The 221,319-nt window shown below is 60.4% G+C and carries 228 protein-coding genes, 2 tRNA genes, 1 pseudogene and 1 riboswitch (2 of these 232 only partly in view); of the genes and pseudogenes, 119 read left to right on the top strand and 112 right to left on the bottom strand.

The window, feature by feature from the left end; genetic code table 11:
• The 32 genes from Q1A32_RS13375 to Q1A32_RS13220 all read left to right on the top strand — a co-directional run.
• Positions 1–327, top strand: the 3' portion of a protein-coding gene (locus tag Q1A32_RS13375; RefSeq protein WP_299612109.1) for an NADH-quinone oxidoreductase subunit A. It extends 39 nt beyond the left edge of the window; the window shows 327 of its 366 coding nt (coding positions 40–366); its start codon lies beyond the left edge, outside the window; the stop codon is at positions 325–327.
• Entirely contained in the window at positions 327–857 is a 531-nt protein-coding gene (locus tag Q1A32_RS13370) for an NADH-quinone oxidoreductase subunit B family protein (RefSeq protein ID WP_299655587.1), read from the top strand. Before Q1A32_RS13375 ends, Q1A32_RS13370 begins: the two co-directional genes overlap by 1 nt.
• Before the next feature lie 9 nt (positions 858–866).
• Positions 867–1,487 carry an NADH-quinone oxidoreductase subunit C gene (locus Q1A32_RS13365; protein WP_299653973.1) on the top strand — a complete coding sequence of 207 codons (621 nt, stop codon included), beginning with the start codon at positions 867–869 and terminating at the stop codon, positions 1,485–1,487.
• Positions 1,487–1,660, top strand: coding sequence for a hypothetical protein (locus Q1A32_RS13360; RefSeq protein ID WP_299612111.1), 174 nt, complete (start codon positions 1,487–1,489; stop codon positions 1,658–1,660). Before Q1A32_RS13365 ends, Q1A32_RS13360 begins: the two co-directional genes overlap by 1 nt.
• Positions 1,660–2,037 (top strand): nuclear transport factor 2 family protein, encoded by a 378-nt coding sequence (locus Q1A32_RS13355; RefSeq protein WP_299653970.1) that lies wholly within the window; start codon positions 1,660–1,662, stop codon positions 2,035–2,037. The genes Q1A32_RS13360 and Q1A32_RS13355 overlap by 1 nt, the downstream gene beginning before the upstream one ends.
• Entirely contained in the window at positions 2,037–2,225 is a 189-nt protein-coding gene (locus tag Q1A32_RS13350) for a hypothetical protein (RefSeq protein WP_299653967.1), read from the top strand. Before Q1A32_RS13355 ends, Q1A32_RS13350 begins: the two co-directional genes overlap by 1 nt.
• Entirely contained in the window at positions 2,225–3,439 is a 1,215-nt protein-coding gene (locus Q1A32_RS13345) for an NADH-quinone oxidoreductase subunit D (protein WP_299612955.1), read from the top strand. Before Q1A32_RS13350 ends, Q1A32_RS13345 begins: the two co-directional genes overlap by 1 nt.
• Positions 3,439–3,705 carry a hypothetical protein gene (locus Q1A32_RS13340; protein ID WP_299653964.1) on the top strand — a complete coding sequence of 89 codons (267 nt, stop codon included), beginning with the start codon at positions 3,439–3,441 and terminating at the stop codon, positions 3,703–3,705. The genes Q1A32_RS13345 and Q1A32_RS13340 overlap by 1 nt, the downstream gene beginning before the upstream one ends.
• A complete protein-coding gene (locus Q1A32_RS13335) occupies positions 3,705–4,868 on the top strand; it encodes an NADH-quinone oxidoreductase subunit E (RefSeq protein WP_299653961.1) in 1,164 nt (387 codons plus the stop codon). The genes Q1A32_RS13340 and Q1A32_RS13335 overlap by 1 nt, the downstream gene beginning before the upstream one ends.
• A 26-nt stretch (positions 4,869–4,894) precedes the next feature.
• Entirely contained in the window at positions 4,895–5,662 is a 768-nt protein-coding gene (locus tag Q1A32_RS13330; RefSeq protein ID WP_299612119.1) for an endonuclease, read from the top strand.
• Between the two features lie 3 nt (positions 5,663–5,665).
• Positions 5,666–5,884 (top strand): DUF5337 family protein, encoded by a 219-nt coding sequence (locus Q1A32_RS13325; RefSeq protein WP_299612121.1) that lies wholly within the window; start codon positions 5,666–5,668, stop codon positions 5,882–5,884.
• Positions 5,885–5,926: 42 nt separating this feature from the next.
• Positions 5,927–7,207, top strand: a complete 1,281-nt coding sequence (gene nuoF / locus Q1A32_RS13320) for an NADH-quinone oxidoreductase subunit NuoF (protein WP_299612123.1) — start codon at positions 5,927–5,929, stop codon at positions 7,205–7,207.
• A 249-nt stretch (positions 7,208–7,456) separates the two neighbouring features.
• A complete protein-coding gene (locus tag Q1A32_RS13315; RefSeq protein ID WP_299653958.1) occupies positions 7,457–7,900 on the top strand; it encodes a DUF3291 domain-containing protein in 444 nt (147 codons plus the stop codon).
• Between the two features lie 27 nt (positions 7,901–7,927).
• Positions 7,928–8,302 (top strand): hypothetical protein, encoded by a 375-nt coding sequence (locus Q1A32_RS13310; protein ID WP_299653955.1) that lies wholly within the window; start codon positions 7,928–7,930, stop codon positions 8,300–8,302.
• A gap of 122 nt (positions 8,303–8,424) precedes the next feature.
• Positions 8,425–8,823, top strand: a complete 399-nt coding sequence (locus Q1A32_RS13305; RefSeq protein ID WP_299653952.1) for a DUF5333 domain-containing protein — start codon at positions 8,425–8,427, stop codon at positions 8,821–8,823.
• 3 nt (positions 8,824–8,826) lie between these two features.
• Positions 8,827–10,845 (top strand): NADH-quinone oxidoreductase subunit NuoG, encoded by a 2,019-nt coding sequence (nuoG, locus tag Q1A32_RS13300; RefSeq protein WP_299653949.1) that lies wholly within the window; start codon positions 8,827–8,829, stop codon positions 10,843–10,845.
• Positions 10,842–11,222 (top strand): hypothetical protein, encoded by a 381-nt coding sequence (locus Q1A32_RS13295; RefSeq protein ID WP_299612131.1) that lies wholly within the window; start codon positions 10,842–10,844, stop codon positions 11,220–11,222. The genes nuoG and Q1A32_RS13295 overlap by 4 nt, the downstream gene beginning before the upstream one ends.
• A gap of 6 nt (positions 11,223–11,228) precedes the next feature.
• Positions 11,229–12,266, top strand: coding sequence for an NADH-quinone oxidoreductase subunit NuoH (gene nuoH, locus Q1A32_RS13290; RefSeq protein WP_299612133.1), 1,038 nt, complete (start codon positions 11,229–11,231; stop codon positions 12,264–12,266).
• 1 nt (position 12,267) lies between these two features.
• Positions 12,268–12,462, top strand: coding sequence for a hypothetical protein (locus tag Q1A32_RS13285; protein WP_299653946.1), 195 nt, complete (start codon positions 12,268–12,270; stop codon positions 12,460–12,462).
• A gap of 2 nt (positions 12,463–12,464) precedes the next feature.
• Complete coding sequence (gene nuoI, locus Q1A32_RS13280; RefSeq protein ID WP_299042536.1) at positions 12,465–12,959, top strand: NADH-quinone oxidoreductase subunit NuoI; 495 nt, start codon at positions 12,465–12,467, stop codon at positions 12,957–12,959.
• Positions 12,956–13,375, top strand: coding sequence for a carboxymuconolactone decarboxylase family protein (locus Q1A32_RS13275; protein ID WP_299653943.1), 420 nt, complete (start codon positions 12,956–12,958; stop codon positions 13,373–13,375). The genes nuoI and Q1A32_RS13275 overlap by 4 nt, the downstream gene beginning before the upstream one ends.
• On the top strand, positions 13,372–13,974 hold the full coding sequence (locus Q1A32_RS13270) for an NADH-quinone oxidoreductase subunit J (protein ID WP_299653940.1): 603 nt from the start codon (positions 13,372–13,374) through the stop codon (positions 13,972–13,974). Before Q1A32_RS13275 ends, Q1A32_RS13270 begins: the two co-directional genes overlap by 4 nt.
• Before the next feature lie 2 nt (positions 13,975–13,976).
• Complete coding sequence (locus Q1A32_RS13265; protein WP_299653938.1) at positions 13,977–14,447, top strand: hypothetical protein; 471 nt, start codon at positions 13,977–13,979, stop codon at positions 14,445–14,447.
• A 43-nt stretch (positions 14,448–14,490) separates the two neighbouring features.
• Positions 14,491–14,796, top strand: a complete 306-nt coding sequence (gene nuoK, locus Q1A32_RS13260; protein ID WP_039686350.1) for an NADH-quinone oxidoreductase subunit NuoK — start codon at positions 14,491–14,493, stop codon at positions 14,794–14,796.
• Between the two features lie 5 nt (positions 14,797–14,801).
• On the top strand, positions 14,802–15,197 hold the full coding sequence (locus Q1A32_RS13255; RefSeq protein WP_299653936.1) for a hypothetical protein: 396 nt from the start codon (positions 14,802–14,804) through the stop codon (positions 15,195–15,197).
• A 3-nt stretch (positions 15,198–15,200) separates the two neighbouring features.
• Positions 15,201–17,330 carry an NADH-quinone oxidoreductase subunit L gene (gene nuoL, locus Q1A32_RS13250; protein WP_299653934.1) on the top strand — a complete coding sequence of 710 codons (2,130 nt, stop codon included), beginning with the start codon at positions 15,201–15,203 and terminating at the stop codon, positions 17,328–17,330.
• Positions 17,330–18,871 (top strand): NADH-quinone oxidoreductase subunit M, encoded by a 1,542-nt coding sequence (locus tag Q1A32_RS13245; protein ID WP_299653932.1) that lies wholly within the window; start codon positions 17,330–17,332, stop codon positions 18,869–18,871. The genes nuoL and Q1A32_RS13245 overlap by 1 nt, the downstream gene beginning before the upstream one ends.
• Before the next feature lie 11 nt (positions 18,872–18,882).
• Positions 18,883–20,319 carry an NADH-quinone oxidoreductase subunit NuoN gene (nuoN, locus tag Q1A32_RS13240; RefSeq protein ID WP_299653930.1) on the top strand — a complete coding sequence of 479 codons (1,437 nt, stop codon included), beginning with the start codon at positions 18,883–18,885 and terminating at the stop codon, positions 20,317–20,319.
• Positions 20,320–20,365: 46 nt separating this feature from the next.
• A complete protein-coding gene (locus Q1A32_RS13235) occupies positions 20,366–21,121 on the top strand; it encodes a biotin--[acetyl-CoA-carboxylase] ligase (protein ID WP_299653928.1) in 756 nt (251 codons plus the stop codon).
• Between the two features lie 10 nt (positions 21,122–21,131).
• Positions 21,132–21,557 (top strand): DUF4375 domain-containing protein, encoded by a 426-nt coding sequence (locus Q1A32_RS13230; protein WP_299653926.1) that lies wholly within the window; start codon positions 21,132–21,134, stop codon positions 21,555–21,557.
• 4 nt (positions 21,558–21,561) lie between these two features.
• A complete protein-coding gene (locus Q1A32_RS13225; RefSeq protein WP_299612150.1) occupies positions 21,562–22,335 on the top strand; it encodes a type III pantothenate kinase in 774 nt (257 codons plus the stop codon).
• A gap of 4 nt (positions 22,336–22,339) precedes the next feature.
• Complete coding sequence (locus tag Q1A32_RS13220; RefSeq protein WP_299653924.1) at positions 22,340–24,010, top strand: ribonuclease J; 1,671 nt, start codon at positions 22,340–22,342, stop codon at positions 24,008–24,010.
• Between the two features lie 51 nt (positions 24,011–24,061).
• On the opposite strand, the gene Q1A32_RS13215 is transcribed toward Q1A32_RS13220, so the two are convergent.
• The 4 genes from Q1A32_RS13215 to Q1A32_RS13200 form a co-directional block, all read right to left on the bottom strand.
• Positions 24,062–25,519, bottom strand: a complete 1,458-nt coding sequence (locus Q1A32_RS13215) for a DEAD/DEAH box helicase (RefSeq protein WP_299653922.1) — start codon at positions 25,517–25,519, stop codon at positions 24,062–24,064.
• Positions 25,520–25,643: 124 nt separating this feature from the next.
• The gene (locus tag Q1A32_RS13210; protein WP_299653920.1) at positions 25,644–26,573 is read right to left on the bottom strand and encodes a glycosyltransferase family 2 protein; all 930 of its coding nucleotides are present in this window, start codon (positions 26,571–26,573) and stop codon (positions 25,644–25,646) included.
• Positions 26,570–27,307 (bottom strand): hypothetical protein, encoded by a 738-nt coding sequence (locus tag Q1A32_RS13205; RefSeq protein WP_299653918.1) that lies wholly within the window; start codon positions 27,305–27,307, stop codon positions 26,570–26,572. The genes Q1A32_RS13210 and Q1A32_RS13205 overlap by 4 nt, the downstream gene beginning before the upstream one ends.
• A gap of 4 nt (positions 27,308–27,311) precedes the next feature.
• Positions 27,312–28,922, bottom strand: a complete 1,611-nt coding sequence (locus Q1A32_RS13200; RefSeq protein ID WP_299653916.1) for a peptide chain release factor 3 — start codon at positions 28,920–28,922, stop codon at positions 27,312–27,314.
• Positions 28,923–29,088: 166 nt separating this feature from the next.
• On the opposite strand from Q1A32_RS13200, the gene Q1A32_RS13195 reads away from it, so the two are divergent.
• Positions 29,089–29,481: a BrnA antitoxin family protein gene (locus tag Q1A32_RS13195; RefSeq protein ID WP_299653914.1), complete on the top strand. Its 393-nt coding sequence runs from the start codon at positions 29,089–29,091 to the stop codon at positions 29,479–29,481.
• Between the two features lie 49 nt (positions 29,482–29,530).
• On the top strand, positions 29,531–29,896 hold the full coding sequence (locus tag Q1A32_RS13190; RefSeq protein WP_299653912.1) for a nuclear transport factor 2 family protein: 366 nt from the start codon (positions 29,531–29,533) through the stop codon (positions 29,894–29,896).
• Between the two features lie 621 nt (positions 29,897–30,517).
• On the opposite strand, the gene Q1A32_RS13185 is transcribed toward Q1A32_RS13190, so the two are convergent.
• The gene (locus Q1A32_RS13185) at positions 30,518–31,519 is read right to left on the bottom strand and encodes a Hint domain-containing protein (RefSeq protein ID WP_299653910.1); all 1,002 of its coding nucleotides are present in this window, start codon (positions 31,517–31,519) and stop codon (positions 30,518–30,520) included.
• Positions 31,520–31,658: 139 nt separating this feature from the next.
• Between Q1A32_RS13185 and Q1A32_RS13180 the strand changes: the two genes are divergently transcribed.
• The 6 genes from Q1A32_RS13180 to Q1A32_RS13155 all read left to right on the top strand — a co-directional run bounded on the left by Q1A32_RS13180 (position 31,659) and on the right by Q1A32_RS13155 (position 37,076).
• A complete protein-coding gene (locus Q1A32_RS13180) occupies positions 31,659–32,438 on the top strand; it encodes an SDR family oxidoreductase (protein WP_299653908.1) in 780 nt (259 codons plus the stop codon).
• Positions 32,438–33,565, top strand: a complete 1,128-nt coding sequence (locus Q1A32_RS13175; protein WP_299653906.1) for a DNA alkylation repair protein — start codon at positions 32,438–32,440, stop codon at positions 33,563–33,565. The genes Q1A32_RS13180 and Q1A32_RS13175 overlap by 1 nt, the downstream gene beginning before the upstream one ends.
• Before the next feature lie 355 nt (positions 33,566–33,920).
• Positions 33,921–35,276, top strand: coding sequence for a sodium:proline symporter (locus Q1A32_RS13170; protein WP_299653904.1), 1,356 nt, complete (start codon positions 33,921–33,923; stop codon positions 35,274–35,276).
• A 36-nt stretch (positions 35,277–35,312) separates the two neighbouring features.
• Complete coding sequence (locus Q1A32_RS13165; protein WP_299653903.1) at positions 35,313–36,401, top strand: ABC transporter ATP-binding protein; 1,089 nt, start codon at positions 35,313–35,315, stop codon at positions 36,399–36,401.
• Positions 36,398–36,745 (top strand): Lin0512 family protein, encoded by a 348-nt coding sequence (locus tag Q1A32_RS13160; RefSeq protein ID WP_299653902.1) that lies wholly within the window; start codon positions 36,398–36,400, stop codon positions 36,743–36,745. The genes Q1A32_RS13165 and Q1A32_RS13160 overlap by 4 nt, the downstream gene beginning before the upstream one ends.
• Positions 36,738–37,076, top strand: coding sequence for a Lin0512 family protein (locus Q1A32_RS13155; protein WP_299653901.1), 339 nt, complete (start codon positions 36,738–36,740; stop codon positions 37,074–37,076). Before Q1A32_RS13160 ends, Q1A32_RS13155 begins: the two co-directional genes overlap by 8 nt.
• Before the next feature lie 32 nt (positions 37,077–37,108).
• Here Q1A32_RS13155 and Q1A32_RS13150 read toward each other — a convergent pair whose 3' ends face one another.
• Both Q1A32_RS13150 and Q1A32_RS13145 read right to left on the bottom strand, forming a co-directional pair.
• Positions 37,109–37,780 carry a YafY family protein gene (locus Q1A32_RS13150; RefSeq protein ID WP_299653900.1) on the bottom strand — a complete coding sequence of 224 codons (672 nt, stop codon included), beginning with the start codon at positions 37,778–37,780 and terminating at the stop codon, positions 37,109–37,111.
• Position 37,781: 1 nt separating this feature from the next.
• Entirely contained in the window at positions 37,782–38,156 is a 375-nt protein-coding gene (locus tag Q1A32_RS13145; RefSeq protein WP_299653899.1) for a hypothetical protein, read from the bottom strand.
• A gap of 216 nt (positions 38,157–38,372) precedes the next feature.
• On the opposite strand from Q1A32_RS13145, the gene Q1A32_RS13140 reads away from it, so the two are divergent.
• Genes Q1A32_RS13140 through Q1A32_RS13125 form a run of 4 tightly spaced genes read left to right on the top strand, consistent with a single transcriptional unit; the run spans position 38,373 to position 40,825 of the window.
• On the top strand, positions 38,373–38,591 hold the full coding sequence (locus Q1A32_RS13140; RefSeq protein WP_299612179.1) for a twin-arginine translocase TatA/TatE family subunit: 219 nt from the start codon (positions 38,373–38,375) through the stop codon (positions 38,589–38,591).
• A 3-nt stretch (positions 38,592–38,594) separates the two neighbouring features.
• Positions 38,595–39,053 (top strand): Sec-independent protein translocase protein TatB, encoded by a 459-nt coding sequence (gene tatB, locus Q1A32_RS13135; protein ID WP_299653898.1) that lies wholly within the window; start codon positions 38,595–38,597, stop codon positions 39,051–39,053.
• Positions 39,054–39,983 carry a twin-arginine translocase subunit TatC gene (locus Q1A32_RS13130; protein WP_299653895.1) on the top strand — a complete coding sequence of 310 codons (930 nt, stop codon included), beginning with the start codon at positions 39,054–39,056 and terminating at the stop codon, positions 39,981–39,983.
• On the top strand, positions 39,983–40,825 hold the full coding sequence (locus Q1A32_RS13125) for an ATP-binding protein (protein ID WP_299653892.1): 843 nt from the start codon (positions 39,983–39,985) through the stop codon (positions 40,823–40,825). Before Q1A32_RS13130 ends, Q1A32_RS13125 begins: the two co-directional genes overlap by 1 nt.
• Here Q1A32_RS13125 and Q1A32_RS13120 read toward each other — a convergent pair.
• From Q1A32_RS13120 to Q1A32_RS12990, 27 genes are all read right to left on the bottom strand, one after another.
• Entirely contained in the window at positions 40,822–41,865 is a 1,044-nt protein-coding gene (locus tag Q1A32_RS13120) for a Hint domain-containing protein (RefSeq protein WP_299653889.1), read from the bottom strand. The two genes, Q1A32_RS13125 and Q1A32_RS13120, sit on opposite strands and share 4 nt — an antisense overlap.
• Positions 41,866–42,032: 167 nt before the next feature.
• The gene (locus tag Q1A32_RS13115) at positions 42,033–43,220 is read right to left on the bottom strand and encodes a peptidoglycan DD-metalloendopeptidase family protein (RefSeq protein WP_299653886.1); all 1,188 of its coding nucleotides are present in this window, start codon (positions 43,218–43,220) and stop codon (positions 42,033–42,035) included.
• A gap of 69 nt (positions 43,221–43,289) precedes the next feature.
• Entirely contained in the window at positions 43,290–43,937 is a 648-nt protein-coding gene (locus tag Q1A32_RS13110) for a protein-L-isoaspartate(D-aspartate) O-methyltransferase (protein ID WP_299612186.1), read from the bottom strand.
• On the bottom strand, positions 43,934–44,716 hold the full coding sequence (surE, locus tag Q1A32_RS13105; protein WP_299612188.1) for a 5'/3'-nucleotidase SurE: 783 nt from the start codon (positions 44,714–44,716) through the stop codon (positions 43,934–43,936). The genes Q1A32_RS13110 and surE overlap by 4 nt, the downstream gene beginning before the upstream one ends.
• A gap of 164 nt (positions 44,717–44,880) precedes the next feature.
• On the bottom strand, positions 44,881–45,528 hold the full coding sequence (locus Q1A32_RS13100) for a class I SAM-dependent methyltransferase (protein WP_299653883.1): 648 nt from the start codon (positions 45,526–45,528) through the stop codon (positions 44,881–44,883).
• A gap of 31 nt (positions 45,529–45,559) precedes the next feature.
• Positions 45,560–46,201, bottom strand: coding sequence for an SDR family oxidoreductase (locus tag Q1A32_RS13095; RefSeq protein WP_299653880.1), 642 nt, complete (start codon positions 46,199–46,201; stop codon positions 45,560–45,562).
• A gap of 31 nt (positions 46,202–46,232) precedes the next feature.
• Positions 46,233–46,505, bottom strand: a complete 273-nt coding sequence (locus Q1A32_RS13090; RefSeq protein WP_299653877.1) for a type II secretion system protein N — start codon at positions 46,503–46,505, stop codon at positions 46,233–46,235.
• A 127-nt stretch (positions 46,506–46,632) separates the two neighbouring features.
• Positions 46,633–47,037, bottom strand: coding sequence for a hypothetical protein (locus Q1A32_RS13085; RefSeq protein WP_299653874.1), 405 nt, complete (start codon positions 47,035–47,037; stop codon positions 46,633–46,635).
• A 52-nt stretch (positions 47,038–47,089) separates the two neighbouring features.
• Positions 47,090–48,544 (bottom strand): amidophosphoribosyltransferase, encoded by a 1,455-nt coding sequence (gene purF / locus Q1A32_RS13080; RefSeq protein ID WP_299655584.1) that lies wholly within the window; start codon positions 48,542–48,544, stop codon positions 47,090–47,092.
• 116 nt (positions 48,545–48,660) lie between these two features.
• Positions 48,661–49,230, bottom strand: coding sequence for a hypothetical protein (locus Q1A32_RS13075; protein WP_299653871.1), 570 nt, complete (start codon positions 49,228–49,230; stop codon positions 48,661–48,663).
• Between the two features lie 255 nt (positions 49,231–49,485).
• On the bottom strand, positions 49,486–50,040 hold the full coding sequence (locus Q1A32_RS13070) for a CvpA family protein (protein WP_299653868.1): 555 nt from the start codon (positions 50,038–50,040) through the stop codon (positions 49,486–49,488).
• 34 nt (positions 50,041–50,074) lie between these two features.
• Entirely contained in the window at positions 50,075–51,442 is a 1,368-nt protein-coding gene (gene radA, locus Q1A32_RS13065; protein WP_299653865.1) for a DNA repair protein RadA, read from the bottom strand.
• 428 nt (positions 51,443–51,870) lie between these two features.
• The gene (locus Q1A32_RS13060) at positions 51,871–52,314 is read right to left on the bottom strand and encodes a paraquat-inducible protein A (RefSeq protein ID WP_299653862.1); all 444 of its coding nucleotides are present in this window, start codon (positions 52,312–52,314) and stop codon (positions 51,871–51,873) included.
• Positions 52,315–52,431: 117 nt separating this feature from the next.
• The gene (locus tag Q1A32_RS13055) at positions 52,432–53,181 is read right to left on the bottom strand and encodes an ABC transporter ATP-binding protein (RefSeq protein ID WP_299653859.1); all 750 of its coding nucleotides are present in this window, start codon (positions 53,179–53,181) and stop codon (positions 52,432–52,434) included.
• The gene (locus tag Q1A32_RS13050) at positions 53,178–53,657 is read right to left on the bottom strand and encodes a hypothetical protein (RefSeq protein WP_299653856.1); all 480 of its coding nucleotides are present in this window, start codon (positions 53,655–53,657) and stop codon (positions 53,178–53,180) included. The genes Q1A32_RS13055 and Q1A32_RS13050 overlap by 4 nt, the downstream gene beginning before the upstream one ends.
• Positions 53,654–54,427: an ABC transporter permease gene (locus Q1A32_RS13045; RefSeq protein ID WP_299612208.1), complete on the bottom strand. Its 774-nt coding sequence runs from the start codon at positions 54,425–54,427 to the stop codon at positions 53,654–53,656. The genes Q1A32_RS13050 and Q1A32_RS13045 overlap by 4 nt, the downstream gene beginning before the upstream one ends.
• The gene (alr, locus tag Q1A32_RS13040; RefSeq protein ID WP_299653853.1) at positions 54,424–55,458 is read right to left on the bottom strand and encodes an alanine racemase; all 1,035 of its coding nucleotides are present in this window, start codon (positions 55,456–55,458) and stop codon (positions 54,424–54,426) included. The genes Q1A32_RS13045 and alr overlap by 4 nt, the downstream gene beginning before the upstream one ends.
• 56 nt (positions 55,459–55,514) lie before the next feature.
• Complete coding sequence (locus tag Q1A32_RS13035; RefSeq protein WP_299653850.1) at positions 55,515–56,309, bottom strand: DUF1194 domain-containing protein; 795 nt, start codon at positions 56,307–56,309, stop codon at positions 55,515–55,517.
• Positions 56,310–56,450: 141 nt separating this feature from the next.
• Positions 56,451–57,953, bottom strand: coding sequence for a replicative DNA helicase (locus tag Q1A32_RS13030; protein ID WP_299653847.1), 1,503 nt, complete (start codon positions 57,951–57,953; stop codon positions 56,451–56,453).
• Between the two features lie 312 nt (positions 57,954–58,265).
• Positions 58,266–58,940, bottom strand: coding sequence for an orotate phosphoribosyltransferase (locus Q1A32_RS13025; protein WP_299653844.1), 675 nt, complete (start codon positions 58,938–58,940; stop codon positions 58,266–58,268).
• An 81-nt stretch (positions 58,941–59,021) separates the two neighbouring features.
• Positions 59,022–60,053, bottom strand: a complete 1,032-nt coding sequence (gene pyrC / locus Q1A32_RS13020) for a dihydroorotase (RefSeq protein WP_299653841.1) — start codon at positions 60,051–60,053, stop codon at positions 59,022–59,024.
• Positions 60,054–60,086: 33 nt separating this feature from the next.
• Entirely contained in the window at positions 60,087–61,049 is a 963-nt protein-coding gene (locus Q1A32_RS13015) for a phosphoadenosine phosphosulfate reductase (RefSeq protein WP_299653838.1), read from the bottom strand.
• An 89-nt stretch (positions 61,050–61,138) separates the two neighbouring features.
• Positions 61,139–62,185 carry a glycosyltransferase family 2 protein gene (locus tag Q1A32_RS13010; RefSeq protein WP_299653835.1) on the bottom strand — a complete coding sequence of 349 codons (1,047 nt, stop codon included), beginning with the start codon at positions 62,183–62,185 and terminating at the stop codon, positions 61,139–61,141.
• Positions 62,182–62,883, bottom strand: a complete 702-nt coding sequence (locus Q1A32_RS13005; RefSeq protein ID WP_299653832.1) for an FkbM family methyltransferase — start codon at positions 62,881–62,883, stop codon at positions 62,182–62,184. The genes Q1A32_RS13010 and Q1A32_RS13005 overlap by 4 nt, the downstream gene beginning before the upstream one ends.
• Before the next feature lies 1 nt (position 62,884).
• Complete coding sequence (locus Q1A32_RS13000; RefSeq protein ID WP_299653829.1) at positions 62,885–65,251, bottom strand: glycosyltransferase family 2 protein; 2,367 nt, start codon at positions 65,249–65,251, stop codon at positions 62,885–62,887.
• Entirely contained in the window at positions 65,251–65,877 is a 627-nt protein-coding gene (locus Q1A32_RS12995; RefSeq protein WP_299612230.1) for a hypothetical protein, read from the bottom strand. The genes Q1A32_RS13000 and Q1A32_RS12995 overlap by 1 nt, the downstream gene beginning before the upstream one ends.
• On the bottom strand, positions 65,874–66,902 hold the full coding sequence (locus Q1A32_RS12990; protein WP_299653825.1) for a glycosyltransferase family 2 protein: 1,029 nt from the start codon (positions 66,900–66,902) through the stop codon (positions 65,874–65,876). Before Q1A32_RS12990 ends, Q1A32_RS12995 begins: the two co-directional genes overlap by 4 nt.
• 195 nt (positions 66,903–67,097) lie before the next feature.
• Here Q1A32_RS12990 and Q1A32_RS12985 point away from each other — a divergent pair, with 195 nt between their 5' ends.
• Genes Q1A32_RS12985 through Q1A32_RS12975 form a run of 3 tightly spaced genes read left to right on the top strand, consistent with a single transcriptional unit; the run spans position 67,098 to position 69,802 of the window.
• The gene (locus Q1A32_RS12985) at positions 67,098–68,006 is read left to right on the top strand and encodes a MoxR family ATPase (RefSeq protein ID WP_299653822.1); all 909 of its coding nucleotides are present in this window, start codon (positions 67,098–67,100) and stop codon (positions 68,004–68,006) included.
• Between the two features lie 4 nt (positions 68,007–68,010).
• Positions 68,011–68,556, top strand: coding sequence for a hypothetical protein (locus tag Q1A32_RS12980; protein ID WP_299653819.1), 546 nt, complete (start codon positions 68,011–68,013; stop codon positions 68,554–68,556).
• On the top strand, positions 68,549–69,802 hold the full coding sequence (locus Q1A32_RS12975) for a VWA domain-containing protein (RefSeq protein ID WP_299653816.1): 1,254 nt from the start codon (positions 68,549–68,551) through the stop codon (positions 69,800–69,802). The genes Q1A32_RS12980 and Q1A32_RS12975 overlap by 8 nt, the downstream gene beginning before the upstream one ends.
• A 47-nt stretch (positions 69,803–69,849) precedes the next feature.
• Here Q1A32_RS12975 and purL read toward each other — a convergent pair whose 3' ends face one another.
• The 5 genes from purL to gcvT form a co-directional block, all read right to left on the bottom strand.
• Positions 69,850–72,009, bottom strand: a complete 2,160-nt coding sequence (gene purL / locus Q1A32_RS12970) for a phosphoribosylformylglycinamidine synthase subunit PurL (protein ID WP_299653814.1) — start codon at positions 72,007–72,009, stop codon at positions 69,850–69,852.
• 232 nt (positions 72,010–72,241) lie between these two features.
• Complete coding sequence (locus Q1A32_RS12965; RefSeq protein WP_299653811.1) at positions 72,242–73,057, bottom strand: prolyl oligopeptidase family serine peptidase; 816 nt, start codon at positions 73,055–73,057, stop codon at positions 72,242–72,244.
• Positions 73,058–73,138: 81 nt separating this feature from the next.
• Entirely contained in the window at positions 73,139–75,976 is a 2,838-nt protein-coding gene (gene gcvP / locus Q1A32_RS12960; RefSeq protein ID WP_299653808.1) for an aminomethyl-transferring glycine dehydrogenase, read from the bottom strand.
• Positions 75,977–75,987: 11 nt separating this feature from the next.
• Positions 75,988–76,347 (bottom strand): glycine cleavage system protein GcvH, encoded by a 360-nt coding sequence (gcvH, locus tag Q1A32_RS12955; protein WP_299653805.1) that lies wholly within the window; start codon positions 76,345–76,347, stop codon positions 75,988–75,990.
• A gap of 28 nt (positions 76,348–76,375) precedes the next feature.
• A complete protein-coding gene (gcvT, locus tag Q1A32_RS12950) occupies positions 76,376–77,500 on the bottom strand; it encodes a glycine cleavage system aminomethyltransferase GcvT (protein WP_299653802.1) in 1,125 nt (374 codons plus the stop codon).
• 161 nt (positions 77,501–77,661) lie between these two features.
• Positions 77,662–77,746, bottom strand: a riboswitch (glycine riboswitch).
• A gap of 188 nt (positions 77,747–77,934) precedes the next feature.
• Between gcvT and Q1A32_RS12945 the strand changes: the two genes are divergently transcribed.
• The 3 genes from Q1A32_RS12945 (at position 77,935) to Q1A32_RS12935 (ending at position 80,849) form a co-directional block, all read left to right on the top strand.
• On the top strand, positions 77,935–78,558 hold the full coding sequence (locus Q1A32_RS12945) for a trimeric intracellular cation channel family protein (RefSeq protein WP_299653799.1): 624 nt from the start codon (positions 77,935–77,937) through the stop codon (positions 78,556–78,558).
• 290 nt (positions 78,559–78,848) lie between these two features.
• Positions 78,849–79,280 carry a universal stress protein gene (locus tag Q1A32_RS12940; RefSeq protein ID WP_299612251.1) on the top strand — a complete coding sequence of 144 codons (432 nt, stop codon included), beginning with the start codon at positions 78,849–78,851 and terminating at the stop codon, positions 79,278–79,280.
• A gap of 12 nt (positions 79,281–79,292) precedes the next feature.
• Positions 79,293–80,849, top strand: a complete 1,557-nt coding sequence (locus Q1A32_RS12935) for a sodium:alanine symporter family protein (RefSeq protein WP_299653796.1) — start codon at positions 79,293–79,295, stop codon at positions 80,847–80,849.
• Positions 80,850–80,972: 123 nt separating this feature from the next.
• On the opposite strand, the gene Q1A32_RS12930 is transcribed toward Q1A32_RS12935, so the two are convergent.
• The 6 genes from Q1A32_RS12930 to Q1A32_RS12905 form a co-directional block, all read right to left on the bottom strand.
• Positions 80,973–81,368, bottom strand: coding sequence for a hypothetical protein (locus Q1A32_RS12930; protein ID WP_299653793.1), 396 nt, complete (start codon positions 81,366–81,368; stop codon positions 80,973–80,975).
• 207 nt (positions 81,369–81,575) lie between these two features.
• Complete coding sequence (locus Q1A32_RS12925; protein ID WP_299612255.1) at positions 81,576–81,992, bottom strand: hypothetical protein; 417 nt, start codon at positions 81,990–81,992, stop codon at positions 81,576–81,578.
• Between the two features lie 241 nt (positions 81,993–82,233).
• Positions 82,234–82,653: a hypothetical protein gene (locus tag Q1A32_RS12920; protein WP_299653790.1), complete on the bottom strand. Its 420-nt coding sequence runs from the start codon at positions 82,651–82,653 to the stop codon at positions 82,234–82,236.
• Positions 82,654–82,692: 39 nt separating this feature from the next.
• Positions 82,693–83,079: a hypothetical protein gene (locus Q1A32_RS12915; protein WP_299653787.1), complete on the bottom strand. Its 387-nt coding sequence runs from the start codon at positions 83,077–83,079 to the stop codon at positions 82,693–82,695.
• 102 nt (positions 83,080–83,181) lie between these two features.
• Positions 83,182–85,467, bottom strand: a complete 2,286-nt coding sequence (locus Q1A32_RS12910; protein ID WP_299653784.1) for a mechanosensitive ion channel family protein — start codon at positions 85,465–85,467, stop codon at positions 83,182–83,184.
• Positions 85,468–85,714: 247 nt separating this feature from the next.
• Positions 85,715–86,620 (bottom strand): LysR family transcriptional regulator, encoded by a 906-nt coding sequence (locus tag Q1A32_RS12905; protein WP_299612259.1) that lies wholly within the window; start codon positions 86,618–86,620, stop codon positions 85,715–85,717.
• A 169-nt stretch (positions 86,621–86,789) separates the two neighbouring features.
• Between Q1A32_RS12905 and Q1A32_RS12900 the strand changes: the two genes are divergently transcribed.
• The 10 genes from Q1A32_RS12900 (at position 86,790) to Q1A32_RS12855 (ending at position 98,219) form a co-directional block, all read left to right on the top strand.
• Positions 86,790–90,209 (top strand): indolepyruvate ferredoxin oxidoreductase family protein, encoded by a 3,420-nt coding sequence (locus Q1A32_RS12900; RefSeq protein WP_299653781.1) that lies wholly within the window; start codon positions 86,790–86,792, stop codon positions 90,207–90,209.
• An 86-nt stretch (positions 90,210–90,295) separates the two neighbouring features.
• Positions 90,296–91,177: a lysophospholipid acyltransferase family protein gene (locus Q1A32_RS12895; protein WP_299612263.1), complete on the top strand. Its 882-nt coding sequence runs from the start codon at positions 90,296–90,298 to the stop codon at positions 91,175–91,177.
• Between the two features lie 9 nt (positions 91,178–91,186).
• On the top strand, positions 91,187–91,996 hold the full coding sequence (locus Q1A32_RS12890) for a glutamate racemase (protein ID WP_299612265.1): 810 nt from the start codon (positions 91,187–91,189) through the stop codon (positions 91,994–91,996).
• A gap of 27 nt (positions 91,997–92,023) precedes the next feature.
• On the top strand, positions 92,024–93,052 hold the full coding sequence (gene argC, locus Q1A32_RS12885; RefSeq protein ID WP_299653779.1) for an N-acetyl-gamma-glutamyl-phosphate reductase: 1,029 nt from the start codon (positions 92,024–92,026) through the stop codon (positions 93,050–93,052).
• Positions 93,053–93,099: 47 nt separating this feature from the next.
• Positions 93,100–93,543, top strand: coding sequence for a cytochrome c maturation protein CcmE (gene ccmE / locus Q1A32_RS12880; protein ID WP_299612267.1), 444 nt, complete (start codon positions 93,100–93,102; stop codon positions 93,541–93,543).
• Positions 93,544–93,616: 73 nt separating this feature from the next.
• Complete coding sequence (locus Q1A32_RS12875; RefSeq protein ID WP_299653776.1) at positions 93,617–94,228, top strand: holin-associated N-acetylmuramidase; 612 nt, start codon at positions 93,617–93,619, stop codon at positions 94,226–94,228.
• Positions 94,219–94,791, top strand: coding sequence for a holin family protein (locus Q1A32_RS12870; RefSeq protein WP_299612270.1), 573 nt, complete (start codon positions 94,219–94,221; stop codon positions 94,789–94,791). Before Q1A32_RS12875 ends, Q1A32_RS12870 begins: the two co-directional genes overlap by 10 nt.
• 165 nt (positions 94,792–94,956) lie before the next feature.
• Positions 94,957–96,921: a heme lyase CcmF/NrfE family subunit gene (locus Q1A32_RS12865; protein ID WP_299653773.1), complete on the top strand. Its 1,965-nt coding sequence runs from the start codon at positions 94,957–94,959 to the stop codon at positions 96,919–96,921.
• The gene (locus Q1A32_RS12860; RefSeq protein WP_299653770.1) at positions 96,918–97,373 is read left to right on the top strand and encodes a cytochrome c-type biogenesis protein; all 456 of its coding nucleotides are present in this window, start codon (positions 96,918–96,920) and stop codon (positions 97,371–97,373) included. The genes Q1A32_RS12865 and Q1A32_RS12860 overlap by 4 nt, the downstream gene beginning before the upstream one ends.
• A 69-nt stretch (positions 97,374–97,442) precedes the next feature.
• A complete protein-coding gene (locus Q1A32_RS12855) occupies positions 97,443–98,219 on the top strand; it encodes an enoyl-CoA hydratase-related protein (protein WP_299653767.1) in 777 nt (258 codons plus the stop codon).
• A gap of 20 nt (positions 98,220–98,239) precedes the next feature.
• Here the strand turns inward: Q1A32_RS12855 and Q1A32_RS12850 are convergent, their stop codons facing one another.
• The 4 genes from Q1A32_RS12850 to gltX all read right to left on the bottom strand — a co-directional run bounded on the left by Q1A32_RS12850 (position 98,240) and on the right by gltX (position 104,157).
• Positions 98,240–99,961, bottom strand: coding sequence for a calcium-binding protein (locus tag Q1A32_RS12850; RefSeq protein ID WP_299653764.1), 1,722 nt, complete (start codon positions 99,959–99,961; stop codon positions 98,240–98,242).
• A gap of 444 nt (positions 99,962–100,405) precedes the next feature.
• On the bottom strand, positions 100,406–101,182 hold the full coding sequence (locus Q1A32_RS12845) for a calcium-binding protein (protein ID WP_299653761.1): 777 nt from the start codon (positions 101,180–101,182) through the stop codon (positions 100,406–100,408).
• A 160-nt stretch (positions 101,183–101,342) separates the two neighbouring features.
• Entirely contained in the window at positions 101,343–102,638 is a 1,296-nt protein-coding gene (gltA, locus tag Q1A32_RS12840) for a citrate synthase (protein WP_299612280.1), read from the bottom strand.
• Positions 102,639–102,744: 106 nt separating this feature from the next.
• Positions 102,745–104,157 (bottom strand): glutamate--tRNA ligase, encoded by a 1,413-nt coding sequence (gltX, locus tag Q1A32_RS12835; RefSeq protein ID WP_299653758.1) that lies wholly within the window; start codon positions 104,155–104,157, stop codon positions 102,745–102,747.
• Between the two features lie 80 nt (positions 104,158–104,237).
• On the opposite strand from gltX, the gene Q1A32_RS12830 reads away from it, so the two are divergent.
• Positions 104,238–106,322, top strand: a complete 2,085-nt coding sequence (locus tag Q1A32_RS12830; protein ID WP_299653755.1) for a ComEC/Rec2 family competence protein — start codon at positions 104,238–104,240, stop codon at positions 106,320–106,322.
• Between the two features lie 83 nt (positions 106,323–106,405).
• Here the strand turns inward: Q1A32_RS12830 and lexA are convergent, their stop codons facing one another.
• The 6 genes from lexA to Q1A32_RS12800 all read right to left on the bottom strand — a co-directional run bounded on the left by lexA (position 106,406) and on the right by Q1A32_RS12800 (position 111,303).
• On the bottom strand, positions 106,406–107,104 hold the full coding sequence (gene lexA / locus Q1A32_RS12825; protein ID WP_299612286.1) for a transcriptional repressor LexA: 699 nt from the start codon (positions 107,102–107,104) through the stop codon (positions 106,406–106,408).
• 66 nt (positions 107,105–107,170) lie between these two features.
• Entirely contained in the window at positions 107,171–108,346 is a 1,176-nt protein-coding gene (glp, locus tag Q1A32_RS12820) for a gephyrin-like molybdotransferase Glp (protein ID WP_299653752.1), read from the bottom strand.
• Positions 108,343–108,816: a cyclic pyranopterin monophosphate synthase MoaC gene (gene moaC, locus Q1A32_RS12815; RefSeq protein WP_299653749.1), complete on the bottom strand. Its 474-nt coding sequence runs from the start codon at positions 108,814–108,816 to the stop codon at positions 108,343–108,345. Before moaC ends, glp begins: the two co-directional genes overlap by 4 nt.
• Positions 108,817–109,632 (bottom strand): indole-3-glycerol phosphate synthase TrpC, encoded by an 816-nt coding sequence (trpC, locus tag Q1A32_RS12810; RefSeq protein WP_299653746.1) that lies wholly within the window; start codon positions 109,630–109,632, stop codon positions 108,817–108,819. It abuts the gene before it with no gap.
• Between the two features lie 76 nt (positions 109,633–109,708).
• Entirely contained in the window at positions 109,709–110,725 is a 1,017-nt protein-coding gene (trpD, locus tag Q1A32_RS12805) for an anthranilate phosphoribosyltransferase (protein ID WP_299653743.1), read from the bottom strand.
• Positions 110,722–111,303, bottom strand: a complete 582-nt coding sequence (locus Q1A32_RS12800) for an aminodeoxychorismate/anthranilate synthase component II (protein ID WP_299653740.1) — start codon at positions 111,301–111,303, stop codon at positions 110,722–110,724. The genes trpD and Q1A32_RS12800 overlap by 4 nt, the downstream gene beginning before the upstream one ends.
• A gap of 168 nt (positions 111,304–111,471) precedes the next feature.
• Between Q1A32_RS12800 and Q1A32_RS12795 the strand changes: the two genes are divergently transcribed.
• A complete protein-coding gene (locus tag Q1A32_RS12795) occupies positions 111,472–112,938 on the top strand; it encodes a divergent polysaccharide deacetylase family protein (RefSeq protein WP_299653737.1) in 1,467 nt (488 codons plus the stop codon).
• Between the two features lie 3 nt (positions 112,939–112,941).
• On the opposite strand, the gene Q1A32_RS12790 is transcribed toward Q1A32_RS12795, so the two are convergent.
• The 7 genes from Q1A32_RS12790 to fabI form a co-directional block, all read right to left on the bottom strand.
• On the bottom strand, positions 112,942–113,979 hold the full coding sequence (locus tag Q1A32_RS12790; RefSeq protein WP_299653734.1) for a succinylglutamate desuccinylase/aspartoacylase family protein: 1,038 nt from the start codon (positions 113,977–113,979) through the stop codon (positions 112,942–112,944).
• Positions 113,980–114,078: 99 nt separating this feature from the next.
• On the bottom strand, positions 114,079–115,587 hold the full coding sequence (trpE, locus tag Q1A32_RS12785; RefSeq protein ID WP_299653731.1) for an anthranilate synthase component I: 1,509 nt from the start codon (positions 115,585–115,587) through the stop codon (positions 114,079–114,081).
• Positions 115,587–117,434 (bottom strand): peptidylprolyl isomerase, encoded by a 1,848-nt coding sequence (locus Q1A32_RS12780; RefSeq protein ID WP_299653728.1) that lies wholly within the window; start codon positions 117,432–117,434, stop codon positions 115,587–115,589. The genes trpE and Q1A32_RS12780 overlap by 1 nt, the downstream gene beginning before the upstream one ends.
• Before the next feature lie 76 nt (positions 117,435–117,510).
• Entirely contained in the window at positions 117,511–118,686 is a 1,176-nt protein-coding gene (locus Q1A32_RS12775) for an aminotransferase (RefSeq protein ID WP_299653725.1), read from the bottom strand.
• A 64-nt stretch (positions 118,687–118,750) separates the two neighbouring features.
• On the bottom strand, positions 118,751–119,254 hold the full coding sequence (gene gpt / locus Q1A32_RS12770) for a xanthine phosphoribosyltransferase (RefSeq protein WP_299612300.1): 504 nt from the start codon (positions 119,252–119,254) through the stop codon (positions 118,751–118,753).
• Between the two features lie 3 nt (positions 119,255–119,257).
• Positions 119,258–119,866 carry a LysE family translocator gene (locus Q1A32_RS12765; protein WP_299653722.1) on the bottom strand — a complete coding sequence of 203 codons (609 nt, stop codon included), beginning with the start codon at positions 119,864–119,866 and terminating at the stop codon, positions 119,258–119,260.
• A 3-nt stretch (positions 119,867–119,869) separates the two neighbouring features.
• The gene (gene fabI, locus Q1A32_RS12760) at positions 119,870–120,676 is read right to left on the bottom strand and encodes an enoyl-ACP reductase FabI (protein WP_299653719.1); all 807 of its coding nucleotides are present in this window, start codon (positions 120,674–120,676) and stop codon (positions 119,870–119,872) included.
• A gap of 147 nt (positions 120,677–120,823) precedes the next feature.
• Between fabI and pdxH the strand changes: the two genes are divergently transcribed.
• The 4 genes from pdxH to Q1A32_RS12740 all read left to right on the top strand — a co-directional run bounded on the left by pdxH (position 120,824) and on the right by Q1A32_RS12740 (position 122,693).
• The gene (gene pdxH, locus Q1A32_RS12755) at positions 120,824–121,429 is read left to right on the top strand and encodes a pyridoxamine 5'-phosphate oxidase (protein WP_299653716.1); all 606 of its coding nucleotides are present in this window, start codon (positions 120,824–120,826) and stop codon (positions 121,427–121,429) included.
• 147 nt (positions 121,430–121,576) lie between these two features.
• On the top strand, positions 121,577–122,086 hold the full coding sequence (locus Q1A32_RS12750) for a cold-shock protein (protein WP_299612965.1): 510 nt from the start codon (positions 121,577–121,579) through the stop codon (positions 122,084–122,086).
• A 1-nt stretch (position 122,087) separates the two neighbouring features.
• Positions 122,088–122,561 (top strand): DUF192 domain-containing protein, encoded by a 474-nt coding sequence (locus Q1A32_RS12745; RefSeq protein ID WP_299653713.1) that lies wholly within the window; start codon positions 122,088–122,090, stop codon positions 122,559–122,561.
• A gap of 55 nt (positions 122,562–122,616) precedes the next feature.
• A tRNA-Pro gene (locus Q1A32_RS12740) sits at positions 122,617–122,693 on the top strand.
• 6 nt (positions 122,694–122,699) lie between these two features.
• Here Q1A32_RS12740 and Q1A32_RS12735 read toward each other — a convergent pair.
• Complete coding sequence (locus tag Q1A32_RS12735) at positions 122,700–123,155, bottom strand: hypothetical protein (RefSeq protein ID WP_299612306.1); 456 nt, start codon at positions 123,153–123,155, stop codon at positions 122,700–122,702.
• Positions 123,156–123,680: 525 nt separating this feature from the next.
• Between Q1A32_RS12735 and Q1A32_RS12730 the strand changes: the two genes are divergently transcribed.
• Positions 123,681–127,337, top strand: coding sequence for a vitamin B12-dependent ribonucleotide reductase (locus Q1A32_RS12730; protein WP_299653710.1), 3,657 nt, complete (start codon positions 123,681–123,683; stop codon positions 127,335–127,337).
• A 599-nt stretch (positions 127,338–127,936) separates the two neighbouring features.
• Complete coding sequence (locus Q1A32_RS12725; protein ID WP_299653707.1) at positions 127,937–128,374, top strand: YHS domain-containing (seleno)protein; 438 nt, start codon at positions 127,937–127,939, stop codon at positions 128,372–128,374.
• A 51-nt stretch (positions 128,375–128,425) separates the two neighbouring features.
• Here the strand turns inward: Q1A32_RS12725 and Q1A32_RS12720 are convergent, their stop codons facing one another.
• Positions 128,426–128,899, bottom strand: coding sequence for an RNA polymerase sigma factor (locus Q1A32_RS12720; RefSeq protein WP_299612309.1), 474 nt, complete (start codon positions 128,897–128,899; stop codon positions 128,426–128,428).
• Positions 128,900–129,134: 235 nt separating this feature from the next.
• Here Q1A32_RS12720 and Q1A32_RS12715 point away from each other — a divergent pair, with 235 nt between their 5' ends.
• Positions 129,135–129,383 (top strand): hypothetical protein, encoded by a 249-nt coding sequence (locus tag Q1A32_RS12715; protein ID WP_299612310.1) that lies wholly within the window; start codon positions 129,135–129,137, stop codon positions 129,381–129,383.
• A 306-nt stretch (positions 129,384–129,689) separates the two neighbouring features.
• Here the strand turns inward: Q1A32_RS12715 and Q1A32_RS12710 are convergent, their stop codons facing one another.
• Positions 129,690–131,228 carry a trimethylamine methyltransferase family protein gene (locus tag Q1A32_RS12710; RefSeq protein ID WP_299653705.1) on the bottom strand — a complete coding sequence of 513 codons (1,539 nt, stop codon included), beginning with the start codon at positions 131,226–131,228 and terminating at the stop codon, positions 129,690–129,692.
• A 382-nt stretch (positions 131,229–131,610) separates the two neighbouring features.
• Between Q1A32_RS12710 and Q1A32_RS12705 the strand changes: the two genes are divergently transcribed.
• Positions 131,611–132,201, top strand: a complete 591-nt coding sequence (locus Q1A32_RS12705; RefSeq protein WP_299612314.1) for an outer membrane protein — start codon at positions 131,611–131,613, stop codon at positions 132,199–132,201.
• Here Q1A32_RS12705 and Q1A32_RS12700 read toward each other — a convergent pair.
• A complete protein-coding gene (locus tag Q1A32_RS12700) occupies positions 132,198–133,376 on the bottom strand; it encodes a pyridoxal phosphate-dependent aminotransferase (RefSeq protein ID WP_299653703.1) in 1,179 nt (392 codons plus the stop codon). The two genes, Q1A32_RS12705 and Q1A32_RS12700, sit on opposite strands and share 4 nt — an antisense overlap.
• A 113-nt stretch (positions 133,377–133,489) precedes the next feature.
• Entirely contained in the window at positions 133,490–133,882 is a 393-nt protein-coding gene (locus tag Q1A32_RS12695) for an MmcQ/YjbR family DNA-binding protein (protein ID WP_299653701.1), read from the bottom strand.
• Between the two features lie 169 nt (positions 133,883–134,051).
• On the opposite strand from Q1A32_RS12695, the gene cysS reads away from it, so the two are divergent.
• From cysS to Q1A32_RS12675, 4 genes are all read left to right on the top strand, one after another.
• Positions 134,052–135,554 (top strand): cysteine--tRNA ligase, encoded by a 1,503-nt coding sequence (gene cysS / locus Q1A32_RS12690; protein WP_299653699.1) that lies wholly within the window; start codon positions 134,052–134,054, stop codon positions 135,552–135,554.
• 94 nt (positions 135,555–135,648) lie between these two features.
• Positions 135,649–137,265: a citramalate synthase gene (gene cimA, locus Q1A32_RS12685; protein WP_299653697.1), complete on the top strand. Its 1,617-nt coding sequence runs from the start codon at positions 135,649–135,651 to the stop codon at positions 137,263–137,265.
• A complete protein-coding gene (locus Q1A32_RS12680) occupies positions 137,262–137,987 on the top strand; it encodes a trans-aconitate 2-methyltransferase (RefSeq protein ID WP_299653694.1) in 726 nt (241 codons plus the stop codon). Before cimA ends, Q1A32_RS12680 begins: the two co-directional genes overlap by 4 nt.
• On the top strand, positions 137,984–138,748 hold the full coding sequence (locus tag Q1A32_RS12675) for a squalene/phytoene synthase family protein (protein WP_299653691.1): 765 nt from the start codon (positions 137,984–137,986) through the stop codon (positions 138,746–138,748). The genes Q1A32_RS12680 and Q1A32_RS12675 overlap by 4 nt, the downstream gene beginning before the upstream one ends.
• An 18-nt stretch (positions 138,749–138,766) precedes the next feature.
• Here Q1A32_RS12675 and Q1A32_RS12670 read toward each other — a convergent pair whose 3' ends face one another.
• On the bottom strand, positions 138,767–139,990 hold the full coding sequence (locus Q1A32_RS12670; RefSeq protein WP_299653688.1) for an MFS transporter: 1,224 nt from the start codon (positions 139,988–139,990) through the stop codon (positions 138,767–138,769).
• Between the two features lie 91 nt (positions 139,991–140,081).
• On the opposite strand from Q1A32_RS12670, the gene Q1A32_RS12665 reads away from it, so the two are divergent.
• The 5 genes from Q1A32_RS12665 (at position 140,082) to Q1A32_RS12645 (ending at position 143,559) form a co-directional block, all read left to right on the top strand.
• Positions 140,082–140,765 carry a precorrin-6A/cobalt-precorrin-6A reductase gene (locus Q1A32_RS12665; RefSeq protein ID WP_299653685.1) on the top strand — a complete coding sequence of 228 codons (684 nt, stop codon included), beginning with the start codon at positions 140,082–140,084 and terminating at the stop codon, positions 140,763–140,765.
• Positions 140,762–141,391 (top strand): DNA-3-methyladenine glycosylase, encoded by a 630-nt coding sequence (locus Q1A32_RS12660; protein ID WP_299653683.1) that lies wholly within the window; start codon positions 140,762–140,764, stop codon positions 141,389–141,391. The genes Q1A32_RS12665 and Q1A32_RS12660 overlap by 4 nt, the downstream gene beginning before the upstream one ends.
• Positions 141,388–142,053, top strand: a complete 666-nt coding sequence (locus Q1A32_RS12655; RefSeq protein WP_299612326.1) for an alpha/beta hydrolase — start codon at positions 141,388–141,390, stop codon at positions 142,051–142,053. Before Q1A32_RS12660 ends, Q1A32_RS12655 begins: the two co-directional genes overlap by 4 nt.
• A gap of 144 nt (positions 142,054–142,197) precedes the next feature.
• Positions 142,198–142,791, top strand: coding sequence for a hypothetical protein (locus tag Q1A32_RS12650; RefSeq protein ID WP_299612327.1), 594 nt, complete (start codon positions 142,198–142,200; stop codon positions 142,789–142,791).
• 183 nt (positions 142,792–142,974) lie between these two features.
• On the top strand, positions 142,975–143,559 hold the full coding sequence (locus Q1A32_RS12645; RefSeq protein ID WP_299612329.1) for an HNH endonuclease: 585 nt from the start codon (positions 142,975–142,977) through the stop codon (positions 143,557–143,559).
• A gap of 5 nt (positions 143,560–143,564) precedes the next feature.
• On the opposite strand, the gene Q1A32_RS12640 is transcribed toward Q1A32_RS12645, so the two are convergent.
• Positions 143,565–144,020, bottom strand: a complete 456-nt coding sequence (locus tag Q1A32_RS12640; protein ID WP_299653680.1) for a YHS domain-containing (seleno)protein — start codon at positions 144,018–144,020, stop codon at positions 143,565–143,567.
• A gap of 105 nt (positions 144,021–144,125) precedes the next feature.
• Positions 144,126–144,908, bottom strand: coding sequence for an exodeoxyribonuclease III (gene xth, locus Q1A32_RS12635; RefSeq protein ID WP_299653677.1), 783 nt, complete (start codon positions 144,906–144,908; stop codon positions 144,126–144,128).
• A 439-nt stretch (positions 144,909–145,347) separates the two neighbouring features.
• On the opposite strand from xth, the gene Q1A32_RS12630 reads away from it, so the two are divergent.
• On the top strand, positions 145,348–145,668 hold the full coding sequence (locus Q1A32_RS12630) for a DUF6749 domain-containing protein (protein WP_299653674.1): 321 nt from the start codon (positions 145,348–145,350) through the stop codon (positions 145,666–145,668).
• A gap of 47 nt (positions 145,669–145,715) precedes the next feature.
• Positions 145,716–146,771, top strand: a complete 1,056-nt coding sequence (locus Q1A32_RS12625) for a hypothetical protein (protein ID WP_299653671.1) — start codon at positions 145,716–145,718, stop codon at positions 146,769–146,771.
• 3 nt (positions 146,772–146,774) lie between these two features.
• On the opposite strand, the gene Q1A32_RS12620 is transcribed toward Q1A32_RS12625, so the two are convergent.
• Complete coding sequence (locus Q1A32_RS12620) at positions 146,775–147,098, bottom strand: iron-sulfur cluster assembly accessory protein (protein WP_299612338.1); 324 nt, start codon at positions 147,096–147,098, stop codon at positions 146,775–146,777.
• Positions 147,099–147,179: 81 nt separating this feature from the next.
• On the opposite strand from Q1A32_RS12620, the gene Q1A32_RS12615 reads away from it, so the two are divergent.
• The 8 genes from Q1A32_RS12615 (at position 147,180) to Q1A32_RS12580 (ending at position 155,326) form a co-directional block, all read left to right on the top strand.
• A complete protein-coding gene (locus Q1A32_RS12615) occupies positions 147,180–148,313 on the top strand; it encodes a deoxyguanosinetriphosphate triphosphohydrolase (RefSeq protein WP_299653668.1) in 1,134 nt (377 codons plus the stop codon).
• A 60-nt stretch (positions 148,314–148,373) separates the two neighbouring features.
• The gene (gene argS / locus Q1A32_RS12610) at positions 148,374–150,116 is read left to right on the top strand and encodes an arginine--tRNA ligase (protein WP_299653665.1); all 1,743 of its coding nucleotides are present in this window, start codon (positions 148,374–148,376) and stop codon (positions 150,114–150,116) included.
• 123 nt (positions 150,117–150,239) lie between these two features.
• Positions 150,240–151,232: an SPOR domain-containing protein gene (locus Q1A32_RS12605; protein WP_299653662.1), complete on the top strand. Its 993-nt coding sequence runs from the start codon at positions 150,240–150,242 to the stop codon at positions 151,230–151,232.
• Entirely contained in the window at positions 151,229–152,230 is a 1,002-nt protein-coding gene (locus Q1A32_RS12600; protein ID WP_299653659.1) for a glycoside hydrolase family 3 N-terminal domain-containing protein, read from the top strand. Before Q1A32_RS12605 ends, Q1A32_RS12600 begins: the two co-directional genes overlap by 4 nt.
• 10 nt (positions 152,231–152,240) lie before the next feature.
• Positions 152,241–153,044, top strand: a complete 804-nt coding sequence (locus Q1A32_RS12595) for a ScpA family protein (RefSeq protein ID WP_299612344.1) — start codon at positions 152,241–152,243, stop codon at positions 153,042–153,044.
• The gene (scpB, locus tag Q1A32_RS12590) at positions 153,028–153,681 is read left to right on the top strand and encodes an SMC-Scp complex subunit ScpB (RefSeq protein ID WP_299653657.1); all 654 of its coding nucleotides are present in this window, start codon (positions 153,028–153,030) and stop codon (positions 153,679–153,681) included. Before Q1A32_RS12595 ends, scpB begins: the two co-directional genes overlap by 17 nt.
• 72 nt (positions 153,682–153,753) lie before the next feature.
• On the top strand, positions 153,754–153,984 hold the full coding sequence (locus Q1A32_RS12585; protein ID WP_299612346.1) for a hypothetical protein: 231 nt from the start codon (positions 153,754–153,756) through the stop codon (positions 153,982–153,984).
• A 106-nt stretch (positions 153,985–154,090) separates the two neighbouring features.
• The gene (locus tag Q1A32_RS12580) at positions 154,091–155,326 is read left to right on the top strand and encodes a hypothetical protein (RefSeq protein WP_299653654.1); all 1,236 of its coding nucleotides are present in this window, start codon (positions 154,091–154,093) and stop codon (positions 155,324–155,326) included.
• Here the strand turns inward: Q1A32_RS12580 and Q1A32_RS12575 are convergent.
• The 4 genes from Q1A32_RS12575 to ihfA all read right to left on the bottom strand — a co-directional run bounded on the left by Q1A32_RS12575 (position 155,323) and on the right by ihfA (position 158,124).
• Entirely contained in the window at positions 155,323–156,405 is a 1,083-nt protein-coding gene (locus tag Q1A32_RS12575; RefSeq protein ID WP_299653651.1) for a 2'-deoxycytidine 5'-triphosphate deaminase, read from the bottom strand. The two genes, Q1A32_RS12580 and Q1A32_RS12575, sit on opposite strands and share 4 nt — an antisense overlap.
• 66 nt (positions 156,406–156,471) lie before the next feature.
• A tRNA-Pro gene (locus Q1A32_RS12570) sits at positions 156,472–156,548 on the bottom strand.
• Between the two features lie 69 nt (positions 156,549–156,617).
• On the bottom strand, positions 156,618–157,817 hold the full coding sequence (locus Q1A32_RS12565; RefSeq protein WP_299653648.1) for a MerR family transcriptional regulator: 1,200 nt from the start codon (positions 157,815–157,817) through the stop codon (positions 156,618–156,620).
• 4 nt (positions 157,818–157,821) lie between these two features.
• Complete coding sequence (gene ihfA / locus Q1A32_RS12560; protein WP_076627506.1) at positions 157,822–158,124, bottom strand: integration host factor subunit alpha; 303 nt, start codon at positions 158,122–158,124, stop codon at positions 157,822–157,824.
• Positions 158,125–158,408: 284 nt separating this feature from the next.
• Here ihfA and Q1A32_RS12555 point away from each other — a divergent pair, with 284 nt between their 5' ends.
• Entirely contained in the window at positions 158,409–158,852 is a 444-nt protein-coding gene (locus Q1A32_RS12555) for a helix-turn-helix domain-containing protein (RefSeq protein ID WP_299653644.1), read from the top strand.
• 235 nt (positions 158,853–159,087) lie between these two features.
• Positions 159,088–160,014 carry an AraC family transcriptional regulator gene (locus Q1A32_RS12550; protein WP_299653641.1) on the top strand — a complete coding sequence of 309 codons (927 nt, stop codon included), beginning with the start codon at positions 159,088–159,090 and terminating at the stop codon, positions 160,012–160,014.
• 2 nt (positions 160,015–160,016) lie between these two features.
• Here the strand turns inward: Q1A32_RS12550 and Q1A32_RS12545 are convergent, their stop codons facing one another.
• From Q1A32_RS12545 to Q1A32_RS12530, 4 genes are all read right to left on the bottom strand, one after another.
• Positions 160,017–160,988 (bottom strand): beta-ketoacyl-ACP synthase III, encoded by a 972-nt coding sequence (locus tag Q1A32_RS12545; protein WP_299653638.1) that lies wholly within the window; start codon positions 160,986–160,988, stop codon positions 160,017–160,019.
• Positions 160,985–162,076 (bottom strand): phosphate acyltransferase PlsX, encoded by a 1,092-nt coding sequence (gene plsX, locus Q1A32_RS12540; RefSeq protein WP_299653635.1) that lies wholly within the window; start codon positions 162,074–162,076, stop codon positions 160,985–160,987. Before plsX ends, Q1A32_RS12545 begins: the two co-directional genes overlap by 4 nt.
• Positions 162,077–162,110: 34 nt before the next feature.
• Entirely contained in the window at positions 162,111–162,317 is a 207-nt protein-coding gene (rpmF, locus tag Q1A32_RS12535; RefSeq protein ID WP_299612358.1) for a 50S ribosomal protein L32, read from the bottom strand.
• 194 nt (positions 162,318–162,511) lie between these two features.
• Positions 162,512–163,066, bottom strand: a complete 555-nt coding sequence (locus Q1A32_RS12530) for a DUF177 domain-containing protein (RefSeq protein ID WP_299653632.1) — start codon at positions 163,064–163,066, stop codon at positions 162,512–162,514.
• Between the two features lie 102 nt (positions 163,067–163,168).
• On the opposite strand from Q1A32_RS12530, the gene Q1A32_RS12525 reads away from it, so the two are divergent.
• The 4 genes from Q1A32_RS12525 to Q1A32_RS12510 all read left to right on the top strand — a co-directional run bounded on the left by Q1A32_RS12525 (position 163,169) and on the right by Q1A32_RS12510 (position 167,404).
• Positions 163,169–163,621, top strand: a complete 453-nt coding sequence (locus Q1A32_RS12525; protein WP_299612360.1) for an outer membrane protein assembly factor BamE — start codon at positions 163,169–163,171, stop codon at positions 163,619–163,621.
• 74 nt (positions 163,622–163,695) lie between these two features.
• Entirely contained in the window at positions 163,696–164,418 is a 723-nt protein-coding gene (locus Q1A32_RS12520; RefSeq protein WP_299653628.1) for a GNAT family N-acetyltransferase, read from the top strand.
• Between the two features lie 209 nt (positions 164,419–164,627).
• Entirely contained in the window at positions 164,628–166,439 is a 1,812-nt protein-coding gene (locus Q1A32_RS12515) for an ABC-F family ATP-binding cassette domain-containing protein (RefSeq protein ID WP_299653626.1), read from the top strand.
• A gap of 35 nt (positions 166,440–166,474) precedes the next feature.
• Positions 166,475–167,404, top strand: coding sequence for a DUF5996 family protein (locus Q1A32_RS12510; RefSeq protein ID WP_299653623.1), 930 nt, complete (start codon positions 166,475–166,477; stop codon positions 167,402–167,404).
• Here Q1A32_RS12510 and Q1A32_RS12505 read toward each other — a convergent pair.
• From Q1A32_RS12505 to mnmA, 3 genes are all read right to left on the bottom strand, one after another.
• Positions 167,401–167,946 (bottom strand): sugar O-acetyltransferase, encoded by a 546-nt coding sequence (locus tag Q1A32_RS12505; RefSeq protein ID WP_299653620.1) that lies wholly within the window; start codon positions 167,944–167,946, stop codon positions 167,401–167,403. The genes Q1A32_RS12510 and Q1A32_RS12505 overlap by 4 nt on opposite strands.
• Complete coding sequence (locus Q1A32_RS12500) at positions 167,946–168,701, bottom strand: SDR family NAD(P)-dependent oxidoreductase (RefSeq protein WP_299653617.1); 756 nt, start codon at positions 168,699–168,701, stop codon at positions 167,946–167,948. The genes Q1A32_RS12505 and Q1A32_RS12500 overlap by 1 nt, the downstream gene beginning before the upstream one ends.
• A gap of 74 nt (positions 168,702–168,775) precedes the next feature.
• On the bottom strand, positions 168,776–169,915 hold the full coding sequence (mnmA, locus tag Q1A32_RS12495) for a tRNA 2-thiouridine(34) synthase MnmA (RefSeq protein WP_299653614.1): 1,140 nt from the start codon (positions 169,913–169,915) through the stop codon (positions 168,776–168,778).
• Positions 169,916–170,040: 125 nt separating this feature from the next.
• Between mnmA and Q1A32_RS12490 the strand changes: the two genes are divergently transcribed.
• The 5 genes from Q1A32_RS12490 to Q1A32_RS12470 all read left to right on the top strand — a co-directional run bounded on the left by Q1A32_RS12490 (position 170,041) and on the right by Q1A32_RS12470 (position 175,715).
• The gene (locus Q1A32_RS12490; protein ID WP_299612368.1) at positions 170,041–170,319 is read left to right on the top strand and encodes a DUF1153 domain-containing protein; all 279 of its coding nucleotides are present in this window, start codon (positions 170,041–170,043) and stop codon (positions 170,317–170,319) included.
• 99 nt (positions 170,320–170,418) lie between these two features.
• Positions 170,419–171,138 (top strand): response regulator transcription factor CtrA, encoded by a 720-nt coding sequence (gene ctrA, locus Q1A32_RS12485; RefSeq protein WP_299612370.1) that lies wholly within the window; start codon positions 170,419–170,421, stop codon positions 171,136–171,138.
• A gap of 145 nt (positions 171,139–171,283) precedes the next feature.
• Positions 171,284–173,401, top strand: coding sequence for an NAD-dependent DNA ligase LigA (ligA, locus tag Q1A32_RS12480; RefSeq protein WP_299653611.1), 2,118 nt, complete (start codon positions 171,284–171,286; stop codon positions 173,399–173,401).
• Positions 173,398–175,485 carry an ATP-dependent DNA helicase RecG gene (recG, locus tag Q1A32_RS12475; protein WP_299653608.1) on the top strand — a complete coding sequence of 696 codons (2,088 nt, stop codon included), beginning with the start codon at positions 173,398–173,400 and terminating at the stop codon, positions 175,483–175,485. The genes ligA and recG overlap by 4 nt, the downstream gene beginning before the upstream one ends.
• A 101-nt stretch (positions 175,486–175,586) precedes the next feature.
• Positions 175,587–175,715 carry a hypothetical protein gene (locus Q1A32_RS12470; RefSeq protein WP_299612376.1) on the top strand — a complete coding sequence of 43 codons (129 nt, stop codon included), beginning with the start codon at positions 175,587–175,589 and terminating at the stop codon, positions 175,713–175,715.
• 387 nt (positions 175,716–176,102) lie between these two features.
• Here Q1A32_RS12470 and Q1A32_RS12465 read toward each other — a convergent pair whose 3' ends face one another.
• Positions 176,103–176,555: an iron-sulfur cluster assembly scaffold protein gene (locus Q1A32_RS12465; protein ID WP_299612378.1), complete on the bottom strand. Its 453-nt coding sequence runs from the start codon at positions 176,553–176,555 to the stop codon at positions 176,103–176,105.
• Between the two features lie 75 nt (positions 176,556–176,630).
• Between Q1A32_RS12465 and hisI the strand changes: the two genes are divergently transcribed.
• A complete protein-coding gene (hisI, locus tag Q1A32_RS12460) occupies positions 176,631–176,993 on the top strand; it encodes a phosphoribosyl-AMP cyclohydrolase (RefSeq protein WP_299653605.1) in 363 nt (120 codons plus the stop codon).
• 39 nt (positions 176,994–177,032) lie between these two features.
• Here hisI and gluQRS read toward each other — a convergent pair whose 3' ends face one another.
• Genes gluQRS through trmFO form a run of 3 tightly spaced genes read right to left on the bottom strand, consistent with a single transcriptional unit; the run spans position 177,033 to position 179,955 of the window.
• Positions 177,033–177,959, bottom strand: a complete 927-nt coding sequence (gene gluQRS / locus Q1A32_RS12455) for a tRNA glutamyl-Q(34) synthetase GluQRS (RefSeq protein ID WP_299653602.1) — start codon at positions 177,957–177,959, stop codon at positions 177,033–177,035.
• Positions 177,956–178,561, bottom strand: coding sequence for a class I SAM-dependent methyltransferase (locus Q1A32_RS12450; RefSeq protein WP_299653599.1), 606 nt, complete (start codon positions 178,559–178,561; stop codon positions 177,956–177,958). The genes gluQRS and Q1A32_RS12450 overlap by 4 nt, the downstream gene beginning before the upstream one ends.
• Positions 178,562–178,602: 41 nt before the next feature.
• Positions 178,603–179,955 (bottom strand): methylenetetrahydrofolate--tRNA-(uracil(54)-C(5))-methyltransferase (FADH(2)-oxidizing) TrmFO, encoded by a 1,353-nt coding sequence (gene trmFO, locus Q1A32_RS12445; protein WP_299653596.1) that lies wholly within the window; start codon positions 179,953–179,955, stop codon positions 178,603–178,605.
• Between the two features lie 128 nt (positions 179,956–180,083).
• Between trmFO and Q1A32_RS12440 the strand changes: the two genes are divergently transcribed.
• Positions 180,084–180,236 carry a hypothetical protein gene (locus tag Q1A32_RS12440; protein ID WP_299612385.1) on the top strand — a complete coding sequence of 51 codons (153 nt, stop codon included), beginning with the start codon at positions 180,084–180,086 and terminating at the stop codon, positions 180,234–180,236.
• 262 nt (positions 180,237–180,498) lie between these two features.
• Here Q1A32_RS12440 and Q1A32_RS12435 read toward each other — a convergent pair whose 3' ends face one another.
• On the bottom strand, positions 180,499–181,284 hold the full coding sequence (locus Q1A32_RS12435; RefSeq protein WP_299653594.1) for an enoyl-CoA hydratase: 786 nt from the start codon (positions 181,282–181,284) through the stop codon (positions 180,499–180,501).
• Positions 181,285–181,341: 57 nt separating this feature from the next.
• Between Q1A32_RS12435 and Q1A32_RS12430 the strand changes: the two genes are divergently transcribed.
• Positions 181,342–181,779, top strand: coding sequence for a PaaI family thioesterase (locus Q1A32_RS12430; protein ID WP_299653592.1), 438 nt, complete (start codon positions 181,342–181,344; stop codon positions 181,777–181,779).
• A 72-nt stretch (positions 181,780–181,851) separates the two neighbouring features.
• Here Q1A32_RS12430 and Q1A32_RS12425 read toward each other — a convergent pair whose 3' ends face one another.
• A complete protein-coding gene (locus Q1A32_RS12425; RefSeq protein WP_299612390.1) occupies positions 181,852–182,085 on the bottom strand; it encodes a DUF1127 domain-containing protein in 234 nt (77 codons plus the stop codon).
• Positions 182,086–182,178: 93 nt separating this feature from the next.
• Here Q1A32_RS12425 and Q1A32_RS12420 point away from each other — a divergent pair, with 93 nt between their 5' ends.
• Positions 182,179–183,594 (top strand): PLP-dependent aminotransferase family protein, encoded by a 1,416-nt coding sequence (locus Q1A32_RS12420; RefSeq protein ID WP_299653590.1) that lies wholly within the window; start codon positions 182,179–182,181, stop codon positions 183,592–183,594.
• Here the strand turns inward: Q1A32_RS12420 and Q1A32_RS12415 are convergent.
• Together Q1A32_RS12415 and Q1A32_RS12410 are read right to left on the bottom strand one after the other, a co-directional pair.
• Positions 183,591–184,637 (bottom strand): hypothetical protein, encoded by a 1,047-nt coding sequence (locus tag Q1A32_RS12415; RefSeq protein ID WP_299653588.1) that lies wholly within the window; start codon positions 184,635–184,637, stop codon positions 183,591–183,593. The two genes, Q1A32_RS12420 and Q1A32_RS12415, sit on opposite strands and share 4 nt — an antisense overlap.
• Positions 184,637–184,954 carry a hypothetical protein gene (locus Q1A32_RS12410; protein WP_299653586.1) on the bottom strand — a complete coding sequence of 106 codons (318 nt, stop codon included), beginning with the start codon at positions 184,952–184,954 and terminating at the stop codon, positions 184,637–184,639. The genes Q1A32_RS12415 and Q1A32_RS12410 overlap by 1 nt, the downstream gene beginning before the upstream one ends.
• A 157-nt stretch (positions 184,955–185,111) precedes the next feature.
• On the opposite strand from Q1A32_RS12410, the gene rplM reads away from it, so the two are divergent.
• The 3 genes from rplM to Q1A32_RS12395 all read left to right on the top strand — a co-directional run bounded on the left by rplM (position 185,112) and on the right by Q1A32_RS12395 (position 187,209).
• Positions 185,112–185,573 (top strand): 50S ribosomal protein L13, encoded by a 462-nt coding sequence (gene rplM / locus Q1A32_RS12405; protein WP_299612397.1) that lies wholly within the window; start codon positions 185,112–185,114, stop codon positions 185,571–185,573.
• A 2-nt stretch (positions 185,574–185,575) separates the two neighbouring features.
• Entirely contained in the window at positions 185,576–186,073 is a 498-nt protein-coding gene (gene rpsI / locus Q1A32_RS12400; protein WP_299653584.1) for a 30S ribosomal protein S9, read from the top strand.
• Between the two features lie 212 nt (positions 186,074–186,285).
• Positions 186,286–187,209: a phosphotransferase gene (locus tag Q1A32_RS12395; RefSeq protein WP_299653582.1), complete on the top strand. Its 924-nt coding sequence runs from the start codon at positions 186,286–186,288 to the stop codon at positions 187,207–187,209.
• Between the two features lie 14 nt (positions 187,210–187,223).
• On the opposite strand, the gene Q1A32_RS12390 is transcribed toward Q1A32_RS12395, so the two are convergent.
• From Q1A32_RS12390 to guaA, 10 genes are all read right to left on the bottom strand, one after another.
• On the bottom strand, positions 187,224–187,841 hold the full coding sequence (locus tag Q1A32_RS12390; protein ID WP_299612401.1) for a TetR/AcrR family transcriptional regulator: 618 nt from the start codon (positions 187,839–187,841) through the stop codon (positions 187,224–187,226).
• Complete coding sequence (gene ppk2 / locus Q1A32_RS12385; protein WP_299653579.1) at positions 187,834–188,703, bottom strand: polyphosphate kinase 2; 870 nt, start codon at positions 188,701–188,703, stop codon at positions 187,834–187,836. Before ppk2 ends, Q1A32_RS12390 begins: the two co-directional genes overlap by 8 nt.
• A gap of 56 nt (positions 188,704–188,759) precedes the next feature.
• Positions 188,760–189,731, bottom strand: a complete 972-nt coding sequence (locus tag Q1A32_RS12380; protein ID WP_299653576.1) for an alpha/beta fold hydrolase — start codon at positions 189,729–189,731, stop codon at positions 188,760–188,762.
• Between the two features lie 4 nt (positions 189,732–189,735).
• A complete protein-coding gene (metA, locus tag Q1A32_RS12375) occupies positions 189,736–190,683 on the bottom strand; it encodes a homoserine O-succinyltransferase (RefSeq protein WP_299653573.1) in 948 nt (315 codons plus the stop codon).
• A 33-nt stretch (positions 190,684–190,716) separates the two neighbouring features.
• Positions 190,717–191,586: an ATPase gene (locus Q1A32_RS12370; protein WP_299655582.1), complete on the bottom strand. Its 870-nt coding sequence runs from the start codon at positions 191,584–191,586 to the stop codon at positions 190,717–190,719.
• A 42-nt stretch (positions 191,587–191,628) separates the two neighbouring features.
• Positions 191,629–192,564 (bottom strand): DMT family transporter, encoded by a 936-nt coding sequence (locus tag Q1A32_RS12365; RefSeq protein ID WP_299653570.1) that lies wholly within the window; start codon positions 192,562–192,564, stop codon positions 191,629–191,631.
• A 109-nt stretch (positions 192,565–192,673) separates the two neighbouring features.
• A complete protein-coding gene (locus Q1A32_RS12360; RefSeq protein ID WP_299653567.1) occupies positions 192,674–193,843 on the bottom strand; it encodes an OmpP1/FadL family transporter in 1,170 nt (389 codons plus the stop codon).
• A gap of 148 nt (positions 193,844–193,991) precedes the next feature.
• The gene (locus Q1A32_RS12355) at positions 193,992–194,861 is read right to left on the bottom strand and encodes a DMT family transporter (RefSeq protein ID WP_299653564.1); all 870 of its coding nucleotides are present in this window, start codon (positions 194,859–194,861) and stop codon (positions 193,992–193,994) included.
• Entirely contained in the window at positions 194,858–195,136 is a 279-nt protein-coding gene (locus Q1A32_RS12350; protein ID WP_299653560.1) for a putative quinol monooxygenase, read from the bottom strand. Before Q1A32_RS12350 ends, Q1A32_RS12355 begins: the two co-directional genes overlap by 4 nt.
• Positions 195,127–196,701 (bottom strand): glutamine-hydrolyzing GMP synthase, encoded by a 1,575-nt coding sequence (gene guaA / locus Q1A32_RS12345; protein WP_299653557.1) that lies wholly within the window; start codon positions 196,699–196,701, stop codon positions 195,127–195,129. The genes Q1A32_RS12350 and guaA overlap by 10 nt, the downstream gene beginning before the upstream one ends.
• Positions 196,702–196,893: 192 nt before the next feature.
• On the opposite strand from guaA, the gene Q1A32_RS12340 reads away from it, so the two are divergent.
• Positions 196,894–198,438, top strand: a complete 1,545-nt coding sequence (locus Q1A32_RS12340; protein ID WP_299653554.1) for a trimethylamine methyltransferase family protein — start codon at positions 196,894–196,896, stop codon at positions 198,436–198,438.
• On the opposite strand, the gene Q1A32_RS12335 is transcribed toward Q1A32_RS12340, so the two are convergent.
• Positions 198,439–198,738, bottom strand: coding sequence for a DUF6477 family protein (locus Q1A32_RS12335; protein ID WP_299653551.1), 300 nt, complete (start codon positions 198,736–198,738; stop codon positions 198,439–198,441). It abuts the gene before it with no gap.
• Between the two features lie 271 nt (positions 198,739–199,009).
• On the opposite strand from Q1A32_RS12335, the gene Q1A32_RS12330 reads away from it, so the two are divergent.
• From Q1A32_RS12330 to Q1A32_RS12315, 4 genes are all read left to right on the top strand, one after another.
• Positions 199,010–200,149, top strand: coding sequence for a DUF6456 domain-containing protein (locus tag Q1A32_RS12330; protein ID WP_299653549.1), 1,140 nt, complete (start codon positions 199,010–199,012; stop codon positions 200,147–200,149).
• A 134-nt stretch (positions 200,150–200,283) separates the two neighbouring features.
• Positions 200,284–200,724, top strand: coding sequence for a hypothetical protein (locus Q1A32_RS12325; RefSeq protein ID WP_299653546.1), 441 nt, complete (start codon positions 200,284–200,286; stop codon positions 200,722–200,724).
• An 81-nt stretch (positions 200,725–200,805) separates the two neighbouring features.
• Positions 200,806–201,753: a lipoyl synthase gene (lipA, locus tag Q1A32_RS12320; protein ID WP_299653543.1), complete on the top strand. Its 948-nt coding sequence runs from the start codon at positions 200,806–200,808 to the stop codon at positions 201,751–201,753.
• Positions 201,754–201,994: 241 nt separating this feature from the next.
• Positions 201,995–202,204 carry a hypothetical protein gene (locus Q1A32_RS12315; protein WP_299612422.1) on the top strand — a complete coding sequence of 70 codons (210 nt, stop codon included), beginning with the start codon at positions 201,995–201,997 and terminating at the stop codon, positions 202,202–202,204.
• Here the strand turns inward: Q1A32_RS12315 and hpt are convergent.
• The gene (gene hpt, locus Q1A32_RS12310; protein WP_299653540.1) at positions 202,197–202,733 is read right to left on the bottom strand and encodes a hypoxanthine phosphoribosyltransferase; all 537 of its coding nucleotides are present in this window, start codon (positions 202,731–202,733) and stop codon (positions 202,197–202,199) included. The genes Q1A32_RS12315 and hpt overlap by 8 nt on opposite strands.
• Before the next feature lie 73 nt (positions 202,734–202,806).
• Here hpt and Q1A32_RS12305 point away from each other — a divergent pair, with 73 nt between their 5' ends.
• Together Q1A32_RS12305 and Q1A32_RS12300 are read left to right on the top strand one after the other, a co-directional pair.
• On the top strand, positions 202,807–203,250 hold the full coding sequence (locus Q1A32_RS12305) for a type II toxin-antitoxin system RatA family toxin (protein ID WP_299653537.1): 444 nt from the start codon (positions 202,807–202,809) through the stop codon (positions 203,248–203,250).
• A gap of 39 nt (positions 203,251–203,289) precedes the next feature.
• A complete protein-coding gene (locus tag Q1A32_RS12300) occupies positions 203,290–204,537 on the top strand; it encodes an MmgE/PrpD family protein (protein ID WP_299653533.1) in 1,248 nt (415 codons plus the stop codon).
• Here the strand turns inward: Q1A32_RS12300 and Q1A32_RS12295 are convergent.
• The 5 genes from Q1A32_RS12295 to ispD form a co-directional block, all read right to left on the bottom strand.
• On the bottom strand, positions 204,519–205,700 hold the full coding sequence (locus Q1A32_RS12295) for an ammonium transporter (RefSeq protein WP_299653530.1): 1,182 nt from the start codon (positions 205,698–205,700) through the stop codon (positions 204,519–204,521). The genes Q1A32_RS12300 and Q1A32_RS12295 overlap by 19 nt on opposite strands.
• A gap of 164 nt (positions 205,701–205,864) precedes the next feature.
• A complete protein-coding gene (locus Q1A32_RS12290) occupies positions 205,865–206,344 on the bottom strand; it encodes a CinA family protein (RefSeq protein WP_299653527.1) in 480 nt (159 codons plus the stop codon).
• Positions 206,341–206,835, bottom strand: coding sequence for a phosphatidylglycerophosphatase A (locus tag Q1A32_RS12285; protein ID WP_299612427.1), 495 nt, complete (start codon positions 206,833–206,835; stop codon positions 206,341–206,343). The genes Q1A32_RS12290 and Q1A32_RS12285 overlap by 4 nt, the downstream gene beginning before the upstream one ends.
• Positions 206,832–207,311 carry a 2-C-methyl-D-erythritol 2,4-cyclodiphosphate synthase gene (gene ispF, locus Q1A32_RS12280; RefSeq protein ID WP_299653524.1) on the bottom strand — a complete coding sequence of 160 codons (480 nt, stop codon included), beginning with the start codon at positions 207,309–207,311 and terminating at the stop codon, positions 206,832–206,834. Before ispF ends, Q1A32_RS12285 begins: the two co-directional genes overlap by 4 nt.
• Positions 207,301–207,966, bottom strand: coding sequence for a 2-C-methyl-D-erythritol 4-phosphate cytidylyltransferase (gene ispD / locus Q1A32_RS12275; RefSeq protein WP_299653521.1), 666 nt, complete (start codon positions 207,964–207,966; stop codon positions 207,301–207,303). The genes ispF and ispD overlap by 11 nt, the downstream gene beginning before the upstream one ends.
• 182 nt (positions 207,967–208,148) lie before the next feature.
• Here ispD and dusB point away from each other — a divergent pair, with 182 nt between their 5' ends.
• The 5 genes from dusB to Q1A32_RS12250 all read left to right on the top strand — a co-directional run bounded on the left by dusB (position 208,149) and on the right by Q1A32_RS12250 (position 215,329).
• Positions 208,149–209,129, top strand: a complete 981-nt coding sequence (gene dusB / locus Q1A32_RS12270) for a tRNA dihydrouridine synthase DusB (RefSeq protein WP_299653518.1) — start codon at positions 208,149–208,151, stop codon at positions 209,127–209,129.
• Positions 209,126–210,217 carry a nitrogen regulation protein NR(II) gene (locus Q1A32_RS12265; RefSeq protein ID WP_299612433.1) on the top strand — a complete coding sequence of 364 codons (1,092 nt, stop codon included), beginning with the start codon at positions 209,126–209,128 and terminating at the stop codon, positions 210,215–210,217. The genes dusB and Q1A32_RS12265 overlap by 4 nt, the downstream gene beginning before the upstream one ends.
• Before the next feature lie 3 nt (positions 210,218–210,220).
• The gene (locus Q1A32_RS12260) at positions 210,221–211,582 is read left to right on the top strand and encodes a sigma-54 dependent transcriptional regulator (protein WP_299612435.1); all 1,362 of its coding nucleotides are present in this window, start codon (positions 210,221–210,223) and stop codon (positions 211,580–211,582) included.
• A 130-nt stretch (positions 211,583–211,712) separates the two neighbouring features.
• Positions 211,713–213,923 (top strand): PAS domain-containing sensor histidine kinase, encoded by a 2,211-nt coding sequence (locus Q1A32_RS12255; RefSeq protein ID WP_299655579.1) that lies wholly within the window; start codon positions 211,713–211,715, stop codon positions 213,921–213,923.
• The gene (locus Q1A32_RS12250) at positions 213,920–215,329 is read left to right on the top strand and encodes a sigma-54 dependent transcriptional regulator (protein ID WP_299653515.1); all 1,410 of its coding nucleotides are present in this window, start codon (positions 213,920–213,922) and stop codon (positions 215,327–215,329) included. The genes Q1A32_RS12255 and Q1A32_RS12250 overlap by 4 nt, the downstream gene beginning before the upstream one ends.
• 77 nt (positions 215,330–215,406) lie before the next feature.
• On the opposite strand, the gene Q1A32_RS12245 is transcribed toward Q1A32_RS12250, so the two are convergent.
• The 5 genes and pseudogenes from Q1A32_RS12245 to Q1A32_RS12225 all read right to left on the bottom strand — a co-directional run.
• On the bottom strand, positions 215,407–216,420 hold the full coding sequence (locus tag Q1A32_RS12245; RefSeq protein ID WP_299653512.1) for an ester cyclase: 1,014 nt from the start codon (positions 216,418–216,420) through the stop codon (positions 215,407–215,409).
• Positions 216,421–216,422: 2 nt separating this feature from the next.
• Positions 216,423–216,884: a hypothetical protein gene (locus tag Q1A32_RS12240; protein WP_299653510.1), complete on the bottom strand. Its 462-nt coding sequence runs from the start codon at positions 216,882–216,884 to the stop codon at positions 216,423–216,425.
• 697 nt (positions 216,885–217,581) lie between these two features.
• Positions 217,582–218,424 (bottom strand): crotonase/enoyl-CoA hydratase family protein, encoded by an 843-nt coding sequence (locus Q1A32_RS12235; RefSeq protein WP_299653507.1) that lies wholly within the window; start codon positions 218,422–218,424, stop codon positions 217,582–217,584.
• A 2-nt stretch (positions 218,425–218,426) separates the two neighbouring features.
• Positions 218,427–219,719: pseudogene (locus Q1A32_RS12230) on the bottom strand (aldehyde dehydrogenase family protein); the annotation flags it as partial.
• A gap of 726 nt (positions 219,720–220,445) precedes the next feature.
• On the bottom strand, positions 220,446–221,319 hold the 3' portion of the coding sequence (locus Q1A32_RS12225) for an ABC transporter permease (protein WP_299653504.1). Its footprint extends 251 nt past the window's final position; only the last 874 of its 1,125 coding nucleotides appear in the window; the start codon falls outside the window, past its right edge; it ends in the stop codon at positions 220,446–220,448.

Below are 221,319 nucleotides of genomic sequence, written 5' to 3'. Positions count from 1 at the left end.
TTTCTGGCCGTCGCCATTGGCCTCGGTCTTGTCCTGATCCTTGCTGCTGTCGTTCTTGCCGTGCGCAACCCGGACCCTGAAAAGGTGTCGGCCTATGAATGCGGGTTCAACGCCTTTGACGATGCGCGGATGAAGTTCGACGTGCGGTTCTACCTCGTGTCGATCCTGTTCATCATTTTTGATCTGGAAATCGCCTTCCTGTTCCCATGGGCCGTCGCCTTCAAGGACATCAGCATGGCAGGCTTCTGGTCCATGATGGTCTTCCTTGGCGTGCTGACCATCGGCTTTGCCTATGAATGGAAGAAGGGAGCACTCGAATGGCAATGATGGACACAGCCGGTCCCGCCTATGCAGGCGGCGACAAGGACCACGCCACGCAGGCCCTGAACGCCGAACTGCAGGATAAAGGTTTCCTGCTCACCTCGACCGACGACATCATCAACTGGGCGCGCACCGGCTCGCTGCACTGGATGACATTTGGCCTCGCCTGCTGTGCGGTCGAGATGATGCACACCTCGATGCCGCGCTATGACCTTGAACGCTTCGGCACGGCCCCGCGCGCGTCACCGCGCCAGTCCGACCTGATGATCGTGGCGGGCACGCTGACAAACAAAATGGCCCCCGCACTCCGCAAGGTCTACGACCAGATGCCAGAGCCGCGCTACGTGATCTCCATGGGCTCCTGCGCCAACGGCGGCGGCTACTACCACTACAGCTATTCCGTGGTGCGCGGCTGCGACCGCATCGTCCCTGTCGACGTCTACGTCCCCGGCTGCCCACCGACGGCAGAGGCGTTGCTTTACGGTATCCTGCAACTGCAACGCAAAATCCGCCGCACCGGCACCATCGTCCGCTAAGGAGCACGCATGTCCGAAGCACTGACCGAACTCGGCACCTATCTCGAAGCCAAGCGCCCCGATTGCGTGCTGGCCTGGGACGTCACCCATGGTGAGCTGAACATCGACGTGGCGCCCGCTAGCCTCACCGGCTTTGTCGAATTCATCACCGCCGACAGCACCTGCCGTTTCTCATCGCTCGTGGACATCACCGGCGTTGACTACCCCGGCCGGGCCAAGCGGTTCGACGTCGTCTACCATTTCCTGTCGATGTACCAGAACCACCGCATTCGCCTTCGCGTATCGATCCGCGAGGATCAGATCGTGCCGTCGCTGGTCGATATCCACCCCTCCGCCAACTGGTTCGAACGCGAAGTGTTCGACATGTTCGGCATCCTGTTCTCGGGCCACCCGGACCTGCGGCGCATCCTCACCGATTACGGCTTCCGCGGCTACCCGCTGCGCAAGGATTTCCCGACCACGGGCTATACCGAGGTCCGCTATGACGAGGCGGAAAAACGCGTTGTCTACGAACCCGTCAGCCTCGTGCAGGAGTACCGCCAGTTCGACTTCATGTCGCCTTGGGAAGGCGCCGAATACATCCTGCCCGGCGATGAAAAAGAAGCGCCAAAAGACCCGGGGGCGAAGTAGTGGACATGATCATCTGGCTTGTCATCGCCGCAGCCACCATCATCCCGATGTTCAAGCTGCTGCCGCATTTCGGGCTCAATCAATACTGGGCGCTGTTCTGCATCCTGCCCGTGGGCACCATCGTGCTGCTCTGGGTGATGGCGATGAAGCTCAACGAGCTGGAGAAGCGGTGATGGCTGACGGTGCTGCCGATATCCATGCACAGCTGAACGCAGCGGCGCTGGCCTATTGCGACGCGGTCTATTTCGCCAAGGCAGACGTGTTCGAAGAGCTGTGCCACGAAAAGTTCCAGATGACGCATGTGGAAAATGATGCGGCGACCTTCTGGGACAAAGCGGCCTACCTTGAACGCGTAAGAGGGCGTGACCCGTTTCCCGCACCGGCGGTCTACGAAATCCTCGACATGGATCAGGCGGGGGACGAGATTGGGCGCGTGCACCTCACTGTGGATGTGCCACCCGTGCGCTACGAGGATCACTTGGGGTTCGTGCATGTGAACGGTGGCTGGAAACTGCTGACCAAGGTCTTTCGGACAATGGAGGCGCTGTGATGTGGTTTGAAGTGATCAACACTGTGATTGCGGCTGCCAGCTTGGGGTTGGCGTGTATGCCTCTACTAAAAAAAAATCTGCTGGACCCACTGATTACAAATCAGTTGCTCGCACAGGAAGTTGAAGCGGTTATCCCCAATAAATTTCCTATGAACGTTAATCTTATTCGGACGGAGAGACGACAATGATGGACGGCTCCAAATTCGACGACGCCCTCACGGGCGAACAGAAAATCCGCAACTTCAACATCAACTTCGGCCCGCAACACCCTGCGGCGCACGGGGTTCTGCGGCTTGTCCTCGAACTCGATGGCGAGATCGTGGAACGCTGCGACCCGCACATTGGTCTCTTGCACCGTGGCACAGAAAAGCTGATGGAAAGCCGGACTTACCTGCAAAACCTGCCCTATTTCGACCGGCTCGACTACGTGGCACCGATGAACCAGGAACATGCGTGGTGTCTGGCCATCGAAAAGCTCACAGGCGTCGAAGTGCCCCGCCGCGCGTCGCTCATCCGCGTGCTCTTCTGCGAGATTGGTCGCGTCCTGAACCACCTCCTGAACATCACGACCCAAGCGCTCGACGTGGGCGCACTCACCCCACCGCTCTGGGGCTTTGAAGAGCGTGAACAGTTGATGATCTTCTACGAACGGGCCTGCGGCGCACGCCTGCACGCGGCCTATTTCCGCCCCGGCGGCGTGCATCAGGACCTACCGCCCGAACTGCTCGACGATATCGAAGAATGGGCGCACAAGTTCATGTCGGGTTTCATGGAGGATATCGACGGCCTCCTGACCGAAAACCGCATCTTCAAACAACGCAACGCCGACATCGGCATCGTGACAGAAGAAGACATTCTGAACTACGGCTTCTCTGGCGTCATGGTGCGGGGCTCCGGCCTTGCATGGGACCTGCGCCGCTCGCAGCCCTATGAATGCTACGACGAATTCGACTTCCAGATCCCTGTGGGCAAAAACGGCGACTGCTACGACCGCTACCTTGTGCGCATGGAAGAAATGCGTCAGTCGATCAGCATCATCAAACAGGCCATCGGCAAACTGCGCGACTGTCCGGGTGACATCCTTGCCCGTGGCAAGATCACACCACCCTCGCGCACCGACATGAAAACGTCGATGGAATCGCTGATCCACCACTTCAAGCTCTACACCGAAGGGTTCCACGTGCCCGAGGGCGAGGTCTATTGCGCAGTCGAAGCTCCCAAGGGCGAGTTTGGCGTCTACCTTGTGGCAGACGGCTCCAACAAACCCTACCGCTGCAAAATCCGCGCGCCGGGTTTCCTTCATTTGCAGGCGATGGACTACATCTCGAAAGGGCACCAGCTTGCGGACGTCGCGGCTATCATCGGCACGATGGATGTCGTGTTTGGAGAGATTGACCGCTGATGCTCTGGGTTGTCGCTGGACTGACTGCGCCGATTGTGTTGAGCGCGCTTTTGGCGGCGTTTGTCGGTGCGCGGATGCAGTCCGTGCTGTTGGGGCTGGTGGCTGGTGTCATTGGATTTGCCGCGACGTTCGCAACCAGCGTTGGCCTGATGTTGATCTGGCTGCGTGCCCGCCTGATCGCCTTTGTCGAAACTGAAATTCCGTTGATCCTGAACCGCTTGTCCGAGCTGTTTGGTCAGATCGCTCCGTTGAAGGAAACTCTCTGATGCTTCGCCGTCTTCATTCCGAACAACCCGACAGCTTTGCCTTCACGGCAGACAACCAAGCCTGGGCCGAAGCGCAGATCACCAAGTACCCCGAGGGCCGTCAGGCCAGCGCGATCATCCCGCTTCTCTGGCGCGCACAGGAGCAAGAGGGCTGGCTGACCCGTCCCGCCATCGAAGCGGTCGCGGACATGCTGGGCCTCGCCTATATCCGTGCGCTCGAAGTGGCTTCGTTCTACTTTATGTTCCAGCTGCAACCTGTTGGTTCGGTTGCGCATATTCAGGTTTGCGGCACCACGTCCTGCATGATCTGCGGGGCCGAAGACCTCGTTGCCGTTTGCAAAGACAAGATCGCGTCCAAGGCCCATCAGCTGTCCGCCGATGGCAAGTTCAGCTGGGAAGAAGTCGAATGCCTCGGCTCTTGCGCCAACGCGCCCATGGCCCAGATCGGCAAGGACTATTACGAGGATCTGACCGCCGCTCGCATGGGCGAGATCATCGACGAACTGGCCGCAGGCAACGTGCCCACACCGGGTCCGCAAAACGGGCGGTTTGCGGCAGAGCCCTTGGGCGGTCTGACCAGCCTCAAGGATTTCGACAGCGGCCACACCAAATACAACGCGTCTGTCCAACTGGCGACGGATATCGGCGACACGGTCAAACGCATCGACGGCACCGAAGTGCCGCTGTTGGCCCCGTGGGGCAAAGCCAACGCACCCGACGCTGGCAACGTGAATGAGGAACCTGCCAAGGACAAACCCGTCGCCAAGGCGCCGCCCAAGGAAAGCAAATCCAAGGCCAAGCCCAAACCGAGCGCTCCGGTAACAGAAAATAAATCGGAACAAAAACAAAGCGATAAGGCTGTCCCTGCGGGGACAAAACCCGAGCTTTTGACCGCCCCACGCGACGACGGCGCCGATGATCTGAAGCTGATCAAAGGTGTTGGTCCCAAGCTTGAGGGCGTTTTGAATGACATGGGTGTCTATCATTACGACCAGATCGCAGGGTGGAGCGATGCCGAAGTCGCATGGGCAGACCAGAACCTTGTAGGCTTCAAAGGGCGTGTGAGTCGTGACAATTGGGTCACGCAGGCCCAAGCCCTTGCGCGTGGAGAAGAAACAGAATTTTCCCAACGCGCGAAAAAAGGCGATATCTATAAGGGATAACATCCTGAGACGGGGGAGATATCCTAATGGACAAGAACGAGGGAATGATCAGCTGCGCCATCGGATGCTGGCTGGTGGCCCTGCTGGGTGGCGTGTTGGCAGCGATGCTGTTGATGGTGCTGGGCGGCTGGACATTCATGCAAGGTGTTTTCATGGGCGTGGTGGTCTTTGCCGTCGCCGGTGCCTTGCTGAACTGGATCATCTGCAAGCCGCTTCCTGCAATTGGCGAAGCGACAACCGCGCCCAAGCCAGCGGACACGGCTGCAAAGCCCGCGGCCAAGGCTGCTGCACCGACGGCTGCTGCAACGAGTGCACCGGACACTGCGGCGAAGGCCGATGTAAAACCCTCGGCTCCATTGCCCGGTCAGGCTGAACTGGCCGAACGCAAGGGTGAGTGGAAGTATCAGGCTGAAGAAGAAAAACCGAAGGCCAAGGCGAAAGCCAAGCCCAAGGCAAAACCTGCAGCCAAGAAAAAGGCGGATGCACCCGCGGCTGCCGCTGGCGAAGGAACGAAGCCTGAAACACTGGCGGCTGCCCGCGACGGCGGTCCGGACAACCTCAAGGAAATCAAGGGTGTAGGCCCCAAACTGGAAGCGCTGTTACATTCCATGGGCTTTTATCACTTCGATCAGGTGGCCAGCTGGGGCGCAGATGAAGTCGCTTGGGTCGATCAGAACCTGCAAGGCTTCAAGGGCCGTGTCAGCCGTGACGATTGGGTCGCGCAGGCCAAGATTCTGGCCGCCGGTGGCGAGACCGAGTTCTCCAAGAAGGTCGACAAGGGCGGCGTTTACTGACGTATGTCCGACCGGCTTGATCCGAAGCTGGCCCGTCAGGGCCGTATCGCGGCCCTTGTCATTGCAGGGGCCGCTTTGCTGTCCATCTTCGCACCGGTCATCGTGCAAGGTCTGGGTCTGGCGGCCCGGTTCGAAATTCTGATTCTGCTATTTGCCTTGGCTGCGTTCATTTGGGCACTGGTGGTGGCCATCAGGATTTGGCAAAAGAGCCGTAACAACTGATGGCCTGCGCGCGCGAGGTCAATTTGGCAAAGGATAACACCCATGCTGGCTGATAAAGATCGTATCTTTACCAACATTTACGGGATGCACGACCGCACGCTGAAGGGCGCGCAGGCGCGCGGGCATTGGGACGGCACGGACAACCTGATCAAAAAGGGCCGCGACTGGATCGTTCAGGAGATGAAGGACAGCGGGTTGCGGGGCCGGGGTGGCGCGGGGTTCCCGACTGGTCTCAAATGGTCGTTCATGCCCAAGGAAAGCGACGGGCGCCCCAGCTATCTTGTTGTGAACGCCGACGAATCTGAGCCGGGTACCTGTAAGGACCGCGAGATCATGCGCCATGATCCGCATACGCTGATCGAAGGGTGCCTGATCGCGTCCTTCGCGATGAACGCGAATGCTTGCTATATTTACATCCGGGGCGAATATATCCGCGAGAAGGAAGCGCTGCAGGCCGCGATTGACGAGGCCTATGATGCGGGTCTGGTCGGCAAGAACGCCGCCGGGTCTGGTTGGGATTTCGAGATTTACCTGCACCACGGGGCAGGGGCCTATATCTGCGGTGAGGAAACCGCCCTTCTGGAATCTCTTGAAGGCAAGAAGGGTATGCCCCGCATGAAGCCGCCCTTCCCGGCGGGCGCGGGTCTTTATGGCTGCCCGACGACGGTGAACAACGTGGAATCGATTGCAGTTGTGCCAACCATCCTACGTCGGGGTGCTTCGTGGTTCTCCGGCTTTGGCCGCCCGAACAATGCGGGCACAAAACTGTTCGCCATCTCGGGCCACGTGAACAACCCCTGTGTCGTCGAAGAGGCAATGTCGATCACGTTCGAAGAGCTGATCGAAAAGCATTGCGGTGGCATTCGCGGCGGCTGGGATAACCTCAAGGCCGTGATCCCCGGTGGCTCGTCCGTGCCCTGCGTGCGCGGGGAGAAGATGAAAGACGCCATCATGGACTTCGACTATCTGCGGAATGATCTGCAGTCGGGTCTGGGCACGGCGGCGGTGATCGTGATGGATCAGAGCACGGATATCATCAAGGCGATCTGGCGGCTGTCCAAGTTCTACAAGCATGAGTCCTGTGGTCAGTGTACGCCCTGCCGCGAAGGCACCGGTTGGATGATGCGCGTGATGGACCGTCTGGTACGCGGCGAGGCGGAGGTCGAGGAGATCGACATGCTGCTGGACGTGACCAAGCAGGTCGAGGGGCACACGATCTGTGCGCTTGGCGATGCGGCCGCGTGGCCGATCCAGGGGCTTATTCGGAATTTCCGGGATGAGATTGAGGATCGGATCGCAGGTAAGCGGATCGCGGCAGAGTGATGCTTCGCCAGCCGCACAATAGCCGGCCAAACCCTGGTAGTTGCGGCGAGTGTGGGCATCGCAACCCTCCGAGTTTTGGCAGTCTGTTGTGCGAAAAATGTGGCAGCTACGTGGAAACAACCCATCACCCGGAAAACGAAATCCACCTTGGCCCGACAGCCACAAATGGTGGCCCACCAAAGCTTCTGGTTGTGGTTTTGATCGCCGTAGCTTTGGTTCTGTTCACGCTATCGGTTTTTTAGTCGGCCAATGCACCTCGCTGAATTCAACATCGGCACGCTGAAATACGACTGGGAAGACCCGCGCGTGGCGGACTTTCTGAACAACATCGACCGCATCTATGACATCGCGCGCCGCAGCCCCGGCTATATCTGGCATCTGGAAGGTGAGGACATGGAAGCCGCGCAGCTTGATCCGGATGGGCCGCTTGGGGGCAATCCGCGCACGGCGAGCACGCTGTCGGTCTGGAAAGACCCGCAAAGCCTGCACGATTTCACCTTCAACACCGTTCACAAGCAGTTCTATGACCGCAAGGGCGAGTGGTACGATCCGGATCAGGGTTTGCGCTTTGTCATGTGGTGGGTGCACGAGGGTTACAAACCCACGATTGCAGAGGCAATGCAGCGCTTCCATCATCTTGAAAAGCATGGCAATACTGACACCGCTTTTGGTTGGGATCATCTGACCAAATAGGGCGACCACCCGGTGGAGGAGACCGCAGTGACCAAGACCAAAACCCGCGCGCTGACCGATTTGCGGCCCGCGCTGCTGACGGGCCTTCTGCTGATTGCCGTTCTGCTTCTGTCTGCGTGTAACGAGCGTCAGGCCGATCGGGTGGCCTTTGACGGGGTGTTCTTCCGTGCAACCTCTGGCAAGGTCGACAAGCAGCGGGAACAGTTCGAGGTGGGGGTCAGCCCGGTGTCGGCGTCCCTTGAGGGCGCGCGCGAGGCGGGGCGTTACGAAGCGATCCGCTATTGTATCAAGCAGTTCGGATCGTCAGATATCGAATGGATCGAGGGGCCGGATGCCGAAGACGGCACCCTGCGCATTTCCGGCGACAAGCTCTTGCTGCGTGGCACCTGCACACCCGCGTGATTGCAAGCGCCCGATAAGGCGACATTTTGCGCGCTAACGGGTTGTGTTGGGCCATGTTATTGCATAGCACAAACATGCTTTCCCACATGGCATTAAAGTGATGCATAACGTGGAGAGAAACGATGCGCGCAATGACCATGGCCTTGATCCTTAGCCTGACTGCCGGGAGTGTTTCGGCGAAGCCCCATCTGCGGGATGTGCCCGCGATTGATGGCACCATTCTGGCTGTCGGGATCGCGGATGAGATTCGCAAGAATTGTCCTGATATCTCCGCCCGTCTGCTCCGGGCCTATTCGGTGATCAATGGCTTGAAATCCACGGCCCGCGACATGGGCTATACCGATGAAGAGATCGACGCCTACCGCAAATCCGATACCGAAAAAGCGCGGCTCAAGGCCAAGCGCGTGGCGTATCTGGAAGACGGTGGTGTAAACCCGAACCAACCTGCAAGCTATTGCACGCTGGGACGGGAAGAAATTGAAAAAGGCGGCCAGATCGGCGCCCTATTGAGGATGAACTGACGCATGAGCGACCTCCGCAAGATCATCATCGACGGCAACGAGATCGAGGTGGACGGGGCGATGACCCTGATCCAGGCCTGTGAAGAGGCCGGGATCGAAATTCCGCGCTTCTGTTACCATGAACGTCTGTCGATTGCCGGCAATTGCCGGATGTGTCTTGTGGAAGTTGTGGGCGGCCCGCCGAAACCCGCCGCGTCCTGTGCCATGCAGGTCAAGGATTTGCGCCCCGGGCCTGAAGGGCAACCGCCTGTCGTCAAGACAAACTCGCCCATGGTCAAGAAGGCCCGCGAGGGGGTCATGGAATTCCTGCTCATCAACCACCCGCTCGATTGCCCGATCTGCGATCAGGGCGGCGAGTGCGATTTGCAGGATCAGGCCATGGCCTATGGTGTGGATTTCAGCCGCTTCCGCGAACCGAAGCGCGCCGTAGATGACTTGGATCTGGGGCCGCTGGTTGAGACCCACATGACCCGCTGCATCTCTTGCACCCGTTGCGTGCGCTTCACCACCGAGGTGGCGGGCATCGCGCAGATGGGCCAGACGGGCCGGGGTGAGGACAGCGAGATCACGTCCTATCTGGGTGAATCGCTCGATTCGAACCTGCAGGGCAATATCATTGATCTGTGCCCCGTGGGCGCGCTGGTGTCGAAGCCTTACGCCTTCACCGCCCGTCCGTGGGAGTTGACCAAGACCGAGAGCATCGACGTGATGGACGCGCTTGGGTCTTCCATCCGGGTGGATACGAAGGGCCGCGAAGTCATGCGGTTCCTGCCGCTCAATCATGACGGCACGAACGAAGAATGGATTTCCGACAAGACCCGCTTCGTCTGGGATGGTCTGCGCCGTCAGCGTCTGGACAAGCCCTACATCCGCGAGAACGGCAAGCTGCGCCCGGCCACATGGCCCGAAGCGCTTGGCAAGGCATCCGAGGCCATCAAGGGGGCCACGAAGCTGGCCGGTCTGGTCGGTGATTTGGCCCCGGTTGAGGCGACCTATGCCCTCAAGCAACTGATCGAAGGGCAGGGCGGGATCGTCGAATGCCGCACCGATGGCGCCAAGCTGCCGAGCGGGAATCGTGCGGCTTATGTCGGCGATGCCGCAGTTGAAGACATCGATACTGCCGAAATGATCCTGCTGATCGGGACCAATCCACGTATCGAAGCGCCAGTGTTGAACGCTCGGATTCGCAAAGCGTGGTTGCGCGGCGCGAAGGTTGCATTGATCGGTGAGGCGGTTGACCTGACTTACGACTACATCCACCTGGGCACGGGGCGCGAGATGCTCGCCAACTTGTCCAAGATGGATCATTCGGACAAGCACGGTGTGGCCGGGGTGATGATCGTTGGTCAGGGTGCGCTGCAAGGCGAAGACGGTGCTGCCGTTCTGGCCACGGCCAAAGCAACGGCTGAGGCGGGAGAATCCAAGTTCATGGTCTTGCACAATGCAGCGGCACGTGTCGGTGCGATGGATGTGGGCGCGACCAACCCTGACGGCATGATGGCTGTGGATGGGGCTGACGTTATCTATAACCTTGGAGCGGACGAGATCGAGATCGGCGAGGGCGCCTTTGTCATCTATCAGGGCAGCCATGGCGATCGTGGCGCGCACCGTGCGGACGTAATCCTGCCGGGGGCGGCCTATACCGAAGAGGGTGGGCTGTTCGTGAACACCGAAGGACGTCCACAACTGGCTCAACGCGCCAGTTTTGCGCCCGGAGAGGCCAAGGAAAACTGGGCCATTCTGCGCGCCTTGTCCGGTGAGTTGGAGGCGGTTCTGCCTTTTGACAGCCTGGCCGCATTGCGCGCTGATCTGGTCAAGGCGCACCCGCACTTGGGTGACATTGACGTGGTTGCCGAAAACACCGGTGAGCCACTTGAAGCAGGTGATTTGGGCACGGGCGATTTCACATCCCCCGTCAGCGACTTCTACCTGACCAACCCGATTGCGCGGGCCAGTCAGCTGATGGCCGAACTCAGCGCAAACGCCAAGGCGCGCAAATCGCAGGCTCTGGCCGCTGAATGAAAGCTGCCTGGATCATAACGGCGTTGCCGCTTGCGGCCTGTGAGCCTGTGCCGACGGCAGAGCAATTCATCCCGGACTATCGGGGCGTGGAGACACAGTTGCTTGCCGAGGATCTGGTGCAGTTTGACGTTGAAATGACCAATGCGTTAAGCGCGCAGGACGTGTCCAACTATGCCGAATGTGCCGCCGCCGGATATACGTTGATCCGAGGGTGGGGTTTTGCGCGTCATTTGCGCACGAATGTGAATGAAGAGGGTGGCGTGTGGAGAGCGGATGCTGTTTACACCATCTCGCCAGCCCTGCCGCGGGGGATCAAGACCATCGACGCCGAAGTCGTGGCCGCAGCCTGCGCGGAAAAGGGAATACCGACGGTGTGAGGACTGATGGCTGATTTCTTTACCACTCCTGGCGGCATCGCCGTCCTGATCCTGGCCCAGGTGTTGGCTGTCGTGGCGTTTGTCATGATCAGCCTCCTGTTTCTGGTCTATGGCGACCGTAAGATCTGGGCCGCGGTTCAGATGCGGCGCGGGCCCAATGTGGTGGGCGCGTATGGCCTGCTGCAGACCGTTGCTGACGCCCTTAAATACGTGGTGAAAGAGGTTGTTGTGCCTGCCGGGGCCGACAAGACCCTGTTCATGCTCGCCCCCATGACCAGCTTTGTGCTGGCGATGGTGGCCTGGGCCGTGATCCCGTTCAATGAAGGCTGGGTGCTGTCGGACATCAACGTGGCTATCCTCTATGTCTTCGCCATCTCATCACTTGAGGTTTACGGCGTGATCATTGGCGGTTGGGCGTCGAACTCGAAATACCCGTTCCTTGGCTCACTACGGTCGGCGGCGCAGATGATTTCCTATGAGGTCAGCATCGGCCTGATCATCATCGGTGTGATCCTGTCCACCGGGTCGCTGAACTTTGGTGCCATCGTGAACGCCCAAGACACCGGGTACGGCTTCTTTGGCTGGTATTGGCTGCCGCACCTGCCCATGGTGTTCCTGTTCTTTATCAGTGCCCTGGCCGAAACGAACCGCCCGCCTTTTGACCTTCCCGAAGCTGAATCCGAACTGGTGGCGGGCTATCAGGTGGAATATTCGTCCACGCCTTTCCTGCTGTTCATGGCCGGTGAATATATCGCGATCTTCCTGATGTGCGCGCTGATGTCGCTGCTGTTCTTCGGTGGCTGGCTGTCGCCCATTCCCGGCCTGCCTGATGGCGTGTTGTGGATGGTGGCGAAGATGGCGTTCTTCTTCTTCCTCTTTGCCATGGTGAAGGCGATCACGCCCCGCTACCGCTATGACCAGCTGATGCGATTGGGTTGGAAAGTGTTCCTGCCGTTCAGCCTCGTCTGGGTCGTGTTCGTGGCCTTCGCCGCCAAGTTCGACTGGTTCTGGGGCATCTATGCCCGCTGGGCCGTGGGGGGCTGATATGGGACTGGCTGCTGCCATCAACGAAGCGCCCGAACGGCATCTGGATGACCTTGTATCATTCCTGAGTTCGGAATTTGCCATTGGAACGCTCGACAGCGAACAAACATTTACGTCCTCCGATCAGGGCGAGGTCGTCTCGGCCCTCAAGGCTTGGGCGTACATGCACCTCAACGACGGAACACAGGGAGACTAGCAATGACGCAGATCGACTACGGCCGCGCCGCCAAATACTTCCTGCTGCAGGATTTCTGGGTCGGGATGAAGTTGGGCCTGAAGTATTTCTTCGCTCCCAAGGCGACGCTGAACTATCCACATGAAAAGGGTCCGCTCAGCCCGCGCTTTCGCGGTGAACACGCCCTGCGCCGGTATCCCAACGGGGAAGAGCGTTGCATCGCCTGCAAGCTGTGCGAAGCGATTTGCCCGGCGCAAGCCATCACCATTGATGCCGAACCGCGCGAGGATGGCAGCCGCCGCACCACCCGTTATGACATCGACATGACCAAGTGCATCTATTGCGGCTTCTGTCAGGAGGCCTGCCCGGTGGATGCCATTGTCGAGGGTCCGAATTTCGAATTCAGCACCGAGACGCGGGAAGAGCTGTACTACGACAAGGACAAGTTGCTGGCCAACGGTGAACGCTGGGAAGCCGAGATTGCGCGCAACCTTGAGCTGGATGCGCCCTACAGATGAGCGACGAAAAGAACCCCTTTGCCGCGATGCTTGCCCAGATGCAGGAGATGACCAAAGCTTTTCCGCAAATGGCGGCGTTCGACCCGTCGAAGGGGTTTGATCCCAAGATGTTCGAGACCTTGTGGCCCACAATGCCCAAGGACGTGATGGAGACGTGGTTCGGCAATGCGTTCAACGAGAATGGGCTTGATGCCAAGACGCGCCTTTTGATCACCCTTGCCGGGTTGACCATGCAGGGCGCGCAGGCCGACAGCGCCATCCGCCAGACCGTGCGTCATGCGCGCGAGGCCGGCGCCACGGACCAACAGATTTCCGAGACTTTGGGCATGATGGCGATGTTCGCTGGCGTGCCCGCCATGACCCGTGCCATGGGATTGGCGCAGGAAGTCATGGGCGATGACGAGGACGAGACATGACCGTATTTGCCTTCTATCTCTTTGCGATCAGCGTGATCACCGGAGGCTTGTTCACCGTGATCAGCCGCAACCCGGTCCATTCAGTCCTGTGGTTGATCCTGTCCTTCCTGAGTGCAGCGGGCCTGTTCGTGCTGCTTGGGGCCGAGTTTGTGGCGATGCTGCTGATCATCGTCTATGTGGGTGCGGTTGCGGTGCTGTTCCTGTTCGTGGTGATGATGCTGGACGTGGACTTTGCCGAGCTGAAGGCGGAGATGGCAAAATACATGCCGCTTGCCTTGCTCATCGCTGTCGTGATCCTGATGCAGTTCGTGATGGCCTTTGGCGCGTGGGAATCGAACGCAGCCGCTGAAGGGCTGCGCGCGCAGGTGACACCCGTGGATCGGCACAATACCGAAGCCTTGGGCCTGATCCTCTACGACCAGTATTTCCTGCTGTTCCAGCTCTCAGGTCTTATCCTGCTGGTCGCGATGGTCGGTGCCATCGTACTGACGCTGCGCCATCGCTCGGATGTGAAGCGTCAGGATGTGGTTGCCCAGATGATGCGCGACCCGGCTTTGGCGATGGAGTTGAAAGACGTCAAACCGGGGCAGGGGCTGTAAGCTTGAACACCCGGTGCGCATATCTGGCTGTGGTTGTCGCGATGATGGGGGGTGAGGCTGTTGCCCTGACCCTGACCGATTGCGACCGGACCACGCACATCTCGCATGGCGGTGAAGCGGATCATATTGATCTCGGCCAAGGCCGTGTGATGTGGCGCGACTGGTGGAGCCAGGAGGGAACGGCGACGTCGTTTACTCTGGTGGACTGTGCACCCGGTACGGCGCTGACTTTCCGCACGCAGGAAGAGGATATGGGCAATCGCTTGCCCTACGACCGGACTGAGAAGGCTTTGGCGGTGATTGAGCGTCATGAGAACGGCGCGCGGGCCTTTGCCACATTCGACCGCATGGCCGCCGATCTGGACGGCATCGCGCGGGATGTCGAGATCACCACACTGGATGCAGAGCCTTGCGCCTGCGCCGCACTCTACCCCGACGCTCGGGGTGAGAAGACAGAATTCATGCTGGGCTAACTGGCAACAGACGACAAGCGGGGACACGCCCCGGAGGGACGACATGATAGGACTTGAGCATTACCTGACCGTCGCGGCGACGCTGTTCGTCATCGGCATCTTCGGGCTTTTCCTGAACCGCAAGAACGTGATCATCCTGCTGATGAGCATCGAATTGATGCTGCTGGCGGTGAACATCAACCTTGTGGCGTTCTCGTCCTTCCTGGATGACCTCGTGGGGCAGGTGTTTACGCTGTTTGTCCTGACCGTTGCCGCTGCCGAGGCGGCCATTGGTCTGGCCATTCTGGTCTGTTTCTTCCGCAACCGCGGTACCATCGCCGTCGAAGACGTCAACGTGATGAAGGGATGATTGTAGTGAATATCCCACTTCGATCTGTTGCGGCCTTCGGGTTTATTTTCTCGCTTGCTGTGTCTACGAGTTTTGGTTGGGCTTCCATACCAATGGACTGCGCATCTTCGGATGGCACGCTGTACTCGGTCGCATGGGACCTTGATGAGCATCTTTCAGCTTACCTCGCGCACGAAGAGCAACGCGTTGTTCTCGCGCATTGCTCTGGCAACGAGATGATCAACGTCCAAGCTACAGAACTGAGTGAGCGTACCGGCCACGCCTTCGGCGAGATCGAACGCATTTTTGCAAGCGAAACCGTGTTCACTTTCGATGACGTGGCCGCTCATTTGCGTGACCAGAACTATACGGCAGACGTTGTTTCGCTTCGGCGTGATGGCTGCGTGTGCAAGGAGACTTAAGACGTGGAAACCATCATCCTCTTTGCCCCTCTGGTTGGCGCGCTGCTGTGCGGGTTCGGCTGGCGTGTCTTTGGTGAGGCTGCGGCCTGCTGGATCGCCACGGGCCTGCTGTTCCTGAGCGCGATCCTGTCGTGGGTCGTGTTTCTGACCTTTGACGGCACGACCGAAAGCATTCAGATCCTGCGCTGGATCGAGAGCGGGTCTCTCAGTACCGATTGGGCCATCCGTCTGGACCGTCTGACCGCGATCATGCTGATCGTGATCACCACTGTGTCCAGCCTCGTGCACCTGTATTCCTTTGGCTACATGGACCATGATCCGCAGTGGAAAGAGGGCGAAAGCTACAAGCCGCGCTTCTTTGCGTACCTGTCCTTCTTCACCTTCGCGATGTTGATGCTGGTGACGGCGGACAACCTTGTGCAGATGTTCTTTGGCTGGGAAGGCGTTGGCGTCGCGTCTTACCTGCTGATCGGCTTCTACTACCGCAAGCCGTCGGCCAATGCCGCTGCCATCAAGGCGTTTGTCGTCAACCGCGTTGGTGATTTCGGTTTTGCGCTTGGTATCTTCGGCCTGTTCTTCCTCGTTGACTCGATCAAGTTTGACGACATCTTTGCAGCCGCCCCCACGCTTGCTGAAACGCAGCTGACCTTCCTGTGGACAGAGTGGAATGCGGCCAACCTGATCGCCTTCCTGCTGTTCATCGGCGCAATGGGCAAATCGGCACAACTGTTCCTGCACACGTGGCTGCCCGACGCGATGGAAGGCCCGACGCCGGTGTCGGCACTGATCCACGCGGCGACCATGGTGACGGCGGGTGTCTTCCTTGTGTGCCGCATGTCGCCGCTGATGGAGTTTGCCCCCGAGGCGATGGCCTTTGTCACCTTTTTGGGTGCCGCGACCGCGTTCTTTGCCGCGACCGTGGGTCTGGTGCAGACCGATATCAAGCGTGTGATCGCCTATTCGACCTGTTCGCAGCTTGGTTACATGTTCGTCGCCGCTGGCGTTGGCATGTACTCGGCGGCCATGTTCCACCTGCTGACACACGCCTTCTTCAAGGCGATGCTGTTCCTTGGTGCAGGCTCGGTCATCCATGCGATGCACCACGAACAGGACATGATGAACTACGGTGCCTTGCGTAAAAAGATCCCCTACACGTTCTGGGCGATGATGATCGGTACGCTGGCCATCACGGGTGTGGGCATTCCGGTTTGGATCTTCACGCTGGGTGAAATCCCCATCGGGTTCGCGGGCTTCCAGTCCAAGGATGCCATTGTAGAAAGCGCCTATGCCGCGGGCACGGGCTTCAGTTTCTGGGCTTTGGTCATCGCGGCGCTGTTCACCAGCTTCTACTCGTGGCGGCTGATGTTCCTGACCTTCTATGGCGAGGCGCGCGGCGACAAGCACACGCATGATCACGCCCGTGAAAGCCCGATGACGATGATCATACCGCTGGGGGTCCTGAGCCTTGGCGCGATTTTTGCGGGCATGGTCTGGTACGGGTCGTTCTTTGGGCACACCGACAAGGTCGCGACGTTCTACGGCATCCCTTATGCGGATGCTGCCGAAGCGCATGGCGACGAAAGCCATGGCGATGATCATGCCGACGATGATCATGGTGAGGCCAAGGCGGACGATCACGGCAAAGAGGGCGAACATCACTACGCGTTTGCCGGTAAACCGGGTGAGGGTGCGATCTATATCGGTGAGGGCAACACCGTCCTCGATGACGCCCACAAAGTGCCGTATTGGGTGAAAACTTCGCCTTTCGCGGCGATGCTGATTGGCTTCCTGATGGCCTACTGGTTCTACATCAAGAACCCCGAACTGCCCAAACGGTTGGCCGAGAACCAGCGCCCGCTGTATCTCTTCCTCAAGAACAAGTGGTATTTTGACGAGCTGTACAACGCCATCTTTGTTCAGCCCGCCATGTGGATTGGCAAGAAGCTGTGGAAGAAGGGCGACGGCAACGTCATTGACGGAACCATCAATGGCGTGTCGATGGGCATCGTGCCCTTCATCACGCGCCTCGCGGGCCGTGCGCAGTCCGGCTACATCTTTACCTATGCCTTCGCCATGGTGATCGGGATCGCGGTTCTGGTCACATGGATGACGCTTTCCGGAGGGGCAAACTGATGGACAATATTCTCTCCATCACCACGTTCATGCCCGCGCTTGCGGCCCTGATCCTGGCTGTGTTCCTGCGCGGCGAGGATGAGGCGGCGCAGCGTAACGCCAAGTGGGTGGCTATGGCCACAACCGTGATCACGTTCATCGCGTCGCTTTTCATCCTGTTCGAGTTTGATCCCAACGACACCGGCTTCCAGTTTGTGGAAGAGGGCACGTGGATCATGGGCCTGACCTACAAGATGGGTGTCGACGGGATCAGCGTTCTGTTTGTGATGCTGACCACCTTTATGATGCCCTTGGTCATTGCAGCCTCGTGGTCGGTGACGGATCGGGTCAAGGAATACATGATCGCCTTCCTGCTGCTTGAGACGCTCATGCTGGGCGTGTTCATGGCGCTGGATCTGGTGCTGTTCTACCTGTTCTTTGAGGCGGGTCTGATCCCGATGTTCCTGATCATCGGGATATGGGGCGGGGCGAACCGCATCTACGCAAGCTTCAAGTTCTTCCTCTACACCTTCCTTGGGTCCGTCCTGATGCTGGTGGCGATGGTGGGTATGTATGCGGATGCGAGCACCACGGATATCGAAGCGCTGCTGAGCCACCAGTTCGGAACCGAAAGCTTCAGCCTGCTGGGCATCCAGATCGTAGGGGGCATGCAGACGCTGCTGTTCCTGGCGTTCTTTGCCAGCTTTGCTGTGAAGATGCCGATGTGGCCGGTGCACACGTGGCTGCCGGACGCGCACGTGCAGGCCCCGACCGCCGGGTCTGTTGTGCTGGCGGCGATCCTGTTGAAGCTGGGTGGGTACGGGTTTATCCGCTTCTCCATCGGCATGTTCCCGGTGGGGTCGGATGTAATGGCGCCGCTGGTGCTGTGGATGTCGGCGATTGCGATTGTCTACACCAGCCTCGTGGCGTTGGTGCAGGAAGATATGAAGAAGCTGATCGCCTATTCGTCTGTGGCCCACATGGGCTTTGTGACCATGGGTATCTTTGCGGCGAACCAGCAGGGGCTGGACGGCGCAATCTTCCAGATGCTGAGCCACGGGTTCATCTCGGGTGCGTTGTTCTTGTGTGTCGGTGTGATCTATGACCGGATGCACACGCGAGACATCGATGCCTATGGCGGGTTGGTGAATCGGATGCCGGCCTATGCGCTGATTTTCATGCTGTTCACGATGGCCAATGTGGGACTGCCGGGGACCTCCGGGTTCGTGGGTGAATTCCTGACGTTGATGGCGGTGTTCCAAGTGAACACATGGGTTGCCGCGGTTGCGACGACCGGCGTGATCTTCTCTGCCGCCTATGCACTGTGGCTCTATCGCCGGGTGGTGATGGGCGATCTGATCAAGGAAAGCCTGAAGTCCATCACGGATATGAGTCGTCGGGAGAAGGCGATCTTTGCCCCGCTGGTGGTGATGACGATCCTGCTGGGTGTGTATCCGGCGCTGATCCTCGACATCATCGGGCCGTCGGTGGCCGCCCTTGTGACGCAATATGATACGGCGCTGGCCGCGGCCGAGGCCGCGACACGGCTGGCTTCGAATTAAGGACGAATGAAATGTCTGCTGATCTGACCATCATCCTGCCCGAGATCCTGCTGGCCGTCTTTGCCATGCTGGGCCTGATCGGGGCGGTCTATACGTCCAAGGACGATCTGGCATCGCCGTTGCTTTGGGCCACATCCGCCGTGTTCCTAGCCATTGCGGCATGGATCGGATTTGCGGGTGAGGGCACAAATGTGGCCTTTGGCGGCATGTTCATCGACGACGCGTTCTCGCGTTTTGCCAAGGTGACAATTCTGGTGTCGGCGGCTGCCGTTCTGCTGATGAGTGAAGGATACATGTCGCAGCGTGGATTGCTGCGGTTCGAATATCCGATGCTGGTTGTGCTGGCCGTTGTGGGTATGATGACCATGGTGTCGGCAGGCGATCTGATGGCGCTTTATATGGGTCTCGAATTGCAGTCGTTGGCTTTGTACGTGGTTGCATCCCTGCGCCGTGATAGCGTGAAATCGACCGAAGCCGGGCTGAAGTATTTCGTCCTTGGTGCGTTGTCTTCGGGCCTGCTGCTGTACGGTGCATCGCTGGTCTACGGCTACGCGGGCACCACGCTGTTCTCGGGCATCGTGCAGGTCGCGGAAGAGGGCGTGTCGCTGGGGCTGCTCTTTGGTCTGGTCTTCCTGATGGCGGGCTTTGCGTTCAAAGTCTCTGCGGTTCCGTTCCACATGTGGACACCCGATGTCTATGAAGGCTCCCCCACGCCTGTCACTGCCTTCTTTGCCACAGCACCCAAGGTTGCTGCCATGGCGCTGTTTGCCCGTGTGATGCATGACGCATTCGGTGGTGCGGTTGCGGACTGGCAGCAGATCATGGCGCTTTTGTCGGTGCTGTCGATGTTCCTTGGGGCATTCGCCGCGATCGGTCAGACCAACATCAAGCGCCTCATGGCGTTCTCATCCATCGCGCATATGGGCTATGCCTTGATGGGCTTGGCTGCGGGCACTGTTCTGGGTGTGCAGGCGATGCTGGTCTACATGGCGATCTACGTGACCATGAATGTCGGCACCTTCGCCTTTATCCTGATGATGGAGAAAGACGGCCAGCCGGTGGTCGAGATCGGTGCGCTCAAGATGTATTCCAAGCGTGAGCCGGGCAAGGCGCTGGCGATGCTGGTGCTGCTGTTCAGCCTTGCCGGTGTGCCGCCAATGCTGGGCTTTTTCGGCAAGCTCTATGTCCTGCGCGCGGCCTATGAAGGTGGGCTTGCATGGCTGGCCATCGCGGGGGTAATCGCGTCTGTGATCGGGGCTTATTATTACCTACGCATCGTCTTCTTCATGTATTTTGGCGACGCGGAGGAGGAACGGTTGAACGGCGGTAAATCTCCGATCCTGTGGGCCATGCTGATGGGCTCAGCTGCGGTCATGGTGCTGGGCATCATCAACATGTTTGGTGTCGAGGGCGCTGCGGCAGCCGCGGCGCTGACCTTGGTGAACTAGGCGCGTTTTGGCTGACCAACCCTCCGGGGGAAGTTTATTTAGCAAGATGAAGAATGAATCCTGGCCGGAAGGATATGGGCGGCGCGTTCTGGCGTCCGTCGATTCCACATTGAGTGAGGCGGGTCGGGTCGCGCCGACCCTGTCTGGGCCAGAATGGATTCTGGCGCTTGAGCAAACGGCGGCGCGTGGGCGACGTGGGCGTGCTTGGGCCATGCCGCCGGGCAACTTTGCCGCGACCTTGGTGTTGCCGATTGATGAAGCGCCGGGGCAAGCGGCTTTGCGGTCATTCGTGATGTCCTTGGCCTTGCGCGATGCCTTCGTTGCGGCGACCGGACGCGAGGATGCTTTTGCGTTGAAGTGGCCCAATGACGTGTTGCTGCGTGGGGGCAAGGTTGCTGGCATTCTGTTGGAGAGTGTTGGAGCCGGTGCGCGGCTGACCCACCTTTCGATTGGGATTGGGGTGAACCTGGCTTCGGCACCGGATATAAGTGAAGTCGAGGAGGGGGCTGTCCCACCCGTGGCTCTCAGATCTGCGTTGGGCACAGTCGTCACACCTGAGGACTTCCTGACCCTTCTTGCAACCGCCTATGCCCGGCACGAGGACCAGTTCCGTACCTACGGCTTTGCTCCCATCCGTACGGCTTGGCTGGCGCAGGCCGCCAAACTGGGCGAGGTTATTACAGCGCGCACCACACGCGACACGCATACGGGTACATTTGTTGACGTGGACGCGGATGGCCAGCTTGTTCTAGAGACGGCCAAGTCCCGGATCACCATTCCGGCGGGTGATGTTTATTTCTGAGGAACCTCCGATGAACGACCAAAAGGCATTGGAGAAGTGGAACGGTTTTGTTGCACGAACGGCGGAAGCTCGACTCAGTCATCTCAATGAACGTGACCGTGCTTTATATTTGGCGTATTGGTATCAATCAGAGGTGAACAATGGCGGACATCTTCAGTACTTTTTGAACAGGTCTGCTATGGACCCCGTGCAAGAGACTGCCGCCGCAATACGTGCCTTGCGAGTGAACGCCATGGCGAACGTATTTGAGGACGCGATATTTCTTTGGTGTGGGACGGAAGGGCCATCCATCGAGACGGTGGAAGATTACATAGACGAGGCACTTGAGAACGAGTTCGAGTCACTGGATTCGCGGTTCGCAGCTTGTGAGAAGGATTTGTACCTTGCTATGGAAGCCGCTGTTGTGAACGACTTACCTCTACCAAAAGCGGAGTAAGCCCATGCTTCTGGCCATTGATTGCGGCAACACCAACACCGTGTTCTCCATCTGGGATGGTGAGGCGTTCATCGGCACGTGGCGCACTTCGACGGAGTGGCAACGCACGGCGGATCAGTACTATGTCTGGCTGTCGACGCTGATGAAGTTTCAAAAGATTGATGTTGAGATCACCGACATCATCATCTCGTCCACCGTGCCGCGCGTGGTGTTCAACCTTCGGGTTTTTGCCGACCGGTACTACAACACGCGGCCCATTGTGGTGGGCAAGCCCGATTGCCTGCTGCCGGTGGATGTGCGTGTGGATGAGGGGACACAAGTGGGGCCGGACCGGTTGGTGAATACGGTGGCGGGCCATGATCTGTATGGCGGCGACCTCATCATGGTGGATTTCGGCACGGCCACGACCTTTGACGTGGTTGATACCGATGGCGCTTATGTCGGCGGGGTGATTGCCCCCGGCGTGAACCTGAGCCTTGAGGCGCTGCACAACGCCGCCGCCGCCTTGCCACATGTCGACATCACCAAACCTCAGGCTGTTGTGGGCACCAACACGGTGGCTTGCATGCAGTCCGGTGTCTTTTGGGGTTACGTGGGCCTTGTCCGTGAGATATGTGCCCGAATTAAAGCGGAACGCGCCCGCGACATGCGCGTGATATCGACGGGGGGCCTCGCCCCCTTGTTTCAACAGACTGAAAAGCTGTTTGACGACTTTCAAGATGATTTGACGATGCATGGCCTGACGGTCATCCATCGCTTTAACAAGGATAATAACTGAAGCAATGAGCAGTGAACGATTGATCTACCTGCCCCTTGGGGGAGCGGGTGAAATTGGCATGAATGCCTATGTCTATGGCTATGGTGCACCGGATCAGGAACGCCTGATCGTGGTGGATTTGGGCGTGACCTTTCCCGATATGGACGGAACGCCGGGTGTGGACCTGATCCTGCCGGACATCACGTGGTTGGCTGAACGCAAAGACCGGATCGACGGGATTTTCATCACCCACGCGCATGAAGACCACGTGGGCGCGGTTGCCCACACCTATGACCAACTGGGTGCGCCTGTGTTTGCCCGCCCCTTCACCGCGAATATCGCGCGGCGCAAGATGGACGAGCATGGGCACCCGGAAGATGCGGTGACGGTTGTGGCGGGCTGGCCCGATCAGGTGCAGGCGGGGCCGTTTAACGTTGGCTTCCTGCCCATGTCCCACTCGATCCCCGAAAGTGCCGCGCTGATCATCGACAGCCCCGAAGGGCGCGTGATCCACTCCGGTGACTTCAAACTGGACCCGACCCCGATTGTGGGCGAGCCGTTTGATCCCGAGTTGTGGGCCGAGGTGAGCAAGGATGGGGTCAAGGCGTTGGTCTGCGATTCTACCAACATCTTTTCCCCGCATCCCGGTCGGTCAGAACTGTCCGTGGGCCCGGAGATCGAGAAGCTGGTGCGCGGGCACACCACTGGCATTGTGGTCGCGACCACCTTTGCGTCGAACGTGGCACGCGTGAAAACGCTGGCCGAGGCGGGCGAGCGGGCAGGGCGGTCTATCGTGCTGCTGGGTCGCGCCATGCGGCGTATGATCGAGGCCGCGATTGAGACGGGCGTGCTGACGGAGTTTCCATCCGTTGTCAGCCCTGAGGATGCCAAGAGCATTCCGCGCGAGAACCTTATGTTGCTTGTCACCGGGTCGCAGGGCGAACGCCGGGCGGCGTCGGCGCAACTCGCCAACGGCAAGTATATGGGGCTGGAGTTGAAAGAGGGCGATCTGTTCCTGTTTTCCTCAAAGACGATCCCCGGCAACGAGCGCGGCGTGATCCGCATCATGAACCAGTTGAGCGAGAAGGGTGTGGATGTGGTTGATGACTCCTCCGGTCTTTATCACGTGTCAGGCCATGCCAACGGACCGGACCTTGAGCGATTGCAGGACATTGTGAACCCGCAGATCGTGGTGCCGATGCACGGCGAACACCGGCACCTGCGCGAGCATGTGAAGATGGCGGGCGCCAAGGGGCGCACCGGTGTGCTGGCTGTAAACGGGATGATGATCGACCTCTCGGGCAATGCGCCGAAGGTCGCAGAGTACATTGAGACCGGCCGCACCTATCTGGACGGTTCGGTCAAAATCGGTGCGTTGGACGGTGTGGTCCGCGACCGCATCCGCATGGCGCTGAACGGGCACGTGACAGTGACGCTGATTTTGGATGAACAGGATGAGCCGCTGGGTGAGCCGTGGTGCGAATTGATGGGGCTGGCTGAGACAGGGCGGAGCAATGCCGCGTTGGTAGAGGTACTGGAAGAGGACCTGAACCAGTTTCTGGGTCGGGCAGATGCCAAGACGCTGCGCGATGATGACAGCCTGACGGAAGCGCTGAGGCGGATTGTGAGGAAGTCGGCGCAGGACGAGATTGGCAAGAAGCCGGAAGTGACGGTTGTGATCAGCCGGATGCACTAAACGACAAAGGCGGGCCCTGGCCCGCCTTTTTCATTCAATGGCTTGAGTGCCTTAGCTCGCCATACGCTCTTCGAAACTCAGACCGATGAAGCTGGGCGTGTGATCGCCCAAGCCCACAACCTTGTTGCCACCGCGATCATCGCGCGATGACCGGCTGCGGCTGGAAGAGGAGCGGCTGCGGGACCGCGACGAAGATGTCTCTTCGCGTGGTGTTTCGGCCTTTGTCTCCGGCGCCGTTTCGACGGCGGCTTCTGCCTTCGGCTCGGGCTTGGGCGCTGAACTGGAACGCGACGACCGGCTGCGTGTGGATTTTGGTTTTTCTTCGGTGTCCGACTTTTCCGCCGCCGCTGGTTTGGATGTAGCAACCGGGTTGTCGAGGCGCGGGATCTCTTTCTGAATCAGCTTTTCGACCGCATCGAACTGCTTTTCATCGCGCGGGATGCAGATGGTGATCGCCTTGCCTTCACGACCCGCGCGACCCGTCCGACCGATGCGGTGCACGTAATCCTCGGGGTGGCCGGGGACGTCGAAGTTGAACACGTGGCTGACGGACGGAACGTCCAAACCACGGGCGGCCACGTCAGAGGCCACAAGGATGCGCAACTCGCCATTGCGGAAACCGTCCAGCGTGCGTGTCCGCTGCGACTGGTCCAGATCGCCATGGATCGGGGCAGCATCATATTTGTATTTTTTCAAAGACTTGGCGACGATATCCACATCCGTCTTGCGGTTGCAGAAGATGATCGCGTTGGTCAGCTTCTCGCCCTCGGCATCGATCAGACCGCGCAGAACCTTGCGCTTTTCCGACGCCTCGCGATCACGACGCGAGCCTTTGAACATGACCACGCCTTGGGTGATCGTCTCGGACGCGGTGGCTTGGCGGGCCACTTCGATACGTTCGGGGTTCGACAGGAAGGTGTTTGTGATCCGCTCAATCTCGGGCGCCATGGTGGCGGAGAAGAACAGGGTCTGCCGGGTAAAGGGCGTGAGGCCAAAGATGCGTTCGATATCGGGGATGAACCCCATGTCGAGCATCCGGTCGGCTTCGTCCACGACCATGACCTTCACGTCGTTCAGGATCAGTTTGCCGCGTTCAAAATGGTCCAGCAAACGACCGGGTGTGGCGATCAGAACGTCGACGCCCTTGTCGATCAGGATGTCCTGTTCCTTGAAGCTCACACCACCGATCAGCAGCGCCTTGGTCAGCTTCACATGCTTGGCGTAGGTGTCGAAATTCTCGGCCACCTGAGCGGCCAATTCACGGGTGGGGCACAGCACAAGGCTGCGCGGCATCCGCGCCCGCGCACGGCCCCGGGCCAGTTGCGTGATCAAGGGCAGGGTGAAGCTGGCGGTCTTGCCGGTGCCGGTCTGGGCGATGCCCAGAACGTCGCGCCCATCAAGGGCTGCGGGAATCGCGCCGGCCTGAATGGGTGTTGGGGTTTCGTAACCCGCTTCGTCGATGGCTTTCAGGACCTTTGGATTCAGGTTCAGATCAGAGAATTTTGTCATGTATGTCCGTAGGTTGCGGACACTGACTTGGCCCGCGGCGTCTGATGATGTCGGCCCGAGTGGCCCAAACGGAGGCGCGATGCCCCGACATGCTGCGCGTGCATAGCAAAGGTGCTGCTTGGCGTCAAACCGTGGCGTTGGGGAAGTGCTTGGCCAAAGCCGCTTCCAAATTCAAGTCAACCTCGCGCAGAAGCCCATGCGCAGACAGGCGCGCGCGCAGATCAGCGGAGTCGCCAATGACTTCGTCGTAGAACCGCCGCAAGCCAGCTTCGCCTTCTTCGTCCTGCAACTGTTGAAACAGCGCGTGTTTGTTCACGGCGCTGCTGCCTGCTTCTGCCGCGGGTTTGAGTTCCGCGCGGTAGGACCCTTTGTCCAGCCGGTAGTCATAGGCCGCGCGCCATGCGTCCCAGGATGCTGCGTGGCAATGGGCCAATTGGACCGCTTCCAGTTCCAGTGTGTCGGCGAAGGCGACGTCGTTTTGAAACGCGTTGTGGATTTTGACTGTAATGTCAGGCAAGCCCTTGCGAACAAATACCTTTCCCGCGACATGGCTTACAAAGCCACCGCGCAGGTATTGACCGAAATCCGGATATATCTTGCGCACGAGCGTGGGTCGATTTGGTGCGGCGATGAATGTCTTGAATGCCGTCCTGGAACCGCCCAGCAGTTCCATCGGACGAACGCGCAGACAGTTTCGCGATGCAGGCACGGACCCAAGGATGTCAGAGATGGGTTGGTTTGAAACGAGGAATTCATCCACATCGATATGTGTCAGCCAGTCCACTTCGGTGGGGCGGTTGTAGGCATGGGTTGCATTGACGGTCTGACGCACCTGATGTTTGAGAGGACGGCGCCCGGACACCTTCGCCCAATACCCCACGTCACACATGCGAACGCGTACTTTCGCGTGTCGTTTCAAGACGTGATACGCATCCTGATTGTCGCTGTCCAAGTAGAGGTAGAGCCGATGCGCACCCTGTTCCAAGTGGTAGGCGGCGAACTTCAGGATCGTCTCTGTCGGTGCGAGGACGGTGGCGCAAATACCCCAGGTCATTCTGGCACCTTGTAGGCCTGCATGCGCCCAAAGATCGTGGATCGGTCCTCCATCAGCATTCGGAGCATGCGGACGGCCAAGGGTTGTATCGTTTCATCACGTTCCGCCAATTGCCAAAGTCGCGCCAGCATCACCTTGTCCACGTCGCCTTTTTCGATGGAGTAGGGCGGCATGCCAAGACCCAGTGGCGGGCGTCTGAGATGGCGAACGAATTTCATTTTTTCATGTCCCGGTTTTCCGGTGGAGCGACGCTCGCTGTCATGGAGCTTGATGAGGTCGAACAGGGTTGAAAGCCCCATCCCGAGCGCCCTTTGATCGCTTGTTTCGCCGCAATCGGCAAATGTGGTTGCGGATGATATGAGCCATCGCACGGACAAGGCAGCGGCCAGTTTTTGCCCGTCTTCGCGCCACATACGAAAGAACAGGGGCATCGCATCGGGCGGCGGGTCGTTTCGCCGCGACATCGCGATCAGCAGGGCGAGCAGTCTAAAGATCTCTGGTTGACCTTCGAACTCCATCTGCAATTCCAGATACTTGCGGCGCACATCGTAGCGTGGCGTGTCAGAGTATTTCAGCGTTGTTTTGGGGACTTGGGTGGTCCAAAGGGTCGTAAGGTCCGTATCGATCGGCGGAACAAGATCGGCGGCGTTCTGAAACGGGCGTTGCCGCCGTTCCAGAAACCTCATGAGCGCCGCATACCCGCCATGATAGATGGGGCTGTCTGCGTCGCTCATGGTGTCAGACCATCATTTCTTTGGTGGCGGTCAACTTTACGTCCGGATAATCCCGCGCCACCCGGTCGATGTCCCATTGTAGGCGGGTCAGGTATACGATGTCGCCATCGTGGTCGTGACTGATGTGTTGCTTGTTGCTTTCTGTAAACTTTTCAACGGCTTGCTTGTCACCGCTCACCCAGCGCGCAGAGGTGAACTGCGATTGTTCGAACCGCACGGGCAGCCCGTATTCAAGTTCGATCCGGCTGGCCAGCACTTCGAATTGCAATGCGCCGACGACACCCACGATGAAACCCGACCCGATGGCGGGTTTGAATACTTTTGCAGCCCCTTCTTCGGCAAATTGCATCAACGCTTTTTCCAAATGCTTGGCTTTCAGCGGGTCACCGGCCCGCACGCCCTGCAAAAGTTCGGGCGCAAAGGACGGGATACCTGTAACACGCAAAGCTTCACCTTCGGTTAACGTGTCGCCAATGCGCAGTTGCCCGTGGTTGGGGATGCCGATGATGTCGCCGGCCCATGCCTCTTCCGCCAGTTCGCGGTCGCTGGCCAGGAACATGACGGGGTTGGAGATCGCCATGGGTTTTTTGGACCGAACGTGGGTCAGTTTCATGCCACGTTTAAAATGCCCCGAGGCCATGCGCAGGAAGGCCACGCGGTCGCGGTGCTTGGGGTCCATGTTGGCCTGTACTTTGAAGACAAAGCCGGAAACCTTTGGTTCTTCTGGAGAAATTTGCCGAGGCTGCGCGGATTGCACCTGCGGTTCGGGACCGTAATTGGCGATGCCGTTCATCAGTTCCTTCACCCCGAAGGAGTTGATGGCCGAGCCGAACCAGATGGGCGTGAGCGTGCCTTGCAGCATGGCTTCGGCATCCAGTGGCGGCAGCAATTCCCGTGCCATTTCAAGCTCTTCGCGCAGTTGGTTCAACTGATCTTCGGGCACGTGTTCGGCCAGTTTGGGATCATCAAGACCGTTGATTTCAATGCTTTCCGCGACCTTGTTGCGGTCGGCGCGGTCCATCAGTTCAAGACGGTCGCGCAGGATGTCGTAGCAGCCGATAAAGTCGCGGCCCACGCCGATGGGCCAGGATGCAGGTGTGACGTCAATGGCGAGGTTTTCCTGAATTTCGTCAATGATCTCAAAGACGTCACGGCTTTCGCGGTCCATCTTGTTACAGAATGTCAGGATCGGCAGATCGCGCAGGCGGCAGACCTCGAACAGCTTTTGGGTCTGGCTTTCTACGCCCTTGGCGCCGTCGATCACCATGATGGCCGCGTCCACCGCTGTCAGCGTGCGATAGGTGTCTTCGGAGAAGTCGGAGTGGCCCGGCGTATCCACGAGATTGAAGCGGAACGTGTTGTTTTGATTGGTAAAGTCGAAGGACATGGCGGAGGCCGAGACCGAGATGCCACGGTCCTTCTCCATCGCCATAAAGTCCGAGCGCGTGCGCCGCGCTTCGCCCTTGGCGCGCACCTGTCCGGCCATCTGAATGGCACCGCCGAACAGCAGGAACTTTTCGGTCAGCGTCGTCTTGCCCGCGTCGGGGTGCGAGATGATCGCAAAGGTCCGGCGACGGGCGATTTCGGGGGGCAATTCGGGGCGATTGTCTAACATATCTGCCCTATATCGGGGGGCGTCAAAGGGGGCAACACCGGGGTGTCACCCCGCGTGCACCCCCCGTACACCCCCTGTGCACCCCCAACGCACGCATCGCTCAGGCCGCGTTAATGCTTTGGTGACAACCTTGCGCGTGCAGATGAGCCAAACCGGGAGATGGGGTATGTTACAGAGCCAGCGCAAAGCGCAGCTTGATTTGCAGGTCACGTTGGACCGTCATCAGGACGCCATGCGCCGCAAGCAGATCGACGAGATGATCCCGCTGGCCTGGAACGGGCTGGACAGTTTTGACGGGGTGGCACCGCACAAGACGCGCGTGACCATTCGGCTGGATGCGGACATGGTGAAGTGGTTTCGCAAGCTTGGCCCGAACTATTCCCAACGGATGAACGACGTGCTGCGCATCTATTGGTCGGCTTTGTTGGGAGGGCAGATCGCTGCGCATATCGGCGATGATCCGATGCCGCGGATGAAGCTTGAGATGGACGCCTTGGCCCGTCGGCTGGAAGCGCAGCGCGAGGCGATGGAACGGGGGGCGGACCCCTCCTGCCAATAACTGTCAGTGGTCCACCGTAGTTTGTCTTCAGCCACAGGAGGACGACAACATGGCACTGAAAGAGATCGCTGACGCATTGGTTGCAGGCTGCCGCGAGGGGCGCGAGACCGAGAACCTGGAAAAGCTCTATGCCGCGGACGCGGTGTCGGTCGAGCCAGTTGATATGGGAGAGGGCCGCGAAGCCAAAGGAATGGACGCCCTGAAAGGCAAGCATGCCTGGTGGGATGCGACGTTTGAGTTGCTGGATGCGAAGGTGTCCGATCCGTTCCCGCATGGCGATGACCGGTTTGCGGTGGTGTTCGAGGTGAAGGCCAAGAACAAGGAAAATGGTGAGGTCAGCGACATGAAAGAGGTCGCGGTGTACCATGTCGCGAACGACAAGATTGTGCGGGAAGAGTTCTTCTACGGGATGTAGTAATTGGTGAACGGGAGTTGAACACTGGTCAGGCAAAAGGCGTCAAAACCGTACTCTGAACGCGTTTTCAACTCCCAACACGACCAAGTGTGACACGATAGACGTCTTTTTCTATGCGAACAGTTTCTAGTTCAATTTCCACGCTTTGCTTACTGAAATTTCTGGGTTGATCGGCCGATTGGCGCCATCCCTCCGCAACAAGGCTTCTGGCAATGCTCGTGGCATATGTCTCAGGTCTGCCACCGATGCGAAAAAAAATAAAACTGCAACTCGGGGGAGCATTGCCGAGAACAAACCGAATTGCGTCGTCAGCAGGGGTTTCGGGATAATACTTTGTTCTGGCCGACACTTGGTATTTCCCGCGGCCTGACTTGCTTCGGATCAAGCCGCTACTCAGAGTGTATGAGCAGTCAGGCATGGCCGCCAAAACCTCTTCATCGACGCGAGACGGTAGTACGTCCGAACCTGGTTTGGTGTCGTCGCATGCAGCCAACAGACCAAGCAGCAAGATTATCGTGAATATGTTTTTCATCTATCGTCTATCCGAGACTTGGGCCTGTGCAGGTCAGCTTACTTGATTGACAACGTGGATGGCAGATTGTTGAGGCACGTCAAGGCATTTCAACGCGTCGACGCCCGCCGCAGCAGTTCCGCCGCGTCGGGGCGGTCGAGCAGGGTTTCCGTGACATCGAGCCCGGAAAGACCGGCAGCCGTGTGCTGCGTCAGCAGGGCTGACACGTCCTCGGGCACGACCGGTTTGGTGCGGGTGTCGATCAACATCGATTCCGCCGCGATCCCTTCGGCATAGATGATCTGATGCGTGTCGAAGAGCAGCTCGAAATAGTCGACAAAGCCGCCATCCTGCACCGTCACGCTGTCGCCGTTCACAAGGTGCCGCGCCTTGACCAGCAATTCGGAGCGACCGGCACCGAGGCGGTCCTGACGTTGGTAAATGAAAAGCCGATGATCCGGCGACACGATCAGGTCGCGGTCGTTGTTCAATGTGCCTGCGCGGATACGGATCGGGGCAAAGTCGCCGGTGGCCCGGACGGTGGACTGGCCGACCCAGCGCACCTCTTGCACGCCATCGTTGCGCGTCAGGATGCGGTCGCCCACGGCCAGTTCTTCGATCGGTTTCTGGGCGCCGGAGGACATGGTGATATGGGTGCCACGGGTAAACCGGGCACAGGCCATATGTGCAAACTTCGTCCGCGCGTCGTCAGGATCAATGCCGACCAGGGCGTAGGGCGTGCGTGGGCTCAGCGCAGCCAGTGGCAACAGGTAGATCTGTTCGATGTGCCCCGCGTCATCAACCTCCACCATCACCACGGCGTCGGTAATCTGCCCGTCCGGTGACATCAGTGTCAGCGCGCAGTCCAGGTGGATGGCCGCACCGGGTGTGCCGCAAGCGCTGCCCGGCGCAACGGTCAGATGTGATGTATCGGTCGCATGGATCGACAGCCGGACCGGCTGTGCCATGGGCGCCAGCATATAGGCGTCATCCAGCAGCAGGTCATCTGCGCAGGCCAGCGTGTCACCCAGATTGGCCCCCTCGCTGACCACAAAGTCATGCGCGCGAAAGACGGGCAGGCTTTGTGCGGGCGAAGGCGCGGTGTCTGTCATCTGCTTGGCTGCTCAGAAGTGTTTGGTAGAGCGCTAACGTAGAATTGTGTCGCCTGTCGGTCAACAGTTCGGCCTTTTGCTGGCACATTGGTGATCGGGCCGTTACCTCTTGGTCCGAGAATTGACAGGGAGAGCGATGATGGATCTGGGAATTGCAGGCAAGCGGGCGGTTGTGTGTGCGTCGTCCAAGGGGTTGGGCCTGGGCTGTGCCGAGGCATTGGCGGCGGCCGGTGTGCATCTGGTGATGAATGCGCGCGGGTCCGAAGCGCTGGAGGCATCGGCCGAAGCCATCCGAGCGGCCCATGGGGTCGATGTGCAGACCGTGGCCGTCGACGTGACCACGGCGGACGGGCAGGGTGCGTTGATCGAAGCCGCAGGCGATGCCGACATTCTGGTCAACAACGCGGGCGGCCCGCCCCCCGGCATGTGGCATGACTGGGACCGCGAGGATTTCATCAAGGCGCTGGATGCCAATATGCTGGCCCCCATTGCCCTCATCAAGGCGTTGGTGCCGGGCATGATGGACCGTGGTTGGGGTCGGGTCGTCAACATCACCTCCCAATCGGTGAAAGCGCCCATTCCGGTGTTGGGTCTGTCGAATTCGGCCCGTGCGGGGCTGACGGGCTATGTCGCCGGGACTTCGCGTCAGGTGGCGAACAAGGGTGTCACCATCAACAACCTGCTGCCGGGCATTCACGCGACCGACCGGGCGGATGCTTTGGATGGTGGTGTCGTTGCCGCAAAGGGGATCACGCTGGAGGAGGCGCGCGCCGAGCGTGCCGCGACCATTCCTGCCGGGCGGTATGGCACGCGGGACGAGTTTGGCGCGGCTTGTGCGTTTCTGTGCTCGCAGCATGCGGGCTTTATCGTCGGGCAGAACCTGCTGCTGGACGGCGGTGCGACCGTGGCGACGATTTAATGGCCAAAGCGCCTGCCACCTTTTCGTTGAAAGACCAGCTGTTCAATGCGGACAGTCTGGGCGATCTGGCGGATGAGTTCGCGGCAGGCGTGCCCGGCTTCGACCGGGACGGTTTCCATGTGGCGGCGCTGTCGGGGATTGCCGAGCGGTCCTTGATGGAGTGTCTGGATTGGTTCGCGGATTGTGCGGAACCGCATTTGGCGTCGGATTTCCCTGCCATGGCGGATCAGTTGGAGGCGGCGATGCCGCCTCGGCTGGATCCGTCCCTGCGCGATAACGATTTTGGCCGGTTCATTCATGCGGTGCCGGGTGTGCTGGCGGTGCGACACGGGCTTGAGGCGCATCGCGACCGGGCGCTTGATCTGCTTTATGCCGCCACGCAACGGTTTTCGATGGAGTTCTATATCCGACCTTTCCTGAACCGTTGGCCGGAGGAGACATTGGCGCGGCTTGCCACGTGGGCGGGGGACGGGAATTACCATGTGCGCCGGTTGGTCAGCGAGGGGACGCGCCCCAAATTGCCATGGGCGCGCAAGGTGGAGCTGACGCAGGACCAGACCTTGCCGTTGCTGGAACGGTTGCAGGCGGATCCCACACGATTTGTGACGCGGTCGGTGGCGAACCATCTGAATGACGTGGCGAAGTCGGACCCGGAGGCGGTGTTGGGGCGATTGTCTGCGTGGGAGGCGGATGGGTCCCAGGGTGCCAAGGAACGCGATTGGATGCGCCGTCATGCGCTGCGCACCTTGGTCAAGGACGGGCATGCGGGGGCGATGGACATGTTGGGCTATCGTGGGGATGCGGATGTGTCCGTGTCTTTGGACGTTGCGACGCCGTCTGTTGCTTTGGGCGAGGCACTGGAATTTTCCGTGACTTTGGAGGCTGGTGACGCGCTGCCCGTGCTGGTGGATTATCGCATCCGCTTTGCGCGTCCCAACGGGAAAACGGGTGAAAAGGTGTTCAAGTTGAAGGTGGCTGAGGTGAAGCCGGGCACCCCTTTGGTGTTGAAGAAAGTGCACAAGCTGAAGGCCAATGCGACGACCTTTGAACTGCATCCCGGGAGCCACGGGCTGGTGGTGCAGGTGAACGGCGTGGACCGGGCGGAAGCAAGTTTCGAGATTGTGTGAGGTCGGTGGGGCGCTCTCTTGGCTGCGCCAATTCGCCCGCCCACCGACCCAATGTGTTTGGCTTCGGGCTCACCAAGACAAGCCTCTTGTCCCGGGTCCACCCTGCGCATGATCTTTGGCGTGACAGAAAGCTGTCGTCTTCCCAAGTGAAATAGCCGTCTCCCCGCATGCGGGGCCCCTCGGCGATTTCACTTGGCAAACCGCCTTCTTTCCGTCCCACGTCGATCAAGCGAGGGTGGCTCCGAGACAAGGACTTCACATTTTGGAACTGTGTGGTTCACAAACCTGTCAGCCCGGTGGCCGTGCGCAAGGCACCCTGCTAGGTCGCTGAAAAACCAGCATGAAAGACCTTGCCATGAGCCCAGCCGTTTTGATCGTCCTGTTTGTCATATTGATCGGGGCGAGTGTGTTGGCGGCCCCGCGGCGGGCGTCTGTGGAGGGGTTCTTTGCCGGGCATATCGGCGGGCAGGCACCGGGGCTTTGGGTGCTGGTGCTGAGTCAGGTGACCACGTGGATTTTTGCGCGCAGCCTGATGAACGCTGCCATTCTGGGCTATTTCTATGGCATCGCGGGCACGCTGGCTTATGCCGCCTATTACGGCAGTTTTCTGAGTGGCGGCTTCATCGTGGCGCGGTTGCGGGCGCAAGGGGCCGGGTCTGTGCAGGACTGGCTGGGTGCGCGGTTTGGGACCGCTGGCACCGGAGCGTACAACGTCGTGATTGCGCTGCGCCTGCTGTCTGAGGTGTTTGCCAATTTGCTGGTCGTGGGCCTAATTGCCGGGGCGGTGATCGAGGGCAGTGCCACATGGGCAATTGTGATCGTGGCTGTTGTTGGGTTGGCCTATTCCGCGTGGGGTGGGTTGAGTGCCGCGTTGCGCACGGATGTGGTGCAGATGGTGGTGTTTCTGGCCGTTTTTGGCATCGCCTTTCTGTATCTGGTGCTGGCCCCTGGGTTTTCGCTGGGCGCTGTGTTGACAGCATCCGGCACGGCGGGTGCGTGGAACGGCTGGGTGTTGCTGGCGGTGGCTGCGTTGCAGGTGTTTTCGTACCCTGCCCATGACCCGGTGATGATGGACCGCGGGTTTATCGCGGATGAGGAGACGACGCGGCGATCGTTCCTGCATGCGTTCTGGGTGTCCACCTTGTGCATCATCGGCTTTGGATTCTTTGGCATTCAGGCGGGTCTTTTGGGGGCGGAGTATCAGGGCGAGTTGATCGGCACGTGGGGGACAATGTTCCCCGTTTGGGTCTTTGCCTTGCTCATGCTGTCGCTGTTGGTGTCGGCGATGTCGACGCTGGATTCCGCACTGTCATCCTCGGCCCGGTTGGTGGTCGAGGAATGGGCGCTCGCCCCGCGCACGCTGATGGGGGGGCGGGTTGTGATGGTTGTTTTCATGGTGTTGGGGGCGGCTCTGACCCTTTGGGGCAATGCGACGCTGTTCGATGCGGTGGCGGTCAGTGGTACGGCGTCGATGTTCCTGACGCCTGTGTTGATTGTGGGCTTGGTTATGGGGCGGAGCGTGCCCAAGTGGTCTTATCTGGTGGCGTTTGGGGCGGCGATACTGGGCGCGCTGGCCTATTTCGGGCGGGCTTGGCCCGGTGTGGCCGCTGTACTGCCCGAAGGCCATAAATACGAGCAGTTGCTGGTGATTTGTGTGGCCGTTCTGATCGTGGGCTTTGCGGCGGTGCTTGCGGGCGCGCGTCGGGCCTGATACCTCCCGACTGTTTTGATCGGGAATGGGCGCATTGTGACGGCACCTCGGCTGGAAATTCGCAATCTGGTGCGCAGCTTTGGCGGGCGTCGTGTGGTTGATGGAGTCAGTCTGTCGATCAAGCCGGGGCAGGTGACGTGCCTGCTGGGGCCGTCGGGCTGCGGCAAATCCACGACCCTGCGTATGATTGCGGGCGTCGAGATGCAGGACAGCGGCGAGATCTATGTCGATGGCAAGCTGATCTGCGACACCAAGTTTCGTGTCCCGCCGGAACGGCGCGAGATTGGTCTGATGTTTCAGGACTTTGCCCTGTTTCCGCATCTGAGTGTTGAGGGCAATGTCGCTTACGGCCTGTCCGGGTCGCGCGATGAAAAACGGGCGCGGGTGGAGGAGATGCTGGCGCGTGTGCGCATGTCGCGTTTCATCGACATGTATCCGCATCAGTTGTCGGGCGGTGAACAGCAGCGTATTGCGCTGGCTCGCGCCCTGGCTCCGAAGCCGCGCATCATGCTGATGGACGAGCCGTTTTCGGGCCTCGATAACCGTTTGCGCGATGGTATCCGGGACGAAACGCTGGCGATCCTCAAGGAAGAGGATACGGGCGTATTGCTGGTCACCCATGAGCCTGAAGAAGCCATGCGCATGGCCGACGAGATTGCGCTGATGCGCGATGGGCAGATTGTGCAGCAGGGTGCGCCGTATAACGTCTATACGCGGCCCGTAGATCGGGCGGCGGTGGCGTTTTTCAGTGATGCGAACCGGTTGCGGTCTGTGGTCGAGGGTGCGCTGGCCATGACGCCTTTTGGCCGGTTTCTGGCGCCCGGTGTGCCGGATGGCACACCCGTGGACATCGTGTTTCGGCCCCAGCATGTGAAGATTGATTTTGACCGGGCAGGCGTCGGGCCGGGACCGACGGCCGCCGAGGGGACGGCGGCGCGGGCGCGGGTGATCCGGGCGCGATTCATGGGCAATGAGAGCCTTGTGGAGTTTTGTCTTGATGACGATGGGGCGCTGATCAAGGCGACCGTGCCGGGCGTGTTCCTGCCGCAAGCGGACACCGTTATGTGGCTGCGCATCCGGCGCGACAAGTGTTTTGTATTCCCGACCGAGGAGGGCGCTGCATGAGTGGGCCGATGATTGTGGAGTTTGGTCTGGGCACGTCGTTGCGCCGGGGCAGTTATACGGAGGCCGCTGCGCGGGCTGTGCGGGCTGCACTTTGGCGCAATTCGATCAATTTGGCCGAATATCTGGGCGTGAGCAAAGAGGATATGCGCATCGAGGTGCATATTGGCTGTGCGCAGCCTGATCTGGTGGATACGTCTGTGCTGGCCGAGGTGTTTCCCTATGGCGAGACGTCATTTGTTGTGGGGCATGGCGGGCTTGATGTGGCGCGGCCCGAAGGCGTTGGGAACCCGACCGTAATGGCGCAGGCCGCGCTGGTTGTATCGGTGGAGTTCCCTCATGACTGAGCAGCGGTTGATCATCGAGATGGCGCAGGGCGTCGATCTGCACGGGCGTGACGACACCAAGGCGGCGCGGCGCGCGGTGGAGCAGGCGTTGCAGGGGGCATCCTTGCCCATCTTTGGGACGTTGGGTGTGGACCGTGAGGAGATGCGCGTTGTGGTGCATATCGGTGTGCCGCGGCCCGAAGCGGTGGACGTGGATGTGATTGCGGGGCTCTTGCCATATGGCTCGGTTGAGGTCGTGCCTGAGAAGGGTGGTCTGGATGTGCCTGTTGCGGGCGATGTAGCTGTGATGGCGGTTGCGGCCATCGAAGTGTTTTTGCCTGTTCGGGGGTGAGATTATTCTGCGAATAATCTTGTCGCGCGGGATCAGAGGTTGGGGTCGTAATCGGTGAGCCGTTTGCCCGGTTCATCCACGAACATTTCCGGCAGCGCCTCTGCGCTTTGAATAAGATCGACGCGGAAGACACGGAAATCATTGCGCATTTCACACCATGAGGTGAGCGTCCAGACGCGGCCCCAGTATTCCATGTGCAAGGGTCGGATGGTGCGGGTGGTGATCCTGTCCCCTTTGGAGTGATAGGTCAGACGCAGCTTCTGCTTGGCCCGGATCGCGGCGCGCAACGTGGGCATCTGGGCAAAGCCGCGCACTGCGTCCGCAAAAGGGTAGACTGCGAATTTCCATTTGTCGGCTTCTGCCACCGTGCGTTCGGGCAGGACGGCGTCGATCTTGTCCGCCAGTGTGCGGGCGGCGGATTTGAGCGTGTCATCGGCGGCTTCGGCCACAATGGCCATGCCGAGGTTGAGCGCCTCCAGTTCCTCGGTCGTGAGTGTCAGGGGCGGCAGGCTGATCGCTTCGGTGATCATGTAGCCCACGCCGCGTTCGCCCTGCACGGGCACGCCGGAGGCCACCAGCGTGTCCATGTCGCGGTAGATGGTGCGCACCGACACCTCGCAGATATCCGCGATGTCCTGCGCTTTGTGCAATTTGCCGTCGCGCAGGATCTGGATGATGTCAAAGAGGCGGTCGGTGCGGCGCATGCTACTCCTGTTGCAACTGGATGGGGGCGTGGCGCATGTCCATGCCGTTGGGGTCAATCATGGACATGAACGGTTGCGCTTCGGGGCGTTCGAACATCTGGGTGGCGGCGGCTTTGGCCGCCTCAAGCGAGGTCCATGTGATGTGGTCGGTCCAGAGGCCTGTGTCATCAGATGAAAGCGTGCGTTTGATCATGGCACCGGTGCTGCGCAGGAAGGGGCCCAAATCGTCTGCTGCCGCGATGAAGGTTGCTGTGTCGGTGCCTTCGATCAGTCGGAAGGTGACGATTTCAGCGACGGGACCCGCCGCGCCGGTGCCTTCTCCGGAGGCGGCGTGGGCGAGGGAGGCGGCAAAAAGGGTGGTCATCATGGTGCGCATCGAAATCTCCTTTGGTTTGAGCGGTGATGCGCCGGGCTTAACGGGATGCAACTGACACTAACCTGTCAGTTGAGTGTGGGCCATTAGAATTTTCGCCGAAAATTCTCGGCGTCTTGATCGGGGAACGGCCCGTTCGCCTTTTCGCAGCTGCGGCAAACTCATAGAACACTACGCGACACAGGGTGCATTCCGCGCCCGACAGATGGGAGAGACACCATGGGAATTGGAAATATCGGACTTCCGGGCCTGCTGCTGATCGCCGTTGTGGTGCTGGTGCTGTTTGGGCGTGGCAAAATTTCGAGCCTGATGGGCGAAGTGGGCAAAGGCATCACCAGCTTCAAGAAGGGCGTGAACGAAGGCAAGGAAGAGCTGGAAGCGGCAAGCGCCGAAGACGCCAAGGACATCACGCCCGAGACCGACAAAGACAAGGTGTAAGCCATGTTCGACCTCGGCCTTGCTGAGCTGCTGATCATCGGGATCGTGGCGCTGATCGTCATTGGACCCAAGGACCTGCCGATGGTGTTCCGCAATGTGGGACGCTTTGTGGGCAAGGCCCGTGGCATGGCGCGCGAGTTTTCGACGGCCATGAACCAGGCAGCGGACGAGGCGGGCGTCAAGGACATCCAGAACACGATCAAGACGGCCACCAACCCGGTGGGCAGCGCCATGGACGGTGTCCGGGACGCAGCGCGCGATGTGACGTCATCGCTGACCGATCTGGATCCCGACAGCGAGACCGGAAAGCTGGCGGCCGAGCGTGCCGAGAATGCGCGCAAAATCCAGGCGGCCACCGCGCGGGCGCAAGCCGAACGCAAGTCCAAGGAAGCGGCGGATGCGCTTGCCAAGGCCGAAGAGCTGGAAGCACAAGCGCCCGATGAGGCCCCGAAAGAGAGCTAGATGAGCCAGTCAGAGAACCTTGACGACAGCACGGCGCCGCTGATCGAACATTTGGCGGAGCTGCGCACGCGGCTGATCCGGTCGGTAATTGCGTTCATCATTGGCATCACCGTGTTTTTCATCCCGATTCAGGGTGATTTCATCGCGGTGCATGTGCTGAACTTCCTTATGGCGCCTATCGTGGACACGTTGCGCGATCTGGGCGACCCATCGCCGACATTGCAATACACCTCGCCGCAAGAATACCTGTTCACGCTGTTCCGCATTTCCATGGTGTTTGGCTTTGCGCTGGCATTCCCCGTCATCGGCTACCAGATGTGGCGCTTTGTTGCGCCGGGGCTGTACAGGCAGGAAAAGAACGCGTTCCTGCCGTTTCTGGTCGCCTCGCCTGTCATGTTCCTTCTGGGTGCAAGCTTTGCCCAGTTTGTCGTCACCCCCCTGGCGATGGCGTTTTTCCTTGGTTTTGCGGATGTGTCATCCGTTCTGGCCATCGTCTTTGGCAATCCCGAAGCGCTGCCGGATGGTACGGTGATCACGCCGGAAACTGCCAGCGATGCGCCCACAATCACTTTCTTTGGCAAGGTGAATGAAAGCCTTGATATCACGCTGAAATTCATCATGGCCTTTGGTCTGTGCTTTCAATTGCCGGTGCTGTTGACCCTGATGGGCAAGGCCGGATTGGTCAGCTCCGAAGGGCTGGGGAATGTCCGGAAATACGCGATGGTTGGCATTCTGGTGTTGGCGGCGGTGGTGACACCGCCCGATGTCGTGACGCAGCTGATCCTGTTCACAGTGGTCTATGGTCTGTACGAGGTGTCCATCTGGCTGGTTCGCCGTGTCGAGAAGAAGCGTGATGCCAAGTTGCGTGAAGAAGGGTACTTCGATGACGACGAAGACCTGAGCGATCTGCCCGAAGAAGACCTGAAGTAATGATCGACGACCCTATGGACCGCATTGCCGCGGCGCTGGAGCGCATGTCTCCAGCCCCGCTGGAGGCCCCGGATTTCGAAGCGGCCGCCGCCTTTGTCTGGCAGACCGGACCGGACCGGCTGGAGCCTGTGGCAAACGTGTCCCGCGTGCCGCTTGATCTGCTTTTGGGCGTGGACCGGTCTCGGGACACTTTGCTGGCGAACACAAGGCAGTTTGCGCAGGGGTTGCCTGCGAACAATGCGCTTCTGTGGGGCGCGCGAGGTATGGGAAAATCCAGCCTTGTCAAAGCCATACACGGCGCACTTGAAGCTGAATGTCAGCAACTCAAGATCGTGGAGTTGCACCGCGAAGATCTGCCATCGGTTGGACGTTTGCTGAACGTATTGCGCCACGCTCCGGACGCACGGTTCATCCTGTTCTGCGATGATCTGAGCTTCAGCCATGACGATCAGCACTACAAATCCCTCAAGGCCGTGCTGGATGGCGGGATCGAGGGGCGGCCGGACAATGTGATCCTTTATGCCACGTCGAACCGCCGTCACCTGATGCCGCGCGACATGATCGAGAATGAGCGTGGGTCGGCCATCAATCCGTCAGAGGCGGTGGAGGAGAAGGTATCGCTTAGTGATCGCTTTGGCCTGTGGCTGGGCTTTCATGCCTGCGATCAGGACCAGTATCTGGCGATGATCCGTGGCTATTGCAGCGCCTATGGGGTGCAGATCGACGACGACGCGCTGTGGGCCGAAGCGATTGAATGGCAGGCGACACGCGGATCCCGGTCAGGGCGCGTGGCGTGGCAATATTTTTGTGATCTGGCCGGACGACGCGGGATCGCGATCTAGGCGGCCAGCAGTTGCGCCTCGAACCCTTTGAGGCAGGGGGCGCACATTGGACCGTATTCGATGAGATCAGGGAATAACGCTTCGATCTCGGCGCGGGCTGCATCACCAACTGCGCCCATGGCAATGGCACCGGGATAGAGCGTTTCACTCCAAATGCCATGCGACTGCACCACGTGGTGGGTGTCCAGCAGGATATGGTGATAGGTCACCTGACCGCCGACCTTGCGGTACACACCCTCCATGCACAGCAAATCCTTTGCGCGGACCAGCACCTCGTCCTGACCAAACAGCAGCTCGGCCCGCCAGTCATTGAGGAGGACGGCATGTTGCGGAGATACGATCAGATCGTGGTCATTGCCCAGCGTGCGTGCGGAAATCACGATCGGGGCCATATCGCCTATGGCCTCCACCGTGGTCTGGCCCACCCACAGGATAGGTTGGGGACCTGATTGTGCCGTATCCACCAAATCGCCGCAGCCAAGTGTCTGGATCGCGCGTGGGCCGTTCGGCGTGTCGATCAGCATGCCCGACGCGAAACACACGATTGTGCCACCAAGATCACCGTGGGGGACGAATTCACCATTGTCGACAATGCCGCCGATGGTCAGGTCAGTGTTGGGCGGGGGCAGGCCGTCCGGAAAGACGAGGAAGTACCCATCTTCGTCCGTGGCGGTCGCGTCAGCCCCGTCGTTCAGATCGTTGTCGTTGTTCAAATCAACATCGATAACCGCGACTTCCCACGTGGTCGTGCCGTCGGTTACCGTGAAGGTGTAGTCCCAGATAAGCTGACGCTCGGTCCCGTCGATAAAGACAGTCTGGGGGAAGGCACCGGAGAACTGTTCCTGCGCCTGGACGGTTTCGTTGTTGCTGCCGTCGCCGTTGAATACGGTCGCGCCGTCATTCTCGTTTACGACGAAATAGGTCGAGGCACCCGAATAGCTCCACGTGCCAGAGGGCGCGAAGGCATAGTTGTTCGCGGCCCCGTTGACTGTCGTCTGTATGCCCCTCAGGGCAAAGCTGTAACCATAGAAGACCGGCATGGGTCTGAACCAATCCAAAACGTTGCGTTGGATTGTTTCTGATCCCGCAACACGGCGCGGTTAGGGCCATACGCTGGCGTTTTAGATTAAATCAGGGAAAGTTTGAGGCAATTGCGGCGCTATCACCCGCGTGGGTGGCATATGGCCACAATTGCCCTGTGTCTGCCTCATTCGAAGAACGGGTTGGGGTTCACACTGTCGAACCCGTCGCGCACCTCGAAATGCACATAGGCCGTGTCTGCCGTACCGCGCAGTTTCGCGATGGATTGCCCCCGCGAGACCGCGTCGCCCTTGGCCACGCTGACATCGGTGACGTTGGCGTAGACGGTCAGCAGGTTGTCCGGATGGCGGACCACGATGATCGGCACGCCTTCGGCGCTTTCGGTGATGGCAGCGACCGTGCCGCTTGCCGCCGCACTGACCGAGGTGCCGGGCGCGGCCTGAATGTCGATGCCTTCGTTTCGTCCCTTGGAGTAGTCGCGGATGATCGATCCCTGCACCGGCAATGTCATGTCGGTACTTTGCGTGGGCGCGCTGGCCTGCCCGACATCGGCAACCGGTTTTTCGGGGTCGGGTGTCGCTGCGGGCGGGTTGGCCGTGTCATCCTCTGGCAGGGGTGTCGCCGCACTTGGGGGCAGGGGAGTTGGCGTTCCTGCACCTGGCGCCGTTGCCGCCGCATCTGCGCGGCTTGGCGCCGCAACGCGCGCAACGGGGATCAGCAGGAATTGCCCTTCGCGCACCGCGAAATCGGCCCCCAACCCGTTCCATTCCGCAAGCGATTTGACCGGCACCTGATAGAGCCGCGCGATTGTGAACGCCGTCTCGCCCCGCTCGACCTTGTGTCGGATCGGTTCTTGCCCCGTCTGCGGCAGGGACGTGGGAGGTGTGTCTGCCACGGGCGTCGGTGCCGCGTTGTCGATGGCATTGCCGGCAAGTGTCGTCACGTCCACCGTCGATGGCTGAATGGGCCCGGTGCCGATGGCGCCTGTTGCGGGTGACGGCTCAGTCACGCGGCGCGGCAGGGCGATGATCTCGCCGCTGCGCAGGGGGACATCCGGGGCCACGCCGTTGAAGCTGGCAAGGTCCGCAACAGGCAAGCCAACGCGCGCTGCCACATCCGACAGCGTATCGCCACGCTCGGCCACCGCCACCTGGTAACTCGGGTACGAGATGACGCCCCGATTGTCCGGCCTTGGGCGGTCTGCGGTTGCCGTCTGGGCGGCTTGGGCGGTGGTGAACCCGCCGCCGAGACCACGCAGGTCGAAGTCCACCGGCTCGTCACAGGCGGCCAGCACCAAGAGGCCACAAGTTGCTATCATAAGGGGGGCGCTGCTGCGCTGTTTGGTCGGGATCATCTGCGTCGTCCTCTGCCGGACCCCTCGTAGGTGGGGGCCTTGTCGGTATGGCGACGTTCTACACCAGTTTCAGTCTTTGCCCAAGCCCTCGAGCAGGGGAACAAAGCGGACGTCGCGCAATTCATCATATTCGAGGCCCGTCGCCGTCTTGTGCACACGGATCAGGCTTTGCACCGCATCGGACTGACCCACGGGCAGCACCATGATGCCCCCTTCTTTCAATTGACCCAAAAGCGGGCCGGGGGGGTCTTCGGCGGCAGCGGTGACGATGATCCGGTCGAAAGGGGCCTGATCGGGCAACCCGTGCGATCCATCGGCGGTGATCGCCGTGATGGTGTGCAGATCCAGTTCCTCGAAAATCTCGCGCGCGCCATGCACCAGACGCCTGTGGCGGTCGATCGTGTAGACCCGGCGCGCAAGCTTGGCGAGGATCGCCGCCTGATAGCCGGAGCCGGTTCCGATCTCGAGCACCTTGTCGCGCGGTGTCACCTGCAGCGCCTGCGTCATCAAACCAACCACCGATGGCTGGCTGATGGTCTGCCCACACGCGATGGGAAGGGGCATGTCCTCATAGGCGCGTTCAGCGAAAAGCCCACGTACAAAGGGACCGCGGTCAATCTCTTCCATGGCGCCCAGCACACGCTTGTCCGTCACGCCCTTGGAGCGCAAGGCATACAGAAACTGCATTTTGCGTGTTGCCAGATCGTCGTCCGTCATCTGGCGATCGGTCCCAGCAGATCGAGCATGTCATGGGCTGTCAGGTCCGCGCGCATCGGCGTGACCGAGATGTAGCCTTCGAGGTTGACGGCGGCATCCGTGTCGGGTGCGGTGGGAACCTGTTGGTTGCCCCCCCGGATCCACAGGAAGTTTCGCCCATTGGGCGACGTGGTCTGCTCGGTGTGAAATCCAACGCCGGGGCGCAGCCCTTGCGGCACGAGCCGTGTCCCCTTGACGGATGCGGCAGCAACAGGCGGGATATTCACGTTGTAGAACAGCTGGTAGCCCGGCTGCACCTTGGGCGTGGCGGCAACAATCCGCTCAATCACATCCTTGCAGTGTGTGGCGGACGCTTCGAACGGGTCATCGAGCGCGCGGTTTTCTGGCCCGAAGTACTGTGACAGGCCGATGGACAGCACACCTTGCAGCGCCCCTTCGATGGCGGCACCGAGCGTGCCGGAGTAGAGCGCGTTCTCCGCCGAGTTGTTGCCTCGGTTCACACCGGACAGGATCAGATCGGGCGGCCCGTCAAAGACCTGGTGCAGGCCCGCCAGAACACAATCGGCCGGGGACCCTTCGACGGTGTAGCGGTGCGGGCCGATCTGCTGGAACATGAAGGGACGTGCGTAATTGATGCAATGGGCGACGCCCGATTGTTCGAACGCGGGGGCGACCGTTGTCACATGCCCGTCCGGTCCTGCAACCTCTGCCGCGATCCGTTCGAGCACCGCCAACCCCGGCGCCGAGATACCGTCATCATTTGTAATGAGAATGCGCATGTGATGCCCCTTTGGTTCTTACTATGAGCCCCTGCGCCGTGGAGCAACTGTCGGAGCCTCCGGCGGAGATTTTTTTGGACCGGAGCATGAGGACCGTCACGGAAAGGCCGCAGTGCGGCGTTTCAGGTCCGAATGGGCGGAACGCCGAGCCGGTTGCACGTTCGTTACGGGCGTCGCGCGATGTAGCCATGCGAGACGCGCGACGGTGGACCGCTGGTGAAAGGGTGGAGTGTGATGTCGGTAAATCCGGCCTCAGCCAGCATGGTGTGCGCGTGCCCCGGCGGGTAGGCCGCATTGCCCCAGCGCCAGCGGACCAGTGCCGTGCACCAATGCGGACGGGACAGTGCCAGCACCAGCATGCCACCGGAGGCCACCCGGTCGAACAGCATGCCGAAGGCGGCTTTCGGGTCATCGATATGTTCAATGACATGGGCGCACAGCACGACATCCTGCGGGGGTAAAGTGTTCAATTCGGGACCAAGCGGTGCGATGATCGTGATCGCGTTTGGCAGGCGCGCGCTGGCCGTCTCAAGCATGGCAGGCGAGATGTCGGTCAGCGTCAACGTGGCCGGTGCGCCATGCGCCGCACTCCACGCCTGCGCAAATGCGCCGGTGCCCGTACCGACATCCAGCACGCTGGGTGCGGGTGTCGGGGGCGCTGTGGCGCGCATCAACTCCGCATAGGCGGCCAAAAACCCAAGTTTTGAGATGCCGTCCTGCCAACCCGTTGCCGCCCGGTCGTAGATGGCTTGCAACGCGCCCGGCTGTGCTGCGGGTCGTGGTTGATCAAAGCGGGTGAAGCGGGTCAGCATGGGTTCATTGGGTCACGCCTGCCCGGTGCAATCAACCGTTGATTTCAGACAGGATGCGCGCGGCTTCGGCTGCGGGATCGGCCAGAGCGCTGCGATCCTCTCCGGGGTGGAAGCGCGCCCGGGTTGCAGTTGGCATCGGTGCAGGGGTTGCGATATGGACCTGCGGACCGGTCTTGGATGTCTCAGCCTGCCAACTGCGGGCAAGCGCGATCTGAGCCGCCTTGGTGGCGCCATAGGCGCCGTGAAAGGCGTGCCCTACAACCGGATCGTCAAAGAAAATAGCGCGCCCATCGGTGCCCAGCAACGGGGCGATATACGTGATCAGGGTTGATGTGGCCGTGACATTTCCGGCGATGGATTTCGCCATGTCCTTGGTGTTGATCATGCTGGTCGGCGTCAGAGGTGCCGCATGAACAGCGCAATGCACCCACATATCCACGCGGCCCCAGCGGTCATAGATGCCCCGGCAAAGGGTCTGCATGGCGGCGTCATTTCCAATGTCCATGGGTGCCAGCGTGGCGGCGCCGCCCTTGGCTTTGATCTGGTCGTCCAGTTCCTCAAGCGCGCCGGTGGTTTTGGCCACGGCGATGATGTGGTGCGAGGGTGCGAGGGCCAGCGCCATGGCGGCACCCAGGCCGCGCGACGCTCCGGTGATCAGGGCAGTGTGTGTCATGGCGCGGGTGTGCCCTGTGGCGGGCCAAGCGTCAAGCAGCCGCCTTGGGGGCGTCCGGCAGGGTCAGCGTGCGTTGGCCCATACCGCCATTCAGAATGATCCGGTCTTCGCCAATGGCCACGATAGTGCCTTGACGCAGGCTGTCGCCCACGTGAACCAATCGCGTTTGACCACCCGCCGTGCGCAGCAGGGCGCGGCGGTTTTCTTCCGGGCCGGCAATGCCCAAAAGTTGCAGGTTGCGCAGTGGCAAAGCCCCACGTTGGGTCGCGAGATCGGCGGTGGTTTTATTGGTCTGCTCGGTCATGTCGGGTCGGTACCCTCCCTTTCGAGGGGCGCGGCTAACATGGGTCCGGGGCAGGGTGAACGGGGGCGTAGGGGGATGCGCGGGCCTTTGCCCATTGACGTTTGGGCAGGCGGCAACGCGGCGCTGGTCAGCTCAGTCGCTTGGCCCGATGGTAGGTCAACGTGAGGTGGGCTAGCTGCCAAACAGCGTCTTCGTCCAGTGGCGTATTCAACGCGAACCCAAGTGCACGACGACCGTCATTGTGAAACTGGCCTGGGAACCTCGTGTCCATCTGCTGGGCCAAATCGGTCTTGCAATCGACAAATGCCAGCAATCTGTCTGGCGTCGTCGGGGACCAATCCACGCGCAAGGTCGACCCCACACGCGGCCGCTTTGGCCGCCATGCCGGTTGTCCCCATTTCAGGGCCTCATCAAGCGCGCCAATATCAGCGGTCTCAGCGATATCGTGAACAATACAGCGTGTCCGCGCAAAGTGTTTCTGCGCATTCGCAGGCCAGTTTTCGATGCGGGCCAGAATATCGGGCGGTGTCATTTGCATCTGCGAAGCGTGCACGCTGCTGGTGACATGTTTTGACAGTAAGGTGCTATTCAGCCGCCTTCATCTCAAAACCCTTTTCGATCATGTCGGCAGGCTCGACAGGGTATTCGCCGGAGAAACAGGCGTCACAATATTGCGGGCTGGACGGGTCGCGGCCTTTGGCTTCGCCCACGGCGCGGTAAAGACCATCAAGCGAAATGAACTTGAGGCTGTCGACGCCCAGATGCTCTGTCATCTCTTCTTCGCTCATGGTGGCCGCCAGAAGCTTTTCGCGCTGGGGTGTGTCGACGCCGTAAAAGCAGGGCCACGCCGTGGGGGGCGATGCGATGCGGAAATGCACCTCCGCCGCACCGGCATCCAGGATCATTTCCTTGATCTTGCGGGAGGTGGTGCCGCGCACCACGCTGTCATCCACAAGGATCACGCGTTTGCCGCGGATCAGGGCGCGGTTCACATTCAGCTTCAGACGCACGCCCATATTGCGGATCTGTTCGGTCGGTTCGATGAACGTCCGGCCCATGTACTGGTTGCGGATGATGCCCATCGCGTAAGGAATGCCCGAAGCGAGCGAATAGCCGATCGCCGCAGGCGTGCCACTGTCGGGCACGGGGCAGACCAGATCGGCATCGACCGGGGCCTCCTTGGCCAGTTCGCGGCCAATATTCTCGCGCGTTTCGTACACGGACCGGCCCCCAAGGATAGAGTCGGGGCGGCTGAAATAGACGTGCTCAAAGATGCAGAAGCGTGGTTTTTGCGGACGGAAGGGGAAGCGGCTGTCGATGCCCTTGTCGGTGATCACCACCATTTCGCCCGGTTCGATCTCGCGCACGAACTCTGCGCCGATGATGTCCAGCGCGCAGGTCTCGGAACTGAGCACATAGCCGGTGTCGAGCTTGCCCAACACGAGCGGGCGTACACCCAATGCGTCGCGGACGCCGATCAGCTTGGTCCGGGTCATGGCGACAACGGAAAATGCGCCCTCGACGCGGCGCAGCGCGTCTTCCATCCGTTCGGGGATGTTGCGTTGCAGGGATCGGGCCATCAGGTGGATGATGCATTCGCTGTCGGAGGAGGATTGAAAGATCGAGCCACGTTCGATCAATTCGCGGCGCAGGGCGTCGGCATTGGTGATGTTGCCGTTATGGGCAATGGCGGCCCCGCCCATTGCGAACTCACCAAAGAAGGGCTGCACGTCGCGGATCGCGGTTTGTCCCTTCGACCCGGCGGTGGAGTAGCGCACGTGTCCGATGGACAGTGAGCCGGGCAGTGTCTCCATCACCTTTTGCGAGGTGAAGTTGTCGCGGACATAACCAAAGCGGCGGGCGGAGTTGAACCCTTGGTCCGGATGGTAGGCGACGATACCGCCTGCTTCCTGTCCCCGGTGTTGCAAGGCATGCAGACCCAGGGCTACGAAATTCGCGGCATCCATGGTCCCAAGGACCCCGAAAATCCCGCACTCTTCCTTGAGTTTGTCGTCGTCAAAGGGGTGTGCGGGGGGCATCTGCGCGAGGCTGGGAAGGTCGGACAAGGGGCAGCTCCGAATCCGTGAATGGGATATGTGCGCGGTGTACCAAGACGGGCTGCGACTGTCACGAAAGGATCACGCATCGTGACGGTTTATGCAGCGACCGTGTCAGGCTGACCCATCTTGCCTGCCGACAAGGCCAGCATGGCGCGTGCATCACCATAGCTCAGCTTGGGAAAGAACGTCTCGCCCGTGGCGGGGGCCGCGTGGATGAGCAATCCGGACTGGGCATAGATCATCTCTTCGTCCGCGAAATGCAGTTGTGCCAGATCAGGACCGTTGAACAGGGTAGGACGGACGCCGCGCCAGCCGCTCAGGGCCTTGACGGGAACGGATACAACGGGTGCGTCAATCCAGCGGGCCGGTGTGTGCAGCGCAATGTGGGCATCACCGGGCAGGGCGATGTCGGAACATGTCGACAGGACACCACCGGGGATGTGGACAAGCGGCGTGTTGCTGCGCGGCGTCGTGATGGCGGTGATCTGCGCAAAGCCGCCATCAAGGGTCGCCACGCAATCGCCTGCCTGAAGGGCATCGACGCTGGCCCAACCGCGTTCCGTCTCCAGCAAGGTGTGGGCAGACAGGGTCGCGCTGATCTGCGGTGCGGCTATTTTGGTGACGGGGGTGATGTCGGCGAAGGCGGTGTCGTGGTTCAGAAACATGGGGTGTTCTCCGGTCAGGTGTGTTTGTGTTCTGGCATCCAAAACGCATCACAAATCTGCCGCTTTTTGGTCACAACCACGGCCAAAGCCGGGCGCTGTTGCGCCACAGTCACCAAAAGACGCACGCGCGCGTATACTCTCCGCGTTGAGGCGACGCGTTTAACCGGTGCTTAACCACGATCTTGCAGGAATGGTTGGGAACGACACAAACGCCGCCCCGCTTTTGACTGATTCCATTGACGAACAGGGAGTGGCTTATTCGCCGCACGCCCCGACAAGGCTTTCGTATTGGCGCGTGATCCACCCCAACGCTTCTTCGGGGTTCTGCTCTTCGATCTGGCCGGTGAACCGACCAAAGACAGCTGCCGAACGGCTTTCATCCACGATGGTGAATTCTTGGCCGGTGATCACCGTGTCATAGACAAAGAAGGCGATCGCCACGAGCAACACGCCGCGCGCCACGCCAAACAGGAACCCAAGGCCTTGGTCCAGCCCCCCAAGGGCCGAACGCTGCACAATCGATGAGAACAAGGGTGTGAACAGCGACACAACGATCAACGCAACGGCAAAGACGAGGGCGAAAGCGCCAATAATGCTCAGCTCGCAACTGTCGGCGATGATGTCACCGAGATAGGGGATTTCGCGCACCAACGGCTCGACCCGCGGGGCAAACAGAAAAGCGAGGATCGCAGCTGCGATCCAGCCCGCGATTGCCATGGCTTCGCGCACGAACCCGCGCCCATAGGCCAAAAGGGCCGACAGGATGATGACCACGGCAACGACGCCGTCAATGATGGTGAACCCTTCCATGGTCCTGCCCCTTTATGTTCTGCCCTGAGGGCGCTTAACCCGCGCCGAATACATCACCTACAAACCCGGTGAGGTCGCTGAAACGTTTCAGCGTCATGCCGGGGGCACCTTGGGCTTTTCCGCCCTTGGGTGCGATGGCTGACGAGAAACCAAGTTTTTGGGCCTCTTTCAACCTGTTTTCCGTCTGCGGCGCAGGTCTTAGCGCACCGGACAGGCTGATTTCGCCAAAAACAACGGTGTCTGATGGCAAAGCGGCGTCTTCGCGGGCCGACAAAAGGGCGGCGGCGACAGCCAGGTCGGCAGCCGGTTCGCTGATCTTCATGCCGCCTGCGACGTTCAGATACACATCAAGCCCTGCAAAGGGGATGCCGCAGCGGGCCTCAAGCACAGCCAAGATCATGGCAAGCCGTCCACCGTCCCAGCCGACCACGGTACGCCGGGCCTGACTGTGGGGCGAGGTGGCGACAAGCGCCTGCATCTCGCACAGAACAGGCCGGGTGCCTTCGATGCCTGCAAAGACGACCGATCCGGGAGAGGGTTCGCCCCGTTCCGACAGGAACAGTGCGGACGGATTGGTGACTTCGGCCAGACCTTTGCCGGTCATTTCGAACACGCCAATCTCGTCTGCGGGGCCGAAGCGGTTTTTGACCGCGCGCAGGATGCGGAACTGGTGGCCGCGTTCGCCTTCGAAATACAGGACGGTGTCAACCATGTGCTCCACGACGCGAGGGCCTGCGATCTGGCCTTCCTTGGTGACGTGGCCCACAAGGATGACGCTGATGCCCTTGCGCTTGGCGAAGGTGGTCAGCTCATGTGCTGCGGCACGGACTTGAGAGACCGAGCCGGGCGCGCTGTCCACCGTGTCCAGCCACATGGTCTGGATCGAGTCGATGATTGCGAGGCCCGGCGCCTCTTGTTCCAATGTTGTCAGTATGTTGCGCAGGTTGGTGTCGGCTGCCAGTTGCACCGGCGCGTCGGCCAGCCCAAGACGTTGGGCGCGCATGCGGACCTGTGCGCTTGCCTCTTCCCCGCTGACATAGATGGTTTTCAGACCTGTGCGCGCGAACCGTGCCGCGGCCTGCAAAAGCAGGGTGGATTTGCCGATGCCCGGATCGCCCCCGACAAGGATGGCAGAGGCGGGAACAAGGCCGCCACCAAGCACGCGGTCAAGCTCTGCGACTTTGCTCATCGTGCGGGGGGGCGGCGTTTCTTCGGTGCTGAGATCCGTGAGGGCGACAGTATTGCCGCGCTTGGCCCCAAGCCCTTTGCTGGAGGGGCCCGCCGACAATCCGGTGTCTTCGGATATGGTGTTCCATTCCCCACAGCCGTCACAACGCCCTGACCACTTGGAGAAGGAGGCGCCGCAAGATGCGCAGGTATAGGTGGTGGTGGTTTTTGCCATGCGCCCTGATCTGCCAGCGGGCGCTGGGGCGGGCAAGCCCTATTCGGCACGCAGGGGCAGTTGCGCGAACTTGGCTGGAAGCGCGGGTTGGCTTGGCTCGGGCGGCCGCCGCTTTTTCTGGTTCAGCGGACATTCCAGATGGGTGCGGGTCATGGCGTCTTCCAGATAAAGGCGATTGAACCAGGTAGAGAACGCGCCTTGGATGGCTTTGACCTATTCGAACCGGTCGATGAATTGGTTAATTCGGCAGGAAAGAGAGGGCGCGCTCAAGCTTGGTGCCCGAACGAAGTTCGACCGGATCGCGACTGGTGCGGAGCATTTTCTATGCAATATCAGTGGGTGGTGGTTTCATCGAACCGACGTCGAGGCGGTCACGTAGAAAGGTGAGCCTGACACCTTCGAGCCATGTCGCTGCTTCTAGCGTCAAATCACTCGACAGCCTGCACGTGCATTTTTTCCGTTCGTATGCCGACCCAGAGGGACGTGAGGATGCAGGCTGTAAACAGATAAAGACCCCATGCCACTTCCAGTCGCCCGACACCGATTCCCTTGGCAACGGTGATGTAGATGGCGATCAGAAAAATGTCGGCCATGGCGAGTTTTCCCATGATCCGCAGGACTGGGGCGGTGCGTGGGCTCAGCAGGTTCCAATGCAGCAGGGCCAAACCGATGGTCTTGGCCATGGGGGCGATAAGCGCAAAGAGCGTGACCATGAGGGCAAGGAATATGTCCGTTTTCCAGAGTGACTTTAGGCCCGTCAAAACGGAGATCTCAGTGAGCCGGAAGAGCGGCAGAAGCCCAGCCTTCATCAGGGGTGCCACCCATGAGATGGGAAAGAGCACGAGGAGGGCGAGGTTGATCCAGCGGTACATGGGCGGAAGAGGCCGGGTGCAGGCATGTCTGTCAAGAGCGGTGCGGATGCTGACGAGAATGGGCTCGGTCGGGTGGCTCTGTTTGCATGCGCAAATGCGCCCACCCACCGACCCCGGTCAGCGCACCGTCTCAATCGGCCCTTCGGCGCGGCCGTGGATGAACTGATCGACATAAGGATCCTGGGCCGCGTCGATGTCGGCGACGGGACCGGTCCACCGGATTTTGCCCCCGTGCAGCATGGCGACGTTGTCCGCGATGGTGCGCACAGAAGTCATATCATGGGTAATGGTCATCGTGGTGGCACCCATCTCGGTCACGATTTCGCGGATGAGGTCGTTGATGACGCCCGCCATGATCGGATCGAGGCCCGTGGTGGGTTCGTCAAAAAAGATGATCTCGGGCTCTGCCGCGATGGCGCGGGCGAGGCCCACGCGTTTTTGCATGCCGCCAGACAGTTCTGCAGGCAGGCGGTCGGCCACATCCGGCGTCAACCCGACGCGGCGCAGTTTTTCGATTGCAACCTCGCGCGCCTCATCCCGGGGCCGGGCAAGGCTGCCGCGCAGCAGGCGGAAGGCAACGTTTTGCCACACAGGCAGGGAATCGAACAGGGCAGCACCCTGGAACAGCATGCCGAAGCGGGCAAGGAATGCGTCGCGGTCGCCGGTTTGGGTGACGTCCTGACCGTCCACCGTGATGGTGCCCTGCTCAGGGATAACAAGGCCCAAGATTGTTTTGATCGCAATGGATTTGCCAGTGCCCGAGCCGCCGATGATCACCATCGAGGTGCCCCGCTCCACATGCAGGTTCACGCCGCGCAGGACGTGATTGTCGCCGAAGGATTTGTGGACGTCCGAGAGTGTGATCATAGCAGGTCACCGATTGCGGCGGGCCGGTACCACGGGGCGGTGCCGGAGGCATGTTCAAAGCGTCCCGCGATATCATCGGGCGTTGCGATGTGGTCGGCGACAAAGGTCACGGTAAAACGGCGGGCGAGGACGCGGCGATGATGTTTTGGCTCTGTTTCGGCGCCCATGCGCATGCCGAAATGCTTTTCAACGCCGCTTTCCTTGTCCACGCTTTCATAACGACAGGTGGCCCCGTCGCAAACAAATCCCAGTGATTGCATGGTCGCGGTCGCCTCGGATTGCGACTGCCCTTGCACAAACGCAAAGATGGCGCGGCTCAGATGTGCATCATCGTCGAGGGTGCGGTCGGGTTTTGCATAGAAAGCATTGAAAAGCGGGGTGGCCGGGCTTGGCGCATCGGCGCAACCAGACAGGGCCATGATCATAACGACAGGGACAGCACGGCGCGTCCAGCAGGAGAAGATGGGGCGCGTCATAGCGAGAAGAACACCCCCGTAAGCACAAAGTTGGCGGCGAGGATCAGAACGGCGGCCGCTTCGACCGAGCCTTTGGTCGCGCGGCCCACACCTTGGGCACCCCGGCCTGAGTTCATGCCGAAGTAACAACCCATCAGAGCGGCGATACAGCCGAAGACCGCGCCTTTGGCGAGGCTCGAGGTGATGTCGCGCAGTTCAAGAAAGTCGACCGTGTTCTGGATGTAGGCTGCGGCATTGAACCCTAGCGTCCCCGTGGCCACCGCATACCCCCCGAAGATCCCGATGACATCGCCAACCGCCACCAGCAGTGGCACCACCAGCGTGGCAGCCAGCACGCGCGGCACGGTCAGGTACTTCATCGGGTGCGTGGACAGGGTAACCAGCGCGTCGATCTGTTCGGTCACTTTCATCGTCGCAATCTCTGCCGCGATGGAAGAGGTGACGCGGGCCGCGATCATCAGGCCCACCAGTACCGGCCCAAGTTCGCGCACCATGCCAATGGCAACGATCTGCGGCACGACCGCTTCAGCATTGAAGCGCGCGCCGCCCGCATAGATCTGCAGGGCAAGTGCGCCGCCGGTGAAGATGGCCGTGAGACCTACAACCGGCAGGGACAACCAACCGATGTGCAAAAGGGCCAAGGCAAATTCACGTGGATAGAAGGGCGGACGCACGAGGTGCGTGACGGCCGCTCCGAAGAACAGGCCCACCCGGCCGATCGCCGCGAGAATGCCAAGCGTGGTCCGGCCAATGGCGCCCAGAAACCTCATTCGGCAAAGCTCCGTTGATAGCGCGGCCCAAGGGATGTCAGGATTTCGTAGCCGATTGTGCCAGCGGCCTCGGCCACCGTGTCCACAGATTGGTGACGCCCCAACAGTTGCAGATCAACGGGGTCATGGCCCACATCCGTTACGTCGGCCGTGATCAGATCCATCGACACCCGCCCGACGACCGGGCACGGCATATCGCCTGCAAACAGGATTGCCTTCGGTCCCATCGCTCGGATCAACCCATCTGCATAACCGCCCGACACTGTGGCAATGCGGCTGTCGCGCGGGGCGATCCAGGTATTGCCGTAGCCGACGGTTTCACCCTGCATCACGTCGCGCACCTGAATGACCGGCAGGTCGAGCGTGACGACGGGCAAGGCGTCGACAAAGGGCAACCCGCCATAAAGCCCGATACCTGGCCGGGTCATGTCAAAGTGGTATTCCGGGCCCAAAAGGGTGCCGCCTGTCGCTGCGAGAGAGCGGGGCACATCCAACCCATCGGTCATGGCGCGAAACTCGGCCAGTTGGTGGGGGTTCATCGGGTGGTGGTCGTCATCCGCGCAGGCCAGATGCGACATGATCAGTTTGGGGCCTTGTGCGATGGCGATGTCGCGCACGGCGGACCATTCGCCCGGCTCCATCCCCAGCCGGTTCATGCCGCTGTCAAGCTGGATGCCAAACGGGTGGCCCGGCAACGCCTCAACATGGCGCAACATCTGGTCGACCGAATTCAGCAGGGGGGTCAGGGCAGCCTCGCGGATGGGGCCGGTGTCCTCAGACATGTGGCCGGAAAAGACATAGATTGTGGGGCCTTGGCCAATGGCGGCGCGCAGGGTGTTGCCTTCTTCTGCCGTCGCGACAAAGAAGCTGCGCACACCGGCGCGGACGAGGGTGCGGCCCACAACAGGCGCGCCCAGACCATAGCCATTGGCCTTGACCACGGCGCCGGTCTCACCGTCGCTGAGGCCATCCAGAGCCTGCCAATTGCGCACCAAAGCACTGAGGTCGATAGAGAGGGTCGCGGACGTCATGACCGTCTGTTTGGCAGGACCACGCGGATTGGTGAAGGGGAAAAAGTGCGCGCGCCTCAGGGCAGGGCAAAGATGTCGCGGTTGCGCTCCCAAATCTCTTCGCCGATCAGGCAATTATACGGTGCCGACGCCTGCGCTTGGGCGCGCCAAAGCCGTGTGGGCCGACCTGCGATTTCCAGCACCAGTTTGCGGCGCACGGCGTCTTCGAACTCGGACCAGTCAGTGACGGGCAGCACGAAGGCGCCGGTGCCGCCGATCACGCAGGCGGTGTAGTAGACGTCAAGATCGGGGATGTTCCAGCGCGCCATGATCCCGACATCCTGCGTCATCAGGGGAAGGCCATTGATGGTGATGCCGCGCGCCAGTGCCGCGTCCCGGGCGAGTGTCACGGGGCGGCCCATATTGTTGGGACCGTCGCCAGAGACATCAATGACCCGGCGCAATCCGTCAAAACCGTTGGTGTCGATGCTGTCGGCGGCATGCATCAGCGCGCCGGAAATGGAGGTGCGGCGCAGGGCATCCGCGTAGTGGGCAGTGATTTGGCCCGCCACGGCTGCCGAGTCGTCAGGTGAGGCAAGCATGGTCCAAGGCACGATCACACGCTGGTCATAGGCCCCGGCCCATTCGACATAGGTAATGGCGATCCGGCCCAGAAAGCCGCCGGCGATGGCCTCCTGTACCTCGGGGGACACGAGGGCCGCCGCATATCCCCGGCGCTGGATCTCCAACTCATAGGGCTGCATGGACCGGCTGACATCGACGGCGAGGAACAGCTCGACATCGACCTCAACGTGGTCTTGCGCCCGAAGCGATCCGGCAAAAACGAGAAAAAGGACGCAGAGAAACCGCATAACCCCAGCGTGAAGAACAAAACCCGACCTGTCCAATCACAAGCCAGGCAATGTTCCTTCTTCTGACCGAAAATACCACGGGGGAGCCGCAGGCGGGGGCAGAGCCCCCTAAACCATGATGTCGCGCAAGCGTCCTTTGGATCAGAACCCGACGTCGCCGCCGCCGCCCTCTGCACCCTGTTGCCAAGGCTGGACGAGATTTCCGAACCGGGTAAAGCGCCCCTCAAAACTCAGATCAACGGTGCCGATGGGGCCGTGACGCTGCTTGCCGATAATCACCTCGGCGCGCGCATGCAGGCGCTCCATCTCTTCCTGCCACTTGGCCATGGCTTCCAGATCGTGATCGCCGGGCTTTTCACGCTCTTTGTAGTATTCTTCGCGGAACACAAACATGACGACGTCCGCGTCCTGTTCGATGGATCCCGATTCCCGCAAGTCGCTGAGTTGCGGGCGCTTGTCTTCGCGGTTCTCCACCTGGCGGGACAACTGCGACAGCGCAATGACGGGAATGTTCAGTTCCTTGGCGATGGCCTTCAGGCCCATGGAAATCTCGCCAATCTCCTGCACCCGGTTGTCGGATACACCGCGCACCAGTTGCAGGTAGTCCACGATCAAGACGTCCAGCCCATGCGTACGTTTCAGCCGGCGCGCGCGTGCGGACAACTGGGCAATCGGGATGGCAGCCGTATCGTCGATATAAAGCGGGCAGGCTTCAAGCTGCTTGGCCGCATCCACAAAGCGGCGGAACTCGGGTTCGGTCATGTCGCCGCGGCGAATGTTCTCCGACGGCACCTCGGCCGCCTCTGACAGGATACGGGCCGCGAGCTGTTCGGCACTCATTTCGAGCGAATAGAACCCCACAACGCCACCTTCGATCGACCCCTCGGTCCCGTCAGGCTTCAGCCCCTTCTTGTAGGCTTTGGCGATGTTGAACGCGATATTGGTCGCAAGCGAGGTTTTGCCCATCGACGGACGCCCGGCGAGAATCAAAAGGTCCGACGGGTGCAGGCCGCCCAGCTTCTTGTCCATGTCGATGAGACCGGTGGAGATGCCCGCAAGCCCGCCTTCGCGCTGATAGGCCGCGTTGGCCACGTTAACGGCGTCCGTTACAGCCTTGAGAAAGCTTTGAAAACCACCCTCGGACGTGCCCTGTTCTGCAAGCTTGTAGAGGGCCTGTTCGGCCTCGACAATCTGTTCCTTGGGCTCGGATGCCACATCGACTTTGGCCGCCTTGGCACTGATATCGCGGCCCAGTTGGATCAGGTCCCGGCGCACGGCCAGATCATAGATCATCTGCGCATAATCGCGCACGGCAAAGGCGCTGATCGCAGCCCCGGCGAGGCGGGCAAGATAGGCAGGACCGCCCAGTTCTTTCAGCCCTTCGTCGTCTTCCATGAACGCCTTGAGCGTCACCGGGCTGGCCAAGTTGTTCTTGGCAATCCGAGCCGCGGAAATTTCGAAGATGCGGGCGTGGACCGGGTCGTAGAAATGGGTCGGATTGATGATCGCAGCGACGCGGTCATAGATGTCGTTGTTGGTCAGAATCGCGCCCAGAAGCTGTTGCTCAGCCTCGATCGAGTGGGGCATGGTGTCGGCATCCTGAACCGCCACCCCGGTCGGATTGATTGCTGCAATCTCGTTCATCGCCCCACTCTCTGCTCGTTGTTTATTGTGTCCCCTTGGCGTCGGGGAGTGTCACAGCGCCGTCGCGAGGGCCATCTGGAAATAGTGGTGGATAAGCCTGTGCATATCCAAAGTTCGGGCGACGCGTTTTACAATATATAGTGGATCGCCGCGCGCATGTCACGAGATCAAGACACGGGCAGCCGCTCGAATCGTCTTATGCACATGACGTCCACATGAGGATATCCACAGAAAAATCGGATTGATCCCCAATTTCATCCAGATATGTAAGCGGGCGCCGACACCATACGGTGCCGGAGTGGTAAACATGGCTCAGCTGCGTGCCGCCTGCCATCCGCGCGGGTCGTTGAGGAACGCTTCGACCCCGCTCAGCGTCGTGGCATCAAACGCGCCAGAGGCTTTGGCTTCGGCCAGAACGTCCCACCATGTGCAGAGGTGGTGCAGCGTGACGCCGTGATCGCCAAGTGTCTTTTCGGTCTCGGGGAAGATGTCGTAGTAGAAGATGACGGCGGTGTGGGCGCAGGTGGCACCGGTTTCGCGGATCGCATCCACGAAGCTAAGCTTGGATCCGCCATCGGTGGTCAGATCCTCGACCAGCAGCACGCGCTGACCTTCGGTCATCACGCCCTCGATGCGGGCGTTTTTGCCGTAGCCTTTGGGCTTTTTCCGAACATAGGTCATCGGCAGGGCCATGCGTTCAGCCACCAGCGCGCCGAACGGCATACCTGCAGTTTCACCGCCTGCGATGTTGTCGAACGCTTCGAACCCGGCGTTGCGCATGACAGTGACTGTCAGGAAGTCCATCAGCGTGGTGCGGATGCGCGGGAAAGAGATCAGTTTGCGGCAGTCGATATAGGTCGGGCTGGGCAGACCCGAAGACAGCGTGAATGGCTCGGCCGCGTTGAAGTGCACCGCCTTGATTTCCAGCAGCATGCGGGCCGTGAGGCGTGCCATTTCGGAGGCGTCGGGGTAGCTGGTGGGGATCATGGTGCTTTGCTTTCGGATAGGGGGGCCGGTTGCGCGGGCAGGAGCCTCCGGCGGGAGTTTTTTTGGCAAGATGAAGCGGGATCAGGTCACGCGCCAGTGCAGATCGAAGCCCGGATCGAAGACGGTGACGGGGCCGTCGTCCGTGTCCACGTGGCTCGGCAGATCGGGTGCGGACTTGGTGAGGGTGAGCGTATCGGCGTTGACGGGCAGGCCGTAGAAGGCGGGACCGTTTTTCGAAGTGAAGCCTTCGAGCTTGTCCAGTGCGCCGTCTTCTTCGAACACCTGGGCCAAGATCGGCAGCGTGTTGGGCGCGGTGAAGCAGCCTGCGCAGCCGCAGGGCAGGAGTTTGTTGGCATCCGTATGCGGCGCGCTGTCCGTACCGAGAAAGAAGCGTTTTTCACCGGAAGTCGCCGCCTTGCGCAACGCGAGCCTGTGCTCTTCGCGCTTGGCAACCGGCAGGCAGTAGTAGTGCGGCTTGATGCCCCCGGCGAGGATGTGGTTGCGGTTGATCACCAGGTGGTGGGTCGTGATCGTGGCACCAAGCGTGTCGTCCTGAGCGCTGGCATAGTCCACGGCGTCAGACGTGGTGATATGTTCCATGACCACGCGCAGGCCGGGGGTGGTGCGGCGGATCGGGTCAAGGATGCGGTCGATGAACACCGCCTCGCGGTCGAAAATGTCGATGTCGTGGTCCGTCACCTCGCCGTGCACGCACAGCGGCAGGCCAATGTCGGCCATCCGGTCCAGCACCGGGCGGACGGTGTCGAAATTGGTCACGCCCGAGGCGGAGTTTGTGGTGGCACCTGCGGGGTAGAGCTTGACCGCCTTGACGAGACCGCTCTCATGGGCGGCGGCCACATCGTCTGCATCCGTGTCTTCGGTCAGGTACAGGGTCATCAGCGGCTCGAACGCCATGCCGTCGGGCAGGGCCGACAGGATGCGGTCGCGATAGGCGGCGGCCTGTGCGCCAGTGACCACCGGAGGCACAAGGTTGGGCATGATGATGGCGCGGGCAAAGTCTCGCGCGGTCCAGGGCAGCACGGCCCGCATCATGGCGCCGTCGCGCAGGTGCAGGTGCCAATCGTCGGGGCGGGCAATGGTGAGTGTAGTCATGGCCCGCCGTTAGCATGGGCGGGGATTGGGTTTCTAGCCCTCGGCGGCGGTGGGATCGTCATTTTCGACACCCCGCAGCCCTTCCAGTTCCGCAAGGCGGCGTTGAAAGCGCGGTGCGCGCTTGATGCGCGACGTCACATTGCGGGCCATCATATAGCTCAGTTCCGTACGCTCATTGCGGTCAAGTGCGGCCAGCAAACGTCGCAAATAGCCAGGATAGTTGCGCCGCGCGCGGTAGATCTTGGCGAATTGAAGATCGTCAAGTGTGCCCTCGGCGGCCATTTCCATCAGGTCGGGCAGCACGTTCATGGCCATCAGATCGCTCTGGATCGTATCGCCCATGTTGCGCAGGCGGTATTGGGTGACGCCAGCACGGTGGAAGAGGGCGGCGTGCATGGCATCCAGCGTTTCGACCGGGTCATACAGCACGTAGGCCTGTTCGCAGGCATCGAGCATGTCAGGCGCGTAGCCATAGCGCGAGGTGAAATCGGTGCGCCGCATCTCGACAAAGCGGTCGTCCCATTCCGTGACGCGCGGATCAAGCGTGGCCTGCGGCTGGATCACCAGAACGCGGGACCCGGGGGCCGCGACAGAATAGGCGGCAGCGGCGTAACCGCAGGGGCCTGCGCCGTAGAACAGCACGGTCTCGAACTCGTCGAAAAAGCCATCGTCGATCATGTTGTCAAAAAGGCCGATGATATGGCGGTCGCGGAACCACGTGTCGCCATCGGAGGCGATGCAAAGGTGCGACCAGTCATTGTCACGCACCATCGACCAGCCCAATGGCTCGGCCCGCTCGGACAGGGCGCGCATGCCCTGCACCGATTCGAAGGTCACCACCAATGTGTCGCCACGGCGGATATGCGCGGCGAAATGCTTGCGGCCAAGGGCCTTGAAAAATCCATGTTCTTCAGCGGTTTGCGCCAAACGGTTCAGCCATTCGCCCTTGGGCAATTCAGCCATATCCGGCTCAAACGGAGTCATGTCGTCCTGCATTGCTCAATCCTCACATCCCGCATTTAAGCCCGCGGGTTGACGTCAGAGGTACCCTCACATTGGGGCAGAAATGCGGAAAATTTGAGCGACTAATGCGCCGAACGGCGGGCCATGTTGGCGTACTGGATCATGAATTGCGCGGCTTTTGGGGGCACGGGCCGCGTGGGCGGGGTCATCAGAAGGCGACCAAACAAGGCGCGAAACGGCTCTTGCTGCATGAGCGTTTCGAAGCGGGCCTTGCGCCATTCGACGGCCTTTTCGTGCAGGTCGGCAAGGGTGTCGTCCGCCTTGAGTTCTGACAGGATCGCATCGCGCTGCGCGGTGTAGCGGCTGATTGTGCGATCTTCGTCCGTGCAAAAGTTCCGCTCCACCCAGTAGTCCAGACCCAACATGTCGTCGGAATGCACCGCGCGCCCGCGATCGGCTTTGAGCACATAGCTTTCCATGGCGCCCAAAGGGTAGTGGTTCAGCTGTGCCAGTCCGAAATTCGGCCGCCCATAGCCCGAAAAGATGCGCTTGGTCTTGAACTGATCATCCAGCGCGCGGCCATGGCTGTCGAACCAGCGCGCGGTGTCCAGCTTGGCCTCGTTCGCGTCGCGGGGTCGGTGCACGCCCGGTTTTCGATAGGTGCCGTCATTGGCGTAAAGCGTCTTGAACATCGACGCGCGCCACGGCCAGTGCAGCACCTCAGGCGCGGCCATCGGAAACATATCTGTCACGGGCTGGTCCAGATAGCGCACCTGACCGTTGTTCCCAAAGAGCCGCCACGTGAGGGCGATGGCCGTCGCGTCGGGCAGGGCGGCATGCAGCGCCGCGAGTGTGCCGTCGCCGGTGTGGATGTTCACAAACTCATCGATGTCGAGCGGGAGAATCCAATCGGCCCGCTTGACCTGATCCATCTTTGCCGCGGCCTTGAGCGCGGTGAACTGGATACCCCCCTTGTCGTAGGGGCCATCATTGCGCGCATGTGTCAGCCAGCCAAGATCGGCCAGCCGGTCCAGCATCGTATCTGTGCCGTCAGTGCAATCATTGGAAAACACAAGGACATCATCAAAGCCAACCGCCCGGTGATGGGCCAGCCATTCGAGCAGGAACGCCGCTTCGTTTCGAACCGTCAGGAGGGCAAGATGTGTCACCGAAGTGGCCAGGCCCTGCGGAAGGTCACGACCTTCTGGGTCGACAGTTTGGGGTAGTAGGCAAGGCCCGCGCCCATCATCGCACCAAAGACCGCGTTCACACCCTCGGGGCCGATCCATTGCGGGTGCAATTCAATCACCGCGGCGCGCAAAGTGCTGAGGTCCATCTCGGGCAAAAGCTCTGCCTCGCCCCCTTCGATGTCGCAAACCAGGACAGTGGGCTTGATCGCCTTGGTCTGTTGGCCCGCATTGACGACATCGACGAGTTCGGTGCGAATGATGCCATCTCCGTTCGTCTCGTCGGTAGAGGAGGCGAGGATATTGCCGCGCACGTGAAAATCCTTGGTGGCCTTGCGTTTTCCCAGCATGGCGTGGTGCACGGTGGCGTTTTCGATCCCGTTGGCGGCGTGCACCCGTTTGATGTAATCGGCCAGCGCGCCGTTCGCCTCATACACATGGACGTGCGCCGCTTCGCTTCTTTTGGCAATCAGGGTCGAGATGAAGCCCAGCCCGCCGCCCAGCTCAAGTACGATGTCGTCCGGTTGGACGATGCGCAGAACCGCGTCGCCTTCCTTGTTTTCGTACAGACCGCGCCGCAGATTGCCCGCGATGCGCGGCTTCAGCACGTCCATGTCGCGTGGGAAAAGCAGCCCGCGCGGCGTGGTGATCATGTCCTGATCGATCTGTGTCCCGTCCATCTCAACTCTCCATGTCGAGGGCGAGGGCATAGGCCACCCGCTCTGTCTCGGTCAGTTTGACCTTGAGGGCCTGATCGTACAGGTCCTGAAACTCCGGGTTGGCGTGCAACTCATCCGCCTTGGTCCGATGCCAAGTCAGACCGTAGTCGTGCCATTTGCGCAGCTCGGCATCCTGCATCAGAGCGTCATATTCTGTGCGCAGCCGGGGCAGATTGCGTTTGATGGTGATGTCGCGGAAATCGGACCAATCCATACGGATCCAGTAGTTGATGCCAATAGAGCGATCCACATGCAGTGCGCGGCCCCTCTGCCGCTTGATCAGAAATGACTCGGCGCTGCGCAAGGCATAGTGATTGAGTTGCAGCAAGTCGTAACCAATTGATTTTTTGGAACTTCGCCAGCCGTTTTCGGCGACTTCCTTGGTCATGTCCTTGCCGGACCCATTCACCCAACGCACTTTCTTGGCGAATTTCGGGTCCAGCTTGTTTGGTCGGTGGCAGCTGATCTTTTCGTATGCGCCGATATTCTTGAACATGGTCTTGAAGCCCCAGACCGTGTGCGGTTTGGGACAGAATTTCGGGGCGCAGCGGTCAAACTGATCGATGACAAAGTCATCCTTCAGGTCCGTCACGCCGTTATGACCAAACAGCCGCCACGTCATCGCGACATTGGTGGCGTCAGGCACGGCATCAAAGAAGTCCTGCAAAGTGCCGTTGCCCGTGCGCACGTTCATGAACTCGTCCACGTCGATATGGATGATCCAGTCGGCGTTCTTGATCAGCGGTTCCTTGAGCGACTGATTCAGCGCGTATTGCTGGGGCGAATTGCCCTTCCAGTTGTCGTTGTTGCGGTGCTGGATCACGCCCATTTCTTGCAGGCGGTCCAGAATTTCGGTTGTCCCGTCCTCACACCCGTTGGTGTAGATCAGGAAATTGTCGACGCCCATGGCGCGGTGGTACGCGACCCATTCGACGATATAGGGGGCCTCGTTTTTCATGCAGCCGACGATGACGTTGCCGGTTGATTGTTTGGGCAGGTCGCGATGCCCGATGGGCGTATAGGCGGCGGCCAATTCTTCCTCGTTCACGGCGCCCAGCTTGTTGTGGGGCGCAAACGACGAGGTGCGCAGCTTTTCAAAGTTCTGCACGGCGAGCGGTGGCATCAATTGGCGGGCCGTGTCGGTCAGCCCATCATGCGCGGCGGCGGCTGCCGGCACTGGGGCTGCGGTGCCGTTCAGGCGGGCCAGATCGGCGGCTTTGGTCTTGCGTTCGTCATGCGTGGCCTTGTCGATGCGCCACATGAAGCCCAACAGGTATTGCGAAGCACGAAAACCGCGGGTCGGGTCCGCTTCTTCCCAGTCTTTCTTGGCCCGTGGGGCTTTGAACAACGTGGCGGGCAGGGTGTGCGCCTTGGCGATGACCTTGTTCTGATCGGCGAAGGTCTTTGAAATGGCCGAGAGGGAAGCGGGATCGATCGGATCGCCATCTACCTTGATTTCAGTGACCAATGACCGCCAGAGCTGGCGGGGCAGGATGCGCTTTTCGCCAGCCAGCACCTTGAGGATCAGCTCGTTAAGCTGGCGCCCGCGCGCAAGCCATGCGGCAGACGGGTCTTCGGGCACGTCCGCCTTTGTGGCCTTGCCAATGGTCGGTTTGATCTGGAACGCGGCGCGGATTTCGTCTGTGACCGTCTCAGAGGCGAACGCATCCGCATCATAGGCGCGGAAAGTCAGCGCGCCGCTTCCGAACACGCTGTTCCAGTGTCGTTCGAGGGCCGCATAGTCCAGCCAGCAAGGCGGGGCTTGGTTTTCGATGAAAACACCCGCCTGCGGGTTGATCCTTGGGGCCGCGGCCAGCGCATCGGCCCACCACATCTTGCTGCCTGCCATGCCCAGTTCCCGGGCCAGCGACGTGCCGCGCCCTTCCATGATCTGTTCCGCATAGTGCCGCGCCAGCAGGCGGGCAGGTTCGTCAATATGGGCCACAACGCGGATGTCGGTGGACAGGGGTGTCAGCAGCGCCTTCAAACGCTCCAGTTCCGACCGCGACACAAGGCTGACGCCCAGCTGAGAGGCCGACAGGATCAGGTGATCGGGCGAAAACTGCGCCACTTCCTTGGCCAGATCAGAGGCCACAGTGTCATGCAGCACCTTCTGCTTGTCGCCGGTGATATAGCCGCGATTGTAGCGCAACGGGTCGATATGCGCGGCCTCGGTCACCGCCATGTAAAGCCGCGTGTGGTTCTTGTTGCCCAAGGCGCGGGAATAGAGCATGCCCTTGGTCATCAATTGATCCCGCTTGGCCGCCAGCACGTTTTGCAGACGGTCCGCTCCCACCTGTTCCAGCCCGATATGCAGGTGGATTTGCATCACGCAACCTCGTTCAACTTGTTCACATTGGTCTTGCCCCACCAGTTCACCGGCATTTCAAGAAACCCGCTGATCAGGTCCTTGGCCGCGGGGTCGGCCACGTCATATTCCAGAAAGTCGTCATCATCGCGAAAGATGGCGCGCAGATGGGCATAATGCGCCTCGATCCATTGCATCCGTTCGATGCTGGTCTCTCCGAACCCTTCGGGCAGTCCGGGGATATTGTTGGCGGGCAAGCGCGATGTGCCCAGATCGGACCACGCCAGCATGCTTTGCGACATGTGGAACGGGTCGCGGTTGGACGCCAGAAACTTCACACCCGGATTGTGCTTGCGGATCGCCATGATCAGTCCGAAATCCATCTGCGGCCACAGTGACCGTCCTTGGCGCAGCACGCTCATCTCGGAAATGGCGTTGAAATCATCGAAGTAGAAACCGGGATCACCCGTCTCGAAATATCCACGGTAAAGCAAGTCGGCGACAAATTCGTTGTGCATCCGCGTGTTCTTGGTCTGGCGCGGTCTGATCCGATGATCGGCCACATGCAGCCCCGCCCGGCGCAACGCACGCGCCAGCGTTGTGGTGCCGGTCTTGGGCAGGCCGAGGTTCACCACTTTCAAGGTCATGCGGCAGGCTCCAAAATGCCCAATTCGATCAGCATCGCCTCTTCCTGCGGGGGCAGGGTGGATGCTGCGCGCAAGTGTGCCTGCATCGCCTGGTACTCGGGCTGGGCCAGCAATTCATCGCGCTTAGCGATGTGCAGCGCAACGCAATTCTCATGCAGGGCCTTGATCTCTTTGTCTTTCTTCAGCTCCGCCAGCGCCTTTTTCAAATCCGGCAGGTAGCGCCCGATGCTCTTGTCTTCCCACGCGGGGTCATTGCGTTCGCGCCAATAGGTGTCGTCAAACGCGCGGTTTTCGCGGTTCACATCGCCCCTGTCATTCTTGACGAGATAGCTGTCGAGGCTGCGCAGCGCATAGTGGTTGAGCGTCGCAAATTCCCGCGCCCCATGGGCGGGAAAGCGGCGAATACGGCGCGGATTGGCCGCCACCAGAAACTTGTGCTGCACCTTGCGACCCGACCCGTCGGTCCAGTCGGGCCGCGCCTTGCCTTTCTGAAAGGGCCGGTGCGCGCCGAAGTATTGCAAGGGAAAGTCATGGCGAACCAAAGACTTGACCTCAATCGCGGCCTCGCCACACCAGAGATCGGGATTGTGCGAGCGATGGAATTGCCCAATCACCGGTTCATCGACAAACCCGTCCACCCCGTCATTGGCAAAGAACTGAAAGGTCACCGAAATCGCTTGCGGATCTCCGCAAGCCTCGATCAGGGCAGGGATCGTGTGATCGCCCACATGAATGTTCAGAAACTCGTCCACATCCGCGACCCAGACCCAATCCGCCTCCGTCACGATGTCCTGACGGCGCGCGTCTTTCAGCGCCTCCATCTGGTAATTGCGCCCCTCCGCCGGGTTGGGCAGATGCTGGCACAGACCACGTGTCGCCAGCGCGTCCAGCAGGGTATCAGTCCCATCGGTGCAATCATTGGAATAGAACAGGTGATCGGTCACACCGATCAGGCGGTTGAAGGCGATCCACTCCAACAGGAACGGCCCTTCGTTCTTCACGCACGTCACCGCTGTTACGCGCATCCCACGCCCGCCCTATCTGTTGGAGCCATTGCCCGCCGCCTTACGTCCCGGGTTCGCGTGCCTTATGCCGCAAACCTCTTTTTCAACTGGTTAACATCATGCCATTTCACACGAATCACGTCAACGCGCACGACTTAAGGAGGCCTTGACGACAGGCCCAGACGATGCAGGTTGGACCCAAAGAAGGACATGCCCATGCAAACGCCCACCTCGATCGACGCCGTCCAGTCCATGCTGAGCGAACAGGGCTATGTCTGCGACCGCGCGCTTGGCACGGTGGTGTTCCTGAGCCTGTCGCTGGGCCGGCCCCTGTTTCTGGAAGGGGAGGCGGGCGTGGGCAAGACCGAGATCGCCAAGGCACTGGCTGCCGCATTGGGCCGCCGCCTGATCCGTCTGCAATGCTACGAGGGGCTCGATGCGTCGTCTGCGGTCTACGAATGGAACTTCCCGGCGCAGATGGTGGCGATCCGCACGGCGGAAGCGGCGGGCGGTGCCGACCGCAAGGCGCTGCAGACGGAACTCTTTTCCGACGAATACCTGATCGAACGGCCTTTGCTGGACGCCATGCGCCCGGATGAAAACGGCGCACCCGTGCTGCTGATCGACGAATTGGACCGCACGGACGAACCTTTTGAGGCGTTCCTGCTCGAAGCGCTGTCGGATTTTCAGGTCACGATCCCCGAGTTGGGCACGATCAAGGCCCCCGAGCCGCCCATTGTGATCCTGACGTCAAACCGCACCCGCGAAGTGCATGACGCTCTGAAACGCCGCTGCCTCTATCATTGGGTCGACTATCCGAATTTCGACCGCGAAATGGAAATCCTGCAGGCCCGCGCGCCCGAAGCGGCCGCCGAACTCAGCCGCGAAGTGGTGGCCTTCGTCCAACGGCTCAGAACCGAAGACCTGTTCAAGAAGCCGGGCGTGGCCGAAACCATCGATTGGGCGAAATGCCTGCTGGCGCTTGATGTGATCACACTCAGCCCCGAGGTCATCGCCGACACGCTCGGCGCCATCCTGAAATACCAGGATGACATTCAGAAGCTGCAGGGGTCGGAAGCCAAGCGTTTGCTGGACGAGGCGAAAGCATCGCTCGAGCCTGCATGATTTGATGACCGTCGCACCTGTCATCCATATCGGCGGCTGGCCCGGGGCGGGAAAGAAGACGGTTGGGCGGATCGTGGCGGATCAAATGGGCGGGCGATTGATCCACAACCACATCATGCTTGATGCTGCACGGGCGATCTATGCGCGCGACACGCCGGAAAGCATCGCTATGCGCGAAGAGGTGCGAACCCTCATCCTGGCCCATGCACGTCGCTTGCCCTCGGATGTACCGATTGTCCTGACAGATGCGCTTGCCGACGAACCGGCGGCCATTCCCCTGTTCCAGCCCACATTGGACCTTGCGCGGGACCGAAACGCCCCCTTGCATCTGTTTGTCCTGAACTTGTCGGTCGCCGAAAACCAACGCCGCCTGACTGATCCATCCCGCTTGGGAAGCGACAAACTGACCGATGCCAACGTGCTGAAAACGCTTCGGGGCAAGGACAAGCTCTTTGTTCAGGACAGTACCCGGATGCTGGACGTGACCAATATGTCCGCTCAAGATGCGGCGGATAGAATCTGCGCGTATGTGGAGCAGCCGAATGCCTGAATACGCCCCCCTTGAATTGCCTGAAAACCCAAAGCTTGCAGGCAACATCACCCATTTCGCCCGCGCTTTGCGCCGCGCTGGCCTGCCCATCGGGACCGGGCGGGTGATGGATGCGGTCACGGCCGTGACCAAGGCGGGCTTCACCGAAAAACGCGACTTCTACTGGACGCTTCATGCCTGTTTTGTCTCGAAGCCCGAGCACCGTGTGGTCTTTGCCCAGATCTTTCGCCTCTACTGGCGCGACCCGCGGTATCTGGAACACATGATGGCCGCAATGCTGCCAGCCGTGCGCGGGGTGCAGGAAGATCGCGGCGCACAAGCCGCCGAGAAACGTGCGGCTGAGGCACTGCTAGATGGCGCAGGCGACGACATCGACCTGCCGGAGATGGAGGAGGACGGGACCGAGATCGAGATTGACGCCTCACTGACCATGAGCGCCGAGGAAAAGTTGAAAACCCTCGATTTCGAACAGATGAGCACGGCAGAGATGGCCCAGGCCAAAGCGATGCTGGCCCGCATGGCACTGCCCGTCGATCCCGTGCCGACCCGACGCACCCGCATGGCAGGTCTGGGCCGCGTCGACCCGGCACGGACCTTGCGCGCGGCGATGCGTCAGGGCGGCGAGCTGCGCGATCTGCACTGGAAAACCCCCCGGGTGCGCTATCCGAACCTGGTGGCGCTGTGCGATATCTCGGGCTCCATGAGCCAATATTCCCGCGTCGTGCTGCACTTCCTCCATGCGGTGGCGAATGCCAAGGGGGCGGGATGGGCCAAAGTGCACGCGTTTACCTTTGGCACACGGCTGACCAACATCACCCGGCATCTGGACCAACGGGACGTGGATGCGGCCTTGAAAGCGGCAGGGGCCGAAGCGCAGGATTGGGAAGGCGGCACGCGGATCGGCGCCTGCCTCGAGACGTTCAACCGCGACTGGTCCCGGCGGGTGTTGGGGCAGGGGGCGGTGGTCCTGCTGATCACCGACGGGCTTGACCGGGACGACCCGGATGCGCTGGAAAAGCAGATGGAGCGCCTGCATCTCTCCGCAAGCCGCCTGATCTGGATCAACCCATTGTTAAGATGGGAGGATTTCGCCCCCCGTGCCCGCGGTATCGCGGCCATGCTGCCCCATGTGGACAGCTTCCGCGCCGGTCATTCCATCGCCTCGATCGAGCAACTCGCGCGCGTCATTTCCCTCCGCGACGACGTGGGCGACCGCGACCGGCTGCTTCGGATGATCCACGCCTGACGCGGGCCAAGATTTTTCGTACGAAAAATCTCATCGTCCCCGCGGGGTCACGCAAAGGTGTCGGCGAAACTGTTGCGATAGATCTCTGACAACTCCGTCAAGGGCGCGGAACTGTTGCCCATCCACACCGTGTCGCCCGAGAACTTGCCCACCGACACAATCGGCACGCCGGCACGACCCGCCGCGATCATCAGCGCCTCTGCCTTGTCAAAGGAGCAGGCCACCAGATAGCGCGCCTGATCCTCACCAAAGAAGCTGCCCATCTCGCTGGCGTCGATCCAGACGCCGACGTCTGCTGCCTCTGCAAGTTCAAAAGCCGCAAGCGCCAGCCCGCCGTCGCTCAGGTCGGTACAGGCGTTGATCAAGTGCCTGTTTTCACGAATGAAATCGCCGTTGCGTTTTTCCGCGTCCAGATCGACATGCGGCGCGTCCCCGTCGGTACGCCCGAACACTTCGGCCAGGATCGCGGACTGTCCCAGATGGCCGCCGCAGGTGCCCACCAGCAACGCCACATGTCCCTCGCGCACATCGCCGCCGATGATGTTGTCCGGGTGATCGATCAGGCCGACAGCACCGATGGTGGGCGTGGGCAGAATGCCCGCGCCGTCGGTCTCATTATAAAGCGACACGTTGCCCGACACGATGGGCATGTCGAGTGCGGCGCAGGCCTGCCCGATGCCGTCGAGCGCGCCCACGAACTGGCCCATGATCTCGGGCTTTTCGGGATTGCCGAAGTTGAGGTTGTCCGTGGTTGCAAGGGGTTTGGCCCCGACAGCCGTGAGGTTGCGGTAGGCTTCGGCCACCGCCTGCTTGCCGCCTTCGACCGGGTTGGCTTTGACGTAGCGCGGGGTGACATCAGAGGTAAAGGCCAGCGACTTGTCGGTGCCGTGCACGCGCATGATGCCTGCGCCTGCGCCCGGCGTGCGGGCGCTGTCGGCCATGACCATGGTGTCGTATTGCTCGAACACCCATTGTTTGGACGTGTAGTTGGGACTGGCCAGCAGCGCCTTTAGCCCGTCGATGGGGTCGATGCTGGGCACGTCCGCAAGCTCTTCGGCGGCGGGGGTGGGCTCCCATGGGCGGTCATATTCAGGGGCTTCGGAGGCGAGTTTGGACAGGGGCAGGTCAGCTTTGACCGTGCCGTCATGTTCGATCACGAAGCGATCTTCTGCGATGGTTTCGCCAACGATGGCGAAGTCGAGATCCCATTTGTCAAAGACGGCCTTGGCCTCGGCTTCCAGTTCGGGGTTCAGGACCATGAGCATGCGTTCCTGAGATTCCGACAACATCATTTCGTAGGCGGTCATGTTCTCTTCGCGCACGGGCACGGCGTTCAGGTTCAGCTTGACGCCAAGCCCACCCTTGTCGCCCATTTCCACCGCAGAGCAGGTGAGGCCAGCGGCCCCCATGTCCTGGATGGAGATGACAGCACCGGTCTGCATCAACTCAAGCGTCGCTTCCATCAGGCGCTTTTCGGTGAAGGGGTCACCGACCTGCACGGTGGGGCGCTTTTCTTCGATTGTGTCGTCGAATTCTGCGGAGGCCATGGTGGCCCCGCCCACGCCGTCCCGTCCGGTCTTGGCACCGAGGTAGACAACGGGCATACCGAGGCCGGAGGCGGCGGAGTAGAAGATCTTGTCGGCGTCGGCGAGACCGGCGGCGAAGGCGTTCACGAGGCAGTTGCCATTGTAGGCCGGATCAAAGCGCACCTCGCCGCCCGCGCAGGGTACGCCGAACGCGTTGCCGTAACCGCCGATACCTTCGACCACACCGTGGACAAGCTGGCGGGTTTTGGGGTGGTCGGGTTCTCCGAAGGACAGGGCATTCATGGACGCGATGGGGCGCGCGCCCATGGTGAAGACGTCGCGCAGGATGCCGCCCATGCCGGTGGCGGCCCCTTGGTAGGGTTCGATGTAGCTGGGGTGGTTGTGGCTTTCCATCTTGAAGACCACGGCTTGGCCATCGCCGATGTCGACGACGCCTGCGTTTTCGCCGGGGCCGCAGATCACTTGCGGTCCGGTGGTGGGCAGCTTTTTCAGATGGATCTTGGAGGATTTGTAGGAGCAGTGTTCGTTCCACATGGCCGAAAAGATGCCAAGCTCGGTGAAGGTCGGCTCGCGCCCGATGATCTGGAGGATGCGGTCGTATTCGTCCGGGCTGAGCCCGTGACTGGCGATCAGATCATCGGTGATTTTCGGCTCGTTCATGTGTCGTCCCCCGGCTTTGGCACGCTCTTTAGAGCAGGGACGGGCGGGGGGAAAGGGTTTGTCCCCGCGGGGACAGCCTGTTCGGCGCGTTTAGCCCATATTCATCGCTTTGTGATCGGTCAGACGGATCAAGGGCTTGGCCCTACGGGCGGTCCGTTTCGCAGATTTTAACCACGTTTCGGCAAGCTGACGCGTGATCGGGTGCGGGACCATGCGCAGTGGCGCGGGCTGCTTATTGGCTTTCGAGCCACGTCCACGCGTCCGCCGCGATCGCTGGCCCTGCATCATAAAACCAATGGGTGTGATCGGGGATGATGTGCAAATCGACATCGTGCCCCTTCGTTGCAAGATCATTGGCGACGTACCGTGCCGCGTCCGTTTGGAAGATGTGGTCACGGGAGCCGAGATAGTAGCGGATTGGTTTCGGTGTTTCGGGAATGATCGCCGATGCGGGGTCAGCAAAGCCCGCGTGCATTGCTGCGGCCCGCCATGGCCCTTCGGTCTGGTTGATCAGGGCTTGGACGTAGGCTGCACCGTTCGAATGGCCGAAGAGGTAGACACGGCTTGGGTCGATGTGCGCGGCGACATCTTCTTGTGCGATGATGTCATGTAGAACTGTGGGTTCCACGCGATCTGGGGGCCAGTTCTGATCACGACCATCAAGCGCTATGAGCATCACGCCTTTCCGGTCTGCCACGTCCCGCCACATGTCGATCATCGAAAGACCATCGCGGCCTGCACCATGGAACAGGAGGACGACGGGAAAGGGTCCGGCACCGGTTTCGGGCTGATAGCTGTGCCACCGATATCTGCCCAGATCATGGGGGATCGCGGTGTCGATGGTGTCGGCGGGCACCGAATAGGTCGGGTTCCCGATGTAGGGCACAAAGAGATCAGCGCGGTCTGTTTCGGCGAATTGACCTGCGCGTTTCGGGACCTCCAGCGCGGCCATGCGAAAGCCGGTGTCCGGGCGCGCAAGATCGCTCCACCACGTGAGGCCAAGATACCCGAGGCAGACAAGCGCGATGCACAGAACAAGACGACGCATGAGCATTGAACCCTTTCGACACGGCCACGCCTTGACCCGCGTTGCCATTGCCGTGAAAGCAGCCATTGGCTTGTGGCGCTTTTAAGGTTTGCCATAATCCTCCATCGGGGGGCAGGTGCAGGACAGGTTCCGGTCGCCCCACACGTTGTCGACGCGGTTGACCGGGGGCCAGTATTTGTCGACGCGGAAGGAGCCCGCCGGGAAACAGGCGCTTTCGCGGCTGTAGGGGCGGTCCCAGTCGCGGACCAGATCCTCCATCGTGTGGGGGGCGTTTTTCAGCGGGTTGTTTTCCGGGTCCAGTGTGCCGTCTTCGATCGCTTTGATCTCGTCGCGGATGCCCAGCATGGCGTCGCAGAAACGGTCCAACTCGGCCTTGTTTTCCGATTCCGTGGGTTCGATCATCAGCGTTCCTGCGACGGGCCATGACATGGTGGGCGCGTGAAAGCCGCAATCGGCCAGACGCTTGGCAATGTCGTCCACCGTGATGTGGGCGCTGTCGGCGAAGGGCCGTGTGTCGATGATGCATTCATGGGCCACGCGGCCTGTTGGCCCTTTGTAGAGCACGTCGAACGCCCCTTCGAGCCGTTTGGCGATGTAGTTGGCGTTCAGGATCGCCACACGCGTGGCCTGCGTCAGCCCGTCGCCGCCCATCATCAGGCAATAGGCCCATGAGATCGGCAGCAGCGAGGGCGAGCCGAAGGCCGCGGCGCTGACCGCGCCCTCTCCGCCGTTGGGATCGCCGGGCAGGTGCGGTGTGAGGTGGGCTTTGACCCCGATGGGCCCCATGCCGGGGCCGCCGCCGCCGTGGGGGATGCAGAACGTCTTGTGCAGGTTGAGGTGGCTGACATCCCCGCCCAGATCGCCGGGGCGGCTGAGGCCGACCATGGCGTTCATGTTGGCCCCGTCGATATAGACCTGACCGCCCGCGTCATGGGTGATCTTGCAGACCTCGATCACCGTTTCTTCGAACACGCCGTGGGTGGAGGGGTAGGTGATCATGCAGCCCGCGAGGTTGTCGCGGTGTTCTTCGACCTTGGCTTTGAAGTCGTCCACGTCGATATCGCCGTTGTCTGCGGATTTCACCGGCACGACTTTCCAACCGACCATCTGGGCGGAGGCGGGGTTGGTGCCATGTGCGCTCATCGGAATAAGGCAGATGTTGCGGTGGCCCTGGCCCTGGGCGCGGTGATAGCTGGCGATGCTGAGAAGCCCCGCATATTCGCCCTGCGCGCCCGAGTTGGGCTGCATCGAGATCGCGTCGTAGCCGGTGATATCGCAGAGCTTGGCGGACAGATCGTCGATCATTTCGATATAGCCCGCCGCCTGATCCTTGGGGCAGTAGGGGTGCAGGAGGGAGAACTCGCGCCAGCTGACCGGCATCATTTCGGCGGCCGAGTTCAGCTTCATCGTGCAGGAGCCGAGCGGGATCATCGCCCGGTCCAGCGCCAGATCGCGGTCGGCCAGACGGCGCATGTAGCGCATCATTTCCGTTTCCGCCCGGTTCATGTGGAAGATCGGGTGCGTCATGAAATCGGAGGTGCGGATCAGCTTGTCCGGCATGTTGTAATGCGGGGTGTAATCCCTGTCCTGCCGGTCGATGCCGAAGGCGCGCCAGACCTTTTCGATGATTTCGGGGCGGGTGGCTTCGTCCAGCGTGATGCCGACCTTGGTTTTGCCGACGGCGCGCAGGTTGACGCCCTCGTCTACCGCGGACTTGATCACTGCGGCTTGCAGCGGGCCCAGTTCGACCGTGATGGTGTCGAAGAAGGTGGCGGGGCGCACGTCGAAGCCCGCCTGTTTCAGCCCCTCTGCCAGCCGCGCGGTTTTGCGGTGGATGCGTTGGGCGATGGCCTTGAGGCCCTCTGGGCCGTGGAAGACACTGTAAAAGCCCGCCATGACGGCGAGCAGGGCCTGCGCCGTGCAGACATTTGACGTCGCCTTTTCCCGGCGGATGTGTTGTTCGCGGGTTTGCAGGGACAGCCGGTAGGCGCGGTTGCCGTGGCTGTCGATGGACACGCCAACAATACGGCCCGGCATGTTGCGGGCATAGGCCGCCTTGGTCGCCATGTAGGCGGCGTGGGGACCGCCGTAGCCCATGGGCACGCCGAAGCGCTGGGTGTTGCCCACCGCGATGTCCGCGCCCATGGCGCCGGGTTCCTTGAGCAATGTGAGCGAGAGCGGGTCGGCTGCGATGATGCCGATGGCCTTGGCCTCGTGCAGTTTCGCAATCGGGTCGGTGAAGTCCCGGACGTGACCGTATGTTCCGGGGTATTGGAAGATTGCGCCGAACACTGCGCCCGGGTCCAGATCGTCGGGGTTGCCCACCATGATGTCGATGCCGAGCGGTGCGGCCCGCGTCTGCATCACGGCGATGTTCTGGGGGTGGCAGTTTTCGTCGACGAAGAAGCCGGTGGCTTTGGATTTGGCAACGCGCTGGGCCATGGTCATCGCTTCGGCACAGGCGGTGGATTCGTCCAGGAGCGAGGCGTTGGCAATCTCAAGCCCCGTCAGGTCCGACACCATGGTCTGGAAATTCAGGAGCGCTTCGAGCCGACCCTGGCTGATTTCGGGCTGGTAGGGGGTGTAGGCGGTGTACCACGCCGGGTTTTCGAGGATATTGCGCAGGATCGCGGGGGGTGTGACCGTGCCGTGATAGCCTTGGCCGATCAGCGAGGTCAGCACCTTGTTCTTTGAGGCTGTGACCCGCATGTGGTGCAGCAGTTCCCGTTCGGACTTGGCCTTGCCGAAGTCCAGCGGGTCCTTTTGCCGGATGTTGGCGGGGATCGTGTCGTCGATCAGCGCATAAAGGTCTTTCGCCCCCACCACGTTCAGCATCTCGTCCATTTCGGCGGGGGATGGCCCGATATGGCGACGGTTCGCGAAGTCATAGGGCAGGTAGTCGGTGGGTTTGAAAGCCATGGTGCGTTCCTTCAGCCGATCAGCGCTGTGTAGGCGGCTTCGTCCATCAGCCCGTCAAGCTGGGACGCATCGGACGGCTTGATCTTGAAGAACCAGCCGTCGCCCAGCGGGTCGCTGTTGGCGAGGCTTGGGTCGGCTGCCAGTGCCTCGTTCACCTCGGTGATCTCTCCGTCCACCGGGGCCATGATGTCGGAGGCCGCCTTGACGCTTTCGATCACGACGATCTCGTCATCCTTGGCGACGGTTGTGCCGACCTCGGGCAGTTCGACAAAGACCAGATCGCCCAGTTGCGTGGTCGCGTGTTCGGTGATGCCCACCACATAGGCGTCGCCTTCGGCACGGAGCCATTCGTGTTCTTCGGTGTATTTCATCGGTTTCCCTCGTTGGTTTCGTTTGGGGTTATCTTTTGAAGTTGGCGGGGGTGAAGGGCAGTTTGGCGACCGTCACTGGCATACGTTTGCCGCGCAATTCGCCGTAGAGCGTGGTGCCGGTTTTTGCGTATTCGGTGGGGACATAGCCCATCGCCACCGGGCCGCCGACGGTGGGACCAAAGCTGCCGGAGGTGATGGTGCCTATCGGCTCTTCGCTGTCTTCAGCGTCGAACAGCGGAACACCCTCGCGCATGGGCGCGCGCCCTTCGGGCAGCAGCCCCACGCGTTTGCGGGTTACGCCGTCTTCGATCTGGTGCAGGATCTGGTCGGCGCCGGGAAAGCCTCCCGCCCGGTCATCGCCGACGCGGCGCACCTTCTGGATGGCCCAGGTCAGGCCCGCTTCGACCGGCGTGGTTGTGTCGTCGATGTCGTGGCCGTAAAGGCAGAGCCCGGCTTCAAGCCGCAGCGAGTCGCGGGCGCCGAGGCCGATGGGCTCAACGTCAGGATGATCGAGCAGTGCGCGCGCGAGGGGTTCGGCGCTGTCCATGGGAACCGAGATTTCGTACCCGTCTTCGCCTGTGTAGCCCGAGCGTGATACCCACGCGTCGACCCCGTTCAGATCCAGCGTGGCCACATCCATGAAACGCATGTCGGCGGCCCGCAGATCGAGTGTGGCCAGCACCGTTTCGGCAGCGGGGCCTTGGAGCGCGAGCAGTGCGCGGTCGGTGATCTCGGTGACGACTACGTCCGGTGCTAGCGCCGATTTCATGTGGGCGATGTCGGCGTCCTTGCAGGCGGCATTGACCACGACAAACACGTGATTGCCGCGATTGGCGAGCATCAGGTCATCTTCAATCCCGCCATCTTCGTTAGTAAAGAACCCATAGCGCTGGCGGTTTTCACCAAGGCCCAGCACGTCGACCGGAATCAGCGTTTCGAGACCCATAGCAGCGGCCTCATAGGTCGCCCCCCGGACAATGACCTGACCCATGTGGCTGACATCGAACAGGCCCGCCTTCGTCCGCGTATGGAGGTGTTCCTTCATCACGCCGAGCGGAAATTGCACCGGCATGTCATATCCGGCGAAAGGCACCATCTTGGCCCCGAGCGCCACATGCAGTGCGTGAAGTGGGGTCTGTTTGAGGTCGGACATATCCCATCGCCTTTTTTGCAAGCCGACGAGATTGTGAGCAATCAAGCGGCACCATGTCAGGCGCAGGGCTGTGCCTGCGCGTCGGTGCCTCCTCTGTCCTGAGTGCCTGAGATCATTATCCCTTCGGCGGATGCGGTTGGCATCACTCTCCAGAGTCTTGGGGCCTGTCGTTGGTCCTGTGGCCTGAGAGTTTCCGAGGCAGTTGCTCCTTCGGCACCAGTGATCTGGTTCTCCCAACGTCAAGCGCTTCGAGTTTCGTATCGGAAACTCGACCGATATGGCAAGTGAAATATCTGCGGCCGGGTTAGTAGGCGATTGGAGCATAGTCACATACGCGGCTGGGGCGGCCTGCGCCTTCCGATGTCGCCGTGACAACGTGGTGGTCACCTGATAGGTGCCTCAGGTTCTGGCCTGCCTTGTTAGAAGTATCCGACATGACACTCTTTGCTTTTCTGGATTACGCGTCGGTCCTGGTCTTTGCGTTGACAGGATCACTGGTCGCAAGTCGGGCGCAGCTTGATATCGTGGGGTTCTGTTTCTTTGCGATCCTGACTGCGGTGGGCGGGGGTACGTTGCGGGATGTTCTGCTGGACCGGAACCCCGTGTTCTGGATCGAAAACCCATCCTATCTGGGCGTTGCAAGTGCCGCGGCCTTGTTGGTGTTTGTGACGGCACATCGGTTGGAGAGCCGGTACGCCGTGTTGCTTTGGCTGGACGCGTTTGCGTTGGCGGTGGCTGTCGCGGCGGGATCGGGCATTGCGCTGGCGCTGGGCCATTCGGCACCGGTTGTCGTGGTGATGGGCATCATTACCGGATGCATGGGCGGGCTGATGCGTGACGTGGTGTCCAATGAGGTGCCGCTGGTCCTCAAACAGGGCGAGCTTTATGTCACCTGCGCCCTTGGTGGATCGGCAGCGACGGCCCTTGCCAGCCATTTTGATCTGTCGCCGAGCCTTGGGGCCACAATCTGTGCGGCCGTGACATTTACCCTGCGCGCAGGGTCTTTGTATTTCGGGTGGCGTTTGCCTGTCTACAAATCACGTCCGCCACGGGTCTAGGGGCAGGCGGGTCCGTTGTCAGGACACGGCCACGAGGGTTTGCAAAGGGCGCGCTGGCACCCGTTTTGCGCCGGTTTTGCGCATCCCATGCGACGCTTGTCATCACGTGGCCTAAATTTGAACCACACAGCCAGCCACGGCATGTCCTTGCTTAGCCCGCTGATCGCAAGTGTAGACTGAGAGAAACGAAAGCCCTAGCCTGATCCAAGGTAACGGGACCGGGAGCACATATCCACGGACCGCCCAATCCCCGGATACCTGAAATAAGACTACAAAATAGGGACAGCTTCATGAAACTAGTTATTGGCCTTGATGGTCATGGTTCCGGCGAACACGCGTTAGCGTTCGCCAAGGAACTGGCCGCCAAGACGACGGATTGCGAGTTGATCGTCGTCTATGTGATCGAATGGTCACCATTTTCATTCCAGACCCCCGAAGAGAATGCAGAGCGCCACAAGCGTCGCGAAGAAGAGATTGCGGTGGCCATGGATCGGGTGGTGAACCCGGCGGTGGCGTCTTTGACCGAAGCCGGGTTTTCTGCGCGGGCCATCGTGCGCCATGGCGACGTGGCTGAGACCATCGACAACATTGCCCACAAAGAAGGCGCAAGCCAGATTATCGTGGCACGGGCAAGTGCCGGTGGTTTGACGTCTCGGTTGTTTGGCAGCTCAACTGCAAATCTGGTGATGAACGCGCGCGTTCCCGTCACTGTCGTCGCATAAGGATCTGTCCAAATGAAAAAGCTATTTTCAATACTGCTGGCGCTGTCGGCTTTCATCGCCGTTTCGGTGCCTGCACAGGCGCAAGAGGCCGCCGCATCGCTGGATGCGCGCGTGAACGAGGCCTTTGCAAGTTTCACGGGGCCGTTTGTCAGTTTCATCTTTGCCCCCATTCCCGGCACGGCCTTTCCATGGATCGTGATGTGGCTGGTGATCGGCGCGACCGTGTTCACAATCTACTTTGCCGCGGTCCAGTTCCGGTTTTTCGGCCACGCGATTGGCTTGGTCAAAGGCGACTATTCCGACCCTGAGGACGCGGGCGAAGTCAGCCACTTTCAGGCGCTTGCCACGGCTCTGTCGGGTACTGTTGGCCTTGGTAACATCGCGGGTGTTGCCGTGGCGGTCGGTATCGGGGGGCCCGGTGCCACGTTCTGGATGATCCTTGCGGGCCTTCTGGGCATGGCGTCGAAGTTCACCGAATGTACGCTGGGTGTGAAGTACCGCAACGAATACCCGGACGGCACCGTGTCCGGTGGCCCGATGTACTACATCTCCAAGGGTTTCAACGAGCTGGGTCTGCCCGGTGGCAAGATCCTCGCTGTGTTGTTCTCGGTCTTTTGTATTCTGGGTGCGCTGGGCGGCGGGAACATGTTCCAGGCCAACCAGGCCCATGCACAAATCACGCAGATCACCGGGGACTATCCCGGCTGGATCACCGGCATCATCTTTGCGGCTGTCGTCTTTGCCGTGATTGTTGGCGGGATCAAGTCCATTGCCAAGGTCACCGAGAAAGTCGTGCCGTTCATGGGCGTCATGTATGTGGGTGCCGCGCTGATCGTTCTGATCGTCAATTTCGACATGATCGGTTGGGCCTTTGGTCAGATCTTTGCCGGGGCGTTCACGGGCCTGGGTGTCGCGGGCGGCTTTGTCGGCGCGTTGATCCAGGGCTTCAAGCGGGCGGCGTTCTCTAACGAAGCAGGCGTGGGGTCTGCCGCGATTGCGCACTCTGCGGTGAAAACCAAAGAGCCAATCACGGAAGGCTTCGTGTCCTTGCTGGAGCCGCTGATCGATACGGTTGTGATTTGTACGATGACCGCTTTGGTGATCATCATTTCGCAGCAATTGATCGTTGATCAGGCAACCGGCAACTACATGCTGAACGAAGCGGGCACCGCGATTGCAACGGTTGATGGCAATTCCGGTGTCGCGCTGACCTCGGCTGCATTCGGCTCTGCCATCAGTTGGTTCCCTTTTGTGCTGGCGATTGCGGTGATCCTGTTTGCGTTCTCGACCATGATTTCCTGGTCGTACTACGGCCTGAAAGCATGGACGTATCTGTTTGGCGAAGGCAAGACGACCGAACTGGTCTTCAAGATCATCTTCTGCATCTTCATCGTGATTGGCGCGGCGGCAAGCCTTGGGCCAGTTATCGACTTCTCGGATGCGGCGATCTTTGCGATGGCGGTGGTCAATATCTTCTGCCTGTACTTCCTGATGAAAGTGGTGCGCAAGGAGTTGAACTCTTACAGTGCGCGGCTCAGCTCGGGTGAAATCAAGAAATTCTCGCACTAGCCGTACACACAGGTAATGCAAACGGCCGCCCTTTGAGAGGGCGGCCGTTTTGTTTGTGTCATGCCGGTGTGGCACTGTGTGTCAGGCACTTGGGCGTTCCCGCGATTGGCACCTGCACACGGCTCAGCGGTTCAGCAGGTGGATCGTGATCCGGTTGTCGCTGGAGCCAGACGTATGCGCCTTGACCTTGAGCCGGCGTTCGTCGGCGTCGAGGACCAGTTGGTTGCCGCGCAATGTCAGCTTGTCGGTGTGTGTGGCGATAATCACATCCCGTCCGCCGCGCAGATTGAAGGTGGACCCGGATCGCGACAACAGGAACAGTCGTGTCCGTTCGCCATTGATCCTCAACCCAAAGGTCTGGCCGACAAATTCGCCATCAGAAGAATAAACGCGGATACCGCTTTTGCCGTTGATAGCGGCAATGTCGGAGCCGCTGAGGTCGGCTTGGGCGAAGGTGGCGGACAGGCCCATCACAAGAGCAGCGGTGAGCGTGGTAGCGGCGGTTTTGAAACGTTTCATTTTAACGTCCTTTCTGTGCTGTTGAGCAGAAGGTGGGCACCCGTTTTGAGGATGAAAGGACGCGTCACGGCCACGTGTTGATTGCAACAATTGTACCCGCGGCAATGTGTTCCGAAGGTGAAGAGGGCCGTGGCTCAGACACGAAAAAGGCCGCCCTGCATGTGCAGAGCGACCCGTTCGTGTCGTAGCACCAAGTGATGCAATCGCTTATTTGAAGTCGATCTCAACCGGACCGGCTGTGTTCTGACCGCCAAGGCCGACAGCTGCATACAGGTCGTCCGCGCTTGGGCTGAGTGCCACGCCGCCATTGACCACTGTCACGTTCTCAGGATCGATGGTCAGATCCATTGTGTCACCGTCAAAACGCAGGCCAGCTTCCATGTCGATCATGATTTCTGCGCGGTCATTTTCACCGATGTTGAAATCTTCGATCTGGCCCAGCAGAACGCCATCGCTGGTCACGACATTGCCGCCTTCGGTGGTGTCGATGGTGGCGACGCGATTGGTGTCACCGGCCAGTGTGTTTGCGGGGTCGAATTTCATGCCGGAGTAGTCGTCGGCCAGCAGCGGTGCTGCGGAAACTACCAGAGCGGTCGAGGCGATCAGTGCAAACTTGCGTGTCATTTTAACTTTCCTTTCACTTATCTAACTTCGACTGGACAACAGCCCGAGCGGCGAAATCGTTCCCAAAAAACGCAAGAAAAATCTTTTTAAATCAATGGAACAGCCGCCTTGATCGCGCGTTTTGTGGAGTCGCCCTGGCACGGTCAATCAAAACGGGCTTCCGCGCAATTCAAAACAAAATAGCCCCCCGGTGCGAACGGCTCCGGGGGGCTGCGTCATGCAAATGGTTTGTGAAAAGTGATCAGATGCGCGGCAGGTGCACCAGGATGCGGTCGTCGTCCTCCTTGCGCACATATGCTTTTGTCTGCACCCGCTGCTTGTTGGCATTCAGGATGATCTGGTTGCCTTGCAGTGTCAGTTCGGTCGTGTTGGTGCGGATGATGATTTCTTTGCCGTTTCTGCGCAGCACATCACCGCTTGCGGGCTTGAGGAACAGCGACGCACGGCCGCCGCTGATGGACGCGCCCTCGATCAGGCCGACCAGTGCGCCGTCGGAGGACAGCACCTGTGCATTGCGGAGTTTCTCTACCGTTGCTGCCTCTGCCGCTGTCAGGTCGGCATGGCTGGCGGTGGCGGCGATCCCGAGCGCAAGCGCGACGAGCGTGGTTTTGATGGATTTGATACGAATGTGCATAAATGGTCCTTTCAGATTGTCATGCACTGGTAACCCGCGCCGCGCGGGGTTTATTCGAACTTTTTTTCAGCGGTTGATCAGCAGGACCGTAATGGGCGAGCTGTCATCGGTGAACGACTTGTTTGCCCTGATCTTGATGCGTTCGGCGTTGGCGTCCATGATCAGATCGTTTCCGCGCAGTGTCAGTTGTTCGGTCAGCGTCGTGACCACGATGTCTTTGCCGCCCGTACGCCGGAAGATGTTGCCGCCCCGTGTCTTGAGAAACAATCGAGCGCGGTCGCCCTGAAAGCTGATGCCGTCACCGGTGCCCAGAACGGCGCCGTCTGACGACAGCACGCGTACTTTTGAGTTGTTGGACAGGGCCGTGATATCGGCCGAAGATAGGTCAGCTTGGGCGATGGAGGCGGGCAGGGCCAAAAGGGCCATTGCCATGAGGTGTCTTGCGGATCGCATTGTCTTCTCCCTTTTGCGTGCACGCGCTACCCTGAAAGGTGGGGCAACGCGGCACAAAGGCAAAAGGCGTCACGGCTTTGTGTGGCGGTGCATTGCCCGCCGTCAGTCCCCGGGTTTGCTGCCTCCGGGGGCTTCTTCGACCACCTCTTGCGCTGCCTGGCTTGCTGCGGCGGCGATCGCGATTTTTTCGTCATCCGTGAGCTTGTCGTGTTCATCAAGGTTCGGGATGGCCACACGCACCTCACGGCGGGCAAAGTCGATCCCGGCCTCTTCGAACTTCTTGTTCACGCGCGTCAGCAGTTCCTTGCGGATGGTGAATTGCGTGCCCGGCTTGGCCATGAATTTGCCGCGCATGACGATGCCGACGTCGTCGAACTCCAACACGCCTTGGGATTTGAAGGGTTGCAGGAAGTCGTCCTTGAACAGCGGATCGTCCAGCATTTCGGCGCCAATGCTTTTGAAGATCTTTTTGACCTTGTTGGGGTCTGTGCCGAAAGGAACGGTGAAGCGCAGTTTCATGATCACCCAATCGCGGGAGTAATTGGTGATCTTGGGGATCTCGCCATAGGGCAGCGTGTGGACCGGACCGCGGTGGTGGCGCAGTTGCATGGACCGGATCGAGATCTTCTCGACCGTGCCCATGGTGCCGTCCACTTCGACGTATTCGCCAGTGCGGAAGGCGTCGTCGACCAGAAAGAAGATGCCCGACACAACATCGGAAACCAGCTTTTGCGCGCCAAAGCCAATGGCCAGACCGACGATACCGGCACCCGCGAGCAGCGGCGTCGTGTCGATACCGATATTGCCCAGGCCCAACAGCAGGAACAGGATGATGATTGCGGCCCGGCTGACCCCAAGGATCAGGGGCAGGACCGTCGACAGGCGTGATCCACCCGCGCCGCCGCCGTCTCCGCCACCCATCTCTTCGTTCTCGGGATCATAGCCTGCTGCCGTTTGTTCCGCCGCCAGCTTGCGGTTGATCCAAAGCGAGACGACCTCGTAGACCAGATACCCGATCGACAGGATCATCAGGAATTCGATTACGTTGCCGGCGAAACGTTCCCCGACGCCGGCAGAGGCGATGCTGGAGGGGCTCATGCCCCAGAAATTGGCGATGGTGATCAGGACGATGCCGAAGACGATCACCCGACCGATGCGGATGTACGACCGTCTGGTGGAAGCATAGGCCCGCTCCGCAATTGGTCCTTCGCCTGTCATGGGCGGCGCGAGGTGTCGCACGAGGCCCCGGATCAACGTATCCATGGCTGGCGCGAATAGCAGCAGGCCCATGGTCTTGTAGTGGGGTGAACCGGCAAGCAGGGCAAAGTTGCCGGTGCTGGCCACGATGTTGACGATCCACCATGTGCCAAGCGCCACAAACACCCCGAAATACGGAAAAGCGCGGGCAATGCGTTCTTCGACCGGGCTGACGTCGGGATCAGCACCTCGCATCATCATCACGGACGCTTCGCGGTAGCGCCAGATTACGATGGCTGCGTACAGGTGGATGCCGAGGTTCAGCCAGAAGCCCAGCCGGGATTCCCCGACTGGCACCCCATTGGCCGCGTTGAAACGGACGATGAAGGTGGAAAAGCCGATCAGGAAGACGAACCAGAACATATGAAACACCATGGCCTTTGCCGTGGCGTCAGTGGCATGCACAAGCCGGTATGCGGGGTTGTTCGGCGCCATGAGGAACCGCGACACGGCGATTGCAAGGCGGGGCAAGCCGATCAGCAGCGGGCCAACTGTTCCGATGAAGGGACGATAGAACGGCGGAACGAGGTAGTAGGTGATCAGATATGCGGCGAGGACAAACACGCCGACAGCTGCGATTTCGCTGGTGAGACGTTTGACTAGTAGGATGACGTTTTGGGCAAGGCCGCTGTTTTCCGGCATCTCTTTGGGCAGGACCAGCCATGCACTTGTGATGCGCCGAAACAGAAGCTCGGCCGCGATCCCGCCAGCGACAGCCAGCAACAGAAAGCCGAACGTGCGCGCGAGGCCGTCCACGCCGAGGAAGCTGGCAAAGTTGGAAAAGGCCTTAGCCTGACTGCTGAACAGGATCGGGAGCCGTTCGATAGACGTGGTGATGGAGGCGAATGCGCCCGCCGTTGAGTGGTAAAAGAGCTGCGAGACGTCTTCGTCCTCGACGTCTTCGGCGGCTTGGGTGTTGAGCTGATCCAAAAGCAGATCGCGCACCTGCGTGTCGCTGAGCCGGGAGATCAGGGCATTCGCGGCCTCTGGCGTGAGCGGATCCGGCAGTGTCACTCCGGGGTCTTCGGTCGTCGATCCGGTTGTCACAAGCGATTGTGCGGAGGCTGGATTAACCCATGCTACCGCCAAGGTGACCACCATGGCCAACAACAGATTGGAAAGAGTGCGCATATGTCCCCCGACGCAGCGATTTTTCGCACTGTGGGGCGCGCAGGATCACTGTTGCAAGGAGATTCATTTCACCGATTGCTCAAAAAAAAGGCCGAGCACGAAGCTCGGCCAAGTCCAACAGGGAGGTATGAAGAGGGCGCGATGTGCGCCGTGTCTCTTCAATAGGCGAGGTAGGACCGCACATGCCGCCGATCAAGGCACTTTCTGCATCCGCGAAGGCATGGCAGATATGCGATTTCTGCATGCCTCAGGTTTTTTCCTTTGCCCTCAAAACTTTACGGTAGGCGATGATCTCTTCCTGCACAAAGTCGCGAAAGGCGGCAATTCGCTTGGATTGGCGTAATTCCTCCGGATATGCCAAAAAAACAGGCACATCGGCGGACTCGATTTCTGGCAATACACGTATGAGTCGCGGGTCATCGAGGCTGACATAGTCGGGCAGGATGCCCAGACCTAGGTCTTGCAGCACGCCCTGCAAAACGCCGAAATAGTTGTTCACCGTCAAAAGCGACCGCACTTCGTATGTCAAAAGATGCTGCACAAGGCTGCTGCCTGCACCGACTTGGGCCGCGTTCACATTCTGGCAGATCAGCCTGTGGTCGACGAGATCGCTCAATTCCTCCGGCGTGCCGTTGGCATCGAGATAGGCTTGGGTAGCGAACACCTGCATCTTGACCGTCATCAGGCGTTTGCGGATCAGGTCGGCCTGGCTGGGTTCTTTCATGCGGATGGCAACATCCGCTTCGCGCATCGGCAGGTCGAGCACGCGTTCTTCGAGCATGAGGTCCACGCGCAGGTCGGGGTATTGTTCGTAGAGTTTGACCAGACGCGGGGCCAGCCACAGCGTGCCGAAGCCAATGGTGGTGGTTACACGCAGGTCGCCGAACACTTCCTCTTCGCTGTCGCGAATGCGGGCGCTGGCCGTGTCGAGCCGTTTGTTCATGGCTGTGGTGGCGTCGAACAGCAACTCGCCCTGTTCCGTCAGGATCAACCCACGCGCGTGGCGGTGAAAAAGGGTGGCGTTCAGTGATTCTTCGAGCCCGCGGATTTGGCGCGAGACCGCAGATTGGCTGAGGTTCAGCTTATCACCCGCGTGCGTCAGGCTTCCCGCGTCCGCGACGGCGTGAAATATTCGTAATTTGTCCCAGTCCATTCGCACCACTTCCTTAACGTCAACGTCACCCTATCCGAAATCTTCGTATTTCACATGACCCCGTGGACCGGAACCGGAAAGACACGAAGATTTTTATGGCAAGGTCAGTATTTGTGACCTATTATCATCTCAAATTTATGCAAGACTGATCACGGCAGGGAGGCCATTGATGAGCACGCAAAAGATATCCTTGAACGACCGCTACGATCTGGAAAAGAGCCCCGTTCTTTTGAATGGCACGCAGGCGCTTGTGCGCTTGATGTTGATGCAAAAGGCGCGGGATGTCGCTGCGGGGTTGAACACCGCCGGTTTGGTGACGGGATATCGCGGATCGCCCTTGGGGGCGGTCGACATGCAAATGACGCGGGCGTTGAAGCAACTGGCCGCCTCCGACGTGACCTTTCAGCCCGGATTGAACGAAGATCTGGCGGCGACGGCTCTTTGGGGATCCCAACAGGCCGAGTTGCGGGGCGAGGGCAAATTCGATGGTGTGTTCGGCCTTTGGTACGGCAAGGGGCCGGGTGTGGACCGGTCGGGCGACGCGTTCAAGCACGCCAACATGGCTGGATCGTCGAAGAACGGCGGTGTGCTGGTGGCCATGGGGGACGATCATACTGGTGAGTCTTCGACCGTGTTGCACCAATCCGAATGGGCGCTGATTGATGCCTACATGCCTGTGGTGTCGCCAGCGGGCGTGCAGGAGATCATGGATTACGGCCTTTATGGTTGGGCGCTCAGCCGGTTTTCGGGGCTGTGGGTCGGTCTGAAGACCATGAAGGACACGGTGGAGGCGACATCTGTGGTGGATGGCGATCCGCATCGGTTGACGTTAACCGTGCCAGACTACCCGATGCCCGAGGGCGGGCTGAACATCCGGCTGGTGGATACTCCGACCGAGCAGGAAGCGCGGATGATCGACCACAAGCGTTTTGCGGCGGAAGCCTTTAGTGCGGCCAACAAGATGGACAAGCGGATGTGGGGCAAGGCGGGGGCCAAGATCGGCTTTGTCGCTGCGGGCAAGAACTGGCTGGATCTGGTTCATGCGCTGAACCTGCTGAATATCGATGAGAACGAGGCCGAGCGGCTGGGCATTACCACCTACAAGGTTGGGCAGACCTTTCCGCTGGATATGCAAGGGTTCCATGACTGGGCCGAGGGGCTCGACCTGATCGTGGTCGTGGAAGAGAAGCGCAAGCTGATCGAGGTGCAGATCAAGGAGGCGATCTTTGACGACCGGCGGGGGCGGCGCGTCTATGGCTGGTACAAGGGTGGTGCCGGGGGCATGCACCGCGAGGAGTTGTTCCCGACTCGTGGGGCGCTGGACCCGATCCTGATTGCAGAAAAGCTGGGGGCGATCCTGCTGGAGGAGGATCGCAATACCGATGGGATCAAAGCCGGGCTGGCGAAGCTGGACGAGGCGCGCCGGTCCGACAATGCCGAGGATATCGCGGCGCGGCTGCCCTATTTCTGCTCGGGCTGTCCGCATAATTCGTCCACCAAGGTGCCCGAAGGGTCACGCGCCTATGCCGGGATCGGCTGTCATTACATGGTCCAATGGATGGACCGTGAGACCATTGGTTACACGCATATGGGGGCCGAGGGGGCCAACTGGATTGGCGAAGCACCGTTTTCCAAGCGGGGTCATGTGTTCCAGAACATTGGGGACGGGACGTATAACCACTCCGGTGTGCAGGCCATTCGCGCGGCTTTGGCGGCTGGTACGAACATCACTTACAAGATCCTGTATAATGACGCCGTTGCCATGACGGGCGGGCAGGGGAATGAGGGTGGCCTTGATCCTTATCGCATCGTGGACGAGGTGCGGGCCATGGGCTGCCAGCATGTGGCCGTTGTTTATGACGACAAGGAAGACGTGGATGTGTCGCGTTTTCCGTCCGGCGTGCCGACCCATGAGCGGGCCGAGTTGCAGATTGTGCAAGAGCGGTTTGCCAAGACCGAGGGCGTTTCTGTCATTGTGTATGTGCAGACCTGTGCTGCGGAGAAGCGGCGGCGGAGGAAGCGTGGGACGTTCCCGGATATCGACAAGCGCGTGTTTATCAACACGGATGTCTGCGAAGGCTGCGGCGATTGTGGGGTGCAATCGAACTGCGTGTCCATCGTGCCGAAAGAGACCGAGCTTGGTCGGAAGCGGGCGATAGACCAGTCGTCGTGCAACAAGGATTTCTCTTGCCTCAAGGGGTTTTGCCCCAGCTTTGTGACGCTGGAAGGCGCGCAGGTAAAAAAGGCGGCGACGACCGAGTTGCATTTGCCGGACCTACCGATGCCCGAAGTGCCTGAGATTGATGGCACGTGGAATGTGGTGATCACTGGTGTGGGTGGTACGGGCGTTGTCACCATTGGTGCCGTGATGGCGCAGGCGGCGCATATTGACGGCAAGGGCGCCGGAATGATGGAGATGGCGGGGCTGGCTCAGAAAGGCGGCGCCGTGCACATCCATTGCCGTATTGCCAACGATCCCCACGACATCAGCGCCATTCGTGTGGCGACCGGCGAGTGTGACGCGTTGATCGGGGGCGATCTGGTGGTGAGCGCCGGGGCGAAGACCCTTGGCTTGACCAGCACGGGGCGGACGGGGGCTGTGGTGAACTCTCACGAGATCATTACCGGGGATTTCACCCGCGATACGGAATTTGCGCTGCCGTCGGAACGGCTAAGCCTTGCCCTTGAGGCGCGGTTGCAGGATCGGGTGGACATGTTCGATGCGTCTGATCTGGCGAAGGCCACGATGGGCGACAGCATCTTCTCCAACATGATGATCTTTGGCGCGGCGTGGCAGCGGGGGCTGGTGCCGCTGACCTTTGAAGCGATCATGGCGGCGATTGACCTGAATGGTGCGGCGGTGGAGCGCAACAAACGCGCGTTCGATATTGGGCGCTGGGCGGTGCTGCATACCGAGGAAGCGGCGCGGATTGCCGAGCCGAAGGTGATCCAGTTGCCGAAGTCCCTGGAGGACAAGATCGCGTTCCGGGCGGATCATCTGGTGAAGTATCAATCGAAGCGCCTTGCCAAACGCTATCGCAAGCTGGTGGACGGGATTGATGATGTCGCCGTGCGCGAGGCTGTGGCAAAGGGCTACCACAAGCTGCTGGCCTATAAGGACGAGTACGAGGTGGCCCGCCTGCATTTGGAGACAGAAGCAAAGGCGCGGGAGCAATTTGATGGCGATTTCACAATGAAGTTCCATCTGGCCCCGCCGATGCTGTCCAAGGAAGGGCCTGATGGGCGGCCCATGAAGAAAGAATATGGCCCCGGCATGATGCGGAACTTCCGTTTGCTTGCGAAGCTGAAAGCGCTGCGCGGCACGCCGTTGGATATCTTTGGCAGGACCGAAGAGCGCCGCATGGAGCGGGCGCTGATCAAGCAATATGAGGCGGATATGAAAACCGTGTTGCCTGAACTGGGGGACAACACCCGTGATGCGATTGTGGCTTTGGCTGCTTTGCCGTTGGATATCCGTGGCTTTGGGCCAGTCAAGCAGGCCAATGAAGTGAAGGCTGCGAAACGGCGCGAAGAGCTGTTGTCTGTGATCCGCGCCGGGGGACCGAGCCACGCAAAAGCGGCTGAGTGATCACGTCACACCCGTGTCATATGGGCTAGGCAGGACTGCGCCCGCCCCGTAATACGGGAATGAGCTTAGTCAGCAGGCCCCGCATCATGCCCAATCGCCAACGCGAGATCACGCGCGAGATCAGCTACTCCCACTCAGCCGAGACCAAGGGCGGGCGGGCTTTGATCCGTATTCTTGAGAACACGACCGGGCGGTTGCGGTTGATCAAACGCGCCGAAGGGTACGAACACGAGGTTGCGGCGGGTCGGGATTTCTGGGCCGTCATGGTGGAACGCTACGGCCTGACGTTGAATGTCGTGGCTGGTGCGTTGGAGAATATCCCGCGCGACCAGCCGCTGATACTGATCGCGAACCATCCCTACGGCATCATGGATGGGTTGATGATGGGGCATATCCTGTCGACCATTCGGGGTGATTTCCGTATTCTGGCGAACTCGGTTTTCAAGAAGGCTGAAGAGCTGAACCGAGTGCTGTTGCCGATCAGTTTCGATGACACGCGCGAGGCGTTGGCCTTGAACATCGAGACCCGCAAGGAGGCGTTGCGCTATCTGGGCGCGGGCGGGGCGATTGGCATTTTCCCGGGGGGCACTGTCAGCACGGCGGCCAAGCCATTTTCGCGCCCCATGGACCCCGGTTGGCGCAGCTTTACGGCGCGCATGGTGGCCAAGTCCGAGGCGACCGTTGTACCGCTCTATTTTGACGGGCACACAAGCCGCCTGTTCCAGATTGCCAGCCATTTGCACAACACGCTGCGCCTTGGGCTGCTGATCAAGGAGTTCAAGAAACGGGTGGATACGCCTGTGGACGTCGTCGTGGGCGAGCCGATTGGCCGTGATTTGCTGGACCCGATGTCGGGTGATCCCAAACAGATGATGGAGTTTCTGCGCAAAGCCACGTATGAGCTTAACCCGAACCCCAACAAGGTGTTTGATCTGGGGTACGAGTTCGAAGAGCGGCACCGCACGTAAGGGCGCGACATGGCAGTTGGTATTTTCGATTCCGGTTTGGGCGGGCTGACCGTGCTGGACGCCGCGCAAAAGCGGCTGCCGGATGTGGAATTCGTGTACCTCGCCGACAGCGCCAATGCACCTTATGGTGTGCGGACGGCGGACAACATCTATGAGCTGACGACGGCTGCCGTGCAGCGCCTGTTCGATGCGGGCTGCAATCTTGTGATTTTGGCCTGCAACACCGCCTCTGCCGCCGCGTTGCGGCGCATGCAAGAGGGGTGGGTGCCCACGGACAAGCGCGTTCTGGGTGTGTTTGTGCCGATGATCGAAGCGCTGACAGAGCGGCAGTGGGGGGATAATTCTCCGCCTCGGCAAGTGGCTGTGGAGCATGTGGCGTTGTTTGCGACCCCTGCAACGGTGGCAAGCCGTGCGTTTCAGCGCGAGTTGGCGTTTCGCGCCATTGGCGTCGATGTGGAAGCACAGGCGTGCGGCGGTGTTGTTGACGCCATTGAGGATGGTGACATGATCCTGGCCGATGCATTGGTCCGATCCCATGTGGATGCGTTGAAGCGCAAGATGCCCCATCCGCAGGCGGCGATCCTGGGCTGTACCCATTACCCGCTGATGCAGGATGAATTTCAGGATGCGCTGGGCGCGGATGTGGCTGTGTATTCACAGGCTGGCCTCGTGGGCGAGAGCCTTGCCGATTATCTGGAGCGGCATCCGGACAAGGTGGGCGCCGGGACCTCTGCCTATCTGACCACGGGCAATCCCAAGACTGTCAGCCAGCGTGCAACGCAGTTTTTGCGACGACAGATCACGTTTGAAGCCGCCTGATCTGACACCTTATTCAAGAAGACTGACATGACCTACAACATCGCTATTCTGGGCGCTTCCGGCTATACGGGCGCTGAATTGATCCGGCTGATCTCCGGACACTCTTCCATTGAAATCAAAGCTTTGGGTGCGTTCTCTAAAGCCGGGCAAACCGTGGCGCAGGTCTATCCACATCTGCGGCATCTGGATTTGCCGCCGATGGTTGCCTTCGACCAGATTGACTGGACTGGCATTGATCTGTGTTTCTGTGCGTTGCCGCACAAGACCAGCCAAGAGGTGATCTCGGGCCTGCCGCGCGACTTGAGGATCGTGGATCTGAGTGCGGATTTCCGGCTGCGGGACCCGGAGGCTTATGCCAAGTGGTACGGCAACCCGCATTCGGCGGTCGAGATGCAGCGGGAGGCAGTCTACGGCCTGACCGAGTTCTATCGGGACGAGATTGCAGTTGCGCGGTTGGTGGCCGGCACGGGATGCAATGCGGCGACGGGGCAATTTGCTTTGCGGCCCTTGATTGCGGCAAGTGTGATTGATCTGGATGACATCATTCTGGATTTGAAGGCGGCTGTCTCAGGGGCAGGGCGCGCGTTGAAGGAGAACCTCCTGCATGCGGAGTTGTCCGAGGGCTATCACGCCTATGCCACCGGCGGTGCGCATCGGCATCTGGGCGAGTTCGATCAGGAGTTTTCCAAGGTGGCGGGGCGGGATGTCAATATCCAGTTCCAGCCGCATTTGATCCCGGCCAACCGGGGCATACTTGGGACCGCTTACGTGAAAGGCGAGGCACAGGTCATTTTTGACACGCTGGTGCAGGCCTATGAACATGAACCTTTCATTGAGGTGCTGCCGATGGGAGAAGTCCCGTCGACCCGCCATGTGCGTGGATCGAATTTTTGTCATATCGGTGTGGCGGCGGATCGGTTGCCCGGGCGGACCGTTGTGGTTGCGGCGCTCGACAATTTGACCAAGGGATCGTCGGGGCAGGCGTTGCAAAATGCCAATCTAATGTTAGGTATCTCCGAGACCGAGGGGTTGATGATGGCCCCGTTGTTTCCGTAGCGGGTTAAGAATTTTCGTACGAATATTCTTGGTCGGGTGGGAGAGAGATGAAGAGCCTGAAAAAGCAGCGTCGCATTCAGGTCATCGCCCTTGCGGCGGTGGCCTTGACCCTGTCGACCGTGCTGATTGGCTATGCGATGCGCGATGGTATCAATTTTTTCCGCGCGCCAAGCCAGATCGTGGCGGAGCCTCCCGGACCGGCGGAAGTGTTTCGCATTGGTGGATTGGTCGCGGAAGGCTCTCTCGTCCGAGGCCAGGGCAAGTCGATTCGCTTTGAAGTGACGGATGGTGGCGCGACGGTGCCGGTGGTGTTCACCGGTGTTTTGCCGGACCTGTTTGAAGAAAACCAGGGTATGGTCGGCACTGGGCAGTACATCAACGGTGTCTTTGAAGCGTCTGAAATTCTTGCCAAACATGATGAAACCTACATGCCGTCCGAGGTGGTGGATGCCCTGAAGGAACAGGGCGTTTACAAAGATCCCAACGGCTAGCGTACGGTCAGGTTAAAGCGCGTTAACCACATCACCGCATCTTTCCCGCACCTCCGAGGGAAAGGGTGTGCCGATGCAGACTGTCCAAGATATTGCGGAAGAAATCGTGGGCCGCGAAGGTGGCTTTGTGAACGACCCGGATGATCCGGGAGGGGCCACGAATTTTGGCGTGACCATTCATACCATGCAGCGGCTTGGTCTGGACCTGGATCGCGACGGCGACGTTGATGTGCGTGATGTTCGGCGGTTGAACCGCGCGCAAGCGGTTGAGATTTTCGTGACCCACTACTTTGAAGGTCCGCGCATCGCGGAGTTGCCCGCGCCGCTTCATGCGAGTGTCTTCGACATGTATGTCAACGCGGGCGGCAATGCGGTCAAAATCCTCCAGCGGTTACTGAATTCGATGGGCCATGAAGTGATTGTCGATGGGGCTTTGGGTCCGCAATCCATTGGTGCGGCTCGGGACGCTTACAATGCGGCGCCGGATCATCTGGTGGACGCCTACGGGATTGCGCGGCGCAATTATTACTTCCGTATCGCCGACAATCGTCCGGCCAGCCGAAAATATGCACGGAGCAGGGCCGGCGGCAAAGGCGGTTGGATCAAGCGGGCCGAGGAGTTCATCGCGCCGCGGTTTCATCTGACGGATGTGCAGTTTCGTGAAAGGGTTGCATCATGGGGATGATCAACGGGTTGTTCGGGTTGCTGTTTGGCGGCGACCGCAATGTCGTCAAGGATACGGTGGAGGTGTTCCGCGAGAATGCCGAGGCGGGGTCTGTCCGTGCGCACGAGGTTCAAGTTCAGGCGATGAAGGAATTTGGCGCAGAGTTTGTGGTGCCCAGGCAAGGAGTCTTTGATCGCTTGATGGACGGGGTCAACCGTCTGCCGCGCCCTGCTTTGGCTCTTGGTACTTTGGGGTTATTCGTTTCTGCCATGGTGTCGCCACTGTGGTTCGCGGAGCGGATGCAGGGTATTGCACTGGTGCCGGAGCCACTGTGGTGGCTGCTGGGCGTGATCGTTTCGTTCTATTTCGGGGCGCGCCATCAAGTGAAGGCGCAGCAGTTTCAGCGTGAGATTGTTCAAACCATGTCTCATGTGCCGCAAGTGATCGAGAATGTCTCGGCCTTGCGAAAAATGCGTCATGACGGGATTGGTGCGGCGGCCACGGATGGGGATGCGACACTGACGGTTGCGTCACTGGCCCAGGGGGAGAATGCGGCGCTGGATGAGTGGCGTCGCGCGGCGTAATCCCAAGGACGCCTGTAGGCGACACCATGATCACGGGGCTCTGCCTCCGCCTGTGGCTCCCCCGTGGTACTTTTGGTCAGAAGAAGAGAGGCGATGGCGATGTCGTGATGCGACATAAACGGCAGGGGCATTGGCGGCAGAGGCGTGCCGTCATATAACCGGGGTATGATTACAGAGCTCGGCCACTTTGCCCTCGTCCTCGCCTTCTTGATTGCCATTGTTCAGGCCGTCGTGCCGATGATCGGCGCGTGGCGCCGCGACGCACGATGGATGGCCGTTGCCGAACCTGCAGCGTCTGCCCAATTCCTGCTGATTGCGTTTTCCTTCGCCGCCCTGATGTGGGCTTTTGTCGTATCTGATTTCTCGCTGCGTCTGGTGGTTTTGAACAGCCATTCGGCCAAGCCGATGCTGTACAAGATATCAGGAACGTGGGGGAACCACGAAGGGTCGATGCTGCTTTGGGTGCTTATTGTGGCTCTGTTCGGAGCGACGGCCGCGTGGTTCGGAGACAACCTGCCGCCGACACTGCGTGCGCGGGTACTGGCAGTGCAGGGCGCAATTGGCGTGGCCTTTCTGGCGTTTATTCTGTTCACCTCCAACCCGTTCCTGCGCTTGGCCGTGCCGCCCTTTGATGGGCAGGACCTGAACCCGCTGTTGCAGGACCCGGGCTTGGCGTTTCACCCGCCATTTTTGTATCTGGGCTATGTTGGCTTGAGCATGGCGTTTTCATTTGCGGTTGCCGCGTTGATCGAGGGCCGTGTCGATGCGGCTTGGGGCCGCTGGGTGCGCCCGTGGACTTTGGCCGCTTGGGTGTTCCTGACCATCGGCATCGCACTGGGATCCTGGTGGGCGTATTATGAGCTTGGTTGGGGCGGTTTCTGGTTCTGGGATCCGGTCGAGAACGCCTCTTTCATGCCGTGGCTGTTGGCAGCGGCGCTTCTGCATTCGGCCATCGTGGTCGAGAAGCGCGAGAGCCTGAAATCGTGGACCATCCTGCTCGCGATCCTTGCCTTTGGGTTTTCTCTGATTGGCACGTTTATCGTGCGTTCCGGCCTGCTGACGTCCGTCCACGCCTTTGCCAATGATCCCGAGCGCGGTGTGTTCATCCTGATGATCATGGGCTTTTTCATGGGCGGGGCACTGATCCTGTTTGCCTTGCGTGCTGGTGTCATGGAAGCGCGGGGCGTATTTGGCATGGTCAGCCGTGAAAGCGCGCTGATTGCCAATAACGTGTTGCTGGCTGTCAGTTGCTTTGTGGTCTTCGTGGGCACGATGTGGCCGCTGGTGGCCGAGATGTTCTTTGACCGCAAACTCAGCGTGGGGCCGCCGTTTTTCAATATGGCCTTCACGCCGTTCATGGTTGTGTTGGGATTGATCCTGCCCGTTGGGGCAATGATCCCTTGGAAGCGTGGACAAATGGGGCGGGCGATGAAGCCGTTGCGCTACGTTTTTGTGCTTGCTCTTGCCTTTGGCGGACTGGCTTGGGCCATGAACACCGGGCGCAGTCTGACAGGACCGCTGGGTGCATTTCTTGGTGCGTGGCTGGTTATGGGGGCGATGGTCGATCTGGCATCGCGCACGGGTCAATCCTTCAACTTCTCGCGGTTGTGGCGCTTGCCTCGGGCAGATTGGGGCAAGACGGTCGCGCATGCGGGCCTTGGTGTGACGATGTTCGGGGTTGCCGGTCTGACGGCTTGGCAGTCCGAAGACATCCGCGTCGCACAGATCGGAGAGCAGTTCACAGTCGGTGGCTATGATCTGACACTGGATGAGGTGCAGGATGTCGAGGGACCGAATTACCTGTCGACGATGGCGTTCATCACTCTGTCCCAAGACGGCAAGGAAATTGCGCAACTGCGCCCCGAGAAACGCATATACCCCGTAGCACAGATGCCCACGACCGAAGCCGGGATCGATTATGATCTGGCGCGGGACGTTTATGTCGTGATCGGGGATGCGCAGCAGGGCGGTGGCTGGGCTGTTCGGACCTATATCAAGCCTTTGACCAATTGGATCTGGATTGGCTGTGCGCTGATGTCCTTGGGCGGGTTGCTCTCGTTGAGTGACCGGCGGTTCCGCGTCGCCTCTGGCGCGCGCAAGGCGCAACAAGCAGCGGTGCCTGCAGAATGATACGTCTTGGGGTTCTGTTCTGGCTGGCACTGAGCACGGCGGCGCTGGCTCTTGATCCGGCTGAGATGCTTGATGATCCAAATCTGGAAGCGCAGGCGCGGGAGCTGGATCACGCGCTGCGTTGTGTCGTGTGTCAATCGGAATCGGTGGCGTCCTCGAACGCGCAATGGGCCGTGGATGCGCGCCGGGTGATCCGCGAGCAGGTGGCATCAGGACAGACCAACGGTCAGATCACGGATTTCTTCGTAGAACGTTATGGCGAGTTTGTCCTGATGACCCCCCGCACATCCGGGTCGAACTGGTTGCTTTGGGCTGCGGGGCCGCTGATGTTCCTGCTGGCAGCGGGCATTGGCTTTGGCTACCTGCGCGGTCGCAGCCGTGCTCCTGCAATCACCGATACCGGTCTGAGTGAGGACGAGACGCGACGTCTTCGCGAGATTATGGACGAGTGACGGGCCGTCGGGGCTTTTCTAAACTGATCGGTTTGATATTGAGGATCGGAATCTGAAGGGACACCGGCCATGAAATACGACACCCTGACATATGAGCTGCAAGATGGTGCGGCGATCATCACGCTGAACCGGCCTGACCGGATGAACGCGCTGACCACGCAGATGCGGGCAGAGATCGAAGTGGCCATGACACACGCTGGCAAAGAAGCGCGCGTCGTGGTGTTGACCGGGGCCGGGCGCGCATTTTGCTCGGGCCAGGATCTTGGGGACCGGGCCAATGCGTCCAACCTCGATCTGGAACGCACGTTGCGCGACGAATACACTCCCATGCTGAATGCGATTGTTGATTGCCCGGTGCCAACTGTGGCTGTGGTCAACGGTGCGGCTGCCGGGGCAGGGGCCAACCTTGCGCTCGCTTGTGACGTGGTCATTGCGTCCGAAAGCGCGTATTTCTTGCAGGCCTTTACGCGCATCGGGCTGATCCCCGATGCAGGTGGCACCTATGTGCTGCCCCGCACGATGGGTATGGCCAAGGCAATGGGAGCCGCGCTTTTTGCGGAAAAGATTACGGCCCGTCAGGCTGATGACTGGGGCATGATCTGGGAAGCCGTTGCGGATGAGGCGTTCGAGGAGCATTGGAAAGCCCGCGTCGCCCATCTGTCGAACGGCCCGACCAAGGCCTTTGCCGCCGCCAAACGTGTGATCCGGGGCAGTTGGGCCAATGATCTGGAAGCGCAGATGGCGTCAGAGGCGTCAGAGCAGGGCGATTGTGGTCAAAGCCGGGATTTCCGCGAAGGCGTGCTGGCGTTTGTAGAAAAGCGTAAGCCGAGCTTTGAAGGGCGGTGAGACCAGCGCCCGGCTGCAGGTCACCTCGTTGTTAGGTCCAGCCCACGCGATAACAAAACGTCGCTCGCTTCAATTCTGCCAGCGCCGCCCTCAATGCGCACGACAGTCGTTCCATTCATTTGGACAAGAGCGTCCCCGCCGTCTTCAACGATGTTTATCACGGGCGCGAACGGGGTCATTATGACCAAAGCATCTTCGCCGGGCGTGTAGTCTGTTACTACGCCGGGACCGGTTTCTGCTATGACAGCGCTGCCCAGTGCAAAGAATGTGTCATTATCGGCGCCGCCCGTGACCGTGTCTGCCGTACCAAAAATGATCTGATCATCCCGGTTTCCCCCATCAATCACGTCGGCCTCAAAGTCGTCTTGGGGTATGAACAGACGGTCGCCCGGTACGTCACCTGCAACGCTGAATAGCCTCTCGCCGGCTTGCAGGCGCTCAAGAGCATTTGTGGAAAATGCGCCGCGGCTCAGGTCGCCGCCAACCAGGAGGTCGGCCCCTTCGCCGCCCACAACCGTATCTTCGCCTTGCCCTCCCATCACGGTATCGGCAGAGGTTCCGCCGCGCACGGAGTCGTTGCCATCGTTGCCGTTCACCCAGTCCGCACCTGCGTTCCCTGACAGGCTGTCGTCACCTCCACGACCCTGCAGGAAATCGTCATCTGCATTGCCGTTGATCCGGTCATCGCCAGCCTGGCCCTGAATGATGTCCGATCCGTCGCCACCGTTGATCGTGTCGAAACCTGCGCCGCCCTCAACGGTGTCGTCGCCTTCAAACCCGTCAATGACATCCGCGACACTCGTGCCTGTCAGTCCGTCTGCGTCCTCGGTGCCTTCGATGGTCGGTGTTGCAGAGGCGTCTTCGGGTTGCAGGATGCCTATGTCGTCAGCCGTCAGTGTGCCTGCAGCCCCCGTCACCCGGGCCAGCACCTCACCCTCGTAGCTGACCAGCGCATCTTCGCCGTCATCTGTCACGGTGATCGCGTCTTCGTCCACGGTTTCATCGGCGCGGAAGTAAAGCGCAATGGTTTCGCCTTCGGGGTTGTTGAAGTCGGTGATCGTGGCGGGACCAAGGTCACCCTCTGCCGCATGGGCGATCACGGCAAAATCGTCCAGTTCGCGCCCCCCTTCGGCCACGTCACCTGCACCCATGATCAGCAGGTCCGACCCACCGCTGCCAAAAAGCTGGTCCGCCGCGCCGTCGTCCCGGATGTCCGCGATAGGGTTGGTTTCTTCGGTAAAGATGTCGTCCAGCGTTCCGCCATCGCGCAGGACGCCCAATTCGGCATTTGTCAGCGGGTCCGCATTCAATTCACCACCAATCACAACGTCGTCGCCGCTGCGACCGTCCACGGTGTCTTCTCCCAGACCGCCGATGGCCACGTCATCGCCGCCGCCGGCTCGCACGAGGTCGGTGCCGTCGTTGCCATCCACCCAATCGTCGCCGGAAAACCCCTGCAGCGTGTCGTTGTCGCCGCGTCCCTGCATGGCGTCGTTGCCTTCGCCACCGATCAACCAGTCGTTGCCGTTCAAACCCTGCAGAACATCATCGCCCGCTTCGCCGGACAGGGTGTCGTCGCCCAGCAGGCCGATAATGTCATCGTCACCTTCATTGCCTGTGATGGAGTCTGGCCCGGTTGTGCCAATCAGAACCTGGTCGTCTTCCTCGCTCGAATTTTGTTCATCTTCGTCCGCGAGCGGCCCGATCATCATGGCAGGGAAGAGAGAGAGTAGAAACAGCACCGGTCCAACCTTTTATCGACTTTTCAGAGTGTTCGGAAATGGGGCACGCGATGTCAACGCTCGGCTCAAAAATGCAACCTTCGCGGCTCACAATCCGGGCATTGGTTGGCATTGTTTCTCGAACATAAACAATAGCGTCGGAAGAGAAGGGCAATCGTAGATGTTGGCCTCTCGCGCGATCGATGTGGGGCGCAGAAGTGCGAATTGCGGGAATGACCTCTGATCAATAATTTGATTCGATTTGACCGAAACGATTTACTGAGTGCGCTTGCGCGCGGTTTCCGCCCAAGACGCAAAAAGGCTTAATGCTCGACCGACCAGTGAATTGAAAAAAGACTGAGGTGCCGCCTACGGGCGATCAGCATCGCATCGCGCGGGCCCGCCAATCTACTTGACCGATTGACCGTATTAGACGCCCTGAAAAACCCGGGCGCCCATGGGTGGTCAACTCAGTCTGCTGAGAATGATGGCGGATTCGGCAGCGAGGTCAAAGGCATCCGCATTGCTGAACACCGCAACGCTTTCTCCGTCCACTTCCAATGTCGCCATGCCATCCTCTTCGCCGAACTGAACGTCGGGTTCCGCCTCACCTTCGAACAGATAGACAATGGCGTCGCGCGCGGGGTCGAAATCTGCAATCTGAACCGGCTCATCCGGATTGACCCAATCGCCAAGCACAACGTCGTCGAAACCTGTTCCGGTGTTTACAACGTCATTGCTGCCCGCGAAAATGACGTCATCGCCGACGCCGCCATTGAGCGTATCTGCCTCATCTGTCTCGGCATCTGGTTGGAAAAATGGCGCATCATCTCCGGGCAAAAAGCCGGTGCGGTCGACAACTTCGAACAGGCCTTCGCTGTCGAAGACATCAGCCCCGATCAGCAAGTCATCACCGGAGTCCCCGAACAGAGTGTCGTTGCCTCCGTCTCCGAACAGACCATCGTCACCTCCGCTCCCGCGGATGAAGTCGTTGCCTTCGCCGCCGAATATCAGGTCGTCGTCACCTTGGCCGAAAGCGCGGTCATCGCCGTCGCCGGTGCTGATCAGATCGTTTCCGCCATCGGCAAAAACCTCGTCATCACCACTGCCAGTTTCGAATGTTTCCGGGTCATCTGTTCCTTCAACGACGTCGTCATCTGAACTGCTGCTGTCATCATCGTCTGCCAGGGTCACAGCGATGCCAATTCCAAGTAGCGCCAAAATCGCTATTCCAAAACCCATTTGTACCAACCCCCAGATCTAATACCTCTGGGCAGAAAAATGGTATTTGCTGACGCTGTCAAGCGTCACACAGGCGTTGTTTCCCAAATGGGGACAAAGTTGATCGAAAGCTGCAATTAAACAAAAAGCGCCCCGGTGTTATTCGGGGCGCTTATTCAATTCAGCGTTTTTCGATATCGACGTAATCGCGTGATGTCTCACCCAGATAAAGCTGGCGCGGACGCCCGATCTTGTTCTGCGGATCGGCAATCATTTCCTTCCACTGCGAGATCCAGCCCACGGTGCGCGACAGCGCAAAGATCGGGGTGAACATCGACGTGGGGAAGCCCATCGCTTCGAGGATGACGCCGGAATAGAAGTCCACATTCGGGAACAGCTTCTTCTCGGCGAAATACGGATCGGCCAGAGCGGCCTGTTCCAGTTCCTTGGCAACCGCCAGAACCGGATTGTTGTCCACACCCAGCAGTTCCAGCACTTCGTCGGCGGACTGCTTCATCACCGTCGCGCGCGGGTCGAAGTTTTTGTAGACGCGGTGGCCAAAGCCCATCAGGCGGAACGGATCGTTCTTGTCCTTGGCGCGCGCGATGAACTCGGGGATACGGTCAACGCTGCCGATCTCCTTGAGCATCTCAAGACACGCTTGGTTCGCACCACCATGTGCAGGCCCCCACAGGCACGCAATACCGGCCGCAATACAGGCGAACGGGTTGGCACCCGAGGACGACGCCAGACGTACGGTCGAGGTCGACGCATTCTGTTCGTGGTCCGCATGCAGGGTAAAGATGCGGTCCATGGCACGGGACAGGATCGGGTTGACCTCGTAATCCTCGGCCGGGACGGCAAAGCACATGCGCAGGAAGTTCGACGCATAGTCCAGATCGTTTCGCGGATAGACGAAGGGCTGGCCAATTGAGAACTTGTAGGCCCAGGCCGCGATGGTCGGCATTTTGGCGATCAGGCGGATCGAGGCAACCTCGCGCTGGTGCGCATCATGGATATCGGTGCTGTCGTGGTAGAAGGCGGACATTGCACCAACAACGCCGGTCATGATGGCCATCGGGTGCGCGTCACGGCGGAACCCGCGATAGAAATACTGCATCTGTTCGTGCAGCATGGTGTGGTTGGTCACGAGGCTTTCGAACTCTTCCAACTGCTTGGCTGACGGCAGCTCACCATAAAGCAGCAGATAGCAAACCTCGAGATAGTGGGACTTTTCAGCCAGTTGGTCGATGGGATAGCCACGGTGCAGCAGCACGCCCTCGCCACCGTCGATAAAGGTGATGGTGCTGTCGCAGCTGGCGGTCGAGGTAAAGCCCGGGTCGTAGGTGAACACACCCGCCTGACCATAGAGTTTACGGATATCCAGAACATCAGGGCCCGCGGTGGGCGAGTGGATCGGCAGGTCAAAGCTGTCGTCACCAATTGTCAGGGTTGCGGATTTGGGGGCATCGGCCATCAGGGTCGTTCCTTTCGTCGCAGGGCGGGCGGACCCGCCTTGGGATCGGCGGTACATCCGCCAACCCATCGTTAGACTGCGCACCCTGAACGGTTGATGAACCTCGTCAGGCGGCAGCATCCTCAAGTCTGGCAAGGGTTTCTTCGCGCCCAAGCACCAGCATCATATCAAAGACCGAAGGCGTTACGGCTCGGCCTGCAAGGGCGGCCCGCAGCGGGCCTGCCAGCTTGCCAAATTTCGTGTCCTGCGCCGCAGCGAAATCGTTCAGGACCGCCTCTAAACTGTCACGGCTCCAAGTAACGGTTCGCAGCTGCGGCGTCAATTGCGACAGTATACTACGGGATACAGTATCAAGCGCTTTTGAGGATTTCTCGTCTTGTGTTACAGGCCGCTCCGTCAAAATAAAATGCGCTTTTTCAAGAAGTTCTGGAAGTGTTTTAGCCCGCTCCTTGACAAAGGGCAGTGCGGCCATCAGCCCCTCTTTCCTCGATTGTTTCAGCGGTTCTAAGCCAGCGGCTTCCAGATATCTTTCAATTTCGTGCTGCAATGCAGCGTCATCAGCCTGCGCGATGTGCTGCCCGCTCAGGTTTTCGAGCTTTTTGACATCGAACCGCGCAGGGCTTTTGCCGATACCATTCAGGTCAAACCACTCTTTGGCCTGTGCATCCGTAAAGAACTCGTCGTCTCCGTGGCTCCAGCCCAGCCGTGCCAGATAATTGCGCATGCCCGCCGCCGGATAGCCCATCACCTGATACTCTTGCGCCCCAAGCGCGCCGTGCCGCTTTGACAGCTTCTTGCCATCCGGTCCGTGGATCAGTGGGATATGCGCCCAGACGGGCACGTCCCAGCCCATCGCGTCATAGATCATCATTTGCCGCGCGGCGTTGTTCAGGTGATCATCGCCCCGGATCACATGGGTCACACCCATATCGTGGTCATCCACCACCACGGCCAGCATGTAGACCGGCGTGCCATCGGCCCGCAAAAGGACCATGTCATCCAACTGGTCATTGCGAATGGTCACGTCGCCCTGCACCTGGTCACGGATCACCGTGTTGCCCTCCTGCGGTGCCTTGATCCGCACAACGAATGGCGCCTCTGGATGGGTGTCAGGCTCCGCGTCACGCCACGGCGAACGGAAGAGCGTCGATTTGCCTTCGGCCCGCGCAGACTCGCGAAACGCTGCGATTTCGTCTTGGGTCGCGAAGCATTTGTAGGCTTTGCCCTCAGCCAAAAGCTGGTGCGCGACCTCGGCATGCCGTTTCGCGCCGTCGAACTGGCTGATCACATCGCCATCGTGATCAAGGCCAAGCCACGCCATCCCATCAAGGATCGCTTGGGTCGCTTCGGGCGTCGAACGGGCGCGATCTGTGTCTTCGATCCGCAGCAGGAATTTGCCGCCACGGCCCCGCGCATACAGCCAGTTGAACAGCGCAGTGCGCGCTCCGCCGATATGCAGGAACCCCGTGGGCGAAGGGGCGAAACGGGTGACAACCTGTTGATCGGCGGACTGGGACATGGGGTGTGTTTACCTTTGTTTAACCAAGAAGGTTCTACGGTTTGCGCTCCTGATACTCACCATGGGCACAAGGGGCAAGCATGGGGCATGGCCTGGGATTTCGCCACGCGATGCTGATCCAACGCGGGCATTTGTTCGGCTGGTGTCCCGTTGGGATGGCCTGTGGCATTGCCCTGTTCTTTGGCCTGCGATTTGAGCCGTCTTTCGGCACATTTGTCGCGATGGGCGTTGCGGGGCTGGTTGTCTTCTTTCTGGCCAGACGCGCGGGAGAGGTTCTATCCCCTCCAATGGTTTTTCTGGTAATGATCGCCCTCGGCTTCGTACTGGCAGGATGGCGCGCGCATTCGGTGGCCGGCCCAGTGCTCGATTGGCGCTATTACGGCCCGGTTGAGGGGCGCATCGTGGGCATGGACCGCAGCGCATCGGATGCGGTGCGCCTGACTTTGGATCACGTGAAACTGGATCGGGTGTCCCCTCATGAAACTCCGACACGGGTGCGCATATCACTGCACGGCGACAGTGCTTTGGGAGTTGCGCCCGAGCCCGGTCTGCGGGTGATGACCACGGCCCATCTGGGTCCGCCCGGCGGGCCGGTCGAGCCCGGTGGCTTCGATTTTCAACGCCACGCCTGGTTCGCGGAACTGGGCGCGGTCGGGTATACGCGCGTGCCACTTGTCGCGATCAGCATGGCGGAATTTGACCTGCGTCAGACAGTGTTTCACATCCGCATGTCGGTCTCTGCCCATGTGCGACAAGCCTTGCCCGGAGATGTGGGCGGGTTTGCCGCCGCTGTCACCACGGGCGACCGCAGCGGGATCAGTCAGGACGCGTTGAATGACTTGCGCGCATCGAACACGGCGCACCTGCTTGCGATTTCCGGGCTGCACATGGGGCTGCTGTCGGGCTTTGTCTTTGGCGTCTTGCGGCTGCTCTTTGCCATCATTCCGTATGTTGCGCTGTACTGGCCCGCGCGCAAGATGGCCGCTGTGGGCGCGTTGATTGCGGCGTCCGTCTATTTGGCGTTGTCGGGTGGCAACGTCGCAACCGAACGCGCCTTTGTCATGGTGGCCGTGGCACTGTGCGCCGTATTGGTCGGTCGCCGCGCCATCAGCCTGCGCGCCGTCGCCATGGCTGCCATCATCGTTTTGACATTGCGACCCGAAGCACTGATGGGCCCCGGCTTTCAAATGTCATTTGCGGCGACGACAGCGCTTGTTGCCGTGTTCGGCTGGATCAGGGACTTGGAATGGACACTCGGTCCCAAGTGGTTGCAACCCGTTTTGGGCGTGGTCATTTCATCTGCCGTCGCCGGTTTGGCAACAGCGCCCATCGGAGCCGCGCATTTCAACACGATGGCGCATTACGGATTGATCGCGAACCTGGCAAGCGTCCCCTTGATGGGCGCGCTGGTCATTCCCGCGGCTGTATTGGCTTTGGCGCTGGCCGCTGTTGGCCTCGATCTGATCGGCCTGTGGCTCATGGGTTTAGGACTGCGTTGGATCCTCTGGGTGGCTGATACGGTGTCGGGTCTGGATGGGGCACAGGGCTATGTCGCAGGTCCAAGTGCCGTGGTGCTGCCCTTGATGGCGATGGGCATGCTCTTTGTGATCCTGTGGCAGGGACGTGCGCGCTTTGCCGGGCTGGCCGCGGTTGGGATCGCCTTGGCGCTTTGGCAGGGCGGTGCGCGTCCACAGGTGCTGGTGGCAGACACAGGCAGTCTTGTCGGGCGCATGACGGAGGAGGGGCGCGCGCTCAGCCGTCCCAAGGGGGCAGGCTTTGTTGCCCGCAACTGGCTTGAGAATGACGGCGAGGGCATTGATCAGGAAACGGCGGCGCGGCGATGGGATACCGATGGCCCGGGGCCGCGTATTGTGCACCTGAGCGGCAAGCGCGCTGCGGCTGCGTTCACAGGCTGTGTGAAGGGGGACATCGTTGTCGCCAACACCGACCTGCAAGGGGCGGCGGAGTTGCCGTGCCTCGTACTCACACCGCCTGTTCTAAGGCGCACAGGGGCCATCGCGCTGGTCGGGCAGGGCGACACGTTGCAACTGCTGACGGCGCGCGAGGTGGCCGGCGACCGGATGTGGTCGGGCTGGACCAAATCGGCCCTCCCGGACTTGTCGCTGGATGGAACAGTGGTTCAGACACTGGCGCAAAACAGGTAAGGCGGACCGCTCGGTCCGCCCAACCACATCTCTACGATGCGAAACACAATCGTAAGGCGCACGTGTCATGCGCCTATGCCGTCTCAATACGTGCGGATCAACCCGACCAGCCGGCCCTGCACCTTGACCTGACCAACAGGGAACACACGCGTTTCATAGGCGGGGTTGGCCGCTTCCAACGCAATGGTGTCGCCCTTGCGCATATATCGTTTCAGCGTCGCCTCGTGATCCTCAACCAAGGCCACGACGATGTCACCGTTGTCCGCCGACGACGTTTCGCGGATCACCACGACGTCTCCGTCATTGATGCCCGCATCCATCATCGAGTCGCCTTTGACCTCAAGCGCATAGTGTTCGCCCTGACCCGCAAGCATCTGCCCCGGCACGGCAACCGAATGGGACACTTCGGAAATCGCCGAGATCGGAACACCAGCCGCGATCCGGCCCATCACGGGCAATTCGACAGCATGTGCTGCGTCTACGGGCCGTGCCGAAGCCGGGGGAGGCACGTCAGGTTTGTCGCCATCAATCACTTTGGGTTGGAACCCGCTTGGCGCACCGCCAAGGCTTTCGGGCAGCCGGACCACTTCAATTGCGCGGGCGCGGTGGGCAAGACGGCGGATGAACCCCCGTTCCTCCAGCGCTGTGATCAGACGATGGATGCCAGATTTGGAGCGCAGATCCAGCGCCTCTTTCATCTCGTCGAAACTGGGCGGCACACCATCGCGCTGCACCCGTTTGTGAATGAATTCGAGCAGATCAAGCTGCTTTTTGGTCAACAACGTCCGTCCTCCAAGCCCGGTTGGTTTGGGTTTGTTCTATGGACGTTCCCCTTTTGTGTCAACAGGTCAGGTCAAATGAACGACATCGACCACATCGCCCGCGGCGCGTGCCGGATCGCTGGGTGGCCGAACGATCAGGGCGTTGGCATTGGCCAGAACACTCAGCAACGAACTGTCCTGCAATCCCGCATCCTGCACAGCCCCGTTGGACACCAGCCCGCGCATATAGTGCTCGCGTGGCCCGTTCGGACCGAGGGGCGCAGACAAAGGCAACTGTACTCTTGGGACAGGCGCTTGACCCAACCCTTGCATCGCGCGGATCATCGGGGTCAAAAACACCGTGCCGCAGACCATGGCTGACACCGGATTGCCGGGCAGGCCAACCATGGGGATGCCGTTCAAGCGCCCGGCCATCAGCGGTTTGCCGGGCCGCATCGCCACCTTGTAGAAACTTTGATCCATGCCGAGTTCAGCCGCGACATGGCCGACAAGATCATGATCCCCCACCGACGCGCCACCGATGGTGACAACCAGATCTGCGCCACGCGCCAGCGAAAAGACGGTTGCAAGCGATTGCGCCGTGTCCCGCGCAATCGGCAGGACGCGGGGCACCGCACCCAGCCGCTTCAACATCGCGGCAAGACCAAAGGTATTCGATGCGATGATCTGATCGGGGCCGGGTGTCTCACCGGGCATGACCAATTCATCGCCCGTGGCAATCAGGGCGGCAACGGGGGCCCGGCGCACGGGCACAACGTCGATATTCATCGACGCCAGAAGGGCGATGTCTGCCGGGGCCAGAACGCGGGGCGCATCCAGTGTATCACCTTCGGCGAAATCGATACCTGCGGGGCGAATGTTGTCCTTTGGCCCCGGATCATCACTGATCGTGATCAGATCGCCGGTCCGGGTGACGTCTTCCTGAATGACCACCTTGTCCGCCCCATCGGGCACAGGCGCACCGGTAAAGATGCGCACGGCCTGACCTGCACCGACAGTGCCAGCCCATCCGTGCCCGGCAGCAGCCTCGCCAATCACCTTGAATTGCGCGTGCTGGTCCGCCTCAACCCCCTTGAGGGCGTATCCGTCCATCGACGATGCAGCAAACGGGGGCTGCGTGCGCCGCGATGTGACGGCACCAGCCAAAATCCGGCCATCCGCTTCAAGCAACGGTACGTGGTCAACCGGCATCTCATCTGCCAGGGCAAACAAGTGATCAAGGGCTTGGGTAACCGTGATCATGTCGCTTCGTAACGCCCTGATTTGCCACCATCTTTCAGCACAACGCGCAGGCCGCCGATTTCCATGCCCTTGTCGACCGCTTTAGCCATGTCATAGACGGTCAGCGCGGCGGTCGAGGCTGCCGTCAGCGCCTCCATCTCCACACCGGTCTGGCCGGTGGTCTTGACGGTGGCGGTAATGCGCAGACCCGGCAGGTCGGCATCGGGTTCCAGATCAACCGAAACCTTTGTGATGGGCAGCGGGTGGCACAGCGGTATCAGGTCAGCCGTGCGCTTGGCGCCCATGATCCCCGCAAGACGGGCAACACCGATGACATCGCCCTTCTTGGCGCGCCCTTCGATAATGATATCAAAGGTTTCGGGTTTCATCTTCACCCAAGTTTCAGCAACGGCGATGCGGTCCGTAACATCCTTGTCGGACACATCCACCATATGGGCCGCGCCCTGATCGTCGAAATGGGACAGGCTCATCTACATGCCTCCGCCAGCATTCAAGGGATTGGACAGCAGCGCCCGTGTGGCAGCGGCAACATCATCCTGCCGCATCAGGCTTTCCCCGATCAGGAAGGTCCGCGCCCCATACATGGCCAGATCGGCCAGATCGGCAGGGGTGTTGAGACCGCTTTCCGCCACGATGGTCCGGTCCGCCGGCACCTGCTTGGACAGGGTGCGGGTGGTGTCGAGCGTCACGTCAAAGGTTTTGAGATTGCGATTGTTGATGCCCATAAGCGGGCTCTTCAGGTTCGACGCGCGCGCCAGCTCTTCGGCGTCATGCACTTCGAGCAACACGTCCATGCCCCAGTCAATTGCGGCCTCTTCCAGCTCTTGCGCCTGGGCGTCGCTGACCGATGCCAGGATGATCAGAATGCAGTCGGCGCCAAGCGCGCGGGCCTCGGCCACCTGATAGGTGTCATACATGAAATCCTTGCGCAGCGCGGGCAGGGCACAGGCGTCACGGGCTTGGGTCAGGAAATCCTTGGCCCCTTGGAAACTTGGGGTATCGGTGAGGACCGACAGACAAGTGGCACCACCCGCTTCATAGGCTTTGGCGAGTGTTGCGGGATCGAAGTCGTCGCGGATCAGTCCCTTGGACGGGCTGGCCTTCTTGATCTCTGCAATCAGGCCGTAGGCCTCCCGGCTTGCCATTTGCAGCGCTTGGGCAAAGGGGCGGACGGGGGGCGCTTCGCGTGCCTCGGCCTCCACCGCTTCGAGCGGCTTGGCGGCCTTGTCGGCGGCCACTTCTTCCAGCTTGTAGGCTTTGATCTTGTCGAGGATCGTGTCGGTCATCGGCTGCCCTTTTGTCTGGTGGCAGAACTGGGGGTCAGCCCCCAGACCCCCGGGATTTTCTGAAACAAAGAAAGGACTAGGCGGTTTGGGTGATTTCCGCCACAGCTTTGATCTTAGCTTTTGCCGCACCGCTGTCGATGCTTGTCGTGGCTTGGGCGACACCTTCCTTGAGGTCGCTCGCGTGGCCTGCCACCTTCAGGGCGGCTGCGGCGTTCAGCAAAACCGCGTCGCGGTAGGCACCAGGAGCACCGTCAAGAAGCGCGCCGAAGGCCTTGGCGTTGTCCTCGGGTGTCCCGCCAACGATGTCTTCGAACGGGTGGATCGGCAGGCCCGCGTCCTCGGGATGCACTTCGAAATCAGTGACGGTCCCGTTTTCCAGCCCGGACACCCAGGACACGCCGGTGATGGTCAACTCGTCCGTGCCGTCCGAGCCATGCACCAACCATGCGACCTCAGAGCCGAGCTGCCCAAGCGTTTCCGCCATGGGGCGGATCAGGTCGCGACTGAATGCGCCTGTCAGTTGCCGTTTCACCCCTGCGGGGTTCGTCAATGGGCCGAGGATGTTGAAGATCGTGCGCGTGCCCAACTCGGCCCGCGTTGGCATGACATGCGCAATGGCCGGGTGGTGCATGGGCGCCATCATGAAACCGATGCCTGCGCCCTCCAGCGCCTTTTCGACCACATCGGCGCCGACCATGACATTGATGCCCATCTGGGTCAGGGCATCTGCGGCGCCGGATTTCGAACTCAGATTGCGGTTGCCATGTTTGGCCACCGACACGCCTGCGCCCGCCACGACAAACGCCGTCGCGGTGGAGATGTTCAACGTGCCCTTGCCATCACCGCCTGTGCCCACGATGTCCATCGCACCGGCTGGCGCTTTGACGGGATTGCACTTTGCCCGCATGACAGCGGCGGCCGCGGCATATTCGTCCACGGTTTCGCCACGGGTGCGCAGGGCCATCAGCAAGCCACCGATCTGGCTGGGCGTGGCTTCGCCCTCGAACAGGATCTGAAAGGCGGCTTCGGCCTGATCGCGGGTCAGCGGTCCGTTGGCTGCCGCATCAATAAGAGGTTTCAGTGCGTCGCTCATGCGGGCACCGGCATCAGATCAAGGAAGTTCTGCAGCATCGCATGCCCATGCTCGGAACGGATCGATTCCGGATGGAATTGCACGCCATGTATGGGCAACTCCTTGTGGGCCAAGCCCATGATCGTGCCGTCTTCGAGCGCGCCGGTGATCTCAAGCGCGTCCGGCAGGCTCTCGCGGTCGACGATCAGCGAATGGTAGCGCGTGGCCTCGAAGGGCGTCGGCAACCCTTTGAAAACCGATGCGCCATTGTGATGCATCGTGCCCATCTTGCCGTGCACGATCTCGCCCGCGCGGACCACCTTGCCGCCAAAGGCCTGACCGATGGTCTGGTGGCCAAGGCACACACCCATCAATGGTGTGCGGGTTTCCGCCGCGGCCTCGGTAAGGGCCAGGCAAATGCCGGATTGGTCGGGAACTCCGGGGCCGGGGGACAGCAGAATGCCATCGGGCTTCAACGCCATCGCCTCCTGCACGTTCAATGCGTCGTTGCGATAGACATGCACGTCCGCTCCGAGCGCGCCCAGATAGTGGACCAGATTGTAGGTAAAACTGTCGTAATTGTCGATCAGCAGCAGCATGGGCGTATTCGATGTTCCAAGGGCGGGCGTTGGCCGGTATAGTTGCGGGCATACATGTTCAGGCTTGCCCGTCAGCGTCAAGGGGCGCAGGGCAGCCAAGCCGGGACAAGAGCAGACAGCGGCACATCGCGAAGCGGGGCCGCGACGGGACAGGCAAAGAGGTCAGATATGGCACGGGGTTTTCTGAGCGGCATTTTCTGGGGTGGCGTGGTCAGTGTCGCTGGCGCGGCGGCGTTGTCGATTGTCAGTGACGGCCCGACAGCCCCGGACGCGGTTGTGCAGGCGCCCCAAAGGGCCACTGCGCCGGAAACGGGCACGGGCGAAACGCCGCAAACCAGTGGCGACGCGGATCTGGTCATGGACGGCGATGCGCCGCAAGTCGGCAGCCCGTCGGCAGATGACGTAACCGCTGCTCAAGCGGCCGGAGATGACACGCCATTGGTGCCCGAAACCGGACGGGCCGAGGATCTGGCGACACCTGCCGGTGTGGGCGAAGGTGCCACGGTTGCCGTTGACACCGACGCACCGCTTCAGCCCGGCGTGCAATCGGACGCACCCCAAGCGCCGGGTGGCGAGACGGAGCTGTCGATCTCGACCGATCCCGCGCAACCACCGGCACCCGACGTGCCTGAGACCCCAAGCGCCTTTGCCGAGGATGCGCCCGCCGTGCCGGACGGAACGGACACACCGACAGCAGAAGCGCCAGCGCCCACAGCACCTGAGACAAATCCGGCCCCGCAAGCCCCGTCGGTCGCAGACGCGCCAGAAAATCCCGATCCCACCCCCGAACGCTCTGCCGCTTTGCCCTCAGCGCTTGACCCCGCCACCGACACCGGACGTCCGTCTATCGGCAGGCCCGCGACGTCGCTGGTGGACCGGGATGCGGAACCGAACGCGCGGGGCGCAGAGGCCGAAGACGGGCCGGGCCTTCAGGACACGCCTCCGCTCGTGGCCTTTGCGGCCCCGTTTGAGAACCCGGAAGAAAAGCCGCTCATGTCCATCGTTCTGATCGACAACGGGGCCGACCTGACCGGCGGCACGGTCGGGCTGGCGGCGCTGCAAAGCTTTCCCTATCCCTTGACCTTCGCGGTGAACGCATCGCTCGCCGATGCCGCGGAACGGTCAGCCGAGTATCGCGGCCAGGGGTTCGAAGTTGCGGCCCTTGTGGACTTGCCCGCAGGTGCCACGGCATCAGACACAGAGGTGAACCTGTCGGCCGCACTTGATGCGGTGCCACAAGCAGTGGCGGTGATGGAGGGCACAGGCACCGGACTGCAGGAAACACGCGATGCCTCCGATCAGGTTGCGGCTGCCGTGCTGGCCTCCGGGCACGGGCTGATCCTGCAATCAAAGGGGCTCAACACGGCACAGAAACTGGCGGCACGGGATGGCGTGCCCACCGGGCTTATCTTTCGGGATTTCGACAGCGCCGGACAGACACCCACTGTGATCCGCCGGTTTCTTGATCAAGCGGCCTTTCGTGCCGGGCAGGAGGGTGGCGTGATCATGGTTGGCCGCGTGCGGCCCGACACCATCTCGGCCCTGCTGCTCTGGGGGTTGCAGGACCGGGCAGAGCGTGTGGCGCTTGCGCCTGTGTCTGCCGTGCTCGGTGTGCTCGCGGATGTGCCGCAATAGGGCTCAGATAATCTCGTCTTCATCAAAAAGCGGGTCCGCGTCCAGCTGCGCGGACATGACCTCGACCGTGTCCTCATCCGCTGTCGGGTTGATCTCTGCCAGATGAAACACGGCGTCGCCCTCGTTCACGACAGGAAGCACGGCCCGCCCGATCAGGATGCCGGGTGCGGGGGCCAGCAATTCCGTCTCGGTTGAGCCGGATGGGTCCGATACAGCCGCCAACACGTCGCCTTCCTCCACAACATCGCCTTCGGCCCGGAAAGTGCGCAACAGCCCACCTGACGGCGCACGCAGCCAGCCCGACCCCTTGCAAACGAGCGATGGCGCAGGTGTGCGTGCGATGCCCTTGGCGGCCAGCATCCCCTGATCGCGCATGACACGCAGAATGCCCGCAACGCCGGCACGCACTGCAAACTCGTCAAAGCGCAGACCTTCGCCCGCCTCGTACAGCAGCACCGGCGTGCCCTGTTTGGCGGCCTCACCGCGCAGTGACCCTTCGCGCAAGGAAGATGTCAGAATAACAGGCGCGCCAAAGCTGCGCGCCATGTGCGCGGTGAGCGCGTCGCCCTGTGTTACGCGGATTTGCGGCAGGTTGGTGCGGTGCACGGCCGCCGAATGCAGGTCGATCCCGAAGTCACAACGCAGCACGACGTCATGCAGAAAGATATGCGCCAGCCGCGATCCGAGCGAACCGCTGGCGCTGCCGGGAAAACAGCGGTTCAGGTCGCGCCGGTCCGGCAGATATCGGGAGCGGGCCAGGAACCCGAACGCATTGACGATGGGCACGACCAGCAGCGTGCCACGCAATTTATCAAGCTGCGGCGTGCGAAGAAGGCGGCGGGCAATCTCGACCCCGATGACTTCGTCCCCGTGCACCGCGGCACTGACAAACATGGTGGGACCGGGCCGCTTGCCGTGGATCACCTCGACCCGCAAGGACACCGGCGTGTGATCGGGCAACGCCGAGACGGGCAGCGCAACCGAAGCGCTGGTCCCGGGCGCGACGCTCACACCCCCAAGCTGAAACGCCTCATGCGGCATCAGCGCACCACATGACCAGCGGTCCAGCTCTTCGCTGATTCATGAAACGCTTACCGAGAGGCCGGGTTATCACAGGCCAAACCGTCCGCCAGGGCGGGATCACCGGTTGCCACCACCAAAGCGTGACGCATCGGCTGCCGCACGGCGAATGGCACCGGATTTGTGGACGGTTTCCATGAACTCCGCCTCCGGGTCACTGTCATAGACAACGCCGCCCCCGGCTTGGATATACAGCTTCTGATCCTGCACCACGGCCGTCCGCAAAGCGATGCACATGTCCATGTCACCGCCCGCACTGAAATAGCCCACACCGCCGCCGTAAACGCCGCGCTTTTCGGGTTCCAACTCGTCGATGATCTGCATCGCGCGGACCTTGGGCGCGCCGGATACGGTGCCCGCAGGCATGCCCGCAAAGAACGCATCCAGCGCGTCCTTGCCCTCTGCCAACTCGCCCACCACGTTCGACACGATGTGCATCACGTGGCTGTAGCGTTCGACGATGAATTCCTCGGTCGGGCGCACGGTGCCGATCTTGGCGACGCGACCCACGTCATTGCGGCCCAGATCCAGCAGCATCAGATGTTCCGCCAGTTCCTTCTTGTCGGCCAGCAGATCAGCCTCAAGCGCGTTGTCCTGTTCAGGCGTGTCCCCGCGGGGACGGGTGCCCGCAATAGGGCGTATCGTGACCTCATTGCCAAAGACACGCACAAGGATCTCGGGGCTGGCGCCAATGACCTGGAAGCCGCCGAAATTGAAATAGAACATGAAGGGCGACGGGTTTGTACGGCGCAGCGACCGGTACAGCGCAAAAGGTGGCTCACGGAACTCTTGGGTCCAGCGTTGGGCAGGCACAACCTGAAAAATGTCACCAGCCTTGATATAGTCGCGCGCCCTTTCCACGGCGGCCTTATAGGCATCCTTGGTAAAGTTCGACACGGGCTCCGACGGCTCGGACGCCTCGCCCAGATCGCGGGTCTCAACAGGCATCGCGCGTTCAAGATCGCGCACGGCATCCATGACGCGTTCAGCGGCTTGGGCATAGGCGGCACGGGCCGACTGCCCGTCGCTGACCCAGGCGGGCGACACAACCGTCACCTCACCCTTCACACCATCCAGAACGGCCACTACAGACGGGCGCAACATCAACGCATCAGGCAGGCCAAGAGGGTCGGGGTTCACATCCGGCAACCGCTCGACCAGCCGGATCATGTCATAGCCCAGATAGCCAAACAGACCCGCCGCCGCTTGGGGCAGGTCGTCGGGCAATTCAATCCGGCTTTCCTCGATCAGATTGCGCAGGGCATCCAGCGGGTTGCCGTCCAGCGGCTCGAAGGCGTCCGCATCATAGCGGGCCATACGGTTGATGGAGGACGCATCGCCATCACAGCGCCACACCAGATCCGGCTTCATTCCGATGATCGAATAGCGCCCGCGCACTTCGCCGCCTGTCACGGATTCCAGCACAAAGGCATCCTTCTGCGCACCGGTCAGCTTCAGCATCAGCGACACGGGCGTGTCCAGATCAGCGGCCAGACGGGTATAAACCACCTGGTTCTGACCTGCGGCATAAGCGGCCGCAAAGGCGTCGAAATCCGGGACGAGTGCCATCAGGGGAAGTTCACATGCACGGCATCCAGCGCCTGCTGGTTGATCTGCGTGCCTGCGCGCAAAACGACATCCTCGCCGTAGACACTGAACAGCTCACCTGCAAGGATCTGGCCCATTTCCGCACTCAACGCCTCGGTTTCGGCCACCGCTTCGGGCGTGTCGGTCAACGGGTTGATCGCATCCAGCCGCACAACCAGAACCGCGCCATAGCCGGAAATGATGCGCACCTCGCCCGGTGCCATTTCAAACACGGCAGGCATGAACTCCGGCGGCGTGCCCTGAACAAAGGCGCTGCGATCCATATCCGTTTCGACAATGGAATCAAGCGATTGGCTGGCAAAGGTTTCCCCGGATTCAAGCGCGGGCAAAAGCGCCTCGGCCATCTCGGTCAACCGCGCTTCGGTGCGTTCGGCTTCCCAGTTGGCCTGCACGTTCAACCGCGCCTCGTCAAAGGGTGCGGGACGTGGGGGCAGCAACTCTTCCATCCGCAGGGCGACAATGCCGCCATCATCCAATTGCACAATCTCGGGAAAGTCATCTTGCGACAGTGCGGCTGCTGCATCGCGGAAGCCGTCATAGGCCGCGATATCTTCGCCCAAGGCCGGGTACCAATCGATCGTACCCAACTGCATGTCGGTTTCGGCGTCCAATTCTTCGAGGGTCGCGCCACCGGCAAGCAGGTTGTCGAACTCTTCGGCCAAAACAGCCACTTGGCGGCGTGCAGCATCCAATGACAGTTCCTGACGCAGCTGGACAGACGCGTCCTCAAAGCTGACTTGCTGCGCGGGCAGCACACCATTCACGCGGAACAGGGCCGGGCCAAGGGATGAGGGCAGGGGGCCGACGACATCGCCAACGTCAGCGCCAAACACAGCCTCACCGGCTGCATCCAGCTGAAGACGGGTCACGTCGCCCATATCCACATCACCCAGATCAAGACCACGTTCGCTCACCAGCGCCTCGAACGTCGTACCCCCTACTTCAAGCTGGGCTGCCGCGCGGTCAGCGGCCTCGGCATCCAGATAGACCAGCCGTTCGACCAAACGGCGTTCGGGGCGGTTGAACAGGTCCGCGCGGGCCTCGTATTCGGCGCGCAGGGCACTGTCGTCCACCTCCATCGAGTCGAGGATCATGTCGGGAAGAAGCACGGCAAAGGTGATGCGCTTGGTCTCGGGCAATTCATAGTCGCCAAGATTGTCGTCGTAATAGGCGCGCAGCACATCCTCTGCGGGCTCGGGCAAGACCTCGGGCAGATCGGCCTGACCCAGACGCACCCATGTGAAGTCGCGCGTCTCTCCGATGAAGGCCATCAGGGTCTGGGCATATGTTTCCGGCATGTTGACGCCGGATACGATGGCCCCCTGCAGGATCGAGCGTGACACTTCCTCGCGCAGTTGGTTCTCGAACTCGCCTTCGCTTGTGCCCTGCTGATCAAGGGCAAACCGGTACGCGTCGCGGTCAAAACTGCCATCCAGACCACGGAACGCCGGGATATTCAGGATCTCGTCCCGGATGGTCTCGTCACCAACGCTCAGGCCCATTTGTCCCGCTTCGTGATCCAGCGCACGGGCGCGGACAAGACGGGCAAGAACGGCCTGATCCAAGCCGATGGATTGGGCCCGCTGGAAGGTCAGCGGGGTGCCCGTCTGCTGGCCCACCGCCTGCATTTCGCGTTGCAGCGTATTGGCGTAGGTTTGGACGTCGATATACTTGTCGCCGACCTTGCCCACGGTGCGGACCGTGCCGCCCAGCCCATCAAGGCCAAAGCCAAGGCTCAGGCCCACAAACAGCAAGCCCAGGAGGATCCAAACGGCGATTTTCGAGATGGAAGTTTTGCCCTTAGCCATGTGCGCCTTCTTACGGGTGAATTTCAGTTGAGGATGTCTAACGACCCTGCCAGATGCGGGCAAGGGCGCTTGAAGATCACAGCGACAGGGCTGACAGCCTTGTGTAAAGCGCGTCGATCCCCGCGGCATCCAGATTGGCAAATGCGATGCGCAATTCCTGATGGCCTTGCGGTGCGTCGTCGGGCCAGAACATCGTGCCGGGCAAGCACAGGATACCCGCCTCCTGCACCAGTTTCTGAGCGAGTTGCGCCGAGCTCAGCTCAAACGGGTGCTGCATATAGGCGAAATAGGCACCAAGGCCCTTGAGCGTCCAACCCTTATCGGCCAACACCGAAAAACCGTCCGAAATCGCCTTGCGCCGCGCCAGAATTTCATCCCGTTCCCCCGCGACCCATTGGCCGAGGTGTTCGAGGCCCCAAAGGGCTGCGTATTGCCCGATCTGACCCGGACAGATGGCGACGGTATCCAGGAACTTCTCAGCCTCTGACAGGCGTGCAGGCGATGTCACCAACGCCCCGACGCGGTGCCCGGTCAGACGGTAGGCCTTGGAGAACGAATAGAGATGGATAAACGTATCCGCCCATCCGTCCTGCTGGAACAAGGCATGGGGCGCGCCGCTGCGGCTGTCAAAATCGCGGTAGGTTTCATCCACGATCAGCGCGAGGCCATGCGATCTGGCAAGCGCGTAGAACTTCAGCACCAGCGCATCGGGGTATTCGACACCGGCTGGATTGTTTGGTGTGACAAGTGCAATGGCACGGGTGCGGTCGGTGATCAGCACCTTGGCCGCCTCTACGTCCGGCAGCATATCCGCGTTTGTGGTCAGTGGAACGGAGCGGACGCCTGCCATGTCCAGCCACATTTTATGATTGAAATACCATGGCGTTGGCAGGATCACCTCATCCCCTTCATCGCAGAGCGTCGCAATCGCGGCAGCAAAGGCCTGATTGCAGCCGGAGGTGATGGCGACGTTGTCTGCGGTGGTCGTCGCCCCGTAATGGCGGTTGATCTGGTCCGACAGGCCCGCGCGCAATGCGGGCATGCCCAGAACGGGGCCGTAAAGATGCGCGTCGTCCCGTGTCAGGGCGGCATCGGCCATGGCCTGCCGCAGCGCGTCGGGCGGCGGATCGACAGGGGCCGCTTGGCTCACGTTGATCAGGGGTCGGTCCGCCGGAAAGGTCACGCCCTCAAGCCAGCGCCGCGCCTCCATCACCGGGGGGGCAAAGGTGGATGCGGTGCGCGTGACGGTCATGGGGCTGCCCTCTTGGCAAGCGCCGGAGCCTCCGGCGGAAGTTTATCTGGCAAGATGAAGGGGATCAGTCTGTGCCGCGATAAGGCTCCACATATTGCAGGGCCATGTCCCATGGGAAGAAGATCCATGTGTCCTGACTGACACCGGTGATGAACGTATCCACCATCGGCTCGCCCTTCGGTTTGGCATAGACGGTGGCGAAATGGGCCTTGGGATACAGGTCGCGGACGACCTCCAACGTCCGACCGGAATCGACCAGGTCGTCGACGATCAGGATGCCGGTGCCATCGCCCATCAGCGTTGCATCGGGGGCTTTCAGCACCTCGACCTCGCCCTGGCTTTGGTGGTGGTAGGATTTGACGCTGATCGTATCGACGGTGCGGATGTCCAACTCGCGGCTGACGATCATCGCAGGGGCCATGCCACCGCGCGTGATGGCCACCACGCCGCGCCACGCGCCATTGTCCGGGCCTTGCCCGTCCAGCCGCCACGCCAGCGCCCGGCTGTCGCGATGGATCTGGTCCCAGCTGATGTGAAAGCCTTTTTCGTGGGGGAGGCGGTCTGCCATGGGTTATCTCTCCAGGATCAGGCGCAGGCCAAGTGCGCCAAGCAGGGTGGCCGCGATGCGGTCAAAGATGGGTTTGAGGCTGACATAGCCGCGCCGGATGTGCGGCGTGCTGAGGGCCAGCGCGAGGGCGGTATAAAACGCCAGTTCCAGCAACCAGTGGTTCATGACAATGACCGCAATGTCCGCCGCAGCAAGCCCTTGGGGGAACACAACCACGATGACGGCTGCGGCAAAGAGCATGGATTTCGGGTTGCCGAAGTTCAACAGCATCCCCGACAGAACAGCCCGCCCGCGCGGGGTCGGCGCATCGCCCAAAGGCGCGCGCGCATGGCGCCATGTCTGCACTGCGATCCAGATGAGGTAGATTGCACCGCCGATCTTGAGCGCCGTGTAGGTCCATGGAAACAGGTTGAACACTACCTCAAGGCCCAACAACGCCGCCAGCGTCCACATCGCCGCCGCCGTGCCAAGGCCAAGGCCCGTGGCGATGCCCGCGACCCGTCCGCCCGTGACGGTGGCCTTGGTGATGAACAACATTGCAGCCCCGGGCGACAGCAATGCCGCAAGCAGGACCCCGTTGAAGGCCACAAGCTCTGCCAGCGTCAGGCTCATCGCTCAGCCCTTTTCGATGTCAGGGGCATCGACCGCCTTCATACCCACCACATGGTATCCCGCATCGACATGCAGGTTTTCGCCCGTGGTGCCGGAGCCCAGATCGCTCAGAAGGAACAGGGCCGACTTGCCCACATCGTCGATGGTCACGTTGCGGCGCAGGGGCGAGTTGTATTCGTTCCACTTCATGATGTAGCGGAAATCGCCAATGCCGCTGGCGGCAAGGGTCTTGATGGGACCGGCAGAGATGGCATTGACGCGAATATTGTCCTTACCCAGATCCTCGGCCAGATATTTCACCGACGCCTCAAGAGCGGCCTTGGCCACACCCATGACATTGTAATGCGGCATGACCTGCTCGGCCCCGTAATAGGTCAGCGTCACGGCGCTGCCGCCATCGGTCATCATCTTTTCGGCACGCTGCATCACGGCGGTGAAGGAGTAGACAGAGATGTCCATGGTCAGCGTGAAATTACCGCGGCTTGTGTCAACGTAACGGCCGCGCAGCTCGTTCTTGTCGGAAAAGCCGATGGCATGCACGATGAAGTCCAACTTGCCCCACCGGTCCTTGAGCGCATCGAACAGCGCGTCAATCGACGCCTCGTCGCCCACATCACAGGGCAGCACGATGTCGCTGCCCAATTGCGCGGCCAGCGGGTCGACCCGCTTTTTCAGTGCATCGCCCTGATAGGAAAAGGCCAGTTCGGCCCCCGCTGCATGCAGGGTACGTGCAATGCCCCACGCAATGGATTTGTCATTGGCGAGACCCATGATCAGACCCCGCTTGCCCGTCATCAGATTGCTCGCCATGTCGCTGCCCATCCCGTCCCTCGTTATCGGCTTTATGTCTGGCGGTCAGCTTTAGGCCATTGCCCCAGACGCATCAAGAGACGCTGGTGCGGTTGATCTGCCACGCGGACGGCGCTAGCTGACAGGGGACCGAATATGGAGACGGGTATGACGGACCGGGACGGGAAATTCGCAGGTGACAACCCCTTTGACATCGTGCGCGCCTGGATGACCGAGGCTGAGGCGTCCGAGGTCAACGACCCAAACGCGATTGCGCTCAGCACTGTTGATGCAGACGGCCTGCCCAATGCGCGCATGGTGCTGTTGAAGGATGTAGAGGATGACGCGTTTGTCTTTTATACCAATTACACCAGCGCCAAGGCGGCAGAACTGGATCAGGCGGGCAAGGCGGCGTTCGTCATGCACTGGAAATCGTTGCGGCGGCAAATCCGGGTGCGGGGCCTTGTCGAAAAGGAAGACGGCCCGCAGGCGGATGATTACTACAAGTCGCGGTCCCTGAAATCGCGGCTTGGCGCTTGGGCGTCGGATCAAAGCGCACCGCTTGGCAGCCGTGCCAGTCTGATGGCAGAGGTGGCCAAGGTGACGGCGCAACAAGGTACGAACCCGTCGCGACCACCATTCTGGGGCGGCTACCGCATCACCCCGGTCGAGATCGAATTTTGGGCGGATGGGGCGTTCCGACTGCATGATCGGTTCTGCTGGCGGCGCGAAAATCCGGGCTCACTATGGCATGTGACACGCCTTAGCCCGTGATTTTCATGTGACGTGAAATGTAACAATTTGATAAACAACACTAAATTCATGCTTGAATTATGTGGTGAAAATGGCGCAAGTCTTGATGTGCGGCATAATGCACTCACAGAAAGACAAGTCGTGTCAGAACAGACCCAAGATACGGACATGGTCACGGGAACAGTGAAGTGGTTCGATCCTGTAAAAGGGTTCGGCTTCATTGTTGCCAATTCAGACGGGCCAGACATTCTGCTGCATGTAAATGTACTGCGGAATTTCGGCCAGTCTTCGGTGGCGGATGGTGCTGACGTCAGCGTGCGCGTTCAACATACGGAACGGGGCGTGCAGGCGGTCGAGGTCGTGTCGATCACCCCGCCGGACCATACGGACTCGTCGTCGCTGGTTGATCTGGCGCATATGGACGAAGCCGCCGTGTCCGACGCACCGCTGCAGCCGGGTCGGGTCAAATGGTTCGACAAGGGCAAGGGATTTGGGTTTGCCAATGTCTTTGGCCGGTCCGAAGACGTGTTCCTGCATGTCGAAGTGTTGCGCCGCTCAGGTCTTTCGGATCTGCAGCCGGGCGAAGCGCTTGCCCTTCGTGTCATTGATGGCAAGCGTGGCCACATGGCCGCCGAAGTCCTCGCATGGGAAGCGGCACTTCCGAAAAAGGAAGACTGACATGTACGCGATGCTGTCGCGGACCTTTTTGATATTGGTGTTGTGTGTGATGGGGCAGGTGGCCCTTGCCCAATGCAGCGATGAAACAGTCTGGATTCGCGGTGACTTTGGATCTGCGCGATTCAACGTCGAAATCGCGGACACCAATCGCGACCGTGCCGTGGGTCTGATGAATCGCCCGTCGATGCCGTCAAGCGAGGGGATGCTGTTTGTCTATCCGCGCCCGCAAAGCCTGTCCTTCTGGATGCGCAATACGTTGATTCCGCTGGACATGCTGTTTGTCGATCCCACGGGCGTCGTCGCAAAAGTCCATCACGAGGCGGTGCCGCTTGACGAAACGCCCATTCCCGGTGGTGACGGCCTGACACATGTCCTCGAAATCAATGGCGGTCTGGCCCGATTGATGGGGATTGCCGAAGGCGCACAGCTGCGTCACCCCAGCTTTGATCAAGATATCGCCGCTTGGCCGTGCTGATTGCGCTCTTTGGGCTTTTCAATTGCGAAAACGCCGTCTAAGACAGCGCCACGGTCGGAGCGTGGCGCAGCCTGGTAGCGCACCTGTTTTGGGTACAGGGGGTCGGAGGTTCGAATCCTCTCGCTCCGACCAGTTTCCCTAATTCGTTGACACACCACCCGTTGCCGCCAGCAATTGGTCCATCAACTGATCCAACGCTTGCTGCTTGATATAGATGCGGCGCGGGTTGCCCGATTTCTGCACAACTTCCGCGAAATACGACAACTCCACCACAAATGTATCATCCGCCCGGTCGGTTTCCTTCTGCACGACAAGCGTGGGTGCCTCCAATGCACCGTCATATTGCAGCAGCAGGAATGCCGCGATGTCGGGCGGGGGCAGGATGCGGCACTGAACGACCGACTTCGACACGTCCCGCAACTCGTCCCCGGGCGCATCGCAGGATGACCGGAACGCATCGTCCAGCGGTGTGGGATTCGCGGCAAATGTGGCACGGCGCACGGGCAGGTCTTGTTCCGAGGTGGCCAGTCTCTCTACATATTGTGGTGCGCAGGCACTGAGCGCGACCGCAAAACAAGCTATGAGTGGTCGCATCTGGGGCCTCTTTTTCCGGGTTGTGTCGAGATCACCACATTTTCCGCAGCGCGGCAAAACCTTTCTGCAATTGCACGTTTCGCCTGTGGATAACTTCACGTGAAGCATCCACATTTCTGATTAAGTAGGCTGTTTGATTTGCATTTTTTCCGTGAAGCCGGGGGATGAAATTCCGCCATTTCGCCGAACGGTCCACGCCGTGAATCGCAGCCACGACCGCACCCCGAAATCCAACAGTTCGGTCAAGAACAAAGATGTCAAAAAACTTATAAAATGTCGTTGACGTGAACCCCTCGGATACGTCACCTTGTGTAGGCCGGATGCGTCACCACAACATTTAGTGGTCAACACTAACGAGGGGCGCGTCAGGCACGAGGGACAGAAACAACCGCCACTCTTGGTAAATTGCAGGCCCAATTGCTTGGGTCTCAGCGGTACGCTTTTGCTTTCGTGTCGGCATCGCATTTGGGGCCTCGCAACGTCGGGCGCTCCGTTAGGTACACCAGCTGGGAATGAGGCAGCGCCATGAAGATTGAAAGACAGTTCACCAAAGCCGGTCAGGACGCATATGCGGACCTAGATTTCGTGACAACCGTGTCCGAGATCCGCAACCCTGACGGTACCGTGGTGTTCCGCCTCGACGAAGTGGAAGTGCCCACAACCTGGAGCCAGGTGGCCAGCGACGTCATCGCGCAGAAATACTTCCGCAAAGCCGGCGTGCCCTCGAAGCTGCAAAAGGTCGAAGAGGCCGACGTGCCGGAATTCCTGTGGCGCTCCGAAGCCGCCAAAGGCGCCGAAATGGGCGGCGAGACGTCGTCCAAGCAGGTCTTCGACCGTCTGGCAGGTGCATGGGCGTATTGGGGCTGGAAAGGTGGCTACTTCTCGACCGAAGAGGACGCACGCGCCTACTATGATGAAATGCGCCACATGCTGGCAACCCAACGCGCAGCACCAAACAGCCCGCAATGGTTCAACACCGGCCTGCACTGGGCATACGGCATCGACGGTCCGGCCCAAGGCCACCACTATGTCGATTACAAAACCGGCAAGCTGACCAAATCCAAATCCTCCTACGAACATCCGCAGCCGCATGCCTGCTTCATCCAGTCCGTCGCAGACGATCTGGTGAACGATGGCGGCATCATGGACCTGTGGGTCCGCGAAGCGCGCCTGTTCAAATACGGCTCCGGCACCGGCACGAACTTCTCGTCCCTCCGGGCCGCAGGCGAAAGCCTGTCGGGCGGCGGCAAGTCGTCGGGCCTCATGGGCTTCCTGAAAATCGGGGACCGCGCAGCGGGGGCCATCAAATCGGGCGGCACCACGCGCCGCGCCGCCAAGATGGTGATCGTGGATGCGGACCACCCCGATATCCAGGACTTCATCAACTGGAAGGTCATTGAAGAGCAGAAAGTGGCGTCGATCGTCGCAGGCTCCAAGATGCACGAAGAAAAGCTGAACGGCATTTTTGAAGCCATCGGCACATGGGACGGCGCCGAAGCGGATGCCTACGATCCCAAGAAAAACAACGCCTTGAAGGACGCGGTGAAAGCAGCCAAGAAAGTTGCGATCCCCGAAACCTACATCAAGCGTGTGCTGGACTACGCGCGGCAAGGTCACACCAGCATCGAGTTCCCGACATACGACACCGATTGGGACAGCGAAGCCTACAACTCCGTCTCGGGCCAGAACTCGAACAACTCGATCCGCGTCACCAACGCCTTCCTGACAGCAGTCGAAAAAGACGCCGACTGGGAACTGATCAGCCGCGTTGACGGCTCGGTCACGAAGACCGTCAAGGCGCGTGAGCTGTGGGAACAGGTGGGCCACGCCGCATGGGCCTGTGCCGATCCCGGCATCCAGTACCACGACACGGTCAACGACTGGCACACATGCCCCGAAGATGGCCAGATCCGCGGCTCGAACCCGTGCTCGGAATACATGTTCCTCGACGACACGGCCTGTAACCTCGCCTCCATGAACCTGCTGACCTTCCTGAAAGACGGTCAATTCCAGGTCGAGGATTACATGCACGCCTCCCGTCTGTGGACCGTGACGCTGGAAATCTCGGTGATGATGGCGCAGTTCCCCTCCAAGGAAATCGCGCAGCGCTCCTACGACTTCCGCACGCTGGGTCTGGGTTATGCCAACATCGGCGGTCTGCTGATGAACATGGGCCACGGCTATGACAGCGACGAAGGCCGGGCGCTCTGCGGTGCCTTGACCGCGATCATGACGGGCGTGTCCTACGCCACATCCGCCGAAATGGCGGGCGAGTTGGGGCCATTCCCCGGCTACAAGAAAAACGCCGACCACATGCTGCGAGTCATGCGCAACCACCGCAACGCGGCCTATGGTGCGACCGAAGGCTACGAGGCGCTGGCGGTGAAACCTGTCGCCCTCGACCACGCCAACTGCCCCGATCCACGTCTGATCGACGTCGCCATGTCCAGCTGGGACGAGGCGCTGAAACTGGGCGAGAAGAATGGCTACCGCAACGCGCAATCCACCGTGATCGCGCCCACCGGCACCATCGGTCTGGTCATGGATTGCGACACGACCGGGATCGAGCCTGACTTCGCACTGGTGAAGTTCAAAAAGCTGGCCGGTGGCGGTTACTTCAAGATCATCAACCGCTCCGTGCCTGCCGCCCTCGAAAACCTCGGCTACGGCTCGGCCCAGATCGAAGAGATCATCAGCTACGCCGTGGGCCACGGCTCCATCGGCAACGCACCGGCGATCAACCACACGTCGCTTACCGGCCACGGCTTTGGGGCCAACGAGCTGGCCAAGGTCGACGCCGCATTGGAAAGCGCTTTCGACATTCGCTTTGTCTTCAACCAGTGGACGCTGGGCGAAGAGTTCTGCACCGGCGTGCTGGGCATCCCGGCCGAAAAGCTGAACGACCCGACATTCGATCTGCTCAAATCGCTGGGCTTTTCCAAGGCAGATATCGACGCCGCCAACGACCATGTCTGCGGAACGATGACGCTGGAAGGGGCACCGCATCTGAAGGAAGAGCATTATCACATCTTCGACTGCGCCAACCCGTGTGGCAAGAAAGGCAAGCGTTTCCTGAGTGTTGACAGCCACATCACCATGATGGCCGCCGCACAGTCCTTCATCTCGGGCGCGATCTCCAAGACGATCAACATGCCCAACGATGCAACGATCGAGGATTGCCAACGCGCCTATGAACTCAGCTGGTCGCTGGGAGTGAAGGCCAACGCGCTCTACCGTGACGGCTCCAAGCTGTCGCAACCTCTGGCCGCAGCCTTGGTCGAGGATGACGAAGAGGCCCAAGAGGCGCTCGAAAGCGGTGCCCCCGCCGAGAAAGCCGCCGTGCTGGCCGAAAAGATCGTCGAGAAGATCATCGTGAAGGAGATTGTGAAATCTCACCGCGAAAAGATGCCTCAGCGTCGCAAGGGCTACACGCAGAAAGCCATCGTTGGCGGCCACAAAGTGTATCTGCGCACAGGCGAGTATGAAGACGGCAATCTGGGCGAAATCTTCATCGACATGCACAAGGAAGGCGCGGGCTTCCGGGCAATGATGAACAACTTCGCCATCGCCGTGTCCGTGGGTCTGCAATACGGTGTGCCGCTCGAAGAGTTCGTGGACGCCTTCACCTTCACCAAGTTTGAACCCGCAGGCATGGTGCAGGGCAATGACAGCATCAAGAACGCCACGTCGATCCTCGACTACGTGTTCCGCGAACTGGCTGTAAGCTATCTGGACCGCACCGATCTGGCGCATGTGAAACCCGAAGGGGCCACATTCGACACGCTGGGTCAGGGCGAAGCCGAAGGGGTCAGCAACGTGTCCGAGCTGTCCGAGACAGCAGCGTCCAAGTCGCTGGAAGTGCTGAAACAAATCAGCTCGACCGGCTACCTGCGCAAGCGCCTGCCACAGGATCTGGTGGTGCTGCAGGGCGGCATGGCCGACACCGCAATCGACGCCGAAGTCGCGCTTCAAACGCTGGTGCCCGAAGTGGCCGTCAGCGGTGCGGCCTCCGTGTCCACGACCACGGTGACGGCGGCGACGACCACCATGGACGCACGGACCAAGGCCAAGATGCAGGGCTACGAAGGCGAGGCCTGCGGCGAATGCGGCAACTACACGCTGGTGCGCAACGGGACCTGCATGAAGTGCAACACCTGCGGTGGGACGTCTGGGTGTAGCTAAAGGTTACGCACCCCGGGGAAGGGGCGCGAGGGGGCCGGGTCGGCGGGACCGGCCTGGCTCCCGACGAAAAGAAGGGCAGGGATATATGTCCCCGCCCAGAATACAAACGGGGTGAGACTCCGGGAAAATGAATTTTCCCTCTGTCTCACTCATCGAGAAATCCATGATTTCTCAATGGCATAGGGTGGGGCGGTACGTTACGTCCCCCCACCTTTACACGGGGCGGGTGCGCTCGCCCCTGACGACGTGCAGGCCGCAGGCAGAAAAGTACCGGGCGGTTAACATATTGAGCCTGTACGGCGAAACTACACGGGGGGCTTCGGCCTCCCGTTTTTTCTTTTCAGACCCTGCGACGGCGCGCACCCCTTTATCCAACGGGCCCCTTCGCCTTTGAGGCGCGCACCCGTATTTTCCCGCCCCGAAAGGCGCGGGGCCCGCTAGTCCGGGCCCTCTTCAAATCAAACAAACTCTGCCTGAAAAATCCGTCAGAAAAACGGCATTTGGGATGACCGACACGTTAAGTGCACGTGATAGGCGAATCTTTTAGCCCTGTGATCGTGTCCACTCCCGGACTGATTTTTGATTACACGGAGCAGATGATGATTCTGAAAAAGATGCTGGCGATCCTTGGGGTTGCCGTGGCGATGGCGTTTGGCGCGCAAAATGCACAAGCAGGCAACCAATTGGCGGTGGCGCTCAGCGGGTACGACACCGTGTCCTACCACGACGGCACGCCGGTGGAAGGCGAGGCGCGGCTCAACCACTTCCACAATGGCGCGATCTGGTACTTTGCCAGCGAAGAAAACCGCGACAAGTTCAAGGCCGACCCCGCGAAATACGCGCCTGCATATGACGGCTACTGCTCTTGGGCGGCCAGCCAGGGCTACAAGGCACCCGGTGATCCGCAAGTGTGGCAGGTCGTAGACGGCACGCTGTACGTTCAGGTGCACCCCCGCGCACAGGAACTGTGGTCCGAGGATATCCCCGGCTACATCAAGGCTGGCAACGAAAACTGGCCCCGTATCCACCCGTTCTAAGTCCGAGGTTGGGGTGAGGGACAAGGGCGGCGCTTGCGTCGCCCTTTTTTGTTATGCGTCCTCGGCCAGCGCGAGGCGCAGCTTGGCGCGCGCCCGGGCGAGGCGGGACATCACCGTGCCAAGGGGCAGGCCCGTGGCATTCGCCAACGCACGCGGAGAGGTTTCCCCCTCCACCACAAGATCCATCAACTGGCGATGCGCCGTTGGCAGCTTTTCAATGGCCGCAAGCGTATCCGCACAGTCGAGGCGCAAAAAAGCGTCCGGTTCGGTCAAGGCGTGGTCTTCTTCCAATTCGTCGGTCTTCTGCATCCGCCACCCCCGACGGGCCCGGTTCGACAGCGTCCGCATGGCATATGCAGTCAAATCGTCGATGTCGCTGCCGTCGCGCAGGCGCTGGCACAGGCTGAGCAGGGTGTCCTGCACAAGATCCTCGGCTTCGGCCCGGCTGCGGGCCAGCCTGCGGGCGCGCCGGGTCAGGAGTGGGATAAGCGGCACAAGCCGGCGGGGAGAGGGTCGATGTTTCATACTCCTAAAGCTGGGGGTTCGCGCAGTGATTGAATAGCCCGGGGGTTTTCGCCTATCCGCGAACCGCCCCCTTTTTGGGCAACCTGCCGCCCATCCCGATGGACCGGATCGGCAGGCGGTTGCGCGGTTGGCGCCGTTGGACACGTGGACCGGATGCAGGGACGTGTTTTGTGCTCTTTCTGTGTGAGGGTGCCAGGGACGGCCCCTCGCAACCAAACTCAATAGGAGTTCACCAATGACTAAGATTGCTTCTCTGACCTTTGTCGCCGCGCTGGCCATCCCGGCATTTGCCATGGGACAGGGCGCGGCCGAGCTTGATACCAACGGCGACGGCGTTCTGACCATCGACGAGGTACAAGCGAGCTTTCCCGAGGTGACGTCGGACGCATTCACCGCAATGGACCTGAATGCAGATGGCGCTTTGGATGCGGATGAAGTGGCCGCAGCCCAAGAAGCGGGCCTGATGCCTCCCACCGACGGCTAACATGAACACCCGACTTTTGCTGCGTGTCGTAACGTCCACGCCGTGAGAGGGTAGGGGTGTGAGGTCCGGTCTCCCCCCAGGGGCCGGACCTCATTTCGTTTTGGGCCTGTGTGGGTGCAGGTTTGGCCGGGGATTGCCCGATGTCCCGGGGGGTCACCTTCGGGGGGTGCGAAGTTGGCAAGCGCACCGCACCGTAAGCCAAAGGACGCTGCGCGACGCGATTCATTTTTGCGGATGAGGGACGCTGTCCCTCAAACTCCCTGGGATATTTTTGGCCAGAAGAATGGGCTGCGTTGGTGCTGTGCGTCAGCCTTTCAGGTGGATGTTGAACCTGTCCCGGATCGCGGCGTCGACGCCCGGGTCGAGTGCTGCGGCGGAACGTTTGGCGAGGATTTCCTCCTTGCGCGCCGTGGCCTTCTCGATCAGGTCGGGTTTGTCGCGTTCGACCCATTCCTTGGGCGAGGTGCGGTCGCCCATTGTGGGGTAGACGCAGTCCGATTGCATCCGCGACAGCGTCTGTTCCGTGCCCAGATAGTGCCCCGGACCCTCCATGCAGACCTGTGCCATCTGGTCGAGCGCCAGGGTTTCATCCGTCACCTCGATCCCCCGGGTGCAGCGCAGCGCCTGTCCGATGATATCATCCCCCAGGATCAGGCTTTCGTGGCAGAACCCCAGAAGCGAGGCGTGCATGCCTGCCGCCTCGTAGGCCATATTCACCCCCGAGATCCCCGCCATGACATTGGAACACATCTGTTCCCATCCGGCCTGCATGTCGGGCAATTTGCTGTCAGAGGCCCCCGCTGCCGCGCCGCCCGGAATGTCGTAAAAGCGGTGCATTTGCGCGCAGCCCGCCGTGAGCAGCGCCTGTTCGCCTGACCCGATGGACATGGCCCCGGTGCGCAGGTCCAGCCCGAAGGGCCATGTGCCGAAGATGGCCGGTGCCCCCGGTTTCACCGCGTTGACATAGACAAGCCCTGCAAGGCATTCGGCCACCGCCTGCACGATGGCGCCCGCGATGGTCGAGGGTGCCGTGGCGCCCGACATGCCAGCCGACAGCAGCAGCACGGGCATGCCGGCCTTGATGCACTCCTCCATCACCTGACAGGATTCGGAGGCGAATTTCATCGGCGGCACGACGAAGCAGTTCGAGTTCGACACGAAGGGGCGCGCGCGCCATGCCTCTTCTCCGCCTGCGATCATATGCAGGATTTCCATGGCCGGGGCCACGCAATGGGGTTCGGAAAAGCTGGTGCCCACGTGTTTGGTGGTGCCCGTGGTGCAGGCATAGACCGAGTTGTACTCCATCTCGACCGTGTCGGGAATGTCGCGGCAAATCATCGGGCGTTGGCAGAAGTGGATGTTGTCGAGCACGTCGCAGATGCGGGCGGCGTCGTGCAGGTCCTGTACCGTGCTCTCGCGGTAATTGCGTCCCTGCGCGTCGACAAGATGTACTGCGGCGCCCGCCGTGCCGTAGTGGACGCGGGAGCCCGACAGGTCGAGGTCGTTTTTGCCGTCGCGGCTGTGCAGCGTGATCGATCTGTTCGCCTTGGCCAGCGTGTCTTCGATCAGGGCGCGTGGGAAGCGGATGCGTCCGTCGTCTCCTTCGATCGCGCCTGCGCCGGTCAGGTAGGCCACGCCGGACGGGGGCGCATCGGCCAGACCGATGGTTTCCAGCGCTTCAAGGGCCGCGTTGTGGATCCGCTGCACGTCGGCATCCGTCAGCGGGTTGTACCGTCCGCCTTCCAGACCGGGCCGTATGGGGCGCAGGTGATCGGGCAGGGCGGCAGCCCGGGCAGCCCGGCGGGCCGCGCGGCCGCCAGAGCGTGAGGGGGATTGGTCGTTCATGTTGTGGGTCCGTGGATCAGGTGGCAGGGAGGTGCGGTGTGGCTTCAGCCCTGTGCCGGTCGCCCCCGTGCCGCGCGCCCGCGTGTCGCCCCGATGGTTCGGGACACCAGTCTGATCTTGCTGAACGCGCCTTGCACTGTGCGGTCGCCCTCGTGATCGTTGTTCCGCCTATCGGTCTACGCTCGTGTGCAAAACGCCGCCTGTCTTGTCTGTTTGCGACAGGATGCGGGCGGCAAATTGCTGGGGGTCGGGGCCGGTTTGGGCGGTGGGTTGCGTAGAACCGGGGCGCCCGCGCCCTGGGGGTGGAACCGGTGCCGCCCATCCCCAGTTGTGTAATGCGGGGCGTGTCATGCGCTCCCCAAACGACAAATGGAGCAGAGATATGAAAACGCGCATTCTTGCGATGAGCCTTGCCACCCTGGCGTCTGGCCCGGTGCTGGCCGGCGGGCTGCTGGACCCGGCACCTGAACCGGCAGCGCCCACGGTGCCTGCACCTGCGGCCCCCGTCCTGCCGGCAAGCGGCGACTGGACTGGCGGATATGCCGGTGCGCAGCTGGGCTACGGCGATATCAACGGGTCCGGGGACGCGGACGGTGACGATGTGCTCTATGGTTTGCACGCCGGGTACCGCTACGATTTCGGCACCTTCGTGCTGGGCGGCGAGGTCGACTATGATTTCACCGATATCGACCTGAACGGCGCCGCCGATGTGGACGAAGTGGGCCGTCTGAAACTGCAGGCGGGCTATGACTTCGGCCGCACGCTGGGCTACTTCACCGCCGGTTTGGCCGAAGTGGACACCTCGATCGGCTCGGAAAGCGGTGAGTTCTACGGCATCGGTGTCGCCTACCAGGTCAACGAACGCTACACCGTCGGCGCCGAACTGCTGGAGCACAGCTTTGACGACATCAGCGGCAGCGGCGTCGACGCAGACGCAACCACATTGACCGTGCGCGGCTCGATCCGCTTCTAGGCCCCGGCAGCGCGCGCTTCGGCAAAGCGTGTGAGCGTGCGCAGCGCCCCTTCAAACGCCTGATCCTCGATGGTCATGGCAACGCGGATATGTCCGGCGGCAGCTTGGCCAAAGCTTTCGCCGGGCATGACGGCAATGTGGTGTTCATCCAGCAGGGCATTGGCGAAATCATCGCCCGTCATGCCCGTCGCACGAATATCCAGCATCAGGTACATGGCCCCCTGCGCGGGGATCAGCCCGACACTGTTCTGCCCGGCCAGCACCGCTTGGGCGATGGCGCGGCGACGCTGGAACGGTGCCGCAATCTCCGCCTCGAACCCCGGACCCTGATCAAGGGCAAACACGGACGCGTCCTGAATGAAACCGGGCACGCCATAGGTGGTGTGGGTGGCGAAAGTGATCAGGTGGGCAATCACCTCTTCCGGTCCGATCAGCCAGCCGCAGCGCGATCCGGTCATGGCGTGGCTCTTGGACATGGACCCGACCACGAGGGTGCGCTCCGCCATGCCCGGAAGACTTCGGGGCGAGATATGCGCCCCCTCCCACACCTGCGTGTCATAGACCTCGTCCGAGATCAGCCACAGATCGTGGTCGATACAGACCTGCGCGATGCCCTCCAGCGTGGCGCGGGAATAGACCGTGCCCGTGGGGTTGTTGGGCGAGTTGATCAGCAGGCTTTTGGCGTTCGCGGCATGGGCCGCGATATCATCTGCACGGGGTTGAAAGGCATCTTCGGCGCGCGTCGGAACCGCCTTCGGAATGGCCGACACCCCGCGCAGCGTGCCGGGATAGGTGGCGTAATAGGGATCAAGATAAAGTGCCGTGTCGCCGGGATCGCAGGCCGCCGCGTGGGCGGCAAAAAGCGCCGACTGCCCGCCCGGTGTGATCAACACATTGTCGCGCGCCGTGGGCACGCCCGTGCGGTCGGTTGTCCGTTGCGCCACCGTATCGCGCAGCCGGTCCGTGCCCGGAACCATGGCATAACCGGTATGCCCGTTCATGGCACTGCCGTGCATGTCCTGCAGGATCGGGGCCGCCGTGCGGATGTCATGTTCGCCGATGGTCAACTCGGTCACGGGGGTGCCTGCGGCGATCATCTTGCGGGCCTTGATGAACACATCCCAACCATCTGATCCGCCGCCTGTCAGGGTTTGCATACGTTGGGAGATGTTCATCTTCGGCGCTCCTTGGCGGGTGGTGGCGCGAAGGGGCCAGAGGGGTGAGCGGATGTCAACACATGGACTGGGGCGCTGCCCCAGACCCCGGGATATTTTTGGCCAGAAGAAGATCAGGTGCCGTCTTGCCACGCGGCGAGTTCGGCCTGGGCCGTCTTGGGCAGGCTGTTGCGGATGAGGCTGTAGGAGGTGTGGATGCGGTCCTTGAGCGCGTCTGTGCCGGGATGGTCGAAGGGGATGCGCACCCAGGAGCGATGGAAGTATTTGGCCTTGATGGCGGCCCCGATCTCGATCAGGAACTGCGCGCTTTCAGGGTCTGCCGTCTTGACCGAAATGCCATCCAGCGCGTGGCCGTAGCAGGCGAACATCTTGTCCCCCACCTTCCACGCCTCAAGCCCGCCATCGGCGTTTGAATGATACCACGCGCCGGGCAGGGCGGCGCAGATGCGATTTGCGTCATCAAGGGTCATGGGGGTGAGTGTGCCGGGTGGTCTGGTTTCAGACAAGGGTTGACCGTTGTTCCCCATGCGCGCTACTGACAGATCATGACCCGGAACACCTGCATCATTTGCTGCATTATCTGCTGATTTCTTCAGCGGGCCGGTTCTTTGTTTCCATGACAGATCAGAATTGCTAGGCCCGCGCCAACCCTGCTGCGCTTGCGAGGCCTGCACCATGACGATCCAGCTTTACAACACCGCGACCCGCCGGAAAGAGGCTTTTGAGCCTATCGATGAGGGCAACGTGCGCATGTATGTCTGCGGGCCCACGGTCTATGACCGCGCCCATCTGGGCAACGCGCGCCCCGTGCTGGTGTTCGATGTCCTGTTTCGCCTGCTGCGCCATGTTTATGGCGAAAACGCAGTGACTTACGTGCGGAACTTCACGGATGTGGATGACAAGATCAACGCCACCGCCCTGGCCCGGAAAGAGGCCGGGGCCGCGGGGACGCTTGAAGAGTTAGTGGCGGAGCGGTCTGACGAGACAATCGGTTGGTATCACGCCGATATGGATGCGCTCGGTGCATTGCGCCCGACACATGAACCCCGCGCGACGCGCTTTATTGCGCAGATGGTGGCGATGATCGAGGATCTGATCGCCAAGGGTTTTGCCTATGAAAATGACGGGCATGTGCTGTTCCGGGTGCGGGAATATGCGGAGTACGGCAAGCTGTCGGGCCGGTCCGTCGATGACATGATCGCGGGCGCGCGGGTTGAAGTGGCTCCTTATAAAGAAGACCCGATGGATTTCGTGCTGTGGAAGCCATCGGATGACGCGCTGCCCGGTTGGGACAGCCCGTGGGGTCGGGGACGGCCCGGGTGGCACATCGAATGCTCTGCCATGGCCTATGAGCTGTTGGGCGATACGTTTGATATTCATGGCGGCGGCAATGATTTGCAGTTTCCGCACCATGAGAACGAGATCGCGCAGTCGAAATGCGCGGGCCACGGCTTTGCCAATGTGTGGCTGCACAACGAGATGTTGCAGGTCGAGGGCAAGAAGATGTCCAAGTCCTTGGGCAACTTCTTTACCGTGCGCGATCTTTTGGGTCAGGGTGTGCCGGGCGAGGTGATCCGCTTCGTGATGCTCAGCACGCATTACCGCAAGCCGATGGACTGGACCGAGAAGAAGCGGGCGGAGGCGGAGGTGACGCTGCGGAAGTGGGCGGTTGTGCTAAATGAACAGTTTGTGGCGCACAGAGGGTATGTTGGTCGAACGCCGGTGAAGCCGCCAGAAGAGATAATTGCGGCACTTGCCAACGATTTAAACACATCATTGGCGATAACCTTAGCGCGCCAATACGCAAGAGATTGGCAACCTGAAAAATTAGCCGCGAGTTTGGTCATGCTTGGGTTTGAGCCGAGCCATCTGGTGGGCAGATACTGCAGTGCAACAGCAATTGCGAGCGAAGCAAATGTTCCGGCATTTCCTAACCAGATAAGCAGCCAGGTTGAAGCATTTGGCGCCAATTCAAGTTATGCCGGAATCCTGCAGGAACTCAGTATTCGGTTCACGCGGATGCGCACCAAGGCGCTCGAAAGCAAGGATTTTGAATCGGTTGATGCCATGAAGACCGCGCTGATCGATGCTGGTGTCGAGGTCCGCATGGGCAAGGGGGGCGTGACGCTGGTTCCCGGCCTGGACTTCGATCCTTCCAAGCTGGAGGCCCTGATATGAACCACACCCCAATCTTTGCCAAATCGTTAATGCGCCACTGTAACCCTTTGAAATGGCGTGGTCTCGCGCTTGTCCCAGCGTGGGACACCTCCAAATGACCCGCGAACGCCTCTTCCTTTTTGACACCACCCTGCGCGACGGCCAGCAAACGCAGGGCGTCCAATTCTCGACCCCTGAAAAGCACCAGATCGCGCAGGCTTTGGATGCTCTCGGCATCGATTATATCGAGGGCGGCTGGCCCGGCGCCAACCCCACCGACAGCGCCTTTTTCGAGGACCAGCCCAAGACCCGCGCAACCTTCACAGCCTTTGGGATGACCAAGCGGGCGGGCATCAGCGCCGAAAATGACGACGTCCTCTCCGCCGTTTTGAACGCCGGAACCCCGGCCGTCTGTCTGGTCGGAAAGACCCATGATTTCCACGTCGACAAGGCCCTTGGCATCTCACTGGCCGAGAACACGGCAAATATCTCGCAGAGTTTCGCCCATCTGGTCGCCAACGATCGCGAAGCGATCTTTGATGCCGAGCATTTCTTTGACGGCTACAAGAGCAACCCCGACTACGCGCTTGAAGCCATCCATGCAGCCTTTGACGCCGGGGCGCGGTGGATCGCTCTGTGTGACACCAATGGCGGGACGTTGCCTCATGAAATCTACCGCATCACCAAGGCGGTGATCGACAGCGGTATTCCCGGCACCCATGTGGGTATTCACACTCATAATGACACCGAGAATGCGGTCGCAGGATCGCTCGCTGGAGTGGACGCAGGCGCACGGCAAATCCAAGGCACGTTGAACGGATTGGGCGAGCGGTGCGGGAATGCCAATCTGACGGCTCTGATCCCGATCCTGCTGTTGAAAGAGCCCTATGCCAGCCGGTTCGAGATCGGGGTGAGCCGTGAAGCGTTGGAGGGGCTGACGCGCACCTCGCGTATGCTGGATGACATCTTGAACAGGGTTCCGCAGAAGCAGGCGGCCTTTGTCGGCGCGTCGGCCTTTGCCCATAAGGCGGGGCTGCATGCGTCGGCCATCCTCAAGGACCCGACAACATATGAGCATATCGACCCGGCATCCGTCGGGAATGCGCGCATCATTCCGATGTCGAACCAAGCCGGGCAGTCGAACCTGCGCAAGCGGTTGGCTGAAATGGGGTTGGAGGTCGCGCCCAAGGACCCCGCGCTGCCGCGTATTCTGGACCGGATAAAAGCGCGCGAGGATGCGGGATACTCCTATGACACCGCACAAGCGTCGTTTGAATTGTTGGCGCGGGATGAGTTGGGCCTGCTGCCCGAGTTTTTCGAGGTCAAGCGCTACCGGGTGACCATCGAACGGCGCAAGAACAAGCGGGACCGGATGGTGTCACTGTCCGAAGCCGTCGTTGTGGTGAAGGTGGATGGGAAGAAGATGCTGTCTGTCTCCGAGAGCATGGATGAACATGGTACCGACCGTGGCCCCGTGAACGCGCTGGCCAAGGCGCTGGCCAAGGATCTGGGTCGCTACCAGACCTATGTCGAGGACATACGGCTCGTCGATTTCAAGGTGCGCATCACCCAAGGTGGGACCGAGGCTGTGACCCGTGTCATCATTGACAGCGAAGACGGGCAGGGGCGGCGCTGGTCGACCGTGGGCGTGAGCGCGAACATAGTGGATGCCTCGTTTGAAGCGCTGCTGGATGCGATCCGTTGGAAGCTGGTGCAGGATGGTGTGGCATGACACCCGAAGAATGGGCAGCGTTTCTGGAAGTGCATAACGACCTGCCGCGCGAAGGGCCGGGCGCGCCCGAGGATGTGCTCTGGGCCGCGCAGCAGTTGGGCCTGTCGGGGCCGGTCGAAATATTTGATGCGGGCTGCGGGCCCGGTGCTGACACGGTGACATTGGCAGAGACGCTGCCAGAGGCACGCATTCGGGCCGTGGACACCACCGAAACGTTTGTTGCGCAGGCTCAGGCGCGTGTGGCCCGGTTTGGTGACCGGGTGCGTGTAGAGCTGGCAAGCATGGCGGATGCGGATGGGCCTTATGATCTGATCTGGTGTGCGGGGGCCTTGTATTTTCTGGGTGTGACCGAAGGGCTGACCTTGTGGCGCGATGCGCTGAAGCCCGGCGGGCACGTCGTGTTTTCGGAACCTGTGACCTTGGGGCCCTTGTCAGCCGAGGCTGCGGCGTTCTGGGAGGAATATCCGCAGATCACGGATTTGGCCGGGATCGAGGCGCGGGTTAACGCGGCCGGGTATCGGGTGCTCAGGCATCGGACGATCGTTGGGGCGCCTTGGCAGACCTACTACGATCCGATCGTTGAGCGGATGGAGCATTTGCGTGCTACCGCGACGGACCCGATGGTGCTGGCGGCTGTGGAAGAGAACCAGACCGAGGTTGACCGCTGGCGTGCGGCGCAGGACGAGATTGCCTATGCCTTGTTGATTGTGGCGCCGGAATGAGCCTGCCCGAGGCCGTCATTCCCTGCGCGCGGATTGTGGAACAGGGGGACGCGGACCGGTTCCGCACAGTGATGGCGGCGCCCGTGGCGGCGCGGGCGATGTTGTTTCCGCTTTATGCGTTGAATGTCGAAGTGTCGCGCGCACCTTGGGTGACGCAAGAGGCGATGATTGCCGAAATGCGTTTGCAATGGTGGCGAGATGCGTTGGAGGAGATCGCGACAGGCGCGGGCGTGCGCAAGCATGAGGTGACGACGCCATTGGCGGACGTATTGTCCCCCGCGATGGCGCGCCGTCTGGATGAGGGCGTGGCTGCGCGACGCTGGGATGTGTACCGTGATGCGTTCGAGGATGAAGCGCATTTCGAACGGTATCTGGATCAGACGGCAGGCCATCTGATGTGGACGGCGGCACAGCTTTTGGATGCGCCTGCGGATCAGGAAGCGGCGGTGCGGTCTGTTGCGATGGTGGCCGGTCTGGCGGCGTTCTTGCGGGCCGTGCCCAAGTTGGAGGCGGCGGGGCGTATTCCTTTGCTCGATGGGACGACAGACGGGGTCGCTGTGTTGGCGGGGCGCATCGGGATGCGCCTTACCGTGCCGCGTTTGCCGTCATCTGCGCGCCCGGCGCTTTGGCCTGCATTGGGGGCCGCCCGGCTGTTGGATCAGGTGCGACGCGACCCCGCTGCCGTCGCACAAGATCGGCTGCCGCCTGTTGCACCGTGGCGCTTGAGCCTTGCCGCATTGACGGGCCTGCCGCGGGTCTAAGGCGGATCAGGATCCGCCTTACGCAGTCGCGGTGCGTTGCCGCATGACCAGCCAGATCAGCGACCCACCTGCCAACACAAGGAAGGGCACCATCGCGATATTGACCGCGGCCCAGCCTTCGACCGGGTCACCGCCTGCGCAGTTCATCAACCCGCCCGAGGCCAGCGATGCCACGGTCACGCAGCCAAACACGATCAGGTCGTTCATGCCCTGCATCCGGCCACGCTCTTGTGGGGTGTGTGCTCCGGCCAGCATTGTGGTGGCTCCGATAAAACCAAAGTTCCAGCCGAGGCCCAGCAGGAACAGCGCGCCGTAGAAATTGGCGATGTCCACGCCTTGCAAAGCGACGATGCCAGCACCGCCGAGAATGGCGAGGCCCAAGCCCATGATCCGTTCCACCCCAAAGCAGGCGATCAGGTGACCGGTGAAGAAAGACGGCGCGAACATGGCCAGCACGTGCACAGTGACCACATTGGCCGCGTCGGGTTCCGTGTATCCGCAGCCAACCACGGCCAGTGGCGTCGATGTCATCACGAGGTTCATCAGCGCATAGGAGACCGCCGCACAGATCACCGCCACCGCGATACTGGGGCTCGCCAGCAATTCGCGGCGTGACCGGCCCGGGCCATCCGTGGCCGAAGGTGCGGGCGGCTTGGGGATGTCGAGGAACAGAAACAGCGCCATGCCCATCACGTTGAAGCCCATCGCGACCCAATAGATCGGGATATAGCGCGCGACCGTTGCGTCCGCGGCACCTGCGGTGACATATCCCACGACTTGTGGGCCGATGATGGCGGACAAGAGCCCGCCCGCCATGACGTAAGATATGGCCTTGGGGCGGAACGCCTCGGACGCGGTATCGGCGGCGGCAAAGCGGTAGAACCCCTGGGCCGACATGTAGATACCTGTCAGAAAGCTGCCCGCCAAGAACAACCAGAAACTGCCGATGCTCAGTGCCCAGACGCCGATGGCAGCGCCGACAAGTCCTCCGAAGGCACCGACGATGAAACCTGTTTTGCGGCCGAACCGCTGCATGACCGTCGACAGCCACGGGGCTGTTGTCATGGACCCGAACACAATCAGCGAGATGGGCAGGGTGGCAAGGCAGGCAATCGGGCTGAGCTGTTGTCCGGCCAATCCTGCAACCACGAACATCATGGTAATCTGGCTGCCCAGAAAGGCTTGGGCGGCCACCAGAACGGCCACGTTGCGCTTGGCGCGGGTGTCATCAACTTGGGTCATAAGCGTTGACTATCCCCGCACGTGGTTCCGGGCAAGCGTGCGATTGAGCACAGGTGGTTGCGCATGCGGAGCAGGGGGCTAGGGTGTCGTCATGAGACGGGTCCTTGTTCTGGGGGGATCGGCGCTGACCGAACCTGCCGCACACGCATTGATACAGGCCGGACACGAGGTACGTGTGTACTGGTCGCGCGGCCCGCATGGGTCGGAATTGTCCACGGTGTCGAACCTGCGCGCTGCTTTGGCCGAAGCGGATGCAGTCGTGGATACAACGCACCCTTTCGACCAGACGTTGCGAGGCATCGCGGTCGCGATGGCACCGCAGTTGCCACGCGCGCGGGTGGGTCGTGCGCCCTGGCACCCCGACGGTGCAGACGCGTGGACACAGGTGGATAAGGTGGAACAGGCGGTTGCAGCGCTTCCGTCCGGAGCGTGTGTGTTTGCAGCGTCGGGCCGGGACAGTGCCGAGGTGCTCACCCACCACGACGGTCCGGTGTTTTTGCGTCAACTGCATCGGCATGACGATCCTGCGCCGGAAGGATGCACATATGTGTTTGGCGATGGCCCATATGATGCGGCGGGCGAAGAGGCATTGTTCAGGGAACTGGAGATTGACGTCGTGCTGGCCAGGAACACCGGCGGCACAAGCGGGTATCCCAAGGTCGCGGCGGCCCGCGCGCTGGGTCTGCCAATGGTCCTGATTGCCCAGCCCAAATCGGGCGTTGATCATGCGTTTACTGAAATAGACGATCTGGTGTCTTGGGTGGCAGCGCTTTGACGGGTCGCATCATTGAGACGGAGGCTGATGTTGCCGAAGGGGCGAATTGGCTGGCGCAGCGCGATGCCGCCTTGGCGCTCGCGTATGAACTTGCGGGTCCGTTGCCCTTGCGTCGCAGGCCGGACGGGTTCGCCGCATTGCTCAACGCCATTGTCGGCCAGCAGGTCAGCACCGCGTCGGCGGCGGCGATCTGGGGGCGCATGGAGGCGGGCGGGTTGATCCAGCCAGAACCGGTATTGAACGCGGGACAGGATGGGCTGCGCGCAGCTGGGCTAAGCCGTCAAAAGATCGCTTATGCACTGGCGCTGGCCGAGGCAGGGATCGACTATGATGCCTTGCGGCAAGCCCCCGATGCCGACGTCATCAAGACCCTGACAGCTGTCAAAGGCATCGGGGTCTGGACCGCTGAAATCTATGCCATGTTCGCGTTGGGCCGGGCGGATGTCTTCGCTCCGGGGGACCTGGCCTTGCAAGAGGCCGCGCGCATGATCTTTGGGTTGTCCGACCGCCCCAAGGAAAAGGCATTGCGGCAGATGGCCGAAGATTGGTCACCTTGGCGTGCGGTTGCTGCGCGGCTGTTCTTCACCTACTACCGTGTCGCAAAGGGACGGGAAGGGATCACATGACACGGGTGCTACAGGCAGGGCGGGTTGAGCCGCAATCGGGTGACTTGCGGTCTATCGTGGTGTTTCTACACGGCTATGGTGCCAATGGTGCTGACCTTTTGGGGCTTGCCGACCCGCTGGCAGAGCATTTGCCTGATACGCTGTTTGTGGCCCCCGACGCGCCGGAGGGCATCGACATGATGCCGGGCGCCTTCCAGTGGTTTCCGATCCCTTGGATCGATGGCTCCTCCGAGGAAGAGGCGGAGCGTGGACTGAACGCGGCGGCGGACGATCTGAACGCGTTTCTGGATGCGTTGATGGTGGACGAGGATGTGTTGCCCGAACAGGTGGTGCTTTTCGGTTTTTCCCAAGGCACGATGATGTCGCTGCATGTGGCACCGCGCCGCGAGGATCCGGTGGCGGGCATTGTCGCCTTCTCGGGTCGCCTGTTGAACCCCGAAGTGCTGGCTGATGAGGTTGTGAGCCGTCCACCGGTCCTTCTGGTTCATGGCGATCAGGACGACGTTGTGCCGCCGCAATCGCTGCCGCAAGCGGCGGAGGCACTGCAAGGGGCCGGTTGGAAAGACGTGTACGCCCATGTGATGAAAGGGACGGCACACGGAATCGCTCCGGATGGATTGAGCGTGGCACTGGCCTTCATGCGGGACAAATTGGGCCTTTAGCAGGAACAATACTGCGTAATTCGACCGCATTTTTCGCCAAACGCCTTGACTTGGCAGCACATCGCCACATTTTTCTTCCCCTTTTTCAAAACCTGTGGCGCACTGAGGTCATAAGAAAAACAGTGTGCAACAGGGGAACGCGGCATGAGCATGGCGCTGACACGGGGCTTGGCCTTGGGAATGGCACTGATGGGGGCTGTCTGGACGGCACCGGCATCAGCATTGAACGTCGACCGGCTGACGACAACATCGGCTGCAATGGATACCGAACTGAACAGAGCAATCGTGCTGCGATCCGTGCGCATGCCGGGCGCGTTCGGCAAGTTGATCTTGGACCTTGATGCCAGCGCAGGCTTGATCGATCGTACCCGGGATGTGGCGGATTTGACCGATGCCGATGTCTGGGTTGTCGGGCTGCAGGATTGGTCGGACACCCAGTGGTTGAAATCGAGCCCGCTGCACACGCTTTTTGCAGCCCATCTGCACAGCGCGGCACCGACGCAGAAATTCAAATCCTTTCAGTGGAATGTACGCAACGGGCAGATGCTTGATGTGCATTTCGTCAATCTGAACAGCGCCGGAACGCTGAGCGAGGCCTGTCTGGCAGAACTCGTATACCGCCTGTCGCAACGGGCCGTGACAAGCCGACGAGTTGCTGATCTTTCGTTGGTCAGTGCGCGTGCCCGACCATTGGTGGCGCTCACGAGCGGTCCTGCGGACGCAGGACACTGCGACTAGGTGCGCATTCTTTGAATAGGCGTCATATGGCCGTCATGTTGGTACCCTATGCGATCTGCGACATCTCGTGGTCAGTTGGGCACTTGTCAGACGCTTTCCACAATATATAGTCACCATATAAAGCCGGGGCGGGTTCCCCGCTCTGGTGCCAAAACGGGCAGACAGGGCGAGCACGGAGTCAGAATGGACGGCGATTTCAGGACAGAATTTACGCGCAGCCCCTCTGCGCTGAAACAGCACCCGGCGCTGGTGCTGAATGCGGATTACCGGCCGCTCAGCTATTACCCCTTGTCGTTGTGGCCCTGGCAGGAGGCGGTCAAGGCTGCGTGGCTCGACAGGGTGGATATCGTCGCTGAATATGACGAGGTCGTCCGGTCCCCGAGTACCGAGATCCGAATACCGTCTGTCGTCGTTTTGAAAGATTACGTAAAACCTCAAAAGCGCGTGGCCTTCACGCGCTTTAATTTATTTCTGAGGGACGAATTTCGGTGCCAGTATTGCGGCGCCAAGGGCGATCTGACCTTTGACCACGTCGTGCCGCGCGCGTCGGGTGGTGTGACCAGTTGGCAGAATGTGGTGGCGGCGTGCAGCCCCTGCAACCTGCGCAAAGGGTCGAAGCCACTGCATCGCACCGGCCTTTCCCTGCGCAAGCCCCCGCGTCAGCCCGGCGCGGAAGAGTTGCGCAATATGGGCCGCAAGTTTCCACCCAACCACTTGCACGACAGTTGGATGGATTTTCTGTACTGGGATGCGGAACTGCAGGCCTAGCCCAGTCAGGCCAGAACGCTTGGCCAGTTTGCATCACCCGCCGCGATGTGGCCGGGAATGTCGCGCTCCCAACGCCGTTGAATGCGGCGATTGAAATTCAGGTACAGCTTGCTATCCACGATCTTCCACGCCTCGGGAATGGTGGATGCAGTATAGCCCTGGCTGACCGCCCAGGCGCAGTAACCGCCGTATTGCGGTGCGTAGGCACTTGGATCGGCGGCGAAACGGTCGCGATTTGCAGCGCTGGCAAAGCGCCATTCAACCCCGTTCCAGCTGTGCGTGAACTCGGACGATCCTTTGACGGGCCGGCCTTCGGTGAAATAGGCGACCACGTCACTGCTGTCGACGGCAACGCCGCTGTTTGCGTAGACAGCTGGGGTTTGGGCCACGGCATAGCGGGCCGTCAAAGTGACCGCGGGCAAAGTTGCGGCCATGATCAACAGTTTACGACGGGATGGCATGTGACTCTCTCCTGTTTGTGCAAAGACTTGGACAAGAGGTGAGGCGCCACAAAAGGAATGCCAGCCGCTCAACGCGACTGTGTAGCGTTGTGAAGTTGGGCAGGCTCAGGCTGCCAGATCAACCCATACCGGAACATGGTCCGATGGCTTCTCTTCGCCGCGCACGGCCTTGTCGATCTGGCAATCCGTCATAAGGTCGGCGCAGCCGGGGCTGAGCAGGAAGTGGTCGATGCGAATGCCGTCGTCGCGGTTCCAGGCACCGGCTTGATAGTCCCAGAAGGAATAGTGACCGGGGCCAAAGGTGCGCGCGCGAAACGCCTCTGTCAGGCCAAGGTTCAGGAGCTTGCGGAACGCGGTGCGGCTGTCCATGCGGAACAGCGCATCCTCGCGCCACGCGTCGGGGCGCTTGGCGTCTTCTGCTTGCGGGATGATGTTGTAGTCGCCGGCCATCAGGAACGGCGTCTCTTGCGCGAGCAGTTCCTGAGCGCGCAGGCGCAGGCGCTCCATCCATGCCAGCTTGTAGTCGTACTTGGGACCGGGCACCGGATTTCCGTTGGGCAGGTACAGCCCGCACAGACGCACCGCATGATTGTCACCCATGACGGTGGCTTCGATATAGCGGGCCTGTTCGTCCTCATCATCGCCGGGCAAGCCGCGCGTCACATCCTCAAGCGGTAGCTTTGACAGGATGGCGACGCCGTTGAATGACTTCTGGCCATGGGTTTCGACGTTATATCCACGATCCTCGAACACCTCGCGAGGGAAAGTCTCGTCTACGGACTTGATCTCTTGAAGCAGTACAACATCCGGGGTTGCGGCATCGAGCCAGCGGGGCAGGGCATCGATCCGTGCCTTGATGCCGTTGATATTGAACGTCGCGATTTTCATGCCAGGCCCCCCGTCATCTGTATCTGTCCGGTGTCGCCCATCCCGCGCCGCGCGGCAAGCCCCTGCGCGACGACGCTCCTCACACCGTGAATTAACTATTTCTTAACTTTTCGATTCGGGTTAAAGTTGAGCTGCCACAAGTCAAAACGGCAAAAATCCCAGCAAAAACAGGGCTGTGGATAAAATTTTTTGTTCCGAAATTTTCTGAAGAGAAGCTGGGCGCGGTCAGGTGCTTCTGCGGCTTTCCTTATGTGGATAACCTTGGGCTTACTCGCCTTTGGCAAGAATTTCCCTTTTTCTAATCGCCTTTAACGGGCAACGATTTGGGCATCACAACCCAAGGATGAAAGGGATCATCGCAATGACTGCTCAACGTAAAATTAACACCGCTCTCGACACCACTTCCTTCGGCGGACTGCACACTGGGGACGGTGTTGAAATGTTCTCCACCAGCAGCGCGCCAGTGACCTGCGACAGCGTATTGGGCGACGGGGTCGAGATGTTCTCCACCAGCAGCTCACCGGCGGCACGCGACACTATTCGCGGCGAAGGGGTCGAGATGTTCTCGACGAGCAGTGCACCAGCGGCACGAGACACGGTCACAGGCAACGGGGTTGAGATGTTCTCGACCAGTAGCACGCCACTGACATCTGACACTGCGGCAGGCGACAAGATCGAGATGTTCTCATCCGGTTCCGGCCCCATCACAGGCACGACGTCTCAGGGCGATGTCACCGGCCTGTTTTCATCAGGCTCATGACCCCGATGGCGGGGCGTATTCACAGCAGGAACAAGGACACATCTACCATGTCGAACATCATTGCTCTTAACGTCCCGCCGCGCCGTCAGCGTCTGTCCGAACGGGCAGACACGCTGATCGACCTTTTCGCGACGCAGCGCCGCATTCAGGATGACGTATTCTGGCTGAAGGAAAACGCGGAACTGCTCAGCATACTGGAATGTACGGGCACCCGCGTGTCAAAAGCAGCGCTGGCTCCGCATTTCGGGTTTTACGAGGGGCTGTCCGACCGGCTTCAATTCTTTCCGCAATACTACCGATTTCTTTTGTCGATCGGTCTGGATCTTGAGGATCTGGGCATGGCTGGCGGGCAGATGGAGGCGTTGTGCCACCGTGTGGCGCGCCAAGGGTTGCCGGATGCGGAACTCAGCGATTTGCAACGCGCTGAAGCCCGACGCCTTTTGACCCGCAGGGGTGTCCAGTGTTCCACAGTCGATGCAGGCTTGGATGCGCGACTGCGCGCCTTTATTGGCCGGTCCGACACCTTTGCGTTGCCCAACAAGAAAGCGGCCTATGAGCTGACGCATATTGTCTTTTACCTGTCTGAATATGGTCGCTGCGATCCTCACCTTGATGATCGGGCTTTGCGCAGTCTTGAATATGCAGGGATCCTGGCGCATCTGGATCAGAACATCGATCTGCTGGCCGAGGTATGTGTTGCCCTGCACCAATCGGGCCAAACGCCTGATCCAATTTGGATCGATGCGGTGCGCCGCGCGTCATCCGACTTTTCCATAGTGACCGAGGCGGAGGGCGCAGCGGGCGACGACTACCATGAATACCTGGTGTCGACGTGGGCCGTGCGCGCGCTTGGGTTCGATGACACCAGTTTGGCCATTCCCGTCGGCCGCGCCACATTTCGCCAAAACACCTACGGTGCCGGTGCTTTGCGCGGTGTATCCGCAGCTTTGTTTGCTGCTGCCAAAACCCGAAGCAACGACTGGGCACATATGTGCGACTATGTCTTCAGCATGCTTGATGAAGATGCAGCAGCCGTACTGGAAGCAACGGTCGCTTCCACCGCGCATTTCGAAGCCTTCTTCGAGGTGTTCGCGCGGGCCTGATGCCTACATCGAAAACGACGTGCCGCAACCGCACGAACTGGTTGCGTTCGGGTTCTCGATGACGAACCGCGCGCCGATCAACTCTTCGGAAAAGTCGATCACGGCATTGGAAAGGAAGGGCAGGCTGATGCTGTCGACAACAACTTTCTGGCCCGCGCCTTCCAATACGAGGTCGTCTTCCTTGGGGTCGTCCAGCGCGATTTCATACTGAAACCCGGAACAGCCGCCACCCTCGACAGCCACACGCAGGGCTTGGCCCTGATCGGCGGCGCCAATCTCGGCCAGGCGTTCAAAGGCGCGGTCGGTCACTGTGGGTGGCAATTGCATCTGCGTCGGCTCCGAACGGTTTCAATCGTGCTGCGTGTGCAATATATGCATCTGCGAGAGAGCCGACAAGGATCACCGGACATGTCCGCCCCATATGCTTCTGATCCTGCCCGCGCACGTGGACGGCGCTGGCCGGAGGAAGAGTTCTCCTTCCGCTCTGCCTTTCAACGGGATCGGGACAGGATCATCCACGCCTCCGCCTTTCGGCGGCTCAAGCACAAGACACAGGTGTTTGTAGAGCATGAGGGCGATTATTACCGCACGCGTCTGACCCACTCGATTGAGGTGGCTCAAGTCGCGCGGACGATCGCGGGGGCGCTCAGGCTGAACGACTGCCTAACAGAGGCCGTGGCGCTCGCGCATGACCTTGGTCACCCGCCCTTTGGCCATACGGGCGAAGACGCGTTGCAGTTCCTGATGGAACCCTTTGGTGGGTTCGATCACAATGCCCAAGCCATCAAGATCGTGACGCGGCTGGAGTGTCACTATGCCGACTTTGATGGGTTGAACCTCACCTGGGAAGCCCTTGAAGGAATTGCGAAGCATAACGGTCCCGTCACGGGCGATCTGCCCTATGCGCTGGCCGAATATGACGCCGAACACGACCTTGAGCTCAGCACCCATGCCAGTGCAGAGGCGCAGGTGGCGGCGCTGTCCGACGACATCGCCTACAACAACCACGATCTGCATGACGGGCTGCGCGCGGGCCTGTTTGACGAGGCTGACATCTGCCATCTGCCCATGATCGGCCCTGCCTTTGCCGAGGTGGATGCCATGCATCCCGGGCTTGAAACGATGCGAAGACGGCATGAAGGGTTGCGCCGCGTCTTTGGCGCGATGGTCAGTGATGTGGTCGCCACGTCACGCGACCTGCTGGAGCAATCGGGCGCACAATCAGTGGACGATATCCGTCATCTGGGTCGTCCGGTGATCAGGTTCTCGGACGCGCTGTGGTCTGACCTGCAACAGATCCGCAGCTTTCTGTTCAACAACATGTACCGCGCGCCGTCCGTCATGGAGAAGCGCGAAGAGGTCACGTGCATCGTCAATGACCTGTTCCCGCTGTTTCTGTCCAAGCCCGATCTGTTGCCCGCCGAATGGCGCCGCAACGTCGATGCGCGGGACGAGGTGGCGCTCGCGCGCAGCGTGTCCGACTATATTTCGGGCATGACGGATCGCTTTGCGTTGCAGGAACATGCCCGCCTGATTGGCTGAGCGCGCTTGACGCTTGGGGTGCGCGTGATACACCCCGCGCAACCAATGAATAGGCCCCAAATGAACCTCTTTGCCGACATCCGCGCCCTCGTGCTAACCAACCTTGCCGCCATGGTCGAGGCGGGGGAATTGCCCGCTGATCTGGCAACACAAAATGTCACGGTTGAGCCGCCGCGCGATGCGGCGCATGGGGATATGGCAACGAACGCCGCAATGGTGCTGGCAAAACCCGCCAAGATGAAGCCGCGCGACATCGCCGAAGTGCTGGCCAAACGGCTGGCCGAAGATGATCGGATCACAAGTGCCGAGGTCGCAGGCCCGGGCTTTCTGAACCTGCGTCTGGCACCTGTGGTCTGGCAGGGCGTCGTTGGCGCCGTTCTTGAGGCGGGCACCGACTTTGGCCGCTCTGATCTTGGTGCGGGCAAGAAGGTGAATGTCGAATACGTCTCGGCCAATCCGACCGGTCCGCTGCATGTGGGTCATACGCGGGGCGCGGTTTTTGGCGACGCGCTGGCAAGCCTGCTGGATTTCTCAGGCCACGATGTCACCCGCGAATACTATATCAATGACGGCGGCGCGCAGGTCGATGTGCTCGCCCGGTCTGTCTACCTGCGCTATCTCGAAGCGCATGGCCAAGAGGTCGCGTTCGAGGACGGCACCTATCCCGGTGACTACCTGATCGGTGTAGGTGAGCAGTTGAAAGCCAAGGTCGGCGACGCCTTGGTCGGCAAAGGCGAACAGTTCTGGCTGGCGGAGGTGCGCGAGTTCGCAACTGACGCCATGATGGATCTGATCCGCGACGATCTTTCTGCGCTTGGCGTGAAAATGGACGTGTTCTATTCGGAAAAATCGCTCTACGGCACAGGCCGGATCGAGGCGGCGCTGGACGATCTGCGGTCCAAGGGTCTCATCTATGAAGGTGTGCTTGAGCCGCCGAAGGGTAAAAAGCCCGAGGGGTGGGAACCGCGCGAGCAGACGCTTTTCAAATCGACCGACCACGGCGACGACGTGGACCGGCCCGTGATGAAATCGGACGGCGCATGGACCTATTTCGCGCCCGACATCGCGTACCATTACGACAAGATTCAGCGCGGATTCGATGCGTTGATCGACGTGCTTGGCGCGGACCACGGCGGCTATGTCAAACGGATGAAGGCCGCAGTCTCTGCACTGTCGGATGGCAAGGTGCCGCTTGATATCAAGCTGACGCAGCTGGTGAAGCTGTTCAAGGACGGGCAGGAGTTCAAGATGTCCAAGCGGGCAGGGACGTTCGTGACCCTGCGCGATGTGGTGGACGAGGTTGGGCCGGGCGTCACGCGCTTCATGATGCTGACGCGCAAGAACGATGCGATGTTCGATTTTGATCTGGATGCAGCGCTTGAGCAGTCCAAGGAAAATCCGGTGTTCTACGTGCAGTACGCGCATGCGCGCGTTACATCCGTGCTGCGCAAGGCGAATGAAGCAGGTGTCGCCGTTGATCATGCGACGCTGGCGGGTGCAGACCTGTCCAAGCTGGATCACGAGGCGGAACTGGCGCTGGCGGCCAAGCTGGCCGAATGGCCCCGGCTGGTCGAAACGGCCGCCCGCACGAACGAGCCGCACAGGGTGGCCTTCTACCTTTATGATCTTGCGGGCGTGTTCCACGGCCTCTGGAACCGGGGCAATGAACTGCCGGAACTGCGCTTTCTGCAGGACGACACGGCCACGTCACAGGCAAAAATTGCACTGGCCCGCGCCTCCGCCGTTGTAATTGCAGCGGGCCTTGGTATTCTTGGGGTCGAACCAGCCGAAGAGCTGCGTTGAGGCCCCGCCAAAAGGGGCACACAGGCACATATCCCAAAGCACGTCGCGATTGAGTTCGTGGGCGGGCACCACCAACAAGATGACTTGCGCGGGCACGTATCCGCGCGGGCAATGAGGCACACGATGGCAGATATGCACTACACCCACGACATGGGGCACGCGGGCTATGACGCGCAGGATGACACGTCAATGTCGCGATCCAATTCCTTGAAAAACCTCACGAACTTCGCTGGCGCGGCGGTGTCACTTGCCTTGATCGCCGGTGTCTCGGTCTGGGGTTACAAGCTGGTAATGCGCGATGTCTCCGGCATTCCGGTTGTACGCGCTGCCGAAGGCGACATGCGCGTGCGCCCTGAAATTCCGGGCGGGCAACTGGCCCGCAATACCGGTCTTGCGGTGAACGAGATTGCAGCCGTGGGTGAGGCGTCGGGTCCTGTGGATCAGGTTGTGCTGGCTCCGCGCCCGGTTGATCTTTTGGATGAAGATCAGCCAATGCCCGCCCAAACGGTGGCACCTGTGCAACAACCCGCTCCGCTTGATGTGGCCGCCAGCTTAGAGGTGCCCGAGGTTGACGTGGCCGCCGCACTGTTGGCTGGTGACGTCGAAAAAGTTGTCAATCAACTCACGGATGGCGTGGACAGCATTGATGCCGCCCCGCTTGAAGTTGAGCCGGTGCTCGCCAGCATCACCGCTGCGGAATTGCCTGAAACGCCAACGCCAGTGCCTGCCGTTGTGACCGGTCCGGGCCCGAAGGCATCGAAGCGCCCGCAACTGCGTCCAGCTTCCGCCCCACAGACCGTAACACCTGCGTCGGTAGCATCGACGGAGCCTCAGACGTCTGACATTGACGCCGGCACTATTCCGTCGGGCACGCGGCTTGTGCAGCTTGGTGCGTTCGACAGCCCCGACGTCGCCCGCGCGCAGTGGGACAAGATGCAGGGCCGCTTTGGCGATCTTCTGCGCGACAAGGACCGGATCGTGCAGCAGGCCCAGTCTGGTGGGCGCACGTTCTATCGCCTGCGCGCGCATGGGTTTGCCGACCTGAGCGACGCGCGTCGCTTCTGCTCGGCCCTTGTGGCCGAAGGCGCAGACTGCATTCCGGTCGTCACGCGATGAGCAATTTCGGCGCAACCATCCTCGACGCGGATGGTCTGCGTCTGAACAAGGACGAACGGGCATTCTTTCGCGATGCTGATCCGTTCGGCTTCATTCTGTTTGCTCGCAACATTGACACGCCTGACCAGGTCTATGGGCTGTGTTCCGAATTCCGCGACGCCGTGGGCCGCGAAGCCCCGATTACCATTGATCAGGAAGGGGGGCGCGTGCAGCGCCTGCGCGGACCCACTTGGATGGAATGGTTGCCGCCTCTGGATTTCGTCCAAGCCGCTGGCGACGATGCGGAACGCGCAATGTATTTGCGTTATCGGCACATCGCACATGAACTCAAAGAGCTGACAATAGACAGCAACTGCGCCCCGATGGTTGACCTCGTGGTGCGCGAAACGCACGACTTCCTGCGCAACCGGTGTTACGGGTCGTCGCCGGGTGACATTGCAGCGTTGGGTCGTGCTGCGGCGCAGGGCCATCTGGATGGCGGCGTGGTGCCTGTGCTCAAACATATACCCGGTCATGGCCGGACGGACCTTGACAGCCACCATGACCTGCCACGGGTCGACGTGAGCCTGGATACCCTGCGCGAAACCGACTTTGCGCCCTTTCGCGATCTCAACGATCTGCCGATAGGGATGACTGCGCATGTCGTCTACGAGGCGGTGGACGAGACGCCTGCCACGTTGTCAAAGGATACGATGGACCTGATCCGCAGTGACATCGGCTTTGACGGGCTGATCATGACCGACGACATCGGCATGAAGGCTCTGGACGGCACGCCCGATCAGATCGCGCGCCGCGCGCTTGACGCAGGGTGCGACGTGATCCTGCATTGCAACGCACCCTTGTCGCACCGCATCGCATCCGCCAACGCGGCGGGCCAGATGACGGACGTGGCCCAAGCCCGCGCCGAAGCCGCCCTTGCGGCCCGCAAAACACCCGACGACATTGACATTGCCGAGCTCAGCGCCGAACTTGAGGCGCTTTTGGGCGGGGCAGGTTAAAGCGTGGGGCATGGCTGACGATACATTCGAGGAAGACCGGATTTCGGTCGCCGACCGCCTCGCGGCGGAGGCGCTGATTGTCGATGTCGACGGCTTCGAAGGGCCGCTGGATCTGCTGCTGACGCTCAGCCGTACCCAAAAGGTCGATCTGCGTAAAATCTCCGTCCTGCAACTGGCGCGGCAATACCTTGTGTTTGTCGAAAAAGCCAAGCAGCTGCGCCTGGAACTGGCGGCGGATTATCTGGTCATGGCGGCTTGGCTGGCCTTTCTCAAATCCCGCCTGTTGCTTCCCCCGGACCCGACCGAAGAGGGGCCCAGCGGCGAAGAACTGGCCGCCCATCTTGCTTTTCAACTCGAACGGCTTCAGGCGATGCGCGATGTCGCCGCGCGCTTGATGGCCCGTGATCAGCTTGGTCGCGACTTCTTTGCCCGCGGTCAGTCCGAGATGGTCACACGGGTGCGCAAAGTGACGTACACGGCGACTCTGCTGGACCTGATGCAGGGGTATGCCCGCATCCGCACACGGGACGAATTTCGCCCCTTTGTGATGGACCGCGATGCGGTTTTCACCATGGAACAGGCCTTGGACCGGATGCGGGGTCTGATCGGCTATGCAGGGGACTGGACCGATATCCTGTCCTACCTGCCCGAAGGCTGGGAGATGGACCCGGGCAAGCGCCGCTCGGCAACGGCCGCCACCTTTGCCGCCAGTCTTGAGTTGGTGAAAGAAGGGCATCTGGAGATCCGCCAGTCCGAGACATTCGCGCCCATACAGTTGCGCAAGAGAGATGAGCATCGTGACAGAAGTAACTGAAGATCAAGAGGAAAGCCTGTTCGAGGCGCCACCGATGGCCGAACAGGAACGGATGGTTGAGGCGATCCTGTTCGCAACGACCGAGCCGATCACGACCCGCGAACTGGAAGCGCGCATGCCCCACGGTTGCGATGCGGCAGAGGCATTGGTGTATCTGCGGAAGCGTTACGAGGGGCGTGGCGTGCAAGTGATGAAGGTGGGTGATGCATGGGCCATCCGCACCGCTGCCGATCTGGGCTTCCTCATGCAAAAGGAAACCGTCGAGACGCGCAAACTGTCCCGTGCCGCCATCGAAACGCTTGCGATTATCGCCTACCACCAACCCGTCACACGGGCAGAGATTGAAGAGATCAGGGGCGTCAGCGTCAGCCGCGGCACGGTTGATCAATTGCTGGAGCTCGAATGGATTCGCTTCGGCCGCCGCAAGATGACACCCGGTCGGCCCGTGACCTTTGTCGTGACGCAATCGTTCCTTGATCATTTCGGGCTTGAGAATGCGCGTGATCTGCCGGGGCTCAAGGAATTACGCGCGGCAGGCCTGTTGGAAAACCGCCCGCCGCCCGGCACCTTGCCCGGGCCCGAAACCGACACGGAAGAAGAAAGCGAAGAGGGGCAGTCCGAGCTTTTCGAAGACTAAAGCACAAACAGCCTGATAATCGCCGCATTCGGCGCTATGTTAAGGGCAGGCGAACAAGGGCGGAGCAGTCCCATGAATGCAAACCAGATCATCAATATGATCATGCGCATCATCATGCGCAAAGCGATCAACAAGGGCATCGATGCGGGTGTGAACCGCGCGACGCGTGGGCGTCAACAGCCTCAGCAACACGCGCAACTGGATGATCACGACGGTCCGACCCAGGCCGAAGTGCGCAAGCAGCGGCAAGCCAAGCGCGCCGCACGACAGGCCCGGCAAGCGGCAAAAGCTGCGCGAAAGTAGCAAATTCAAAACCCTACAGTGTTGGAAGGTGGGGAATACCACCGTTGATTGGTCCGTAACGCTGACGTAGCGTAATCCCCATTGTTTAAGTTGGGGGATTTTAGCCATGGCAGAAAAGAATGCGCCCACGGTTCTGGTCGGATCATTGTCCTTGGGCGTCACGGTTATCGTGCTCTACGCGCTCTTTGTGTCTTTGGTCACGTTCGGGTTCGGCAGTTACATCTACCGCACAGGTTGGCAGGTGGATGCCAGTGCAGGCATTGCGCCGGACGGCCCGACCATCAGTTCTCAGGACATCGACAGCCTTCTGTTCATCCTCAAACGCGAGCAGGACCTTGACCGCGCCAAGCAGCGCCTGACGGTCGATCTACAGGCGTTGCGGGGCGAAGTGACGGAGTTTGATTCGCTCGTCGCGCAGTCCTTCACGGCGATCGCACATGCCAAGGCGGCACTGCAGGCCGAGGTGGATTCGACCATGGCCGATCTGATCGAATTTCAATACGCGCTGCCGGGACCCGGACGCAGCAAGTTTGAAAGCGTGGTCACACAGATGGATCTGACAGCCTCCAGTTCAGGTGAGAACGCCCGAATCTTGACGGCCGACTACCGCGTTCGCACGTTGATGACCGTGGCAGCATCGGAATTTGAGACTGCCGGAGGGGTCGATCTGGACACCAAGGAACGGTTCGTGGCGATGCAAACGCGGGCCACAGAAAATCTGGATCGGCTTGCGACGGCGGTCGGGCAGGCGAATGCAGGGTCCCATGACATTCAAGCGCAACGCAAAGCCGTGATGGACAAGGTGGATGAGTTGCAGCGGCGTTGGGACGGCTTTCAAGCCGAGGTGTTGGCCCTTCAGGAAACACTCCCTCCGGGAAATCCGTCACGGGCGCGCTTGTCGGCTCTGTCATTGAATATACCGTGGATTCCCGACATCTTGATGCGTCTCGTCAGTTTCCCGACCATCTTTCTGACGCTGATCGTGACGATTGCAGCGGGCGGGCTTGGTACGGTCGTCGCCTTTTCACGCCGGTATTATTCGTCCAAGCATTCGGATCAGCTTACCCTGTCCCGACTGTTCGTGAATGTCGGAGAGGGCATTGCAGCGGCCATCGCCATCTTCCTGTTCTCCGGTGCCGGAATGCTTGCGTTGACGCAAGGCAGTGGACCGGCCAATGATGTAGAGCTCAGCCCGTATACGGTGGCCTTCATCGCATTTCTGTCGGGCTTCATGGCGGAAGACGCGTTTGCATCAATCCAGTCAGCTGGGAAACGCATCTTCCAACCTGAAACACAGGCTGAAAAGGCTGCCGAAAGCGAAGCCGAAAAGGCCGAAGCCTAGGACGCTGGCGCGGCGAAGTGCTTGGACAGCTTCAGGCCCTGACCCTGATAATTTGACGCAATGCCTGCGCCATATAGCTGGGTGGGTTGTGCTGCCATTCGTTCATAGATCAATCGGCCCACGATCTGGCCGTGCTCAAGGACAAACGGCGCTTCGTGGCAGCGCACCTCAAGCACACCACGCGAGCCGGTTCCACCGGCCGCATCGTGCCCGAACCCGGGATCGAAAAACCCCGCGTAATGCACGCGAAATTCACCAACCATCGCAAGATAGGGTGCCATTTCGGCGGCATAGTCGGGCGGGATATGCACCGCTTCGCGGCTCACAAGGATATAAAATGCTCCGGGATCGAGGATGATGTGGCCATCGCGGGCATGCACTTCTTCCCAGAACTCGGTCGGGTCGTAATGCCCGATCTTGTCCAGATCGATGACGCCAGTGTGGGGTTTGGCGCGGTAACCGACCAGCGTCGTATCGGGCAGGCGCAGATCAACCGAAAAGCCCAAGCCTTCGTCAATCACAGCCTCACCGTTTACCAAGGGCATTTCGGTGTGCAGTGCGCTTAGCTCAGCGTCGCTGAGCACTGCCTGGCCTGCGCGAAACCTGATCTGGTTCAATCGCATGCCCGGCCGCACAAGGACGGAAAAAGATCGCGGGCATATCTCGGCGTAAAGCGGGCCGGCGTATCCGGGTGGAATACGGTCGAATTCAGTTCCGCCATCCGTGATGGTGCGTGTCAGCAGGTCCAGACGTCCTGTCGAGCTTTTGGCATTCGCGACGGCCTGCACGTTGTCCGGAAGGTCCAAGGCTTCCATCAAAGGCACGACGTACACGCACCCCTTCTCAAGCACAGCACCGCCGGACAGATCGACTTCGTGCATCTGAAATTCGGCCAGCCGATCGGCGACGCGCGCGTCTTGCCCCGCAAGAAATGATGCACGCACACGGTAGGCGACGGTGCCGAGGCGCAAATCAAGGCTGGCGGGTTGGACCTGCTCGGGAATCACCGAAGGCTCCGCGGTGATTTCACCACGTTCCGTCATCGCCTTGAGTTCTGTGTCTGGAAGTACGCCGATCATGCTGCCCCCTTTAGCACTGGCCGAGGCTTGGTGTCAGCGACCCCGTAGCGCCGGGGCGAAGTGTATTGGTCGGGCTAGCAGGACTCGAACCTGCGACCTTCCGTCCCCCAGACGGACGCGCTACCAGGCTGCGCCATAGCCCGACGTGAGGGGTGTCATACCCGATTTCTGGCCGGGGGCAAGGGGGAATTGGCAAGGGAGTCCTGATCTTCTTAGCGCGGCTCGCGCCGGTTGTTGGCCATCTGATCGCGCAATGAAGCGAGCTGGGCCAGAAGCGGGCGGATCATGTTGCGCTGCGCGTCATTCAACGACGTCAAAGCGGCCACTTTTGAAAGTGCAGACGGTGCCACGGCGATGGTGGCGGGATCAGGATCGTCAGGCGCATTCACGATGCGCGGAACGGGCGCTGCAGGTTCAGCCGGGGTGTCCAACTCTGGCTCAGGCTCAGGCTCAGGCTCAGGCTCAGGTTCATGCTCCGGCTCTGGCATGGCTTCGAACGCCGCCACTTCTGGCTGCACATCTTGCTCGGGCTCAGAAAGTTGCTCGGGCTCAGAAAGCGCATCGCCAGACAGGAAAGACGGCAGGGCGCCCGCCTGTTCGATCTCTTGTGGCGCGTCCAGTGCGTCATCATGCGCGGGCTCTGCCTGCTCCTCCATGTGCACATCCACCGGCTCTGGCGGTTCGGCAATGGGTTCAAATGCCTCCGGCTCATCCTCAGCGGCGGGTTCCAGACGCTCTTCGGCAAGAATGGGAGAATCGTCTTCCGGGCTGGCGGTTTCCTCCGGCGCAGGGGACAGGTCATCTGCGACAACCTCGTCCGCCGCAATGGGTGGAAGATCCTCCAAAAGCGGTGGGTAGGGCAGACCCTGTTGGTCGTCCATCTCTGGCACTGGATCGTCTGGCGACGGGGTAGGCGTGCGCAGGAACGACGGCAATGGGGCCTCTGGCGGGATATCCGCAGGTGCTGCGGGCGCATCCGGTTCCAAGTCAGCGACGTCTTCGGACATGTCTTCTACAGTCGCGTCCGGTTCTGCGGGGCTGGCAAACGGCACGATTTCAGCTTCGATCCGAATGGTGGCGACGTCTTCATCAATGGGTGCGGTCAGATCGCCGTCCAACTGGGCATCCGTCTCGGCGTCAAGCGGGGGCGACATGTCAGCGACATAGGCCATGCCTTCTTCGCGCAGGATCTTTTGCACGCCCTTAATGGTCAGACCATCATCGTGCAGCAGCTTGCGAATGCCACCAAGCAGCAGCATATCCGTAGGACGGTAATACCGGCGTCCACCCGCGCGCTTGACCGGTTTGACTTGGGTGAACTTGCTTTCCCAAAACCGAAGCACATGGGTCTGCACACCCAGCCACTCGGCGACTTCCGAAATTGTGCGAAAGGCGTCCGCCGATTTGCTCATCAGCTCAGGACTTGTTGCCCGCAGCCACGCGATCTTTCATCAGATGCGAAGGCCGGAAGGTCAGCACGCGGCGGGGATTGATCGGCACTTCTTCACCCGTCTTGGGGTTGCGACCCACACGCGCGGATTTGTCTCGTACGGAAAATGTACCAAAGGATGAAATCTTGACCTGTTCGCCGCGCACCAGCGCGTCCGACATGTGATCCAGCACGCTTTCAACCAGTTGCGCGCTTTCGTTCCGCGACAATCCAACCTCACGAAATACCGCTTCGCTCAGGTCCATGCGCGTCAATGTCTTGTCAGTCATGAGAACTCCCCTTTGGCAAAGCATAGGGCGCAGGGAAATTACGAGTCAATATCAAGACCTTGGCCAGAACACCGGATGTACCATTTCTGGCCGGATATAAGCTTTTTCGGCACAATTCCCACGCATTGCATACTGCTGTGCCTTCTATACGCCGCCGTACCGGTCATATGGGCGAAAATCCGCAGAAATGATCGATTGCGGAAAAACAGCCGCCAGATCGCGAAAGACGAAACGCCCAAAATAAGGTATTTTCAACCGTAGATTATGCTCTGGGAGGAGAAACCGTGTCGCATCATGCCGCAGTTCTAAAGGAAATCCTGAACATTCCCACGATCACCCCTGTGCCGGATCCATGCGCCGAACGGGGAAGCAGGCAGGCTCAGGAACGACGCGGTTACAGTCTGAGCCCCAGCGCATATGAACGCATCATCACGTGGATGCGCGCCCGGATCGATGAGCACATCACAGAAGAGATGTTGTGTGACCTCAGCCCGATGGGCAAGTTTGCCTTCCGTCGCGCGTTCGAGGCGCATGCTGGCATGCCTCCCATGCTGTATCTGATGTGGATGCGGGTCGATATGGCCGTTCGCTTGCTGATCGACACCCGGTTTGACCTGAACCAGATCGCGTATGTGACCGGTCTGCATAATGCCGAAGAACTGACAAACGCCTGCCTGCAGACACTCCGTGTTCGCCCGCAGGCTTTGCGTGTCAGCGTGGCGCTCTGACCACCCGTGCCTGCAAAATGGGCAGAACTCGAGTTGAAACGGCGGTTTCTTGCCCAATTTGGGCGACACTTTTGCGCCTGTCCGGGAAACTGAGGGAAATTCGCCGCTCTCGTGCTAGCTAAGCTGCATTGCGGAGGGTACGGGCGCGTATGCTCGGCCGGACGAGCGTACTTTGGCCAACCTTTGGACACGCACGTCACTCAATGGCTCCGCTGGCCTCGGAGGAGGTATCGATATGGCGAAAACTACTGTTGCGCCGGACACCGCTGCCAGAAATGTCATGTCTTTGCAGGGCCAGAGCGAAGACCCGGACACTGACCTTTTCTTTGGCCACGTCACACAAAACAAGCTGGACGGTCCTTTCGGTGCGGGCGTGTTGGTGCAGCACGATTGCCCGGGCGGGGAATTCGAAGCGCCCGCCTTTGACGATTTCCACGTGAACATCCTGATCGAAGGTGGCGGCAAGACGTACGACAGTTTTGGCGGCGTTGTCCGCGAATCCTACGCACGCCCCGGCCAGATCGGAATGAGCCGCCCCTATCTACCAGGTGATATTGCGGTGGAGGGTAAATTTTCCAGCATCCATGTGTCATTGCCCAAGGGTATCTTCCAGCGCACATCGGACGCGATTGGAAACGGTGGACCACCTGAATTCGACGCCCTGTTCGAGATCTACTTCCACGATTCGTCAATCTTCTGGATGGCGCAGGAACTGAGCCGCGCCGCGTTTGTGGGCGCATGGCGCGATGAGCTGTTCATGGATGAGGCGCTCTGGGCACTCTCGTGTCAATTGATGCGCCGGGCGGGCACACTTACCGATACGCAACGCAAGTCCCAGCCGCTTGATCCAGTATCCTTCAAGAAGGTGCATGATCTTCTGATGGAGCGCCTCGAGTCGCAGGTGACCGTGCAGGACCTTGCGGACGCCGTGAATATGGACGCGTTCGCCTTTTCCCGTGGGTTCAAGGCGCGGACAGGGCGGTCGCCTTACCAATACCTGATCCAGTTGCGCGTGGATCAATCCTTGCATTTGCTGCTGTCGACGGACACCAGCCTGATCGAGATTGCTTACGCGTGCGGATTTTCAAGTCAGGCACATTTCACAACCGTGTTTCGCAAGATAACAGGGGTAACACCCGGCGCTGCACGTGCCCGGAGGTAGAGCTACCAGCGCAGCACCACCGCGCCCCATGCCAATCCGCCGCCAATGGCTTCGGTGACCAGCAGATCACCGTCCTTGATCTGCCCATTGGCACGCCCCACCGACATAGCAAGCGGGATCGATGCCGCCGATGTGTTGCCGTGATCCTGAACGGTCACGATGACCCGGTCCATCTCGACGCCCATCTTTTTGGCAGTGCCCTGAATGATGCGAATATTGGCTTGATGCGGCACGATCCAATCAACATCGTCCGACGTCACGCCTGCGCGCTCCATGGCCGTTTCTGCCGTTGCGGCCAGCTTTTCAACGGCATGGCGAAACACTTGATTGCCCTGCATGCGCAGGTAGCCGCTGGTGCCTGTGCTGACACCACCATCCACGTACAAAAGATCGCGGTGTCGCCCGTCAGAGTTCAGGTCAGTGGCAAGGATACCGCGATCAGCCGCGGTTCCTGCGCCCTCCTGCGCCTCAAGAACCAAGGCTCCGGCACCGTCACCAAACAGCACGCACGTGCCCCGGTCGGTCCAGTCCATGATCTTGGAAAACGTCTCTGCCCCGATGACAAGAACACGCTTGGCCTGACCCGACACGATCAACGCGTTCGCATTCGACAGGGCATAGACAAAGCCCGCGCAAACGGCCTGCACGTCAAAGGCAAAGCCGCCCGTCATGCCCAACTGCGCCTGCACCATGGTCGCGGCAGATGGAAAGGTCAGATCGGCAGTCGATGTTGCCAGAATAATCGCATCAAGATCATCCGGGCCCAGACCGGCATCCTTCAAGGCCGCCTGTGCAGCAGCGGTCGCCATGCTGGACGTTGTGTCGTCTTCGGTCACGAAATGGCGGCGCTCGATGCCCGAGCGGCTGCGAATCCATTCGTCGCTGGTATCGAGGCTTTTCTCGAACTCCGCATTCTCAACCACACGTGCAGGCAGATAGTGCCCCACGCCGCGCACGACCGCACGAAGCGTCATGACTTGCTCTCCTCTGCCAGCGCAGTGGCCCGGGCGACCCGGGCGGCCAGCTTGTCGTTAAAGCCCTGTTCGGACAATTGGGCGGCCAGTTTGATGGCTGCCGAAACACCTGTAGCATCTGCGCCCCCGTGCGATTTGACAACCGTTCCATTGAGACCAAGGAACACGCCGCCATTCACACGGCGCGGATCAATGCGCTTGCGCAGGCGCCGCATCGAGGTGAAGGCCAGCAGGTAAGCCAGACGGGAGAGGGGGGTGAACTTGAAGGCTTCGCGCAGCAGATCACCGATCAGGCTCGCCGTGCCTTCGCCTGTCTTGATCGCCACATTGCCGGTAAACCCGTCCGTCACGATCACATCGGCCTTGTCGCCCTGAATATCGCCACCTTCGACAAAACCGACAAAGTCAAATTCGGCGGCATCGGCTTGGGCACCAATCAGCTCGAAGGCTTCTTTCAACTCGGCCCGGCCTTTGTGCTCTTCCGTCCCGACATTCAGCAGACCGATTCGCGGGCGGGGCAGGTCCATCCCGTTGCGTGCGTATGAGGCACCCATCAGAGCATAACGCAGCAGATCGTCCGCATCGGCCCGCACATCCGCACCCACGTCGAGCATGACGTTGAAGCCCTGCGGGTTCCGGCTGGGCCAAAGGACGGCGATGGCAGGTCGGTTCACACCGGGCAGCTTGCGCAAACGGATCATCGACAGCGCCATGAGCGCACCGGTGTTGCCGCAACTCACAACCACATCCGCGTCGCCCGTGCGCACAGATTCGATGGCGGACCACATGGACGTGCCCTTGCCATTGCGCACCACATGGCTTGGCTTGTCGTCCATCGTCACGACGCCATCCGCATTGCGGATCACGCAGCGACCCTGCAAATTCTTGCGCCGCGCAAGCAGGCGTTCCAATTCCTCCTGCGGACCGTGCAGGATAAAGCCCAGATCGGGGTTTTTCTTGGCGGATGTGGAACAGCCAGACACGACGGCAGCGGGGCCCATGTCCCCGCCCATCGTGTCGACAGATAGAATAATTGGAAAGGCAAGCTTGGCTGAGGCGTCGGCCGGGTCAGGTTTAGAGGCCGTCATGCGCGATGTCTTGCCTTGCCGTTAGCAACGCCGCTTAGGCTGCGTCGTCTTCCAGATCAACCTCGTCGGTCATAGCAACAATCTCGTTGTCGTCATAGTGACCGCATGCCGCGCAAATATGGTGCGGGCGTTTCAGCTCGCCGCAGTTGGGGCATTCGTTGGGGTTGGCGGGGGTCAAGCTGTCGTGGGCGCGGCGGTTGTTGCGGCGCGATTTCGACACTTTATTCTGTTGCACAGCCATTGAATTGGGCCTTCGGTTCGGGCAGCGCCGCGGATCATGCGCGGATGCGAGTTGTATCAGGTCGCCCATGTACGGGCTTTGGGCTCGTCCAAGTGCGGGTTGAGCAGCGTTTAGGCAAAGCGCCGCAGCATGTCCAACCCAAAATCTCGTGAGGGCGGCAAAATACGCATCCTTGCCCCGGACGCAAGGGCAAATCAGTTGTTCTTGTCGCCTTCCAGCTTGGACTTCAGATCGGCAAGGCCGGCAAAGGGGCGGGCGGCCTCATCCGTCAGCGGGGCAACACCGGGTTCGGTCAGAACGATCTGTCCCAGCTCCGCCCCGTCGGCGCGCGGAAAATCAGGTACGGCAAGGCTCAGCGCTTCGATCAGGACCGCCTCCGGGTCGATCCAGACACCCAGACGCTCGACCTCGTCATCCTCGGGCATTTCTGCTTCTGGCGTGTCCACCTCTTCATAGTCGCGCAGGAACAGGCGACGCACGGGCACATCGATACGGGTTGTGACGGGCACGAGGGTCACGGCGCACGGTTGGGTCACGGTCGCGCCCAGCTGTGCTGTCAACAACCAGTCCCTTGCGCCGTGGGCCGCCACCTGACCTTCAAAGCGAACCTTGCGCAATCCGGTCAGGTCCAGTGTCTCGGCCATGGCTTCCAAGGTCCGTTGATCGGGCACAATGGTGAACGGCGTGGCGGCATTCTGGGCCAATCCGCTGACGCGCAATGCACCTGTCGAAGGGGGTGTCTGGGACATGGACCGACTTTCGTTTCTTGAACCAAGGCCAAAGCTTGAGTAAGTCGAGATAAAAGCACCACGCCTCCGGAGCAAGGGGCGGCGCATGATAAGGGGGGTCAAATGGGGACCTTTACACCACTTTCCGCAGCGGGGCTTGCCCTGATCCTTTCGCTTGGGGTCGCGGGATGCTCTCCGACATTCCGGAATCATGGCTATGTTCCGCCGGAAGAAGATCTTGCGGAACTGGTCGTCGGTATCGACACCCGCGCTTCCGTAGAGGATCTGGTTGGCCCACCGACCGCAGGTGGGGTTTTGGAAGGTGGCGATTACTTCTACGTCCGCAGCACGGTCCGAACGTTTGGACCACGCCGCCCCCAAGTGGTCGAGCGGCAAGTGCTGGCCATCACCTTTGATCCCGAGGGGGTCGTGCAAAACATCGAACGCTTCGGGTTGGAAGATGGGCGCGTTGTCACGCTGTCCCGCCGTGTGACCGAAAGCGGCGTGCAGGATACCACATTCCTGCGGCAGCTGTTCGGAAACATCGGACGCATCGGGCCAGAGGGCGTTCTCTGAGCCCTTGCTCTCATACTGTCGGTCGCCTGTCCCTTTCCGGGGGGCGGGAATTTGCGTCGACACGGGGTGAGGGCGTGATCCGTTTGAAAAAAGGGGCGTACACTGCGCGCGAAGCCGCAAACGCATCCGACATTCAAGAATCACAAGAACTGCGCGCGCGGTGCTTTGGACTGGCGGCAGACACAGATGACTATGATGACCGCTGCACGCACATCCTGATCCATCGGGTGTCCGACGACGTTCTTGTCTGTTGTTTCCGTTTGATGCCGCTGACCGGTTCGACGATCACCCGCAGCTACTCGGCACAGTATTACGAACTCAGCGCGCTTGCGGCCTTCGACGGCAAGATGGTCGAGATGGGCCGGTTCTGCATTGATCCGGCGGCCATCGACCCGGACATCCTGCGCGTGGCTTGGGGCGCAATGACCGCTTACGTGGATGCAAACGGAATCGAGTTGCTGTTTGGGTGTTCGTCCTTTGCAGGCACGGAAACGAGCGATTATCTTGACGCCTTTGCCATGCTGAAAGCCCGCCATCTGGCGCCGTCACACTGGTTGCCACGGGTCAAGGCACCCAAGGTTTTCAACTATGCCGCAAGGCTGCGCCGCAAGCCGGATGCGAAAAAGGCGATGCTACGCATGCCCCCGCTGTTGCGCACGTACCTGATGATGGGCGGCTGGGTCAGCGATCATGCGGTGGTCGACGACAAGATGAACACGCTGCATGTGTTCACGGGGGTCGAAATCGGATCCATCCCACCCGCCAGAAAGCGATTGCTGCGCGTGATCGCGGGATAGGGATTCCGGATCGGGTTGCCCCGATCCGACCGTCTCGGGGGCCATTGTTCCCCAGACGTCCCAAAGTATTTTCGGCCAAAAGGCAGGATGATGCGTTGCGCGCATGATGGGTCCTGCGTGCGTTGGGGGTGTACAGGGGGTGCACGCAGGGTGCACGGGGGGTGACACCCCGGTTGACGGCCCCCGATTGACCAACTAGCTGCCCCGATATGGCCCGTGTACCCCTGCTGCAGCTATCCGATATTTCGCTTACCTTTGGTGGTGATCCCGTCTTTGACGACCTGTTCCTCGTGATTCAGCCCGGCGACCGTGTGGCGCTTGTGGGCCGCAACGGGTCGGGCAAGTCCACGCTTTTGAAAGTGATGGGTGGACTGGTCGAACCAGACCGGGGCGAGGTGGTTCCGGGCCCCGGCGTGAATGTCGGATACATGGAACAGGACCCCGACATGTCGGGCTTTGCGACCTTGGGTGACTTTGCAATTCACGGGTTGGAACCATCAGACCTGTACAAGGTGGAGCGTGCAGGTGAGGGGTTGAAGTTCGACCCGGCACGCCCCGTCGAAACCGCCTCGGGCGGGGAGCGGCGCCGTGCAGCCTTGGCCCGCCTGATGGCCGAAGCGCCCGACCTGATGCTGCTCGATGAGCCCACGAACCACCTCGATATCGAAGCCATCGCATGGCTGGAATCCGAACTGAAATCGACCCGCGCAGGCTTTGTCCTGATCTCCCACGATCGTGCATTCTTGCGTGAGCTTACCCGCGCAACCCTTTGGATCGACAGGGGAAGTGTGAAGCGGCAAGAGAAGGGGTTTGATGCGTTCGAAGCCTGGCGCGACAGCACGTGGGAAGAGGAAGACACCGCCCGTCACAAACTCAACCGCAAGATCAAGGCCGAGGCCCGATGGGCCGTCGAAGGCATCAGTGCACGCCGCAAACGCAACATGGGCCGGGTGCGTGCATTGCAGGATCTGCGTGCGGAACGTGCGTCGCAGATCAAGCGACAAGGCGCGGCTGCAATGGCGCTTGATGCCGGGCCGAAATCCGGTCGCAAAGTGCTTGAAGCAGTCGGCATATCAAAGTCTTACGGCGGGAAAGTCATCCTGGAGCCGTTCTCTCTGAAGGTGCAACGCGGCGACCGCATCGCCTTTGTCGGTCCCAACGGTGTTGGCAAGACCACATTGCTCAAGATCCTGATCGGAGAGGTTGCCCCCGACACGGGCACCGTCAACATGGGCACCAATCTCGAACTCGCCGTCTTTGATCAGGCCCGCTCAAAGCTCGATCCGAACGCAAGCCTTTGGGACAGCCTGACCAGTGACCCGGATATGCGCGTGAGCGGCAAGGCGGATCAGGTCATGGTGCGTGGTACGCCGAAGCATGTCGTTGGATATCTTAAAGAATTTCTGTTTGACGAAGCGCAGGCCCGCGCGCCCGTTCGGTCATTGTCCGGGGGCGAGAAAGCGCGTCTTTTGCTGGCGCGCATCATGGCGCGGCAGTCAAATGTTCTGGTGCTGGACGAACCGACCAACGATCTGGATGTCGAAACGCTTGATCTGCTGCAGGATTTGTTGGGTCAGTATGATGGAACGGTCCTGCTTGTCAGCCACGACCGTGATTTCCTTGACCGGGTGGCTGTCACCACAATTGCCATGGAAGGCGATGGCAAGGCCACCGTGTATGCCGGGGGTTGGAGCGACTATCAAACGCAACGCGGCCCCAGGGAAGTCGAGGAACGCACTGATCCGGAGCGTAAATCCGCGACCGTTGCGCCCAAGCCTGCAAAGGCACCCAAGACCGGATTGTCCTTCACCGAAAAGCACCGGCTTGAAGCATTGCCCGCCGAAATCGAACGGCTGGAGGCGGAAATGGTCAAGTTGCAAGAGCTGCTATCCGATCCTGACCTCTACAGCCGCGAGCCCGTTAAATTCCGCAAAGCCACGGAAGCGCTAACGGCGCGCCAAGCCAAGCTCGACGCAGCCGAGGAGGAGTGGCTGACGCTGGAGGAAAAGGCCGAAGCCTGATGCCCGGTCGTTGCCGCATGTGATAGGATGCCGGAATGAATTGGCCAAATCTGAGTTATCCCGCCTGGAAGGATACAGGGCACAGCCTTCACATGTGGGCGCAGATCGTCGGGAAGTTCCGGCTCGCGCAGACACCGTGGGTGAACCATTCCTGGCACGCGACCCTGTATCCTGATGCGCGCGGCCTGACGACCGGGCTGATCCCCGGTGGTTTCGAGGTGCGGTTTGATCTGATCGATCATCGCCTTGCTGTGACGGCCACATCCGGTGCGCAGACGGGGTTCGACCTCAGGTCGATGTCCGTCGCCGACTTCGATGCGACCTTCAAGACCGCGCTGACGCGGGTGGGTGCCCCTACGGACTATCATCACTTCCCAAACGAAGTTCCCGATCCGATACCGTTCCGGGATCAAACGGACGAGGGCAGCTATGACCGGGACGCTGCCCGTGCTTGGTGGCAAGCGCTTGTGGCCATGGTTCCGGTTTTTCAGACATTCCGAACAGGATTCTTGGGAAAGGTCAGCCCCGTTCACCTGTTCTGGGGATCATTTGACCTGGCGGTGACACGATTTTCCGGTCGCTCTGCACCGCTTCACCCCGGTGGATTCCCAGCCTTGCCGGACGCGGTGACACAAGAGGCGTACAGCCACGAAGTATCATCCGCCGGGTTCTGGGCGGGTGGCAATGGCGCTGATGAGGCGATGTTCTATAGCTATGCCTATCCTGTGCCCGAAGGCTTTGGAGATGAACCGGCGGGACCCGACGGCGCGTATTTCGACACAGACCTCGGCGAATTTCTATTGCCCTACCGGATCGTGGCAGAGGCGGACGATCCCGCAGCCATTTTGCTTTCGTTTCTTCAAGCCACGTTCGATGCTGCTGCGACACTGGGCAATTGGGATCAGGCGGCGCTGACATCTGAATTGGGACAACCGCGCATCCCGCGCGCCATGTCACGTGACTAGATTGGCCCTGCAGGCACGCCAACGACCGTAGCGTCGTCAGAGACGTCCTTCGTTACAACGGCACCGGCACCGACGATCACACGATCTCCGATGGTGACGCCCGGCATGATGACTGCACCAGCGCCGATCCAGACATCCGCTCCGATGGTTACAGGATAAGCAATCTCAATGCCTGCGCGCCGTTTGACGGGGTCGCGATGGTGATCTGCGCACAAGATCTGAACACCGGGGCCGATCATGGTGCCATCCCCAATTGCCACAGGGGCACTGTCCAGGATCACGCAACCGCTGTTAATAAAGACCTCTGCGCCAAGCCGGATGTGGCACCCGTACGAGCAATGAAAGGGCGCTTCGATCAGGCAACCGGTTCCGGGATCACCAAACAAGTCGCACAGCGGCGCACTGAGTGTGCGGCGCTCCGACGGGGGCAGGTGGTTATGTGCATGTACGGCATCAAGCGCAACCATGCGCAACGACTCCAGCTCGTCATCAAGGCACGTGTACCATCCACCTGCCTCCATCTTTTGGCGTTCTGTGGGCATCACCGCATCCGCAAAGCGCCATCAAGCCGGATCACCTCGCCATTCAGATACCCCATCTCCACGATGAAGGCGGCAAGACGCGCGTATTCGTCGGGATCACCAAGTCGCGCGGGGTTCGGCACATCGGCCGCCAAGGCCGCCTGCACGTCGTCCGGCAATCCGGCCAGCATGGGTGTCTTGAAGATGCCCGGAGCGATTGTCATCACCCGCACACCGCTTGACGCCAGATCGCGGGCCATCGGCAACGTCATTCCGACAACGCCGCCCTTGGAAGCAGCATAGGCCGCCTGACCCTTCTGCCCGTCAAAGGCGGCGATAGAGGCGGTGTTGATGATCACACCACGCGCCCCATCCGGTTCCGGTTCATTGTCCGCCATGGCAGCGGCGGCTAGGCGCGCCACGTTGAAGCTGCCCACCAGATTGATGTCGATGGTTTTCTGAAAGGCGGGCAGGGGGTGTGGTCCGTCACGGCCAACGGTCTTGATGCCAAAGGCGATACCGGCGCAATTCACTGCTGCCGACAGGCCGCCCATCTTGTCGCGTGCCAGATCAATGGCCGCCGTGACCGAATCTTCGTCCGTCACGTCCGTCTCGGCGAAGTGCCCGCCGATCTCCTCCGCGACCTGTGTGCCACGATTCGAATCGCGGTCCAGAAGGGTAACTTGCGCTCCGTGCGCTGCGAAATGACGGGCTGTCGCCTCGCCTAGACCCGAGGCCCCGCCGGTCACTACCGCCCTGGTTGTGTCTAGTTTCATGCCGACAAGCCTCCGCGCAATATGAACATACGTTCAGTTAAGCGGATCGACTGCACCGTGACAAGGCGCGCGCCTTAGCCTTTGTGGATCCACCCGCCGCCAAAGATGCGGCTGCTGTCGCGGTCATAGAAGACGCAAGCCTGCCCGGGGGATACGCCAGCTTCGGCCGCGACCAGTTCAACAGTTGCCTCTGTGGCACTGATCGGGCGAATGATCGCCTCGGTCGGGGGGCGGGCGGAACGGACTTTGACCGCCACATGCCATGCGTCCTGATCATCGAATCGGGTGTCGCCCAACCAGTTGATTTCCCGGACCGGAACGGTCCGGGTGGCCAGCATATCCTTCGGTCCAACGACCACTTGGCGGTTTTCCGCGTCCAGCTTGACCACGTAAAGCGGGTCGGCAAGGCCGCCGATACCAAGCCCGCGGCGCTGCCCGATCGTGTAGTTGATCACACCATCGTGGGTCCCAAGTACGCGGCCTTGCGTATCGACGATGTCGCCGGGCGCGGCTGCCTCGGGGCGCAGCTTGCGAATGACAGATGCATAATCACCGTCCGGCACAAAGCAAATGTCCTGACTGTCGGGCTTGTCGGCCACGCTCAGCCCGTACTTCTCCGCCAGCGCACGTGTATCGTCCTTGGACGGCAAATGGCCAAGGGGAAACCGCAAGTAGTCCAGCTGTTCCGGTGTGGTTGAAAACAGGAAGTAACTTTGGTCACGGTTGGAGTCTGCCGCGGCATGCAACTCGGGTCCCAGATCACCCATTTTGCGCTGGATGTAGTGGCCAGTGGCCATGCAGTCAGCCTCAAGATCCTTAGCTGTTTCAAGCAGATCCTTGAATTTGACCCGCTCATTGCAGCGGATGCAGGGCACCGGCGTGGCACCACCCAGATAGCTGTCTGCAAACTCGTCAATCACGGCGTCGCGGAAGACGTTTTCATAGTCCAGAACGTAATGGGGAAATCCCATTTCCTCTGCCACCCGGCGCGCATCGTGAATGTCACGACCCGCACAGCACGCGCCCTTTTTCGCCAGTGCCGCTCCATGATCGTACAGCTGCAGCGTCACGCCCACGACGTCATAGCCCTGGCTTTTCAGCTCTGCCGCCACAACGGAACTGTCGACGCCACCGGACATGGCGACAACAACGCGGGTATCGGCAGGGGCCTTGGCAAAGCCCAGTGAATTGAGCGGACCAGTTTGGTCAAGCATGAGACGTCTCCGGGAGGAATTGGACGCATATATATGAAAATCCGAAATAGTCTCAAGGCCCCGTTTAACTACGCATTAAAGGCCATCGCTCAATCTTGTCGCCAACACGAAGGATGAGCGGTGCGATGTATCTGAAGAAAGTAGATGGGCCACGGGCCATAACCTTGCCGGACGGCACGGTGCTGACGCAGGCGGATTTGCCACCCGCCTCGACGAGGCGATGGGTGGCGTCACGCAAGGCTGCGGTGGTGCGCGGCGTTCTCTATGGCCTGATCACGCAAGAGGCGGCGCTGGAACGATATGGGCTGAGCGAAGATGAATTCCATGAGTGGACGCGCGCAGTTTCCACACACGGAGAGGACGCTTTGAAGGCCACAGCCGTACAAAAGTATAGACAACTTTAAGTTGTTAACGTAAGAACGCATCAAGGGTAACGTGTGGTTAACCTTTTCGGTTCACGTTTGGTTCAACACCTGAACACCCCTTGTGTGGAGACCCGAAGAATGCGCGTGCTGCTTGTAGAAGATGATCCAACGACCTCCAAAAGCATCGAACTGATGCTGACCCATGCCAACCTTAACGTCTATGCGACGGATCTGGGGGAGGAAGGGATCGATCTGGCAAAGCTCTATGATTACGACCTCATCCTTCTTGATTTGGATTTGCCAGATATGAACGGTCACGAGGTGCTGCGTCAGCTTCGGCTCGCTCGGGTTGAAACACCGATCCTTATCCTGTCCGGCGCGGACGATACGGAAAACAAGATCAAGGGATTTGGGTTCGGCGCGGACGACTACCTGACCAAACCATTCCACCGGGAAGAATTGGTGGCGCGCATCCACGCCATCATCCGCCGGTCCAAGGGGCATTCCCAATCCGTCATCGAAACCGGTGCGATCTCCGTCAACCTCGATGCCAAAACTGTCAGCGTTGACAACAAGACGGTGCATCTGACGGGCAAAGAGTATCAGATGCTGGAACTGCTGAGCTTGCGCAAAGGCACGACGCTCACCAAGGAAATGTTCCTCAACCACCTGTATGGCGGTATGGACGAACCCGAACTCAAGATCATCGATGTTTTCATCTGCAAGCTGCGTAAGAAGCTGAGCACGGCAACGGGTGGTCACAATTACATCGAAACAGTCTGGGGTCGCGGATATGTTCTGCGCGATCCACAGCCCGCCGAGATGCCGGACGACACGCCGCTCGCAATCGGCGCCTGACCCTACACGATTTCCCTCTGAAAAGGTCGGCACGCCATGTGGTGTGTCGGCTTTTTTCTTGTCTTCGATGTGCCCGCGTCATCAATGACTGGACCCTGTAGGCTTGGGCTTTTATCTCTTGGTCGGATAAGGCAGGGGATGCTTCGTGACTGACACTATCGACACTGATGCGCTGACCGAAGACGAAGCACGGACCGAGTTGGCGCGCTTGGCAAAGATCCTTGAGCAGGCCAATGCAGCCTACCACACCAAAGACGCCCCAGAGATCAGTGATGCCGAATACGACCGTCTGAAACGGCGAAATGCAGCCATTGAGGCGCAGTTCCCTACACTGAAGCGCGACGACAGCCCAAGTGATCTTGTTGGCGCTCCGGTGGCGGATGGGTTCTCAAAGGTCACGCACGCGGTCGCGATGCTGTCACTGGCAAACGCATTTGACGACGCCGATGTAACCGAGTTTGACGCGCGCATCCGCAAGTACCTTGGCTTTGCAGCCGATTCTCCGCTGGCCTACACGGCAGAGCCCAAAATTGACGGCCTGTCTCTTTCCCTCCGATACGAGAACGGCAAACTGGTCCAAGCCGCAACGCGCGGGGATGGGGCCGTCGGGGAAAATGTGACCGCAAACGCGCGAACAATCGAGGACGTGCCAGAAACACTCTCCGATGCGCCCGAAGTTCTCGAAGTACGCGGCGAAGTCTATATGTCCCATCCGGATTTCGAGGCGCTCAATGCGCGGCAGGTCGGCGCGGACCAAAAGCCATTTGCAAATCCGCGCAATGCGGCCGCTGGGTCGCTGCGCCAGCTCGATGCCAACATTACGCGTGCCCGGCCGCTCCGGTTTTTTGCCTATGCATGGGGGGCGCTGTCCGACCCGCTGTCAGACACGCAAATGGGCGCTATCGACCGCCTGCAAACACTTGGGTTTGCGACCAACCCACTGACCCAACTCTGTGATGGGCCGGACGAAATGATCGCGCACTACCGTTTGATCGAACAGAAACGGGCGACGTTGGGATATGATATCGATGGCGTTGTCTACAAGGTCAACGATCTCACGCTGCAGTCTCGTTTGGGATTTCGCTCAACCACGCCCCGCTGGGCCATCGCCCACAAGTTTCCTGCGGAGTTGGCTTGGACACGCCTTGATGCCATCGACATCCAGGTGGGACGCACCGGTGCACTCAGCCCGGTTGCGCGTCTGACGCCCGTAACGGTGGGCGGCGTCGTTGTGTCGAACGCGACGTTACACAATGAAGACTACATTGCCGGCCGCGACAACAAAGGCGACACGATCCGCGACGGCAAGGACATCCGTGTGGGGGACTGGGTGCAGGTCTACCGCGCGGGCGACGTTATTCCCAAGGTCGCGGATGTCGACTTGTCGAAACGACCCGAAGGCGCTGTGCCGTTCGAAATGCCGGGCAGATGCCCCGAATGCGGCAGTGACGCCTTGCGTGAACCGGGCGATGCAATACGCCGCTGCACGGGCGGGCTTATCTGTCCCGCGCAAGCCGTTGAAAAATTGAAACACTTCGTCAGTCGGGCGGCTTTCGACATCGATGGTTTGGGTGCCAAGCAAGTCGAACAATTTCACGCAGATGGCTGGATTGCAGAACCGGCAGACATCTTCACCCTACGGGAAAGATACGGCAGCGGCCTGCAACAGCTGAAAAACCGCGAAGGATGGGGGGAAAAGTCGGCGCTCAACCTGTTTGACGCGATTGATGACCGGCGCAACATCGGCCTTGGCCGCGTGATCTTTGCGCTTGGCATTCGTCATGTTGGCGAAGTCGCGGCGAACCTGCTTGCGACCCATTATGGCACATGGGACGCGTTCAGTACGGCCATGCGTGCAGCCGAAGATGGAAATGACGCATGGGAGGACTTGCTCGGTATTGATGGCGTGGGCGCGGTCATGGCCGGGTCGCTCGCGACAACCTTCAATCAAGAGGCGGAAATCGCCAGTATCTACCGTCTTGTCGCACATCTGGACATTGAAGAAGCTGTGCGGCCCGACACATCTGGCAGCCCCGTTGCGGGCAAGACGGTGGTCTTCACGGGCACGTTGGAAAAGATGACGCGGGCAGAAGCCAAGGCGCGGGCGGAAGCATTGGGGGCCAAGGTCTCTGGCTCGGTCAGCGCAAAGACTGACCTTTTGGTGGCCGGGCCAGGTGCCGGATCAAAGGCTAAAAAGGCAGCCGAACTCCGGGTTGAAACCATCGACGAGGATGGCTGGCTGGATCTGATCGAGGCCACATGAGCCGCCCGGAACTCCTATTCCCCCTATTTTCTGATCTCGAAACGCTGGACGGCGTGGGGCCGAAAACAGCCCAGAACTTGGGCCAATTGGGGATAAGCACACCGCGCGATATGTTGTTTACCCTGCCGCATACGGGCGTGGATCGCGCGATGCGCGACACGGTCGAAGGCGCATCTTTGCCGGCCACGCTGACAGTAAAGGTCACCGTCGGCGCACACCATCCGGCCCGCAATCGTGGCGGCGCGTACCGAATTCATGTCGAGGACGCGCACACCAGCTTTCAGCTCGTGTTTTTTCACGGCCGCAGTGACTACCTCAACAAGGTTCTGCCCACTGGCAGCACACGCATCGTCTCGGGCAAGGTCGAATTGTTCGATGGTATCGCCAACATGGTGCACCCGGATCATATCTTGCCCGAGGAGGACGCGGACCAAATACCGCTCTTCGAACCGGTCTATCCTTTGACGGCAGGGGTCACCCAAAAGACGATGTTCAAGGCGTCCCGCTCTGCGTTGGCACGGGTGCCGCAGATGGCAGAGTGGATTGATCAGGAGCAGTCGCAACAGGCAGGGTGGCCCGATTTTGCGACCGCGATGATGACTGTGCACACACCGCAAGCGCAAGGTGATCTTTCGCCGGATGCACTCGCGCGCACGCGGCTGGCCTATGACGAGTTGATGGCCCATCAACTGACCCTGGCATTGGCCCGCGCGTCCGAACGGCAACTTGCCGGGGTCGAAACGAAAGGCACCACGATCTTGCAAGCCCGCGTGCGTGCACGGCTGCCTTATGCACCGACCGGCGCGCAGGAGCGGGCCATTGCCGAGATTGCCGAAGACATGGCGCGTCCGACGCGCATGAACCGTTTGCTTCAGGGCGATGTGGGTGCGGGAAAGACGCTTGTCGCGTTCATGGCGCTCTTGATCGCCGTTGAAGCGGGCGGGCAGGGCGTGATGATGGCACCGACTGAAATCCTTGCCCGCCAGCACCTGGAAGGGTTGCAGCCGCTGGCAGAGGATGCGGGCGTTGTGCTGGAAATCCTCACTGGGCGCGACAAGGGGGCGGAGCGTAGGGCCAAGCTGGAGGCCTTGGCCAAAGGCGACATTCAGATTTTGGTGGGCACCCATGCGGTGTTTCAGGCGGACGTGGAATTCTCGGACCTGCGCCTGGCCATTGTGGATGAACAGCATCGGTTTGGTGTGCGCCAACGGCTTGCCTTGGGCAAAAAGGGCGGCACGGCGGACGTATTGGTGATGACGGCCACACCGATTCCGCGATCCTTGGCGCTGGCGCAATATGGCGACATGGATGTGTCCGTACTTGATGAAAAGCCGCCCGGTCGAAAGCCTATCAAAACGGCGATGGTCAGTACTGGCCGGACGGATGAGGTCGTGGCGCGACTTCAGGCCGCCATGGACGAAGGGCGGCAATGCTATTGGGTCTGTCCGCTGGTTGAGGAAAGCGAGGCTGTGGACCTGACCGCGGCCGAAGAGCGCTTCAAGCGATTGCGCGCCGTTTTGGGCGAAGACCGTGTCGGGTTGGTGCACGGCCAAATGCCGCCTGCCGATAAAGACGCGGCCATGGCAAAGTTCCAGGCCGGGGAAACCGGCGTGCTGGTGGCCACCACGGTGATCGAAGTTGGTGTGAACGTGCCAAATGCAACCATCATGGTCATTGAAAGGGCGGAAACCTTTGGGCTCGCGCAACTGCACCAGCTCCGCGGTCGGGTGGGGCGTGGTGATGCGGCCTCGACCTGCTTGCTGTTGTATCAATCTCCATTGTCCGATGCCGGGCAAAAGCGGCTCGAGGTGTTGCGCGAAACCGAAGACGGGTTTCGCATTGCAGAGACTGATTTGCAGATGCGAGGCTATGGCGATCTGATCGGCACGGCCCAGTCCGGGGTGCCTCGGTTTCAGATAGCTGATCTGGATCGGCAGGCAGGCTTGATGGCGGTCGCGCAATCTGATGCACGCAAGTTGCTGGCTGAGGACCCTGAACTTTTGTCCCCGCGGGGACAAGCCGCGCGCGTTCTTCTTTGGCTCATGCGGCAGGACGAAGCGATACGTTTGATATCAGTGGGTTAGCCGCGCGCGTTCCGAAAAGTTCACAAATGTTCTCAAAAAGTTCTTTACCAATCGTTAAGAATGTGAGAACAAAGGGGCAACTCGAAGACGGAGACGCCGACATGACCACGTTACGCCAGATCAAGGATATCGCCACACGCGCCGAAGCCACACTGCTTCAGGATGCCGCCGGTGCTGCCGCCCTGTTGGTGATGCTGGTTGTCGGTCTTCACATCCCCGCTTTGATCTGAGTTCTGCCTGCGATCTTGCTTGATCCCTTACCGCGCCCGTCCCAGGTGCTGTCTCGCGTCATGTCGGCTCTGCCTGCCGATCAAGACGCCCCCCGTTTGCCTCGGGGTCCCCGGATCTGTCCCACGCAAGAGACGCTTTCCTCGCGCCGCCATCCGCCCGGATGTGCGGCGCTTTTTTTTTTACAGGTGGGGCTTGGGCGGCGCGCGTGAAGTGGACCTTTCAGTCGCTCTGCATTTTGAATGACCCAAACCATTGCAGTGCCATGCAAACGCGTTGAAACAGCGTTTATTGGAACTGCGAAATCATGCGGTCATGGCGTGGTCAAAAATCGTTGTAGCGTGCCAAATTGCTTGACCCACAGTATTCCTGAACTGGCAAGAGAGCTGTCAGGCGCAATCGGACTGCAAAGCTTGCTCCATGGCTTCCGCCGCAGCCTCGATACTCAGTAGGATTGAGGCGTGGCGGTTTTTGTAGTCGCGCGCGGGTTCCAACACTTCGAATCCATCGAATGGAGCGGGTGGAACCGGGCCACCGGACTTGAGCATCGCACGCAAAGCATCGCGGCCGGCCTGCAACTCTTCCAACGTACGTCCGATCACGGCACCACCGGTGACCGCGGCGGCGGCTTGACCAAGAGCACAGGCTTTGACGTCCTGCCCGAATGCGGTGATGTGCCCATCTGACACCGAGACATCGACCGTCACGGTCGAGCCGCACAGGGGCGACCGTTTCTTGACCGTTGCGTCAGGCGCGTTCAGCCGAGTGTGGTGCGGAATGTCCGCAGCCAATCCCAGAATGCGGGAGGAATAGAGCTTGATCAGGTCGGTATCGGCGGGCATGGCCCCTCCGCTCTGGTGTCGCGTTTGCTTTCCTCCTATTTAAGCGGCTCGATCCCAGATGCAAAAGGTTTTGCGATGACCGCCTTTGATCCCAAGAGCTTGACATACAATGATCAGGGTCTGATCCCTGCCATCGCGCAGGATGCGGACAGCCACGAAGTGTTGATGATGGCATGGATGAACGCCGAAGCTGTGGCGCAGACACTTGAAAGCGGCCGCGTGACCTATTGGTCCCGCTCGCGGCAAGCGTTCTGGATCAAGGGCGAGACATCGGGCCATGTGCAGGAGCTTGTGTCTCTGCGTGTGGATTGTGACCGGGATTGCATTTTGATGCATGTGCGCCAGACGGGGCCTGCATGCCACACCGGACGGCGGACGTGTTTCTACACGGATGTGACCGAAGGGTCCGAGGTCGAGTTGATGGCGCCAATGGGTTAGAATCTGCCTGACCCCTCGTTCTCACTCCCCGAGTTTTTTTCAGATCAGAGAAGGTAGACCGACCATCGCGCGGATGTCTTCCGGCGTGGCCCCATCTGCGCGGTATTTTGAGATCGCGCGCGCATCATCCCGCTTGGCAAGACGCTTGCCGGTGTCGTCGCGGATCAGGTTGTGGTGATGATATGTGGGCGTCGGGAGACCGAGCAGGCGCTGCAGCAGAACATGGATTGAAGTCGCGTCGAACAAATCCGCGCCGCGCACAACATGCGTGATGCCCTGCACGGCATCGTCTACAACTACCGACAGATGATAGGATGTGCCCATATCCCGTCGCGCAAGAACGATATCACCAGCGGTGTTGGGCAGCATGTCTGGCCCAAACTCGATCCGGCCCTTTTCACCGTTTGGCCCGGCACCGCTTTCTGTGAACCCTAGATACGACGCCCAAGGGCCGGTTCCATCAATCCGGTACTCAAACCCCGCTTCCAAGACTGCTTGGGCCATGTCAAGGCGCAGTGTTTCGCCCTGCGGGCGTGGATGGGTGTCCGGGAATGTACGTTCCCATGTCATTTCGCGGCAAGTCCCGGGATAGATCAAACCGTCCGGGCCATGGGTTGGCACACCTTCCTGAGGGGCGCTTGTCGCTGCCTTGATGTCGGCACGTGTGCAGGTGCAGGGGTAGACCAGGCGGCGCCGCCACAGAGTGTCCAGTGCCCTGGAATAGGCATCCAGGTTGTCTGATTGGCGCAGCACGGGGCCATCCCATTCGACATCCAGCCAGCGCAAGTCGTCGTAGATCTGTTCTTCCCACTCTGGCCGGGCGCGGGATTGGTCGATGTCTTCCATCCGCAACAGGAACGTGCCGTTTTCGGCGCGGGCCATATCGTGGGCAAGCATGGCTGAATATGCGTGCCCGAGGTGCAAAGGCCCTGTTGGCGACGGGGCAAAGCGGGTGACGAAGGTCACGCTTTTTCAAGCACGTAGACGGTAGACTTCAAGTCAATGCCCGGAAGGTGATCGCCATGCTCCTTGAACAGAAGGTGTGCGGCACCGCAATCTGTCCACTCGGACACACCTTGCTGGTTGGCTGGATCTTCAAGCGCGTGATCGTTGAAGGAAAAGACCAGTTTGCCGCGCTTGGGCAACGCACGCATCAATGTGTGCAGTACATCGATGGGCGCTGCGCCGGCTCCGATCACACCAATGGCCGCCATGGCCGCATATCCCTGGCGCGGCAACGCGCTGCCTGCTTCGATTTGGTCCAGATGACGATAGGCTCCTTTGGCGCGTGCGCCGTCCAGCATCTCCGTAGACAGGTCCACGCCGTCGATGACCTCGAACCCGGCAAGTTTCAGGGCCAGTCCCGACAGCCCGGTTCCACAGCCAAAATCCAGAATTGGGGATGACACGTCAGAAACATGAGACTTCAAAGCATCGGCGCAACGGCCCGGTGTCGCGTAGCCGTTCTCAGCCACTTCTGCTTCGTAACTTGCAGCCCAATCGTCGTAAAGTGCGCGGGTCGAGGCCGCGTCACGGGCCGTATAGGCCTTGTCCAGAAATCCAGTCATGGAGGCAGAGTAACGGGCGCGCAGCGCGTCCGTCCAGTGCCTTAGGCAGCGACCGCTTGCGGCGCCAACCAGGCCTGCCAATCTGCTTTTGCCCGGTCGGTATAGGCCTTGTAGCGGTCTTTGCGCCCGCGCCGCCCGCCTTTGAGGCCTTCAACCGGGGGAAACAGTCCGAAATTCACGTTCATGGGTTGGAATGTCTTGGCCTCGGCCCCGCCGGTGATGTGGGTGATCAGGGCACCCATGGCGGTGGTATTGGGGGGCATATCAAGTGTGCCGCCCAGAATCTCGGTGGCGGCCGCGCGACCGGCCAAAAGACCCATGGCGGAGGATTCTACATAGCCTTCGACCCCAGTGATCTGGCCAGCGAAGCGAATATTGGGTCGCGATTTGAGGCGCATATCGTCTGTCAGCAATGTTGGACTGTTCAGGAACGTGTTGCGGTGGATGCCGCCGAGGCGGGCAAAGCGTGCATTTTCGAGACCGGGAATAGATTTGAAAACATCGGCTTGCGCGCCGTACTTCATTTTCGTCTGGAAGCCCACGATGTTATACAACGTGCCCAGCTTGTTGTCGCGGCGCAGTTGAACGACGGCGTGCGCCTTTACGTCGGGTTGATGTGGATTGGTCAGGCCCACGGGCTTCATCGGGCCATGCCGCAGCGTTTCCCGCCCCCGTTCGGCCATCACCTCGATGGGCAGGCAACCGTCGAAATAGCCCGCGGTTTCGCCCTCATGAAACTCGGTTTTGTCGGCGGCGAGCAGCGCGTCGATGAAAGTATCGTATTGCTGCTTGTCCATAGGGCAGTTGAGGTAAGCGGTCCGCTCTTCTTCGGTCTCGCCCTTGTCATAGCGGGACTGCATCCACGCTTTTTCCATGTCGATGCTGTCGAAATAGACGATGGGCGCGATGGCATCGAAGAACGCCAGCGCCTCGGTTCCCGTTTCGGCTGCGATGGATTGCCCCAACGCGGTTGAGGTCAGTGGCCCTGTGGCAAAAATCCAGTGACCATCATCGGGCAGGGCGGTGATCTCACCATATTCTACCGACACATTCGGGTGCGCCATCAGCGCGTCGGTCACGGATTGCGCGAAAGGGTCACGGTCCACAGCCAGCGCACCACCGGCAGGCAAACGGTGCTTGTCGGCGGTCTGCATGATCAGGCCATTGGCTTCCCGCATCTCCCAATGCAGCAGGCCGACGGCGTTCTGTTCGCTGTCATCCGACCGGAAGGAATTTGAGCACACCATCTCGCCCAACAAACCCGTCTGGTGGGCAAAAGTGCCGACCTTCGGGCGCATTTCATGGATGACGACTTGCACGCCCATATTGGCGGCCTGCCATGCAGCTTCGGACCCGGCCATGCCGCCGCCCACGATGTGAAGGATCTGTGTCATGGCGCGGATGTAGGGCATGCCGAGCGGTCGCGCAATCCATACGCCTGCGGTCAGCGGCTTTGACAAAAATCAACATGGGCGCGCGCCGCCTCGTCTAACTACAGAGCACAACAAGACAGGACACGAAAATGACACGTCTCAAAATCATTGGTGTGATTGCGGCACTCATTGCTCTTCAAGCATGCGAGGAACCGGATCGCTACCCGATCAGCGGTGAACCCTGTGGACCCGAGGATCCGGTGGTTGTCTCACCGCCCGGCGATTGCGGGCCTGTAACCTGAGAATACACAGCTTTCGGCGGTTCCGAGACGTTTTTCAGGAGGTTGGGGAGTTTTGGGGTCGCCGCTGCGGGGATGGTCGGTCAGAGAGAGGCTGACCTGGAGGGACCTTCCGCATACGGCGACCCAAAATCGTCGTCGGTGGTTAACCGTGACTTATTTGTGCCCCATTTGTGCCCAAATTACCAGTGATCATTTGGAAATAGTCGGGTCACGATTTGGAAACAACCAAAAATCGTCTCGGATTTTAAAGAGTATGCAGCGGCTATTGCGTCCAGTTTGGAGGCCGCTTTTCGATGAAGGCATCAATGCCCTCGGCGGTGTCGCGGTCCAACATGTTCTGCACCATCACATCACCGGTATAGGCATAGGCTTGATCGATGGGCATTTGCAGCTGGTTGTAGAACGCCTGTTTGCCAATTTTCACCGCACTTCCCAGTTTGTCCGCAATCTGCGCGGCAAGGTTTTGAGTTGCACTTCCAAGCTCATCCATCGGCACAGCATGGTTAACAAGCCCCAATTCCGCAGCGCGGTCGGCTTCAATGAATTCACCTGTAGTCAGCATCTCGAACGCCTGCTTGCGTGGGATATTGCGGCTGAGCGCCACCATGGGCGTTGAACAGAACAGCCCGATATTCACGCCGTTCACGCCAAAGCGGGTGCCTTGTGCAGCCAAGGCCAGATCGCATGTCGCCACAAGTTGACAGCCCGCCGCCGTGGCGATGCCGTGGACCTGCGCAATGACCGGTTGGGGCAGGGACTGCACCCGCGCCATCATGGCGGCGCAGCGGTCGAACAAGTCTTTGAAATAGGCGGCGCCACCATCCTCGGCTTGTCGCCCCGCCGTCATCTGCTTCAGATCGTGACCCGCGCAAAAAGCTTTACCCGCACCCGACAGGACAACAGCCCGGACCGATCGGTCCTCCGCCACTTCATCCAGCGCGCCGTGAACGGCTGCAATCATCTCGTCCGACAGGGCGTTTAGCCGTTCAGGTGCGTTCATCCTCAGATGCGCCACCGCGTCCGTGACCTCACGTTCCAGAATTGCCATCTTGCCCTCCCGCAGATTTGCGGCTCACCCTAGGCCAGGGAAGGCATGAGGGAAAGTATGGCAGTTGTTATGACCGCGCCCGAGATGAACGCATTTTTGCAAAAAGTGTTTTTGGAGGTTGCAGGCGAGTTTCACGTCGAGGAGGTGACAGAAGAAGGCGTTGTCCTGCGATTGCTGGTCCAGGACAGACATCTGCGCCCCGGCGGCACGATTTCAGGTCCGGCGATGTTCGGGCTGGCGGATGTCACTGCCTATATGGTGACGCTGGCCCATATCGGGCCGCGTGCGCTGGCTGTCACGACGAATTGCGCGATCGACTTCATGCGCAAGCCCAAGGCAGGGGTGGACCTGATTGCCCACGGCCGTCTGCTGAAACTGGGCAAGCAGTTGTCCGTCAGCGACGTATTGCTGTTCTCGGAAGGGGACGAAAAGCCTGTTGCAAGGGCCAGCCTGACCTATGCGATCCCGCCACAGGGTGTTGATCTGCCGCAATAAAAAACGGCCGGGTCAGGGACCAACCTGAAGCCCGGCCGCAAGGGAAGAGGTCTGGCAAGTGCCACGGGGATGTCACACCCGCCAGAACACGCGCCGCGCTTCAAAATCGGCCTCGGCGGGTGTCAGTCCGACGTCACGCAGCAAGTGTGGGGGCAGCTGGTGCAGTGCCAGTCTGCTGCGGCGACGCTCGGCCCATTTCGACAGCACCACTGCGACGCGCAACGCGATGACCGAGGTTGCCGGAATGCGGTTCTGCGCAGTCAGGTAAGCCAGGTGTGAGGCGGGCGATTGCATATGGTGTGTCATGGGAATCTCCTAAATTGTATTGACACAATGTGGCGTGAATGCCATGGGTAAGTGATACAATGCAGATTATCGCAACGCTATGGAAACATTGTAATGAGTACAATTTGGTCGCCGGAATTGCTGGATGGGCAGGGGCCGAAATACAAGGCTGTGATGCAGGCGATCCGTCAGCGCATCTTGGACCATGACCTTACGCCAGGGGACAAGCTGCCGCCTGTGCGCGATCTGGCGTGGAGCCTTGGGATAACCCCCGGCACCGTGGCGCGTGCTTATACGCTGCTGACCGATGACGGCACTCTGATGGCCGAGGTCGGGCGCGGCACCTTCGTTGCACAACCCGATGAAAAGGGGCCGCTTTATGCGGATGTGCCGTTGGAAGTGGACAGTGCCAGGCACAATGCCGAAGCGCAGACTTGGAACGTCAATCTGTTCTCGCCCCATCTGCCCAGCGTGGGGCAGGCGACCCTGATCCGCAAACTGCTGGCGGATGTGGCACAGGATCCGCCGTCGGGCATGATGCATTATCCAACGCGCACTGGAGGCGCGCCCGCGCGGGCCGCGGCAGCCGCGTGGCTGGGCGATGCACCCATAGGGTCATTCAACGCCGATGACATCGTGCTGGCCAATGGTGGGCAGAATGCGATTTTGTTGATCTTTCAGGCACTTCTCAAGGGTCGGCGGCCCGCGATCCTGGTGGAAGACCTTGCTTATCCCGGCTTCCGACGGGCGGCAGAACTGTTGCGGGCCGATGTAATTCCGGTTGAAATGGACGAACATGGCGTCATCCCCGAAGCGCTGGAAACGGCTGCCAAAAGCCATGACGCGCAGGTGTTCTGCACCTCGCCGGAGGTCCACAACCCCACATGCGGCTTTACCCCCGTCGAACGCCGCGAAGCGATTGCGGATGCCGCAAGGCGCAATGACCTCAGTATCCTTGAAGATGATTGTTACCGTTTGGGGCAGGCACAGGCCCCCAGCTACCGGATGATTGTACCAGAACGCACTTGGTACATTTCGTCGATCTCCAAATCCATCACGCCCGCCTTGCGCCTCGGTATTGCCGTGGCCCCCAAGGGACAGGCGAACATCTTGCGGCGCACGGCGGAATACTCGTTCTTCGGTCTCGCCACGCCGCTCACCGATCTTTTTGCGGCCTTGCTGGTGCACCCGGACCTGCCGCACCTGATGGCCGATGCGCGCAAGGGGATCGGCACTTATGTGCAGCGTGCCGTAAACGTACTGGGCGGTTATGACATCACGTGGCGCAAGGACGTTCCATTCCTTTGGCTGCGCCTGCCAGAAGGGTGGCGCGCGGGCGCTTTTGTGCAAGCAGCCGCGCAACAAGGTGTAGGCATCCGTGCCGCCGAAGACTACGCCTGCCGCGATGCGCGCACGCCCCATGCGGTGCGCATTGCCATCAATGCAGGTGTCAGCCTTCAATCGTTCGAGGCGGCATTCGAACGGCTGCGCGTTCTTCTGGACAACCCACCTGACCAGATCGGGGTCTAAAGCAGCCCGCCCGCGCCCCAGGCCAAACCAAACCCAATCGTCGCGGCAGACAGCACTGCCGCATAACCGGCCAGTTTGACCCATGAAAACGGTCGTTCCCCATATGTGCGGCCCTGCATTCCGCAGACGACGACCTTCATTGCGTCGCCACCATATTGGTAGTGCATGATCCAGACAGGCAGCAGGATGCGCCTGTATCGGATGCCGCTGGTATCAGTGATGTAGCGCACGTCATGCACGCCAGACTTGCCCACATGCCCCTTGATACGGTTGCGGATCAGCAGATCCTTGTCGTCGGCATTGGCCTCAAGCCCTTCGGCTACAGACTGGTGATGCCGCTCAGCCCCAAAGCCCGAGAGGTAGCCGGGACGATAGGGGCGCAACCGGCGCGGTTCGAAATCATGCAGGATACCGTCGCGGATCAAGGGCGTCACATGGGGCGAAGCTGGCACCAGCAGGTCATCGAAGGTGATGCGCAGCCCGCCGGATGTCCGGCGCACCACCGTTCGCTTGTTCCGACGGACTTTGTACTTGGCCCAATAGTTCACAGCCTCTTCACTGTCGAAGGTCCAGAACGGGACATAGAGGCCTGCCACGCGCGCCTTGGATACCACGGTTTTCAAATCCGATGGCGCTGCCCATCGCCGGGCCACCCAATCGAGCGCCGCTGCCTGCGCATCGCTCTCAGGCACACGGAACGGGATCAATGCCTTGGTTTGGTAGCCTGTGTCGCTGGTCGCCAGCACCACCGGCCCGTCACAATAGGCGCAACGCTCGGACAGGGCCTGGCCCACAAACACCACATCGCCGCCGCAGGTCTGGCAGTGATGCACGCGGGTTTCAGCCACCGCCGGCGCATCGACGTCGGGCGCATCGGGATCGAAGTTGAATTCGCTCGCAGCCTCGGCATCGTTGTCCGTCTCTAACCCATACCGCGTGGCGCAACTGGAACACACAAGCGCCTGTTGTGCCGGGTCGTAGATACATTGCCCCGCGCAATTGGCGCATTGCAGTTCGGACTGTGCGGCGGTCAGATCGTCCATCAATCGGACTCCATGATCGCCATGGCAATCTCAAGCAGGACACGAAGGCGCAGCCAGCCCCGGTCGATGGCTGCCCCAAGATCGCCGTTCACGCCCCAATCGCCTATGATGGTTGCGATGAACCATGTGGTCATCAGCCAGAAGGCGACCAACGACCACCCGCGCAGGGATCGCAACCAACCGGCAGAGCCGTGTTTCAGCTCGTGTTTGGCCTCGTAGACCACGATCAGCTTGCGCATTGCGGGAATGCCAAGAGCCGTTGCAAAGGCGAGCAGCGACAGGGTGGCAAGGGCAGGGGCGGCAAGGTCTAGGAGCATGCGCCACCAAATCCCGCCGGATTTATGGGGTAATACAATACCTTATTTTTAACCATCTGTTTTTGCTTATTAAAAACAGTCATGCTGCCATTGACCTGCATTTGCCCTGCTGTATAACCGCGCAATCTGAAATTCCACCCTTCAAGGGATTCACCTTATGAAAACCTATACCGCAACACCTGCGGACATCGACAAGAAATGGATCCTGATCGACGCCGAAGGCGTTGTTCTGGGCCGTCTTGCCTCGATCGTCGCCATGCGTCTGCGTGGCAAGCACAAGCCGTCGTTCACACCCCACATGGACTGTGGCGACAACGTGATCATAATCAACGCGGACAAGATCCAATTGACCGGCAACAAGCGTCAGGAAAGCCACTACTGGCACACCGGCCACCCCGGCGGGATCAAGTCGCGCACCAAGGAACAGATCCTTGAGGGCGCACATCCCGAGCGCGTTGTGACACTGGCCGTCAAGCGGATGCTGCCCGGCAACCGTCTGAGCCGTCAGATCATGACAAACCTGCGTGTCTATGCCGGTGCTGAGCACCCGCATGAAGCACAAAGCCCCGACGTTCTGGACGTGAAATCCATGAACAAGAAAAACACCCGGAGCGCATGAGCATGGCTGACGAAATCAACACACTCGAAGACCTGCAAGCGGCCGTCACCGACGATATCGGCGGCGTTCAAGGCACCGAAGAGCTGGTCGCGCGCGACCCCGTCCGTGACGAATTTGGTCGCTCCTACGCCACCGGCAAACGGAAAGACGCGGTTGCCCGTGTCTGGATCAAGCCCGGTTCGGGCAAGGTCACCGTCAACGGCAAAGACATGAACACCTACTTTGCACGCCCCGTTTTGCAGATGATCCTCGCGCAGCCCTTCACTGTGGCCGGTGTCGAAGGCCAGTTTGACGTGGTTGCCACGGTCAAGGGTGGTGGGCTTTCCGGTCAGGCTGGTGCGGTCAAGCACGGCGTGTCCAAGGCACTGCAACTGTATGATCCTTCCTTGCGCGGTGCGCTGAAAGCGGCGGGCTTCCTTACCCGCGACAGCCGTGTCGTTGAGCGTAAGAAATACGGTAAGGCCAAAGCGCGTAAGAGCTTCCAGTTCTCCAAACGCTAAGCTGTACACCCATCTTTTCGAAAAGGCCGCTCCTCTCAGAGCGGCCTTTTTGTGTTTTGAAGTGGGCATGAGCCGAACTGTCACAGGTCTGGCCAATTCAGCATCGCGGTCCGGCTTCTTCGGTGCGCCTGTGCGCTGCCTGATCTAAGCTGGCTCTACGTCCGTGTCCGCAGAAAAGGTATGCCGTGTACGAAGTCTCGCAGGTCATGCAAATGGTTCGTCCATTGTTGGGGCGCGCAGGGCTGCCGACCGATGGATGGAACGCGCATCGCCTGTCGCGCCGGGATGATGCGGTGATGCACCGTGTGGTCGTGAAACTGACCGCACCGGGGCGTGCGCCACTTGTCACCAAGCTGGTGTTCCGACCGCACGATCGGGACGCATTTGCGAAATCCGCGGATCGCCAACGGGCCGTGACCGCGGCCATGGGGCAGGGCGCGCACATCCACGCAGTAGATCCGGATGTACAAATGGTGCTTATGGATTTCGTTCCCGGCGAAACTCTCTTTGACCTGTGTACAGGCCGCAAGGTTGCAGATCACGCACGCGCACTGAAGGTCGCAGGCCATTGGGTTGATCGCTTTCACCGGCATGACAGGTTTGAGCCGCGCCGCTTTCAACCCAAGTTTACCCTGTCCCATCTGCACAAACTGCATGGGTCGGTCAGGGATGGCACGTTTCGCATACCCCAGCGCAAAGCGTTTCAGGCCTTTCTGCAGCACACCATTGAATCCGCACCAGAACCTGAGGATTGCACAACAATCGCAGCAGTGGGACATGGTGACCTGAACATGCGCAATATCCTGATTGACGGGGACCAGGCATGCGGGCTGGATTATGGCGCGCCGGGGCTTTTGCCGGTTGGGCACGACCTTGCGCGCCTGTTCTGCCACTACGGTACACTTTGCGCCGCGCCCGGTGCGCGGGGCGATGGCCCGCTTCCCGGAATAGATCTGGGGCCATTCTTCAATGGCTACACCTTGACCGGGCCGGACGATGCGGTCGTGGCCTTTCTTTGCAAGGCGCGACTGATCCGCGATTGGCAGACCATTCCGAAGGCCGCACTGAAACGCAGTGTGGCGCAGCAAATGCGGTTCAGGGGGATACAAAAACTGACGCAAGCCATTTGCAGCTGATCGATACGATGTTGTCAGGCGTCCGGTTTGAGCAGTCCGAGACCCCGCAGATAAATGCCGATCCCGGTTTCCAGAAGGTCTTCGGGCGGAAAGGGCGATGCGCGGCCGGGCGAGTTGCGCGCAAAAAGCTCAACCACGCCATGGCTCATCGCCCAGATATGGGCCGAGAACATGGAGGCCGGAGGGCGCTTATCTTCCGGAATATGTTGGGATAAATCCGAAGCGGCCTTTTCCAGCACCGCATTGGCGCGTGTTGCCACATCCGCAAGTTCCGGCGTGCGGTTGGTCGAAATTCCGCTTTCGAACATCGCGATGTAGTGTCCGGGGAAGCGGCGCGCAAAGGCCAGATAGGCGCGGCCCGTGGCCTCAAAGGCTGCCAGAGCCGATGGTTGGCCGGATTGATACGCATGCTCCATCAGGTCAGCGAAGATGCCATAGCCCTGACGCGCGCATTCTGCGATCAGGTCTTCGCGTCCTTCGTAGTGCCGATAGACGGCTGCCGGTGTCACACCGGCCTGCTTGGCCGCTTCGGACAGGGTGAACCCGGTCGGGCCCTTCTCTTCGATCAACTTGAGAGCTGCTTCGATGAGGGCTTGTCGCAAATTACCGTGATGGTAGCCGCGTTTAGGCATCCCAGATGTCCGGTCCGCCACAAACGTCTTTGTCTATCTTTCCAATCGCTTGCGGGTCTTTATTCGTGTAGTCAAGGCCATGCAGAACAGTGCGGATCGCGTTCAGCCGCGCCCGCTTCTTGTCGTCAGACCGTACGACAGTCCAAGGCGCGTGACTGGTATGGGACCGCTCCAGCGTTTCTCGAATGGCGTCAGTATAGGCGTCCCATTTCTTCAACCCCTCAACGTCAATCCAGCTGAGTTTCCATTGCTTCAGCGGGTCGCGTTCGCGCGCCATAATGCGGCGCAACTGCTCGGCCCGACAGACGTTCAGCCAGAACTTGAACACATGGATGCCGTCATCGACCATCATCGATTCAAACGGGTTCACCTGGACAAAGAAATGTTCGCGTTGTTTGGGCGTGCAAAAGCCGAAAACCTGTTCGACCACACCTCGGTTGTACCAACTGCGGTCAAAGAACGTGATCTCACCGCCTGCAGGTAACTGCCTGACGTATCGCTGAAAATACCACTCCGTCGCTTCCGTCTCGGTCGGTTTGGACAGGGCCACAACGCGTGCGCCGCGCGGATTGAGGTTCTCGCGAAAGCGCTTGATTGTCCCGCCCTTGCCAGCTGCATCCCGCCCTTCGAACACACAGGCCACGCGCGCACCGGTGTTTGACACCCAGTCCTGCATCTTGACCAACTCGATCTGCAGAGCCTCCATCTCGCGCTCATACTTCTTTTTGCCCATCCGCTCGTCATGCGGATAGGTCGGCGTCAGGATGTCACCCTTGTCCGCCGTAGTGATCTTGCCGCGAATGTCTTCAGGCGCACCGGTTTCAAAGAAGTCGGTGATCGCGCCGTCGAAGGGAAGGCTCATGGCTCATCGCCCCAAAAGTTACTGCTCTTAACATCCAATATGGGGGAGCGCGGCGCTTAACGCAAACCCGCACGTGTCGCGACGCGATCAATTGCGTCGATGACCGTCTCGGGGTGAGTGTGCTGCGGCATATGACCGGCACCGGCCAGAACAGTGACGTTGGCGCCGTCGATTTGGTCGGGCAGCTTCGCCGAGTGCACGTCCAGCGGAACGATAGTATCTGCATCCCCGTGAACAACTTCGACCGGCACGGTGATTTTGTCGTACTCGGCAGACATGCGAACAACATGCGGACGCAGCCAGTTCACCTGACGTGCATTGGCCCGCATCGATGCGCGGCGCAGGATCAGGGCAGGGCCCACATGGTCGATGTACCCATCCGGCGCGTCTTGCGGCGCAAAGATGTTCGACACGACGGTATCAACATAGGTCTGAGGCACAAATGCGGACAGCAACGGCACCACAAGGCCGCCGCCAAGCGTTGAACCGTTGACCTTGTATGTCCAATCCAACTCTCCCGGCCACGGATTTGCGACGCCTGCGACGGACACGATGCCCGCCAAATCATCAAATTCCAACGCCCAGGCCAGGGCCACGATCCCGCCAAAGGAATGTCCAAGCACAATCGGGTTCCGCACGCCCAACTGGTCTGTTGCGGCCCGGAGCAGTCGCGCCTGTTCCGCCGGGCTGGCATGCGCCGTTGTCCAAGAGGATTTGTGCTTTGGGGACATCTGCTCGGTCCATCCGAGGCCGGGCCTGTCCAGAATTGTAACGCGGTACCGATCCTTCACCATGTCGGCAAACGCAAAGGTGAAGTCGCGCGTGTTACCGGATGCCCCATGGATCAAGACCAGATCTGGACCGTCGCCCATCTGCTGGGCATGCACGCCCACGCCATCCACATCAACGATTTGGCCCATGGCCGCATATGCAGCTTCGGCGTCGCGTTCGCGTTTCAGTGCAAACAACTGAACCACCGCGACACACAGGACGACAAGGCCCAGAAGAACAAACAGTCCTGATTTCATGCGCTTACCCCCTCAGATCGGTGGTGTCTTGTCCGATCCGGTCCATATCATACGGGGTTGTCAGATAAATCTCGGACAGCCAATTGCCATAAAGAAGATGGGCGTGACTGCGCCAACGGTTGGCGGGAGTTTGCGCGGGATCATCACTGGGAAAGTAGCCGACGGGCAGGGCAATTTCGGCCCCTTCCACCTGAACGGATGCCAGATCTCGGTCGTATTCCTGTTTCAGCGTGTCACTGTCGTACTCGAAGTGGTTGAGGATATACAGGGCACGGTGTGCGGGGTCCTCGATCAAACATGGACCAGTGACGTCCGATCCCAAAAGGATGGGCAGACCAGCGGCTTCGACCTCGGGCGCACGCACCTCTGTCCAGCGGCTGACCGGCACTACGCAATCATCCGAGAAGCCGCGCAAATAGGGGGACGCGGGCGCCAGATTTGTGTGCCGATACGCCCCGAACAGTTTCGATCCCAGCAGATGTTTCGAGACCTTGTGAAAGTGGTGAAGCATTGCCATGCCACCCCAGCACACGCCGAACGTCGAATGCACGTGGGTCTGGGTCCAGTCCATGATCTCTTCCAGCTCGGACCAGTAATCCACATCCTCGAAATCGAGATGTTCAATGGGAGCGCCAGTAATGATCAGGCCATCAAGCTTCTGGTCCTTCACATCCTGAAAGGTGCGATAAAAGCTCTCCATGTGTGCCGCGGCCGTGTTCTTGGTCTCGTGATCCGACATGCGGATCAGCGACAGCTCGATCTGCAACGGTGTGGCCCCGATCAATCGCGCAAACTGCGTTTCGGTTTGGATCTTCTTGGGCATCAGGTTCAGCAGCCCGATCTTGAGCGGGCGAATATCCTGACGGCTGGCCAGCGCCTCGTCCATGACCATCACGCCCTCGTTCGTCAGAACGTCGTAGGCGGGCAAGTCAGATGGTAATTTGATGGGCATGGGTCTGTTCCAGTTGAAGTCTGAAGGCCGGACTTAAGCTGCCAAGCCCCGACGCTCAAGGGCAGCTGCAACCAGATTGACGAAATCCGCTTCACCATTGAGCGAGGCAACCTCGTCCGCTGTCACGGTCACACCCCAGCGGGCCATGGCTTCGTAGCGAGGCTGGCGGTGGGCGAGGGCGCGGGCATAGGTCCAGCGGACAAAGGTGTCGGGATCGACCTTGTCCTGTGCTTCCCCGGTTTCGGACAGGTAGGTCGTCCAGCAGTCTAGCAGAAATTCGGGCTGGTAGGCCATCGGTTTGGGAGCCTTGTCAAAGCGCGCGATCAGGGCCGCCGTGTGCGCCTCGTCCCCTTTGATCCAGATGGGCAGGGCAACTGTGCTGAGCGTTGTCATCAGGGGGTCATGATCATCAGCGGGGTCCACCCATTCGCAGATTGACCCGCCGGTATCGCAGATGAAGTTGGGATAGCCATAGAGTTGCAGCGCCCGCTCGGCGAAATAGCCGGTGTCGTTGAGTGCTGCGATCTCGGATTGGCGAAACTGTTCCTGCCGCCGCCTGTACTCATCTATGGGCAGCCCGCCTTTGGCCGGATCACCGGGCTTTCCCAGATAGGTTGAGACGGGGGACAGGTTATGGAAGGTGATGTTCGACCCGATATAGATGCTGTTGGTCATCAGGAGGTCACGCAGAAACGGGACCTTCATAGCCTCGGCCTTGGCATTGTCAGCGATGCGTTCACCCATGTATCGCGTGCCAATGCGGTAATCGATCGAGTAGTGGAACCAGGTGCCGCTGTCGCGGACCGTGGTGGACATATGGGTCTTGCCCAGTCCCGACATGCCATAGACCAGCACCCGCTTGGACGGCGCCGCGCGCCAGTGATCTGCATCGCGGTAAAGCATCTGTGTCATCGTCCCCGTACCGTTCTTGCGGTTTGGCTTGTCCTAGCCTTGGGGCGTTTGGGGGTCAACGTGTCGACGGCGCAGGAGGGTCAGGATGCGACCATCAAGGATCGCAAGGCCCAGAGCCAGAAGGGCAAAGCCAGCGAATGCGTTGGGATTGAGCGTTTCACTCCGCACGGCTGCGCCGAGGACAATGGCAACGGGCGGAATGACAAGCGTGACCAGCATCAGGTTTCCGGCCCCCGCCATCGCAAGCACCCGGTAATACAGCAAATAGGCGCCGGCCGTCGCGACAATCGAGAAATAGCCAATCGCAAGCAGCGTATCGGTTTGCAGCGAAAGGGTGATGGGGCCATCCACAATCCACGCAAGTGGCACCGTGATGAGGGATGATCCCGTCAACATACCCGCGGCCGCAACCTGCGGCGGCAACCCACCCAGAAAGGTCCGCGCCCAGACGCCTGCGAACGCATAGCTGACGGTGCCCGCGATCACGGCAAGCTGCGCCAGACTGCGCACATCGAAATTCCGGAAATTCTCCAGCCCGATGGCGACGGCAACTCCGAAAAAGCCCAGACAGACGCCAAAGCCCTTGCGCATCGTGAACCGTTCATCTGCCAGGAAGACCGCCGCAACGACCACGCCAAAAATGGCCGTTGCCGCATTCAGGATCGACGTGAGCCCCGTTTCGATATGCAACTGCCCCCACGCCATCAGCCCAAATGGAATGGCGTTGTTCAAGAGGCCCATCCCCAAAAATCCGACCCAGACGCGTGGGGCGCGGGGCACAGGCAAGCGCATGGCCGCCACAACAATCCACAAGACACACATCGCCCAGAAGGTCCGATGGGCGATGCTGGTCAGCGGAGAGATTTCATCCAGCGCGATGCGGATCGACAGAAAAGATGCGCCCCAGATCAGACCAAGCAGCAGCAATTCGGCCCATGCGCGGCCAGACAGGGTTTTCTGAGGTATCATGCTTGCACCCTGTCAGGCTTGCAGATGGCCTGCCACCCGGAACCTGCGCAAAGAAAAACCCCGCCCGGACGAGGGGCGGGGTTTGCAAGTTGTCCCCGCGGGGACAGACTTAGAATTTGTACTCGAAGCGCAGACCAACAGAGACCGCGTCGTTACCGTCGAATTGAGCAACTTCGCTTGATCCACCCGGCGCAGAAATCGCGTCACCGGCGTTGGTATATCTTACGCCACCGGACACTGCGAATTTTTCGTTCACGTCATATTTCGCACCAATAGCTATGAACTGTGACCCGTTGCTCGGGGCAAGTGGGGACACAAGGTCATCGTCACCTCTGGTTGTGAACCCCGCGGATACCGACCCGGACCACTTTTCATTAAAGCGACGGCCGACGCCGATGGAAAAATCGAAACCGTCTTCGAGGTCAGTCAGCGCCGTGTTCGAAGAGGCCGGTGTGAGAGCGTCAAACCCTGCTGGCACAACAACCGTGTCAGAGTATCGCGCATAGCGAAGATTGCCGAATAGCAAGGTGTCGGGCGCGATTCCCGTTTGGAAATCGAGATTCAGGCTTTCAGGTGTTTCGACCTCAGTGAGAGTGTTTGCCGCCAACCCGAACGGAAGCGCTGCAACGGAAACCCCATTGATCGTTTCTGTGGTGCGCAGGTCATGCGTTGTGCTGGAGTTGTAGGTTAGTGAAACCCGGAGCGCAATGTCCGGGATTTCATAGGACACGCCAAGCACATAGCCAATATCGCCGTCCGACTCGAAGTTGCCGTTATAGCCGCTCAAAGCGCCAAATGCGGCTCCACCCAAGGATACGGATGCCGACACTTCCTGATAACGCACACCGCCGTGGACCGAAAAATTATCGTTGAATTTGTAGCGCCCGAGCGCTGTATACGCAATGCTGTCCACGGTAGCACCGGTGCCACCAAGGGCCGAGGCGGCTGGGTCCTCACCGTATAATGTATCCGCGCCGTAGGGTTCGTCGACGATTAACGCAAAAGACAATTTGTCTGTGGCGTCGTATTTGATTGCGCCGGACCATGTCAGATAAGAGTCACCAACGTTGCCAATCGGTTGGCCTGCAATGGATGGAACTGGAAAGGTCGAGTTGGTGGTCCCGTCAACGCTCGGGTCAGTGTAGGCCAGCGAAAACTCAAGGTGGTTCCCGGTTGCGAACAAAGGCGAGATATTTTGCCCGGAACGGTCCAAGCCAACGGCAAAGGCGGATGTCGACGACGCCAACAACGCCGCGACCGTCAGAAGACGGGTTTTCATTTCAATTCCTCCCAAAGGCGCGCTTTAGTGATGTCGAGTGAAGTGCGCGTTGGGACTGTATAAGCAGGTTTCAAGGGGTGTGCGTCAATATTGACGCTAGGGCAGAGGTCCCCTTGTGACGGAGCGTCACAAGTTTGTGACATTCAGGTCACAACGCCTTCGTATGGCGCGATTCCACCAGTATATTAACGTAATTGCCCGCAAATATTATGGCGGCGCCCACAAACACCCAGATATCAACGACTTCCCCGTAAACGAGCATTCCAATCACCGCGATGGCTGGAAGGCGGATGAAGTCGATCGGGACAACGACTGTTGCCGGCGCAATCGACAGGGCGTTCGTTAGGCAATAATGCGCCAAGAGCCCCGCACACCCGATCAGGAACACCCAAGGGCCCGTCTGCAGATCGGGCCACGCGATGTCTCCGTCGTACCCTGCCATCACGATCCCCATGACCAACTGCATGGATGTGAGCCAGAACAGGATGGACGTGATCCCTTCGGTGCGCGTGAGTTTTTTGGTCAACATGATGGTGATCGCAAAGAAGATGGCAGAGGAGGCTGCCGTGATCACACCGGCATTGATTCCGGCCATGTCCGGTCGAGCGACGATCAGAATGCCGATGAACCCCATGATGGCCGCCAAGGCGCGCACGGGTGTCAGGCGTTCCCCCAGAATCAGCGGGCTCAGCACGATGACCCAGATGGGTGATGTGAATTCGAGGGCAAAGACCTGCGCCAGCGGAATCACTGTCACAGCGTAGAACCAAAGGTTCTGACCGGTGAAATGGGCCAGATTTCGCACCACATGCGTACCCAACCGCGCCGTCTGGACGTTGCGCCACGCACCGGTGGCCGCGGCCAGGACGCAGACCACAAAAACACCCACGACAGAGCGGTACATCATGATTTCGAATGTATCGAGGCTGTCCGATACCTCGCGCCCTGCAACCGCCATGGTCGAGAACGACGCAATAGAGCCGCTCATCCAAAGTGCGGCCTTGAGGACGGGGCTCATGGCATGCCTTTGATGGTGTAGTCCCGTGCAATGCCTGCCGTCGCGCGTGCCCAGTCGGAGGCGCCTGCGCGGGTTTGGTGCGCGTCGAAGGCGGCGGGGTCGGTGAACTCTTCGGACACGGTCCAGACCAGCGGGTCATCTGTTGGCGTAACGTCAAATCGAATGCAGCCCGGTTCGGCCCGCGTCAGTTGCACATGTTGGGGCAGGGCGGCACGCACGCGCGCGGCCTCATCCTCTGACGCGCAGCGCAGAAACCCGTCCAGTGTCACTCCCATTCGATGGTGCCCGGAGGTTTTGACGTGATGTCATACGTTACCCGGTTGATCCCCGGCACTTCGTTGATGATGCGCGTGGCGGTTTCGCCCAGAAACTCATGGGTGAAAGGATAGTAATCGGCCGTCATCCCATCCACGGATGTGACGGCACGCAGGGCGCAGGCATAGTCATATGTCCGACCGTCACCCATTACGCCCACAGTGCGCACTGGCAGGATGGCGCAGAAGGCTTGCCAGATTTCGTCATACAGACCGTGCTTGCGGATTTGGTCGATATAGACGGCATCGGCTTCGCGCAGAATGTCGAGCTTGGCCCGCGTGATCTCTCCGGGGCAGCGGATGGCAAGGCCGGGGCCGGGGAAGGGGTGCCGACCGATGAAATGATCCGGCAGACCCAATTCGCGGCCCAAGGCGCGCACTTCATCCTTGAACAACTCACGCAACGGCTCAACCAATGTGAGGCCCATCTTTTCCGGCAAGCCGCCGACATTATGATGTGACTTGATGGTGACCGATGGCCCGCCGGAGAAGCTGACGCTTTCGATTACATCGGGGTAGAGGGTGCCTTGGGCAAGGAATTCGGCCCCTTCGATCTGATCGGCGTATTTCTGGAACACGTCGATAAACAAGCGACCGATGATCTTGCGCTTGGTTTCGGGGTCGGACTGGCCGTCGAGTTCCCCAAGAAACAGCTCGGTTTCGTCGGCGTGGATGACCGACAGGTTCATGTGGTCGCGGAACATGCCCACGACTTCCTGCGCTTCGTCTTTGCGCAGCAGCCCGTGGTCGACAAACACGCAGGTTAATTGGTCGCCAACGGCTTCGTGGATGAGGGCTGCGGCAACCGAGCTATCGACGCCGCCCGACAAAGCACAGATGACTTTTTTGTCGCCAACCTGTTCGCGGATGCGTTCCACCGCTTCCTCACGGTAGGCACCCATGGTCCAGTCTCCGGAGAACCCGGCAAGCCGCACGAAGTTTTCGTAGAGCGTCGCGCCCTTTGGTGTGTGATGAACTTCAGGATGAAATTGCACGGCGTAGAAGTGACGTTCGGTGTCTGCGGTAATGGCGTAAGGCGCGTTGGGGGAGGTGCCGTAGACCTTGAACCCCGGTGCCAGTTTCGACACGTGGTCGCCGTGGCTCATCCAGACCTGCTCGTTGCCGTCGGCGAACCAGCCGTCGAGCAGATCAAGCTCGCCTTCGGGCGTGACGAATGCCCGTCCAAATTCGGCTGTGCCGCCGCCGCCGGAAATCTTGCCGCCGTCAACGTGACCGCCAAGCTGCTGCATCATCGCCTGTTGGCCGTAACAGATGCCAAGGACGGGTACGCCCATATCCCAAAGTGCCTCTGGCGCACGCGGTGATCCGTCACGCGTCACGCTGTCTGGTCCACCTGACAGGATCACTGCCTTAGGCGCCATGTCGCGCAGACTGTCATCAGTCACGTTCTGGTACGGATGAATTTCGCAATACACATCCAGCTCGCGTAAACGGCGCGCAATCAACTGCGTCACCTGGCTGCCAAAGTCGATGATGAGGAGGCGGTCATGGGTCAGATCGGTCATGCCGCTGCAATAGGGGCGCGGGCAACGGGTGGCAAGCGTCGGACTGGGGTTCCAGCCCAGACCCCGGTTTATTTTCGTCAGAAGAAACCGACATGTCGCTTTTTTCCCTTGAGGGGCGCTATGAGCCTGCGACGGGTGCTGCGATGCGGTAATCACCGGGGCACCTAAGTCACATGCAAAAGGGGATGGGTCATGGCCGAGGCAGCGACACGCAGACGGGGACGCGGAGGCGGTGGGGCCGCACGGCGGGCCGAGCGCAGTGCGGTGTCGTTCGAGACCGCCCGGTTCATCGAGCGCAACATCCCCAATTTCGAAGTGCTGACCGAAGAAGCGCTCGAGATCATCGAACACAACGCCGAGACCGTGCTGGAAGAGATCGGGGTGAATTTTCCCGACAATCCTCCCGCCTTGCAGCGCTGGCGTGATGCTGGCGCGGACGTGGACGGTGAACGTGTACGCATCCCGCGCGGTTTGGCCCGCAAGCTGTGTGAAACAGCGCCGTCGTCCTACACCCAGCACGCGCGCAACCCCGCGCGTAATGTTGAGGTCGGGGGCAAGTCCCTTGTTCTGGCCCCGGTCTATGGTCCGCCTTTCGTGCGCGATGCCGACGGCGGGCGCCGCTATGCCACGATGGAGGACTTCCGCAATTTCGTGAAGCTGGGCTACATGTCCAAGTGGCTGCACCATTCCGGCGGCACGGTGTGCGAACCTACGGATGTGGCAGTGAACAAGCGCCATCTGGATATGCTGCACGCCCACATGACGCTGTCGGACAAGCCCTACATGGGGTCAGTCACCGAACCCAGCCGCGCACGCGATTCGGTCGAGATGTCGGAGATACTGTTCGGCAAGGACTTCGTGGCCGAAAACACGGTGATGACCTCGCTCATCAACATCAACTCGCCCATGACGTTTGACGATGTGATGATGGGTGCGCTTGAGGTCTATGCCCAAGCCAATCAAGCCTGCATCATTTCGCCCTTTATCGTCGGGGGCGCCATGGCACCCGTATCCGTTGCGGGCACGCTCACCCAGGTGTTGGCCGAGGTGCTGGCAGGCATCGCATATTCCCAACTGTGCAAGGCAGGGGCACCTGTGATCATGGGCGCGTTCGTGACATCCATCGACATGAATTCGGGGGCACCCACCTTTGGCACGCCAGAGGCCGCACACATCACATACGGCGCGGGCCAGTTGGCACGGCGGCTTGGATTGCCGTTCCGGTCCGCAGGATCGTTCTGCGGTTCAAAGTTGCCGGATGCGCAGGCAGCATATGAAACGGCCAATTCGTTGAACATGGGGCTACTCGCCGGGGTGAACTTTATGTTGCACTCCTGCGGTTGGCTTGAGGGTGGGCTCGTCAGTTCATATGAAAAATTTGTGATGGATGCGGACCAGCTTGGCACGCTGCACCATCTGGCAGCCGGCGTTCAGATGGACGAGAACGCCCAAGCCATGGATGCGATCCGCGAAGTGGGGCCGGGTGGGCACTACCTTGGATGTGCCCATACGCAGGCGAACTTCAAGCAGGCTTTCTGGAAATCAGACCTGCTGGACTACAAACCATTCGAGACGTGGGAAGACGAGGGCGCACGGGATACGGCCGCGCTGGCCTCGCTTCGGGTGCAGAAACTGCTGGGGGATTACCAGCAGCCCGCAATGGACCCCGCCACGCGAGAGGCGCTGGACGCCTATGTCGCGGAAAAGAAAGCGGCGGAACCCGACAGCTTCATGTGATCAGCTTGCGGGTTCGCCTTGTGCGGCCCGCAAAATCCGCGCCTCTCCCACAATGGCAATCAGAATGTCGATATGGCGCAGCAGGCTGTAGGACGAATCGTCTCCGATACGTTGGGCATTCAATTCACCCTCCAATTCCATCAGGCGCATCAGTGCGGCTCCGTGGCGAGGCAACTGACCATACCCCAGCAAACGGGGCAAATGGGCGCTGCGGCGATAATCCTCGGCACCGATTCGTGCGGCACGCATCAAAAGGCGAGGACGGCGCAGCGCGCCAAGCATGGTCAGGATATCTTGCATTTCCGGTCTCCTTTTTAGGCGCTGATCCGATCCCCATCGGTGAAGCGCAGGGCGACCATTGCACAACCTGAACGGGTGTTGCGTGCCTCTGCCGGAGCCCGCACGTTCGTTTAGCAACTGTTTATCATTTAGAAACAATGCTGCTCATCACGACGAATGTTAACGATCCGGTAATCAATGCACCTTTAGGTTGTGTGGACATTTTGTGGACAACCCCATGCGGACGACACGACATCGGGGGCCCAAAAGGGAAGAAGGACGGACACCGACTATGCGCAACAGCGATGCACTCTGCGCCATGGACCTGAACCTGCCAACTTGGGTTCCGGACGCGGCCGTACACTACCTTGCCCACACCGAAGCGGGGCTTCCTATTCGCGAACTTGCGCGCAAGTCAGGCTGTCATGCCTCGACCGTGTTGCGCCAGATTCGCCGGTTTGAAACCCGCCGCGATGATCCACTTGTGGATGCAGTGCTGCGTAAACTCGGGGCCTCACTGGGTCGAACCCGTTCGTCGGCTGAACCACAGCCCATCAAGGATGATCCGGACATGCAAAACGCCCTCGCTCAGGACCACGGTCCAGAAACCGCCATGATGACGCAGGACTCGGTGCGCATCTTGCGCCGACTTTGTGAAACGGGGGCCGTTCTTGCCGTCGCCGTCGATATGGAAAAGGCGGTTGTGGTGCGCGACGGTGCCACGGGCAGCAGCACCCGCACCGCTGTCTGTGATCGTAAGGTGGCAGAGGCCATGGCGCTGCAGGACTGGATCGCGACCGAGCAAACGGGGCGGATCACACGCTACCGCATTACTCCTGCTGGTCGCGCCGCCTTGGAATCGATGATGGGAGAGGTCGAGGAGCCGCAGCCGGGCCTTGCCGAAGCCGCGACACCCTTTTCCGATCAACACCGCCAATGGGGTGAACGTACGGTACAAGACACGGAAACCGGGCAGCCTCGCAAGGTGCGCTACAATCTTGCGGAATCGCCACTGACGGCTCTGGCCCGCCGTCGCGACAAGGGCGGACAGCCGTTCCTGTCCGATGATCTTGTGACCGCCGGTGAACGTCTGCGTGAAGACTTCGAATTGGCGCAGATGGGCCCTCGTGTCGCGCAGAATTGGGATCGGTTTTTGACCGGTGGCGGCCGTGGTGGTTTCGCCATGGACAGTGGCGTGGGCAATGGCCCTGATGGTGCACGCCGCCGTGTTGCAGGGGCTTTGCGCGATCTGGGTCCGGGCCTGTCGGATGTCGTTCTGCGCTGCTGCTGCTATCTTGAAGGGCTGGAAAGTGCAGAGAAGAAATTGGGCTGGTCCGCGCGGTCCGGCAAAATCGTACTTCGCATCGCGTTGATGCGCCTGAAGCAACATTACGAAGAGACGACAGGACCCGGCGGCGGCATGATCGGCTGATCTTGCACTGTCGGTTTCGATGAATGGCGCTGCGTTCCTCCCCGCAGCGCCATTTTTTGTGGCTCCGCATAAGTTGACTTGGCACTTTCCATCACTTTCGGCATGCCTGCATGGACCAAAAGCGGAGTGCAAAGATGACGGAACAGTCAAGGGACGGGCTTGCCTTGCTGCTGATGCGGCTGGGGTTGGCGTGGTTCATATTTCTGTGGGCTGCCCACAAGATCATCACGCCGAAGCAATACCAGGGCCTTGCCCGGCACTTCGATGGGATCGAGTTGGACTTTACGACTATCTATCTCGTGGCGGGTGCCCAAATTCTGATCTGCATACTTGTGGCCCTCGGAGTCGTGCGCTGGCTCAGTTATCCGGCGCTGGCGCTCATGCATCTCTTTACCGTCTTGCGCCGGTGGGAAGGGTTCTTTGATCCTTTCGCCCTGAACGACCGCGGCTTTCCAATCCACCGCAATCAGGTGATCGACCTTGCGGTACTGGCGGCCATGATCGCGCTGATCCTTTTGATCCATCGCGATCGGTGGAGCGTTGCAGTCTGGTGGCGTAATCATAGCGGCGCATAGCGGCCATGCGCCGCGTGGTATTTTCCGCAGCGTCATCTATGCTAGAATCCAGTTTAACGTTGAACCATCTGGCAGAGACCCATGCGTGATCTGAAAATACCTGAGCAACGGCACCCCGAAAAAGCGCGGCGGCCAGATAATCCGCAGCCCAAGAAACCGGACTGGATCCGAGTCAAGGCGCCGGTGAGCCAGGGCTACAAGGACACGCACAAGATCATGCGTGACAACGGGCTCGTGACCGTGTGCGAAGAAGCGGGCTGTCCCAACGTTGGCGAATGCTGGAGCCAGGGTCACGCCACCATGATGATCATGGGTGAGGTTTGTACCCGCGCCTGTACCTTTTGCAACATTGCAACCGGAAAGCCGCCCGAAGCCCTCGACGCGTTCGAGCCGGGCCGTGTGGCTCATGCGGTCGAAAAGCTTGGCCTGAACCACGTCGTCATCACATCGGTCGACCGCGATGACATTGACGATGGAGGCGCAGACCACTTCGCCCAAACCATTCGTGCCATCCGGCACCGCAGCCCGGACACCACAATCGAAATCCTGACCCCCGATTTCATTCGCTGCGATCCGTCCGTGCTCGAAGTGGTAGTCGAAGCCCGCCCCGATGTGTTCAACCACAACCTTGAAACGGTGCCGGGTCTTTATCCCGAAGTACGCCCTGGCGCGCGTTATTTTCACAGCCTGCGCCTGTTGCAGCGAGTCAAGGAACTGGACCCGACCATGTTCACCAAATCCGGTATCATGGTGGGCCTGGGCGAAGACAGGCAGGCGGTCATTCAAGTCATGGAAGACATGCGCGCCGCCGACATCGATTTCCTGACGATTGGTCAGTACCTGCAGCCGACGCCCAAGCACCACCGGGTGGACCGGTTTGTGCATCCGGACGAGTTCGCATCTTACGAAAAGGCAGCCTACGGCAAAGGCTTCCTGATGGTTTCTGCGACACCGCTCACACGTTCATCCTATCACGCGGGCGATGATTTTGCCCGTCTGCGCGCGGCGCGTCAGGCCAAATTCGGCTGAGACTTCACAACGTTGAATTGTTTGGGCTTGTCCGAAATTTTCGGTGCCAGCTTGGGTGAGAAAAAGGCTTGAAATTTCCGTCCAGACCGTGAAAAAATCACAGTGGAAAAACTGTTCAGATACCGTTTTTCGTGAGTAAATACAAAGTGATACCCGTTAAAGGTGTGTCAATATAGCTTGACACACCGAAAGCTTTACTCACACAGTTTTAGCTGGGGATAGACACTTGGGAGTGCGCCCAATGATCGATCCATTGACCAAAGTTACAATGCTTGAAGAGCTGATTGAGGATCTCGACCCCCGGGTGAACGAGGTCGCAATTGCCCATCTTCGCGATGCCATTGACGCGCTGAATGCAACTTCACGGGACAGACCAACACGGTACGCGCGGTCTGCGGATCTGGTGGACGGCGCCGTTTCGAAAAAGGGCACCGTACGCCTGTTCAAGTGAACCGAACCTTGCCAATGAAGGGCAGGTTTCGATTGTGTTGCGCAAAGTCGATGCCGTATCCCACAACAAATTCATCCGGGATTTCAAAGCCAGTCCAGTCCGCCTTGACGTCGACCTCGCGGCGCGAAGGCTTGTCAAGCAGGGCAATGGTCCGCAGCTTTGACGGATTGCGGCCTTTCAGCAGGCGGATCACGTGGTGCATGGTAAATCCGGTGTCCACGATGTCCTCAACCACCAACACATCGCGTCCTTCAATTGCTCCGCGCAAGTCCTTGAGAATACGCACTTCCCGGCTGCTTTCCATCCCATCCCCGTAGGAAGATGCTTCCAGAAAATCGACCTCGATCGGCAGGTCCAGTTCACGCACAAGGTCCGCGATGAACACAAAGGATCCCCGCAACAGACCAACGACAACCAGCTTGTCCGTGCCGGCAAATTCGCTCTGAATTTCGTCGCACAGCGCTTCGATCCGGGCGGCAATCGCCTTGGCCGAGATCATCTGATCTATGACATATGGCCGCTCTGACATGGTGATCCCCTTGATTTCAGGCCGTAACCGCGACACATCCTGCGAAACAGTTGCCAAGGTCGTTCCTACCCCAATGCCCACCCATTCCGAAACCCGCTTCCTGCCGTACACCGCTCAGCAAATGTATGATCTGGTGGCAGATGTCGAAAAATACCCGCAATTCTTGCCGTGGTGTGCAGCGGCACGCGTGCGCAAGGTGACACCCAAGGACGACACGCAAGTCATGGAGGCTGATCTGGTCATCAGCTTCAAGGTCTTCCGCGAACGCTTTGCATCCTGTGTGGTTCTGTATCCCGACGCGAAAAAGATCGACACCGAGTATCTGGACGGCCCGTTTCGCTACATGAAGTCCAATTGGGCGTTCGAGGACGCGACCGGCGGGTGCAATGTGTCATTTTTCGTGGACTTTGAGTTCAAGAACGCGATCCTGCAGGGCATCATCGGTGTCGTCTTCAATGAGGCGATGCAGCGCATTGTACGGGCTTTTGAGCGACGGGCGGCAGAGCTTTACGGATAGCGGCGGCTTTGCCTGACCCGGTGCTTCGGGGAGGATTTTGTGACACAGGAACGTTTGGACATCACCGCGCTCCTCCTGCGGTATGCGCACACCGAGCCGCCCGAGAAGGTGCGCGCTGTCATGCAGCTGTCCGTTCTCGATTGGGCCGCTTGTGGAATTGCAGGTCAGCGCGAGGGCGATTTTGCCGACTGGGCCGCAACGATGACATCGGGCGGGCCTGCCACCCGCTTGGATGGGCGCACTGGTACTGTGGCTGAGGCTGCGTTGATCAATGGCACCCTGTCTCATGCGCTGGACTATGACGACACACATTTTGCGCATATCGGCCATCCGTCCGTTGCTGTTGTCCCAGCCGCCCTTGCTGTGGCGGAGGCTGAAGGCGTGACTTTGCGGGATATGGTCGACGCAGCGCTTGTCGGTGCGGAGGCGTCCGTTGCTGCCGGCCTGTGGCTGGGGCGCGCGCATTATCAGATCGGATTTCACCAGACGGCAACGGCGGGCGCGTTTGGTGCGACCGTTGCCGCGGGACGGGTGTTGCGACTTGACCCTGACCAGTCCCGGTATGCGCTGGGATTGTGTTCGACAATGGCGTCGGGGCTGAAGTCGCAATTTGGAACCATGGGCAAGCCGCTGAATGCCGGGCTTGCAGCACGGACCGGGGTCGAGGCGGCGATGTGGGCCCAAGCGGGTATGACGTCCACGCGTGACGGATTGGCCGGACCTTTGGGCTTTGGTGAGACGCACCATGGGGCAGGGGAAGACGTGCCGTTTGACTGGCGCATGGATGCGGTCAGCCACAAGTTTCACGCCTGCTGCCACGGTCTGCACGCCACGCTGGAGGCTGTGCGCAACGCCCCTTTGCGAGACGCGCGGCAGGTTACGGTGCACACCCATCCGCGCTGGATGACAGTGTGTAATCAGGTGGCGCCGGATACGGGTCTGGGGGCCAAATTCTCCTATGCCCACGTTCTGGCAATGGCCGCTTTCGGCTTGGACACCGGGGACATCAGCGCATTTACAGACAGCTGTGCGCAGGACCCGTCATTGGTGGCATGGCGAGGCCGGGTGCAGGTCGTGCCCGACGACAGCGTGACCGAAATGCAGGCGCGCATTGTCGTGGACGGAACGACCTACACGCACGATCTGGACAGCCCCTTGCCGATTGAGGCCCGCAGACAACGCATCCACGAAAAAGCCCGCGCGCTGGTGGGCGCACGGGCGGATGAGATCGCGCAAGCCATCGAAGACGACGACTTGGCGCGTTTTGCTCAGCTGCTGACGTCGTAGGCCCGCTCGCCATGCACAGCGAGGTCGAGGCCATTGACCTCGGTCTCTTCATCGACACGCAGGGGTGTGATCATGCGCACGACAAAGACCAGCACGACGGACACAACGACGGTGTAGACGCCGACGATGGCCAGTGAACCGAGTTGTGCGGCCCACGATCCAGCCCCGAAGACGGCGATCATGATTGTGCCAAAGATGCCGCCAACGCCGTGCACCGCAAATACGTCCAGCGTGTCGTCGATTTTCAAGCCGTTGCGGATCAGCGTGACCGCTTCCTGACACAGAACGCCGGCGACGGCGCCGATGATCATCGCCTCGACCGGGCCAACAAAGCCGGAGGCAGGCGTGATGGACGCAAGGCCCGCGATGGTGCCCGTGACCATACCCACAAGGGATGCCTTGCCGAACTTGATCCGTTCCCACAACGCCCATGTCAGCGACGCCATCGCGGCAGAGATATGGGTGACGGTCAGCGCCATCGCAGCGCCACCATCAGCGGCCAGTTGCGAGCCACCGTTGAAGCCGAACCAACCGACCCAAAGCAGCGCCGCACCCATCATCACCATGCCGGGATTGTGCGGCGGTGTGGTCTGGTTCTTGCGCGCGCCAAGGAAGACGGCCAGCACGATGGCCGCAATGCCTGCGGTCTCGTGCACCACGATGCCGCCCGCAAAGTCACGCACGCCTGTTTCGCCAAAGATTCCGCCATCGGCCAGCATGCCGCCGCCCCAGACCCAATGCACAACCGGCGCATAACACAACAGCATCCACAGGGCAGAGAACAACAGGACAAAGCCAAAGCCGATCCGTTCGACATAAGCACCCACAATCAACGCGGGCGTGATGATGGCGAAGGTCATCTGGAAGGCAAAGAACAGAACCTCGGGCAAGGTGCCCGACAGACTGTCGGCGTCCACACCACTCAGCAGCAACTTGTCCAGGCCGCCCCAAAGCCCGGTCTCACTGCCGCCAAAGGCGATGGAATACCCCGCCACAAACCACAGAATGCTCATCAAACATGCAATGGCATAGCATTGCATGAAAACGCTCAGCACGTTGCGGGCGCGCACAAGGCCCCCATAAAACAGTGCAAGGCCCGGCAATGTCATCATCAGCACCAGTGCGGTTGCCACGATGATCCAGGCTGTATCGGCTCCGTTCATTGTCCCCTCCGGAATTTTTTTGTGAGGAGGCTGTGGCGGACGAGCGACGCGGAAAAAAGAGGCGATGGGGCCACGCACTGCCAAAAAGATCGGCATTTCGTGGCTTGATGCAATGTTAGGCAAAGAATTGGCGTTACCGCACAATTATTCAGCAATGTGTGAAGTTATGCTTGCTCGGCCTTCAAAGCGGTCAGAAGCAAACTCAACGCGTGATCTCGCGCCGCTTTTCGCACGCGCGCACGGCCCAAAGCGCCGAACTCAACTGTTTCAGTGACCACGCCATTTGCGCCCGCGATCCCGAAACACACGCGTCCTTCAGGTTTGAACTCTGACCCGCCCGGCCCGGCGATGCCGGTGATCGACAGAGTCAACTGCACGGGCGCATGTGCCAGCGCGCCCTGTGCCATCTCCGACGCGACCTCTTCGCTGACCGCGCCATGGGCGTCGAGGGTGGAGGCCGTCACGCCCAACATGTCCATCTTGGCCTGATTGGTGTACGTAACAAACCCGCGCTCCACGACAGCGGATGATCCGGGGATATCCGTCAACGCCGCCGCGACCATGCCACCTGTGCAGCTTTCTGCCGTGGCAATCAAAACGCCGCGTTCCTTTGCGAGATCAAGGACTTCTGCAGCAAGGCTCATCCCATCAGCACCCCGTGTGCAACGCCTGCCAAGGCCAGCACACCGATGGCGGCAAACACACCCGCAATCACGTCATCCAGCATCACGCCGAGCGCATCGCCGCGCCGATCCGCCCATCCCACAAGCCACGGTTTCCAAATGTCGAAAAGGCGGAACAGGATGAAAGCGGCGATCCATCCGGGCCACAAAACCAGGATATCCAGCCCCCGATCCCAAGCGGCGTAACTGAGTGGCGCAAGGGCGATCCATTGGCCCACCACCTCATCCGCCACAATTTCTGACGGGTCGTGATCGGCGCTTCCCGTGGTCATTTCCGCCGTGGCCCACCACGCGGCCACAAAATACAGAACCGCAGCCACAGCCAGCAGGGGAAATCCACCGAGCTGATGCAGCACCCACGCCAGTGGCAGGGCAGCCAAAGACCCCCACGTTCCGGGGGCGGGGCGCAAATAGCCTACATAACAAACAGTGCCCAAAATCCGTGCAATCATGGCTTGATCAACGCGGCTGTGGCGATGCAGGCGATGCCCTCGCCGCGTCCGGTAAAACCCAATCGCTCGGATGTGGTGGCTTTGACCGACACGCGGTCTTCCTCCAGCCCCATGATCTCTGACATCACTTGTCGCATCTGCGCGGCATGCGGCCCGATCTTCGGCTCTTCACAGATCAAGGTGCAGTCCACATTGGATATCTCGAACCCCGTATCTCTGGCCATCGCAACAGCATGACGCAGGAAGATCTCGCTCGCGGCGCCCTTCCACTGCGGATCGGATGGCGGGAAATGCTGGCCGATATCGCCTCGGGCCAAGGCGCCGTAGATTGCGTCTGTCACTGTGTGCATGCCCACATCCGCGTCCGAATGGCCCACAAGGCCACGATCATGCGTCACATCAACACCGCACAACGTGACGTGGTCTCCGGGGCCGAAGGCGTGCACGTCGAACCCGTTGCCCAGTCTAATGTCCATCGCGTCCTCGCAAGATCCGTTCGGCCCGTGCAAAATCAGCGGGCAGGGTGATTTTTAGATTGTCCTCGTCCCCGGGCACAATGGCAACGGCCAACCCGTGCGCGCGGGCAACCTCGACATCATCTGCGGCACCGCCGGGATGGGCCGCATGCGCATCGCGAATGGATTGCAGGTGAAACCCCTGCGGTGTCTGCGCCCGGTAAAGCCCCTCGCGATCCCGCGTACCAGTGACTCGTCCATCCGAACCCGTCCAAAGGGCGTCTGTGACGGGCACGGCCGGGGCTGCCCCGGGGGAACTGGTCAGCGCATCAAGTACGGCTGCAATTGTCGCCGCCGTCACCAGTGGGCGCGCCACGTCATGGATCAACACGTGCGGTGCACCGGCAACCGCGTTCAGCCCAAAGGCCACTGACGCAGCACGATCTGCCCCACCATCGACGACAGTGATATCGTCGCACTCTAGTGCCGCGACCCGCTGCGTATCATCCGGGTGGACGACCAATACAACCTGACCAATGTGAGGATGCGCGGTGAACGCCTGCAAGGTGTGTTCCAGCACCGGTTTACCCGCCAGCAGCTGCCATTGCTTCGGCAAATGCCCACCGGCCCGTACACCGCGTCCGGCGGCAACGATCACGGCGGCAGCCAGTGTCATACTGCATGGTCCTTTGACATGCCTGATCTGTAGGGGGTCTGTCGCGACCTGTCCATGGGCCGAATACGTGCCTAAAAATTAGGCATGTTGCAGGTGTGTGCTGGCTGAATGGGCCTGAGCCAATTGAGAAAACCATTGCAGTGCGGTACCAACGGCAAGCGCACAAGGATTAGGCAAACCATATGGCCGCTGGCCCTCTCAACATGACAACGCCTGTGATGCTGGCCCCGATGGCCGGAATCACCGATCTGCCGTTCCGCTCCCTCGTGGCGCGTTTTGGTGCGGGCATGGTCGTGTCAGAGATGGTGGCCAGCCACGACATGCTCAACGCCCGCCCCGGCAGTCGGGAAAAGGCGGAACTGGGCCTTGGGGCCGATGGTACGGCCGTGCAACTCGCAGGCCGAGAAGCCGCGCCAATGGCCGAGGCGGCCAAGATGGTTGCGGGGCAGGGCGCGCAGGTCATTGACATCAATATGGGCTGCCCCGCCAAGAAAGTGGTCAACGGCTACTCGGGATCGGCCCTCATGCGCGATCCGGACCATGCGCTGACGCTGATCGAAGCGGTGGTGAAAGCCGTCAATATTCCGGTCACGCTCAAGACCCGGCTAGGTTGGGACGACGCGCTGATGAATGCGCCCGACATCGCGGCGCGGGCTGAGGCCGCAGGCATCCGCCAGATCGTGATCCATGGACGCACACGCTGTCAGTTCTATAAAGGCCAGGCCGATTGGGCTGCCATCCGCAGCGTGGTTGACGCCGTGGACATCCCCGTGATCGCCAATGGAGACATCGTAGACGCAAAGACCGCCCGACAGGCACTTGATCAATCAGGCGCGCAAGGCGTCATGATCGGACGCGGCGCACAGGGCAAGCCGTGGCTGTTGGCGGAGGTGGCGCGTGCGCTCTATGGGACACCGGCACCGGACATTCCAAAGGGCGACGCTTTCGCCGCCATGGTCATGGATCACTACGCAGAGATGCGCGCCTTTTACGGAGACCTTCTGGGGCTGCGCGTCGCGCGAAAGCATCTGGGCTGGTTCATGGACACGGCAGGCACGCCCACCGATCTGCGCCGTGCTGTCCTGACGGCCAAGACACCCAAAGCGACCATGGACCTGCTGCCGCGCGCACTGTGCCCTGAAACCGGGATGGCCGCTGCATGACGGGGGCGGGCGATCTTTGGGCTTCGCTGCCTGTGCCGGTGATCATCATCGGTCCGCAGGACGAGATTGTGGACATCAACTCCTCCGCCGAAGGGTTTTTCAACGCGTCCGCCAAGACCATGATGGGCCTGCCGCTTTGGGACGAGCTGGCGGTGGATGCTCCGCTTGAAGACAGCCTTGCGCGTGCGCGCAAGAACGGCACGCCGCTCTTCGTCAACGATGTGGATGTGGGCCATGGCGGGCGCGCGCCTTTGCAGTGCGCCTTGCAGATCGCTCCTCTGATTGGCGCACCGGACCACATGGTACTGATGATCTCGCCCCGCGAGTTGTCTGGGCGGATGACGCAGAACCACTCGGTCAAATCCGCCGCCAAGTCGGCCATCGGGATGGCCGAAATGCTCGCCCACGAGATCAAGAACCCTTTGGCGGGCATCACCGGCGCGGCACAGCTTCTCAGCATGAACCTCAAGCCCGAAGACCTCGAGTTGACGGACCTGATCGTTGAGGAAGGGCGGCGCATCGTGAAGCTGCTCGAACAGGTCGAGCAATTCGGAAACCTGTCGCCGCCGGACCTCAAGGCCGTGAATATCCATGACGTGCTCGACCGCGCGCGGCGCTCTGCGCTGCTGGGGTTTGGCGCGCAGATGAAGATTATCGAGGATTACGACCCCTCGCTGCCGCTGGCCTATGGCGACCCCGATCAATTGCTTCAAGTCGTTCTGAACCTGATCAAGAACGCGTCCGAGGCCGCTGGCAATGCAGGCGGCACCATCCGTTTGCACAGCTATTTCGAACACTCCTATCGCCTGCGCCGTGCCGACGGAGACGGGCAGTCGCTGCCCCTGCAGATTGAGATCATCGATGATGGCCCCGGCCTGCCGGATGCCATTGCCGCCGACATCTTTGACCCTTTCGTGTCGGGCAAAGAAAACGGCACCGGCCTTGGCCTGGCGCTTGTTTCCAAGATCATCTCGGATCACGGCGGATGGATTTCCGTCACCTCTGTTCCGGGCAGAACCGTGTTCCGTCTGTCACTGCCCCGCGCGCCCAAATCGGCACAGGCCGACACCAACCCGAAAAAGGACTAGCATATGGATGGCACCGTTCTTGTCGCCGACGACGACCGCACGATCCGCACCGTTCTGACCCAGGCACTCACGCGGGCGGGGTGCAAGGTGCATGCGACATCCAGCCTGACCACGCTCATGCGCTGGGTGGGTGAAGGAAAAGGCGATGTGGTGATCTCGGACGTGATGATGCCCGACGGCAACGGGCTCGAGATGTTGCCCAAGATCAGCCAGGATCGCCCCGGCCTGCCAGTCATCGTGATCAGCGCCCAGAACACCATCATGACAGCGATTCAGGCGGCAGAGGCGGAGGCCTACGACTATCTGCCCAAACCGTTCGACCTGCCGGACCTTATGAAACGCACGGCCAAGGCGCTTGAGCAAAAGTCTCATGCCCCCACCCGGGACGAGGACACAGACCGCCCGGACGAACTGCCCCTCGTGGGGCGCACCGCGATCATGCAGGCGCTCTACCGCGTTGTGGCACGGGTCATGAACACCGACCTGCCTGTGCTGATCTGGGGCGAAAGCGGGACGGGAAAGTCCCTCATCGCCCGGGCCATCCACGACTTTTCCGACCGGCGCACGCTGCCGTTTGTCACGGTCACGGCGGCTGAATTACAGGATCTCGAAGGACCGGCACGGGTGTTGGCGCGGGTCAAGGGCGGCACGCTGCTGATTGACGAGATCGGCGACATCCCCGAAGAAATTCAGGCCCGTATCGTGCGCATGATGGACACGCCCGGCGAATATGTTCCACGCTTTCTTGCCACTTCGCAGACCGACCTGACCGCCGCGATGGAGGCCGGGCAGGTGCGCAAGGATCTCTACTACCGTCTGTCGGGGGCCACGCTCAACGTGCCGGGGCTGCGCGAGCGGGTCGACGACATTCCGCTGCTGGCAGACCACTTTCTGGTGCGAGGCGAAAAGTCCGGACAACCGCGCCGTGCCTTGTCCGAGGACGCAGCCGAGATTTTCCGCACCTATTCGTGGCCCGGCAACGTCCGCCAATTGGAAAACGCGGTCCGGCGTCTGGGCCTTACCAGCCGCGCGGTCGAAATCTCTGCGTCGGAGGTTGAACAAGTTCTGGGCAGCCAACCCGAACTCGAACCGATCCGCAGCGCGGGCGACACGGAAAAGCTGGGTGCAAGTGTCGGCCGTCACCTCAAGCGCTACTTTGACCTGCACGGCAACATGCTGCCGCCCCCTGGGCTTTACCAACGTATCCTGCGCGAGGTGGAAGCCCCGCTGATCGAAATCGCACTCGATGCGACGGGCGGAAATCAGGCCAAATGCGCCGATCTGCTCGGTATCAACCGAAATACGCTCCGAAAGAAGATCACGGACTTGGATATAGAGGTGACACGCCGCCGCAAATTGATGTAATACTGCCACACAACCCGTGGCATCTGCGCCGCATCGGCGCGGACGATCACTGGATATGGCGGTACGGCACCACGGTGCCACATCATCGAGGGCGCACGAAGTGGCATCCAGAACACGCACGAGCTGGTGGTTGACGCTTGGCCGTCTGCGACGCCGCAGGCGCGTTCGGAACTTCGCGACGCTGGGGCTTGTCCTTCTGGCTCCAATCCTTGCGCTTGCTACATTCCTCGTTCTTGGTCCGCTGGATCAGGGCGCAACGGCCCTGTCCCTGCGCCTCGTGCTGCTGGCCGACCTTGTCTATGTTCTGGTGCTGGGCGCACTTGTTTTGTCCCAGATTGCCCGGCTCATCGCGGCCCGGCGTGCCAAATCCGCAGGCTCGCGACTGCACCTTCGACTTACTGGCGTGTTTGCATTGCTGGCGCTGATCCCGACAGTGACAGTAGCCGTCTTTGCGGGCCTGACCGTGAACATCGGGCTTGAAGGATGGTTTTCGGACCGCGTCAGCCGTGTCGTGGGGGCATCCCTTGCCGCCGCCGAAGCATACGAGACCGAACAACGCAGCGACCTGATCACCGATGCCCGTGCGCTGGCCCGCTATATCGACACCGTGCGTGGCGCGCAGGTGGTCGGTGATCGCGAGGTGTTGACCGAAGGCCAGATTCAGGTTCAGCGCGGTCTGCGCGAAGCGTATCTGATCGACGGAACAGGCGAAATCCGCGCGCGGGGTGACAGGTCTTACCTCTTTGATTTCGAACAGCCATCTGCGGATCAGATCAAGCAATCCATTGATACGGGCGGGTTGGTGATACAGGATTGGCCCAACAACGAATTTCGCGCGCTCGTGCCCTTGGCCAGCTATGTGGACCGGTTCTTGTATGTGAGCCGCGATGTGGATGGCGAAATCCTGTCGCTGCTGGATGAAACGAAGGAAACCGTGCGGCTTTATCAACAGCTGGAAAGCGAACGGGGCACGGTGCTGTTCCAGTTCGGCCTGCTGTATCTTGGCTTTGCCGTCATCCTGATCCTTGCTGCCATCTGGCTGGGCCTGTGGTTCGCCGAACGGCTCTCGGGGCCTGTCGGACGGTTGACTGGTGCTGCGCAACGGGTTGGTGCCGGTGATCTCGACGTGCAGGTACGCGAGGAAGAAGGCGACGACGAAATCGCCATGCTGGGCCGATACTTCAACCAGATGACCCGTCAACTCAAAGGTCAGCGTCAGACCCTGCTGGCCAACACCGAACAGATTGAGCGCCGCCGCCGCCTGTTCGATTCCGTACTCAGCTCGGTCACCTCCGGTGTGGTGGGTGTCGACGCCAATGGTCACATCACGTTCGTGAACCGCTCCGGTGCGCGGTTGCTCAATTGGCAAGAGGGGCGCGACGCCGTGCCATTGGCCGTTGCCGTGCCGGAATTCGCCACCCTTTTCGCACTGCTCAAGGCCAGCCCGCAGGAAGTTGCAACCGGCGAAGTCAAGGTCACACGCGGTGGGCGGCTTGAAAACCTGTTGGTGCGGATGGCCACCCGGCGCAGTGTCGACGGCGCGCTCGAAGGCTACGTGATCGCCTTTGACGACGTGACAGATCTTGTCTCGGCGCAGCGGATGGCGGCATGGGGCGATGTGGCCCGTCGTATTGCCCACGAGATCAAGAACCCGCTCACCCCCATCCAGCTCAGCGCCGAACGGATCAAGCGCAAGTTCAGCCCAAAGGTCGGAGAGGACAGCGAAAGTCTGGACCAGATGACAGATGTCATCGTGCGGCAGACGGGCGATCTGCGTCGCATCGTGGATGAGTTTTCCAAGTTTGCACGGATGCCCGAGCCTGTGCGCAAGTCCGAAAACCTGACGCAATTGGTGCAGGATGCCGTCGTGCTGCAGCAATCGGGCCAACCCAACGTCGAGATTGTTGCCAAGCTTCCCGAACACCCGGTGCACGCCGAGGTGGACGCCACCATGATCTCTCAGGCTTTGACGAACCTTGTAAAGAACGGTGGTGAGGCCATTGAAAGTTTGCAGAAAAAAGATGTTCCAGACGGGCATGCGCCCCGCATCGAAGTACAGATGCGGATCGGTCCCACTGGCGCCGTCATCACGATTGCGGACAACGGCATCGGCCTGCCCGAAGATCGGGCGCGGCTGTTTGAACCCTATGTGACAACACGCGACGAAGGCACCGGCCTTGGTCTGCCCATCGTCAAGAAGATCATCGAAGAACACGGGGGCACCCTGACCCTCGAAGATGCGCCCGTTTTTGCGGGCCAAACCCACAGCGGTGCCATGGCAGTCATCACTCTGCCTGTCATGGCAAACGCACCAGCAGTTGAGGAAGAGGAAGCGGTATGAGCGACATTCTGATTGTGGACGACGAACGGGATATTCGGGAACTGATCTCGGACATTCTCGAAGATGAAGGGTACGCCACCCGACTTGCTGGCAATTCCGATGATGCGATGGCGGCGATCAACACGGCCGAACCCGCGCTGATGATCCTCGATATCTGGCTCAAGGACAGCCAGATGGATGGGATCGATATTCTCAAGGCCGTGAAACGCGACAATCCGGGCGTGCCGGTCGTGATCATCTCGGGTCACGGCAACATCGAGATTGCGGTCGCTGCGATCAAGCAGGGGGCGTACGATTTCATCGAGAAACCCTTCAACATTGATCAGTTGCTGGTGGTTATCCGCCGCGCGATGGAGACGTCGCGCCTGCGCCGCGAAAACCAGAGCCTGCGCCGTCCCGAAGCGGCCCAAGCCAAGATGATCGGCACCTCCGCCAGTTATCGCGCGCTGATCTCGCAGCTGGACAAGGTGACCAAATCCAACGGTCGCGTCATGCTGACCGGCCCGGCGGGCTGCGGCAAGGAAGTCGCGGCGCGCTATATCCACGCCAATTCAAACCGCTCTGATGCGCCATTCATCACTGTGAACTGTGCAGGGGTCGCGCCCGAGAATATGGAAGAAGTTCTGTTCGGCAAGGAGGGCGCAGACCGTGGGGTCGAGCCGGGTCTGCTGGAGCAGGCCCATGGCGGCGTGATCTATTTCGACGAAGTGGCGGACATGCCCATCGGGACCCAGTCCAAAATCCTGCGGGTGCTGGTGGATCAGCAATTCCAGCGGGTTGGGGGCACGGACAAGGTCCGGGTGGATCTGCGCGTGATTTCATCCACCAATCGCGATCTGGAACAGGCCATCGCAGCCGAGACGTTCCGGCAGGAACTGTATCACCGCTTGAACGTCGTTCCGATTGCGGTGCCCAGCCTTGAGGAACGGCGCGAGGATATCCCGGAACTGGCCGCCCATTTCATTGAGGAATGCAACGCGGCCCAAGGCCTGCCCAAGCGAGAGTTGACCGAGGATGCGGCGGCTTTGATGCAGACGATGGTCTGGCCCGGCAATGTGCGGCAGTTGAAAAATATGGTCGAGCGGGTGCTGATCCTCGGCGACGGGACGGGGCCCATCGATGCCAAGGAACTGCCCGGCTCTGAGGAGCCTGAGGGTGAGGAGGGGCGTGTGGTGCTTTCGGGCGCTCTGGCAACCCTGCCGCTGCGAGAGGCGCGGGAGGCGTTTGAGCGGGAATATCTGCTGACCCAGATCAACCGCTTCGGGGGCAATATCAGCCGGACGGCAAATTTTGTCGGGATGGAGCGATCGGCCCTGCACCGCAAATTGAAATCGCTGGGGGTCGTGACCTCTTCAAAAGCGGGGGCGCGGGTGGCGCATCTGGATGAGGAGGATGCGGCGGTCTGAGGGATGTCCCAGCGTGGGACATTTTTGAAACCGCGCAAAATCAACGCTTTACGCGGTTTTCAAATCCTTAACGCCCGTTAACCTTTGCGCACATCCAACTGCGCCAGCACGTCGAGACCCTGCATGTTCAGGAAATGCAGGATGTCGATGAAGACCCAGTTTTCGGCCAGCTTGTCACCGTCGCGGCGGTAGATGTCGACCACGCGCATGTCCGCTTTCCGACCCGAGGGCGGCAGGCCCATGTACGGCCCCGTACACTCCATCGTCAGGTTCGGCCAACCGAAGAAACCGCCATAATTCCCCTCGGCCATCCGACAGATATGGCCGTTGAAGGTGCGGTCGCCAAGCTGGGTGCGGAACGGGCGCTGGTGCTGTTCGATGTAGCGGTCGATGGTGTAGGTGGCCCCGATGCCCGTCGGCCCCCACCAGATCATGTCGTCATGCCAGTCGCGGGCCAGCTCCTGTTCGGGGGGCAGCGGTGTGTCCGACGCGTTGGCTTGGGTGATCGCTTCCATCATCGCATGAATGCGGTCGAGCGTGGCTTGACCGACATCCTTGTCCTGATCGTCAAAGAGCAACCCGTCATGGGTCAGCGGCCCCGGCTGCACCAGTTGCGCGCCGGTCATGCCGGGCAGGGGGTACTGGCCCGCCTGCGCCATGAGATGCAGCAGATCCACGAACAGCGCCTGTTCGACGATGCGGTCGCCCTCGACCTTCGAGAATTCCGCATAGCGGACCATGGTGATCTTGCGCGTGGGTCGGATGCCCAGAAACGGGGCGTCAAACAGGCCCATGAGGTGCCCCATGGAGGCGACCCAAGTGCCGCCGCCTTCGTCCAGATGGTTGTGCCCGGCAAAGAAGATGTCTTGCCGCCGCTGCACGCGGGACATGGCGGACAGGAAGGGCGACCAGAACGCGTCAGCCACCGCTTGGGGGCCGCGCTGTTCGTGAAAGGGATGCATGCCGCGCCACAGCGTGTCGGGCAGGTAATGTTGCGACAGGGTGGTGGCGCAACAGGCGGGTTCCGCACGCGCAAGCGCGGCATGATGGGCCAGCACGACGGCTTTGGCACGGGCGAGATCGGTGGTCATGTCTATCCTTGGGTGACGATACGGAACCGGCCATCGCCGGTCTTGATGGCGCAGCTGCGTGCATTGAGGCGGGGCAGAGTGGCGGACGGCCCCGGCGGTGCGGCCTGTGCAATCCCTTGGGGACAGGCGGGAATTTCGACCGGCCGATAGCCCAGATCACCCATGCACTGCCCCTTGACCCGTTTGCGCAATCCGGCGTTCACGTCGACGGTGTAGATGTCGCCCGGCACCCAATAGCCGCGATTGTAGCAGCGTCCGTCCGAACGGCAGACGCGGCGCGAAATGTAGCGCGGCGCGCCCTGACGGACCTGGTTGGCCACGGGGGCATCGCGCAGCGCGCGCACGTCGCAATTGGTGTTGTCCCGTTCGAACTGCGCAAAGCTGACGCCCTCGGCGTAATAGGTCGAGAGCGGCAGGCAGCCGGACAGGGTCAGAGGCAGGGCAAGGGTGAGGAGCGCACGCATCGGGGGGACCTTGCCGCAGCTTGGGCGCTTTGACAATCGGGGTGTTGTGGGGGCGTTGGGATCAGGGGCGCAGGCCGTGCCATTGGCTGTCCGCGGGCAGGCGATCCGGCGCTGGGTCCCGGGCGATTTATGGCTGTGATCGTGGCGAGACGGGATTATGCCACGCCAAGGTCAACCCTATCGCCTGCCCGATGGGCCGTCAGGCGATGGCACTGCGGTGGTTAGGGGTGTCTTGGTTTTGTGCCGGGGGTGTGTTTGAGGCCTGTGTATTTTGGTGGCTTTTGGCAACGGAGGGCCGCGTCCGACCTCGGGTGGGCGCATCTGAGGGATGTTCAGGTGCGCTTTGTGGTGGCCAAGCATGTTGCCGGGGGTGTTCGGATTTGAGCAGCCTGCATGTGCGTCCTCCCCGGGGGGAGGTCTGGCGCGGCCCGGCGCGCTGCGCGCTTGGTTCCGGGCCAGGTCGTGCGGGATCGGCGTTGGGCAGTGCCGAGAGGTGAATGTCGGCTGCGAGCCCATTCTGTGAGTTCGTTTTTTATGCTGCGTGCGCTCGCAGCGGAAAAACCGCCGCGCGACGAGTAGAGCCGCCATTGGTTCGGAGCGCGCCGGGTTTTCCCTATCCTATACTCGGGCGGCGGGGCGTTGACGTAATTTGGTACGCTAACGCGAACGGTTGGTTCCAAGTCATTCGCGGGATTTGTCAGTCGAAGGGCTTGTTGCGGGTCCAGTCAAAGGTTCCGGTGTCCCGTTCCTGCACCGCCTGTTTCCAGCCAACTTGCTCCACGCGGGCTTTGAAGTTTATGCCTTCGGGTGAGTGGCGAGTGATGCCATCGAAGACGGTGGCAAGGCGCTGCGTCTGGTTGATCTTTTCTTCGACAGCCGCGTTGATCACCATTTTCTGCATCGCCAGTTGGTTGACCGGCACGGATGCCATCCGGGCGGCCAGCGCTTCGACCTCGGCATCGAGCTGATCGTCAGGCACGGATTTCAGCACCAACCCCATCTCAGCGGCCTCTACCCCGCTGATCTTGTCGCCGGTGAACATCATCCGCTTGGCCTTCTCCGGTCCAAGCCGGTGCACCCACATCGCAGTGGTGGGGCAGCCCCAGACACGTGTTGGCATGTAACCGATTTGCGCCGTGTCGCCCATGACGGTCAGGTCGGCACAGAGCGCGATGTCCGAGCCGCCCGCGACGGAGTGCCCATGCACCTTGCAGATCACCGGCTTCATTGCACGAAAGAGCGACATGAAAGCCTGCGTGTTGGCCCACATGAACTGGAAATCCTGCATCGGGTCCCAGGGCATGTCCTGGGTGATCCTGTTGTCGGGGTCTTCGGCGTAGTGGGCCAAATCGTAGCCTGCGCAAAACGCCTTTCCTGCGCCCGACAGGACCATCACGTGGATGTCGCGGTTATGGTCGGCCTCTGCCACCGCCGCTGCCAATTCGTGCGGCAGGTCGTCGTCGATGGCATTCATGACCTCAGGCCGGTTAAGGGTGATCCGCCCGATACGGCCGTCTTTCTCGTACAGAACCTTCGACATGCTCACCCCCAATCGCTGACGGCCTTGACTTCAAGGACCTCCTCAAGAGCCCAGACACCGCCTTCATGACCATTGCCCGACTGCGTCATGCCACCGAAAGGCGAGCCCGCACCGCCGAATTGGCCGTTCGTCTCGACCATAGCAGACCGCAGCCGCCGCGCCACTCGGCGGGCGCGGGACTTGTCAGAGGTCTGGACGTCGTTCGTGAGGCCATAGGGCGTGTCATTCGCCAAGGCGATGGCCTCCTCTTCAGAACCGAAGGGTGAGATACACAGGACTGGCTCAAAGGTTTCTTCCGTCCAGATCGTCATGTCCGGCGTGACATCGGCAAAGATCGTTGGGCGCACGAAGTGACCCCGGATCAACCCGCCGGGTCGGTCAAGGCCACCCGTAATCAACCTAGCACCCTCATCGATGCCACGCTTGATCATGTATTGGATCTTGTTGAACTGCGGTTCAGACACAACCGGGCCGATCTGGCGGCCTTCGATGTCCATGGGTCCGACCTTTGTTTCTCGGCTGCGGCTCGGGCGGATTCAGCGGCCTGGTCGTAGATCGCGCGTTACACGAGCATCCGGGTCGGCACGTTGCAGGACTGGCCTGAGTTATTGAAGCAGCGCCGCACACCGCGCGTGACGGCACTTTCATCTGCATCGGCGAAGATGATGTTGGCCCCCTTGCACGCCAATTCAAGGCTGAGGTGCTTGACGGTCCCCGCCACCGCTTTGCTGATCGCCACCCCTGCGCGGGTTGACCCGGTGAAGCTGACCATGTCCACGTGCCGGTGCGCGGTGAGATGTGCACCAACACCGTTCACAAGATTGAACACTCCGGGCGGGAAGTCCGCTGCATTGATCATCTCGGCTAGCAGAATGGCACTGAGGGGTGAGAGTTCAGAGGGTTTCAGCACCACCGTGCACCCCGCAGCCAGCGCCGGGGCGACCTTCAGCATCACCTGGTTCATCGGCCAGTTCCATGGCGCGATCAACGCGCAGACACTCACCGGCTCGTATAAGATCATGTCCGGGCGTGTGATCGCACAAGAGGCGTTCAAAGGCAAAAGCTTTGGCTGCCCGAATGGTGTTCTTGAGATGCCCAGCCCCGGCGCCGACCTGTGCTGTCTTTGCCAATGCGATAGGTGCGCCCATCTCAAAGCTGATGGTCTGCGCCATGTCTGCGGCTTGGCCCTTGTAGACCTCCATCAACCACTCCAGTGCGACGATCTTGCCCCAAGGGTCTGTTGCCGCCCAGGCCGGGAAGGCTGCCTTGGCCGCGGCGATGCGAACTGTATTTGCGCCTACGGCCCTAATCCAGTTCTCCACGGCTTAAACAACTAACTCCGGGTCGTTTTCTGAACGTATGAACGATGGGGCGCCGCGCAGGACAAACAGGTCGCTTGCCCTTGCGAAGGGCCAACTCGATCAGCAGCGGCAGAATGCCGATAAGCGAGATCAACACCCGCGCCACAGTGACGAGCAAAAACAGGATTGTTCAGAGGATCGACACTGCCCCGACTTGACCGCCGGGTGCCATGGCATTGGCGTTCTCTTCTGCGCTATAATCGCCTTGTCCGCGGTGGTGCCAAATCACTTTGGCAGAGTTGTTTATCGCACCTTGAACCGATCCAACTTGCACACCTTCGTCATCGCTGATGGTCGCGCCCAGCGGGACAATACCACCGCCCGAGCCAGCACAATCGCCCAATGTTATCTTAACGCGGCCGTCAGCTCCGAACCCGAAGCCATGGCTCACAATCGGCATAACCGTTGGGTTTCCCCTTTTGATCGGGTTACCCCCAACATGGTCTTGGTGTTCAGCAAAAGGTCCAGTTTTTCGACGGTCCCTTTCAACAGTCTTTCAACGCTTCCCATCTTCTGAACCTCTCGAGTTCCTCAATGAATGCGGGCCGTGGCGCATCATGATCGCGGGGAGGTTTCATATCGCCCACTCTGACTGTGCGACAACGGCGGCCATGTAAATTGTGATCGTCGCGCATGCACTTTGCTGATGGCTCTGGCGAATTATGTTTCCTGCGCCACAGATCGACGAAACAACATCAGGCTCATCGCCAGTAGGGCCCCGCCCAATGTGGTCATCCAAAGAAACTCGGGCCAGACTGTTTCGAAACCAGCCCCCTTGAACACGATTGCTTGGCTTGCCGACATGTAGTGCCGCGATGGCAGGATCAGGGTTCCGACCTGCAGCCAGTCCGGCTGACCCTCGACCGGTGTCTCGCCCCCAGACAGCATTAGCATCGGCAGGATAACGAGCATCACCAGAAGCGCGAATTGCGCCATGGATTGCGCGAGCGTGGCAAGGAAAACGCCCAAAGCCGTTGCGGTAAACAGAAACAGCGCCGTGCCCAGCAAAAAAAGTGCCGCTGATCCGGCAATTGTGATCCCCAGTAGGCCCTGCATCACAAGAGCGAGCGATAGTGCAGAGGCGATCAACACGACTGCGGCATTGGCCCATATCTTGGCCAACGCTATGTCGAAGGGCGAGAGCGGCATGGCAAGCAGGTGTTCGATGGTTCCATGCTCGCGTTCTCGGATCATGGCCGCGCCAGTCAGAATTGTCGTCAGCCACATGATCTGACCGATCAGCGCCACGATACCGGCGAACCTGACCGTGTCGCGATTGGGATTGAACGCGCTTCTTATCACCAATTCGACCGGAGGCGCGGTTGCGAGATCCGACCCGATTGCAAAGCGGTGGATTTCGGCGCTGAGGATGTTGACGATGTAGTTTGCGCCGATGCCGGCCTGTTCCATTGCAGTGGCATCTATAGACACCTGTATTTCGGGCGCGCGCCCTGCGCGTACGTCTTTCTCGAAACCGGGCGGAACTGCCACGACGAACAGAAAGTACCCGGCGTCCATCGCAGCCGCGCCTGTC

Origin of the sequence: uncultured Tateyamaria sp., assembly GCF_947503415.1 — a bacterium.
GTDB lineage: Bacteria > Pseudomonadota > Alphaproteobacteria > Rhodobacterales > Rhodobacteraceae > Tateyamaria.
This window is presented reverse-complemented; position numbering and strand designations above follow the sequence as displayed.

What these genes read in the sequence shown, in the direction of transcription:
- alr (WP_299653853.1), bottom strand. Translation starts at nt 55,458, where the DNA reads ATGACGTCCGCGACCCTCTCTATCGACCTCAGTGCTTTGGTGCGCAAT.
- Q1A32_RS13085 (WP_299653874.1), bottom strand. Translation starts at nt 47,037, where the DNA reads ATGACACCGCCCGATATTCTGGCCCGCATCGAAAACTGGCCTGCGAAT.
- Q1A32_RS12340 (WP_299653554.1), top strand. Translation starts at nt 196,894, where the DNA reads ATGGCCGAGGCAGCGACACGCAGACGGGGACGCGGAGGCGGTGGGGCC.
- Q1A32_RS13235 (WP_299653928.1), top strand. Translation starts at nt 20,366, where the DNA reads ATGAAGAATGAATCCTGGCCGGAAGGATATGGGCGGCGCGTTCTGGCG.
- argC (WP_299653779.1), top strand. Translation starts at nt 92,024, where the DNA reads ATGACCTACAACATCGCTATTCTGGGCGCTTCCGGCTATACGGGCGCT.
- Q1A32_RS12995 (WP_299612230.1), bottom strand. Translation starts at nt 65,877, where the DNA reads ATGACCTTGAAAGTGGTGAACCTCGGCCTGCCCAAGACCGGCACCACA.
- nuoF (WP_299612123.1), top strand. Translation starts at nt 5,927, where the DNA reads ATGCTGGCTGATAAAGATCGTATCTTTACCAACATTTACGGGATGCAC.
- trpE (WP_299653731.1), bottom strand. Translation starts at nt 115,587, where the DNA reads ATGGCACTCGTCCCGGATTTCGACGCCTTTGCGGCCGCTTATGCCGCA.
- Q1A32_RS13270 (WP_299653940.1), top strand. Translation starts at nt 13,372, where the DNA reads ATGACCGTATTTGCCTTCTATCTCTTTGCGATCAGCGTGATCACCGGA.
- Q1A32_RS13110 (WP_299612186.1), bottom strand. Translation starts at nt 43,937, where the DNA reads ATGACGGACGACGATCTGGCAACACGCAAAATGCAGTTTCTGTATGCC.
- Q1A32_RS13075 (WP_299653871.1), bottom strand. Translation starts at nt 49,230, where the DNA reads ATGTTTCTGAACCACGACACCGCCTTCGCCGACATCACCCCCGTCACC.
- Q1A32_RS12290 (WP_299653527.1), bottom strand. Translation starts at nt 206,344, where the DNA reads ATGAGCCTTGCTGCAGAAGTCCTTGATCTCGCAAAGGAACGCGGCGTT.
- Q1A32_RS12605 (WP_299653662.1), top strand. Translation starts at nt 150,240, where the DNA reads ATGGCAGATATGCACTACACCCACGACATGGGGCACGCGGGCTATGAC.
- Q1A32_RS13180 (WP_299653908.1), top strand. Translation starts at nt 31,659, where the DNA reads ATGGATCTGGGAATTGCAGGCAAGCGGGCGGTTGTGTGTGCGTCGTCC.
- Q1A32_RS13000 (WP_299653829.1), bottom strand. Translation starts at nt 65,251, where the DNA reads ATGCAAATCCACCTGCATATCGGGCTGGAACAGGTGGGAGCGGACCGT.
- Q1A32_RS12435 (WP_299653594.1), bottom strand. Translation starts at nt 181,284, where the DNA reads ATGGCAATTCTGGAACGTGAGGTCACGGACGCGGTGGCGCATCTGAGG.
- guaA (WP_299653557.1), bottom strand. Translation starts at nt 196,701, where the DNA reads ATGACCGATCTGACCCATGACCGCCTCCTCATCATCGACTTTGGCAGC.
- Q1A32_RS13120 (WP_299653889.1), bottom strand. Translation starts at nt 41,865, where the DNA reads ATGCCGGTCTTCTATGGTTACAGCTTTGCCCTGAGGGGCATACAGACG.
- Q1A32_RS12420 (WP_299653590.1), top strand. Translation starts at nt 182,179, where the DNA reads ATGAGTACAATTTGGTCGCCGGAATTGCTGGATGGGCAGGGGCCGAAA.
- Q1A32_RS12860 (WP_299653770.1), top strand. Translation starts at nt 96,918, where the DNA reads ATGATACGTCTTGGGGTTCTGTTCTGGCTGGCACTGAGCACGGCGGCG.
- Q1A32_RS12980 (WP_299653819.1), top strand. Translation starts at nt 68,011, where the DNA reads ATGACCGTCGCACCTGTCATCCATATCGGCGGCTGGCCCGGGGCGGGA.
- Q1A32_RS12415 (WP_299653588.1), bottom strand. Translation starts at nt 184,637, where the DNA reads ATGGACGATCTGACCGCCGCACAGTCCGAACTGCAATGCGCCAATTGC.
- Q1A32_RS13030 (WP_299653847.1), bottom strand. Translation starts at nt 57,953, where the DNA reads ATGAACGAGATTGCAGCAATCAATCCGACCGGGGTGGCGGTTCAGGAT.
- Q1A32_RS12490 (WP_299612368.1), top strand. Translation starts at nt 170,041, where the DNA reads ATGTATCTGAAGAAAGTAGATGGGCCACGGGCCATAACCTTGCCGGAC.
- Q1A32_RS12525 (WP_299612360.1), top strand. Translation starts at nt 163,169, where the DNA reads ATGGGGACCTTTACACCACTTTCCGCAGCGGGGCTTGCCCTGATCCTT.
- Q1A32_RS13335 (WP_299653961.1), top strand. Translation starts at nt 3,705, where the DNA reads ATGCTTCGCCGTCTTCATTCCGAACAACCCGACAGCTTTGCCTTCACG.
- Q1A32_RS13100 (WP_299653883.1), bottom strand. Translation starts at nt 45,528, where the DNA reads ATGCTGACCCGCTTCACCCGCTTTGATCAACCACGACCCGCAGCACAG.
- nuoK (WP_039686350.1), top strand. Translation starts at nt 14,491, where the DNA reads ATGATAGGACTTGAGCATTACCTGACCGTCGCGGCGACGCTGTTCGTC.
- Q1A32_RS13295 (WP_299612131.1), top strand. Translation starts at nt 10,842, where the DNA reads ATGAAAGCTGCCTGGATCATAACGGCGTTGCCGCTTGCGGCCTGTGAG.
- Q1A32_RS13090 (WP_299653877.1), bottom strand. Translation starts at nt 46,505, where the DNA reads ATGACCGAGCAGACCAATAAAACCACCGCCGATCTCGCGACCCAACGT.
- Q1A32_RS12390 (WP_299612401.1), bottom strand. Translation starts at nt 187,841, where the DNA reads ATGCCTAAACGCGGCTACCATCACGGTAATTTGCGACAAGCCCTCATC.
- Q1A32_RS12945 (WP_299653799.1), top strand. Translation starts at nt 77,935, where the DNA reads ATGACACTCTTTGCTTTTCTGGATTACGCGTCGGTCCTGGTCTTTGCG.
- Q1A32_RS13195 (WP_299653914.1), top strand. Translation starts at nt 29,089, where the DNA reads ATGTTACAGAGCCAGCGCAAAGCGCAGCTTGATTTGCAGGTCACGTTG.
- Q1A32_RS12940 (WP_299612251.1), top strand. Translation starts at nt 78,849, where the DNA reads ATGAAACTAGTTATTGGCCTTGATGGTCATGGTTCCGGCGAACACGCG.
- Q1A32_RS12650 (WP_299612327.1), top strand. Translation starts at nt 142,198, where the DNA reads ATGAGCATGGCGCTGACACGGGGCTTGGCCTTGGGAATGGCACTGATG.
- Q1A32_RS13045 (WP_299612208.1), bottom strand. Translation starts at nt 54,427, where the DNA reads ATGAGGTTTCTGGGCGCCATTGGCCGGACCACGCTTGGCATTCTCGCG.
- ispD (WP_299653521.1), bottom strand. Translation starts at nt 207,966, where the DNA reads ATGACACTGGCTGCCGCCGTGATCGTTGCCGCCGGACGCGGTGTACGG.
- Q1A32_RS12790 (WP_299653734.1), bottom strand. Translation starts at nt 113,979, where the DNA reads ATGCCGCATGAGGCGTTTCAGCTTGGGGGTGTGAGCGTCGCGCCCGGG.
- gpt (WP_299612300.1), bottom strand. Translation starts at nt 119,254, where the DNA reads ATGGCAGACCGCCTCCCCCACGAAAAAGGCTTTCACATCAGCTGGGAC.
- Q1A32_RS12425 (WP_299612390.1), bottom strand. Translation starts at nt 182,085, where the DNA reads ATGACACACCATATGCAATCGCCCGCCTCACACCTGGCTTACCTGACT.
- surE (WP_299612188.1), bottom strand. Translation starts at nt 44,716, where the DNA reads ATGCGCATTCTCATTACAAATGATGACGGTATCTCGGCGCCGGGGTTG.
- Q1A32_RS12330 (WP_299653549.1), top strand. Translation starts at nt 199,010, where the DNA reads ATGCGCAACAGCGATGCACTCTGCGCCATGGACCTGAACCTGCCAACT.
- Q1A32_RS12745 (WP_299653713.1), top strand. Translation starts at nt 122,088, where the DNA reads ATGTACGCGATGCTGTCGCGGACCTTTTTGATATTGGTGTTGTGTGTG.
- Q1A32_RS12640 (WP_299653680.1), bottom strand. Translation starts at nt 144,020, where the DNA reads ATGCCATCCCGTCGTAAACTGTTGATCATGGCCGCAACTTTGCCCGCG.
- gcvP (WP_299653808.1), bottom strand. Translation starts at nt 75,976, where the DNA reads ATGGCTTTCAAACCCACCGACTACCTGCCCTATGACTTCGCGAACCGT.
- Q1A32_RS12410 (WP_299653586.1), bottom strand. Translation starts at nt 184,954, where the DNA reads ATGCTCCTAGACCTTGCCGCCCCTGCCCTTGCCACCCTGTCGCTGCTC.
- Q1A32_RS12585 (WP_299612346.1), top strand. Translation starts at nt 153,754, where the DNA reads ATGAATGCAAACCAGATCATCAATATGATCATGCGCATCATCATGCGC.
- Q1A32_RS13005 (WP_299653832.1), bottom strand. Translation starts at nt 62,883, where the DNA reads ATGGACGGGACACAGATCGATCAGGACATGATCACCACGCCGCGCGGG.
- gltA (WP_299612280.1), bottom strand. Translation starts at nt 102,638, where the DNA reads ATGGCCGATGCCCCCAAATCCGCAACCCTGACAATTGGTGACGACAGC.
- Q1A32_RS12630 (WP_299653674.1), top strand. Translation starts at nt 145,348, where the DNA reads ATGTTCTCCACCAGCAGCGCGCCAGTGACCTGCGACAGCGTATTGGGC.
- hisI (WP_299653605.1), top strand. Translation starts at nt 176,631, where the DNA reads ATGACCGCCTTTGATCCCAAGAGCTTGACATACAATGATCAGGGTCTG.
- Q1A32_RS12450 (WP_299653599.1), bottom strand. Translation starts at nt 178,561, where the DNA reads ATGACTGGATTTCTGGACAAGGCCTATACGGCCCGTGACGCGGCCTCG.
- Q1A32_RS12510 (WP_299653623.1), top strand. Translation starts at nt 166,475, where the DNA reads ATGAATTGGCCAAATCTGAGTTATCCCGCCTGGAAGGATACAGGGCAC.
- xth (WP_299653677.1), bottom strand. Translation starts at nt 144,908, where the DNA reads ATGAAAATCGCGACGTTCAATATCAACGGCATCAAGGCACGGATCGAT.
- Q1A32_RS12465 (WP_299612378.1), bottom strand. Translation starts at nt 176,555, where the DNA reads ATGCCCGCCGATACCGACCTGATCAAGCTCTATTCCTCCCGCATTCTG.
- gcvT (WP_299653802.1), bottom strand. Translation starts at nt 77,500, where the DNA reads ATGTCCGACCTCAAACAGACCCCACTTCACGCACTGCATGTGGCGCTC.
- Q1A32_RS12730 (WP_299653710.1), top strand. Translation starts at nt 123,681, where the DNA reads ATGAAGATTGAAAGACAGTTCACCAAAGCCGGTCAGGACGCATATGCG.
- ccmE (WP_299612267.1), top strand. Translation starts at nt 93,100, where the DNA reads ATGAAGAGCCTGAAAAAGCAGCGTCGCATTCAGGTCATCGCCCTTGCG.
- trpC (WP_299653746.1), bottom strand. Translation starts at nt 109,632, where the DNA reads ATGACCGACACGATCCTCGACAAGATCAAAGCCTACAAGCTGGAAGAA.
- nuoI (WP_299042536.1), top strand. Translation starts at nt 12,465, where the DNA reads ATGACGCAGATCGACTACGGCCGCGCCGCCAAATACTTCCTGCTGCAG.
- Q1A32_RS12515 (WP_299653626.1), top strand. Translation starts at nt 164,628, where the DNA reads ATGGCCCGTGTACCCCTGCTGCAGCTATCCGATATTTCGCTTACCTTT.
- Q1A32_RS12295 (WP_299653530.1), bottom strand. Translation starts at nt 205,700, where the DNA reads ATGAACGGAGCCGATACAGCCTGGATCATCGTGGCAACCGCACTGGTG.
- glp (WP_299653752.1), bottom strand. Translation starts at nt 108,346, where the DNA reads ATGATCACGGTTACCCAAGCCCTTGATCACTTGTTTGCCCTGGCAGAT.
- Q1A32_RS12765 (WP_299653722.1), bottom strand. Translation starts at nt 119,866, where the DNA reads ATGAGCCTGACGCTGGCAGAGCTTGTGGCCTTCAACGGGGTCCTGCTT.
- Q1A32_RS12930 (WP_299653793.1), bottom strand. Translation starts at nt 81,368, where the DNA reads ATGAAACGTTTCAAAACCGCCGCTACCACGCTCACCGCTGCTCTTGTG.
- Q1A32_RS13035 (WP_299653850.1), bottom strand. Translation starts at nt 56,309, where the DNA reads ATGCGGTTTCTCTGCGTCCTTTTTCTCGTTTTTGCCGGATCGCTTCGG.
- Q1A32_RS13275 (WP_299653943.1), top strand. Translation starts at nt 12,956, where the DNA reads ATGAGCGACGAAAAGAACCCCTTTGCCGCGATGCTTGCCCAGATGCAG.
- gcvH (WP_299653805.1), bottom strand. Translation starts at nt 76,347, where the DNA reads ATGAAATACACCGAAGAACACGAATGGCTCCGTGCCGAAGGCGACGCC.
- Q1A32_RS12335 (WP_299653551.1), bottom strand. Translation starts at nt 198,738, where the DNA reads ATGCAAGATATCCTGACCATGCTTGGCGCGCTGCGCCGTCCTCGCCTT.
- Q1A32_RS13365 (WP_299653973.1), top strand. Translation starts at nt 867, where the DNA reads ATGTCCGAAGCACTGACCGAACTCGGCACCTATCTCGAAGCCAAGCGC.
- Q1A32_RS13025 (WP_299653844.1), bottom strand. Translation starts at nt 58,940, where the DNA reads ATGATCCCCACCAGCTACCCCGACGCCTCCGAAATGGCACGCCTCACG.
- Q1A32_RS13220 (WP_299653924.1), top strand. Translation starts at nt 22,340, where the DNA reads ATGAGCAGTGAACGATTGATCTACCTGCCCCTTGGGGGAGCGGGTGAA.
- Q1A32_RS12545 (WP_299653638.1), bottom strand. Translation starts at nt 160,988, where the DNA reads ATGACGCTTCGTGCGGTCGTGCGCGGCGTGGGGCACTATCTGCCTGCA.
- Q1A32_RS12240 (WP_299653510.1), bottom strand. Translation starts at nt 216,884, where the DNA reads ATGCGTGCGCTCCTCACCCTTGCCCTGCCTCTGACCCTGTCCGGCTGC.
- Q1A32_RS12575 (WP_299653651.1), bottom strand. Translation starts at nt 156,405, where the DNA reads ATGATCGGCGTACTTCCAGACACAGAACTCAAGGCGATGACGGAACGT.
- radA (WP_299653865.1), bottom strand. Translation starts at nt 51,442, where the DNA reads ATGGCAAAAACCACCACCACCTATACCTGCGCATCTTGCGGCGCCTCC.
- Q1A32_RS12580 (WP_299653654.1), top strand. Translation starts at nt 154,091, where the DNA reads ATGGCAGAAAAGAATGCGCCCACGGTTCTGGTCGGATCATTGTCCTTG.
- tatB (WP_299653898.1), top strand. Translation starts at nt 38,595, where the DNA reads ATGTTCGACCTCGGCCTTGCTGAGCTGCTGATCATCGGGATCGTGGCG.
- Q1A32_RS12855 (WP_299653767.1), top strand. Translation starts at nt 97,443, where the DNA reads ATGAAATACGACACCCTGACATATGAGCTGCAAGATGGTGCGGCGATC.
- Q1A32_RS12975 (WP_299653816.1), top strand. Translation starts at nt 68,549, where the DNA reads ATGCCTGAATACGCCCCCCTTGAATTGCCTGAAAACCCAAAGCTTGCA.
- Q1A32_RS13175 (WP_299653906.1), top strand. Translation starts at nt 32,438, where the DNA reads ATGGCCAAAGCGCCTGCCACCTTTTCGTTGAAAGACCAGCTGTTCAAT.
- Q1A32_RS12235 (WP_299653507.1), bottom strand. Translation starts at nt 218,424, where the DNA reads ATGTCGAAGGTTCTGTACGAGAAAGACGGCCGTATCGGGCGGATCACC.
- cimA (WP_299653697.1), top strand. Translation starts at nt 135,649, where the DNA reads ATGACCCGCGAACGCCTCTTCCTTTTTGACACCACCCTGCGCGACGGC.
- Q1A32_RS13125 (WP_299653892.1), top strand. Translation starts at nt 39,983, where the DNA reads ATGATCGACGACCCTATGGACCGCATTGCCGCGGCGCTGGAGCGCATG.
- pdxH (WP_299653716.1), top strand. Translation starts at nt 120,824, where the DNA reads ATGACGGACCGGGACGGGAAATTCGCAGGTGACAACCCCTTTGACATC.
- Q1A32_RS12715 (WP_299612310.1), top strand. Translation starts at nt 129,135, where the DNA reads ATGACTAAGATTGCTTCTCTGACCTTTGTCGCCGCGCTGGCCATCCCG.
- Q1A32_RS12990 (WP_299653825.1), bottom strand. Translation starts at nt 66,902, where the DNA reads ATGCGCGTAACAGCGGTGACGTGCGTGAAGAACGAAGGGCCGTTCCTG.
- Q1A32_RS13130 (WP_299653895.1), top strand. Translation starts at nt 39,054, where the DNA reads ATGAGCCAGTCAGAGAACCTTGACGACAGCACGGCGCCGCTGATCGAA.
- Q1A32_RS12430 (WP_299653592.1), top strand. Translation starts at nt 181,342, where the DNA reads ATGGCAGTTGTTATGACCGCGCCCGAGATGAACGCATTTTTGCAAAAA.
- Q1A32_RS12315 (WP_299612422.1), top strand. Translation starts at nt 201,995, where the DNA reads ATGATCGATCCATTGACCAAAGTTACAATGCTTGAAGAGCTGATTGAG.
- Q1A32_RS12985 (WP_299653822.1), top strand. Translation starts at nt 67,098, where the DNA reads ATGCAAACGCCCACCTCGATCGACGCCGTCCAGTCCATGCTGAGCGAA.
- Q1A32_RS13230 (WP_299653926.1), top strand. Translation starts at nt 21,132, where the DNA reads ATGAACGACCAAAAGGCATTGGAGAAGTGGAACGGTTTTGTTGCACGA.
- cysS (WP_299653699.1), top strand. Translation starts at nt 134,052, where the DNA reads ATGACGATCCAGCTTTACAACACCGCGACCCGCCGGAAAGAGGCTTTT.
- lipA (WP_299653543.1), top strand. Translation starts at nt 200,806, where the DNA reads ATGCGTGATCTGAAAATACCTGAGCAACGGCACCCCGAAAAAGCGCGG.
- Q1A32_RS12470 (WP_299612376.1), top strand. Translation starts at nt 175,587, where the DNA reads ATGACCACGTTACGCCAGATCAAGGATATCGCCACACGCGCCGAAGCC.
- Q1A32_RS12665 (WP_299653685.1), top strand. Translation starts at nt 140,082, where the DNA reads ATGAGACGGGTCCTTGTTCTGGGGGGATCGGCGCTGACCGAACCTGCC.
- Q1A32_RS12260 (WP_299612435.1), top strand. Translation starts at nt 210,221, where the DNA reads ATGGATGGCACCGTTCTTGTCGCCGACGACGACCGCACGATCCGCACC.
- Q1A32_RS12710 (WP_299653705.1), bottom strand. Translation starts at nt 131,228, where the DNA reads ATGAACGACCAATCCCCCTCACGCTCTGGCGGCCGCGCGGCCCGCCGG.
- Q1A32_RS12355 (WP_299653564.1), bottom strand. Translation starts at nt 194,861, where the DNA reads ATGAGCCCCGTCCTCAAGGCCGCACTTTGGATGAGCGGCTCTATTGCG.
- Q1A32_RS12250 (WP_299653515.1), top strand. Translation starts at nt 213,920, where the DNA reads ATGAGCGACATTCTGATTGTGGACGACGAACGGGATATTCGGGAACTG.
- Q1A32_RS12550 (WP_299653641.1), top strand. Translation starts at nt 159,088, where the DNA reads ATGGCGAAAACTACTGTTGCGCCGGACACCGCTGCCAGAAATGTCATG.
- fabI (WP_299653719.1), bottom strand. Translation starts at nt 120,676, where the DNA reads ATGGCGAGCAATCTGATGACGGGCAAGCGGGGTCTGATCATGGGTCTC.
- rpsI (WP_299653584.1), top strand. Translation starts at nt 185,576, where the DNA reads ATGGCTGACGAAATCAACACACTCGAAGACCTGCAAGCGGCCGTCACC.
- Q1A32_RS12565 (WP_299653648.1), bottom strand. Translation starts at nt 157,817, where the DNA reads ATGAGCAAATCGGCGGACGCCTTTCGCACAATTTCGGAAGTCGCCGAG.
- Q1A32_RS13225 (WP_299612150.1), top strand. Translation starts at nt 21,562, where the DNA reads ATGCTTCTGGCCATTGATTGCGGCAACACCAACACCGTGTTCTCCATC.
- trmFO (WP_299653596.1), bottom strand. Translation starts at nt 179,955, where the DNA reads ATGACACAGATCCTTCACATCGTGGGCGGCGGCATGGCCGGGTCCGAA.
- Q1A32_RS12845 (WP_299653761.1), bottom strand. Translation starts at nt 101,182, where the DNA reads ATGGGTTTTGGAATAGCGATTTTGGCGCTACTTGGAATTGGCATCGCT.
- Q1A32_RS12910 (WP_299653784.1), bottom strand. Translation starts at nt 85,467, where the DNA reads ATGCGCACTCTTTCCAATCTGTTGTTGGCCATGGTGGTCACCTTGGCG.
- Q1A32_RS13355 (WP_299653970.1), top strand. Translation starts at nt 1,660, where the DNA reads ATGGCTGACGGTGCTGCCGATATCCATGCACAGCTGAACGCAGCGGCG.
- Q1A32_RS12735 (WP_299612306.1), bottom strand. Translation starts at nt 123,155, where the DNA reads ATGCGACCACTCATAGCTTGTTTTGCGGTCGCGCTCAGTGCCTGCGCA.
- Q1A32_RS13015 (WP_299653838.1), bottom strand. Translation starts at nt 61,049, where the DNA reads ATGCAGGACGACATGACTCCGTTTGAGCCGGATATGGCTGAATTGCCC.
- Q1A32_RS12720 (WP_299612309.1), bottom strand. Translation starts at nt 128,899, where the DNA reads ATGAAACATCGACCCTCTCCCCGCCGGCTTGTGCCGCTTATCCCACTC.
- Q1A32_RS12780 (WP_299653728.1), bottom strand. Translation starts at nt 117,434, where the DNA reads ATGGCTAAGGGCAAAACTTCCATCTCGAAAATCGCCGTTTGGATCCTC.
- Q1A32_RS13205 (WP_299653918.1), bottom strand. Translation starts at nt 27,307, where the DNA reads ATGAGCGACGCAGACAGCCCCATCTATCATGGCGGGTATGCGGCGCTC.
- mnmA (WP_299653614.1), bottom strand. Translation starts at nt 169,915, where the DNA reads ATGCTTGACCAAACTGGTCCGCTCAATTCACTGGGCTTTGCCAAGGCC.
- Q1A32_RS13350 (WP_299653967.1), top strand. Translation starts at nt 2,037, where the DNA reads ATGTGGTTTGAAGTGATCAACACTGTGATTGCGGCTGCCAGCTTGGGG.
- Q1A32_RS12865 (WP_299653773.1), top strand. Translation starts at nt 94,957, where the DNA reads ATGATTACAGAGCTCGGCCACTTTGCCCTCGTCCTCGCCTTCTTGATT.
- Q1A32_RS12365 (WP_299653570.1), bottom strand. Translation starts at nt 192,564, where the DNA reads ATGATACCTCAGAAAACCCTGTCTGGCCGCGCATGGGCCGAATTGCTG.
- Q1A32_RS13115 (WP_299653886.1), bottom strand. Translation starts at nt 43,220, where the DNA reads ATGATCCCGACCAAACAGCGCAGCAGCGCCCCCCTTATGATAGCAACT.
- Q1A32_RS12245 (WP_299653512.1), bottom strand. Translation starts at nt 216,420, where the DNA reads ATGACCACCGATCTCGCCCGTGCCAAAGCCGTCGTGCTGGCCCATCAT.
- ispF (WP_299653524.1), bottom strand. Translation starts at nt 207,311, where the DNA reads ATGGACATTAGACTGGGCAACGGGTTCGACGTGCACGCCTTCGGCCCC.
- purF (WP_299655584.1), bottom strand. Translation starts at nt 48,544, where the DNA reads ATGCCCCCCGCACACCCCTTTGACGACGACAAACTCAAGGAAGAGTGC.
- Q1A32_RS12670 (WP_299653688.1), bottom strand. Translation starts at nt 139,990, where the DNA reads ATGACCCAAGTTGATGACACCCGCGCCAAGCGCAACGTGGCCGTTCTG.
- Q1A32_RS12360 (WP_299653567.1), bottom strand. Translation starts at nt 193,843, where the DNA reads ATGAAAACCCGTCTTCTGACGGTCGCGGCGTTGTTGGCGTCGTCGACA.
- Q1A32_RS12625 (WP_299653671.1), top strand. Translation starts at nt 145,716, where the DNA reads ATGTCGAACATCATTGCTCTTAACGTCCCGCCGCGCCGTCAGCGTCTG.
- Q1A32_RS13095 (WP_299653880.1), bottom strand. Translation starts at nt 46,201, where the DNA reads ATGACACACACTGCCCTGATCACCGGAGCGTCGCGCGGCCTGGGTGCC.
- Q1A32_RS13190 (WP_299653912.1), top strand. Translation starts at nt 29,531, where the DNA reads ATGGCACTGAAAGAGATCGCTGACGCATTGGTTGCAGGCTGCCGCGAG.
- Q1A32_RS12675 (WP_299653691.1), top strand. Translation starts at nt 137,984, where the DNA reads ATGAGCCTGCCCGAGGCCGTCATTCCCTGCGCGCGGATTGTGGAACAG.
- purL (WP_299653814.1), bottom strand. Translation starts at nt 72,009, where the DNA reads ATGAACGAGCCGAAAATCACCGATGATCTGATCGCCAGTCACGGGCTC.
- Q1A32_RS12795 (WP_299653737.1), top strand. Translation starts at nt 111,472, where the DNA reads ATGGCACGGGGTTTTCTGAGCGGCATTTTCTGGGGTGGCGTGGTCAGT.
- ctrA (WP_299612370.1), top strand. Translation starts at nt 170,419, where the DNA reads ATGCGCGTGCTGCTTGTAGAAGATGATCCAACGACCTCCAAAAGCATC.
- Q1A32_RS13345 (WP_299612955.1), top strand. Translation starts at nt 2,225, where the DNA reads ATGGACGGCTCCAAATTCGACGACGCCCTCACGGGCGAACAGAAAATC.
- Q1A32_RS12645 (WP_299612329.1), top strand. Translation starts at nt 142,975, where the DNA reads ATGGACGGCGATTTCAGGACAGAATTTACGCGCAGCCCCTCTGCGCTG.
- Q1A32_RS12505 (WP_299653620.1), bottom strand. Translation starts at nt 167,946, where the DNA reads ATGCCCACAGAACGCCAAAAGATGGAGGCAGGTGGATGGTACACGTGC.
- Q1A32_RS13055 (WP_299653859.1), bottom strand. Translation starts at nt 53,181, where the DNA reads ATGATCACACTCTCGGACGTCCACAAATCCTTCGGCGACAATCACGTC.
- Q1A32_RS12595 (WP_299612344.1), top strand. Translation starts at nt 152,241, where the DNA reads ATGGCTGACGATACATTCGAGGAAGACCGGATTTCGGTCGCCGACCGC.
- recG (WP_299653608.1), top strand. Translation starts at nt 173,398, where the DNA reads ATGAGCCGCCCGGAACTCCTATTCCCCCTATTTTCTGATCTCGAAACG.
- Q1A32_RS12530 (WP_299653632.1), bottom strand. Translation starts at nt 163,066, where the DNA reads ATGTCCCAGACACCCCCTTCGACAGGTGCATTGCGCGTCAGCGGATTG.
- Q1A32_RS12725 (WP_299653707.1), top strand. Translation starts at nt 127,937, where the DNA reads ATGATTCTGAAAAAGATGCTGGCGATCCTTGGGGTTGCCGTGGCGATG.
- Q1A32_RS12700 (WP_299653703.1), bottom strand. Translation starts at nt 133,376, where the DNA reads ATGAACATCTCCCAACGTATGCAAACCCTGACAGGCGGCGGATCAGAT.
- Q1A32_RS13145 (WP_299653899.1), bottom strand. Translation starts at nt 38,156, where the DNA reads ATGCGCACCATGATGACCACCCTTTTTGCCGCCTCCCTCGCCCACGCC.
- Q1A32_RS13155 (WP_299653901.1), top strand. Translation starts at nt 36,738, where the DNA reads ATGACTGAGCAGCGGTTGATCATCGAGATGGCGCAGGGCGTCGATCTG.
- Q1A32_RS12965 (WP_299653811.1), bottom strand. Translation starts at nt 73,057, where the DNA reads ATGCGTCGTCTTGTTCTGTGCATCGCGCTTGTCTGCCTCGGGTATCTT.
- Q1A32_RS13200 (WP_299653916.1), bottom strand. Translation starts at nt 28,922, where the DNA reads ATGTTAGACAATCGCCCCGAATTGCCCCCCGAAATCGCCCGTCGCCGG.
- Q1A32_RS13305 (WP_299653952.1), top strand. Translation starts at nt 8,425, where the DNA reads ATGCGCGCAATGACCATGGCCTTGATCCTTAGCCTGACTGCCGGGAGT.
- Q1A32_RS13210 (WP_299653920.1), bottom strand. Translation starts at nt 26,573, where the DNA reads ATGACCTGGGGTATTTGCGCCACCGTCCTCGCACCGACAGAGACGATC.
- Q1A32_RS13215 (WP_299653922.1), bottom strand. Translation starts at nt 25,519, where the DNA reads ATGACAAAATTCTCTGATCTGAACCTGAATCCAAAGGTCCTGAAAGCC.
- Q1A32_RS13370 (WP_299655587.1), top strand. Translation starts at nt 327, where the DNA reads ATGGACACAGCCGGTCCCGCCTATGCAGGCGGCGACAAGGACCACGCC.
- Q1A32_RS12380 (WP_299653576.1), bottom strand. Translation starts at nt 189,731, where the DNA reads ATGAAATCAGGACTGTTTGTTCTTCTGGGCCTTGTCGTCCTGTGTGTC.
- dusB (WP_299653518.1), top strand. Translation starts at nt 208,149, where the DNA reads ATGGCCGCTGGCCCTCTCAACATGACAACGCCTGTGATGCTGGCCCCG.
- hpt (WP_299653540.1), bottom strand. Translation starts at nt 202,733, where the DNA reads ATGTCAGAGCGGCCATATGTCATAGATCAGATGATCTCGGCCAAGGCG.
- Q1A32_RS12395 (WP_299653582.1), top strand. Translation starts at nt 186,286, where the DNA reads ATGGTTCGTCCATTGTTGGGGCGCGCAGGGCTGCCGACCGATGGATGG.
- trpD (WP_299653743.1), bottom strand. Translation starts at nt 110,725, where the DNA reads ATGAGCGACGCACTGAAACCTCTTATTGATGCGGCAGCCAACGGACCG.
- Q1A32_RS12935 (WP_299653796.1), top strand. Translation starts at nt 79,293, where the DNA reads ATGAAAAAGCTATTTTCAATACTGCTGGCGCTGTCGGCTTTCATCGCC.
- Q1A32_RS12305 (WP_299653537.1), top strand. Translation starts at nt 202,807, where the DNA reads ATGCCCACCCATTCCGAAACCCGCTTCCTGCCGTACACCGCTCAGCAA.
- Q1A32_RS12705 (WP_299612314.1), top strand. Translation starts at nt 131,611, where the DNA reads ATGAAAACGCGCATTCTTGCGATGAGCCTTGCCACCCTGGCGTCTGGC.
- Q1A32_RS12775 (WP_299653725.1), bottom strand. Translation starts at nt 118,686, where the DNA reads ATGACCGTCACGCGCACCGCATCCACCTTTGCCCCCCCGGTGATGGAG.
- ppk2 (WP_299653579.1), bottom strand. Translation starts at nt 188,703, where the DNA reads ATGAGCCTTCCCTTCGACGGCGCGATCACCGACTTCTTTGAAACCGGT.
- Q1A32_RS13170 (WP_299653904.1), top strand. Translation starts at nt 33,921, where the DNA reads ATGAGCCCAGCCGTTTTGATCGTCCTGTTTGTCATATTGATCGGGGCG.
- Q1A32_RS12925 (WP_299612255.1), bottom strand. Translation starts at nt 81,992, where the DNA reads ATGACACGCAAGTTTGCACTGATCGCCTCGACCGCTCTGGTAGTTTCC.
- plsX (WP_299653635.1), bottom strand. Translation starts at nt 162,076, where the DNA reads ATGACGGCCTCTAAACCTGACCCGGCCGACGCCTCAGCCAAGCTTGCC.
- rpmF (WP_299612358.1), bottom strand. Translation starts at nt 162,317, where the DNA reads ATGGCTGTGCAACAGAATAAAGTGTCGAAATCGCGCCGCAACAACCGC.
- gltX (WP_299653758.1), bottom strand. Translation starts at nt 104,157, where the DNA reads ATGTCCCAGTCCGCCGATCAACAGGTTGTCACCCGTTTCGCCCCTTCG.
- Q1A32_RS12285 (WP_299612427.1), bottom strand. Translation starts at nt 206,835, where the DNA reads ATGATTGCACGGATTTTGGGCACTGTTTGTTATGTAGGCTATTTGCGC.
- Q1A32_RS12265 (WP_299612433.1), top strand. Translation starts at nt 209,126, where the DNA reads ATGACGGGGGCGGGCGATCTTTGGGCTTCGCTGCCTGTGCCGGTGATC.
- Q1A32_RS12900 (WP_299653781.1), top strand. Translation starts at nt 86,790, where the DNA reads ATGAGCACGCAAAAGATATCCTTGAACGACCGCTACGATCTGGAAAAG.
- Q1A32_RS12350 (WP_299653560.1), bottom strand. Translation starts at nt 195,136, where the DNA reads ATGGGAGTGACACTGGACGGGTTTCTGCGCTGCGCGTCAGAGGATGAG.
- Q1A32_RS12325 (WP_299653546.1), top strand. Translation starts at nt 200,284, where the DNA reads ATGACGGAACAGTCAAGGGACGGGCTTGCCTTGCTGCTGATGCGGCTG.
- ihfA (WP_076627506.1), bottom strand. Translation starts at nt 158,124, where the DNA reads ATGACTGACAAGACATTGACGCGCATGGACCTGAGCGAAGCGGTATTT.
- Q1A32_RS13140 (WP_299612179.1), top strand. Translation starts at nt 38,373, where the DNA reads ATGGGAATTGGAAATATCGGACTTCCGGGCCTGCTGCTGATCGCCGTT.
- Q1A32_RS13160 (WP_299653902.1), top strand. Translation starts at nt 36,398, where the DNA reads ATGAGTGGGCCGATGATTGTGGAGTTTGGTCTGGGCACGTCGTTGCGC.
- Q1A32_RS12440 (WP_299612385.1), top strand. Translation starts at nt 180,084, where the DNA reads ATGACACGTCTCAAAATCATTGGTGTGATTGCGGCACTCATTGCTCTT.
- Q1A32_RS12655 (WP_299612326.1), top strand. Translation starts at nt 141,388, where the DNA reads ATGACACGGGTGCTACAGGCAGGGCGGGTTGAGCCGCAATCGGGTGAC.
- Q1A32_RS12800 (WP_299653740.1), bottom strand. Translation starts at nt 111,303, where the DNA reads ATGCTGCTGCTGATCGACAATTACGACAGTTTTACCTACAATCTGGTC.
- Q1A32_RS12615 (WP_299653668.1), top strand. Translation starts at nt 147,180, where the DNA reads ATGTCCGCCCCATATGCTTCTGATCCTGCCCGCGCACGTGGACGGCGC.
- pyrC (WP_299653841.1), bottom strand. Translation starts at nt 60,053, where the DNA reads ATGACTACACTCACCATTGCCCGCCCCGACGATTGGCACCTGCACCTG.
- Q1A32_RS12915 (WP_299653787.1), bottom strand. Translation starts at nt 83,079, where the DNA reads ATGCGATCCGCAAGACACCTCATGGCAATGGCCCTTTTGGCCCTGCCC.
- Q1A32_RS12750 (WP_299612965.1), top strand. Translation starts at nt 121,577, where the DNA reads ATGGTCACGGGAACAGTGAAGTGGTTCGATCCTGTAAAAGGGTTCGGC.
- Q1A32_RS13340 (WP_299653964.1), top strand. Translation starts at nt 3,439, where the DNA reads ATGCTCTGGGTTGTCGCTGGACTGACTGCGCCGATTGTGTTGAGCGCG.
- Q1A32_RS12870 (WP_299612270.1), top strand. Translation starts at nt 94,219, where the DNA reads ATGGGGATGATCAACGGGTTGTTCGGGTTGCTGTTTGGCGGCGACCGC.
- argS (WP_299653665.1), top strand. Translation starts at nt 148,374, where the DNA reads ATGAACCTCTTTGCCGACATCCGCGCCCTCGTGCTAACCAACCTTGCC.
- Q1A32_RS13185 (WP_299653910.1), bottom strand. Translation starts at nt 31,519, where the DNA reads ATGACAGACACCGCGCCTTCGCCCGCACAAAGCCTGCCCGTCTTTCGC.
- moaC (WP_299653749.1), bottom strand. Translation starts at nt 108,816, where the DNA reads ATGAGCCTGTCCCATTTCGACGATCAGGGCGCGGCCCATATGGTGGAT.
- Q1A32_RS12830 (WP_299653755.1), top strand. Translation starts at nt 104,238, where the DNA reads ATGGGGCATGGCCTGGGATTTCGCCACGCGATGCTGATCCAACGCGGG.
- Q1A32_RS12500 (WP_299653617.1), bottom strand. Translation starts at nt 168,701, where the DNA reads ATGAAACTAGACACAACCAGGGCGGTAGTGACCGGCGGGGCCTCGGGT.
- Q1A32_RS13050 (WP_299653856.1), bottom strand. Translation starts at nt 53,657, where the DNA reads ATGACGCGCCCCATCTTCTCCTGCTGGACGCGCCGTGCTGTCCCTGTC.
- Q1A32_RS13060 (WP_299653862.1), bottom strand. Translation starts at nt 52,314, where the DNA reads ATGTACCGCTGGATCAACCTCGCCCTCCTCGTGCTCTTTCCCATCTCA.
- nuoN (WP_299653930.1), top strand. Translation starts at nt 18,883, where the DNA reads ATGTCTGCTGATCTGACCATCATCCTGCCCGAGATCCTGCTGGCCGTC.
- Q1A32_RS13315 (WP_299653958.1), top strand. Translation starts at nt 7,457, where the DNA reads ATGCACCTCGCTGAATTCAACATCGGCACGCTGAAATACGACTGGGAA.
- Q1A32_RS12895 (WP_299612263.1), top strand. Translation starts at nt 90,296, where the DNA reads ATGCCCAATCGCCAACGCGAGATCACGCGCGAGATCAGCTACTCCCAC.
- Q1A32_RS13330 (WP_299612119.1), top strand. Translation starts at nt 4,895, where the DNA reads ATGGACAAGAACGAGGGAATGATCAGCTGCGCCATCGGATGCTGGCTG.
- Q1A32_RS13285 (WP_299653946.1), top strand. Translation starts at nt 12,268, where the DNA reads ATGGGACTGGCTGCTGCCATCAACGAAGCGCCCGAACGGCATCTGGAT.
- Q1A32_RS12905 (WP_299612259.1), bottom strand. Translation starts at nt 86,620, where the DNA reads ATGGACTGGGACAAATTACGAATATTTCACGCCGTCGCGGACGCGGGA.
- Q1A32_RS13245 (WP_299653932.1), top strand. Translation starts at nt 17,330, where the DNA reads ATGGACAATATTCTCTCCATCACCACGTTCATGCCCGCGCTTGCGGCC.
- Q1A32_RS12620 (WP_299612338.1), bottom strand. Translation starts at nt 147,098, where the DNA reads ATGCAATTGCCACCCACAGTGACCGACCGCGCCTTTGAACGCCTGGCC.
- Q1A32_RS12600 (WP_299653659.1), top strand. Translation starts at nt 151,229, where the DNA reads ATGAGCAATTTCGGCGCAACCATCCTCGACGCGGATGGTCTGCGTCTG.
- rplM (WP_299612397.1), top strand. Translation starts at nt 185,112, where the DNA reads ATGAAAACCTATACCGCAACACCTGCGGACATCGACAAGAAATGGATC.
- metA (WP_299653573.1), bottom strand. Translation starts at nt 190,683, where the DNA reads ATGCCCATCAAATTACCATCTGACTTGCCCGCCTACGACGTTCTGACG.
- Q1A32_RS13325 (WP_299612121.1), top strand. Translation starts at nt 5,666, where the DNA reads ATGTCCGACCGGCTTGATCCGAAGCTGGCCCGTCAGGGCCGTATCGCG.
- nuoH (WP_299612133.1), top strand. Translation starts at nt 11,229, where the DNA reads ATGGCTGATTTCTTTACCACTCCTGGCGGCATCGCCGTCCTGATCCTG.
- Q1A32_RS12890 (WP_299612265.1), top strand. Translation starts at nt 91,187, where the DNA reads ATGGCAGTTGGTATTTTCGATTCCGGTTTGGGCGGGCTGACCGTGCTG.
- nuoG (WP_299653949.1), top strand. Translation starts at nt 8,827, where the DNA reads ATGAGCGACCTCCGCAAGATCATCATCGACGGCAACGAGATCGAGGTG.
- Q1A32_RS12370 (WP_299655582.1), bottom strand. Translation starts at nt 191,586, where the DNA reads ATGCTTTACCGCGATGCAGATCACTGGCGCGCGGCGCCGTCCAAGCGG.
- Q1A32_RS12875 (WP_299653776.1), top strand. Translation starts at nt 93,617, where the DNA reads ATGCAGACTGTCCAAGATATTGCGGAAGAAATCGTGGGCCGCGAAGGT.
- Q1A32_RS12680 (WP_299653694.1), top strand. Translation starts at nt 137,262, where the DNA reads ATGACACCCGAAGAATGGGCAGCGTTTCTGGAAGTGCATAACGACCTG.
- Q1A32_RS13150 (WP_299653900.1), bottom strand. Translation starts at nt 37,780, where the DNA reads ATGCGCCGCACCGACCGCCTCTTTGACATCATCCAGATCCTGCGCGAC.
- Q1A32_RS13070 (WP_299653868.1), bottom strand. Translation starts at nt 50,040, where the DNA reads ATGGAAGGGTTCACCATCATTGACGGCGTCGTTGCCGTGGTCATCATC.